This window comes from Nocardia crassostreae (genome assembly GCF_001613405.1).
GTDB classification, from domain to species: domain Bacteria; phylum Actinomycetota; class Actinomycetes; order Mycobacteriales; family Mycobacteriaceae; genus Nocardia; species Nocardia crassostreae.
The window spans coordinates 111,698-339,086 of record NZ_BDCH01000014.1 but is presented as its reverse complement, the minus strand read 5'-3'; the positions used below and the strand labels follow the sequence as shown (position 1 = coordinate 339,086).

Genomic DNA, 227,389 nt, shown 5'->3' with positions numbered 1-227,389 from the left:
GCGCGGTCGTCGCGTTCGCGGGATTCGTGCTGCTGGGCGGGTTCGTCGCGGTGGCGGGTATCGCCATCGGATTGGTGGGAGCGACCGGAGCCGCCTAGCTCGTCGACGCGGGCGCGCTGCGGCGGCCGACCAGCATGCCGACCGCTCCGGCCGCGCCCACTCCGACCGCGACGGCGACCGGCCGCATCGGCCGCCGCAGCATGCGCTGCTGGGACAGCAGTAGCCGCCGCATCCGGCGGTCGTAGTCCGGAAGATGGTGCCCGCATGAACGTTTGGCCTCGAGGTAGCGGCGTGCCCGTTCGCTGCGCGGCCGGGCGTGCAGCGGGACGGCGGTCACCCGCAGCCCGGCGGCCCGGACCGCGGCCACCTTCTCGGGGTTGTTGGTGAGCAGTCGCACCGAGCGCGGGCCCAGCGCCACCAGCGTGGCCACCGCGTCGTCGTAGCTGCGCAGATCGGCGGGGATGCCGAGGGCCTCGTAACTGGTGAAGGTGTCCGCGCCGGTGCGCTCACTGTGTTGGTAGCCACGGGCTTTCGCGATGAGTCCGGCGCCGCGGCCCTCTTGTTCGAGGTAGATGAGGATCCCGGCGCCCTCGTGCTGGATCAGGTCCAGTGACATGTCCAGTTCCCGGCTGCAGTCGCAGTCGTCGGAGCGCAGCACTTCCCCGTAGAGGCATCGCGAATGAATCCGCACCAGACAATCCTCGGGTAGCTTGTCGCCGAAAATCAGTGCGTGCCCGTTGGTGTCGTGACCGCCCACCGTGACGACTCGGATCGTGAGTTTGCGACCCTTGCGACTGAAGAAGTGCTGCGTCTCCGACAGGCACAACATCACGTGGATCATGTTGTCGGCCCACGGCATCCGTTTGCTCCCTACGCCGGTGGTACCGGTCGGAGGCGAATTCTCGACCCGCCGTTACGAGCTTTCGCGAATTACGGTGCCCCTATTCAGGTTACCGCCGTCGGCCACCAAGTCGATCCCGTTGAGTGAGGGCATCGAGGCCGGGATATAGGGCCCGGGACTGCGCGCGGAGATGGCCGCGGCGGCCCAGGTGAAATCGTCGGGCTCGGCCGGACGTCGGTTCTTCGTCAGCCGATACACCAGGGCGGCCGAGAAGGCCGGGGACGCGCCGGCGGCACGATCACTGGAATTGCTCTGGTACGGGATTCGGATCTCGTCACTCAGCGTTCGGATGGCGCAGCTCGCGATATCCACGGTGCACACCGCGCGGACGCCACGCCGCAGCAGGCGCTCGGTCGATTCCTCGGTGGTGCTCCCCGGCCACGTGCCCGCTATTTCGTCGGAGTTACCGATGAAATAGTCGACCGCTTCGAGATGTTCGTGCAGATGCCCCGGCAGCACCGTCGCCGGTGAGGCGTTGACGATCAACCAGGGGCGCGGTGTCAGATTGTGTACCACGCCGAGCACTTGCGCGATGATATCGATCGGCTGCTCGAAGGTCACCAGCACCGTGTCGGAGAAACGTAGCGCCTGGTGTACCGCGGCACTGTCGAGATCCGTACCGCTGAGACCGAGCCGATCCTTGCGGAACGCAATCGAATAGGACTCTCCGGACAGGAGCGTGACCACGGTCGCCATCGGAGTGGGGTATCCGCTCTTGACCTTCACCAGACTGGTGTCGACCCGCTCGTCGTGGAGGTACTTCAGAATGTGATCCCCGTCGTTGTCGTCGCCGATGGTGGCGATGAGTTGGACGTCGAGGCCCAGTTTGGCCAGGGCGACCGCACGATTGAGGCCCTTACCGCCCGCGTGGCGTTTGCGGTCGCCCCAGATCGAGGTGCCCGGTTCGGGAAACTTCTCGACCACATTGATGTAGTCGATGGCCGCGTCGCCGACGACCGTGACGGTCGCGTGCGACGGGGGCAGGTCATGTCCGGCCTCGCGTTTGGCCATGCTCGCGATATTGAGTTCGGACCCGGAGGTGAGCAGGGCGGCCAGTGCGGTGAAGGCGTCGCGTTCGGGCGAGTCGCGCAGCGTGCGCGGCGTCGGGGTCGGCGGGATATCGCTGCCCAGCGCCTGGTGCAGTGGTCGCCACGCTGCGGTGATGTAGGTGCGGCGCAGGCCGAGGTCGGGTGCGTAGAGTCGGTCGAGGTCGACGCCCGGGGGCGGTTCGGACCGGAACAGCTCCAGGCACAGTTCGGCATCGACGATGAGGCGCTGGGTGGGTGGCAGCTGGCGGGCGAGGTGGCCGACCACGCGCGGCAGCGCCTGTTCGGTGGTCATCCGGCTCAGATGCGCGTAGCGCCGCACCACGCTGAGCTGCAAAAGGGTGGTGACGTCGATCTCGGTGCTGTGCAACCGATCCGAACTCAGGCCTGACCGTTTGCGCAACCGGATGAGGATCCCGCGGACGGCGACCATACCGGGATCCTGCGGAAGATGGTGTCTGGTCATTCGACCCCAATGATACCGTCGGACAGGTTTAGCGGACAGAAAATCCGTCAATTCCATTGTGGCAACGGCAATTGCCGGAACCAAACGGCAAATGCCATCCTAGATTAGGCGAACAAACGCCTCCACCAGACGGTTCGGGAGGTTCTGGTGATTGGAGTAGCGCTCCTCAAACGACGGGTCCGCCGGGGTCGAAACGCCGCACGCAGCGAGGCCGACACCGAGCTGGAACCGAATGCCGTTGGGGTTTAGGCGAATATCAAGCCGCCTGGACACATTGGACCGATCAGTTCCCCGTCGCCCTGGACATCGCCTCATATTCTCCGCCCGGCGCAGCCGGTCGCCCCGGTTTCTGGTCGACCGGCCGCAGGCGTTACCGAATCAGGGTCTTCCCGGTGGCGACGACTCCCACCATCTGGAGAACCGTTGTGATCTACGAGAGCAGCCGAACGATCACCAGCAGCTTGAGCCCGGAGTGGGCGCGGCGGTTGGGGGGTCGTGCCGAACCGGCCTGGGAGCTGAGTTGGCGGCCCGAGCCGCTGCTCACGCGGGCGCAAGCCCGTGATGCTCTGGAGTTGACCGAAATATGTAGTGGCACTGCGGAACCGGGGGAGCGGGCCGAACAGCTCGCGGAGGAATTGGGGACCACGGTGCGGCATGTGATGGCGGTGTTGCATCAGCGGATGCTGGAACGGGGGAGACCGTGACGATTTATGTGGCCGATTGGCAGATGACGAGTGATCTCACCGATGAGGCGGCGCATCGGGTGGCTGATGGGTGGGAGTTGGAGTGGCGGTTGAGTTGGTTGCCGCATCGGCTGGTGTCGCGGGGGCAGGCGCTGGCGGGGATGGAGTTGGCGGAGATCTTTTCCGGGAATCATTTTCGGCAGGACATGATCTTGGCGGCGCGGGCGATAGTCAGTGCGGAGGAACTGGGGGTCAGCGTGGAGGACGCGATGTCCGTATTACTGGGGCGGAGGCGGTAATGGGAAATCCGATTTACCGGGCGGATTCGGGGTATTCGCTAATACCGACCACTCGGCATTCGATGAGGGATGAAACAGCCCCGCCGGGCACCGTCGCCGGCGGTGTACACACCACGAGGCGCGGGGGCAGGGATCCTGCTGGGCGCGAAGGGTCAGGGAGGTTGGAGCTGTGACGATCGATATCGGTCCCGAGGCGATGGTGAGCGACGTCAGCCCTGAGTACGCGTTCCGGGTGTCGGGACGCGGCGAGACGGTGTGGCGGTTGAGTTGGCTGCCCGAACACCGGCTCACGCGCGACCAGGCCCGGGCGGGCATGGAGTTGGACGAGATCCTCTCCAATCCCGACATCGTCGAGGACACCACGGCCCACGGCCTGGCGGGCGACCGCGCCGCCAGCCTGGGCATCGCCGTCGAACAAGCGGTCCTGGTGCTGGCCCGCCGCACCGTCGAACGGGTGCACGGCGGGCTGCCCGCCGCCTGGACGGCCGAAATCGACACCACCGAACCGCTGCTGTCCGGCTGGTACACCCCCGGCCACGTCGCGAGCACCTCCGGCGCCCGCTCACAGCACCTATGGCGCTGACCCGGCGGCCATGTGTGTGTGAAACGAGCACGACCGGGAACTGGTGGCGGTGGCTACTCGGCGAATGCCGCCACCAGTTCCCTGTGATCGCGTGTCCAGGAGACGAATACGAGCCTCCCGGCCCGTCGGCGTGCCGGGAGGCGGGCCCGGTGAGGCTCGGTGTCGAGGGGTCGGCCGCCGGTGGGGTGGGCGGCGCGGCGATTCGATTGCCGGGCGGGGGGATTCGGTCAGGCGCGGGTGGTGTGGCCGGAGCCGACGGCTTCGGAGAGGCTGGCGTAGCCGCCTGCGCGGAGGCGGTCGGCGATGCCGCGGTGGATGCGCTTGGCCCACAGGGGGCCGCCGTAGATGAAGCCGGTGAAGCCCTGGAGCAGGGAGGCTCCGGCGAGGATGCGTTCCCAGGCCTGGTCGGCGGTTTCGATGCCGCCGACGGAGATGAGGACCAGTTTGTCGCCGACGCGGGCGTACAAGCGGCGCAACACTTCCAGGGAGCGGTCGGCGACCGGGGGGCCGGACAGGCCGCCCGCGCCGAGGGCCGATACCTCGTCGGCGGGGGTGCGCAGGCCGTCGCGGCGGATGGTGGTGTTGGTGGCCACGATTCCGGCCAGGCCGAGTTCCACGGCGAGGTCGGCGACGGCGTCGATGTCCTCGTCGGAGAGGTCGGGGGCGATCTTGACCAGGACCGGGACGGTGACGCTGTCGAGCACGGCCTGCAGGATGGGGCGCAGGGAGGTGACCGCTTGCAGGTCGCGCAGGCCGGGGGTGTTGGGGGAGCTGACATTGACGACCATGAAGTCGGCCAGCGGGCCCAGCAGTTTCGCGCTGATGGCGTAGTCGGCGGCGGCGTCCTCGGGTTCGACGACCTTGGTCTTGCCGATATTGGCGCCCAGCGGCACGCCGCCGGGTCGCCGCTCGGCCAGGTGCAGGGCGGCCGCGGCCGCGCCATGATTGTTGAAGCCCATGCGGTTGATCAGCGCGCGATCGGCGGGCAGGCGGAACAGGCGCGGCGCCGGATTACCGGGCTGAGCCTGGGCGGTGACGGTGCCGATCTCGGCGTAGCCGAAACCCAGCGGGCCCCACGCCTCGGCGCCCTCGGCGTTCTTGTCGAAGCCCGCGGCCAGGCCCAACGGCGCGGGGAAGTCCACGCCGAAGAGCCGGGTGCGCAGGATGGGGTCGTCGGCGACGAGCAGTTTCGCCGTCGCCGCCCGCCCGGGCGCGAACCGGGTGGCGAGTTTCATCGCGCCGAAGGCCAGGTGGTGAATGCGTTCCGGCGGCAGCAGGAACATTACCTTCAGCAGCCACGCGTACAGGCGCTCGCTGAGAGAGGACACGGGGGTCACATCACCGCCTCGGGTGTCGGGGACAGCAGGGAGCTCTTGCGGCGGCGCAGCAGCACGCGACGACTGCCGTCGGTGTAGGCACGCACCCACGACAACTCCCAGCCGCCGAATTCGGCCTGGATGGCCAGGCGCATGGAGGCGGTGACGCGATTCATCTCGCGGGGTAGTCGCAGGGGAATGTATTCGTACTCGTCGCTGGAAGATGCCTCCCAGTCCGCCGGTAGTTCGCGCGAGGTGCGCGCTGATCGTGAGGCCCGAGCCATCACTGCCCTCTCTTCCGCAGGTCCGCGCCGATCCGCTGCAGACCGTCGCCGGTCGCGGATCCCACGAACATGTCACCGGTGCGTTCGTCGATGGTCACCGTGTTGGGCTGGCGCACCGTCTGGAAGCGCCCCACCTCCACAGGTATACCCGTCGACAGGTCGTAGCCGACGACTTCGTTGCTGCCTGTCAGCGTCACCCACACGGTCTCGGACCGCTGATCGTAGGCGAGTGCGTAGGGCGACGAGCCTACCGGGAAACGCTGGTGCAGGACCAATGGATCGGCGGTGTAGACCAGCAGCTCGTGCCCGGCGGTATCGGTGACGATGCGACGGCCGAAGTGGTCGCCGATCATGTTCGTGGCTCCGTCGCCGGCGCGCAGGGTCAGTCCGGCGCGGTCCTCGGCGAGGTTGAGCTCGGAGACGGTGGTCTGGCGGCGGTCGAGCACCACCACCGCATCGTCGCTGGTATCGATGGCGTCGGCCGACACCAGACCCGAAATGCGGTCGCGCACAGCGCCATCGGATCCCAGGATGAGCACCGGCCCGCTCGCCAGCCCGGCGACCACGTCCCCGTCGGCGCGCAGCGCGACCGCGCGCACGTCCCCGTCGACCGGGAGTTCGGTGAGTGCCCCGGAGGCGACGTCCACGCGCAGCACCTTGCCGGGGGCGGCCAGCAGAATCTCGCCGGGCTTACCGGGTGCGAGCGCGACGGCCTCGGCGGGCAGCGACACCGTGCGCCCGGTCCCGGCGCCGGGATCGCGCAGTTGCAGGGTGCGGGGATCGGTGAGGATCGCGAGCGCGCCGGTGGCCGGTTCGGCCAGCAGTGCAGTGATTCCCGCGCTGGGGCTCACCTCCCCGGCGGGCGTGACGGTCACCGCGGGCGCGCTCGCCGCGGTGGCGGGCTCACGCGTCGGCTTGTCCCCGGATTCGTCGCCCGACGAACATCCGGCGAGCAGGGTCACCGCTGTCACCCCCGCGAGGGCCGACCGGATCCAGCCGCGACGGCGCATGCAGCGAACTCCTAACTGACCGACAACCGAAAATCATGCGTGCTCTCTAATCTGACCATGATCCCCTTCCCGGCCCGGTGGGCGGGGGTGTCCGCGGCGGCGCGCCGCGGCGGCTTGCTGTACCGATTGCCCAGCCGTGGCGTGTTCGAATCCCTCCGAGTCATATGACGTGACATGGGTTTTCGGTGGCGGTGTCGGTGGATGCGGTTACGGTGGAATCAAGAGTGGGCACTGTCAGGGAGTTTCTGTTGGAGACCGACCACACCTCGAGCTTCACCGTCGAAGACGTGACCGTGGGTCGTTACGCGCACGGGTTCGGGGTCACCGGAGACGGTCGATCGTTCGCTTTCCGCACGCTGCGAGCGACATTGACCTTGGAGATCTATCGGCCCGATCTGGAGTCGGCGGTCCCGGCCACCGAGGATGTGGTGGCGATCGCCGAAGCGCCGGTCACCGATATCGATCTCGACGACGAACGCAGCGTGATCGCGCTGGTGCGCGACCTGATTCCGCAGGCGGTGGCGGTGCCCGCGGCGCAACCGCGGGAGGCCACCACGGTGCGTGCGCTGCTGGGCCGATTGGGCGCGGTCATCGACGGCATGTGAGTTCGGTTCCAGAATGCGGCGGGGACGTCGCCGAAACGTGGTCGTGTGACGTGCGAATCAGCCTCGCGCCGTGCGCATGACAAACTAACGGCATCCAACCGCAGTTCGAGCATCCGAGGACCTTGATGGCTTTTCGACGACCGGCCGCCGCAATAGTGATTCTCGCCGCGCTCACCGCCGCCGTGACCGGCTGCGGCGGAGGCAATGACGATGACGCCTCGGTGGCCGCCGCCCGATCCTCGGCCTATGCCGCGCTGAGCTCGTCCTCGGCCGCCGCCGCGGCCAGCAGCGCGGTGTGCGCGCCCATCCCGACCGCGGCCGAACTGGACGCGCAGATCAAGTCCGCGCTCGATCCGGCGCTGCCCGATGCCGAGCGCACCGCGCTCATCGAGGACGGGGAGGCGTTCAAGGACGCCATTCCGGACATGTACAAGGCTCTCGAGGAGAATCCGACGGCCGTCTACGGCGTCAGTGACCCGGTTTTCGACAATCACGACGGCACGCTGACCGCGACGCTGAGCCTGGACAAGGACGGCACCGGCACCAATGTGCGCACCACCGTGGTGCATTTCGTGTACTCCGACGGGCGCTGGAAGATCTCGCGCACCGATCTGTGCGGCATTCTGCGCTCGGCCGATTACTCCACCCCGGCCTGCGGCTGATGCTGGAGACCGGATCCCTGCGGTGGGGGCGTTTCATCCACCGCAACCGGTACCTGGTGTGCGCGGTGTTCGCGCTGGCCGTGCTGGCCTCGGGGTTCTACGGGCGGGATCTGGGCGATCACCTGACCCAGGAGGGCTGGTTCGACGAATCCAGCGAATCGGTGGCTGCCTCGAAACTCACCGATTCCACCTTCGGGCGCGATACCGACAGTGATCTGATCGTCCTCTACACCGCCCCGCCCGGGCACACCCTCGACGACGAGCCGATCCGCACGGCGGTGGCCGCGGAGTTGAACCGGTTGCGCACCACGCACTCCGAGCAGATCTTCAAGATCGACTCGTACTGGGACGGCCCCATGATGGGCGCCTTCGCCACCCCCGATCGCACCCACGCCTTCGCCAGTATCGGCCTGCAGGGCGGCGGCGGCACCGACACGGTCGACAACTACATGGCGATCAAGAACGAATTCCACGCTGGGACAGCGGGTTCGGGGCCCGGCGGCACCACGGTGCAGCTGGCGGGCTTGCAGCCGGTGGTGGAGGGCATCAATACCGGCATGCAGCGCGATATCCATCGCGCGGAGCTGATCGCGCTGCCGATCGTGGCGATCCTGCTGTACTTCGTGTTCGGTGGCGTCGTGGGGGCGCTGCTACCGGTGCTCATCGGCGGCATGACCATCCTGGGCAGCCAGGGCATCATGCAGATGCTCACCGACCACCTGCAGGTGAACGTGTTCGCCTCGGCGGTGGTGACCCTGGTGAGCCTGGGGCTGGCCATCGACTACGGACTGTTCGCGGTGACCCGCTTCCGGGAGGAGCTGGCGGCGGGGCGCAGCGTGGAGGAGGCCACCGCCCGCACCGTCGCCACCGCCGGGCGTACGGTGCTGTTCTCGGCGGGCATCATCGCGGTGAGCCTGGGGGCGTTGTTCATCTACCCGAACGGGGTGCTGCGCTCGGTGCCGCTGGGCGGTATCTCCTCGGTGCTGCTGGCGGCGGTGCTGCCCGCGGTGTTGTCGATCGTGGGGCGGCGCATCGATTTCCTGGGCTGGCATCGGTTCGCCAGCATTCGCACCGCCGAGCAGATCGATGCCGGATTCTTCTCGCGGCTGGCGCTTTTCGCCATGCGCAAACCGTGGCTGGTGATCGTGCCGGTGGTGCTGGGGCTGCTGGTGCTGATCCTGCCGTTCCGCAATATCGAGTTCGGGGGGTTGAGCGAACGGTATCTGTCGGCGGACAATCCGGCGCGAGTGGCGCAGCAGGACTTCGACCGGCTGTTCCCGACCTTCCGCACCGAACCGCTGAAACTGGTGGTGGTCGACGCGAGCCCGCAGCAGCTCTCAGATATCCGCTTCGAGGCCAATGCGGTGGCGCGGCAGTACATGACCGGGCCGTTGGATCCGATCGCGCCGACCAAGGACGGCATCACCGTGCTGGGCAGCGGCATTCAGGACCCGCCCGGGGTGCAGGTGATGGTCGCCGGGGTGCCCGCGCTGGAACGTGACAGCATCTACGGGCTCATCGAGGGCCTGCCGCTGCTGGCGGCGATCCTGATCGCGGCGGCGCTGGCCTTGATGTACGCCGCCTTCCGCTCCCTGGTGCTGGTGGTGAAGGCGGTCGCCATGAGCGCCCTCAGCCTCGGCTCGACCCTGGGCATCCTCACCTGGATCTTCGTCGAGGGCCACGGCGCGGAATTGTTCGACTTCACCCCTGGCCCACTGATGTTCGCCGTGCTCGTGCTCATCGTGACGGTGCTGTTCGGCCTGTCCACCGACTACGAGGTGTTCCTGCAATCGCGCATGGCCGAGGCCCGCGCCGACGGCGCACCCCCGGCCGAAGCCATCCGCTACGGCATTGCCCACACCGGCGGCGTCATCACCTCGGCGGCCGCGATCCTGATCGTGGTGACGGGCGCGTTCGGCTTCTCGGACCTGGTGCTGATGAAGTACATCGCCTACGGCATGATCGCGGCACTGTTGCTGGACGCCACCGTGATTCGCATGCTGCTGACGCCCGCGGCGCTCAAGCTGGTGTGGCGCTGACCACCGGCTCGGCGCAGGCTACCGCAGACCGGTGGGCGAGTGCCCGGCTATTCGACGGTGCTGGCGGATGGTGGCGTGGTCGCCGATGATGTCGGTGAGGGCTGTCGGTTCGCCGCCGACGCCGGTCGAGTCGGAGGGGGCACAATCGTTATGGCACTGGATGATCTCGAACGTGTGGCGCAGCAACTCGCTGCCCGCGCGCACCCCGAACAGCGGTACGGGGCCCACCCGTACACCCATCATTTGGCGGCGGTGCGCGCGCAACTGGCCGCGTACGGATTCGACGGTGAGGTCGCGGTGGCGGCGTGGCTGCACGATGTGGTCGAGGACACCGAGGTCGGCATCGAGGACATTCGTGCCGAATTCGGGGAGGTGGTCGCGCGGCTGGTGTGGGCGGTCACCGGGATCGGGCCCGATCGACCGGCTCGAAACCAGGACGCGTACACCAAGATTCGCGCCTATCCGCGGGCGGTGGTGCTGAAGCTGGCCGACCGGATCGCCAATATGGAGGCTGCGGCCGCCGACAATCCGGGGCTGTGGGAGATGTATCGGCGCGAATACCCGCAGTTCCGTGGGTCCTTGGAGTCGTTGCTGCCCGGCGAACCGGCGGTGGCGTCGATGTGGCAGCACCTCGACGACCTGTATCAGGACACGACCGGTCGGTGACGTCGCGCTAGTGCCGGTCGAGTCGGCCGCGGACCGGCAGGACCAGCTGGGCGCCGGTGACCGGGTGGTCGAACACGTCGACCGGATGCTGGTAGACCCGCGAGAGCAAGGCCCCGGTGAGGACGTCGCGCGGCGGCCCGTCGGCGGCGATGCGCCCGGCATCGAGGACGGCGACGCGGTCGGCGTAGGCGGCGGCGACGCCGAGGTCGTGCACGACGACCACCACGGCGTCCCCCGCGGTGGCGCGGGCGCGGGCCAGGCGCAGGACCTGTTCCTGGTGGCCGAGATCGAGGGCGGCGGTCGGTTCGTCGAGCAGCAGGGTGGCGGTGTCCTGGGCGAGGACGCGCGCGAGCGCGACGCGGGCGCGTTCGCCGCCGGACAGGGCCGGGAACTGCCGTCCGGCAAGGTGTTCGACGTCGGTGGCGTGCAATGCGGCGGCGATCTGCCGGTCGTCTTCCTGGCGTGCGGTGCGCGCCCAGGGCGCGCGCCCCATGGCGACGACTTCGCGTGCGGTGAAGGGGAAGCCGACGGTGTGGTTCTGGGGCAGCACGGCGCGGCGGCGCGCCATGTCGACCGGCACCCAGTGGGTGAGTGGCCTGCCGTCGAGTTCGACGCTGCCGGTGCCTGGTTCGAGTTCGCCCGCGAGGGCCGCGAGCAGGGTGGACTTGCCCGCGCCATTGGGTCCGACGAGGGCGACGATCTGTCCGGCGACCACGTCGAAGTCGATGTCCTCGAGCACCCGCCTGCCGCCATTGCGTTCGAGGGTCACCCCGCGCGCCCGCAGCGTGACCGCACCGGATTCGGGGGTCTGGGGGAGGTCGTGGCGGCGGGTGAAAACCCCGGAGATGCCACGCAATACGGTGCTCACGCCCACCCTCCCGATCGGGCGCGGGTGCGCCGCAGCAGCCAGAAGAAGAACGGCCCGCCGACCAGCGAGGTCAGCATGCCGAGGGGCAGATCCGCATTGTGCACCAGCGCCAGCGCCCCGATATCGGCCGCCAGCAACACCACCGCACCCAGAATCGCGCTCAAAGGAATCAACACCCGGTGCGCGGGCCCGACGAGCATGCGCACCAGATGCGGCACGATCAACCCCACGAACAGAATGATCCCGGTGAACGCCACCCCCGCCGTGGCCAGCACCGCCACCACGACGATCACATTGCGCCGCAACCGCTCCACATCCACCCCCAGATGCCGCGCCGCGGACTCCCCGAGTGCCAGCAGATCCAGCTTCGCCGCCATCAGCACCGCCGCGCCCACCCCGATCACGCCGGGCTCAGCGAGGGGATTGGCGAACACCCCCTGCAACAATGCACCCGCTGTAGCCAAGGCCGCCCCCACGAGGATCGCCATCACGACCCGCGGAAACCGCACCTCCCACAACGTCACATCCCCGGCCGGATGTGCGGGCATCGGCCCCCAATCGAGCCCGATCCGATGAAAGAAGCTCCCCGCCACCTCCACCGGCGTCGTCGGCACCTGTCCCACCGCCGCCGAAATCAACGCCAGCACGATCAACGCCGCAATCCCGGCCGCGAAAATGAGTGCCGTCCGTGACCACCGCCGCGAGCCCCCGCCGCCGCGCCCGGCGTTGCCGGTCACGCCCGGCGGGTCCGCCGGTTGCTGCCCGCCCGCGCGTGCCCCGGCATCGACTGCCCCCGCGCTCCCTGGCCGCGACAGCTCGGTGCGGCCGACGAGTGGCGGCGGAGTGAGAGCCGAATCCGCGGCGTCGGCTGCGCGGGTCGTAGGCGAGTTGAGTGCTCCCGCTCGGTAATCGGATTCGTGCCCTTCGCCGGAGGTATTCGCGCGCTGCGGCGCCACCGCGGCGGTATGTGCCTGTGCCGCAGGAGTATCGGAGGGCTCGGCAACGCGGCCGGGCCCGGGCGCGACCACGGCATCGGAGGCGCTGTGCACCCCGGCACCCACTGCGGCATCCTGACCGCCGGTCCCCGGTCGCGCCGCATCGGTGCCGACCGGCGCCATGGCGGGGCTCGGCTGGGCCGATGAGTTCGGATACAAGGTGTGGCCAGCGGTGGCGGTATTCGCTTCGGGGTGCACGGCCATCGCATCTTCGGCGAGCGGTGATCCCGTCGCCTCCTGTCGGGGCGGCGAATCAGGGTTTGCGGTAGGGGAATCCAGCGGGGTGTGCGGGCCGGGGTCGGAGATGGTCGCGTCGTCGGGGGTCGGGTCGGTCATGCCGTCTTGGTGCCGTAGACGGCTTGGACGAGGGCGGCGACGACGCGGCCGGTATTGGGGCCGAAGGAGAGCAGGACGGCGTCGGACATGTCGACGACGCGTTTGTTCTTTCCGGCGGGGGTTTGGGCTATGCCGGGGATCTTGGCGAGGCCGTCCACGCCGCCGACGGAGGTCAGGCCGTCGGACATGACGAGGATGACGTCGGGGGCGGCGGCGATGAGGGCTTCGCTGGTGATCGGGATGAACGGTTCGGTGACGCCGGAGGCGGTGCCCGCGTCTTCGCCGCCGAGGGCGGTGATGAGGGAGTCGGCGCCGGAGCCGGGGCCCGCGATCATGGTGATGGCGGTGGAGCGCAGGTAGAGGAAGGCGATGCGCAGGGGCTTGTCGTGCGGGGGCACTGAGGCCGTGGCGGCGGCGATTTCGTCGGTGGTGCGCTGGGCGAGCTGTTTGCCCGCGGCGGGGACGCCGAGGGCGGCGGCGACGGCTTCGATCTGCGGGCCGACACCGGCCATGGTGCGCTGCGGATCAAAATAGACGACGGTGATGCCCAGGGCGCGCAACTGGTCGCGCATGACGGGGGTGGCGCTGGTGGTGTCGGTGAGGAAGACCGACGGGCTCAGTGCCGCAATGGCTTCCACGTTCAGCGTGCCGGAACCGGCAGTGATGTTGGGCAGATCCTTCACCGCGGGGAACGCCGCGGAGGTGGAGCGGCCGACCAGGTTCTTGCCGAGGCCGAGGGCGACGACGGTCTGGGTGAGGGTGCCGTAGCGGTCGGCGGCGATGATGCGGCCGACATCGGTGACAGTCACGTCGCCGCCGTCGAAGGAGCGCACCGTCACCGGCAGCACCGGTGTCGGCGCGGGCTCGATCGGCACCGGATTCAGGTCTCCGACGGTGGCGGTGGCGGGACCCTGCCCACCGGTCGCGGTCTCGGTTCCGTTGCCGCAGGCGGTCGCGCTCGCGACGAGGGTTCCGGTGAGCAGCACGAGCAGGGTACGAACGACGGCTGATCGAGCACTCACGAAACTCCTCATGCAGGCAAGGCTAGCCTGGCTCATTCGGTGCGCGCGCTCACGTCACCGAGTGCCGCGGCGATCGCGCGCGGCAGTTCCAGGGGTTCGGCGGCCAGAATCCCGGTGAGCTGACCGATATCGCGGGCGCCCACCAGCATGCTCGCCACCCCGGGCTGATCCCGGATCCAGGCCAGGGCCACGCCCAGCGGGCTGGTGCCCAGCCCGTCGGCGGCGGTGACGACCGCGTCGACCACGCGCACGGCGCGCTCGTCGAGACGCGCGGTGATCTCGGCGGCGGTGGCCTCGTCGGCCCCGCGCGAATCCGCGGGCACGCCGTCGCGGTATTTGCCGGTGAGAATGCCCCCCGCGAGGGGCGCGGTGGCGATGACGCCGATGCCGTGATGCTGTGCGGCGGGCATGAATTCGTGCTCGATGTCGCGCGCCAGCAGCGAGTAGGGGGTCTGCGCGGCGGTCAGTGGCGCGGCCCCGGCGAGGGTGGCCAACTGCCAGCCGTCGTAGCCGCGCGCTCCGGCGTAGCGGACCCGCCCGCTGCGCACCGCGTATTCGAGGGTCGCGGCGATCTCTTCGAGGGGGGTGTGCGGATCCCAGGCCGCGACGGTCCACACATCCAGGTAGTCGGTGCCTAGCACGTTCAGGGTGGTGTCGAGCTGGCGCATCATGGTGCGCCGGGAGGCGTCGATCTGCCAGCGCAGCGGTTGCGGCGCGGGCCCGGCCGCGGGATCGGTGAGTACGGGCGTCTGCCCGGCGCAGCCGCTCAAAACCAGTTCCTCGCGCCCGATTTCGCGCACCAGTTCGCCGAGGATGTGCTGGGCGGCGCCGTCACCGTAGGCGGGGGAGGTGTCGACCAGGGTGCCGCCCGCCTCCACGAACGCCTCGAGTTGCGCACCGGCGTCGTCGGCGTCGGTTTCCCTGCCCCACGTGTGGGTGGCCAGGCCGAGTCGCGAGACTCGCAGGCCGCTGCGTCCCACCGTGCGTTGTTCCATCACCGCGCTTGCACTTTCGTCACACGCGTCAGCCTAGGCCCACTCGTCGCATTACCCCGGGTATGCCTCGCGCGGACACTCGCGGGGCGCGAACAGGCCACCCGGCGAAGGGGCGATATCGCCGCATGGCCGTGGCCCGCCCGACGACGGCACCCTCGTCCGTGCCGTGCCGTGCCGTGCCGTGCCGTACGGCTCGGGCTGAGCGGGTCGGGCTGTGTTGGTCGGGCTGTGCGGCTGGGGATGTGCGGCTGGGCCTGTGCGGGTCGGGCCGACTGCCGTCACGAGGCTGGGCCGCCACGGTCACGACTGGGCCAACGGCGGTGCGCGATGGCCCGTTCGGCTGTTCGCCCGCGCGGGCAGCCCTGTAGGGTCGCTGCGGTGTCGGCGGTGTGCGATCCGGCGCGGTGGGCCGTGTGGAGCGAGGCGAATCCTCCAGCGGTGGAAGATGATTGACGATCTGGAGGGTGTGTGGGCGAGTCGATGACGTGGGTGCAGGCACTGGTGCTGGGTCTGGTGCAGGGCTTGACGGAGTTTCTGCCGATTTCGTCGTCGGCGCATTTGCGGATCGTCTCGGCGGTGTTCTTCGGCGACGATGCGGGCGCCTCGTTCACCGCGGTCACCCAGCTGGGCACCGAGGCCGCCGTGCTGGTGTATTTCGCCAAGGACATCTGGCGCATCGTGGTGGCCTGGTTCACCACCCTGTACTTGCGCGCCACCGCGGGCCGACGCCAGACGGTGCCGCTGCACGATCAGCCCACCCAGGTGCTGCCGGTCTACACCGAGGGCGCGGGCTACGGCCTCGATCCCGAGGCGCAGCGCGAACTGGACTACCGCATCGGCTGGTACGTGATCATCGCCACCATTCCGATCGGTGTGCTGGGCTTCCTGTTCAAGGACGAGATCCGCACCGGCGCCCGCAATCTGTGGCTCATCTCCACCATGCTCATCGTGTTCGGGCTGGTGATCGCCGCCGGTGAGTACTACGGCAGCAAGCGCCGCCCCATCGAGCAGCTGACCACCCGCGACGGGCTCATCATGGGCTTCGCGCAATGCCTGGCCCTCATCCCGGGCGTGTCGCGTTCCGGCGCGACGTCCACGGCCGGTCTGTTCTGCGGCCTGACTCGTGAAGCGGCCGTGCGATTCTCGTTCCTGCTGGCCATTCCCGCCGTGGTCGCCTCGGGCCTGTTCTCCCTGCCCGATGCCTTCGAACCCGCTGGTGCGGGCCTCAATGCGTCCGGATTGCAGCTGCTGGTGGCCACCATCGTCGCCTTCGCCGCGGGCTATGCGTCGGTGGCGTGGCTGCTGCGCTTCGTCACCGACCATTCGCTGAACTGGTTCGTCGGCTACCGCATCGCACTGGGCCTGATCGTCATGGGCCTGCTGGCGACCGGCGTCGTCTCGGCGACCTAACGTCTAGGCCGACACGGTGACGGTGATCCTGTTGCGGCACGGCGTGTCCACGTCGAACACTGCCCGCACCCTGGCCGGCCGCAGCGCGGGCGTCGAGCTGACCGAACGCGGCCGCGAACAAGCCCAGACGGTGGCCGACCGGCTGTCCTCGCTGCCCATCGAGCACATCGTGTGCTCACCGCTGCTGCGTTGCCAGCGCACCGTCGCCCCTCTCGACGACAAACACGGCGGCGATGTGCTGTGGGTGGCGTGCACGCACGGCGACGTGATCAAGTCGGTGCTGGCCGACGCCTTCGGCATCCACCTCGACGGCTTCCAGCGCATCGTGGTCGAGCCCGCCTCGCTGTCGGTGGTGCGCTACACCCCGACCGCACCGTATGTGTGGCGGGTCAACGACACCGGCGCGGATCTGTCGTCGCTGGCGGCGATTTCGCCACGGTCCGGCGGCGAGTCCAGAGCGGCGCCCGTTCCCGGCGGTGAAACGGGTATCACCGGAAGTACGGATAATAGGGTTGCGGAACGCCCCGATTCTTAAGTGAAACAGCTGTCAGGAGGTGCCATGGGCCGAGCAATCCATATCTTCCGCACCCCCAATCGTTTCATCGCCGGCACCGTCGGCGAGCCGGGCGACCGCGCTTTCTACCTGCAAGCCGTGCAGGAACCGCGCGTGGTCAGCGTGCTGCTGGAAAAGCAGCAGGTGAAGGTGCTGGCCGATCGGATGGGTCTGCTGCTGGACGAGGTGGCGCGCCGTTTCGGCACGCCCGTCCCACCGCAACCCGCCGACGTCGCCGACGTCGATCCCCTCGTCACCCCGATCGACGCCGAATTCCGGGTCGGCACCATGGGTTTGGGCTGGGATGCCGACGCGGGGGCGGTGGTGGTGGAGTTACTGGCCATCACCGAGACCGAGGTGGACGAATCGGTGGTGCTCGACGACACCGAGGAGGGCCCCGACGCGGTGCGGGTGTTCCTGACCCCGGTGCAGGCGCGCGAATTCGCGCTGCGCTCGGCGCGGGTGATCGCGGCCGGGCGTCCGCCGTGCCCGCTGTGCGGGGAACCGCTGTCCCCGGCCGGGCACATGTGCGTGCGCACCAACGGCTACAAGCGCGGCGATATCTTCCCCGCGCCCGAGGTCGAGGACTGACCGTGACCGACCCCCTGGCCACCGCCGAGCTGACGGTGCTCGGGCAGATCACCACCGCCTCCAACGCCACCCTGGTGTGCGAGGCCGAGGGTTGCGGGTGGTGTACAAACCGGTGCGCGGGGAACGGCCGCTGTGGGATTTCCCCGACGGCACCCTGGCCGGGCGCGAGGTGGGCTCGTATCTGGTGTCGGAGGCGCTGGGGTGGGGCGTGATCCCGCGGACCATCCTGCGCGACGGCCCGTACGGGCCGGGCATGGTGCAACGCTGGATCGACATCGCCGAGGATGACGACGTGCCCGAACTGGTGGATTTGTGCCCGCTCGGCGAGATTCCGCCCGGCTATCTGGAGGTGCTGCGCGCCCTGGACGGGTCCGGGCATCGGGTGTCGCTGATTCATGCAGACGATGCGGCCTTGCAGCGCATGGCGGTCCTGGATGTGCTGATCAACAATGCCGACCGCAAGGGCGGGCACGCGCTGCGCGGGACCGACGGGCGCGTGTACGGCGTCGATCAAGGCATCTGCCTGCACGCCGAACCGAAACTGCGCACCGTGCTGTGGGGGTGGGCGGGCGAACCCGTCGCCGACGAATTGCTCACCGACATCACGGTTTTGGTCAAGGCCATTCCCGGCGAGCTGGGCGACCGGCTGGCCGAGCTGATCACCGACGCCGAGATCGCGGCCCTGGAAGCGCGCGGGCGCGCCCTGCTCGACGACCCGGTCATGCCGCTGCCCGACTCCTCGCGACCGACTCCATGGCCCGCGTTCTGACCCCCTACCCGCCCGCGCGGAACGTTGCATGCATCATGATTTCAACCATTGACGGATCCGCGCGTGCCACTAAGGTGCAGGTCGAACCCGCCGTCACGGAGTGCTCCCGGCCACGTCGGCGCGGGGGTGCGCGGGGTCCACGCCGCACTGACCGTTAACCTCGATTCATGCAGTCCTGGTCCGATACCGCTGTCCCGACCGTCCCCGGATCCGGACCGGCGTTGCGGTTGTTCGACACCGCCGACAAGCAGGTCCGTCCGGTCACCCCCGGGCCCACCGCCACCATGTACGTCTGCGGCATCACCCCGTACGACGCCACCCACCTCGGCCACGCCGCCACCTACCTCACCTTCGACCTGGTGGGCCGCGTCCTGCGCGACGCCGGGCACGAGGTGAACTACGTGCAGAACGTCACCGACGTCGACGATCCGCTGTTCGAACGCGCTCGGCGCGACGGCATCGACTGGCGCGCGCTCGGCACCCGCGAGATCGACCTGTTCCGCGAGGACATGGAAGCGCTGCGCGTGATTCCGCCGCGCGACTACATCGGCGCCATCGAATCGGTGAACGAAGTCGTCGAACTGGTCGACAAACTGCTCGCCTCGGGCGCGGCCTACATCGTCGACGACCCGCAGTATCCCGACATCTACTTCCGTCACGACGCCACCGAACAGTTCGGCTACGAATCCGGCTACGACCGCGCCACCATGGAGCGGCTGTTCGCCGAACGCGGCGGCGACCCGGACCGCCCCGGCAAACGTGACCCCATCGACGCCCTGCTCTGGCGCGCCGAACGCCCCGGCGAACCGTCCTGGCCCGCCCCCTTCGGCGCGGGCCGCCCCGGCTGGCACATCGAATGCGCCGCCATCGCCTTGAACCGCATCGGCACCGAATTCGACGTCCAGGGCGGCGGCAGCGACCTCATCTACCCGCACCACGAATACTCCTCCGCGCACGCCGAAGCCCTCGTGAAGGGCCGCCGCTTCGCCCGCCACTACGTGCACGCCGGTCTCATCGGCCTGCACGGCGAGAAAATGTCGAAATCGCGCGGCAACCTGGTCTTCGTCTCGAAACTGCGCCGCTCCGGCACCGACCCGGCCGCCATCCGCCTGGGCCTGTTCGCAGGCCACTACCGCCAGGACCGCGAATGGTCCGACACCGTCCTCACCGAGGCCCTGACCCGCCTCGACCGCTGGCGCACCGCCGCCGCCCTCCCCTCCGGCCCCGCCGCAGAAGACACGGTCGCCCGCCTCCGCCAGCACCTGGCCGACGACCTCGACACCCCCAAAGCCCTCGCCGCCCTGGACAACTGGTCCCACCAGGCCCTCACCTACGGCGGCCCCGACACCACCGCCCCCACCCTCATCCGCGACGCCGCCGACGCCCTCCTCGGCATCCCCCTCTAACCTCATCCGCCGAGCAGGTACTGGCGCAGTCCATTCCGGACAATTTCCCCGCACCAGTACCTGCTCGGCGGACGAGCGCGAGAGGTTCGCCGTCCATGCCGAAGACACGCGGAGTAGTGCGGGCGTAGGCGTTGAACCGGTGCAGCTCTTCCTCGGTCGCGTCGACCACCGTCGCGACGCCGTTGTACCAGCGCAGTCCCCGGCGCAGCCGCACCCGCGGCTCGGCTTCGATATTGCGCACCCAGTCAGCCCGCCGCCCGTGCACCGACAGCAGCGTCATCGTCGTGCCCTCGACGGGCCCGGTGGCCAGCGGCCGTCGCCTTCCCGCCCATGCACCTCACCGTACCGAGTCCGATCGGCGTGGACGAGGCTGTTGCCCGAACACGGGGGGTGCACACGCTGTTCCGCTGGTTCACACCCCTCGTCGACGCGGGAAACCGGTGTGTACCAGGCGGAAAGGGTGTGCACCGTGCTGTGGGAGGCGGCAGCAACGGCGCGGTCCGCGGGCCGGACGCCTGCGGGGTCGCTGGGCGGGGTCGCTCGCGGGCCGATTCGACCCCGGTTCGCTGGGTGTTCGGGTTGTGGCCCGCGGATGTCGGTCTCTGCGGGTGGGCGGCGGGGTTGGTTGGGGCGGTGCGGGCCTTGCGGGCCGCGGCCGCCGATACGGGCGCCGGTGACGGGCTGCTGAGCGGCGCCGATGCCGTGTTCGCGGTGGCGCCCACCTCCTGGAAGTACCGGGATCTCGGTGCGCTCGTGGCCGAGACGCTCGGCGCGGGCGCGGTGGACACGGTGCAGAGCAGCCCCTTCGGCGGCGACGGCGGTCAACTGGTGGTCAACGAGGCCGCGGCCGCCATCGCCGCGGGCGACTACGACATGGTGCTGATCACCGGGGCCGAAGCGGGCGCCACCCAGGCCATCGCCCAACGCGCCGGTCTCGACGTGGAGTGGCCCGTACAGGATGCGCGGGTCCGCCCGACCCGCACCGTCGGCATCGACAAACCGGCCAACAATCCCGCCGAGGCCGCCGCCGGACTACAGGCGCCGATCAATATGTACGCGCTGCTGGAATCGGCTAATCGTTGTCGCCTGCACCGTGATTCGGCCGAGCACGACCGCGCGGTCGCCGAGCTGTGGTCGCGCCTGTCGGCGGTGGCCGCCTCGAATCCGCGGGCCTGGCAGCCGCAGGAGTTCAGCGCCGAGCAGATCGCCGCCGTCACCGACGCCAATCGCATGATCTCCGCGCCCTACACCAAACTCGAATGCGCCAACCTGCAAGTCGATATGGCCAGCGGCCTGATCCTGTGCAGCGCCGCCGCCGCGGAAGCCGCCGGTATCGCCCAGGACAAATGGGTGTTCATTCACGCGGGCGCCTCCGGCGCCGACGACTGGTTCGTCTCCGAACGCGCCGAGTTAGCCGCCTCCCCGGCCATCCGCGCCCTTGGCGCCGCCGTCCTCGATCACGCCGGTCTCGGTATCGACGACATCACCCATGTCGACCTCTACGCCTGCTTCCCGGTCGCCGTCCAGATCGCGGCCCGCGAACTGGGCCTGCCCGCCGACGACCCCAAACGCCCGCTGTCGGTCACCGGCGGCCTCACCTTCGCCGGTGGCCCCGGCAACAACTACGGCGGCCACGCCATCGCCACTCTCGTCGACACCTTGCGCGCCGACCCGCGATCCTTCGGCCTGGCCACCTCCCTGGGCTGGTACCCCACCAAACACGCCCTCGCGCTCTATTCCGCTACACCCCCCACCACCCCCTACCGCCACCTGACCCCCGTCATCGACCATCCACCCGCCCGGCGCGCCCACACCACCTACGACGGCCCCGCCGTCGTCGAGGCCTACACCCTGCCCTACGGCCGCGACGGTCACCCCGAATCCGCCATCCTGAGCCTGCTCACCCCGAAGGGCGACCGAGTTCTGCTGCGCACCACCAACTCCGACCTCCTCACCACCCTCGCCCCACCCGCTCTGACAGCGCCGATCGCCGACAACGCGACAGCGCCGTCGACCTCACCGACACCACCGCCCTGGTCACCGGAGCGCCCCGAGACCCGAGCCGACGAACATGCCGACGTGACCGCGGCCCGTCTGGACACGAGCGCGCCGCCCGCCGCCGCTGATCGCGATATCGCTGTGGCCGATTCGGAAGTCCCCCAAGCGGGCAGCGGCGCCGACGCGATCGTGCTGCCTGCGGGCAGCGACCTGCTGGGATTGCCGGTGACGGTGTCCGGTGGCGAGATTCGAGTGGTGGGCACCGAACGGGTGGAATTGCCTGCGCCGCCACCGGCGCCCGTGCTCGTGGAGCGGCGCGGCCACATCATGATCATCACGATCAATCGGCCGCATGCGCGCAATGCCGTGGACCTGGCGACGGCGCGGGGCCTGGAGCGGGCGACCGACTCCTATGAGGCGGATCCGAACGCGCGCATCGCGGTTCTCACCGGGGCGGGCGGATATTTCAGTGCCGGAATGGATCTCAAGGCGGCCGCGCGCGGCGAGGTGCCGATCACCGAGAAGCGCGGCATTCTCGGTATCGTCACCCAACCACCCCGCAAACCACTGATCACCGCCGTGGAGGGTCCGGCGCTGGCCGGTGGGTGCGAGCTGGCGCTGGCCGCGGATCTCATTGTGGCCGCGGAGGATTCGACCTTCGGTATCCCCGGGGTCAAACGCGGCCTGGTCGCCGTCGGCGGCGGCGTGCTGCGCTTGTCGCAGCGACTGCCCCGCGCCATCGCCCTGGAACTGGCCCTGACCGGTGACCCGATCACCGCCGCCCGCGCCGCCGCCCTCGGCCTGATCAACCAGGTGGCCGCCCCGGGCCAAGAGCTCACCGTCGCCCTCGAACTGGCCGAACGCGTCGCCGTGAACGCCCCGTTGAGCATCGACGCGAGCAAGCAGATCATCGACCAATGCCCGGATTGGTCCACCGCCGAGGCCTTCACCCGCCAAGGTCAGGTCGCCGCCGCGGCCCTGTCCTCGGAGGATGTGGGGGAGAGCATGCGCGCGTTCGTCGAGAAGCGGGCCCCGGTCTGGCGCGGCCGCTGACGACCGTCGGTCGGATCTCCAGGGCCTACTCGATGGCACTGGCCCGGGTGCCTATGCAGGTCACGCGTTTCCTCGACCGACTGCGGAAGTCGTGCCTGCTCGCTGTGGCGAGGCGGTGTCGGCGCTGAATCCGCTGGCATCTCGGTCACCGGCGAGCGCCGACATCGTCGAACTCGGTACGCCTGCCGGGAGCCGCTGTACCTGGTGCATCGCATCGACCAAGATTGTGAAACGACGTTGACCGGGAACTGGTGGCGGGCCCTACTCGACGAATGTCGCCACCAGTTCCCGGTGATCGACTGTCCAACAGGAGCTGTCGTGCGCGACGATGCCGGGTGGACCCGTAGACGAAGAGAGACCTGATGAGCTCCGAGAAATTCACCGTGTCCACTCGGACGCTGCGCCGGGACGGGCTGGTGCTGACCGCGCGGCATGCCGGTCCGGTCGATGCGCCGCTCGTCGTGCTGCTGCACGGATTCCCCGACACACCCCACAGCTGGGACGGTTTGATCCCGCTGCTCCTCGATGCCGGATATCAGGTGCGCGCACCCTGGTTGCGCGGCTACACCAGTGATTCCGCCCAGCCCGGCGCCCGCTACGACCTCCTAGCAGTCAGCGCCGATATCGACGCCTGGCATCGCGAGCTGGGTTCACCACCGGCACATCTGGTCGGCCACGACTGGGGTGCTTTCGCCGCCCAAGTCCTGGCCAAACAGCATCCGCAGCAGTGGCTTTCACTGACCCTGCCGGCAATTTCGCCTTTCGGTGACGGCTTCGCTCCCCAAGCCCTGCGCTATCTACCCCGCCAAACCCTGCTGTCGTTCTACATCCCGATCGTGCAATCCGGGGCCGCACCCCGTCTGCTCGCCCGCAACCAGGCCGCATTCGTCCGCACCCTGTGGCGGCGCTGGTCACCCGGCTGGTTCTTCACCGACACCGAATTCGCCCCCACCGCAGCGGTCTTCACCGACCCCGCACGAGCATGGGCGGCAACCCGCTATTACCGTTCCCTGTTCACGCCGCACCGCCCGGCAACCCGCGACTTCTTCCGCGTGCTGATGGCCCCGCCATCCGAACTGCCCACCCTCACCCTGGCCGGAGCCCGAGACGGCGCCCTGTCCGCCCGCGCCGGAGCCACTCACGCCGAACTACCCGACTGCGGTCATTTCCTGCACGCCGAACGCCCCACCGCCGTGGCCGAGCACCTGCTGCCTCACCTGCGCAGCCACGGGCCCGCCACGTCATAGGGCCGAACGAGCCGTCCGGGGCTTGCACGAGCAGAAGCGCCACGCCGCCAACCACTTCCGGATGTGTGGCGTGGGTCGAAGAGCTCACCGCGATCGGTCACTGGAAGCTGTTGTGCCGCATGCGTGGGCAACAACCGGTCGTTGTGGCAAAGGGTGAGTGCCTGCTTGGGCCGCCTCGCGCGATCATGACGCGGCCGGGTTGTACCCGGCCGCGGGAATCCATGTGCGCGGTCAGCCCGGACGACGGGCTCACCGGGGCAGCACCTGCCAGCGGGGGTGTTGATCACGAGGAGGCGACGATGCATGCACTGTGCGCGGGTCGGAAGCGAGCCGTGACCGGACGTGCTTGCGGTCAGGCCAGGGTGAGGGCGTCTATTGCGTCGGCGAACATGACCGTCTTGATTGCGGCGAGGGTGCCCTGGTCTTTTTCGCCGAGGGGGAGCAGGCGGGCCACAGCGGTGTCGACGAGGGTGTCGAGGTCGGCGGTGGCGTCGACGAGGTCGTGGGTGAGGGCCTCGGGGGCGGCGAAACGGTGGCCGGTGGTCATGGCGGCGATGGCGGACTTGGGCGTGAGCTTGGCTTGGATGAGGGCGGCCATGCCCTTGGTGAAGGGGATACGGATATCGGCTTCGGGGAAGCAGAAATAGCCGCGGTCGGCGCGCATGACTGGGCATATGCGTATCGAAGCATGTTATCTCGAATAGTCGTGGCCACCGCAAACACGTACATCCCGACCACAACAAGCCTCGGGGAGGGGAGTGGTTATCGGCCGCACGCGGGCTGAATCGTGCGGAAAGGCGCTCGTACAGGCTGGATTTGGCGCTTCCTGACGGCGGTCAGGTGGGAGCTCTTCGCCTTCCCGCCGCCGCGGCCGTCCCGTCCGGAGGCCGCGGGCTGCCACTGGAACTGTACGGAAGCCCGAGGTTGGCGGGCGTTTCGCGGGTTCGATATCGGAATTAGAAAATGACCCTATGAGCATCTACGCATGTCTGCTGCATTCAACACAAAGAACGACTCACCTTAATTCGGCACACCACGTACCGACCAAATCACCTTCTTCTACATAGAGACAAGAGGGTTTGCGTCGAACTCGATTGGGAGAGTTGCGGGTCCGCGCAGGTTGACATGGGGTCGGTACCGGGGCGGGTCGGTGAGTAGCCGCGGTGCTCGGATGCGGTGGGCGAAGCGGGTGATCGCGATGCGGGCTTCGAGACGCGCCAAGGGCGCACCGAGGCAGAAGTGGGCGCCGAGTCCGAAGGACAGGTGGCGGTTGTCGCGGGTGAGGTCGAAGCGGGTGGGGTCGGGGAAGACGTCGGGATCGCGGTTGGCGGCGGCGATGACGGCGATGACGACTTCGCCTGCGGCGACGGCGGTCTCGCCGAAGCGCATGGGTGCGGCGGCGATGCGGGGCAGCAGTTGGACGGGCGGGTCGTGGCGCAGGGATTCCTCGACGACGGCGGGCGCGATATCGGGATCCGCGGCCAGTGCGGTGTGCAGATCGGGGTGGCGGAGCAGGGCGAGCAGGGTGTTGGCGATGAGATTGACGGTGGTTTCGTGCCCGGCGATGAGCAGTAGTCCGCAGGTGGCGATGAGTTCGTTGTGGGTGAGTTTGTCGCCCGCGTCCTCGGCGGCGATGAGCTGGGTGAGCAGATCCGGTCCGGGGTTGGCGCGGCGTTCGACGGTGAGGCGGTCGAAGTAGCCGTCGAGTTCCTCGCGGGCGGTGACCATTTCGGCGAGGTCGGGGCCGAGGCTCTCGGCGGTGGGTGCGACGGGGTCGAGCAGGCGGGCCAGGGCGCCGGAGAGGCGGCGTAGCCGGGGCTGGTCGTCGAGGGGTACGCCGAGCAGTTCGCAGATGACGGTGATGGGCAGCGGGTAGCCGAGGTCTTCGACGGCGTCGAAGCCGCCGGTGGCGGTGGCGCGGTCGAGGACCTGGTCGACGAATCGGGTGATGCGGGGGGCGAGTCCGGCGACGACGCGCGGGGTGAAGGCTTTCTGGACGAGGCGGCGCAGGCGGGTGTGGTCGGGTGGGTCGAGGAAGAGGAAGGACGGATTCTGGCGGGGCGCAAGCATCCTGGCGCTGCCCGGTGGCAGGGGCGTGCCGGGTGGGATGAGGCCGAGGCGCAGCCGGGGCATGGAGTTCTGGACGCTGGCCTGTGCGTCGCGCAGCAGGGCGGTGCAGTCGGCGTGGCCGGTGAGCAGGACGATGGGTGTGCCGGGCAGGCGGATGGGTCCTTCGGCGCGGAGTTTCTCGTAGAGGGGGTAGGGGTCGGCGCGGACGGCCGGGTCGAACAGTTGGGTGTAGGCGTGGGCGCCGGTGGGTTCGGAGACGGTCATGACGGGCTCCTGCCGCTGGTCACCGCGTGCAGAGTGCCGGTGACTGTGGTGTTCAGGATACGAAGCGCAGTGTTGTTGGGCCACAGGGGATTGCGTGTGCCGCGGGTCCGCATTCGATGCCGGGCGGTCGCTGGGTTTTCGCCTCCCATACGATGGGCTGCATGACCAAAGTGCTCCTGAAGACCTCCGCCGGGGATATCACCCTGGAACTCGATGAGGCCAAGGCGCCGAAGACCGTCGCGAATTTCGTCGACTACGTCAAGGCCGGCCACTATGCGAACACTGTGTTTCACCGGGTTATCCCGAATTTCATGATTCAGGGTGGCGGTTTCACCCCTGAGTTCCAGCAGAAGCCCGCTCCGCAGACCGTGGAGAACGAGGCGTCCAATGGGCTCAAGAACGACAAGTACACCGTTGCGATGGCGCGGACGTCGGCTCCGCATTCGGCGAGCGCGCAGTTCTTCATCAACACCAGCAATAACGGTTTCCTGAACTACCCGGGCCAGGATGGTTTCGGTTACGCGGTGTTCGGCAAGGTTGTCGACGGCGCGGCGGTGGTGGGTGCCATCGAGGGTGTGGCGACCGGTAACAAGAGCGGCCACGGGGATGTCCCGGTCGATCTGTCGGGTGTGACCATTCTGTCGGCCGAGTTGGTCTGACGCTTTCCGTTCGGAACGCAGAACGCGCCGGGTTCGAATCGAACCCGGCGCGTTGCCGTTTGCGGGTCAGGCGTCGAGGACGCGGACTTCGCGTTTGACGACGGGCGGCTGTACCGACCAGGGGAAGTTGATCCAGCGGTCGGTGGGTTTCCACACGTATTCGCAGTCGACCTCGGAGTGCGGTTTCTGGTAGATGACCGCGCAGCGCACTTCGGCGACGTGGTGAGAGCAGAAGTCGCGCACCAGTTTCAGGGTTTTGCCGGTGTCGGCGACGTCGTCGGCGACCAGGACGGTGGCGCCGGTGAGGTCGACGGCGCTGGGTACCGGCGGCAGCATGACGGGCATGTCGAGGCGCTGGTCGACGCCGGTGTAGAACTCGACGTTCATGACGTGCAGGTTCTTGACGTCGAGGGCGTAGCCGAGGGCTCCGGCGACGAAGAGTCCGCCGCGGGCGATGGACAGGATGAGGTCGGGCTCGAATCCGTCGTCGGCGATCTGCTGCGCGAGTTCGCGGCTGGCGTCGCCGAATAGTTCCCAGGTGAGTTCTTCCCGATCGCTCATTGCACTCCGTTCGTACCCGATATCGCTGACCAAGAGATCATACGTAAGGAGGTTGGGGGGCTTGGCGCCGTTTCCCCTCCCAAGGGGGGTTCGAGGGCTCAGCCCCGCCCATTCCTCCACTCACGGTTGGTGAGTGATCGTGTACCAGAGCAGGGCGATGGTGCCGAGGGCGAACAGCGGCACCAGGATGAGGGTTTCCATCTTGTTGCCGGTGCGGTCGATGATGGGGATCTGGGTTTTGATGTCGAGCGGCCACAGTAGGCGGCACCCGCGCACGGTGAGGCAGTCGCCGATGAGGTGGGCGAGCGCGCCGAGGCCGACGGAGAAGGGCAGCCAGGCGGGTTTATCGCTGATCCAGTGGTCGATGACGAAGGTGCCGCAGGTGGCGAGAATGACGACGGTGCCCCAGGATTTGATGCCGTCGCCGCTGGGTGCGAGGCCGAGGGCCTTGACGGCCAGGGCGAGGAGGAAGAATACGAGGGCGAGGGTGAAGGGCCGTCCGATCCAGTGTTCGCCCGCCCAGGTGCCGTAGGCGACGGCGCCGACGAACAGCAGGGAGTGGGTGCCGTGGCGGTGGCCGCCGGAGATCCAGGAGATGAATCGGCAGGCGTAGTGCGAAATCGGTCCGAGCACATGCGAAATGGTGCCGTTGGGGTGGTCGGCGTCGGGGAGCAGCGCGGCGCCCGCGGTGAGGAAGGTTCCCATGACCAGGTCGACCGGTCGGATCGATCCGGGTAACATTGCGGGGTAGGTCAATACGGTGAGCGGTAGCGCAGCGGCCGCCGCTGACCAGGCGAGCGCGCCGCTGGTCGCATGTGAATGTCCTAGCACCGCAAGAAGGTTAGCCGACTTGACCGGGCACCTGTCCAGGGTCGGGGGTGGGGCGAGGGGCCTTGGGTACCAGGGGATTAGGGGAGTTCTGTAGCGCCACAGTAGATCCAGTGACTTTCCAGGGGTGGCAGGGTGATCGGCTCGGTGTGAGGGATCGGACAGGGCGGGCCGTGGACGGTGGGTTCGCGGCGGTGAAATAGTCTCGGGTGGAATACGCTTTTCCGCTCAGAGAGGAACGGACATGTCGGTAGCGTCCGCGGTGAAGGATCAGATCCAGCAGGTCGGTGGGGGATACATGTTCTCCCGGGAGGCGAAGGCCTTCGCCGCGACCACCGGAGTCCAGGGATTCCTGGGTGGCTACACCCGCGGACGCGGGGGAGTGCTGGGCGATGTGGACGCCGATGTGGTGACCGCGGTGTTCGGGTTCTTCCCGGCGCATTCGGTGCGGGCCGCGTGGGAGGCCACCGCCGCGATGCCCGCGGCCAAGGGCGCGGACGGTTACCTACAGGCGTGCCAGGATTTCGGGCGGCGCAGGCTGGCGGAGTTCGATCAGGCCGAGCGGCTGGCGGAGTTGCTGGCCGCGGTCGCCGATGCGGCGGATCCGGCCGGGGTGCCGTTGTTCGCGGGCTGGCGGGCCATGCCGCGCGCCGATGACGCACCGGCGCGGGTGTCGCAGTTGATCCAGGTGCTGCGCGAGCTGCGGGGCGGGCTGCATCTGATGGCGGTGCGCGCGTCGGGTCTGACGCCATTGCAGGCGGTGCTGATCGCGGGGTCGCCGATCACCAGTGGTGAGGAGCAGGCGCGCCGGTATGGCTGGGCGGAGCCGTTCGAGGAGATCACCGCGGAGTTGAAGGGCCGTTGGATGCAGGCCGAGACGATGACCGACGAGCTGATCGCGCCCGCGTTCGCGGTGCTCGACGATGCGGCGGCGGAGTTCACCTCGCTGCTGACCGCTTGTCACGCGATGGTTTTCGCGCCTCGCTGAGGGTTATTCGAGCGCGGCCTGCCAGCCATCCCGCACGGAGGTGTGGCAGCGCCGCGGTTCGTCTCCGGCGGCGACATAGAGGGCGGTGAGCATCGGCACCGCCTGGGCGAGGGTTTCGCGGGGGAGTGGTCCGGTGGCGACCAGGGCGGTGAGCCCGTGTCCGATGATCCAGCTCTGTGTCGCGAGCTGTACGGGGTCGGTGTCGGCGCGGAATCGCTTGTCGGCCTTGGCGCGTTCGATGGCGATGACGAGGGTGTGCAGGGTCTCGTCCGCGGCGGTCGCGTCTTCGAGGTCGGCTGTCGCGTCGAACATGACCCGGTACAGGTCCGGATTGGCCAGTGCGTTGACCACATACGCCGCGCCCAACGCCGTCAGGTCGCGGACCGCGTCCCGGCTCTGCTCGACGGTGCGTAACCGGGCCGCGAGCCGGGTGGACCCTTCTTGCCGGACGGCCTGCCAGAGTCCGTCGATGCTGCCGAAGTAGGTGTAGACGGCCATGGTCGACACTCCGGTTCCGGCGACGAGGGTGCGCAGTCTGGTGTTCCTCGCCGGGCAGGTGGCTCGCGACGCCGACGGCCGCAAGGTCGGCGAGGGCGATTTCGCCGCCCAGGTCGAACAGGCCTACTTGAATATCGCCACCGCCCTGGCCGAAATCGGCGGCAGCTTCGACGATGTCGCCAAACTGACCATCTATGTCGTTGACTGGTCCGAGGAGAAAATGCCCCTGCTCGGCGAGGGTGTCGCCCGCGCCGCCGCGAAACTGGGCATCGACCCGGTCAAACCCATCACCCTGCTGGGCGTGGCCGCCCTCGGCGAACCCGACCTACTGGTGGAAGTCGAAGCCACCGCCGTCCTCGACTGAGGCCGTGTTCACCCCCGGCCCCGGCCCGCTGATCACCGATGGGGGATTGGCCACCGAACTCGAAGCCCGCGGACACGACCTGTCCGACGCGCTGTGGTCGGCGCGCCTGCTCCTGGACGCACCCGAGGAGATCCGCGCCGTCCACACCGCCTATTTCCGGGCCGGAGCCGATATCGCCACCACCGCCAGCTACCAGGCCTCCTTCGACGGGTTCGCGGCCAGGGGAGTGGACCGCACGCAGACCGCGCAATTACTCAGGCGCAGTGTCGAAGTGGCGCGCGCGGCCCGCGACGACCGCACCGACGAGCGACCCCGGTGGATCGCCGCCTCCATCGGGCCCTACGGCGCGGCCCTGACCGACGGCTCCGAATACCGCGGCCGCTACGGCCTGTCGGTCGCCCGACTGGCCGCCTGGCACCGGCCACGGCTGGAGATCCTCGCCGAAGCCGGACCCGATGTCCTTGCCCTGGAGACGATCCCGGATCTCGACGAAGCCGAGGCGCTACTGCATCTGATCGAGGGGAGTGGCATCCCGGCCTGGCTGAGCTACACACCGCACCCGCGCCGGGCAACCCCTGGCAGACGCCTTCGCCCTCGCCGCGGCAGTCCCGGAGATCGTCGCGGTCGGTGTGAACTGTTGCGCCCCCGCCGATGTCGAGACAGCGATCACCCTGGCCCGCGAGGCCACCGGCAAACCGGTCATCGTCTACCCGAACAGCGGCGAAGGCTGGGACTCGCGCCGCCGCACGTGGACCGGCCCGTCCCGGTTCTCACCGGACCACGCCGTGGCCTGGTTCGAGCACAGCGCCACCATCCTCGGCGGCTGCTGCCACGTCGGCCCGCCCGATATCGCCGCCCTGAGCCGTGCACTAGCATCCAAGACCGAACCAACCGGGGAAGGGCGATAACCCATGGCAGTCAACACGATCAACCGCATCGCGCGGCACGCGACGCTCGCCGATATCGCCGCCATGGTCCGCGACGACATCACCTTCGCCCGTATGTTCGCGACACCCGGCCAGGCGGGGGAGCTGTCCGAGCGCAACCCGATTCGCGACGCACCCGAGCAGATCACCTACACGGTCGAAGCCCCCTACGACGCATCGATCGTCATCACGATCCACGACATTCCCGAATCCTGGGCCGTGAGCCCGCAGTTGCAGGCGCTCGCCGAGGAGCTGGCCGACCTGATGAACGGTTACAACCACGACGGCGACCGGATCGGCAAACGCTTCTTCGGCAAGGTGCGCGCAGGGGATGTGACGCTGGTCTGGTAACCCCGAGGGGACCGGCTACGGTGCAGCCCCGGAACTCCAACTTAACGTAATGTAGATTATCGGTAGTCTTACGGCGTGCGCTGGAGCGGGCAATTATGTTCTGTGTCAGGTGATTTCGGCTGTGGGCCGCGCTCTGGGCTGAGCGCCCGTCCTCGGGTCGGTTCTGGCCGTGACCGCATGTGCGGTGCGATGCGATGCGCGAAACCCGCTGCCGGAAAAAGTTTTTCATCCGTCGGGCGCTCGTCGTAAATTTTCCTGATCGGCGGCGATTAGCGGATCGGGGCCCGAGTGAGGTTATGAGCCGCTCCCCTGGCTGGCCGGAGCCATTCCCTCGATACGTCACTGTGACGTATGTGGCTGGTGTGGCTCGTGGGGTGAGATTGCCGTCTGGTGGCGATACAGGCGCGGCCGGTCGTGGGAGACCCACGACCGGCCGCGCTGGGTGGCGGTTGGGTCAGCTGCGGACCTTGCCGACGATCTACAGGAGCAGGACGGCGCCGCCGAGGCAGGTGAGGAAGCTGAAGATGAGGCCGCCGCCGCGGACGTCGACGCCGAGGAGTTTGAGCAGGAAGCCGCCGAGGAGGCCGGTGCGCAGACAGGTCGCGCCGTCCTCGCCGAGTATCTCCGACCTGACCCGCGCCGAGCAACGCGAACCCTGTCAACGCGGCCAGGGGCATGCCAGGACCGCCAGCACGGCGAATCCGGCACGCCAGGGCGCGAAGCGCCGCGAGCGCGGTCCGGCGCGCGCCACCGCGGACCGTCCTGACCGTCCGGCCGGTGGCCACGCACAGATGTCGTGGCGCCTCGGCGATCTCGGCACTCGTCTGCTCGGCCCGGATCAGCGTGGGTGCGTCGCATCGAGCAGGGCCGCGTCCGGACCGGTGAGCCGACCCGGCGCGGGGCGGCGGCCGGTGATCAGGAGCAGCAGGCTGGTGGACGAGCCTTCGACCAGCGGGCCGGTGCCCACGCCCCAGGGGCCGTCGGTGGCGGCCAGGCGGTAGGCGCCGAACTTCTTGCGGGCGTGGAAGGGGAATCCGCCGTGCCAGATCCGGTCGAGGGCCACCTGAGCGGCGGGGACGGGCATCTCGCGCGGGATGCCCAGGGGGACGGCGATGTCCTGGCCGTGGACGAGCAGATCCATGAGCCGGTCGGCGGGAGTGGTGCCGATGGGGGTGGTGCGGGCGGGGATGCTGTCGCGCAGTGCGGTGAGCAGGTGCGAGGTCGGGTGGGTGTCGGCGTGGCGGATGCGGTCTCGCGCACCAGGCGGTGGAAATCGCCGCGGGCGCGCAGCAGTTCGCGCAGGATCGTGGCGAGCGAGGAATCGGCCGAGAGGATCACGTGCGCGACCACATCGCGCACGCGCCAGCCCTCGCACAGCGACGGTTGATCCCAGTCGTGCTCGGGCAGCGACTCCAGCAGGGTGACCAGGCTCGTGCGCTCGGCGGCGACGGCCTGCCAGATCTGGGCGGTGGTCATCGAAGCAGGTGCGGGTATGGACGGAACTCCTTGTCGTGAACGGTGTTCCAGTACCGTAGGAATTCCAGTCCGGTGGAGGTTCCAGCGATCGTGACCGACAACACACGCCGTGACGGCCTGGTGGGCATCGGGGAGTTGTCCCGGCGCACCGGCGTCGCGGTGCGCACCATCCGCTTCTACTGCGACGAAGGGATACTCGAGGCGCGGCGCAGCAGCGGCGGGCACCGGCTCTTCGACCCCGCCACCGTGGTCGACCGGCTACAGCTGATCCGCCGATTGCGGGCACTCGGGCTCGGGCTGGACGCGATCGGGGCCGTGCTCGCCGAAACCACCTCCCTCGCCGAGGCCGTCACCGCCGAAAGAACCGCACTCGACACCGAACTGGGTGCGCTGCACTGGCGGCGCGCCGCACTGCTGGCCGTCGAGCACGCGCCCCCGACCGACCGGGCCGCGCGGCTGGAACTGCTCGCCGCCGTCCAGAACCGCCACACCGCCCACGACACGCTCATCACCTTCTGGCGGCGCGTACTGACCCCCCTCCCGCCGCCGCTGTTCGACGGATTCGTCGCCATGAACATCCCCGCCCCGCCCGCCGACCCCACCCCCCGGCAGATCCTCGCCTACGCCGAACTCGCCACCGCCGTCACCGATCCCGCACTCCACACGGCGATGACCACCCAACTGTGGCGCCACGACCCCGGCGGCATCCGCGACAAACGCGCCCTCCTCACCGGCATCGCCGAAGCCTGCACCCTGGTCGAACCCCTGCTCCTCGCCCACGCCGAACCGCGCCCGAGCGCCGGGCTCGACCGCTTCCTCGACGCCCACGCCGCCGCCCGCCGCCTCCCCGTCACCCCACAGTTCCGGCGCGAACTACTGCACGCCGCCACCGACAACGACCCCCGCATCCACCGCTATTGGGCACTCACCACCGAAATCACCGGGACAACCACCGCCGGAGCCGCACAATCCTGGCTGCACCGGGCACTGACCCGCACAGCCGCCGCCGACGACACCCACACTCATCCGATCGCACTCGAATCCGCCTGATGGACACCAAGTCACACAGTATGGGCCCGCACACCCCCGCCGACGATCCGAACCCGCTACCGCACCCCGCCGAACTCGCGCTGTGGCAGCGCCGCGATCCCATCGACCGCATGCGCCGGGCGACGCCGCGCGACGAACTCGACGCCACCCGGTGACCACCGCGCACCCAGATGCCGCAAGCCCGCGGCGGGGTGAGGTGTGGGCGGTCGCGGCATCGATGTGGCCGCCCGCATCCAGCGGGACCGGCGGGGCGCTCAGTCCCCGCCCGCCGCGGCCGGGGAGTCGGCCCCTGACGGGCGAGCGCGGCGGTGATTACCCTGGAGCGCAAGGTTTCCCGATGCCGCACGGTCGCGGCGCCTGCGAAGGGATCGGTTGTGAGCACTGCCTACCCGCCCGGACCGCCGCTGCCGCGGGCACTGCAGACCGCCATGTACGCCAAATGGCGCGGCCCGCTGCTGCGGTTGGCGCGCCGCTACGGCGACGTGTTCACCCTGCATCTGGTGCCGCCGTACGCGGAGAACCTGGTGGTGTTCTCCCGGCCCGAGCACATTCGGGAGATCTTCGCCGCCGATCCCGCCGATCTGCATGCCGGGGAAGGCAATCGGCTGCTGGTGCACATCATGGGCGAGCATTCGGTGCTGCTCACCGACGAGGCCGAGCACGCGCGGGCGCGGCGGCTGCTCATGCCCGCCTTCTCCGGCTCCTCGCTGCGCTCCTACCGCACCATGGTGGAGGCCATCGCCAAAACCCACATCGACCGCTGGGCCGACGGCTCCACCGTGCACGCCCTGGACCGGATGAACGAGCTCACCCTCGATGTCATCCTGCAGGTGGTGTTCGGCCTGACCGAGGAACACCGCCGCGCCGAACTCGCCCCGCGGCTGCGGCGCATCGTCACTGTCAACCCGCTCATGTTCTTCGGCTGGCGGTATCCGCGGCTGCAGCGCTACGGCCTGTGGAAACGCTTCCGCGACAACCAGAACGCCATCGACGAGCTGCTGTATCGGGAGATCGCGCAACGCCGCGCCCACCCCGACCTCGACGCGCGCGCCGATGTGCTCTCGCGGCTGCTGGCCGTCGGCTCCGGTGACGACCCCGCCGACACTCCGCTCACCGATGCCGAAATGCGTGATCAGCTGCTCACCCTGCTGCTGGCCGGACACGAAACCACCGCCTCGGCGCTGGCCTGGGCCTGCCACGAACTCGCCGCCGCCCCCGACATCCAGCTCACCGCGCGCCGCGCCGCGCACGCCGGGGACGACAAATACCTCGAAGCCGTCCTCAAGGAGGCGCTGCGCCGCCGCCCCGTCATCGCCGCCACCGGCCGGAAACTGATCCGCGACATGACCATCGGCGGCCTGGACCTGCCGCGCGGCACCGTGGTCTCCACCTCGATCATCCTCGCCCACCGCAGCCCCGACAGCTATCCCGACGTCACGCGCTTCCGGCCCGAGCGCTTCCTCGACGGCAGCGTGGTCCCCCATACCTGGCTGCCCTTCGGCGGCGGCGTGCGGCGCTGCCTGGGTGCGGGATTCTCGCTCATGGAAGGCACCGCGGTGCTGCGGGAAATCCTCACCCGCTACCGGCTGTCGCTGCCGTCGGGGGAATCCACCGAACGCGAACGCATCCGCAACATCACCCACGTTCCCGCCCACGGCGCGCGAATCATCGTGACCGCCAGCGACTCCCCCGGCCCGCGGCCGTGACCCTGGTAATTCGGTGGCGCGCGCTCGCGCGCCGCGCGCATGCTCGACCCTGACATGACAGACGAACAACCAAGACTCGGCATCGATTTCGGCCGAGTGATCCAAGGCGCGGCACTCGAGCCCGGCGCCGCCGACACCGCGTTCCTCTCCGGCGGCCACGACGCCGCCATGAACACCCCGCCCAGCCCCGACGCCTTCGAGATCCTGCCCCGGCTGGTCGACCGGTTCGCCGGACACGCCTGGGTGATCTCCACATGCGGCCCCCGCGTACAACAGCGCACCCTGGACTGGCTCGACCACCACGACTTCTACCGCGTCGACAAGCGGGCACACTGCGCGCGGCTGGGCATCACCCACATGATCGACGACCGGCTCGAGGTCCACGACGCCCTGCGCGGGCTGGTGACGCACCTGTACTTGTTCGGCGCGCAGACCGAACCCGCACCGATGTGGGTGCGGCACGTGCCGACCTGGCGCGACACCGAATCCGCGGTGATCGCGACCCTGGCGCAGTGAGAGTGCTCGGTCCAGCCGCGGTGCTCAGTCCCGCGGCGGCGGGCGATGCGGCCACGGCGACAAGGCCACGAACTGCGCGCACTCCGCGCATTCGGCGATGACCGGATTGCGGCAGGCGGTCAGATGATCCAGGAAACGATCGGCGGCCCGCAGCACCTCGATGCGCTCGCGCAGTTCGGCGCGCTGATCGGCGATCAACGCCAGGCGTTCACTGTGCGCGCCGCCGCCGAGGCTGCGAATCTGCTCCAGCGACAACCCGGTTCGCTGCAGGACCCGGATCAGCCGGGCCCGATCCAGGGTCTGCTCGTCGTAATGGCGATGCCCCGACGGGGTGCGCGGGGGCGCCAGCAACCCCATCGCCTCCCAATGCCGCAGCACATGCGCCTCGATGCCGAGGACGGCGGCGGCGTCGCCGATCCGGAACGCGTCGACCATGGTCATGAAAATCTCGCCCCTTTACTTCACGTCGACCTCAAGTATTAGCGTGCGGGCATGTCCGATCCAGTACGTACCCCCAGCCTGCTCCAATGCTGCGTCGCGGCAACGGGTCTGCTCACCGGCGCGGTGCGCCCGCGCCCGGCCGATCAGCGGCTGCTGCGCTCGATCACCGATGCGGGACTGCCCACACCGGCGACCACCGTCACCGCGCTGCCGCAGGTGCCGCGGACGGTGCCGACCGCGATCGTCGTGGAAGGCACCTTCCGCCCGCGGCGCATCACCAATGCGCTCACCACCTCCCACATCGCCCATCCCCGCGCCGCGTTCCTCGTCGACCCGAGCGTGTGCGAGAACGCCGAACAGCGCGCCCTGGCCGAACTTCCCGCCGTGGTGCGGCCCCCGGCCGCCACGCTGAGCACCGTCGAGGCGCTCGCCCGGGTGCCCGGCCTGCCCGCACCGCAGTTCGCGCTGCCCACCCACGCGCACTGGGATCACGTGTGCGGGCTGCTGGACCTGCCCGGGCTGCCCGTACACCTGCACCGCGTCGAACACGACTGGGTCATGACCGGACCCATCGCCCCCGTCGGCGGGGTGCGCGACGCGCTACGCGAACGGCCCTCGGTGCGCCGGATCGCCGGGAAGGATCTGCTCACCATCACCAATACCTTCAGCGATCCGGCCGGTGCGGTCGTCTCGGTCATGCACACCACCGTCGTCGGGATCACCGGCGAGGACGTCAGCGCCGAGATCGGCGACACGATCGAGCGCGTCATCATGACCGGACTCGACGCGTCCTCCCGCACCGCGGCCGCCGACGACCTGCCCGATCCGGATCCGCAAGCCGCCGTACGCCTCTCCGACATCGCCCACACCCGCGCACCACGCACCACGCTCCGCTTCGACGACCTCACCGTCGGCGACGAGCTACCCGTACGGACCGTGCGCCTCACCCGCGGCGATCTGGTGAACTACGCCGGGGTCTCCGGGGACGTGAACCCCATCCACTGGCACGACGGTGTCGCGACGCTGGCGGGCCTCCCGGACGTGATCGCCCACGGCATGCTCACCATGGGCCTGGGCGCCGGATTCGTCACCGGCTGGCTCGGCGACCCCGGTGCCCTGACCCGCTACAGCGTCCGCCTGTCGAACTACACGGTCATCGAATCCGCCGCCCCCGGCGCCATCGAATTCACCGGCCGCATCAAATCCCTCGACCCCGCGACCCGCACCGCCGTCGTCGTCATCGTCGCGAAGTCGTCCGGCCGCAAGGTTTTCGGCCTCGCCACGGCCGACGTCCGCCTCGCCTGACCTCCGGTTCCCCACACGGGGTGCGGATTTCGGCCGCCGAGGCGCGCGCCGCCCGGTGACGAGCTGGCCTCGTCCGCCGCGTCGACGCGGTCGCCCGGACCCGGTGTGCCGGACGGGATTGCGTGTCGCCCGGGCTCAGCGCGGCGGGTCCGATGGTGTGTCGCGCCGTGCGAGGACTTCGTCGAGTTGGCGTTCCGCGCGTTCGGCGCGGGCGAGGGTTTGCGCGCGGGCGTCGTCGAGGGCGGCAATGCGCTCGGCGGCCTCGCGGCGCGCGGTGTCTCGGGCCGCCGCGGCTTCCGCGCGCAGCGCCCGAATCTCGGCCTCCGCTGCCGCGCGCGCCGCGAACACGTCATCGGCCGCCTGCTTGGTGACCCGCTCGAGCTCGCGCAGCGCGTCATCGCGCGCCCCCGCCGCCTCCGCAATCCGCGCCTCGGCCGCCACCGCCGCATCCTCGGCCGCCGACTCCGCCGCCGCCCGCGCATCCTCGGCCTCCCGCCGCGCCCGCTCCGCGGCCACGGTCGCCACCTCCGCCTCCGCCACCGCCGGATCGGCCAGCGTCGACAACTCCGCCACCGCCGCCTGCAACGTCGTCCCGAGCTGATCAGCCAACCCCCGAAACTGCCCCAGCAACTCATCGGCCCGCAACCGCGCCACCGTCACCGGCCCCTGTTTCGTCACAGTGACGTTCGCAACCGACCCCCCCACCTTCCCCCTCCTGCCGCCGCTGCCGTTCCCGCCACGCCCGCCACCGCGTGTGATCGGGATGATCGCAATACTCCGAGGGCCGCCCCGGCCCCCCCACCCCGCTTAATCGGTTTCGTACACCCCGGATAACTGCAAATCGCCGTAGCCACCCTCAAATCGTAGCGTTGGTTTCGTCATTTCCAACGGAACAACACGAAACGAAACCTAAACCGCCCCAATCAACCCCCCGCCGTCCTGACCTCCGATAAGTGAATTTATCGGAGGTCAGGACTTGACCTCTCCTTCAATCGACCGGCCCAACAATACGTTTCGTTTGGTTTATCCAATCGAAACGAAACCACAACGAATCCCGACGAAAACTGGGCTCGCATGTACGCCCGTACCATTCCGAGGATTGGAGATGACGACACGTCAACGATCGCGACCTAGTTTTCCGCCAGTCGCTTCAGCAGCCGATCGTGCACCGCCGTCGGCAACAGATCGGCGATGTCGCCGCCTGACGCGGCGACCTGCTTGACCAACGAGCTGGACACGAATCCGACAGCCGGGTCACAGGCGATGAAGTAGGTATCCACGCCGCCGAGTGTGCGGTGTGCCCGTGCCATGGGCTGCTCGTAGTCGAAGTCGTTGCCACCCGCACATTCCCGAGATTGGCGGTGACCTCCTGCAGCATCTCCACGCGCTCGTCGATGGTGAACATCGTCTTCTTACCCGAATTGACCATGACCGCCACCACTAGCTCGTCGAACTGAGCCGCCGCACGCTCGAACACGTCGACATGACCTTTGGTCACCGGGTCGAAGGATCCAGTGCACAGCGCTCTCGGCATGGCTACAGAAGGTACCGCCTGCCGGGCGGGATACAGTGCGCTGGACCAAGTCGACGGATTCGGAAGGGCGGAGGTTGGAATGTCCGACGCGGAGCGGGTGAGCTGGGAGCATCTGAAGACGCGGGTGCCGAGTGAGGCCGAGCGGGAGGCGTTGCGGGTGGAGTTGGTAGGGCGGGCGTTGGCTGTTGCGCGGGATGGGTGGGAGGCGCATCGGGGGGAGTGGTCGGATGGGGAGGTGGCGGGGGTGGCGCTGTTGTTGGGGGAAGCGGGGGTGTTGGAGGAGGTCGAGGAGGTTGAGGGGTCGGTGCTGACGCGGTTTGCCGGGCAGCTGTACGGGTTTCATGGGGCGCGAAAGGATATCGAGGCAGGGCTGGTTGGGACGCAGGCGTGTTTCGCGGCGGCGCGCGCCGAAGTGGATACTCGTGGACTAGACGGATGAGTCGGCGGGGAAACGTCACGTGACGTGGATGTCGGCGGGGTGGTCGACCTGACCGATCGCGACACGACACGGTCAATCCGCGCCCACCCCGCCCAACTGGCAACTCGGATCACAGCCGCCGATACACACTGAGGCACTGGCGGAGTGGTCCCCGCCAGCTGGCCCGGAGCGGTGCGACATACCCGCGGCGTCGCGCGAAAATCCGCACCCCCTCGGTGTCCGTGTCGGCCGGACTCTCGGCCGACACGGACACAGCGCCCGCCGACCCGCGGGCACCGCCCGGGCCCCACCACGCCACCCGACACGCGCCACCGGGCGAGCGCCGATCTCCGTGTTCCCGGATGCTGATTCGGGTCAGGGTTCGACGGGGTGGCCGTTTTCCAGGTAGGACGTGACGCCGGTGGTGCGGGCTTCGAGGGCGGCTGCTACGCGGCGGGCCAGGACGGCGGGGAGGCGGTGGGCGCAGTCGGTGGGGTCGCACCAGGCCCAGTTGCGGAGTTCTTCGGACTGGAGGCGGATGGCGGCGATTCGGTCGGGGGGGTAGGAGGCCGCCGTCGAAGAGGAGCATGATGCCGTCGGTGGGGTAGGGGCCGGGTGGGACCCAGTCCAGGACCAGCAGGCGGCCGGGGGTGATGGTGAGGGCGAGTTCTTCGGTGATTTCGCGGGTGGCGGCGGTGCGGGGGGATTCGTCGGCTTCGACGACGCCGCCGGGGAGTTCCCAGTAGTCCTTGTAGGTGGGTTCCACCAGCAGGACGCGGTTGCGGTCGTCGACGAACAGGACCCCGGCGCCCATGCGTTTGCGGGGCAGGGTCGCGAAGTAGTCGGCGCGCGCATTGTCCACGGGCGCAACAGTATCCGGTGCGGAGACGGACGGGTACCCGATTGCGCGCCGGTTGCGTGAGCTGCTGGGAGACGATCACCGGTGCTGGAGCCGCGGGAGGAAGTCGCCGAGAGGATGCGCGGGCCCGCGCCTACAGTGGCTGGGGTGAGCGGTGATCTGCCGGTGACGGTGGTGCGGACGGGAGACGGGCCCGAGGTCGTGCTGGTGCACGGCGGGGCGGGGCCCACGGCGACCTGGGCGGGGCTGGAATCGTTGCGGGCGCGGTGGACGCTCGCGGCGGTGTATCGACGCGGGTTCGCGCCGAGCCCGGATCCGGTGGGCGGCGGCCAGGATTTCGAGGTCGACGCCGAGGATCTGGCGGCGGTGTTCGGGACGGCGCGCCCGCATGTCGTGGCCCATTCCTACGGCACCCTCGGCACATTGATCGCGGCGGGGCGGCGACCGGAGTCGGTGCGGTCGCACCGGGTTTCGCCGACCGGATGGAACGCTTCCTCGCCGCCGTGTGAGGTCAGCGTCCGGCGGTGGCGAGCGGGAAGGCCGAGGGGCAGATGTCGTGGCGGAAGCGGGCCAGCGCATCGAGTTTCTGTTCGAGGGTGGCGTCGGGACCGTAGTACAGCATCCACGGCATGGTGATCGCGTGGGTGATGCCCGCCGCCTCGGCCGCGGCGAAGCGGTCGTCGCCGAGGGCGTCGGTCAATGGCGCCAGGATCGAGAAATCCGCCAGGGGCAGACCGTGTTCGGTGCGATAGCGGCGCAGCGTGGTGGCGACCTGCATCGCCTCGTCGAGGGTCATGCGGTCGCCGATCCAGCCGTCGTAGCGCGCGGCCCGGCGCAGCGCCACCTCGGTCAGGCCGCCGAACAGTATCGGGATCGGCGGTGGGGTGGGCGTCATCTCCAGGCGCGGAGTGCGGTAGTGGCGGCCCTCGAAGCGGGTCCAGCCCGGTGACCACAGCTCACGCATGAGCGCCACCATTTCCTCGGTGCGCGCCCCGCGCCCGTCGAATCGCGCACCCAGCAGCGCGAACTCCTCGGCGCACCAGCCCGCGCCCAGCCCCAGCTCGACCCGCCCGCCCGCGAGCACCGCCGCGGTGGCCACGGCATTGGCCACCGTGTACGGATCACGCAGCGCCGCAACATAGACGGTGGTGACGAAGCGCAACCGGCGCGTGCACGCCGCCAGGGCGCCGATCAGCGCCCACGGGTCGGGTCAATCGGTGAACGGCGCCCAGCGCCGCTGCCCGTCCGCGGAATACGGGTAGGGCGTGTCCAGGGGCTCGAAGTTGACCGCGTGGTCGGGGATGCCGACCCCGGCGTAGCCGAGTTCATCGGCGGCCCTGGCGATTTCGACGATCTCCGGAATCTCGACCAGGGCCAGGCTGATATAGAACTTCATCACCATCGCACCGGCAGTTTCGTCAGGCCGCCGGTGAAGATCTCCGCCCGCTCCGAGAGCGCGGCCGGGTCGACCGCCAGGGTCATGGTGGGGAATCGCGACACCAGCTGCCCGAAGGCGACCTGCAGTTCGATGCGGGCCAGCGGTGCGCCGATGCAGTAGCGGGCGCCGTAGCCGAACAGGAAGTGCGCGGCCTCCTGCCGGGCGATATCGATGGTGTCGGGATCGGTGAACACCGCCGCGTCGTGATTGGCCGAGGCGATGCCCAGCAGCACCAGCTCCCCCGCCGCCACCCGCGCGCCCCCGATCTCGAGATCGTCGCGGGCATAGCGCGGCATGCTGCTGGCATTGCAGGCGCGCAGCAACTCCTCGGTCGCGGTGACCACCAGCGCCGGGTTCTCGTGCAGTGTGCGCCACTGGTCGGGGTTTTCGAGCAGCATGAGCACACCCGCGCCGATCTGCACCGCGGAGGTTTCGTGCCCGGCGAACAGCAGCACCATGGCATGCATGGCGATCTCGTCGTCGCTGACGTCCGCGACCGCGCACAGCCGCGACACCACATCGTCGCCGGGCGTGCGGCGCTTGGCCTGCACCAGTTTCAGGCAGTAGGCGTACAACCCGGCGTACCCCTGTTCGACCTTGGCGCGGTCGCGGACATGACCGACCTGTTCGACCCATTCGCGGAACTCCTCGCGCTCCTCGTAGGGCACGCCGAGCAGCTCGCAGATCACCAGCAGCGGCAACGGCAGCGACAGCGCCGCCTGCAGATCGGCCGGAGAGCCCTGCTCCTCCATGGCGTCGAGCAGTGCGGTGGTGATCTGCTCGACGCGCGGGCGCAGCTCCCGCATGCGTTTGGGCGAGAAATGCGGTTGCAGCAGCGACCGCATGCGCGCGTGATCGGCGAGCTCGGTGTCGAAATTGCCGATCGGCCCGCCCGAGAACGCCGCCTGCCCCAGCCGGGGCGCGGTCTCGGGGGTGCGGTGCGAACGGCCCAGGCGCGGTTCGGTGAACAGCTCACGCACCTGCTGATAGCCGGTCACCAGCCAGGCGTCGTCGCCGGTGGGTGTGGTGACCTTGGTGACCGAGGGCACCGCCGCGCCGGTGACCGGGCAGGTGGCGGCGGGGGTGGAATTCTGCATGACGAGCTCCTCTGCGGGTGTTACTGGGTGGGCGCGGCATGGGCCGTGCCGAGGCCGGTGTCGACGGTGTCGAGAATCGAGAGCCACTGGGCCACAATCGTGTTCACCCGTTCGGCGCCGAGCCCGCCGGTGGGCGAATGTACCGAGTAGTGCACCCGCGCCCCGTCCTCGCCGCGGTAGCCGCCGAGCAGAATCGCCAGATCGAAGCTGCCCAGCCGGGCCATATCGCGGGAGCGGGCCGCGGGGAGGTGGCCGCCGAGTTCGCCGACGAAGTTGAAATAGAACTTCGGGTTGCGGAAGGTCTCGAACCGCGCGCGCAGATCGGGGTGATACCAGCGCAGCAGCATGAAATCCTCGGGCGCCTGCGGGAATTCGGCCATGGCGTGGCGCATGCGGGCGGCGTGGCTGCCGGTGGTGGCCGCCAGCAGCCACGGGTAGTCGTCGGAGAGCCAGCCGACGGTGCGGCTCAGATCGGTGCCGGGACGCAACCGCGCGTAGCGGCCGTGTTTTTGCACCTGGATCGGGCGCGCGGCACCGAGGACATCCTCGACGGCGAGGCCGAGGGCGACCAGCAGGATGCGGGTGTAGGTGGCGTCGAAGGCGGCGGGCAGCTCCTCGAACAGCCGCGCGGCCCGGGGCCCGTCGATGACCGCGTCGAGATAGACCGGGTCCGGTGTCTCCGCCCGCGTGGTGCGGGCGGGTTCGGGATCGCAGGTGGCCCACCAGTAGTCGAGTTCGCCGAGGCGGGTGCGGGCGTGCTCGGTGAGGAACGCCGCCCACTCGGAGCTGGTCGTGGTCTCTGGTGGCAGCGCGAGGGGCGCACCGGATTCCCAGTGGCTCACATAGGCGGTCATATCGCCCCACAGCACCCACAGCGCCACCGCATCGCAGGCCACGTGATGCACGGTGAGCAGCAGGATGTTTCCGCCCGCGGGGCGGGTGAACAGGGCTGCGGTCACGACCCGTCCGGATTCGAGGTCCAGGCGGGCCTCGTTGACGGCGGTCTCGGCCGCGATCACCACCCCGAAGTCCGCGTCGGCAAGCGCGCTGATGTCGACGGTGCGCAGATCGATCCGGTCCTGGTCGATCTCACCGCCGGAGGCGGGCAGGATCTCCCAGGCAGCGTCGGGGCCGAATGTGTAACGGCTGCGCAGGGTCTCGTGGGTGTCCATGAGCGCGTTGATCATGGCGCGCGCCGCATCGGCGCCCATGGCAGCCGGGACCGGGAAGGGCATGGTGATGCCGAAGGCCCCGGGATCGGTGTCCCACTGCAGGAATCGTCGGGCGGCGGCGGGCAGGTGGCCGATACGGGGTGTGGTCATCGTGGCTTCCTCGAACGTGCGGACATCAGAAGGGAGTGGTGTTGAACGGTGCGCGCGAGGTGGCGAAGGCTCGCTCCAAGGCCGCGGCCGCACCGGGGGTGAGCTCGTCGACGCGGCCCGCGCGCTGCAACTCCCCGACCGTGTGCGCCCCGAAGTAGACGGTGGTCAATTCCAGGGGGTCGGCGCGCGCATCATCGGGGGCGGGTTCCCAGCGCCCGACACCGTCGGCGATGTCGAGGGTGTAGCGGCCCGCACTCATCCCCCACGGGTCGGCGACCTCCACCACTCCGGTGAACCCCGCGGCGAAGCTGCGCGCGCCGATGGCCGTGGGCAGGTTGATGATCCACCCCCACACGCCCGCGTCGACGCCGGTCACCGCGGCGGTGCGCGGATCCTCGAGCAGCAGCGGCAGCGGATCGTCCAGGGCGGTGTCCACGTGGATCTCGGCGCATTCGCCGTGGCCGAGCAGACAGCGCAGCAGCTCGCGCCGGGCGCTGACGGTGAGCGCGCACAGATCACGCACCCGCACGGTGTCGCCGACGAGGTCGTAGACCACATACCCGTCGGGGTGCACGAGCGCGAAGTCCTCGCCACCGAAGGCGCTGGGCCAATAGAACTCGCCGCGTGCCAGCGCACCCGGGGTCTCACGCTGCCAGCGCGCATGGATCCCGCGCAGCGCGTCCCGGCACTCGGCCACCCGCACCTCGCGCACCACCGACGAATCCGGTTGCGCCGCACGCAGGGCCGACCGGCGGCGATCGAGGACCAGATGCCGCGTATAGGTCGTCACGCCCAGATACGGGTAGGTGCCGCCGGGTCCGGGCATGGCCGCGAACACCTCCGCGCCGGACTCGGCGGCGATCGCCATCAACTCGGCCTGCACCTTGGCGTAGATGCCGCGCTTCTGATGCGTGGTCGCCACCATGCCCTGCGCGCACGCCGCCACCGCGAGCTGCGCGCCGCCGGGCACCGTCACGGTGCTGCGCATGATGGCGGCGGTGCCGACCAGGCGCGGCGCTCGCGGGTCGACGACATCCTCGACCACCGCGATGTCCTCGAGCCGGAACTGCCGCTTCCAGGCCGCGAAGTCCTGGGTCTTCACCCCGCCGAAGGCGCGCGCGTACCGGTCACGCAGGGCCTCCCAATCCGATTCGACGGCGCGGCGGGTGCGGATGCCGTCGATGGTGCGGCGCTCCCAGTCCGCCATCAGGTCCGAGGTCATGTGAGAGTTCCTTCCGCGCTGCGGGATCGGGCGTGGGCACGCACCTTGGCCAGGGCCGTGAGCAGATCGTCGATATCGGCGCGCGCGCCCAGCAGCACACTGTGGTGCACGAGCAGGGTGTGGTCGCGGTAGTGGTCCGCGCCGGGATAGGCGCGTCCGGCCGCGCGGTCGGCGGCGCGGTCGGCGGCGCGGCGCCACAGCCGGGCGAAGCGTGGTTTGGTGTGCGGGCGCAGCAGGGTGCTGCGGTGCAGGGGGTCGCGCGGCGGATACACCTTGGTGCCCAGTTCGGCGGTGAGCGCGGCGGCGACCTGCTCGATCGGCATGGCGCCGAACGTGCCTGGCGCGCACCGGATTCCGTACTCGTAGATGGCGCGGCGGTCGACCTGCGCGGGCACCGGCACCGGCGACAGTCCTCCGATGGCGGTCAGGCCCGCCGCGAGTTCGGTGGCGCGGAGCTGCCGCCGGGCGTGCTGGGCGTCGAGCCGGGCCAGCTGATCGAGCAGCCCGGCCGCGGTCAGTTCCGAGAGGCAATAGTTGGCGCCCATGACCGCGCCGAGCTCGACGAGTTCGTATTCCCCGGCGGCGGGTGCGTGCGCGGTGTAGCCGCGCGAGTCGGCGCGCAGCATGAGCATGCGCTCGTAGAGGTCGCGGCGGTCGGTGGCGGCCGCGCCCGCCTCACCGCCCGCGAGGGTCTTGGCCGCGCCGAGACTGAAGACGCCGATCTCGCCGAAGGTGCCGACAGCCTGTCCGGCCCAGCGGGTTCCGTGTGCCTGCGAGCAGTCCTCGATCAGGGCGATCCCGGCGGCGCGGGCCACCGCCACGACCTCGTCCAGCCGCACCGCGGTGCAGGCCAGATGCACCGCGATGACGGCCTTCGTGCGCGGGGACAGCGCGGCGCGAAGCTGCTCGCCGGTCAGGCATCCGGTATCGGGATCGACATCGGCCAGCACCGGCAGCGCACCGACCCGCAGTACCGCGGTGGCGGGGGCGACCCAGGTCATGGCGGGCACGATCACCTCGTCGCCGGGCCCGATCCCCAACGCCTCCAAGGCGATGACCAGCGCACCGGATCCGTGGTCGACACCGACACCGTGGGCCGCGCCGAGGTAGGCGGCGAAGGCCTCACCGAAGAGTCGTTCGCGCGATTTGCCGCCGGTGGGGCTGTACCAGCTCACCGACCAGCGATCCGAGCGCAGTGCGGCCAGCAGCGCGGCTTCGGTGCGCTCGTCGTATTGCGGCCAGCGCGGCCAGGGTGTGCCCGCGCGCACCGGTGTGCCGCCGTGAATCGCCAGCATGTCCGGCCCCTTCACACGCCGACCGCGGGGGCCGGTGCGGCCGGTTGGGCGATCACGTCCAGGGCCGCACGCACCTCGGCGAGCGAAACATGGGTCAGCGGAACGTCTCCGGTGTGTTCGGGGCGGCCCAAGGAGCGCAACAACACGAACGGCACCGCGTCCGGGCGGGTGTCGAGATAGCCCTTCTTGTTGTCCTCGGCCACCACCGCCAGCACCTGCTCGAGGCGCACCGTGCCGGGCAGGGCGGGTTCGACTTTGAGACCGGTGACGATCTCGTAGTGGATGCTCACCTCGTCGTCGGAGAGCCACCCGCGCGCATGCGAGATGTGCGCGGCCACCAGCATTCCCACAGCAATCGCCATTCCGTGCGGAATGCCCGCCGCCCCGCGCGCCCGGTGATCGCATATTTCGATGGCGTGCCCGACCGTGTGCCCGTATTCCAGCACCAATCCGGTCCCACGCTCAAACGTGTCGTCGCGGGTGACCGCGGATTTCGCGGCAATGCTCGCATCCAACAGCCACAGCAGATTCTCCGGGGCGGCGAGATCGTCGCTCGCGATGACCGTGCGCAGCGGCTCCAACGCCGCGGGCTGAATCGCCAAGCAGTTCTTCGCCATTTCACACAATCCCGACCGCAATTCCCGTGCGGGCAGGGTCGCGAACAATCGCACATCGGTATAGACGGCAGTCGGCGCGTAGAACGTGCCGATATGGTTCTTGCCGACGCCGCTGTTGATGGCCTGCTTGAGCGAGAGCACCGAATCCATGGCCGCGATGGTGGTGGTCGGCACATGCACCAGGCGCACGCCGCGGAACAGCAGATTCGCCATCAGCCCCGCCAGATTGCCCGGCACGCCGCCACCGAAGGACACCACGATCGAGCGCCGGGTGATGCCCGCGCGCAGCGCCGCCTCGAGATGAGCCGACAGGCACGACAGGTTTTTCATCGATTCCCCGGCCGGGTGGGTGAGCACGATCGACGCGATACCGTGGGTCAGCAGCGCGATTTCCCCGGCATACAATTCCGCCAGCAGATCATCGGTGACCACCACCAGTTTGTCGGGGCCGTATTGCGCTATCGCGCTCGCGATCTCGGCCATACAGTTCTCGCCGGAATAATAGGGAATCGATTGCTCGCCGATCCTGATCGTGCGCGAACGCAGTCCCGCGGTGCCGGAATAGGTTGCCGTGCTTGCCATTTCCGTGCTCACTCCTGCTGTGGTGCCATTCGCGGATGAATCGACCGGCTTCGATGCCGCACCCGCAGTGCAAATATCGAATGCGAGGTCTCGATTTGGCAACCGCTGGGATACCCCAGTCATGACCACGCCCGCGCGCCGGTACCACCGGGCGGGTGCGCGCCGCGGCGCGGTGCTACCGGCAGGGGTCGCGCGAATCTGCGGCTCGCCGCGAAATCCCGCACCGCGCCCGCCTATCCTGAGGCGGACGAACGGGTACGGACGAGGACGGGCAACGGGAATGTCGGTGGCTGACAACGAAATCGGTGCCAGCACCGCCGATGAGCTGCGGGCGCCGAGCCTGGCCGAGTTCGTGCGCGAACGCCGCGGCCGCGCCAGCGCCGCCCACCCCGGCGGACTGACCCGCAAACAACTGGCCGAGGCCACCCACGCCAGCCTCGGCTATATCGCCAAGATCGAACAGGGTGAGGCGCTCAATCCGGGCCCGGCCGTCCTCGACTCGCTGGCCACGGTGCTGAAACTGGACGTGGCCGAACGCATCCACCTCTACCATCTGGCGCAGCAGCGTCCGGCGCTGGCGCCTCCGCCGGTGCTGCGCCGCGCCGACACCGAGGCGCGGCCGGTGCGGGTCCTGCTCGACGCGCTGCTGCCGCATCTGGCAGCCGCCATCGACGACGGCTGGCATGTGGTGGACTGCAATGCCGCCCTCGATGCCGCCCTGCCGGGGCTGGCCCGCAACGTGCACGTACTGCGGTGGATGTTCACCGATCCGCGGGCGCGCATGGTCGTCGAGGAATGGGAGCGCGAGGCGGGGCTGATGGTGGGGCGCTTCCGCGCCTACGCCGCCGGGGCCCCCGATCGCGCCGAGATCGACGCGCTGCTGCGCGAACTGGGCGAGCACCCCGACTTCCGGCGGCTGTGGGCCGCCGGGCACGTGCACATCGGGCGCTCAGATCCCGGGTTCACACTCCGTAATCCCAAGACCGCCACCGTGTTCGACGTGCGCGTGCAACGCTATCGCGGCACCCCGCCCGGGCCCGCGCACCAGCTGTTCATCGGACTGGTGGACGCGGGGTGAGCGGCCGGGTGAGCGGCTACGGCAAACCGTCGAGGAAGGCGCGCAGCAGCGGATTCACCTCGCCGGGATGGGTGAGATTCGGTGTCATCGACGCCCCGGCGATGGTGTGCACCGTCGTCGGATTGCCCAGCGCCCGCGCCATCTCGGCCATCTCCCCGGCGTCGTTGGCCTGGTGGGCCAGCCCGCGGATGACCAGCGCCGGGCAGTCGATCTCACCGAGCAGGTCGAGCACCGAATCACGATTGATCAGACACTCCGCCGCCGCCCGCACCCGGGCGCGCTCGGCCGCGAGCCATTTCTCGCGCCACGGTTTCTGATCCTCGGCCGTCGCGCCGATCATGAGCGAGGACACCATCTTGATGGTCGGCGCCAGCGGGACCTCCCCGGTCCACGCGTCGATCACCTCCCGGTAGCCGATCTTGCGGTGCGCGGGCATGGCGGTCGCGGTGGAGCCGATGACGATCAGCCCGGCCACCCGCGGATGGGCCAGCAGCGCCATGCGCACCGCCGTGAACCCGCCGTGCGCCACCCCGCCCACCACGACCCGCTCCAAGCCGAGCGCGTCCACCACCGCCCACGCATCGCGCGCCAGATACCAATAGCTGAACGGGGTTCCGGGATCCTCGCTGGGGCCGTGCCCGCGGGAGTCGATCGCGATCACCCGATACCGCGGCGCCAGCGCCCGGGCTTACGGGGCGAACATCTCCTGATCCATGAACAAGCTGTGCCCCAGCACCACCGCTCGTCCCTCGCCCCCGGTATCCGTGTAATGAATCCGCACGCCCCCACTCACGACAAACGGCATTCGCCCACTCTCTAATTCGTCCACAGAACCGCTTCACGCTATCGCACACACGGGCGAACCCGGCCGCCTCGACGGACTACGTACCCATGTGGTCGAGCTATGAAACCTGCTCCGCCCGAGCGGAATTGGGCCCTCAGCCGCTCAGCGCCACCCGGCGCGCCGCCACCGGATAGGCCGCACCCGCCAGCCGCGGCAGCGGGTCCAGGCGGTCGGGGCCGGGCCGCACCCAGACGGTGCGATGCCATTCCAGATGCAGGTGCGGGACCACGTCGCCATTGGTGCCGCGGTCGGGATTGACGGTGGCGATGCGCTCGGCGGCCTCCACGCGCCGACCCACCCGGACCTCGGGGCGGACGTGACCGTAGACGGTGGTGCCGCCCCCGTCGGCGGCGGGATGATCGATGACCACCCACAGCCCAAAACCCGTTGCGGCGCCGGAGTGCACGACATACCCGCCCTGGCAGGCGAACACCGGCCGCCCGGCGGAACCGCCCGGGAACCCGAAGTCCACACCCCAGTCGAAGCCGCCCGCGCGCGGACCGAACGGGGAGGTGACGATATGACCGAATTCCAGCGGCCAGATCTTCGGCGCCATGTAAACCTCCCTGTGTTCATTGTCGCGGAATCGGCCACGGCTTGCGGGCGCTCTCGCCGATCGGATTGGCTGTCCTGCAGCAGAACTGACCATTCGGATATTTCAGGAGGACGCATGCGATCCATCACCACCGGCGCCGTCGCGGTGGCCCTGGCCGCCACCGTGGCCACGGCGGGTCCGGCATGGGCCGAGGAGCCCGCGCCGGAGCGCTCGGAGGAGAACATCTCGGTGGATGTGACCCTGCTGGGCTGCTCGATCGGCGCCGGGCTGGGTGGGGATCTGGTGGTGGCGCTGGCGGCGGGGCGGGGTTCCAGCGCCACCATCCAGTCCGGGCTGGCGGCGCGGCTGCGCGCTGCGGGATGCTTGCCGTGGACATGATCGGTTGAGCGCGGGCCCGCCCGCGGAAGGAGGGCACATGTCCGAGCACGCGGTGTTCGTCACCGGCGCCGGAGCCGGGATCGGGCGCGCCATCGCGCAGCGGTTCGCGGCCGCGGGGTGGACGGTCGGGCTCTACGATATCGACGCCGCCGCCGCGGAAACGGTCGCCGCCGAGATCGGCGGCCCGACGGTCACCGGGAGCTTCGACGTGACCGATCCCACGGGCTGGCAGGACGCCCTGGCCGGGTTCACCGCGGCGACCGGGCGCCTGGATGTGCTGGTGAACAATGCCGGAATCCTGGTGTCGGGGGCATTCGGGGAGATTCCGCTGGCCGCCCAGCATCGCGTGCTCGACGTGAACCTCAAGGGCGTGCTCAATGGCTGTCATTGCGCGCTGCCGTATCTGCGGGCGACCCCGGGCAGCCGCGTGGTGAACCTGGCCTCGGCCTCGGCGCTCTACGGCCAGCCCGGTCTGGCCGCCTACGCGGCGTCCAAGGCGGCGGTGCGCAGCCTCACCGAGGCCCTGGATCTGGAATGGCGCCATCTCGGCATCGGGGTGTCGGATGTGCTGCCGCTGTTCGTGGCCACCGACATGATGGACGCGGTGAATCGCGGTGCGGACAGTGCAAAGTCGCTCGGCGTGCACCTCACGGCCGCCGATGTGGCCGAGCAGGTGTGGCACGCCGCGACCCGCACCCGGGCCTTGGACCCGCATCAGCTCGTCGGGTGGCAGACCAAACTGCTCAATGCGGGCATGACGATCAGTCCGGGCTGGCTCAACCGGTTCGTGGTCGGGCGGCTCTCGCATGCCGACACGCTCGGCGAGCCACGCTGAGGATTCGATTCCGCACCCGGCACCGATTCGAACATGTGATCGATTCGACGGCGGGTATTCCGCCCTCGTATGCGAACATATGTTCGCGTCGGGATCCGAGGGAGGTGGTCGGCGCCCCGCGCGGGCGTCGATTCTGCATGCGGATCTGGACTCGTTCTATGCCTCGGTCGAACAGCGCGACAATCCGCGCTTGCGGGGGCGGCCGGTGATCGTGGGCGGCGGGGTGGTGCTGGCGGCCAGTTACGAGGCCAAGGCGTTCGGGGTGCGGACGCCGATGAATGCCGGGCAGGCGCTGCGGCTGTGCCCCAACGCGATCGTGGTGCCGCCGCGCATGTCGGCGTATGCGCAGGCCAGTAATGCGGTGTTCGAGATATTCCGGGACACCACCCCGGAGGTGGAGGGGATCTCCATCGACGAGGCGTTCCTGGATGTGGGCGGTTTGTGGCGGATCGCGGGGACGCCGGTGGAGATCGCGCGGGCGCTGCGGGCGCGGGTGCGCACGGAGGTCGGGTTGCCGATCTCGGTGGGGGTGGCGCGCACCAAATTTCTGGCCAAGGTGGCCAGCGCGGTGTCCAAACCCGATGGGCTGCTGGAGGTTCCGCCGGAGGGGGAGCTGGCGTTCCTGCATCCGCTGCCGGTGGAGCGGTTGTGGGGCGTGGGCGAGGTGACCGCGCGGGAATTGCGCGAGCGCGGGATCACCACGGTCGGGCAGTTGGCGGAGATGGGTGAGGGGCCCCTGGCCGCGGCGCTGGGCGGCGCGTCGGGGCCGCATCTGCACGCGCTGTCGTGGGCGCGCGATCCGCGCCGCGTCGATACCGGGCGGCGGCGCCGGTCCATCGGCGCGCGCGCCCTCGGGCCGCGCCCGCGCGGCGACGACGAGATCGAGGCCTATCTGCACGGTCTGGCCGATCGGCTCGGGCGACGGCTGCGCGCCGCCGATCGACTGTGCCGAACGGTGGTGTTGCGCATGCGATTCGATGATTTCGGGCGCGCCACCCGCTCCCATACACTGGCCGAGGCCACCGACAGCGGCACGGCCATTCTGCGCGCGGCGCGCACCCTGCTCGACGCCGCGCTGCCCCTGATTCACGAGCGCGGGCTGACCCTGATCGGGCTGTCGCTGACCAATCTCGAGAACGCCGACAGCATGCAGCTCACCTTGCCGCTCGAGCCGCGCGGCGCCGCCACCCTCGACTCGACGCTGGACGCGCTGCACGACCGGTTCGGCGCGGGCGCGGTCACCCGGGCGGCGCTGCTGCGCCGGGGTGAGGGCATGTCGGTGCCCATGCTCCCGGACTGAAGGGCGCGCCTGGCGCAGGGAGTCCGCGACTTGTGCTGCTGCGTCCACACCTGGCTCGCCGATCCCGATTGTCACGTGATGGCGCGCGATACTCGCAGGTGTCACCCGATCGTTCACACACGAAGGGGAACAATCGTGACGACCATCGTGATGACCGGCGGCAGTTCCGGTTTCGGCGCACTCGCCGCCCAGCAGCTCGCGCGGTCCCCCGGCATGCGGCTGCTGCCGGGTGCGCGCTCCGCCGCCCCCGATACCCTCCCGCTGGATCTGGCCCGGCTGGATTCGGTGCGCGCCTTCGCCGCGCAGGTCCGCGCGCGCCTGGGCGATTCCCGCATCGACGTCCTGGTGTTGAATGCCGGGGGCATCCGGCCCGACGACACCGGCCGCACCCCCGACGGGTACGAAACCACCTTCGCCGTCAATCACCTCGCCCACTATCTGCTGCTGCGGCTGCTGCTGCCCGCCGTCGCCGACAAGGCGCGAATCATCCTGACCACCAGCGGAACCCACGATCCGGCCACCGGCGCGAGCCTGGCAGTCCCGCGCCACGCCGACGCCGAACTGCTGGCCCACCCCGACCGCGATCCGGAGCGCGATCCCCGTCCCGCCACAGCGGGCCAGCACGCCTACACCGCCGCCAAACTCTGCGCCGTGCTCACCGTGCGCGCCCTGCACGCGCACCCCGGCCTGCGGGCCCGCCATCTCACCGCGATCGCCTACGACCCGGGTCAGGTCTTCGGCACCGGGTTGGCGCGAGATCTGGCGCTGCCCCTGCGCATGGCATGGTCGGTGTTCGGTGGTCCGCTGGGCGCGCCCATCCGCCGCTTCAGCCCCACCCGCAATACGCGATCGGCCGCCGCCGACGCCCTGGCCAGTCTGGCCCTCGGCGCGGTCACACCTACGCCGCACTGCGCCGCGGCCACCTCACTTGGATCGACCCGTCCACTCTGGCCCGCGACGACGCACTGGCACAAGCACTGTGGACCGACAGCGCCCGCCTGACCGGAGTGCCCGCCGACATCACCTAGCCCCGAGGATCGCGTTCCGTCGGCAGAACCGTTGCCCGGCAAGTGGTTACGGAGCCCGATGCCGCGATTTCGCGCGAAATCGGTGGATCGCGGCCGCTGCCGGGTGCAGACTCGGGAGGTGATCGATCCCCGTCGTGTTCTCGTGGTACCGCAGTGGAAAGGATCCGGTTCCGCACAGGCCCGGCTGGTGGCCGGTGGGGCCGACGTGCTCGCGGGACTGTTCCCCGGCGCGGCCCGCACCGTCGCCGACATCGATGCGGGGCCCGGGGATTTCGCGCAGGGCGTGCGGCATCTGAACGTGCTGGCCGCGGCGCGGGATGCGGTCGTGGACATCGTGCGCGAGTGGGGCGCCGACGGGGTGGTCACCGTCGGCGGGGACTGTGCGATCGAACTCGGGCCGATCGCGCAAGCGGTGGCCCGCCACGGCGACAAGCTGACGGTGGTGTGGTTCGACGCCCATCCCGATCTGAATTCACCGCAGACCTCGCCCTCGGGGGCGTTTCACGGGATGGTGCTGCGCACACTGCTCGGCGACGGCCCCGCCGCGCTGGTGCCGCCGCCCGAGCAGCGGCTGCATCCGGGCAAACTCGTCCTCGCGGGGGTGCGATCGTGGGATCCACCGGAACGGGAGTTCATCGCGGACAACGCGATTCGCTGGGTGCCGGTGCGGCAATTGCAGGATCCGGCGGCGCTGCTCGCGGCTGTCACCGCGACCGGAGCCGACAGCGTCTACCTCCATGTCGACGTCGATGTTCTCGATCCGGTCCATGTCAGCGGGCTGCTCTATCCCGAACCCGGCGGTGCGCATCCGCAGCGGCTGCGGGCGGTCCTCGACGCGCTCACCGAACGGTTCACCCTCGCCGGGCTCGGCATCACCGAGTACTCCCCGCCGCCGGGCACCGCCCGCCCCGATCCCGGATTGCGGGCCCTGTTCGCCGATTAGTCCGCGGCGAGAAACCGGTTAGTCGCCCTCCGCATTCTTTGTGCAAATCCCGCTACCAGCACAAGGAATCACCATGACGTTCAAGTCCACCGCCCTCGCCCTCGCCATCACCGCGAGCGCCGGGCTGTTCGCGCTGCCGGTCGCCTCGGCGACTCCGGTCACCAACTGCGATGTCGACGCCGCCGCGCTCGCGCTCAGCAGTGAGGAGACCGAGGTCTTCGACAAGATCAACGACGTGCGCGCCGAGAACGGCCTGAGCAAGGTCACCCACTCCGAGACCCTGGCCCGCCCGGCCGAATGGGCCAGCAACGACAGCGCCGCGCGCGGCGCCTCCCCGGCCGACCACGTCGACACCCTGGGCCGCGATATCGCCACCCGCTTCACCCAGTGCGGTGTGCCCAGCTCGTCGAAGATCGCCGAAATCAACTTCTACGGCACCAATGTGGAGGCCACCGACGCGCTGAACTTCTGGTGGAACTCCGCCGGGCACAAGGCGATCATGCTCGACGGCCAGCTCGATCAGGTCGGCGTCGCGGTCATCTACGAGGGCGATCTGCGGCACTGGACGGTCACCTTCGCCAACAGCGGCGGCGCCGCCGAGCCGCCGAAGGCCGAGCCGCAGAAGAAGGAGACCACGGTCTACCGCAACAACCTGACCGGCGCCCAGCATCAGGCCGAATTCGATTCGCTGCTGGGCCAGGGCTATCGGCTGACCCAGGTGCGCGGCTACGAGGTCGACGGTGCGTCACGGTTCGTCGGCATCTGGGAGAAGAACGACGGCCGGGCCTGGGAGGCGCGCCACGATCTGTCCGAGGACGCCTACTGCGCCACCGCCAACCAGCTGACCGCCGCCGGGTACACCCTCGTGCACGCGCACTACTACCAGGTGGGCAACGAGCACCGGGTGGCCGCCATCTGGAACAAGTAAGCATCTCGTCCTGCTGCCGCGGCTCTCACCCGAGGGCCGCGGCAGCGGTGTGTCCGGGTGCGGGTGTGGCGCGATTGTGGTTCGGGGACGGGCGAATACGATCGATCCGACAGTCCGGCCGCGGGGCCGGAGCCGACCGGATCCGTGAAGAGACCGATGTGACCGAGGAACAGGGCGTGACCGTGGAAACCCGCTCCACCGCTGTGGCGCTGCCGGATTCGGTGCGCACCGAACTGCGGCGCGGAGTGCGCAGCGTCCTGGTGGACGCGGTCGCGCTGCGGCTGGTGCGCGAACGCTTCGACAGCGAACAGGCCGGGGCGCTGGGCCGGTATCTGGAAGCCTCGCAATCGCCGAATACGATGCGCGCCTACCGGACCGATTGGGTGGCGTGGTCGGCGTGGTGCGCCGCCGAGGCCCGCCAGGCGCTGCCCGCCGACGCCCTCGATGTGGCGGTTTATCTGGCCGCGGCCGCCGACGCCCGCCGCGCGCGCGGCGAATGGGCGTTCAGCCCGGCCACTCTCGACCGCAAGGCCGCCGCCATCGCCGCGGTGCACGCCGCCAACGGGCTGGCCTCACCCACCCGCGCCGATGTGGTCCGGTTGACCCTGCGCGGTATTCGCCGCACCCGCCGCGCCCGGCCCACCCGCAAACGCCCCGTCCTGCTGCACACCCTCGACCAGCTGCTGGCCGAACTGCCCGCCGCCGTGACGCCCTGCTGCTGCTGGTCGGTTTCGCGGGGGCGCTGCGCCGCAGCGAGATCGCGGGGCTGCGCCTGGGCGATATCCAGGTCGACACCGACCACGCCCGTGGCGAACCGCTGCTGCTGATCCAGCTCCCCACCACCAAGACCGACCCCACCGGCATTACCGGACAACGCGTCGCCCTCCCGCGCGGTCAGCGCCCGCGCACCTGTCCGGTCTGCGCCTTCGCCGATTGGACCCGCCTGCTCGAAGCCCACCACACCCCCGGCCGCACCCTGCGCGCCTGGCTCACCGACCATCCGCCGCTCGATTCCCCCCATCCACCGCTGCCACGGTTTCACCGGGACGACCCTGTCCGACCCGCAGCTGCCGTTGTTCCCCACCATCTCCCGCCACGGCGCCATCGCCGTCACCCCCATGTCTGGGCGGGCCGTCGCCGAACTGATCAAGCGCTACGCCGCCCGCGCGGGCCTGGATCCCGCCCTGTTCTCCGGCCACTCGCTGCGCGCCGGGTTCGCCACCCAGGCCGCGCTCGGCGGCGCCAGCGACCGCGAGATCATGCGCCAGGGCCGCTGGTCCAACCCCCGCACCGTGCACGGCTACATTCGCACCGCGAATCCCTTGGAAGACAATGCCGTCACGAAATTGGGGCTTTAGGACACCAACCGGGAATTGCATCCGCTGCGGCACAGGGACGGCAGGATATTGAGACATCCCTCCCATTGTGCGAAGTGGCGTTTCATGGCCTGCGCCAATCGATTCGGCTCTGCCGACGCCGTGACCTGGGACATGACACAACGAGTGCGTCGATATGCGCTCAAGGTGACGCTGTTCGACTTTCCCGTTTGCGCGAAGTGGCATTCTATGTCCGCTGCGGCAGATCGATACCGTCGAATTCATGGAGTGGAGTTTTCGATCGGCCGAAGAACTTGCAGCTGCCTTGCGTGCCGGTGAGGTGACCTCGGTGGAGCTGACCGAGGAGGCGATCGCTCGTATCGAGCGCGACGACAAGGCGATCAACGCGATCTGTGTGCCGGATTTCGAGCGTGCGCGGGCCGCCGCGCGGCGTGCCGATGCGGCGCGTGCCCGCGGCGAGGATCGGCCGCTGCACGGTATTCCGGTGACGGTCAAGGAGTCCTACAACATGGCCGGGCTGCCCACGACCTGGGGCATGCCGCAGCACCGTGACTTCGTGCCCGCCGAGGACGCGGTGCAGGTGACGCGGCTCGAGGCCGCGGGCGCGGTGGTGCTCGGCAAGACCAATGTGCCGTTGGTGCTGCAGGATCTGCAGAGCTACAACGATATCTACGGCACCACCAACAACCCGTGGGATCACACGCGCACACCGGGCGGATCCTCCGGCGGATCGGCGGCGGCCCTCGCGGCCGGATTCGGCGCGCTGTCCCTCGGCTCCGACATCGGCGGTTCCCTGCGCACCCCCGCACACTTCTGCGGCATCTACGCCCACAAGCCGACCCTCGGCCTCGCGGCCCCCCGCGGCATGGTCGCACCGCCCGCACCCGCCCTGCCGACCGACCTCGACCTCGCCGTCGTCGGCCCGATGGCGCGCACCGCACGCGACCTCACCCTGCTGCTCGACGTCATGGCCGGACCGGACCCCCTGACCCTCGGCGTCGCCTACAACCTGACCCTGCCGCCCGCGCGCCACGAGCGACTCGCCGACTTCCGGGTCCTGGTTCTCGACGACCATCCCCTCATCCCCACCGGGGCCGCGGTGCGCGCCGCGGTGAACCGGGTGGCCGACACGCTCGCCGACGCCGGTGCCCGCATCGAACGGCACAGCCCGCTGCTGCCCGACCCGGTCGAAGCCGCCACCGTCTACACCCGGTTGCTGTTCTCGGGCTCCGGCGCCCGTTTCCCGACGACGCCTACGAACAGCTGCGGGCCCACGCCGCCGCCCTACCCGCCGAGGACCGAAGCCTCGACGCGGTGCGCCGACGCAGCCTGGTCTCGACCCATCGCGACTGGATCACAGCGAACACCCGTCGCGAACTCCACCGGCATGCCTGGCGGCGCCTGTTCACCGAGTTCGACGCCGTCCTCTGCCCGATCTCGCCCACCCCGGCCTTCCCGCACGACCACGACCCCGACCTGCTGGCCCGCCGCATCGACATCGACGGCGTCGAATTCCCCTACCTCGACCAGCTCGTCTGGGCCGGGGTGGCCACCATGCCCGGCCTGCCCGCCACCGCCATCCCCGCGGGCCGATCACCCGACGGCCTGCCGGTGGGCGTGCAACTCATCGGACCGATGTTCGAGGACCGCACCCCGCTGAAGCTGGCCGAACTGCTCGAACAGACGATCGGCGGGTTCACCCCGCCTCCGCGCGGGTGAAGCGCCACCGCGGCCGGACGGGGGCTGCGATGATGAATCGATGGGGCTGACAACGGCTTTCACGGCCATGTTCGGGGTGGAGCATCCAGTGGCGCTGGCGCCGATGGGTGGGATCGCGGGTGGGGCGCTGGCGGCGGGGGTGTAGGAAGGGGGTGGATTCGGGCTGGTCGGAGGTGGTCGGGGGGAGATCGAATGGCTCGAGCGGGAGTGGCGGATCGTGCGGCAGCGGACGTCGCGGCCGGTGGGGGTCGGGTTTCAGACATGGGCGATCGACGCGGCCGCCATCGAGTGGGCGATCGCGCGGGAACCGGCGGCGATCATGTTGTCGTTCGGGGATCCGCAGCCGCTCGCGGGGGCGGTGCGGGATGCGGGGATTCCCTTGCTGATTCAGGTGGGCGGGGTGGAGGGGGCGCGGCGGGCCCTGGACCTGGGGGTGGATGTGTTGATCGTGCAAGGGGGTGAGGCTGGAGGACATGGGGACGGGGTGCGGGGGACCTTGCCGTTGGTGCCCGCGGTGGTCGATGTGGCCGGGGAGACGCCGGTGCTGGCAGCGGGTGGGATCACCGATGGGCGGGGACTGGCGGCGGCGCTGGTGCTGGGGGCGGCGGGGGCGTTGCTGGGCACCAGGTTTCAGGCCACGCCGGAGGCGCTGATCAGTGGTGAGACGGCCAAGGCGCTGCTCGGGGCGAGCGGGGACGATACCGAACGCAATCGGGTGCTCGATCTGGCGCGCGGGTCCGCCTGGCCGCGCGAGTTTCCGGCGCGCACGCTGCGCAACGAATTCCTCGACCCGTGGCGGGATCGGGAGGCCGAGATGCGGGCCGATCCGCAAGCGGCGCAACGCGAATACCTGGCCGATCCGCAGGCCGCGCCGATCTGGGCGGGTGAGGGGGTGGGGCTGATCACCGCACTGGAATCGGCGGCCGATCTGGTCGCGCGCCTGGTCGGCGAGGCGGAACAGGCGATCGGGCGGGTGGCCGCGCCGCCGTGGTGAGCGTTCAAGCGCCGGATTGCGAAGCGGCCGCGGTGGTGTCGAGCTGGGCGAGGGAAAACAGTTGGCGCGGTGGGGAATCCAGGATGGTGGTCGTGCGGGCCCGCAGGGCGCCGTCGACGTGCAGCAGCTCACCCGGCGCCAGTGGCTGCCAGCCCGGATCGTCGTCCATGGTCTCACTGGCCACGACGACGGCCGGGTGATCGGCGAGACGGGTACTGCGCGCGTTGATTCCGCGACGGCCGGTGTGTTCGAGGCGATCACCGCCGTGGGCGTCGCCCGCGGCGCGGTCGAGCCAGAACAGCTCGTGGGTGTCGGGGTAGCGCAGCGCCCACAGATCGGTGGCGGTGGTGAGGATCAGGTTCAGGGCGTAGACGGGCAGCCGGTCGGCGATCCAGGCGACGGCGTCGGTGATGCCCGCGCTCACGTCACCGTCGTGGCGGTCGGTGCGCTCGGTGATGAGCGCGAAGAAGCGTTCGGAGTCGGTGTCGCCGTGCACCAGGGCGCGATAATCGCCGAGTTCGGCGTCGAGTGCGTCGAGACCCTGCAGGACGCCGTTGTGGGCGAAGAGCCGGTCGTGCTGGGTGAACGGGTGGGTGTTGCGTGCCTCGAGTCCGCCGGTCGAGGCGAAGCGGATGTGGGCGAGGAAGGTGGTCGATTCGCGCTCGTGCGCCTCTCGCGCGAACTGCGCGTCCCGATAGGCGGCGATCGGCTGCTTCTCCACCAGCGGTGATCCGTCGGCGGTGAAGGTTCCCAATCCCACACCGTCGGGCTCGCGCCTGCTCTGCCGCACCAGGCTGTCGGGCGCGTTCAGCAGCCAGAAGGTGGCCCGCACCCGCTGTGGCGCCGCGGTCAATCCGAACAACCGGCACATCGGCACTCCTCCTCGGCCTCCCCCGAGCGGATCCGCCCATCCTAATGCGCCCGGGCGCTGGCCTAATCGCAGCCGTCGGGCGGGATCTTGGGCAGCCCTTCGCTCAGGCGCAGTTTCTCGGCCATATTGGTGAGCAGATTCTGTGATTCCTCGCTCAGGTCGAACGCGCGCGCGGACAGGCGGCGCACCCCGGAGCCGTGCAGCCGGGTGAGCAGCCGCAGATCGTTGTCGATCTTGGCGGCGTAGCGGTCGCTGAAGAAGTAGTCCGGGCGCACGCGGAAGAACTTGGCCAGGGCGGCGACGGTCTGGTCGGAGACGTCGGTGCGCTGACCGGAGCGCAATTGGCTCAGGTAGGGCTTGGAGATGGGATAGCCCGCGGCGGTCAGCGCGGCCGCGACCTCGGCGGTGGTGTGCGGACGGCGACCCGACCGCGCGGTATCGAAGAGTTTGTTGAGCCGGGTCGCGAAATCGGTGTGATTCCAGGCGGACTCGGCGCCGGTGACGCGGCCGAGCAGGCTGTCGGCGTGTTCGGGCGGGACGCGATCGCGCGGCGGCGACAGGGGCGGCTCGAACGAGCCGTAGTCGAGCAGATGGACCACCCGGTCGGCCGGGTCGTCACCGGGGGTCTCGCCGCGCTCGTCGTCGTGGCTCATCACCGCTCCTCTCCACCGCACACCGCCGCGACCGTCATCGGTCGCTGTCGGCATATCGACAGCGACACGTTTTCGCTACAGCTCCCCCGAATCCGGATGCACCGGATGTATTCGACAAAAGCGTAGACGCAGGCACGGAGGAAACAGCAATCGAGGCCGACCCGCCGTCGGCGCGCCGGTACTCGCCCGGACGGCATTGTCCAGCAAACCTTCAGACTATTGATCTTGTAAATCATTCCTTGACAACATGATTCGCGTAAAGGCATCGTTTACATATGGCCGATGCACCCCAGCGAGATCCCGCCGACGAGCGCGCCGTTCTCGCAAAACTGTTGTCCACCAATGCCGAATTCCTCGCCGAGGTCCTGCACCCGGCCGCGGGCACGCCCACGCCCTCGGTGATGGCCGCGCTGCGGGCGGCGCGCAGTCTCGACAATGTCGTCGACGATGTGCTGCGCTCACTGGTCGCCCAGGCCCGCGCCGAGGGCCGCACCTGGGCCGAGGTCGGGGAGGTGTTCGGCACCTCGCGCCAGGCCGCGTTCCAGCGCTTCGGCGGCAGCGGTATGCCGCCGCTCCCGCACATCCCGCCGCTGCCCGAGATGCCGCCCATGCCACCGATGCCGGACATGCCGAAAATGCCGAACATTCCCGGCTGGCCGCCCAGCACGTCGTGGCGTCCGGGCGACTGAGCGCCACCGCGCACCAGGGGGACGACCATGACGACCGCGACCGGCGAAACCCGTTGCGAGGGAAGCGAACCGCCACCCGCCGCAGGCCACCGACCACACCGCCGCCTGCTCGCCGCCGCGCGCACCCGCTACGCCGAGGACCGCCTCGCCGACGCCGTCTGCACTGGGACCCGGCAGGTCGTGCTGATCGGGGCGGCCCTCGATACCTTCGCCGCGCACAATCCCTATCCGGATCTGCGGGTGTTCCGGATCGGCGGCGCGGAGTTCGAGATGGTGACCGCGGCACCGGATTTCGAGCGCGCGAGCCCGGCCTTCGTGATCGGGCTGGGCCCGCGCCGCGAGTGCGCCGAGGCGCTGGCGATCCTGCGCGGCGCCGGGCGGCTGGCCGCGGGCACCGAGATCGTCTTCGACTATCCGCCCGGCGCGGCGTCGGTGGTGGCGCAGTTCCTGCGCGACACGGGGTTCGCGGTGCTCAAGGATCTGGGGCCGCAGGCATTAGCCTCCCGATATCTCGATCTCGAGGTCGGCGCGGTGCATTCGGCCGAACCCCGTGTCGCGCGGGCGCGGGTCCGCAATAATGCTGGACGGCCGCCCAGTTCGCTTTCCGTCGGATGAGGAGTCCCATGCGACCGCACACCCGCCGCCACCGTCTCGCCGTCCTCGCCGCCACCGCACTGGCCGTGCTCGCCGGTGCCGCACCGGCGGCCGCGACGCCCGCACCGGCGCGGGTGCCCGCCCTCGGCGACGGGTTCCACTGGGGTGTGGCCGCCTCCGGATTCCAGTCCGAAGGCCATGCGCCCGACAGCAATTGGCTGCGCTACATCGCCGCGCATCCGGACTACGACCGGTATGGCAACAGCGTCGACTTCTACACCCGCTACGCCTCCGACATCGCCCTAGCGCAGGATCTGGGCGTCAACGTCTACCGCATCGGCATCGAATGGGCGCGCCTGCAACCGCAGGCGGGGGTGTGGGACGAGCGGGGATTCGCCTTCTACGACAAGGTCGTCGCCGCCATTCGCGCGGCCGGGATGCGGCCCATGCTGACCCTGGACCACTGGGTGCATCCGGGCTGGGCCGCCGCGCGCGGCGGCTGGAGCAGCCCGGACATGGTCGGGGACTGGCTGACCAATATGCGCCGGGTGGTGGACCGCTACGCGGGCGCCGATCCGCTGTGGGTGACCATCAACGAACCGGCCGCCTACCTGATGAACGAGGTCCGCAACGGCGGGCTGCCCGCGGGCGAACTGCTCACCATGCAGGATCGGCTCGCGGTGGCGCACAACAGCATCTACGACTACATCCACGCCGTGCAGCCCGGCGCCATGGTCACCAGCAATGTCGCCTACATTCCCGCCGCCGACGACGTGGTCAACGGCGCCATGCTGGACAAGATCGCCGCCAAGCTCGACTACCTCGGCATCGACTACTACTACGGTATGTCGCCGGACACCCTGGCCCGATACGGCGGCTTCGCGCAGTCGGCGCTGTGGCAGCTGCCATTGCAGGCCGACGGCATCTACTACACGCTGCGCCACTACTCGACACGCTTTCCGGGCCTGCCGCTCTACATCGTCGAGAACGGCATGCCCACCGAGAACGGCGCGCCGCGCGCCGACGGCTACACCCGCGCCGACGACCTGCGCGACACCCTGTACTGGATCCAGCGCGCCGCCGCCGACGGCATGAACATCATCGGCTACAACTACTGGAGCCTGACCGACAACTACGAATGGGGCTCCTACACCCCGCGTTTAGGCCTCTACACCGTCGATGTCCGCAACGATCCGAGCCTGACGCGCCGCCCCACCGACGCCGTCGACGCCTACCTCGCCCTCACCCGCGACGGCGGCGTGCCCGGCGACTACCTGCCCACCCGCGCCCCGGCCACCTGCTCGCTGGTGGACGCGCTGTCGAGCTGCACCGACCCGGTCACGCTGCCGCGCTGACGCCGGGCGCGCCCGCGCGACGGGGGAACGCAGCAGGTCCGGGCCGGAGCAGGAGCACACCGGGGCTTGCGACGGCATCTCGGCCGGTGCGGCGGCGCGGCCCGTCCAGGGTGCCGGGTGTGGGCGGTGGGGGGCGCGACACGCCGCGTCCTGCACGGGAATCCAGTTAACCGGCAGTTACGCTCCGATCGGGACATTGTCGACCCTCCGTCCCGAGGAGGAGTCCCGATGCGCACACGGCTGTCCCGCCTGGTCGCGGCCGCGCTCGCCGCGACCTCGACAGTGCTGCCGGTCGCCGGGATCGGCGCGGCCACCCCGCCCGCCGCCTCCGCGGCCACCCAAAGCGTGCTGGGTCCGGACTTCTTCTGGGGCGTGGCGGCGTCGGGATTCCAGTCCGAAGGGCATTCCGCCGACAGCAACTGGCTGCGCTACATCGAGGCCAATCCCGGCTGGGACCGCTACGCCGAGGCCATCGACTTCCGCTCCCGCTACCCCAACGACATCGCGCTCGCGGCCTGGCTGGGGGTGAAGGTGTTCCGGGTGGGCATCGAATGGGCGCGGCTGCAACCCACTCCGGATCGCTGGGACGAGGCGGGTTTCGCCTTCTACGACGATCTCGTCGCCACCATCGTGCAGGCGGGCATGCGGCCCATGCTGACCCTGGACCACTGGGTGTATCCGGGCTGGGCCGCGGCGCGCGGCGGCTGGCGCAATCCCGGCATGGTCGAGGACTGGCTGGCCAATATGCGCATGGTCGTGGACCGCTATGCGGCGCTGAATCCGGTGTGGGTCACCGTGAACGAGCCGGTCGCCTACATCATGCACGAGGTGCGCCAGAACGATCAGAATCCCGAGGAGATGCTCGACCGCCTGGCCGCGGTGCACAACGGCGCCTACGACTACATCCATTCCGTGCAGCCCGGCGCCCAGGTCACCAGCAATGTCGGCTATGTCGCGGGTGCCGAATCGCGGGTCAACGGCCCGCTCATCGACCGCATCGGCGACAAGCTCGATTTCGTCGGCGTCGACTACTACTTCGGCCTGGCCTCCGAGGACGCCGACACCGTCGCCCAAGCCGACGGCTCGGTGCCCCCGCCGGTGGGCATGTGGGACCTGCCGGTGCGCCCCGAGGGCATCTACTATGCGCTGCAACACTATTCGCGCCTGTTCCCGGACAAGCCGCTGTGGATCGTCGAGAACGGCATGCCCACCGAGGACGGTAAACCCCGCGCCGACGGCTACACCCGCTCCGATCACCTGCGCGACACCGTCTACTGGCTGCAACGCGCCAAGGCCGACGGCATGAACATCATCGGCTACAACTACTGGAGCCTGACCGACAACTACGAATGGGGCTCCTATACCCCGCGTTTCGGCCTGTTCACCGTCGATGTCCTGGCCGACCCGAACCTCGCCCGCCGCCCCACCGAGGCCGTCGACACCTACCGTCAGATCGTCACCCACAACGGCGTGGCCCCGTCCTATCGCCCCGTGCGCGCCCCCTCCGACTGCCATCTGGTCGATCCCCCCGCCAGCTGCGACTCCCCCGTCACGGTCCCCTGACCGGATCCGTTCAGGGGCGGTCGAGTTCGCGGGCGGCGCGTTCGATTTCGGTGACCAGGGTGGCGCCACCGACCTCGCGGGCGGCGGCGCGGAAGCGATCCCGGAAGCGGTCCAGGTCGATGTCGATGTCCTCGCCGCCGTAGCTGGTGGTGGCGGCCGCGCGGAAGACGCGGACCATATCGTCGGCGAGGGCGGCGATATGGGTGCGGATGAGTTCGCGCAGGGTGCCCGAGAGGGAGATGTCGGTGCCGACGTCGTAGAGGACCAGGGCGCCGGTCAGCATGGCCGGTTCGGGGATGTGCCAGCCGCCCGGTGCGCTCCGCAGGTAGGCCTCGGCCAAGAGCTCGTCGAGGATGTCGCCGCGGCGGTCGCCCAGCAGCTCGGACAGGTACTCGTCGGTGACGGTCACGGGAGCGGCGGCCGGGTCGGAGTAGCGTGGATCGAACACCGCGCGCCAGTCGCCGTCGCGGGCGGACTCGGCGTCGAAGACCGCGCGGATGGCGTCCAGGCGCAGACCGCGCGCCTGCATGGCGGCGATGGCGGTCAGGCGTTCCAGATGCTCGTCGGTGTAGACCGCTTCCTTGCCCACGCGGCCGGGCTTGGGCAGCACGCCCAGGGAGTGGTAGTAGCGGATGGTGCGGGCGGGCACGCCACTGCGTTCGGCCAGTTGCGGGCGGCTGTAGCGGCCCGCCTCCGCGGCACTGTCTCGATCCGCCTGCACGGTGCTGTGTCGGTCCACGCGAAACAGCATAGAGAGCACATGCCACTAAAGTTGACAGTGGCAACTGTCCGCGTTAGCGTAACCGCCGCCACACTGTCGACGACGACAAGGGAGTTTGTGATGACCCGACCCGACACCGATTTCGACGTGCTCATCGTCGGGTCCGGCTTCGGCGGCAGCGTGACCGCCCTGCGACTGGTGGAGAAGGGCTACCGGGTCGGCGTCCTCGAGGCCGGGGCCCGCTACGCCGATGACGAACTCCCCGAAACCAGTTGGGACCTGCGCAAATTCCTGTGGGCGCCGAAACTGGGCTGCTACGGCATCCAGCGCATCCACCCGCTGCGCGATGTGCTCATCCTGGTCGGTGCGGGCGTGGGCGGCGGCTCGCTCAACTACGCCAACACCCTCTACGTGCCGCCGCAGCCGTTCTTCGCGGATGCGCAGTGGCGCGAGATCACCGACTGGCGCGACGAACTCATGCCCTATTACGAGCAGGCGCAGAAGATGCTCGGCGTGGTCCGCAATCCGCACCTGACCCCGGCCGACGGGGTGTTCAAACAGGTCGCCGAGGACATGGGCGTGGGCGACACGTTCGTGCAGACCCCGGTCGGGGTGTTCTTCGGCGAGGCCGGAAAGACCGTCGCCGACCCGTATTTCGGCGGCGCGGGCCCGCAGCGCACCGGATGCATCGAATGCGGGGAATGCATGACCGGCTGCCGCCACAATGCCAAGAACACCCTGGTCAAGAACTACCTGTATCTGGCGGAAAAGGCCGGGGCGCAGATCGTTCCGATGACCACGGTGACCGCGGTGCGGCCGCATACCGACGGCGCCTGGGAGGTCGACACCGCCCGCACCGGCGCCTGGTTCCGCAAGCAGCCGCACACCTACACCGCCGGGCACGTGGTGCTGGCGGCGGGCACCCGCGGCACCCAGCAGCTGCTGTTCGCCATGCGCGATCGCGCGATCCTGCCCGCGCTGTCCCCGCGCCTGGGCATGCTGACGCGCACCAATTCCGAATCCATCGTCGGCGCGGCCACCCGCAAGGTCGACCCGGCACGCGATTTCACCCGCGGGGTCGCCATCACCTCCTCCATCCATCCCACCCCCGACACCCATATCGAGCCGGTCCGTTACGGCAAGGGCTCCAATGCGATGGGCCTGCTGCAGACCCTCATGGTCGACGGCGGCGGCCGCGTCCCGCGCTGGCTGCGTTTCCTGGGCACGGTGCTGCTGCATCCGTTGACGCTGGTGCAGTTCATGTCGGTGAAGAACTGGAGCGAGCGCACCATCATCTCCCTGGTGATGCAGCATCTGGACAACTCCATCACCACCTACACCAAGCGTGGCCTGTTCGGCCGCAAGCTCACCTCCAAACAGGGCCACGGCGAACCGAATCCGACCTGGATCCCGGTCGGCAACCAGGTCACCCGTGCGGTCGCCGACCAGATCGACGGCGCCGCGGTCTCGGCCAACCTGGGCGTGAACCCGTCACTGACCATCACCGCCCAGGCCGAACGCGCCGCGGCCCTGTGGCCCAACAAGGGCGAGATCGACACCCGTCCCGCCCAGGGCACCGGCTACCAGCGCATCGCCCCGGTCGCCCCGCGTCAGCCGGTGGTCCCCGCGAGCGCGCCCGCCGCGCTGGTGCTCCCGATCGTCCGGATCACCAGCGGGGACATGGAATCCGCGTAAGCGCGCCGAATCCGAAACATCGCCGACCGGGAACTGGTGGCGCGCGTCTCTCGCGCAATGCCGCCACCAGTTCCCGGTTGGCGTCGTTTCACTCGCTGCGACAATGCCACGGGCGCAACCGGTTCGACGGGCGGCACGCGGTGGCGGGGTGCGACGCTCAGCGGGCGTGGATGTGGGCGAAGCCCATGGGTGAGGTGGGTGGGGGGACGTCGCCGACGGGGGCGCGGAATTCCTGGAGCGCCGGAAGAACATCCACGTGGCGGGCGGCGTAGCAGCGGACCTGCGGGAGGGCGTGGGCGACCTCGCTGCGTTCGAGCGGCTCGGAGTCGATGTAGCCGACCTGTTCGAGGTCCACGCCCAGGGTGGCCGCGATGCGGGAGATGGCCGCGGACTTGCGGCCCCAGCCGACCTCGATGACCGCGAAGCGTTCCAGATGCGCGTAGCGGCGCAGGTGTTCGAGGGTCCAGGAGTGCTCGCCGCGGCTGGCGACGGCGTGCATGACGCCGCGCTCGGCGAGAATGCGCAGGGAGCGGACGGCATCGGGGCGGGGGGCGCCGGCGCTGGAATCGCTCACCACGCCGTCCCATAGCGTGTTGTCCGGTTCCCAGACAAGACATTTCACAGTCGGCGTTGTCACATCCTGCCCCTACGGTCGATCCAGCGGAGCCGCTCTCGCGGTGGGCGCCGCGGTCCTCCGGCGCCCGGGTGGTGGAGAGCCCCGGGTTTCGGGAACTATCCGCCGCGTGACATCGTAGGGGCTGTCTGGGCCACAGTGCCACCGCTGGCAAATCCGCGAGGCCCTCGATTCGTCGGCGATGATGGAATCGTGATCGGCCGATTACGGTCGGCACTGCTGGTCGGACACGGTGAGTGACCGAAGAGAGGGGCAAGGCCCATGCGGCAGTGGCGGAAACTATCGGGTGGCCTGATCGCGCTCTCGCTGACACTGGTACTAACCGCGTGCGGCGCGGCCGAGGAGTCCGCGCCCGTGGTGGTCGGCTCCATCGAGGAACAGCCCGCGCCCGTACCCCTCGAATCGGCCACCCAGGCCGTGCCCGCCACCACGCCCGCGGGCAGCGGATCGGGCGCCGATCCGATCGTGCCGCCCACCGGCGCGCCCGTCCCCACCGCGGACCCCTACGCCGATCAGGCCCTCATCGACCGCACCGAATGGACCGACACCGTCGACGGCCCCCGCCTGCTGATCTACCCCACCGAAGCCGGGCGCCTGGACACCTTCCCCACCGCCGGGGAACGCGCCTGGCAGCAAGTCCTCACCGCCGATCCCGACTCCGACACCCCCGGTATGCGCGACCAATTCATCTGCCACTGGGACTGGGCGCGCGTGGTCGCGTCCAACAAGACCAGCTGGAACATCGAGCCCTGGCGTCCGGCCGTCGGCTATCAGCAAACCGTCGACGCCCTGTGCAATCCGGGCGGCCCCGAACGCTGAGCGCCCGCACCGGCGGCGCGGGTCTGCGACGCGCGGGCCGACCCCGGCGGCGATGGTGTCGCGGGCACCCCATCCACCGCGCCCGGCGGCCGACACAGCGACAGGACGGCGGTCGGCGGAGAGCTCGGGCGGTGATCGTGATCGGTGGCGGGCGGCATCGATCGAATCGGCGCCCGAGCCGCTGCCAGCCGGGGTGGTGACGAGTACGGCCCGGGCGGTGATCGTGATCGGTGGCGGGCGGCATCGATCGAATCGGCGCCCGAGCCGCTGCCAGCCGGGGTGGTGACGAGTACGGCCCGGGCGGTCGAGTCGTTGCCAGTCGTGTGGTGACGGGCGCGGCCCGGGTGGTCGAGTCTCGCGGGTGACGCCGCGGGGAACCGGCACGTCATCGGGTCGGGGCGCAGGGCGTGCCGGGATGGGAGCGGATCGTTCGGCGCGGTAACGACACGGTACCGGCGAAAGCGGTTGGCGGCGAAAACCTTCGAGGGCTCGGCAAATGTGCGTATCGTTGGTGGCGTCCAGCGCGTACTCCTGGGAGGGAGGCGGCACGGTGCGGTTCTCTGCGCCTGCGAACACCGCCGGGCCCGCCGCCGCCCGGGAACCGGCGGTGTCGGCGCTGCGGTCGCTGTTCCCGGCGCTGGCCGAAACCTCGCAGGTGTATCTGGATTCGGCCTCCACCACGCAGAAACCGGCCGCCGTGATCGAGGCGGTGCACCGGTATCACCGGTCGCGCACGGCCAATGCCGGGCGCGGGACCTATGGGTGGGCGACGAGCCTGACCCGCGAGGTGGAGCGGGTGCGCGCGCGGATGGCCGCCTTCCTCGGCGCCGCGCCCGACGAGGTGGTGTTCACCGGTGGGTCGACGGCCGCATTGAACGCGGTGGCGCTGGCATGGGGGTTGACGAATCTGCGCGACGGCGACGAAATCCTCTACAGCCCGCGCGATCACGCCTCCAATGTCTATCCCTGGCATCATCTGCGGCGGCTGCTGGCTGGATTCGGGCGCACCGTCACGCTGGTGCCGTATCGGGTGAACGCACTGGGCGAGGCCGATATCGAGGATCTGGCGGCGCGCGTCGGGCCGCGCACGCGGCTGATCACCGTCGCGCATCTGCATCACGTGTTCGGCGGGCTCACCACCCTCGAGGAATTGCGCGGCCGCCTCGACCCGTCGATCGCATTGTGTTTCGACTGCAGCCAGAGCGGCGGGCATCTGCCGGTGCGGGTGGACGAGCTCGGCGCGGATTTCGCGGTCTTCGCCGCGTACAAGATGTTCGGCGCGCCCGGCACCGGCGTGCTGTACTGCCGCCGCGACCGCCATCACGAGCTGACGCCGATCCTGCCGGGCGGCAATTCCGCGGTGTCCCTGATCGATTCGGATCTGGCCGACGGCCCCATGCCGCAGCGGCTCGAGGGCGGCACGCACAATCTGCCCGGCATCCTGGCCCTGGGCGCGGCCCTGGAGCTGCTCGACCGGGTCGGCCTCGAGACCGTCCGCACCCACAATCGGGCCTTGACCCAGCGGCTCATCGCGGGCCTGCGCCCGATCCCGGGACTGGAGTTCGCGCCCGGTCCCGCCCATGCCCCTGCGAGACCGGGTACGGCATCGTCTCCTTCACCCTGGCCGGAATCAGTTCCGGCGATGTGGGTTTCGTGCTCGGCGAGCTCGGTTTCCTGGTCCGCACCGGCGCGCACTGCGTGCCCACCGGCGATACCGCGCGCGAGGAGGATTCGGTGCGGGTGAGCACCCACCTCTACAACACCGTCGAGGAGATCGACCGGTTCGCCCACTGTGTCGCCACGATTGCCGAGGAGGTCACATGACGAGCAACGGCCATCCACCCCGCTACGACCGGCGCGCCGCCTCCCGCGTGCTGGCCGGTCTGGCCCGCCCCGGACTGGGCGGGCCCGCACCGGTCCCGCCGCCGCGGCGCATCGAATACACGTGCACGCCTGTGGGTTTCGAACCCGGATCGCATCTGACGCTGTCGCAGCGGCTGTATCTGGAGCGGTTCATGCGCCCGTGCCGCGCCGAACAGGTCACCAGCGCCACCCACCGCATCGCCTGGACCGACAGCGACGGCGTGCCCAATACCAGGCACTTCCACGCCGGGGGCCTGGGACCGATCGTGCCCATCGCCATGCGCGAGACGGTGCTGGGGCTCTGGCATGCCCTCGACGCCGATACGTCCCTGGCGCAACGGGTTTCGCGGCTGTCGGACCGGGAGCGGGCGGTGCTGGCGGGCACCACCACCGATCACGAACCGGGCGAGATCTTCCGGGTCGGCATCGAGGCGTGCGGGCGCGCGCTGGCCCAGCACGCGCTGCTGGCGCGCTGGACGCCGTACCGCAGTCCGGCCGAATTCGCGGTGGGCATGCGCGATTCGGGCATCTACGCCGCGGTGGCGACCCGCTGGTTCTGGGAGTTGCAGGCATCGAGCTATCGGCGCGGGATGATCGCGGTCACCCTGGCCACCCAACCGGACGGGACGGTGCGCTATTCCGCCGAGACCGTGGCCACGCTGCGCGCCATGAAGGATATGACCATCGAGGACGCCCACCGCACCATGCGCCGCGCCACCCATGTGGAGGGCTTGACCGTGGAGGAGGCCATCGGCCGCTATCACGAAGAGCTGGACCTGATCTCACGCCAGTACGCGCTGCTGCCGCCGGGCACCCGCCCGGCATGCCTGGCGGCCATGCCGCATCAGCTCGACGGCGCGCACTACATGGTGGCGGACAGGTTCACCGACCTGTTCACCACCGTGGTCACCCGGCTGACGATCGCCGAGGTGCCGGTCGATCCCGGCCCCGACAGCACCGAGGCGGGCACCGATCAGCTGTTCTATGTGCCGGACATGACGTGCAAGCATTGCGTGCGCACCATCACCGGGGTCCTGGAGTCGATGGATATCGCGGTGCACGGCATCGATCTGATCAGCAAGCGTGTCACCGCCGAATTCCGCAGTCCCCGCAACCGTCATCGCGCCTTCGAGGCCTTGCGCGACAGCGGCTACAACCCGACCGTCGAACTGCCCGCCGCGGCCGCCACGGAAACGGCCGTATGACGGCTGCCACCGCGCCGCGACTGCCGGCGAAGATCCATCCGCTGGTGCGCGGGTTCCTCGATGCGCCCGGCGCGGCCGAGGACGCCCTGGACCGGTTCGGCTCCCCCGCGCATCTGGTGTTCCCGCAGGTGTTCGCCGACAATCTGGCGCGGCTGCGCGCGGTGCTCGACGCGCAGCCGTCGCAGTATCGGATCTGCTACGCGCACAAGGTCAATCAGTCCCGCGCCTTCGTGCGCACCGCTGAGCACGAAGGGATCGGCATCGATGTGGCCTCGGCGGCCGAGCTGGCCGGGGCGGTGGCGGCGGGGTTCGCGCCCGAACGCATCGAGGTGACCGGGCCCAAGGGCGAGGGGTTGCTGCGCACGCTGCTGGGCACCGGCATGACGATCAATGTCGACAATGGGTGGGAACTGCGCCGCCTGGCCGAACTCGCCGACCCCGGCACCCGGGCGCCGGTGCTGGTGCGACTGTCCGGATTCGCGGGCACGCCGGTGAGCCGGTTCGGGGCGCCGCTGCGCGAGGTCGAGGCGGTCCTGGAGCTGCTGGCCGCCCACCGCGACCTGATCGCCTTCCGCGGCTTCGCCTTCCACATCGATTCCGGGAAGCCCGCCGAACGCGTACGCGCCGTGGACACCTGCCTGGAACTGACCGAACGCGCCTACGAACACGGTCTGACCCCGGCCGTGCTGAATATCGGCGGCGGCTTCCGGCAGGTGTTCACCGCCGACGCCGACGCCTTCGACGCCTACGTGGTGGCGCTGCGGGAGTCGCTGCTGGGGCGCGGGGAGCCGATGGCGTGGGGCGGCAACACCTTCGGCTTCCATCTCGACGGCGGCGCCGTGCACGGCACCCCGGTGTTCCACAAATACGCCAATACCGTGCCCGCCGAGGCAATGCTCGCCGATCTGCTCGACGCCGGACTCGACGCCCACGGCGGGCGCGCCATCGCGCAACTGGCCGCGGAGAACCTCCTCGAGATCTGGCTCGAGCCCGGCAAGGCCCTCGTCGATCACGCCGGAATCACCCTGGCGCGGGTGGAATTCGTGAAAGAGACCGCCGACGGGGCGACGCTGGTCAATCTCGATGTCAGCCGCGACACCGTCACCCCCGCCGATCAGGAGGTGATGGTCGACCCGCTGCTGCTGCCCGCCCGCGCCCACCCCGCGCCCGAGACCGACCCGGTGGGGGTGTTCCTGGCCGGGCGGCTGTGCCTGGAACGCGATCTGATCACCAATCACAAGGTATGGCTGCCGCATCGCCCGCACCCCGGCGATCTGCTGGTGTTCCCCAATACCGGCGCCTACCACATGGATCTGTCGGCAGCGTGTGCCTCCATGCATCCGCTGCCACCCAAGCTCGCGGTCACCGCACACGACAGCGGTTTCCGGGTGTGCCGCGACCACGACTACGCGCCGCGCCCGGCGCCGGACCGGCACGGAGTGCACTGATGCGCTACGACCACATCACCGAACTCATCGGCAACACCCCGCTGCTGCGACTGGATCCGGCCGTGCACGGGCTGCCCGGCATCGAGCTCTACGCCAAGCTCGAATCCTGTAATCCGTTCGGGTCGGTCAAGGACCGGGTCGCCTGGGGCATGATCCGCGACGAACTCGACGCCATCGTCGCGGGCGGGCAGACCCTCATCGAGGCCTCCAGCGGCAATACCGCCAAGGCGCTGCGCATTCTGGGCGCCATGTACGGGGTCGGCTTGCGCGCGGTCACCAATCGCATCAAGGTCGCCGAGGTGCGGGAGCTGCTGCAGCTGCTGGGCACCGAGATCGAGGAACTGCCCGGCCTGTCCGAATGCCCGGATCCCACCGCGCCCAACGACGTCTACTCCGTCATCGAAGCCACCCTCGCACGCGCGCCCGGCGCCTGGCATCACCCCTCGCAGTACACCAGCGAGAAGAACATCGAAGCCCACTACGAGGGCACCGGCCGCGAAATCCACGACGATCTGGCCCGCGACGGCATCACCCGCGTCGACTACCTGCTCGGCGGTCTTGGCACCACCGGCTCCACCCGCGGCGCGGCCACCTTTCTGCGCAAACACAATCCGGACCTGCGCACCATCGCGATCGTCTCCGAACGCAGCGACTTCATCCCCGGCATCCGCTCGGAAACCGAACTCTGGGACGTCGGCCTGTTCCAACCCGACTTCTACGACCGCATCGTCGCCGTCGAAGCCGGACGCGCCGTCGACGCCACCGTCGCACTCGCACTCCGCCACGGCGTCCTGGCCGGACCCACCAGCGGCGCCACCTACGCCGCCGCCCTGGATGTGCTTGCCGCCGTGGACCGTCCACCCGAGCGCCCCCTGGTCGCGGTCTTCATCGTCTGCGACCGCCTCGAACCGTACCTGTCCTACATCCGCAAACGCCGCCCCGACCTGTTCGGCCGCCCCACCCGCGCCACCGCCCCCACCCCCGCCGAACTCGAAACCCTCGACCGCGAATCCCGCCCGACGATCGTCGACACCCGCGGCGCCATGGCCTACCGCATCGGCCACCTCCCCGGCGCCATCAATATCCGCGACGACCACCTCGAAGACATGCTCACCCACGGCATCCCCTTCCCCCGTTCGCGCCCACTGGTTTTCGTCTGCCCCGTCGGCGAGGTTTCCGTACGCTTCGCCGCCCTCGCCCGCCGATCCGGCTTCGACGCCACCAGCCTCGCCGGAGGCATCACCGCCTGGCGCGACACCGGCAAACCCCTCGAATCCACCCCCCGCCCCACCTGACCCACCCCCGTCGCGCAGGTAATGGTGCGGGTAAACGCCGAGACGGGCCCTGCATCATTACCTGCTCGGCGGCGAGTTCGGGTGGTGGCGAGGGTGGTGAGGGGGATCGGGTGGCGGACACGCGCTGGGCGGTGCGTGCGCGACACGCCGGGGCTGGCACGATGATCGGTTGTGGAGGTCGCGTTCGGGCTGGTCGTGCTGGTGACGGTGGCGGTGGGGCTGGCGGCCCTGGCCCGCCGGTTCGGGGTCGGGGAGCCGTTCGTGCTCACCATCGCGGGGGTGATCGCCTCCTATCTGCCGTTCGTGCCGGAGGTGGATGTCGAGCCCGAGTTGGTGTTGCTCGGGTTGTTGCCGCCGTTGTTGTACACCACCGCTATTCGGACGTCGCTGGTCGATTTCAAACCGAAGAAGATCTCGATCACGCTGCTGTCGGTGGGGCTGGTGCTGTTCACGGCGTTCGCGGTGGGGGCCGTCGTGTATTGGCTGCTGCCGGTGCCGTTCGCGGCGGCGGTGGCGATCGCGGTCGCGCGGCGGGTCGGGATGCCGCGGCGGATCGTGATACTGCTGGAAGGGGAGTCGCTGTTCAATGATGCGACGGCACTCACGACGCTGCGCACGGCGATCGCGGCGACGGCGGGCACCATCACCATGTGGGAGGCGGGGGCCGATTTCATCGCCGCGGCCGGGGGCGGGGCGCTGATCGGTATCGCGGCGGCGCTGCTGCTGGCGTTCCTGCGGCGGCGCATCACTGATCCGGTGCTGGATACGAGCGTGTCGCTGCTCGCGCCGTGGATCGCGTATCTGCCTGCCGAGGCGGTGCATTCCTCCGGGGTGATCGCGGTCGTCACCTGCGGGCTCATTCTCGGCTATCAGGCACCGCACTGGCAGAGCGCGGCCTCGCGCATCTCCGAGCACACCAATTGGCGCACCATCGCCTTCCTGCTCGAGAGTGCGGTGTTCCTGCTCATCGGCTTGCAGATGCGGCATTTCGTCGAGGACGCCTGGCACAGCGGGCTGCCGCATTCGACGCTGCTGCTCACCTGCGCGGCGGTGCTGGTGACGGTGATCGTGGCGCGGCCGCTGTGGGTGTTCCCGTCCACGCATCTGGCCTGGCGGCTGGAAGGGCGGCGGCTCGGCAAGCCGCGGCCGCACTGGACCGGACCGGCGGTGGTGTCGTGGGCGGGCATGCGCGGGGTGGTCACCCTCGCCGCGGCGCTGCTGCTGCCCGCCGACACGCCCGAACGGGCGACGCTCATCCTGCTGGCCGTGGTGGTGGTCGCCGGAACATTGCTGCTGCAAGGCATCTCGCTGCCGTGGCTGGTGCGGTGGCTGAAGCTACGCGGCCCCAGCCACGCCGAGGATCTGCTGCAAGAGGCGAATCTGCTGCAGCAGGCCACCTCGGCCGGGCTGGCCGCGCTCGAGCACGCCATCACCCCCGACACCCCGCCCGAGGTCGTCGAAGCGCTGCGCAACCGGGTCACGGTGCGGGCGCGCTCGGCGTTGGAGTTGCTGGGGCGCTCGGAATCCCAGCGCATCACCCCCCAGCGGCGAATACCGGCGGCTGCGGCTGGTCATGCTGGCCGCCGAACGCGAAACGGTGCTCGCCGTGCGGGATTCGGGCACCGTCGATCACGAGGTGCTGCAGCAGGTGATGGGCACCCTCGATATCGAGGAATCCACCATCGACCGCATCGCCGAGGCCGGGGAGACCGGGGAACCGTTGACCGCCACCGTCTCCGCGGGCTGCGCGCACCTGAACGAGGCGCCCACCGTGCAGGTGCCCGATACCCCCGACGCGTGCGGGGAATGCCTGGCCGAGGGGCAGGTGTGGGTGCATCTGCGCATGTGCCTGGAATGCGGGCACGTCGCCTGCTGTGATTCCTCGGTCGGCAATCACGCCACCAAGCATTTCCACGCCACCGGGCATCCGGTGATGCGCAGCGGGGCGGCCGGATACCGAACGCGGAGTCCGTTCCGCGCGTGTCGGTCCGGCAATGCGCCGACACTGGCGTACATGCGCCAATGGTGTCGCCGGGCAGCTCGGGCCGCCGCGGGGAGCAGCCGCTGTCCACCTTCCGGCAGTTCTCACTCGTCCGAAATTCCTGCAAGAGGATGATCACCCATGATCGGGTCCCGCACATCGGCTTTCGCCACCGCCGCCACCACGTTCGCCGCCCTGACCGCGACCCTCGCGCTCACCGCGCCCGCCGCCCACGCCGCGGTGTGGCGGGTCGACGTCTCCCCCGGCGCCTCCATCGGGCTGGGCAGCCTGCGCTACGGCTCGAGCTGCTCCTACACCGTCACCGTCGAAGGCCGCCCCGGCGATGCCGCCTGGTTCCACGACATCGGCGCCTACGGCACGTTCAGCCCGCAATCGGTGACCATCGGCAGCAACGGCCGCGCCACCACCAACTGGACCCCGCAGGTCGCGGGCTGGCACCGCATCTACGCCGACTCCTACTTCGGCCAGGCGTCGACCGACTACTTCGAGGTCGGCACCTGCATCAACCTCGGCAGCGCCTGCGTCGTCCTGCGCTGACCCGCACCCATTGCCGAACGATCGCCAAGCGTGTTGCCCGCCACGGCTTTCGTGTTGCCGCTTCGCCGAATAGGGTCTGAACAGGTATCGGAGGAGGGCTCGTCGATCATGCAATGCATGCGGGGCGAAAACCAAGCAGCGCATGGGTAGAACATCCTGGATCGATCGAATACGCCGGGAGTTCCTCGGTATCAGCCTGTGGAGAGTTCTCCGCCTCTACCGGTCGGCGCTTGCGCCGACCGGCAAGCAGCCTCGATAAAGCAGGAACCTGGCAGCAGCCCATTGCATAAGTCCAGGAGAACGGCACTACCCTTGACCCGGTGCAGACAGGCCAGCCCTCCTCCGACGCCGAACCCCGCATCTGGGGCGGAACGACTCTCACCGAACGCCGTGAGGCGCGCCGCGCCGCGCTGCTCGATGCCGCCCTGGACTTGATCGGCGACTCCGGCGCCGGGGCGGTCACCATGCGCGCGGTCTGCCGCAAGGCCAACCTCACCGACCGCTACTTCTACGAATCCTTCGCCAGCCGAGACGAACTCCTCGACGTCCTCTACCGTCAGATCGCCGACGAATTCTTCGAGCCCATGACCGCCTTCGCCGTCGCCGACGACCCCACCCGCGACCGCGCCCTCTCGGAAATCCTGGTCGACAAGGTCCTCGAAGACCCCCGCAAATCCCGCCTGTTCCTCGTCGAGCCCTACTCCTCCACCGGCCTGGGCCAGGCCACCATCGCCGTCATGCCCGCCTTCACCCGCCTCATCCAGGACCACCTCTTCTCCCACATCGCCGACCCCGTCCAACGCCGCGTCGCCGCCGTCACCATGGCCTCCGGCAATGCGGGCATGTTCTCGGCCTGGCTCAACGGCACCCTGCGCGCCACCCGCGACCAGATCGTCGACCACCTGGTGCAAACCATCGCCGCCTACCGCGGCATGTACCGCCCCTGAGCCGAACCCGCGAGGCAGACGGTGCGCTCATGCACCGACTGCCGAATCCGCCGGTGCCGCAGTCTTTGCTACGGGGCGATGACGAAGACGGCCACGCCCAGCAGCGCCACGGCGGTGATGGCCGCGATCGCAAGCACCGGCCACAACCATGGCCACCGTCGCTGATCCCGCATCCCCGCCCGGGACACCACCAGCACGAGCGCAATACCCAGCCACATGAGCCCCGCCGCCCCGGCCCCGGTATTGCTCAGCCCGCACTGTGGCCCTTGTGCGCAGGCGATCTGGCCGAACTGCCCGAACAGCCACAGCGCCGCGATCCCCAGGATCACGCCCGCCAGCACGGCGATCCGGTCGAGCAGTGCCGGAAACGCTCGGCGCGCAGTGTCGGAGAGACCTTCGGCGCAGTGCGGGAGAGACCTGAGGCGCAGGGCGGGAATCAGCGGTGGGGCGCAGCACCGGAATCGGCGTGGCGGAATGGCCGGAAGTCGCGGACTCACAACGGAGTGGATGCCTGACGCGCGCGGCAGTCGATGCCATTGTGCAGTGGGTGCCGACGGTGGGCGCGAATTCCTTCCCACTTCAACATACATCGGGCGGGTGGGCTTGTGGCAAGGGCCCGGGGCGGGGGCATAATCGCTGGTCCGAGCCTATTCGGGGCCGGAGGAGGTGAGGGTGTATGAGCGAGCGGACGGCTGTGGGCGTGGGTCCGGCGAGGGTGGATATCGCCTACGAGATGGTTGGGGATCCGGGGGATCCTGCGCTGTTGCTGGTCATGGGGGCGGGGGCGCAGTTGGTGCATTGGCCGGACGGGTTCTGTGCGGAGTTGGTGGGACGGGGGTTTCGGGTGATCCGGTTCGACAATCGCGATGCCGGGCATTCGACCCATCTGGTGAATGCGCCCGAGCCCGACATCATGGCCGCGATCGGCTGTGATGTGTCCTCGACGGCCTACACCCTGTCGGATATGGCGGCCGATGCCGTCGGTCTGCTCGATGCGCTCGGGGTCGACAGCGCTCATGTGGTGGGGCTGTCGCAGGGCGGGATGATCGCGCAGACGCTGGCGGCCGAGCATCCCGCGCGGGCGCGGTCGCTGACCTCGATCTCGTCGACGACCGGCAATCCCGGTGTGGGGCAAGCCGCTCCGGGTGCGTTCGGTGCGGGCGGCCCGCCGCCGCAGGATCGCGACGGGTATATCGCCTGGCGGGTCGGGGTCACCCGTGCGCTCGCCTCCCCCGGTTTCGTCTTCGACGAGGCCGCGGTCGCCGCGACCGCCGCCCGCGCCTACGACCGCGACCACGATTTCGCCTCGATGATGCGGCAGATGATCGCCGTACTGGCCACCGGTGACCGCACCGCACAGTTGCACACGGTGCACGCGCCCACCCTGGTCATTCACGGCACCGACGATCCGATCATCGATGTCAGCGGCGGCCGCGCCACCGCCGCCGCCATTCCCGGCGCCGAACTCGTCGTCGTCGACGGCCTGGGTCACAGCTTGCCGCGCGAACTGTGGCCCGAGTTCGCCGACCGCATCGGCGAACTCGCCCGCCGCGCCGATACCGCCGCGCACCACTGACCCGGCCCGAGCTCGTCCCGTGCGGCGAGGCGAATGCGCCGACCGGATCGCCGCGCTCGTGCACCGCGCGGAGCCGACCTGCGCGGCGGCGTCCCGAGGCCCGGATACACCTGCCGCACAACAGGTCTGGCTTGCCGTGCACGGGTGCGCCGCCGGATCGGTACGGTGCCGCGATCGCTTCGAGGGGTGACCGGGGCGGGTGCGACGGGGGCCACATCGGGTTGCGGTGGCGATGGGGTGGGGTGTTTACTCGCTGACGCAAGGTGCCGTCGTTAGCTGAGGTTCCTGCACGGATACAGGCCGGCGACCGGAAACGTCGAGAGACGCCAATGGTCAGGACAGGCTTCCCCGGATTAAGGGGTAGTCCCGACCGGCTCCCACCCTGGTGGTGGGTTCACGCCGTGCAGTGCTGAAGGTCTTACGAGGAGTGGTGCCCCTACCTCGCGAGTTCCGCAGGTCTCCACTCCGTTTCCGGTGCGTGCGCTGCGTCGAGGAGGTGGTTGTCGTGCCCGATGGACCGGACAGAGTTCCGTTAGCCAATCGTTCACCAGGCGACACTCCTTTTCTTCGCTGCGTGATGCCCGCATCCCTGTAGCGTCGCTGTTCGAGTGCGCCGATCTCTGTTTGGGAGGGCGTCGTGACGACGTTGGAAATGCTGTTGCGGCTCGGGGCCGGAGTCGGGTTGGGCGCGATCATCGGGTTCGAGCGCCAGTACCGGGCCCGCATGGCCGGTTTACGGACGAACGCGCTGGTCGCGGCCGGTGCGACGTTGTTCGTGCTGTTGTCCGCGCACGGGTTCGCCGGGGCCACCGCCGATCCGACGCGGGTGGCGGCGCAGATTGTGTCGGGCATCGGGTTCCTGGGCGCGGGCGTGATCTTGCGCGATGGGTTCAACATTCGCGGCCTCAATACCGCCGCCACCCTGTGGTGCTCGGCTGCGGTGGGTTCGCTGGCGGGTGCGGGCATGTTCTCGACGGCGGCGGCGGGCACGGTGGTGGTGGTCATCGTGAACACCGCGCTGCGCACCGCGGCGCGCGCGGTGGATCGCCCGGTGTCCGACGGCAGCGAGACCGAGGCGCTGTACGCGTTCACCGCCGACACCGACGACGCGCACGAGGCGAATGTGCGGGCGCTGCTGGTGCAGTCGCTGACCCGCACCGATTTCCGGCTGGTGTCGATCTCGAGCCACGACACCCAGCCGGGCCGGGTGCAGGTGCGCGCCGAGCTGACCGGGGATCGTCGCGACGACCGGCAGATGGAGACCGCGGTGAGCCGGTTGAGCCTGGAGCCCTCGGTGACCAGCGTCGCCTGGCGCACCGTGCCGGAAAAGCTGAGCGAGGCATGACCCGCGCGCTGCCGCCGGTGCGCGGCTACACCTCGAATCCGGCGCTGGATCGGCCGCGTTCGCGCTGGGCCGATGCCGCGGTGTTCGTGGGCGCGGCGGTGCTGATCTGGATCGTGGTCAAGGTGTCGGCGGGGGTGGACGTGCCCTTCGACCAGGCCGACACCCCGGCCACGATCTCCACCGATCCCGCGCAGCTGCCCTACTACGCGGCGCGTTCACTGCTGCGCATGTTCGCCGCCCTGGGGTTGTCGATCGCGTTCACCTTCGTCTACGCGACCGCGGCCGCGCGGCTGCCGCGCGCGCAGAAGGTGCTGTTGCCGGGCCTGGACATCTTGCAGTCGGTGCCGATCCTGGGTTTCCTGTCGATCACCATCACCGGGTTCATCGCCTTGTTCCCCGGATCGTCGCTGGGTTTGGAGGCCGCGTCCATTTTCGCGATCTTCACCTCGCAGGCGTGGAACATGACCTTCGCGTTCTATCAGTCGCTGATCTCGCAGCCGCGCGAACTCGACGAGGCCGCCCGCAACCTGAGACTCTCACGCTGGCAGCGGTTCTGGCGCGTGGATGTGCCCTCGGGCATGTTCCCGCTGGTCTGGAACGCCATGATGAGTTTCGGTAGCGGCTGGTTCTTCCTCACCGCCGCCGAGGCCATCAGCGTCAACAATCGCGAGTACGCGCTGCCCGGTATCGGCTCCTATGTGGCCAGCGCAGCCGCGGAATCCGATACCGCCAAGGTGCTGCTGGCGGTGGCCACCATGATCGTCATGGTGATCGGGCTCAATGTGCTGTTCTGGCGGCCGATCACGGTGTGGGCGGAGCGATTCCGCGTCGAGGACTCCGAATCCGCCGACGCCCCCCGCTCGTTGGTCCTGGATCTGTTGCGCCGCTCCCACATCCCGGGTCTGCTGGCGCGGGCGTTCGGCCCGCTGGTGTATCCGATGGATCGGGTGATGAGCGTGTTCGGCCTGGCCGAACGCCCGCTGTATGTGCCGGTGCTGCGCCGCCGCGTCGCCGACGCGGTGGTCGTGGTCGCGCTCACGGTGGGGGCGGTGCTGTTGCTGCACTACATCCACACCACCGTCGGCTTCGGAGAACTCGCCCACGCCGCCCTGCTGGGCGTCATCACCCTGGGCCGCGTCATCGTGCTGCTGATCGTGGCCAGTGCGGTGTGGGTGCCGATCGGGGTGTGGATCGGCTTGAACCCCAAGGTGACCCGGCTGGCCCAGCCCATCGTGCAGGTGCTGGCCAGCTTCCCCGCCAACTTCTTGTTCCCGCTGGTGACCGCGGTGCTGCTGGCCACCGGCGCCAGCCTGCAATGGGCGGCCATCGCGCTCATGGCCCTCGGTGCGCAGTGGTACATCCTGTTCAATGTGATCGCCGGGGCCGCCGCGGTCCCCAACGATCTGCGCGAGGCGGCGGCGAATCTGCGGCTGCCGCGCACTCTGTGGTGGCGCAGGCTGATCCTGCCCGCCATCTTCCCCTCCTACGTGACCGGTGCGCTGACCGCGGCGGGCGGGGCCTGGAATGCCTCCATCGTCGCCGAGATCGTCGAATTCGGTCCCTCCACCCTGGTCGCCACCGGCCTGGGCTCCTATATCGCCGACGCCACCCGGGTGGGTGACTTCCCGCGCATCCTGGTCGGCGTGCTCGTCATGAGCGCCTACGTCGTCGGCATCAATCGACTGTTCTGGCGGCGGCTCTACGCGCTCGCGCAACGCCGGTACTCGCTGTGAAGACGGGAGAAACCCCATGACACATACGATTTCCACCGGCGAGGTCCTCATGGATCTGCGCGCGGTGGCCATGTCGTTCACCGGCGCGGGCGGGGAACCGCTGCAGGTCCTGGAAGCCGTCGATCTGCAATTGCGTGAGGGCGAGATCGTGGCGCTGCTGGGCCGCTCGGGCTCGGGCAAATCCACCATCCTGCGCATTATCGCCGGGCTGCTGGCCCCGACCGGCGGCCAGGTCGACTACCGCGGTCAGGCGTTGACCGGCTCCAATCCCGGTGCGGCCCTGGTGTTCCAGTCCTTCGGGCTGATGCCGTGGTTGACCGTGCAGGACAATGTGGAACTGGGCTTGGCCGCGCGCGGGGTCGCCCCCGCCGAGCGCCGCTGCCTGGCCCTCGACGCCATCGACCGCATCGGCCTAGACGGTTTCGAAACCGCCTACCCCAAGGAGCTGTCCGGCGGTATGAGCCAGCGCGTGGGTTTCGCGCGCGCCCTGGTGCTGGAACCGGATCTGCTGCTCATGGACGAACCCTTCTCCGCGCTGGACGTGCTGACCGCGGAGAACCTGCGCACCGAACTGGTGAACCTGTGGGCCACCACCGATTTCCCCACCAAATGCATCTGTATCGTCACCCACAACATCGAGGAGGCGGTGCTTTTGGCCGACCGGGTGGTGGTGCTGGGCTCCAATCCCGGCCACATCATCGCCGAGGTCACCGTCGATCAGCCGCGCCCGCGCAATCGCCGCGCCCCCGGTTTCACCGCCCTGGTCGATCACATCTACGGCCTGCTCACCGGCCGCGACACCGCCGAGGCCGTCGCCACCCCGGATTCGGCCACCCCGTTCGCGACCCCGCTGCCCGACGCCTCCGTCGGCGGCATCGCGGGTCTGCTGGAGCTGGTGTGGGGCCGCGCCGGGCGCGCCGATCTGCCCGAGGTCGCCGACGAACTCAACTTCGAACTCGACGATCTGCTCCCGCTCGTCGACGCCGCCGCCCTGCTGGGTTTCCTGACCGTCGACTCCGGCGATGTCATCCTCACCAATGTGGGCGCCCGCATCGTCAATACCGACATCCAGGCGTCCAAACGCATTTTCGCCGACCAGGCCCGCCGCCGCGCCCCCCTGGTGCGCACCGTGTGCAGCGCCCTCATCGGTTCGGCCGACGGCAGCGTCCGCGCGGATTTCGTGCTGGACCTGCTGCGCCGCGGCTTCTCCGACGAGGACGCCCGCCGCCAAGTTGACGATGTTCATCAGCGTCGAGCCGCGCGCCACCTGCGCGTGGGTCAGCGTCTGGATGGCGGCGGTCATGGTCGGCATCATGGTGCAGCCCATGCCCAGGCCCATCACGAACAGCGCGCCCAGCAGCAGTGGATACGGGGTGTCGGCGGTGACCTGGGTCAGGTACGCCATGCCGATCGACATGACCGCGATACCGGTGAGCACGATCTTGCCGGGCCCGATCTTGTCCACGAGGCGGCCCGCGATCGGCATGGTCAGCATGGCGCCGAGACCCTGGGGCGCGATGAGCAGGCCCGCCATCAACGTGGACTCCCCGCGCACCTGTTGCAGATAGCTCGGGAGCAGCAGCCCGGAACCGAAGAACGCCATGGCGAACAGGGTCATGGTGATGACGGCGTAGCGCAGCGAGGAGTTCTTGAACAGCCGCAGATCGATGAGCGGATGCACCGCGCGCAGGGCGTGGAAGACGAACACCACCAGCAGGATCGCGCCGATGATCATGGGGATGAGCACCTTGCGCGCGGCCACGGTCCCGGCCTCGGGAATCGAGGACACGCCGTAGAGGAACAGCGCCAGACCCGGTGAGGCCAGCAGCATTCCGAGGAAGTCGAACGATTCCGAGGGTTCGGGCTGGTCGGCGGGCAGCACGATCCAGGCGTAGATCAGCGCGACGATGCCGATGGGCAGGTTGATCAGGAAGATCCAGTGCCAGGAGAAGCTGTCGATGAGCCAGCCGCCCAGAATGGGTCCGGCGATGGGGCCCAGCAGCATCGGCACGCCCAGCACCGCCATGACCCGCCCGATCCGGTGCGGCCCGGCGGCGTGGGTCATGATCGTCATGCCCAGCGGCATGAGCATGCCGCCGCCCAGGCCCTGGATGACGCGGAAGCCGATGAGCGAGCCAATGTTCCAGGCGGTGGCGCACAGCACCGAGCCGAGCACGAAGAAGACCAGCGCCGCCATGTACAGGCGTTTGGTGCCGAAGCGGTCGGCGGCCCAGCCGGTGAGCGGGATGACGGTGGCCAGCGCCAGGGTGTAGCCGGTCATGGTCCACGCGGCAATGGCGTAGGTGGTGTCGAAAATGGTCTGGAATGTCGGGATCGCGACGGTCACCACCGTGACGTCGAGGATCGACATGATCGCACCGAGCACCACCACACCGGCGATCTTGAACACGCGGGCGTCGAGCTTGTCGTCGGCCGGGTCGCCGGTCGTTATATCCGGAGGAGGGGTCACCGCTTCAGCCTGCCAGGTCGGGGGACGAGGTAACAGCACAATTTCGCTTCGGTTGACGCGCCGGAGTAGCGCCGTTCACGCGAATGTTGCGCGCGCCGCGATCAGCGCGGCGGCGGCCAGCCGTCATCGTTGTCGTAGAAGTTCTCCGCCGCGGTCTCGGCGGCCGCCTCGGCGCGGATCTCGAATTCCGACGGATCGCCCGGATCGGGTTCGGGCGCAAGCTGTTTCCCGGCCGAATCCACGGGATCGGCAGGTCTGGCGCGCTTGCCCATGTCGGTCCTCACGCGAGAGTGGAGCATCGATGGCGGCAATAACCCGGCCCATCATACCGAGCGATAGCAACCCCATGGCTACCGTATCCGGTGATCGATTCCGAATCCGACCATTCACCTGGCGGTTTCGCCGCGTAGTCTGACGGGCACCGCCGCGACGAGGAGCTTCCCGAAATGTCCGACCCGGTGCTGGGGCTGACCGGTACGCTCACCACACCTCTGCGCGGCGCCGGTGCGCTGGGCGAGGTGCTCGTCGCCATCCGAGGGGGAACCGAACTCTACATCGCACGCTCCGACGAGCCCCTGGCCGCGGGCGCGAGCGTGCTCGTCGTGGCCGTCCATCCCGGCCGTCTGGTCGATGTTATTGCGTGGATCCCCCTTCCCGGCGATTGACAAGGCGCGGAGTAGTTTTCGTTTCGAGGGGAGAAATCACAGTGCTCGGTTATCACGTGCCCGATCCGGACGAGGTCATGCTGGTCTCCGGCGGCGGCACCAAGGACAATGCGCCGTTCCGGGTGGTCATCGGCCACGGCGCCTGGGTCATGCCGTTCTTCCGCAAGGTGCGGTATCTGTCGCTGGCCATGTTCGAGGCCGAGATCAAGGAACGCTGCGTCACCAAGCAGGCCATCCAATTGGATGTGCGCGCGGTCATCGCGTTCAAGGTCGCCAACGACACCGGCTCCATCGTCAATGCCGCGCAACGGTTCCTGTCCGAACAGGAGCAGGAGATGTCGGTGCTGACCGGTCGCATCTTCTCCGGGCATCTGCGCTCCATCGTGGGCTCGATGACGGTGGAGGAGATCATTCGCGAACGCCAGCGCCTGGCCGACGAGGTCCTGGTGGCCTCCAAGGTGGAGATGAGCAATATCGGGCTGTGGGTGGATTCCTTCCAGATCCAGTCCATCGACGACGGCGGCCTCGGGTACATCACCGCCTTGGCCGCCCCGCACAATGCCGCCGTGCAGCGCGACGCCCAGATCGCCCAGATCGCCCAGGCCGCCGCCGCCCAGGCTGCGGCCGAGGCCGAACAGGAATCGCTGCGCCGCCAGGCCGAATACGCGCGCCAGACCGCGGTGCTGCGCGCTCAGTACCAGCGCGATATCGACAAGGCCAATGCCGAAGCCGCCCAAGCCGGTCCGCTCGCTCAGGCGGTGGCGCTGCAGGAGGTGCTCACCGCCCAGGCCGAGCAGGCGTGCAAGGAAGCCGAACTGCGCGAACAGCAGTTGCAGGCCGAAGTGGTCAAACCCGCACTGGCCGAAGCCGAACGGGTGCGCATCCTGGCCGTGGCCGAGGCCGACCGCACTCGCATCCAGGCCGAGGCGGCGGCGTCGAACAATCGCATCGCCCTCGATCAGCTGCTCATCGAACAGCTGCCCGAGATCGTCAAGCACGCCGCGCTCGGGCTGGCCGATGCCAATGTGACCGTGCTCAACGGGCCCGACGGGGTCGGGGAAATGATCACCGGCATGGTGGGACAGGGGCTGACGGTGTTCGATTCGTTGCAAAAGGCACTTTCTTCCAACAATGATCGACCTGCCGACTAAAGTCCCAGACAGAGGGACGCGGCGACGAGGAGCGGGTGTTTTAAGGTGTCCATCGGGAAATTGGTGTCGTTCGACAGCTCTCGGGGTTTCGGTTTCATCCGTCCGGAAGACGGGGGGCCCGATGTGTTCGTCCACGTCAACGACATCGGGCTCGACGAAGACGAGCTGCGGCAGGGGCGGGTGTTCGAATTCGATGTGACCGAAGGCGATCGGGGGCCCAAGGCGATCAACCTGGCCCTGGTCGGCGGCGCGGCCGCACCGGTCCGGCACAAGAACGACAAACGCGGCGGGCAGATGTCGGAGGCCGAGCACAAGCGGCTCATCACCGAACTGCTCCTCGACGCCTCCCCGGCCTTGACGGCCGGGGAGATTCTCACCATCCGGGACCGGTTGACGGCCTTCGCCGATCAGCACGGCTGGATCGAGAACTGATCGCGCGGGCGGCGGACCGGACGCGGGTGGGTCGGGGCCGGTGAGTCGGGGCGGCAGCGCCCGGGCCGCGGTGCAGTCGCTGCATCCCGGCACGGGCTGCCGGTGCAATACCCCGAACTGTCCGACCCGGTCGGTACGATCTTCCTGAACCGCCGACCGGTGAATCCGGGCCGGTCACGGCGTCTACCTGGGTAAGTCCTACCCGAGGAGGTCGTGTGGAGCTGCCCCTGCTGCCGCCCGTCAAACCCATGCTGGCCAAATCCGTGTCGACGGTGCCGCGCGAACCCGGGCTGTTGTTCGAGCCCAAATGGGACGGGTTCCGCTGCATCGTCTTCCGCGACGGCGACGAGATCGAACTCGGCTCCCGCAACGACCGGCCGCTGACCCGCTACTTCCCCGAACTGGTGGAACTGCTCGCCGCCGCGCTGCCCGACAAGTGCGTCCTCGACGGCGAGATCGTGGTCGTCACCGAGAACGGCCTGGATTTCGACACGTTGCAGCAGCGGCTGCATCCGGCGGCGTCGCGGGTCAACAAGCTCGCGGTCGAGACACCGGCCAGTTTCGTCGGTTTCGATCTGCTCGCGCTCGGGGACCGGGATCTGACCACCGAGCCGTTCCGGGAGCGGCGCCGCCTGCTGGAGACCGTGCTCGATGCCGCCGAGGACGGGGTGAACCGGCTGCATCTGACGCCGATCACCGACGATCCGGATGTGGCGACCGACTGGTTCACCCGGTTCGAGGGCGCTGGTTTCGACGGGGTCATGGCCAAGGCCGCGGATCTGCCGTATCTGCAGGACAAGCGGATCATGGTGAAGATCAAGCACGAACGCACCGCCGACTGCGTGGTCGCCGGATTCCGCTGGCACAAGGACGGCGTGGGCGTGGGCTCGCTGCTGCTGGGCCTGTTCGACGACGAGGGCAACCTGCACCATGTCGGGGTGGCGTCGAGTTTCACCGCGGCGCGGCGCAAGGAACTGGTCGAAGAACTCAAGCCGTTGCGGGAGAACGCCCTCGACAATCATCCGTGGAAGAACTGGGCCGATGCCGCCGCCCAGGCCAAGGCCGACGGCAAGATGCCCGGCGGGGTGAGTCGCTGGACCGGCGGCAAGGATCTGTCCTGGGAGCCGTTGCGCGCGGAACTGGTCGCCGAGGTCCGCTACGAGCACGTCATGGCCGGGCGGTTCCGCCACGGCGGGCGGCTGGTGCGTTTCCGCGACGACCGCACCCCCGCCTCGTGCACCTACGCCCAGCTCGACGAGGTCGCACCCGCCGAGCTCGCCACCATTTTCGAGGAAGCGAGAGGCGCGACATCGTGAGCGCGGCAACCGATATCGAGGTCGACGGGCGCACCGTCACCATCACCAATCCGGACAAGATCTATTTCAGCAAGCGCGAGGAGACTAAACGCGATCTGGTCGACTACTACCTCGCGGTCGCCGGGCCGATCATGAACACCATCAAGGACCGTCCGATGCTGCTGGAACGCTATCCGGACGGGGCCTCCGGCAAATCCTGGTTCCAGAAACGCGTCCCGAAATCGGTGCCGGACTGGTTGCAGACCACGGTGGTGTCCACCCCCAACGGCACCACCAGCGACGCTCTCGTCGCCGCGGACATGGCGCACATTCTGTGGGCGGTCAACCTGGGCTGCCTGGGTTTTCACGTCTGGCCCACGCACGCCGATCCCGGCAGCACCGGCGCCACCGACGAGTTGCGCATCGACCTCGACCCCTCCCCGGGCATCTCCTTCGACGATCTGCGCGCCGCCGCCCTGGCCACCCGCGACCTGTGCACCGAACTGGGCATCGATGTGCGCGTGAAGACCTCCGGCTCGCGCGGCCTGCACCTCTACGCCCTGCTGCAACCGCGCTGGGACGGCTACCAGGTGCGCGCCGCCGCCGTGGCCCTGGCCCGCGAACTCGAACGCCGCCACTCCGACACCATCACCGCCGCCTGGTGGAAGGAGGAACGCGGTTCGCGCGTCTTCGTCGACTTCAACCAGAACGCCCCGCACAAAACGGTATTCGGCGCCTGGTGCGTACGCCCGAAGGTCGGCGCCCAGGTCTCCACCCCCATCTCCTGGGACGCGCTGCCCACGGTCACCAACGACGACATGACCATCGCGACCGTCCCCGCCCGCGTCGCCGAACTGGGCGACCCCTGGGCCGACCGCACCCCGCAGTCGATCGAACCCCTCCTCGAGATGTCGGCCAAGGACCTGGCCGCGGGCCTCATGGACGCCCCCTGGCCACCCCAATACCCGAAGATGCCCAACGAACCTTCCCGCGTCCAGCCCAGCCGCGCCCGGAAGGACAACGGCGACTGAGCAATTCCGCGCCGCGCCTTTATGGTGCGGGCGGGTTACCGATTCGGGTTGGGCGGCTTCGTGTTCGAGGGTCCGGGGTCGCCGTGCGGTGAGTTCGCCAGGCGGGCCCCGATGCCGTCGAGGAGGAAATCCAGACCGGTGTGGAAGGTCTGGTCGGGGTCGAGGTGGGCGGCGTCGCGGATGACCGTGGCCAGGGCGGGGTAGTGGCCGGTGGCGAAGGTGCGCTCCAGATACGGGCCGAAGGTTTGCTGCCATTGGGTCTGGTCCAGGCCGGTGGTTCGTTCGGTGCGTCGTTCGGTGATCTCGCGGCGCACCGCGCCGATGACGTAGGCGGTGACGGCGTCGACGATCGGCATGACGGCGTCCACGTCGATGCCGTGCAGGGCGGCGACCACGGCCTCGCCTCGGGCCAGGGCGTGCGGGCCGAGTGCGGGGCGGCCGCCGAGCAGGTCGGCGAACCATTCGTGCTGGTGTGCGGCGTTGCGGGTGGTTTCGGCGAGGGAGCGCAGCGCCGTGCGCCAGCTGTCGCCTTCGGGTCGGATCTCGGCGTAGATCGCGTCGACCATGAGGTCTCGGCGACGGGGTGTCGCTGGTGGCGCAGCGCAATGGCGACGGCCGGGTGCGCCTCGGCGTGAGCTTCTACAACACCGGCGCGGACTGGTTCGCGACCAGCGGCATTCCCGTCGACGACCCGGCCGCGGCGCGGGCCCGGCTGATCGAGCTCCTGCCGGGCTGGGACGCTCGGTTCACCGCGCTCATCGCCGCCTGCGACGACACGATCGTGCCGCGCGCGATCACCACGCTGCCGGTGGGCTTGACCTGGCCGTCGACGCCGGGGCTGACGCTGGTCGGGGATGCCGCGCATCTGATGCCGCCGGTGGGCGAGGGCGCCAATATGGCGTTGCTCGACGGCGCGGTGCTCGGCCGTGCGCTGGCCGCGCACCCGCACGACTTCGCCTGCACCGTCGCCGAATACGAGCGCGAGATGTTCGACCGCACCAGCGCCGCCGCGCGAATGTCGGCGCAGTTGCAGGAGTTGCTGACCGCACCGGACACCGCCCAGAACATGCTCGCTTTCTTCCAGCCCGGCTGACCGGTCCTCGGACGGCGCGACATCTCGCAGTGGTCCCGGTGCCCGCCGCCCATCCGGACCGGTCGGCGCATCCCGCTGGGAAATCCCCGGAGACGGTGCGACATCTCGCGGTGGCGGCAACGCTCGGCTCCCGCTCGGATCGGTGCGTGCCTTCCGCTCGAGGGGAATCGCCGGTCGCGCAACGCCGGTGGGGTGCATCGGGGTTCGGATGCTGGCGAAACATCGTCGCGGCGTGGGCGGGGCGCGGGTAGCCTCGCGGCGTGACCACTGTGGATGCACCCATCGTCGCTGTCATCGTCTATCCGGGCCCCGCCCGCATCACCCGGCGCGCGGTCGTCGCGGTCGAGGCCGGGGCCCGGCAGATCACGCTCGGCGGTTTGCCGCTGGGGCTGGTGCGGGATTCGGTGCGCGTCAATGGGCGCGGGGCGGCGAGCGTGGTGGGCGTGGACGTTGCCCTGCAACAGCATCCGCGCTCCCTCGAACGCCGCCTCGCCGCGCATCGCAAGCAGCGCGAGCCCGATCGACGCACGGTGGTCGTGGATCTGGATGTGACCGCGGCCGGGGAGATCGAGCTGGACCTGTCCTATGTCATCGACGACGCGCGCTGGACCTCGAGCTACGACATCCGGTTGCGCGGTGAGCAGCTCACCCTCACCTGGTATGCCGAGATCACCCAGAGCACCGGCGAGGACTGGCCCGAATGCGAGCTGGCCCTGTCCACGGCGCGCCCGGCCATCACCGCCGAACTGCCCGAGCTGCACCCGTGGTTCCTCGACCGTATGCTCCCGCCCGTGCCGGTCGCCGCGGCCGTCGCCTACGGCGCGCCGCCGCCCGCGCCGGGCGGGGCGATGATGCCCCGATCCGCACCCACGCGTGCCGAGGCCGCCGCGCAACTCGACGATTTCGCCGCCGCCCCCGAACCGGTCGTCGAGCACGGCGCCGCGGCCACGACCTACCGTCCCGCGCGGGCGGTCGCGGTCCCCGGCGACGGCACCGCTCATCGCGCCACGGTCGCGGTCATCGATCTGGCCGCCGCGCTCGATCACGTGACCGCCCCGGTGCGCGGCCCGGAGGCGTTCCTGCGCGCCACCGCGGTCAACACCTCCGAGCACACGCTGCGCCCCGGCCGGGCCTCGGTGTTCCACGAATCCGAATTCGTCGGCACCACCACCCTGGAGGTGTGGGCGCCCAAGGAGGAGATCGAGCTGAATCTCGGTGTGGACGACCGCATCCGGGTCGAGCGGGAGCTGGTCAAACGCACGGCGGGCAAGGCCGTGCTGGGCAGCAGCACCCGCCGCGAGCTCACCTACCTCATCACGATCGGCAACTACGGCCGCCGCGCCACGAAAGTCACCGTCCTGGACCAGATCCCGGTCTCGCGTGACGACGGCATCCTCGTCAAGGACGTCACCGTCCGCCCGGATCCGGTGCAGCGCACCGATCTCGGCGAACTGTCGTGGAAGCTGCCGCTCGAGCCGGGCGCGACCGCCGAGATCACGGTGCGGTTCCGCGTGGACCTCGCGCGCGGCGTGGAGTTGCGCGGCTGGCGCGAATAGCCCGGGCGCGGCAGCATTTTCGATCTTGCCGCGGTGTTTCCTCCGCACGGCGCACCCGCGTGTCGCCGGGTTTTCACCCGGTTGGCCCGCTGCGGGAGCGTCGCGGTGCCTACCCTCGCCGTGTTGGCATCAGCAAGCCGACGAGTCCGACGAAAGGCGGTCATCATGGCAATCGGTGTAGTGCTGGAGTTCCCCGGAGCGACACTCGACCAATACGATGCAGTGCTCGAGGTCCTGGGCTTCACCGCGCAGGGTCCCGGTGCTCCGGGCGGTCTGTTCCATTGGGTCACCGCCCACGACACCGGTTTTCGCGTTACCGATGTGTGGGAGTCCCAGGAGACCTTCGAACGGTTCGCCACCGAGCAGATCGGCCCGGCCGCAGCCAAGGTCGGTCTACCCAATCCCCCGGAAATCACCTTCTACCCCGTGCACAACTACCTGACCGCGGGCTGACCGCCCGACGACCCTCGGAACCTCCTGCACGCCAGGAGGTTCCGAAACCCGGCGGCTAGATGTGCGCGGCCAGTGCGGGAGCCAGGACGCGCAGCGCGGGCAGCGGGTCGCCGAGGATCTGCACGGCCACATGGTCGCCCCCGGCGCGCAGGTGCGCGGCGAGCCGGTCGGCGATCTGCTCGGGGCTGCCGTGTGCGACGAGCGCGTCGACGAGACGGTCGCTGGCAGGGGCGGTCAGGTCGGCGTCGGTGAACCCGTAACGACGCAGATTGCTGGTGTAGTTGCGCAAACCCAGGTAGAAGTCGACGGTATTGCGGCCGGTCGTGCGGGCGCGCTCGGCATCGGTGTCGAGGACGACCTTGTTTTCGGTGGCGATGAGGGTGTCGGGACCAAGCAGCTCGCGCAGGCTCGCGGTGTGTTCCGGAACGGTCAGATACGGCAGCGCCCCCAGCGTGCGGTCGCGCGCGAGGGTGGCCACGCGCGGGCCGAAGGCGGCCAGAGCGCACCGATCGGCGGGCACCGCCGCCTCGTCGAGGTCGTCGAGATAGGCGGCCAACGCGTCATAGGGTTTGGTGTAGGCGTCGGTGTGCTCCCGATGCCCGGCGCCCACACCGAGCAGGAAGCGGCCCGGGAACCGGTCCTCGAGGCGGTGGAAGGCGGCCGCGGCGTCTTTGGCCGGGGTGGCCCAGATATTGATGATGCTGGTGGCCACGGTGAGGGTCGAGGTAGCTTCGAGGAGGGCGTCGTATCCGTCCCAATCCGCGGGCGGGGAACCCCCGAGCCACACGGTGCCGTAGCCGAGTTGCTCGAGCTCGCTCACCGCGGCGGGGCTCAGGGCCGAGTAGTGCTGCCAGACACCGACTTTTCCGAGATCGTCCTTTGCCATACCGGCAGCCAACAGCTCAGGGTCCGGCCGCATTCCCGGCGCGCGGTCACCGTGGTCGTCTGCGAACCGGACGGGGCTGCCGGGCAAGTCGATCCGCGCTCGTCACGGTGGGCCTAGGTGCCTTCGTCCAGGAGGGCGCGCAGCGCCGCGTCGGCGACGTGCCGCAGCTCGTCGCGGCTGCGCCCGGCCGCGGCCTGGACGGCGATGCCGTCCGAGATCGTGTGCACGAGTGCCGCCAGGGCGGCCGGATCCCAGCGGGACGTCAGATCGGTGGCCTGCTCGAGCCGCCTGCGCAGCGCCGACTCACCGGCTTTGCGTACCGCGACGGCGTCCCGGCGGACCGTGTGCGAGTCGGGTCCGCAGGCTTGAACGGTCTTGACGCACACGCAACCCCGGGGCGTGTTCGCCCCCGCGGCCAGGTCGACGGCCCCGTGGATCAGCCGCTCGACGACCTCGCGGCCGGTGGGCGCGTCCAGCGCGTCGGCGGCGTAGGCGCCGGGGCCGTCGAGGTAGCGGGCGAGGACCTTGCCGAACAGTTCCTCCTTGTTGCCGAAGGCGGCATAGAGGCTGGGCTTGTTGATGCCCATCGCGGCGGTCAGGTCGGCCAGCGAGGTGCCTTCGTAGCCGTGCCGCCAGAACACCTCCAGCGCGTGGCCGAGTGCGGCGTCCGCGTCGAACGAGCGTGGTCGTCCACCTGGCATACCGCCCTCAGTAGCCCGTACCCGACACCTATCGCACCGTCCCCGCCGGCATCCGGATCGGCCCACCGGCCAATATCGCAGCCCTCTACCAGGAGGTCGCTCGAGCCATCGCCGAAGGCCGACAACCGTATCCCAGCTTCGAGACCGCGCTGCGCCACCACCGGCTCCTCGCCGCCATCGAACAGTCCGCGGCCGATGGAAGCGTCCGCTCCATCTCGTAGCCGTCAGGGAGCGCGACAGGGTGATGTCCGCACCGATCCGGCAGCGGCCCGGTGGCCTCCCCGAAACAGGTAACCGGGCCGCTGCGCGCCGGATTCAGTTGCTGCCGTTCACTTTCGGGAACGATTCGGTGATTAGCGTGGTGAGCGTGTCGCACAGCAGGTCGTGGACCTGCGGGCGGTCGAGGCTGCCGCGCACGATCCATTCCCGGCCCGCGGCCTTCACCAGGCCGCCGTAACAGCGGACCAGGGCCCGCAGTTCGGCGCTGTGCAGCGAATCGCCGAGGCCGACCATCTGGACGACGCGTTCGGCGGCGGCATCGTCGGCCTCGTCGAGGATGCGCTGCACCTCCGGGTCGTCGCCGATGCCTTCCAGGCCGGTGACCTTCACCCAGGTGGTGCCGTGCTCGCCGAGGGTGTCCAGCAGCCACGACACGCTGGCGTCGATGCGTTCGCGGGTGGTGCCGGTGGTGGGCACCACCATGTGGGCCGGCCGCGGCAGGGTCACCATGCGGCGCACGACCGCCAGGTAGAGGTCGCGTTTATTGCCGAAGTAGTGGTTGATCAGGCCGCGCGCCACCCCGGCCCGCTGGGCCAACTCGGCCGTGGACACGGCGGCATAGGGACGTTCGCCGAACATCTCGATGGCGCAGGCCAGGATTTGCGCGCGGCGTTCGTCGGGTTCGAGCCGACGCCGCCGCGACGGCGCGTCAGGCTCGGCAGCGCCGGGTGCGGCGCCGCCGGTGGGGGTCGGCTCGATCGTGGTGTCAGAGTGAGCGGGCAATGAGGTCCTTCATCACCTCGTTGGCGCCCGCGAGGATCCGCAGAACCCGGGCGCCGGTGTACAACTGGGAAATCGGGTATTCGGTCATGTATCCGTAGCCGCCGAACAGTTGCAGGCAGCGATCCACCACATTACCGAGTTGGTCGGTCAACCAGTACTTCGACATCGCGGCGGCGGGAATGTCGAGCTCACCGCGCAGGTGCTTGCTGATGCAGTCGTCGAGGAATACGCGCGCGACCTTGGCGATGGTGGCGCACTCGGCGAGCTCGAAACGCGTGTTCTGCATGGCGAACAGCGGTTTGCCGAACGCTTCGCGGCCCTTGGTGTAGTCGACGGTCAGCTGCACCGCCTTCTCAATCATGGCCACCGCCAGGATCGCGGTGACCAGGCGTTCCTGGGCCAGCATCTGCATCATCTGATAGAAGCCCTGGCCCTCGGCCTGCCCCAGCAGATTCGAGGCGGGCACGCGCACGCCGTCGAAGAACAGCTCGGCGGTGTCCTGGCCCTTGCCGCCGATCTTGGACAGGATGCGGCCACGTGGGAATCCCGGCGTCTCGTCGGAGACCTCGGCGAAGATCAGCGAGATACCGGCCGCGCCCTGGCTGGAGTCGGTCTTGGCGGCGATGATGATGCCGTCGCACAGCCAGCCGTTGGAGATGAAGATCTTCTGGCCGGTGATGATGTACTCGTCGCCCTCGCGCACCGCGCGGGTCTTGATGTTCTGCAGATCCGAGCCGGTGCCGGGTTCGGTCATGCCGATGGAGAGCAGCATCTCCCCGCTGGCCGCCTTGGGCAGCACCCGCGCCTTGAGCTCCTCGGACCCGAACTGGTGGATGTAGGGGGCGATGATCGAGGGGTGCACCGACATGCCCAGCGCGCCGTCCCCGGCGTGGGTCTGGGCCTCGATGATGGCGGCCTCGTGCGCGAATGTACCGCCGCCACCGCCGTATTCGGCCGGGATGGCCGCGCACAGCAGGCCCAGTTCACCGGCGCGCCGGTACAGGGCGCGGTCGGGATGGCCCTGGGCGATGAACTTCTCCTCGTGCGGGATCACCTCCTTCTCGAAGAAAGTGGTCGCCAGACCACGAACCGCCTCGACCTCGTCGTCGCTCCATGCGGGGCGTGTCATCGATAGTTCCTTCGCGTCCAAACCGTGCGCTCGCGCGCCTCGTGACTAGCGTGCACGGCTATTGGCGAAGTGTCAACAAAGTCTCAGTGCTCGCCCGACCGGGCCTGGTTGACCTCGGCGAGGGTGGTGAAGATCGGCGTGTCCGGATCGGCCTCGATGCCCTGGCGGCGCAGGAAACCATCCATCAGACCCCACACCAGTTCGGTGGCCTGGTCGACGAATTCGGCGGTCTGGTCCGGAGTCGGGGTGTCGGAATCGGCCAGCCACAGATCGGTGATGGCCACCACCACCCCGATCACCGCGCGCGAGAAATAGTCGATGCCCGACACGTCCAGGGGCACCGCCTCGGCGACCTGCCGCGCCATCTTGGTCAGCCGCCGCGCGGCATCGCGGCCCAGATCGAACTGCAACACCCCCGACCGCTGCACCGACGGCGCCTGGCCCAAATACCGGAAAACGTTGGGGTGCTCCAGGATTCCCTGCGCGTACTGCCCGAACACCCGCCGCAACGCCACCCGCGGCGGCGCCAGCATGAGCGTCATATCCGTCCCGGCCGCCGCGAAGGCCAGCCGCGACATCCGCGCGGCGATCTCGGTGAACAGATCACCCTTGTCGGCGAACTGCCGATACAGCCGCGGTTTGGTGATGCGGGCCTCGCGCGCGATGTCGTCCATGCTCGGGCGCGAGCCGTCGCGATCGATCACCCGAATGGCCGCGTCCACGATGTCGTCGCGGGTCACCACGGTCCTGACAGCCGGTCCGGCACTGGTACGAGCCACAGCCGGAGTGTATACGTACCGCCGGTACGGCCGATACCCCTCGCGCACACCCACACCGATCCCGGTTCGCCGCGTGACACATGCCACACACAAGGTCAACCGACCGGGATCGATTTCGCCTCGACCGTACTGCCAGTATCGGTAACCGTACCGCCGGTACGCACCGGTGCCCACAACCCGGAAGGACGCCGATGACCGACGCCGCACGCCAGCTCACCACCACCCTGCAGGCCCCGCTCCCCGACGCCTTCGACCGGCTCACCGACGCGGACCTGAGAGAACTCGACCGCCTCCTGCAGGTCGCCCTGGCCCGCCGCGCCGACAACCTCGACGCCGCCATCGGCACCTCCCTCGACTTCGTGCCGCGCCTCATGCGCCCGGCCGTCAAGAAAGCACTGGGCCTGTGAGCGAACACCTCGTAGCCGTCGCCGAAACCACCAAACTCGCGCGCCTGCTCGGCATCACCGACGCCACCGAACTCGACTTCCTCGTCGACCTGCCACCCGCCGCCATCCGCCAATTCCGCGAACGCGCCACCGACCTGCTCTTCGACCGCGACGCCAAACGCCTCAAAGGCGTTGCCGCAGCAAGCAAACTGGTACCGGTCGCCATCAGCGCCAAGGTCGCCGAACGCGCCTTCGGACCCGTCCTGTGCGCCGCCACCGCCAGCACCGTCGACCCGCACCGCGCCATCGACATCGCCAAAGCCCTGCCCGCACGCTTCCTCGCCGACTGCGCCGTCCAACTCGACCCGCGCCGCACCGCCGCCATCATCGCCGCGGTACCGCCCGCCATGGTCGCCGACGTCGCCCGCGAACTCCTGCGCCACGGCGACCACATCACCATGGGCCGCTTCGTGCACGTCGTCCCCGAACCCGCCCTTCGCGCCGCCGCGCCGATCATGAGCGACGTCGACCTGCTGCGCATCGCCTTCCTGCTCGAAGACAAATCCGCCATCGACAACGTCCTGCACATCGTGGCCGACCGCGTCCCCGGAGTCATCCGCGCCGCCGCCGAACAGCACATGTGGGCCGAAGGCATCGACCTGCTCGACTCCATCGCACCCCACAACCGCGCCTGGATCGGCGATATCACCGCCGGACTCGGCGCCGACGTCCTCGACGCCATCATCGCCAACGTCCACGACCTCGACGCCTGGGCCACCCTGCTCCCCATCACCGGCGCCATGAGCCCCGACAGCCTGCGCCTGTTCGCCGAACGCCCCGCCGTCCACACCGAACCGGTCCTCGCCGCCATCATGGACACCGCCCTCGACGGCGGCCAATGGCTCGACCTGCTCCCCCTCGCCGCCCACCTACCCCCCGAGGCCCTGACCCTCGTCGCCGCCCGCGTCGGAAACCAAACCGACGCCCGCCTCACCGAACTCATCCACGACGCCGACACCGCCGGACTATGGGACGCCATGATCCCCATAGCCCTCGCCATGACCGACGACCAACGCCGCCACCTGGCCGCCCTGCCCATCATGTCCGACCCCGACGTCCTCCACACCGTCATCACCACCACCGCCGAACACGAACTCTGGTCCCAGGCCCTCCCCCTGGTCGACGCCCTCCCCGACGCAACCAAACCCGTCCTCGCCTCCCACATCGGCGCCCTCACCCGCGACCACCTCCTCGCGGCCCTCCACACCGCCTCCCGCAGCGCCAACATCCACACCCTCGTCGACATCGCCCTATCCCAAGAGAAGACCGGCCGCGCCCGCGTCCTCGAGACCATCGACACCATGCCCGACCTCGAAGACTTCCTCTCCGCCCTCACCCCCGACACCCCCGACACGGTCTGGAACGCCCTCCACCAAGTCCGCGACGAAACCCCACCCACCCTCCTCACCCACCTAGCCGAACGCGCCCGCGAACTCGGCCGCACCACCGACGCCGACGCCCTCCAACCCGCCAGCGCCACCACCGAATAACCCCCGACCGCACCGAAAACCACTGGCGGGCACTGCGATACTGAACCATCCGATCTCCGATGAAAGGACCTCGAGGTGGGCCCCGCTCCCGTCGTACCGCTACTCGACACCGTCGCCACCGCAGTATCGGACGCGATCGGGCGAGTCCGCCCGCACCTGGCGGGGCCGGACCCGGTGGTACGCCGCTCGGATCGAGCCGACTTCCAATCCAACGCCGTCCTGCCCCTGGCACAGCAGACCGGCGTGCCACCGACACAGTTGGCCACCGAACTCGCCGACGAACTCGCCTCCCGCACCGGGGATTCCGTCATCGCCGAGGTGGTGTCCTCGGGGCCCGGCTTCCTCAACATCACGGCCACCGACGCGGCGATCTGGGCACAGCTCGCCGCACGCCTCCACGATCCCCGGCTCGGCGTGGGTACGCCCGCGCAGGGGCAACGAATCATCGTCGACTACTCCGCACCCAATGTGGCCAAGGAAATGCACGTCGGCCATTTGCGGACCACGATCATCGACGACAGCCTCGCCCGCATCCTCGGCTTCCTCGGCGCCGACGTCCTGCGCGCCAACCACCTCGGCGACTGGGGCACCCAGTTCGGAATGCTCATCGAATACATCGACGAGCACCCCGAACAACGCTGGCACACAGACGATATCGGCACCGAATCGACGGTGTCCGCACTCGACGGGCTCTACAAAGCCGCCCGCGCACGATTCGACACCGACCCCGGCTTCGCCGATCGCGCCCGCACCCGCGTCGTCGCCCTGCAGAGCGGAGACCCGCACACCGTCGCCCGCTGGCGCGATATCGTCGGCGAATCCGAAAAAGCGTTCGGCGCCATCTATCAACGACTCGGGGTCCTTCTCACCCCCGACGACTACATCGGCGAATCGTTCTACAACCCCATGCTCGCCGACACCACCACCGAACTACTCGACACCGCGGTGGCCGTCGACAGCGACGGCGCCGTCGTCGTGCTCTCTGAGCAGGTCACCGGACCCGACAACACCCCGGCCGTCCTCATGGTCCGCAAAAGCGACGGCGGCTACGGCTACGATAGCACCGACCTGGCCACCATCCGCTACCGGATCACCACCCTGCGTCCCGACCGCCTGCTCTACGTCACCGATTCCCGCCAAGCCCTGCACTTCCGGCTCATCTTCGAAGCGGCCCGCCGCGCCGGGTGGCTGACCGACGCCGTCGCCGTCCACCACGTCAGCTACGGCACCATCCTCGGCCCGGACGGCAAACCCTTCAAAACCCGCGCGGGCGGCACCGTGCGCCTGATGGACCTGCTCGACGACGCGGTCGCCGCCGCCCGCGCCGTCGCCGCCGCCCGCGCCGTCGTCGCCGAAAAGAATCCGGACCTGCCCGCCGAGGACCTCGATGCCATCGCCGAGCAAGCCGGAAGCGGCGCCGTCAAATACGCCGACCTGTCCACCAGCCGCATCAAGGACTACATGTTCGACACCGAACGCATGACCGCGTTCAACGGAAACACCGGCGTGTACCTGCAATACGCACACGCCCGCATCCGGTCGATCCTGCGCAAGGTCGGCGAACCCGCCCACACCCACGTCGACACCTCGGCCGAACTCGACACCGCCGAGCGCACCCTGGTGCTCGAACTCAACAACTACGCCACAGTCCTGACCGACATCAACCACACCCTCGAACCACACCGCCTGGCCAACTACCTCTACGACCTGGCACGAGCATTCACCGCCTTCTACGACACCTGCCCGGTCCTGACCGCCCCCGAACCAGTGTGCGGCAACCGCATCGCGGCCTGTCAGCTCACCGCCCGCACCCTGGCACACGGCCTGGACCTGCTCGGCATCTCGGCACCCGCACGCCTGTGACCGGTACCGGCGCCCACGCCGACAATTAGCGCGTGGGCGCCAGCGCCGATCCCCGGGAGTCCTCGAAATCCCGTTCCGCACCGGCGAAGTGATTGACCGCGGCGACCAGGCCCTCCACGCGGCCGAGGTCGAAATAGCGGCCGCGGGAGGGGTGCACGCGGAAAGCGGGCGAGTCCGAGCGGAGGACCGCGTCGAGAGCATCGGTGAGGCGAAGCTCGCCCGAGGCGGGATCCGCGCTGATCGAGGACAACACCTCGTAGAAGTCGGGGCCGAACACATATCTGCTGATATTGATCAGCGGTAGTTCGGTCTCATCGGGCACGTCAGGCGACTTCTCCGTGATTCCGCGCAGGACCAGCGCACCGTCGACCGTTCTCGTGTCGAGAACTCCGTAGCGGCTCGAGTTCGCCGGGGCCATCGGCTGACCTACCAGGCCGTAACCGTCACCGGCCAGCGCGGCCAGGTCGGCGAGCGTCGATACACCCGGCTCGTCCGCGAGCAAGTCGTCACTCGAGACGAAGAAGAACCTGTCCTCGCCCACGAACTCGCGGGCGAGCCGGACCGGAACCGCCGTGCCGTAGTCCGACTCCAGCGACTGCTCGAGGAACACCAGATCCGGCACCGTCGCGGTCTCATCCAGCGCGGCCGCCTTCTCGTCCCAGCCACGCACGGCCAGCAGGGCACGCAAGTCCATATCGCAGCCGTAATAGTGTTGGATCTGTGCGCTGCCCTTGCGGACCACGATGCCGATCTGCTCCACACCGGCGCGGGCGCATTCACGGATGACGTAATCGATCGCCGGTCGATTCCCCAGGGGGAGCATCGCCTTGTCGATGGTCTTCGTGATGGGATACATGCGGGTTCCGAGCCCGGCGGCGGCGATAACGGCCTTGCGGATGGTCATTCGTCGCCGCACCCCTCGATCAGGTCAAATACGCACTCGGATAACGGATTACACACATTCCGGCACACACTTCGATCCCCGAGATCGACGCTACCACGGAACAAACCTCGATCCGCTCTCCCGCCCCGCGCGTCCCGATACGACTCTTTCGGCGCTCACCGATTCCGTCATCGTCGTGTAGTGCCGCCGCAGGTGGCGTACACGCACGATGCGACAATGGTCGGGTCAACCACCCCCGCACGAAGGATCACCGCACACCCCGATGGCCGAGAACAGCACCACGGCGTACCCGATCGAAAACGCGGCCAGCGAGAGCGTTGGGGGCGGTATCGACCCCAACGAGTTGGCTATCTGCCTGCGGGTGCTCGAGCAGGCCGGGGAGTTGGACAAGGGGCATCCGGATTCGGTGACCGTACAGCGGTCCGTCAGCCATATGTTCAAAAAGTTCAAGCAGCGGCGGCGGGTCGAGGCTCGGGACGCGATTTCCGAGGCCGACAAGGCTGTCATCGCGGCCACGGCTACCGGGTCGCCCAATCGGATCGATGACGAGACGGCCGGGATTCAGATCAGCTCGAGCACCGAGAGCGGAAGCGCCGGGGAGTTGTTGCGGCCACGGCCGTGCTACATCTGCAAGCAGCGCTATACGCGCGTGGATGCCTTCTATCACCAGCTCTGCCCGGAGTGCGCGGGCAAGAGTCATGGGAAGCGGGATGCGCGGACCGATCTCAGTGGGCGGCGGGCACTGCTGACCGGGGGGCGGGCCAAGATCGGGATGTATATCGCGTTGCGGCTCTTGCGGGATGGGGCGCACACGACGATCACCACGCGCTTTCCCAATGACGCGATTCGACGGTTCGCGGCACAGCCCGACAGTGCCGATTGGTTGCATCGACTGCGGATCGTGGGAATCGATCTGCGAGATCCCGCCCAGGTAGTGGCGCTCGCCGACGACATCGCGGCGCAGGGGCCGCTCGATATTCTGATCAACAATGCCGCGCAGACCGTGCGGCGCTCCCCGGGCGCGTACAGCGCGCTCGTCGAGGCCGAGAACGGACCGCTGCCCGCGGGCGAACTGCCCGATGTCATCACCTTCGGCAAGACCATGCAGGAGCATACCACGGCGCTCACCGCCTCCCTCGCGCCCACCCTGACCGCCGCCGATATCACCGAACAGGCCTTGGTGGCGGGATCGGCGACACCCGAACGCATTTCGCAGGGCGTGGCCATCGACGCCGGAGGGCTCGTGCCCGACCTCGCGCACACCAACAGCTGGGTGCAGGCCGTGGGCGAAGTCGATGCCACCGAACTGCTCGAAGTGCAGCTGTGCAACTCCACCGCACCGTTCATCCTCATCTCGCGGCTGCGCGCCGCCATGGCCGCCGCACCCGCCCGCCGCAAGTACGTCGTCAACGTCACCGCCATGGAAGGCGTATTCGCTCGCGGCTACAAGGGGCCCGGCCATCCGCATACCAATATGGCCAAGGCCGCGCTGAACATGCTCACCCGCACCAGCGCCCGCGAAATGTACGAGACAGACAGCATTCTCATGACTGCTGTCGACACCGGATGGATCACCGACGAGCGGCCGCACTACACCAAGATCCGCCTGGCCGAAGAAGGCTTCCACGCCCCGCTCGACCTGGTCGACGGCGCCGCCCGCGTCTACGACCCCATTGTCCGCGGCGAAGCCGGTGACGACCTGTTCGGCGTCTTCCTCAAGGACTACGAACCCTCCAACTGGTAAAGCACCCCACAACCGAGGGGACGGGCACCCTCTGTTCCCTCTTTTGTTGTTTTTTGAAGGTGAGGTGGGTTGTGCTGAGTTTTCTGGTTTGAGGATACACATAGTTAGATGCGCATATGCCCTTACTGGTATGAAATATGGTCAAGATTCGGAGCCTGACCGTGTTGTTGCACCAAAAACCCACTAGGCGAGATGGTTTCGTCGCTCCGGGGCGCCACTCCCCTCTCAGCCCAGGCCGCTTTGGCAAGACCACTCCCCCGCTCTCATGTCTGCGATATGCTGACGCATTGCATGCGTAGATGTGCATATCGGTATGTCCATCGTCTGATAGATCGAAGCTGATATCGGTTGCGGTCGTATCTGCACGACATGCCACTCACAGAACCCGACCTCACCGGTTTCACGCTCGTGCGGCTCACCGCGCCAGCGGAGCGGGCCTATCGGATCGTCGAGCCGCTGCTGGACGAGTACGTGCGCTGGTGTCTGGACGAATTGGCCGAGCGCGGTGCGGAATTCGACGACCGGACCGCCGCGGTCGGGCATCACAGCCGGAGTTTCCGGGCGAAGCTGCCGGAGTTGCTCGGGGCGCGCGGGCGGTTGCTGGTGGCCTCTACCGGCGGGGATGCGGTCGGGGTGTGCGCGCTCGAACCCGTCGATGCCGACACCGCCGAGATCAAGCGGATGTATGTGCGGCCCGGCGCGCGCGGGGCGGGCATTGCCCGGGCCATGCTGGAGCAGCTGATCGCCGATGCGACCGACCTCGGGTTTCGGACCGCGCGGCTGGAGACCGGCAGATTCATGGCCGCGGCGCAACGGCTCTATCTCTCGCTGGGGTTCACCGATATCCCGATCTTCGACAATGCCGAGGCGAGCATGTCCGGATTCGAATCGCATGTGCGGTTCATGCACTGCCCGCTCGGCAATGGCGCTCCTATCCTGGAGGCATGATCTACCGGCTGCTCGCCGATCTCACCGCGGGCGTGCATTTCGCCTTCGTGGCGTATGTGGTGGTGGGCGGGTTCATTGCCTGGCGGTGGCCGCGCACCATCTGGCTGCATCTGGTGGCGTTCGGGTGGGGGGTTCTCGACGGTGCTGTTCGGATACGACTGCCCGCTCACGTATGTGGAGGATTGGGCGCGGCACCGGGCTGGGCAGGCCGGATTGCCGCCCAGCGGGTTCATCGACCACTACCTCACGGGCGTGATCTATCCGGAGAGTGCGCTGGGGTTGATGCGGGTGTTGGTCGTGGTCGCGGTGCTGGTGTCCTGGATGGGGCTGTTCGTGCTGTCGAGGCGGCGGGCGATGGCCGCGGCCAAGGCGGGCTGATTCTCGGGCAGGTCGAGGTAGAAGTGGCCGCCGGGGAAGGTAGCCGTCTCGAATCCGGCGGTGGTGTAGTCGCTCCACTCCCCCGCCTGCGCGATCGAGGTCGTGGGATCCTCGGTGCTCACGAAAGTCGTGATGGGACAGCGCAGCGGCTCCCCCGGCTGGTATCGGTAGGTCTCGACCGCCCGGTAGTCGTTGCGCAACGGCGGCAGGACCAGTTCGGCCAGGCTCGGCTCGGCGCGCAGAATCGCCACCGAGGACGGATCGTTGGACAGCAGCTCGAGCTGACCGATGAGCCCGTCGTCGGAGCCCAGATGCAAGCGGCCCGGTTCGGCGAAAGCCGGTGCGGGGCGACCGGAAACGATCAGGTGCTTCAGCTCGCGGCCCGCCCCTTCGAGGGCACGGGCGGTCTCGTAGGCGACGGTGGCGCCCATGCTGTGGCCGAACAACGCCAGCGGGGTGGCGGCGGGCCAGCGCAGCAGCTCCTGGGCGATGCGCGCGGCGAGTTCGGTCAGCACCGGCACCGACGGCTCGGCGAGCCGGTCCTGGCGGCCCGGGTACTGCACCGCGAATACGGCTGTGCCCGCGCCGAATCGCTGCGCCAGCGACCGGTATGCGGTCGCGGAGCCGCCGCCGGGCGGCAGGCAGACGAGCACGGTGCGCGGGGCGGGATCCGGGCGCAGTTCGCGCAGCCAGGCGGTACCGGTGAGATTTGCCATACGGTGGATTCTCCTTACGGATTCGCTTCGAGATTAGGGTCGGACGCGTGGCTACCTACGCAGATCTGGTCCGCGCGTACGAGTCCGGTATCGGGATCACCGGATCGAGTATGCCCGCCGTCGATCCCGGCGCGTATCTGGCTGCGACACTGCCGGTATGGGCCCTGTCGGGCGGTGCGGTGGCGGGCTTCGCGCGGGCGGCCGATCGGTTGCGCGTCGCGCGCGGGCTGGCGCCGCTCGGTGCGACGCCGGACCCGGCCCGCGTGGCGGCGGCTTTCTCGAGTGAGAAACTGTTTCGCCTCGATGGCGCGCAGCCGAATATATTCGCAGAGCTGTCGGGCTTTTTCCCGACTGCGGACGGCATTGTGCGTACGCACGCAAACTATTCGCATCATCGCGCCCGCCTGTTGACGATTCTCGAATTACCCGCCGATTCCGGCCGTAATGCCGTTGTTGCCCGAATGGCCGAGCTCACCGCGCAGGAAATCGAGGATCGCGCCGCGGAATCGGGTGCGATCGCCGCGCGGGTGCGCACCGAGGCCGAGTGGGCGGCGAGTCCGCAGGGTAAGGCCGCCGGCGACGGGCCCCTGGTTACCATCGAGCGCCGCACCGGAGCGGGCCCGGCCGAATCCCGCTCTGCCGCAACGGGCATGCTGCCATTGCGCGGCGTGCGGGTACTTGATATGACACGGGTCATCGCCGGACCGGTAGCCACCCGGGCGCTGGCCATGCTGGGTGCGGAGGTATTGCGTATCGATCCGCCGGGATTGCCGGAAATCGAATGGCAGTACCTCGATACCTGTCAGGGCAAGCGTTCCGTATTGTCGGATTTTCATATCGAAACAGTTCATATAGAGGAACTGCTGAGTAACGCCGATGTATTGATCACGGGTTACCGTCCAGGCTCTCTCGATCACCTGGTGCGGGCCGCCGACAAAATTCGGCCAGGAATTGTGCACGGCCGTGTTTCGGCATGGGGTGAGCACGGTCCGTGGGGCGATAGGCGCGGTTTCGACAGCATTGTCCAGGCCGCCTCGGGAATATCGTTGATCGAGGCGCGGCCCGGATCCGCGGGTGAGCCCACGCCCGTCGGGGCGCTGCCTGCGCAGGCCCTCGACCATGCCAGCGGATATCTGCTCGCCGCGGGCGTGCTCGACGCGCTGCTCGCGCGCGAGGACGACGGATTCGGGCGAGATGTACGAGTTGCGCTGGCACGCACCGCATCCTGGCTGCTCACGGCCCCGGGGCGCACACCCGGACATCCGCAGCCGCGGGTGCCGGGCCCGGAATACACACGCACGCACGGGATCGTGACCACCGCCGCGCCCGCATTCACCGCGTATACGGACTATCCGCGGCCAGCTCCGGCCTATGGCGGGGACGTTCCGCGCTGGCATGACCGACCAGACAGTTCGGAATAGTCTCGACGGTGTATACAACCGGCTGCACGCACACTCGCAAACACATCCGCGAATTGTGCGAATTACCTTCGTAGAACTGCTTTTTGTGTCGTTAATAGATGGGATCCTGAAACCGACATCGTTATTGCCAGCGATAGTTGCCGGTGCGGATGGAGGACGTCATCGTGGACACACCAGCCCCCCTGCTGACAGCCGCCTCAACGACGGGTTCGATCAAGGTTGGCAGGCGGGAGTGGACTGGATTGGCGGTGCTCGCGCTCGCCTGTCTGGTGTACTCGATGGATCTCACCGTCCTGCACCTGGCCGTACCGCAGATCAGCGCCGAACTGCGCCCCAGCAGCTCCCAATTGCTGTGGATCATCGACGTTTACGGATTCCTGGTGGCCGGGCTGCTGCTCACCATGGGAACCATCGGCGACCGGATCGGGCGCAGGCGACTACTCATGGCGGGGGCAGGGGCGTTCGCCCTGGTCTCGATAATCGCCGCCTTCGCGCCCTCGGCCCCGGTGCTCATCGGCTGCCGCGCCCTGCTGGGCGTGGCGGGCGCGACTCTCGCGCCGTCCACACTGTCGTTGATATTCACCATGTTTCGCGATCCGGCGCAGCGTTCCATCGCCGTGGGCGTCTGGGTGGGCTCCTACTCGGTGGGCGGTTCGATCGGCCCGCTCGCGGGCGGGATCATGCTGCAGAACTTCTGGTGGGGCGCGGTATTCCTGCTCGCCGTCCCGGTCATGGTGCTGCTGCTGATCCTCGCGCCGCGGGTGCTGCCCGAATATCGCGATCCCGAGGCCTGACGCCTCGATCTCATCAGCGCGGCCATGTGCACGGGCGCGGTGCTGCTTGTGGTGTTCAGTATGAAGAAGTTCGCCCAGGACGGTCCGGGTTCGGCGGCGCTGGGCGCGCTCGCGGCCGGGTTGATCGTGGGCGGGGCGTTCGTGCGGCGACAGCTCACGGCCAGCGAACCCATGCTGGATCTACGCCTGTTCCGGCTGGGCAGTTTCCGCACGGCGCTGGCCATCAATCTGGTGTCGATCTTCGTGGCATTCGGGTACTTCCTGTTCGTCGGCCAGTATTTCCAGCTCGTCCTGGGCATGTCGCCGCTGGAGGCCGGAATCTGCACCATCCCGGCGGGTCTGGGCTTCATGATCGGCTCGCAGCTGGGCCCGCGCATCGCGCGGATCATCCGGCCCGCGTACATCCTGGGCGGCGGGATGGCCATGGCCGGGTTGGGTCTGCTGGTGCTCACCCGGATCACCGCGCAGGGCGGGGTGGGGCTGACCATTATCGCCTCGCTGCTGGTGGCGTTCGGGCTGGCGCCGGTCTTCGGAATCACCACCGAGCTCATTGTCGGCACGGCGCCGCCCCAACAGGCCGGGGCCGCCTCCGGATTATCCGAGACCGGCGCGGAGTTCGGTGGCGCGCTGGGGATCTCGATTCTCGGCAGTATCAGCATCGCCATCTATCGGGGCCAGTTGGCCACCACCCTGCCCTACGGCCTGCGCGACGACGACGCCGATACCGCGCGCGACACCCTCGGCGCGGCAATGGAAATCGCCAATGCCCTGCCGGGCAAGCTGGGCGCGGCGGTGGCCGAATCGGCCAAACAGGCCTTCCTCACCGGTATGCACCTGACCTCGGCCATCGCGGCCACGGCGGCGCTGTTGCTCGCCGTCATCGCGCTGACGCGATTGCGGCGCATACCGCGTGAGTAGTCAGCCGCCCCGGATCGCGCCGACCGCGCGCTCCAGGTCGTCGCCATCGAGCGGTTCGGCGGCCGGTGCGATGAGGGCCTGCATGGCCATGCCCTGGAACAGGACGTAGAACAGCTTGCCGACCGCCCGCGCCTCGGTGGCGGACAGCTCCGGGTGGGCTTCGCCCACGACGGTCGCGAGGTCGTTGTACGCCTCGGCGGTCACTTCGACCATGAAGCTCTGCGATTCCGGGTCGCGGGCGATCTGAATGCCGTTCTCAATGCTCAGCATCAAGTTCTCACGGTGCCGGAACACCACGTCGGTCAGGCCGTTCCAGGTCTCCGGCAACGAATCGCCGAGGGTGCGCCCCTCCCCCGCGGCCCTGATGGCGGCATCCATATCGTCGCCGATCATGCTGCCCAGACCCGTGGTCACCGCCTCGGTGACGAGCCGGTCCTTGGAGCCGAAGTGGTAGCCGATGGCGGCCAGGCTGACCCCGGCGGCCTTGGCGATATCGCGTGCGGTGACCTTGGCCAGGCCGCGTTCGAGGATTGCTTTACGTGCTCCCGTCAACAGGTCTTCTCGGTTTCCCATGACCCCACTCTACCAACGTCTTAGACATTTGTTCTAGACAATCGTGCGAGGGTCCGTTAGACATATGTCTTAGACAGACGTTCTTCCCCACCCAGGAGATCCAGATGAACACCTTCACCAACCTCCGCGTCCTCGTCGCCGGGAATGCCGTTGCGCTGCAACTGCTCCGCGCCGGGATCGCGACCACCGTAGTCGAGCGGGCCGAGGGTCCGCGACCGGGCGGACAGGCCGTCGACCTGCGCGGACCCAGCCGCGAGGTGGCCGAGCGCATGGGCCTGATGGAGGGCATCCGCAAGTACCAGCTGCACGAGCTCGGCATGAACCTGGTCGACCGCGACGGCCGCGATATCTACCGCATGCCCGCGGAGATGTTCGACGGCAAGGGCGCGGTCGCCGAGATCGAGATCACCCGCGGTGACCTCAACGAGGTGCTGCTGAACGAACTTCGTTCCGTCGCGGAGCGTCTGGACTACCGCTACGGCGGCTGGATCGAATCCCTCGACCAGGACGAGACCGGTGTCGACGTGGTGTTCGCCTCCGGCCGCAGCGAGCGCTACGACCTGGTGATCGGCGCGGACGGCCTGCACTCGGGCACCCGCAAGCTGGCCTTCGGTCCCGAGGAGCAGTTCACCACCTACCTCGGCGGGTACATGTCCTTCTTCACCCTGCCCACTCCCCCGAACACCGAGCCCGGGTGGATGACCATCCATGTCCGCCCGCGCGCCTCGGTGGGCCTGCGCGCCGATGCGGATCCGTCCACCTCCAAGGCCACCATCACGCTGCGCATGGACCAGAAGCCGGAACTGCGCCGTGATGTCGAGGCGCAAAAGCGGCTGATCCGCGACATGCTCGCCGCTTCCGGCTGGAAGGCCCCCGAGGTGCTCGCGGCCATGGAGACCACGCCCGACTTCTACTTCGACGAGCTCGAGCGCGTGGATATGCCGACGCTGTCCAACGGCCGGATCACGCTGCTCGGCGATGCCGGGTACTGCGGGTCCCCCATGACCGGTATGGGCACCGCCATGGCCTTGGTCGGCGCGTACATTCTCGCGGGCGAGATCGCTTCCACCCCTGATGATCTCACCGGCGCGCTGGCCCGCTCCGAGGCGGCGGTCACCCCGTTCCTGGACAAAGCCAGGGAGCTGCCGGGCGGCGGCATCAAGATGATGGTGCCCAACTCCGAGATCGGCGTCCGGGCCGAGCAGTTCCTCGGCAAGCTCATGACCACCCGGATCATGAAGCCGGTCATGATGAAAATGCTGGACAAGACCGAGGACTACGTCCTGCCGACGTACTGATCCCGCGTGCGGATAGGCTCGAACCGTGGCGCAGAAGATCATCATGGACGTCGACACCGGCATCGACGATTCGCTGGCCCTGCTCTATCTGCTCGCCTCCCCCGAGGCCGAGATCATCGGCATCGCCGCCACCGCGGGCAATGTGCCCGCACCGGCGGTGGCGGCGAACAACCTGGCCTGGCTGGATGTGTGCCGGGCCCCCGAGATCGAGGTGGCGCTGGGAGCCCTGGAGCCCCTGGCGATTCCATTGCGAACGACCGAGGACACGCACGGGCCGCAGGGCATCGGGTACGCGGAGCTGCCCGCCTCGGAGCGGAAGCTGTCGGAGCGGACCGCGGCCCAGATGTGGGTGGACCTGGTGCGGGAACATCCGGGCGAGATCGTCGGACTGTGCACCGGGCCGCTCACCAATCTGGCGCTGGCGCTGCGGCTGGAGCCGGAACTGCCCCGGCTGCTGCGGCGCCTGGTCATCATGGGCGGGGCGTTCAACCATCCCGGCAACACCACGCCCACCAACGAATGGAATGTGCACGTCGATCCGGAGGCCGCCAAGGAGGTGTTCGACGCCTTCTCGGCCGCACCGCAGGATCGGCGGCCCATTGTCTGCGCGCTCGACATCACCGAGACCATCGAGATGCGGCCCAAACACCTGGCGCTGCTGGCCGAGCGGGCGGGCAGCATGCCGGTGGAGCTGGTCTCGGATGCCGACGGGCCGGAGATCCGGTCGGCGACAAGCAATCCGATCATCCGGCATCTGACCGACGCGATCCGCTTCTACTTCGATTTCCATCAGCTCTACGACCAGGGCTATCTGGCGCACATGCACGATCCGTTCGCGGCGGCGGTGGCCCTGGACACGGGGTTGGCGCGCACCCGCCCCGCCACGGTGGACGTGGAACTGGCCGGGACCATCACCCGCGCCACCACGGTCGCCGACTGGGCGGGCATGTGGGGCCGGGAACCCAATGCCGACATTGTGATCGGCACGGATCCGGATCAGTTCTTCGAGCGGCTCATCAGCCGCGTCGGTGATTTCGCGCGCACGGTGTATCCGGCACGGGAAGGGCGGACGGCACGGTGAACGAGGCCGACAACGCGTACGTCACCGCCTTCCGGGAGCGCCTGGGCCTGCCCGGCATCATCGACATCCATACGCATTTCATGCCCGAACAGGTCATGCGCAAGGTGTGGGAGTACTTCGATTCGGCCGGGCCGCACATCGGCGACCGGGAATGGCCGATCACCTACCGCGACGAGGAGCAGGCCCGCCTGAAGACATTGCGCGGCTTCGGGGTACAGGCCTTCACCTCCCTGGTGTACCCCCACAAACCGGATATGGCGGCCTGGCTCAACGAGTGGGCCGCCGATTTCGCCGCCCGCACCCCCGATTGCCTGTACACCGCCACCTTCTACCCCGAGCACGGCGCCGACAGTTACGTGGAGGCCGCCATCGAGGCGGGCGCCCGGATCTTCAAGGTGCACGTCTAGGTCGGCGACTTCCACCCGGGCGATCCGCTGCTCACCAAGGTGTGGGGCCAGCTCGAGGACGCCCGCATCCCGATCATCATCCACTGCGGATCCGGCCCCGCCGCAGGCGCATTCACCGGCCCGGAGCCGATCGCCGCCCTACTGCGCCGATTCCCGCGCCTACGGCTCATGATCGCCCATATGGGCGCGCCGGAGTACACCGAATTCCTGAACATCGCACAGGGTTACGAGGGTGTCCTGTTCGACACCACCATGGTCTTCACCGACTTCTTCGAAGCCGCCGACCCCTTCCCGCGCGCCGAACGCGAACGCCTGGCCTATTTCGGCGACCGCATCCTGTTCGGCAGCGACTTCCCGAATATCCCGTACCCCTACGGGCATGCCCTCCACGGTCTGGAACGCCTGGATCTGGGCGACGATTGGCTGCGGCAGGTCTGCCACGACAATGCCGCCCGGATCTTCGGCCTGGGCTAGCTCCACACCGCCAGCGCCGTCAGCCCGCCGCACGCCGGGTCAGTCGAACGAGCGGGATGGTGCGCCCGGCTCGGCCCGCTTCCCGGCGATACGAGATATACGCCGGGAACACCCGATCGGCGATGGCCCAGAGTCGTTGGCGCTCGGTCTCGTTGTCGACCACGGTCGCCCGCATCGGCGCTCCGCCGAACACCACATCGGGATTGGCCAGCAGGTTGTAGTACCAACCGGGGTTGGTCGCGCTGCCCGCGTTGGACGCCGCGATGACGACGTCATCGCCGTCGGCGATGTAGATGATGGCATTGTGCCGCTGCACTCTCGTCCTGGCTCCCTCGGTCTCCAGCAGGCCGGTCGGGAAGATCGAGGTCGTCGCCAGGCGGCCGCGCGTGAGCCGCAGCAGCAGCGGATCGAGCTTCCAGGCAATGTGCCGCGAGACGAATCCCGGCACGCGGGCGGAGATGGCCGCGCAGACTCGCACGAATCGACTGGGCCGACCGGTCGTGTCGACCGGTCTCACCCGCAATGTCATCGGCGTCCGCTTGCCCCGACGAGTGGTCTTCATGGCGTTCCCCCCGGTCCGACTTGAACTACTACATTCCATCGTAGTTGAAGTCCGCGGGCGCGCAAGGGTTTCCGGGATTCCTCACCGGGCCGCGGCGGCGGCCCGTTCGCGTTGCACATTGGCCTCGAACTGCCGTTTGCCCGACCAATATTGCTTGGGCCAGGCCACATCGGTGTAGCCGATCTTGGCTGCCTCAGTGAGGGTCCAGGCCGGATTGGCCAGGTGCGGGCGGGCTATGGCGCAGAGGTCGGCGCGCCCGGCGGCGATAATGCTGTTGACGTGATCGGCCTCGGAGATGGCGCCCACGGCAATGGTCGGGATTCCCGCTTCCTGGCGGATGCGGTCCGCGAAGGGGGTCTGCCACATGCGGCCGAAGGTCGGTTGCTCGTCCTTGCTCACCTGTCCGGAGGAGCAGTCGATGAGATCGGCCCCGGCGGCGGCGAAGGCGCGGGCGATATGGACGGCGTCGGCGGGGGTCATGCCGCCCTCGACCCAGTCGTGCGCCGAGATGCGCAACGATATCGGGCGATCCTGCGGCCACACCGCGCGAACGGCGTCGAACACCTCGAGCGGGTAGCGCAACCGGTTCTCCAGCGCACCACCGTATTCGTCGGCACGGCGATTGGTCAGCGGGGACAGGAAGCTCGACAGCAGATAGCCGTGGGCGCAATGCAGTTCGAGCCAGTCGAAGCCCGCCCGCGCCGCACGCTCGGCGGCGGCGGCGGCGAATTCCGCGGTGACGGCGTTCATCTCGGCGCGGGTCATGGCCCGCGACCATTGGCTCACGCCGGGCAGGTACTGCTGTGGCGAGGCGGACAGCAGCGGCCAGTTCGGTTCGTCGGCCAGGGGCTTGTCGGTGCCGTCCCAGGCCCGCCGGGTGGAGACCTTCGCGCCCGAATGCCCCAGTTGCACGGCGATTTTCGCATCGGATTCGGCATGCACCCAGTCGACGATCCGCTGCCAGGCCAGCCCCTGCTCATCGGTATAGAGGCCGGGACAGCTGGGGGTGATCCGCCCGTGCGGGCTCACGCAGGTCATTTCGGTGCTCACCAGGCCCGCGCCGCCGAGGGCGCAGGATCCCAAGTGCACCAGGTGGAAGTCGCCGGGCATGCCGTCGACGGCGGAGTACTGCGCCATCGGCGAGACCACGACGCGGTTCTTCAGCGTCACCGAACGGACGGTGTAGGGCGTGAACATGAGCGGTACGGCCGGTTCGCCGTCGGTGCGGGCCAGCCCGGCCCGGCGGTCGAACCAGCGTTCGTAGCCCTCGAGCCAGTCCTTGTCACGCAGCCGCAGATTCTCGTGGCTGATGCGCTGGCTGCGGGTGAGCATGGAGTACATGAACTGCTCGGGTTCGAGCTGGTCGCAATAGCGTTCGCAGCAGACCTCGAACCATTCCATGGCATTCCAGGCGGCGTTCTGCAGCCGCAGGACGTCGATCTCCCGGACCGCCTGATACCGCTCCAGCACGGCGGGCAGGTCGTCGGGCGCGTCGCCGTGTGCGCGGAACTGGCGGACCAGTTCGATGGCGTCCTCCAAGGCCAGTTTGGTGCCCGAGCCGATGGCGAAGTGCGCGGTGTGCACGGCGTCGCCCATGAGCACGACATGGCTCGTGCCATTGTGCAGCCACCATTTCGCGCACTTCACGCGCTGGAAGTTCAGCCAGGCCGAGCCGCGCAGGTGCCGGGCATTGGTGTCGAGTTTGTGGCCGTCGAGATTGTCGGCGAACAAGCGCTGGCAGAACTCGATGGACTCGTCCTGGTCGGCGGTGTCCAGGCCGTGCGCGCGCCAGACCTGTTCGGGGCATTCGACGATGAAGGTCGAGGTGTTCGCGTCGAACTGGTAGATGTGCGCCTGGAACCAGCCGTGCTCGGTCTTGGCGAAATCGAAGGTGAAGGCGTCGTAGCGCTTGTCGGTGCCCAGCCAGATGTAGCGGTTGGGGCGCACCACGATATCGGGCTCGAAGACCTCGGCGTACCGTGTGCGGATCTTGGAGGAGATGCCGTCTCCGGCAATGATGAGATCGGTGTCCGGGAATTCGGTGTCGGAGTCGACCTCACGCTCGAATTCCAGTCGCACGCCGAGTTCTTCGCAGCGTTCCTGCAGGATATTGAGCAGCTTCTTGCGGCCGATGCCGATGAATCCGTGCCCGCCCGAGCGCAGGGTGCGGCCCTTGAAGCGCAATTCGATGTCGTCCCAATGGCTGAACGCGTCCTCGATGCGCGTGGCGGTGACCGGATCCCATTCGCGTGTGCCGTCCATGGTGGCGTCGGAGAAGACCACGCCCCAGCCGAAGGTGTCGTAGGCGCGATTGCGTTCGATCACCGTGATGTCGTGGGCCGGGTCGAGTTGCTTCATCAGCAGCGCGAAATACAGACCGGCGGGGCCGCCGCCAATGCAGACGATCTTCATGAGCTACTCCACGGTGTGGTCAGCGAAATGTGAGGAGCCGGTGAATATCCCACCGGTGCCGCCGCATCCGGATCGGATCGGCACGTACTTCCGAAAATATCTCGTCTGCGTGACGGTCGCAACAGATTCGGAATATCCCGGTGCGGGGCGGCTCGGCGACCGCCGTTATCGTGCTCGTATGAGTCGAACGCTCGCCGATCCGGCCAAGCAGTACGCGGCGACACCGCAGCCGCGCCAGCTCATCGTCACCCTGTTCGGCCTCTACGCCCGCGAGAGCGGGAACTGGCTGTCGGTCTCGGCGCTGGTCCGGTTGATGGCGCAGCTCGAGGTGGATGAGCCCGCCGTCCGGGCCGCGGTGAGCAGGCTCAAACGCCGGGGAATCCTGCTGAGCAAGAAGACCGTTCACGGTGTCGGCTACGAGCTCTCCCCCGCCGCCCTGGAGATCCTGCGCGAGGGCGATGTGCGGATCTTCGAGCGGCGGCGCGCCACCGCGGCCGACGGCTGGCTGCTGGTGGTGTTCTCGGTGCCCGAGGCCGAGCGCGATCAGCGCCACAAGCTGCGAACTCAGTTGACGCGCATGGGCTTCGGCAATGCGGTGCCCGGATGCTGGGTCGCGCCCGGGAATCTGCACGAGGAGACCCGCCGGACGCTGGAACGCCTGGAACTGGATCGCTATGTCGAACTGTTCCGGGGCGACCATCTGGCATTCGGCAATCTGCGCGACAAGGTCCGCGACTGGTGGGATCTCGAGGAGCTGGAAGGTCTGTACGGCGCGTTCATCGAACGATTCACACCCGTGCGGACGCGCGGGGCCACGGCGCACCCGTCGGCTCGCGACGCCTTCGCGCGATACGTCGGCGCGCTCACCGCATGGCGCAAACTGCCCTATCTCGATCCCGGTCTTCCCATCGAACTGCTGCCCGACGACTGGCACGGGGAACAGGCCGCGCGGCTGTTCGGCGAACTCCGTAGGGAGCTCGCCGAACCGGCGCACGAATTCGCCGCCGAGGTGATCGCCGGAGCGGGCTGACCGCGCCAGCGCGGCCCGCGCGGCACCGCGAAGGCCGTCACCGCGAAGGCCGTCACCGCGAAGGCGGCGAAGGCGTAGAAGTTCAGCTGCCAGCCCATACCGAGCCCGATCAGGAAGCCGCCGATGAGCGGTCCGGTAATGGCCCCGATCCGGCCGAAGCCGAGCGAGAAGCTCAGCGCCGTCGCGGTCAGCGACTGCGGGTAGTGCGTCGAGCAGTAGCCGCCGACCAGGATCTGGGTGCCGATGGAGCCCAGTCCCGCGAGCGCGACCAGGCCCAGCATGGGACCGTAGGGCAGCTTCAGGCTCATGAGCAGCACGGTCGCCGCGGCCAGCAGGAAGCAGGTGACCACCACCCGTTTGGCCCCGATCCGGTCCGCGATGGTGGAGGCGCTGATGGCGCCGACGATCGCCCCGGCATTGAACACCAACAGGAAGGTCAGCGCCGCGCCGAGCGCGAATCCGGCCTCCCGCATGATCTGCGGCAGCCAGGTATTGAGGCCGTACACCAGCAGCAGGCCGCAGAAGTTGATGAGCGCGAACAGGATCGACGACACGATCCAGCGACGGCTGAACAGCGCGGACAGACTCGACCGCGGCCGCTCCTGCGTCTCGTCCTCCTCGGCGACGATGTCGGAGTAGACCAGTCCGTAGCGCGTGGCCGTCGCGCGCGCCTCGTCCACGCGACCGGTGCGGGCCAGATAGGCCACCGATTCGGGCAGGTACTTCCAGGCGATCGGCAGCAGCGTGATGAGCGAGAGCCCGCCCAGCGCGTACATCAGGCGGAAGTCGAAGTGCGGCAGGACGAGCAGCGCCAGTGAGGCCGCGCCGACGCCGCCGACCGAGTAGCCGCTGAACATCACCGCGTTCGCGGTCTGGCGGTGCTTCTTGGGTGCGAACTCCACCGTCAGCGCGACGCAGGTGGGCACGACGCCGCCCAGCCCGATGCCGGTGAGGAAGCGCAGCAGCGCGAAGATCTCCAGCGAGGGCGCGGCGGCGGTGAGCAGCATGAGGACCGAGAACCAGCCGATGCTCGCCAGCATGATGCGGCGGCGGCCGAGCCGGTCGGTGAGCACGCTCACCGCCAGCGTGCCGATCAGCATGCCGACCAGGGCCAGCGAGCCGATCATCCCGGCGGTGGATTTGGTCAGACCCCACGGGTCGTAGGCGAGGATCGACGGCAGGGTGGATCCGAAGACCACCAGGTCGTAGCCGTCGAAAACAATGGCGGTGAAGCAGATTGCGAGAACGATGCGGCCATTCCAGGCCGCGGGAGCGGTCATGGCCGACTGGGCGGAACGGGGTGAAACCACGGTGAAGTCCCTAGAACAGAGAGGTGATGCCGGGTCAGAGTATGCCCTGTTCGTCGCTGTCGTCACAAAAACAACATATTTCCGTCGTGCAACCCTTCGCGGATGCTCGAGAGATAGATGAAAACCCCTGTAGCCCTGCGGTAATGGCGAATTTACTTTACATCTGAAGTTTTTGGCGTACCGTGGGCCGCACACTTCAGGAGGGCGCATGACGACACTGCGCACCGGCGATCTGGCCGGGCGGCACGCACTCATCACCGGCGGCTCCCGCGGCATCGGCGCGGCCATCGCACAGCGGCTGGCACAGGCCGGAGCGCGGCTCACGATTCTGGCCCGCGATCTTGAGGCGTCCACGAAAACCGCTGCGCTACTGCCGGATTCGGCTCGGGCGCGGGCGGTGGCGGGCGATGTCACCGATCCGGACTCGGTGCGCGCCGCCTTCGCCGCCGCCCGGGAAGCGCACGGCCCCATTGAGATTCTGATCAACAATGCGGGCCAGGCGGGCAGCGCGCCGCTACGGCGCACCAGCGACGAGCTGTGGCAGCGCATGCTGGCGGTCAATCTCACCGGGCCCTTCCTGTGCGCCCGGGCCGCCGCGGCCGATCTGCTCGCCGCCGACCACGGCCGCGTCGTCACCATTGCCAGCACGGCCGGACTGCACGGCTACTCCTACGTCTGCGCCTACACCGCGGCCAAACACGGCGTCATCGGGCTGACCCGGGCGCTGGCGCACGAATTCGCGGGCACGCCGATCACCGTCAATGCGATCTGCCCCGGATTCACCGATACCGACCTCCTGGATGCCAGCGTCGCGAATGTCGTGGCCGCCACCGGTCGTGATGCCGAGCAGGCGCGCGCGGAATTCACCCGGCACACCCCGCAGGGCCGATTGATCCAGCCGGACGAAGTGGCCGAAGCCACGGCCTGGCTGTGCTCACCCGCCGCGAGATCGGTGACAGGCCAAGCGATTTCGGTCAGCGGCGGAGAGGTGATGTGACATGACGGACCCTCACGAGCATTCCGTCGCCGACGAGTGCATCGGCGTGGAGGCCCGCGCGGCATCCGGCGATCACCTCGACGTGCGCCTGTGGCTGCGCCTGCTGGCCACCACCAATGAGATCGAGCAGGAGATCCGCACCCGGCTGCGCACCCGCTTCGCCACCACCCTGCCCCGCTTCGACTATCTGGCCCAGCTCGAACGCCACCGCGGCGGCCTGCGCATGAGCGCGCTCTCGCGCTATCTCATGGTCACCGGCGGCAATGTCACCGGCCTCACCGATCAACTGGTCACCGAGGGGTGGGTCGAGCGCATCCCCGATCCCGTCGACAAGCGCGCCACCCTGGTGCGGCTGACCCGGCTGGGCCGCAACCGTTTCACCGAGATGGCCATCGAGCACGAACGCTGGCTGGCCGAGATGTTCGCCGGATTCGGATCCGCCGACGAGCAGACGCTGTTCGAACTGCTGGGCAAACTGCGCGTCCATCTGGCTCGCAGCCCCGGCGCGGATCCCGACGCCACCCCCTCGACCGTCCAGGACTCTCATGACCACTGATCCGCATCCCGCGTTGCTCGCGGGCAATCGCACCGCGCTGACCGGCTATGTCGCCGAACACTTCCGCTGGCGGGTGGACGACGGCGTCGGCACCATCACCCTGGACCGTCCGCAGCGCAAGAACCCGCTCACCTTCGATTCCTATGCCGAATTGCGGGATCTGTTCCGCAGTCTGGCCACCGCCACCGATGTCTCGGTGGTCGTGGTGCACGGCGCGGCCGAGAACTTCAGCTCCGGCGGCGATGTGCACGACATCATCGGCCCGCTCATCGGATTGCGCGCGCCCGATCTGCTCATGTTCACCCGCATGACCGGCGATCTCGTGAAGGCCATGCGCGCCTGCCCGCAGCCGGTCATCGCCGCGGTGGACGGCGTGTGCGCGGGCGCGGGGGCCATTCTGGCCATGGCCGCCGATCTGCGGATCGGCACCGCGCACAGTGCGACCGCGTTCCTGTTCACCCGCGTCGGCCTGGCCGGATGCGATATGGGCGCGTGCGCCATCCTGCCGCGCATCATCGGACAGGGCCGCGCCGCCGAACTGCTCTACACCGGCCGCGTCCTGAGCGGCGACGAAGGGTACGCGTGGGGGTTCTTCAATGAACTCGCCGAACCGGAACTGCTGTCGGACGCGGCGGCCGCGCTGGCCCGCCGGTTGGCGGACGGACCGACCTTCGCTCACGGCATGACCAAAACCATGCTGCACCAGGAATGGTCGATGACCATCGAGCAGGCCATCGAGTCCGAGCCGCAGGCCCAGGCGCTGTGCATGCTGACCGAGGACTTCAGCCGCGCCTACCACGCTTTCCTGGGCAAACGGCGTCCGGTCTTCGAAGGGAACTGATATGTCCGGCGATCATTGGGACTGGCCGTTTCTCACCGATGACCATCGGGCGCTGGGCAGTTCGCTCGACGCCTGGGCGGCCGCGCATCTCGTCGACGGCGCGGGCCTCGACGTCGACGACCGCTGTCGCACGCTCGTGCGCGACCTCGGCGCGGCCGGATGGCTGCGCTACGCGGTGGCGGGCGCCGACTTCGGCGGGCACGGCGCAGCCATCGACACCCGCGCGCTCTGCCTGGCCCGGGAGACCCTCGCCCGCTACGACGCGCTGGCCGACTTCGCCTTCGCCATGCAGGGTCTCGGCTCCGGCGCCATCAGCCTCGCGGGCAGCGACGAGCAGAAGCGCCGCTATCTGCCCCGGGTGGCGAGCGGGCGGGCGCTGGCCGCCTTCGCGCTCTCGGAATCCGGCGCGGGCTCGGATGCGGCGGCCCTGTCCTGCGCCGCGCGCGCCGACGGCGGGCACTACGTCCTCGACGGCGAGAAGACCTGGATCTCCAACGGCGGGATCGCCGACTTCTATGTGGTGTTCGCGCGCACCGGCGAAGCCGAAGGCGCACGCGGGATTTCGGCGTTCATCGTGGACGCCGACACTCCCGGCCTGCACATCGCCGAACGCATCGAGCCGATCTCCCCGCACCCGATGGCGCGACTGCGATTCGAGAGCTGCCGGGTGCCGGACACACAGCGCATCGGGACCCCGGGCGAAGGATTCGCCATTGCCATGCGCACCCTGGACGTCTTCCGCACCTCGGTCGCGGCCGCCGCACTGGGATTCGCGCGCCACGCCCTGGCCGCGGCCCTCGAACACGCCACCACCCGGCGGATGTTCGGCGGCGTCCTGTCCGACTTCCAGCTCAGCCGGGCCAAACTCGCGCAGATGGCCACCACCATCGACGCGGCCGCGCTGCTCACCTATCGCGCCGCCTGGCAACGGGATCGGGGCCGCTCGGTGACGCGCGAGGCGGCCATGGCGAAAATGGCCGCCACCGAGGGCGCACAGCAGGTCATCGATGCCGCGGTGCAGTTGCACGGCGGGCTCGGTGTCGTGCACGGCCACCCGGTCGAACAGCTCTACCGCGATATTCGCGCTTTGCGCATCTACGAGGGCGCTACCGAGGTGCAGCAGCTGATCATCGCCCGCGAACTGCTGCGCGTACCCGCCCGCGTCTCCTGATATCTCGAATCATCTTCTCCCCCAAGGTCGAAACCATGAGCACCGCCCATATCGACACCTTCGCCGCCGATCATCTGCCGCCCATCGACCAATGGCCGGATTTTCTGCTGGAGCTGTCCGAGCTGCGGTTTCCGGACCGAATCAATTGCGCCGCCGACCTGCTCGACCGCCACCTCGCCGAAGGCCGCGGCGACCGGCCCTGTATGCGCGCCCTGGGGGTGGACTGGACCTACTCCGACGTCCGCGACCGGGTCGATCGCATTGCGGCGGTGCTGGTCCGGGACATGGGCCTGGTACCGGGCAATCGCGTACTGCTCGACGGGCCCAACAGCCCCATGCTCGCGGCCTGCTGGCTGGCGGTGATCAAGGCCGGTGGCATTGCCGTGACGGCCATGCCGCTGCTGCGCACCAAGGAACTCGCCGTCATGGTCGACAAGGCGCGGATCACCCACGCGCTGTGCGACGCCGGGCTCGCCGAGCAGCTCCAACCGTTGCGCGCCAACGGATCACCCCTGACCCAGGTGCGTGATTTCGGCGGCGCGGGCGCGGGCCTCGAGGCGGATATGGCCCGCCACGACGGGCGATTCGACGCGGTGGACACCGCCGCCACCGATGTCTGTCTCATCGCCTTCACCTCCGGCACCACCGGTATTCCCAAGGCCACCGCGCACTTTCACCGCGATGTCCTGGCGATCTGCCGGTGCTTCCCGAGCCATATCGTGCGCCCGGAACCCGATGACGTGTTCATCGGCAGTCCCCCGCTGGCGTTCACCTTCGGGCTGGGCGGCCTGGTGTTGTTCCCGATGGCCATCGGCGCCTCAACCGTGCTGCTCGACAAGGCCGGTCCCGCAACACTGTTGGACGCCATCACCGAGTACGGCGCGACCGTGCTGTTCACCGCCCCGACCGCCTACCGGGTGCTCGCCCGATCGGGCCCGGCGCTGCGCGCCACGCCCTTGCGCAAATGCGTCTCGGCGGGTGAGGCGCTCTCGGCGAGCACCCGCGCGCTGTGGCGGGAGGACACCGGGCTCGAGCTCATCGACGGCATCGGCGCCACCGAGATGCTGCACATCTTCATTTCCGCCGATGAGGAGCATGCCCGGCCGGGTGCGACCGGTAAGCCCGTGCCCGGCTACCGGGCCCGCGTGGTCGACGAGTCCGGCCGGGAGGTCGGGCCCGGCGTGGTGGGCCGCCTGGCGGTGCAGGGCCCGACCGGCTGCCGCTATCTCGCCGACGACCGGCAGACCGTCTATGTGCGCGATGGCTGGAACTACACCGGCGACGCCTACTCGGTGGACGAGGACGGCTATTTCCACTTCCACGCCCGCGCCGACGACATGATCGTCTCGGCCGGATACAACATTGCCGCACCCGAGGTTGAGGACGCGGTGGCGGCGCACGCCGCGGTCGCGGACTGCGCGGTCGTCGGCGCGCCCGACGAGGAGCGCGGCCAGATCGTGCAGGCGTATGTGGTGCTGCGGCCGGGGTATCCGGCCGATTCCGAATTGGCCCAGGAGATCAAGGATTTCGTGAAGCAGACAGTGGCTCCCTACAAGTATCCGAGGTCGATCGTGTTCGTCGAGGACCTGCCCCGCACGCCGACGGGGAAACTGCAACGCTTCCACTTGCGGTCGGCGCGTGACAATTCGGCGGCGGCGCGATGAGGGTGCTGCAGCCGCCCGCGTGGCCGCGACCGCGCGGCTACGCCAATGGCGTCGCGGTCCGGGGCGAGCTGGTGTTCGTGGCGGGCATGATCGGCTGGGACGCCGACGGGGTGTTCCGCCACGAAGACCTCACCGGCCAGGTGCGCCAGGCCCTGCGCAATATCGTGGCCGTGCTCGCCGAAGCCGGGGCCACGCCCGCGCATATCGTCCGAATGACCTGGTATCTCACCGATCTCGACGACTATGCCCGCGAACAGCGTGAGATCGGCGCGGCCTACCGGGAGATCATCGGCGACTTCGATGTGGCCATGACCGCCATCGAGGTGCGCCGCCTCGTCGAACCGCAGGCCCGGGTCGAGATCGAAGTCACCGCCGTCCTGCCCGACCGGGCACCGAGGAGCCACGCATGACCGCCGTCGCCCGATCCCGTTTCCGGTGGGACGATCCGCTGTCCCTCGACGCCCAGCTGACCGACGACGAGCGCGCGGTGCGCGAGACCGCACGCGATTTCTGTGAGAAGCGGATGGCGCCACGCGTGCTGGAGGGCTTCCGCACCGGGCGCACCGATCCGGAGATCTTCCGGGAGATGGGTGCGGTCGGATTGCTCGGGCCGACGATTCCCGAGGAGTACGGCGGCGCGGGACTCGGCTATGTCGCCTACGGTCTCATCGCCCGTGAGGTGGAGCGGATCGACTCCGGGTACCGGTCGATGATGAGCGTGCAGTCCTCGCTGGTCATGGTGCCGATCAATGAGTTCGGCACCGTCGAGCAGAAGCGAAAGTATCTGCCGCGCATGGCTTCCGGGGAAGACATCGGCTGCTTCGGGCTCACCGAGCCCGATCACGGCAGCGATCCGGGTTCGATGGCGTCGCGGGCGCGCTCGGTGCCGGGCGGCTACTCGCTGACCGGCGCCAAGACCTGGATCACCAATGCGCCGCTGGCCGATTTGTTCGTGGTCTGGGCCAAGGACGATGCCGGGGATATCCGCGGATTCCTGCTGGAGCGGGGCATGCCGGGACTGAGCACACCCGAGATCGAGGGCAAGGTCGGCCTGCGCGCCTCGGTGACGGGGCAGATCGTCATGGACGGCGTGTTCGTGCCGCAGGACAATGTCTTTCCCGAGATCCGGGGCCTGCGTGGGCCGTTCACGTGTCTCGACAGCGCCCGCTACGGCATTGCCTGGGGCGCGCTGGGCGCGGCCGAGGACTGTTACCACCGGGCCCGCGGCTATGCGCTCACGCGCAACCAGTTCGGCCGCCCGCTGGCGGCGAATCAGCTCGTGCAGCGCAAGCTCGCCGATATGCTGACCGAGATCACGCTCGGCCTGCAGGGCTGCCTGCGCCTGGGCCGCCTGCGCGAACAGCACGAGGCCGCAACCGAACTCACCTCCATCATGAAGCGCAATTCCTGCGGCAAGGCCCTCGATATCGCACGCGTCGCGCGAGACATGCTCGGCGGCAATGGCATCAGCGACGAGTACGCCATCGCCCGGCATCTGGTGAATCTCGAGGTGGTCAATACCTACGAGGGCACCCACGACATTCACGCGCTCATCCTCGGGCGCGCCATCACCGGCATCGCCGCCTTCTGAATCAGTTTGCCGCACAGCACGACACGATGAATGCGAGGACCACCATGACCGCGAGAGACGGGCTCCGGGCTGCTGCGCGGGTCCGTCGAGGACAGCCTCACGGCCTTTCGCGGCGTCCCCTATGCCGCGCCGCCGACCGGCGAGCACCGCTGGCGCGCCGCACGCCCGCATCCCGGTTGGTCCGGGGTGCGCGAGGCCACCGCGTACGGGCCGTCGGCCCCGCAACCGTGGCTGCCGCAGGGGCATCCGCTGCTCGGCTCGCACGGCAACCCGCCGTTCGACGAGGACTGCCTGACCCTCAATATCTGGACGCCCGCGGCCGACGACGCGCGGCGGCCGGTCATGGTGTGGATCCACGGCGGCGGATTCCTCACCGGCTCCGGCAATCTCGACATCTACGCGACCGACACCTTCGCCCGCGACGGCGATATGGTCTCCGTCGCCCTCAACTACCGGCTGGGCCCGCTGGGCTTCCTGCCCGGGCTCGGCGACACCAATGTCTGGCTGTCCGACCAGGTCGCCGCACTGCGGTGGATCGCCGAGAACATCGCCGCTTTCGGCGGCGATCCCGACCGCGACCGCGGCCCTCGACCGCACCCGCGCCCTGGCACGGCATCTCGGGCACGGCGACGATATCGAGGCGCTGCGGCAGGAGCCGTGGGAGCGGCTGATTCTCGGCACCACCGCGGTGATCGGCGAGTACCGGGGATTCGGCGACTGGGCGCTGGCCTTCACCCCGGTGCTCGATCCGGAAACCCTGCCCCGCAACCCGGCCGCCGCCTTGGCGGACGCCGATATCGACATCCTCATGGGCTGGACCCGCGACGAGGCCAGCTTCTCCTTCGGCATGGACCCGAGCTATCGCGACGCGTCCCGCGAGCAGGTGACCGCCTGGGCGGCCCGGTACGGCGAGCACGCCACAGCCATAGCCGAACAGCTCCCGCCCGCCGAGGCGGTGATCCGGATCGTCGGCGATGCCTGGTTCCGCGGTCCCGGTCTGCACCTGGCCCGTGAGCGGTCGGCCGCCCGCCCCGCGCACGTCTACCAGTTCGACGTGAACTTCCCCGTCGGCGCACCCATCGGCGCCACCCACTGCCTCGAAATCCCGTTCGTCTTCGGCAATCTCCCCCGCTGGAGCGCGGCGCCCTTCGTCCGCGACTTCGACCCCGCCCGCGCCGAACGGGTCACCGATCTGCTGCACCGATCCTGGATCGCCTTCATCCGCGACGGCGACCCCACCCACCCGGGTCTGCCTTCCTGGTCGCGCTACGACTCCGAAACCCCGGCCATCCTCGTCATCGGCGACGATGACGCCAAGCCCTCCCCCACCCTCAATCCCTCCGTCATCACCGGATAACCGATCCTCGGGCCGGAAACCCGTCCGGCACTGTCACACTCGACCGCATGGCATCCGGACGGCTGGGCCTACGACCGCACCGGGCCACGCGTCCTCGTGGCGCTGCCACTACTGGCCGCCGCATCGGCCGCCCTCGTCTTCCAATCACGCGGCGGCTGGCTGATTCTCGGGGTCCTGCTGTGGGGCGCCGCGGTCGGAATTCAGGAATCCACCATGCGCGCCGTCGTCACCGATCTGGTCGGCTCGGCCCACCGGGCCACCGCCTACGGCGTCTACGCTGCCGCCGCCGGTGCGGTCGCCGCCTTCGGCGGCACACTCACCGGCCTGCTCTACGACATCTCCCGCACCGTATTGATCTCGGTCATCGTCGCCGTCCAGGCCCTGGCCCTGCTCCTGTTCCGATACGCGACGCTCATGAATGCGGCCAGCCACTCAGATTGCTGACGGGCCGGTCGACATCCACCGGGACGACCGCGCGCGCCTCGTACTGGGTGGACAGGACGATATGGGTTTCGATGGTGCCGTGTTCGCCGATGCGCTCGGCCAGACCCTCGAAGTGTTGCAGCGAGGCGGTGCGCACCTTGAGCAGGGTGCAGTGCGCGCCGCTGAGTTTGTGGACCTCGACCACCTCCGGATACGCCTCGGCGGTACTCGTTTTCAACAGGCAGTGTCCGAGCGCGCAGCGCAGCTGGATGAAGGCCAGCACCGGCTGGCCGGTGCGGCGCGGGTCGACGCGGGCCTCGTAGCCGGTGATCACGCCCGCTTCCTCGAGCTTGCGAACCCGGTCGGCCACGGCGGGGGCGGACAGGTGAATGCGGCGGGCCAGCTGGTTGTAGGACAGGCGGCCGTCGGCTTGCAGTTCGGCGAGAATGCGCCAGTCGAGGTCGTCCAGGGCTTTGTCCATTCTCAACCGATACCGCACCGGATCGCCTGTGTCATCCCGGATCCGCTGATCGATCATTCGTAAACCCGCACCGCTCGAATAGGTTTCGTTCGGCAGGCGAAGTGGCCGGATCTCCTTGTGGATCTTCTTCTTTCCCGGTCATCCGCCTAATAGCGTTGCCGCATGACAGCAATTCGGATGCGGGAGCCGGTCGTTGCGCGCCGGTGGCTGGTGGCATTGTTCCTGGGTGCGGCCTATATGAGCCTGGCCATGGTCACGGCGAGCACGCTCGGAACCCTGGTCGCCGCAGAGGCATTGGGGGCGGCCTGGTCGGGGCTGCCCAGCGCGGCGGGGGTGATCGGTACGGCGATCGGGGCGGCCGTGCTGACCGCCGTCATGGCGCGGTGGGGGCGGCGGGCCGGGCTGGTCGCCGGATATGCGATCGGGACGCTCGGCGGGCTGCTCGCCATGCTGTCGACGGTGACGGTGTGGCTGCTCATCGCCGGTATGGTGCTGCTGGGCGTGGGCAATTCGGCCGCGCAGCTGTCGCGCTACGTGGCCGCCGATATGCGGCCGGATCGTCCCGGCACCATTCTGGCCGTGGTGGTGTGGGCGGGAACCCTTGGGGCCGTGGGCGGTCCGCTGCTGCTGGCCCCGATCTCGACGGCCGCGACGGCGAGCGGGCACCAGGCCGCGACCGGAGTCTTCCTGCTCGGCACGGCGGCCGTCGCGCTGGCCGCGACCACGCTGCGCCGCGGCGCACCCACCGCACCGCCGCCGGGACCGACCCGGCTGCCGCCCATGCGGCTGGCCCTGGCCACCGTGCTGGTCGCGCAGATCGTCATGACCACGATCATGACCGCCGCCCCGCTCGCCATCCACCAGCACGGCCACGGCCTGCACACCGTCGGCGCCATGATCTCCGCGCACACCTTCGGCATGTTCGCCCTGGCACCGCTGTCCGGGCTGCTGTGCGACCGCCTCGGCGGCCGGGCCGTCATTGCGACCGGCCTTGCGCTGCTGGCGATCTCCTCGATCGCCGTGGTGGCCGCCGACTCCGCGGGCGGCCCCGCCCTGGCGGCCGTGCTGTTCCTGCTCGGCTTCGGCTGGAATCTCGCCTACGTCGGCGCGAGCAGCCTTCTCTCGGGCAGCCTGCCCGATGTGGAACAGATGCGTCTCGAAGGCGCGGTGGAAGCGCGCGTCTGGGGTGGCTCGGCCCTGGCGACCATGGCCTCCACCATCGGCTTCGCCGTCGGCGGCTACGGCCTGCTCGCCGTCCTGTCCCTGGCGGCGCTGGCCATACCGGTCGTGCTGCTGAACCGGTCGGCGCGTCCCACCACCGCGAGCGCCTGACTCACCTGCCGTGGACCGATCAGTGTCCGGTCGGAGCCTCGGGGCCCGTTTCACCCGTCTGGTCACGGTAGGCGGCCAGCGCCGTGGGCAGCGTCGGATACAGGCGGTCCGGGCCGATGCGCTCGACCAGACCGGACGCCTGCAAGGCATCGCGTAGATCCTGTTTGACGCGAGCCATGGCGAAAATGACATCGCGCGCGGCCAATTCGGTGCGCAGTTGCTCGACGGCGTCGAGGGCGGTCAGATCGACCTCGACATTGGCCTCGGCATTGAGCACGAACCAGCGGACCGGAGCCGGGCCGTCGGCCGCGGCGTCGACGGCGGCCAGGGCGCGGTGGCGGAAGTCCTCGGCATTGGCGAAGCACAGCGGGGCGTCGTAGCGGTAGACGACCAGGCCGGGAACGACTTTCGCCTCGGGATAGTCGTCGATGTCGTGCATGCCCGCCAGACCCGGGACGAAGCCCTGAATGGCGTCGTGGCCGCGCGCCACCCGGCGCAGCAGATCCAGCACCGAGAGCGCGATGGCGATACCGATGCCGTAGAGGACGCCGAAGACGAGCACGGCGGCGGTCGTGCTGAGCGCGAGGACCAGCTCACTCCGGCGGAATCGGGCAATCCTCCGGAACTCTGGTAGATCGATCAGGCGCAGGGCCGCGTACACCACCAGGGCGCCCAGCGCGGCGGTGGGGAAGCTCGCGAGAATGCCGCGCCCGGCCAGCAGCACCGCCAGGATGGTCGCCACCGAGACCACCGAATACAGCTGGGTCCGCGCCCCGGACACATCGGCGATGGTGGTGCGGCTGCCACTACAGCTGACCGGAAACCCGTGCAGCAGACCGGTCGCGATATTGGTCGCGCCGAGCGCCCCCAATTCCCGATTGGCGTCGATGCGCTCGTTGTGGCGGGCGGCGAAAGCGCGTGCGGTGAGCGCATTGTCGGAGAACCCGACGAGCGCGATGCCGATGGCGGGCACAATCAACACGGCCAGATCGGCGGCGCGCACATCCGGCACACCCGGCGACGGGAATCCGGCCGGAATCGATCCCACGACACCGATTCCGTACTGCTGCAAAGAGAACACCGCGACCGCGAGGGAGGCGCACAGCACCGCCAGCAGCGGGCCCGGCGCCCGCGGCGCCCGCCAGGCGAGCAGGATCAGCGCGGCGAGGGTGACGGCGGCCAGCACCGTTGTCTGCCAGTGCAGTTCATCGATGTGCGCGGCAAACGAGCGCACCTGCTCCGGAATGGTCGCGCCGTCGACCGGCGCGCCGGTCACCTTGCCGAGCTGGCTGGCGATCATGATGCCCGCCGTGCCCGCCAGATAGCCGACCAACACCGGCCGCGACAGCAACTCGGCCAGCACGCCCAGGCGGGCGAACGCCCCGGCAATGCCGATCACGCCCACCAGCAGCGCGAGCGCGGCGGCCAGCGCCGCATAGCGTCCGGCATCCCCCGCCGCAAGCGGCGCCAGCGCCACCGCCGTCATGAGCGCCGTCGTCGACTCCGGCCCCACCGACAGCCGCTTGGAGGTACCCAGGAAGACGTACACCAGCAGCGGCCCGATGGCCGACCAGAGCCCGACCACCGGCGGCAGCCCCGCGACCGCCGCATAGGCCATCACCTGGGGAATCAGGTACGCGGCCACGGTGATCCCGGCCAGCGCGTCGGCGCGCAGCCACGCCGGGCGATACCCGCGGAACTGGTCGAGTCCGGGGAGCAGCGAGGCCGCGTGTCGATTCATCGGATCTCGACAGTACCGCGCGGTTTCACAGCCCGCCGAAGTCGACCTCGGCGAGATCCTCGACCACCAGGTCGGCTCCGGCGGCGCGCAGGCCGTCGCCATTGCCGCCGCGATCGATGCCGATCACCAGCGCGAACCCGCCGCGCTTACCCGCTTCCACCCCGGCCGCCGCGTCCTCCACGACCACCGTCGCGCCGGGCTCGGCATGCACGCGACGGGCCGCCTCGATCAGCATGTCGGGATCGGGTTTCCCGGTCAGGCCGAGTTCGTCGGCGACGACGCCGTCCACGCGCACCGTGAACAGCTCGCCGATACCGGCGGCCGAAAGCACCTCGGCGGCATTGCGACTGGCGGAGAAGATAGCGGTGGCCACGCCCGCGGCATTCAGTTCCCGCACCAGCGCCACCGTCGAGTGGAATACCGGGACCCCGGTGCGCGCGATCCGGGTCCGGAACAGGCGGTCCTTGCGATTGCCCAGACCGCACACGGTGTTCTCGACGTCCGCATCGGCCGGATCGCCCCAGGGCAGCGAGATACCCCGGGCGGCAAGGAAATCCGCGACGCCGCGGTAGCGCGGTTTACCGTCGACGTGGCGCAGGTAATCGGCCCGGGTGAAGGGCGCGTGATTCTCCCCCGGTACGGCGGGCAGCCGGGCGAGGAACTCGTCGAACAGCACCGTCCACACGGCGGCGTGAATGGAGGCGGTATCGGTGACCACGCCGTCCATATCGAAGATGACGGCATCGTGCAGGCGGGCATCGATCACCGGTTCATCGGGATCGTGGTCCGTCATACCGGCGCGCCCTGCCGTGTCGCCCGGCTGTCGCGCTGCGCCGGAGCCACCGTCGGCACCAGCATGACCGGCACTCGCGCCCCTGTGACGGCGGTGCGCACGGTCTGGGCGCGGCCCGGCAGCAACCGCCGCGACCAGCCCAGAATAATCAGATCGGCGGCGTCCTCGGCGACCTGGACGACATGCTCGCCGGGATGGCCGCTGCGCAATGTCACCTGCGGCGGCGGGCCGTCGAAGTACGGGACGCAGTGGCGGGCCAGGAATTCCGCCTCCCAGGCCGAGCGGGCGTGCGCGGGCTGATCCCAGCAGGCGGGCACGGTGCTGCGGTCGAACACATGCAGCACCACGATCTCGGTGCCCGCGGCGCGGAACAGGCACACCGATTCGGCCACCGCGTGCGCGGCCTCCTCGGTGCCGTCCAGCGGAACCAGTACGCGCTTGATCACGTCCGCGCCCAGGCGCAGCGAATGCGGCACCAGCACAATGGGTTTGGCGGATCCTTCGACAATCGACCAACCGCCGCCGTCCAGGGCCGCGACACCGAGCAGCACGTCCGGCTCGGCGAGTTCGCGCAGGAATTCGGCCGCCGATGCCGCCGCGGCGACGGGGCGTACCCGCGCGGCCACGAGATCGGCAAGGGACGCCGCCACGGTAGTGGCCGCCTCCGTGGGCTGGATCAGGATGTCATTCACCGTGTTCCTCCTCCGACAAGGGACACCACATATCGCCGGTCACCACGACCGGCGACCGCGTTCCGATCGCCATCCGGATCGGTCCGTCGGTGCGCACGCCGATGCCGCGGGGCGTGATCCGCAGGCACACCCGCCGCCCCAGGCAGCGGAATGTGAGACCCAGTTCGCGCCAGGCGCCGGGCAATTGGGGATGCAGATGCAGGACGCCGTCGCGGACCCGCGCGCCCGCGAACCCGGACAGGACGGCCTGCCACACCCCGCCCAGGGTGGCCATGTGCAGGCCGGAGGCGGTGCTGGCGGTGCGGTCGTCGAGGTCCAGGCGCAGGGCGGCGCGCAGCATTTCCAGGGCCTCGTCCGGTCGGCCCGCGCGGGCCAGCAGGGCGGCCATGATGGCGGGCGAGAGCGAGGAGCCGTGGGTGGTGCGCGGCGCATAGTAGTCGAGATTGACCGACAGCGAACCGGGTTCGAGCTCCTCGGGGATCAGATGGTGCAGCATGAGCACATTGGGCTGCTTGATCAATTGGGAGCGGGCCACGCGCTGCTGGCCGAGCAGGACGTCGGCGGCCAGGGGTGGTCGCGCGACCTCGGCGGCGAGCAGCGGTTCCAGGCTGAAGTAGCCGGTGAACTGCTGATAGCGCCCGTCCGGCGACAGCTGATCGGCAATGCGGTCGGCCAGGTGCCGCCACTGCGCGAATTCGCTGGCCTCCATGCTGTTTCGCGGTTGTAGCCGGGCGGCGCGGCGCAGATTCCAGCGCGCCATCACATTGGTGTAGGCATTGTCGTCGACGGATTCGTGATACTCGTCGGGGCCGATGATATTCGAGATGTGGGCGCGGCCTTCGGAATCCTCGTCCACGCGCGAGGCCCAGCAGCGGGCGGTGTCGACGAGCAGATCGCGGGCGGCGGTCTCCAGGAATTCGGGTCGACCGGTCCATTCGGCGTAATGGTCCGCGGCCCAGGCGACGTCGGCGGTGATGTGTTCCTCCCGCGTCCCGGTGAGGATGGGCACCGCGATACCGCCGAGGAATCCGCTGCGCGGGGTCACATCGGTGCCGTCCAGGGCCGACTCCCACGGGAAACGGGCTCCGCGCCTGCCCTCGGCCCGCGCGCGTTCGCGAGCGGCGGGCAGCCGGGCCACCCGGTAGGCGACTATGGCGGCGCCCGCGTCCGGATCCATGCTGACCAGGGCGGGCAGCACGAAGACATCCGAATCCCAGAACACGTGACCGCTGTACCCGGAACCGGACAGTCCACGCGCGCCGACCGGATTCTCGCCGTGCGCGCCCGCATTGCACCACAGCTGGAACAGGGCGAAGCGGACCGCCATCTCGGTCTCGGGATCGTCGGGCAGCTCGATGCCGGTGGTGGCCCAGCGCCGCGCCCACGCCGCGCGATGACCGGCCAGCAGCCCGTCCACCCCCGTATCCCAGGCCCGCGCCAGCAGCCGCCGCGCCCGAGCCGCACCGCCTTCCCCGACGGAGCAGGCGCCATGCCCGGCGGCGGAATCATCACCGCGCCCAACCGCCGGGTCATCACCATGCCCAACGGTGGAAAGCGCACCGTGTCCCGGGGCCGAGTCTGCGACCACGGCCATGATCCGGTCCAGCCCGCTGTCGGTGCGCCGCTGCGCGGCCGCCGTGACCACCGCGCCGCACGCATCGGATTCCACACGCAGACAGCGTGTTTCGGCGTCGTGAGCGATGGCGTCGATCGGGATGTCGGCCGTGTGCACGCCGGACTCGATGCCCGGGCGGCGCACCGGCGCACCCGGGTTCAGCTCGCGCGTGGTCTCCACGCGCATCACCAGCACCCCGGGCCGGTCCGCACAGGCGAACCGGATACTGCGAAAGGTGCCGTCTCCCAACGTTTCCACACGATGCAGTACACCGCCGTACAGGTCGAGAAAACGCTGCGCCGCCTGAGGCGGATCCACATCGACCCGGGTCCAGCGCGGCCCCTCCAGCAAATGTTGCTCCGGACCAGCGCCGATGTACACACCCGAGATCAGCGTCTCGGGCCCGGCCCCGGATTCGGACTCCTCGAGTACGCCGCGGGTGGCGACCGCACCGGCGCCGACGGTGAATACCGAGACATCGGAAACGTTGTGCCGCAAGGGGTTCTCCCCCACCGTCCAGCGCGGGTCCCGACCGGGCGGTCCGGCGGGCAGGTGGGCGGCCACCTGCCCGCCGACCTGAGCGGGCGTCTTCCCCCCCCTTGCCTCGGCACCGGCTCGGCGGGTGCCTGCTGCGTGCCGGTTTCGACCTGATCGTGCCCGCCCATAGCCTCGATCTCACTTCCGGTATTGCGTGCCCTCTCCTTTCGATGATCCGCCCGCGACCTTCGTTTGCGACAGGAATCTTCAGAGTGCGGGTTCGCGCGCGCCTTGATCGAGACGGAACGGCGGGTACTCGTCGCGCATGAGCGAGGCGTAGGCGAACACCCGGTAGGACCAGCGGTTGACGCCCATGACGAAATCGAACAGGCCGCGCGGATATTTCGCCGTGAACAGCAATGCGACGGCCGCGATCAGGACCAGGATGTCGAGCAGCGCGGGCATGTACGGGGCGGCGTACTCGCCGTCCATGCCGTAGCCGCCACTGCCCGCGGTCATGGCCCAGACGATGAGGTACTGCGGGATGGCCAGCAGCCACCACTTCACCAGCACCAGACCGCGCGAGAGCTGCTCGGGATATTCGACGGACAGGTCGGCCGGATAGTTGTCGTCGGGCTGCAGCGAGAACGGCGGATACCGGTCGGTTCCCAGTGCGTTGTAGCTGTAGAACAGCACCCGCCACGACCAGCGCATGATGCCCACATTGATATCGAAGATCGAGCGCGGGTACTTGCCGGTGATCAGGATGGCGAAGAAGGCCACGATGGTGAGCAGCAGGTAACCGATCCACAGCAGAATGAGGATCAGATAGTGCGGTATCGCGAGGATCCACTTCACCAGCCACAACCAGCGTGACAGCGACTCGTCCAGATCACCGCGCACCTGCACCGGATAGGCAGCGGGCCGCTTGGGTTCGACAGCGGGGGTCTCGGGGTTCATGACGACGCTCCTTCCAGGACGCAATGCCGTGCCGCGCTGGCGTCGCGCGCCGCGAAACCAGCGCCGCTGCATCCAGGATCGTCCCGTGCCGACCGGAACGACGGGCTTTCGCCGCGCCGTAATCAAAGCGCAGTACAGAGGTACCAATACGGCATAACCGCAGAAAGAACCCTATTTCACAGCTCCGCCTCCCGGCCCGCCGCTCGCAGTAGCGCTGCGCCCCCGACCCCGCGTGCCGAGCACCCGCCACGCCGACGCAGATCCCAACCGAAGCATGGACGGGCGATCACCGGGAACTGGTGGCGGCATTTCGCGAGTAGCGTCCGCCACCAGTTCCCGGTCGATGACGTTTCACACCGGGCTACGGTGGGCGCCCCTTCGACCCGCTCAGCTTCGTCCGGCGAGGCGCTCGGCCAGTGCGCGGTAGGCGCGCAGGAACAGGCGGCCCAGTACGAATGCCGACAGGATGCCGGTGGCCACGGCCGCCAGGCGGAGCAGGTAGCGGCGCACGGTGCCGTCGGGCATGCGGCGCGGTATTCCGGCGGTCAGCGATTTCGGGACGCCCGAGGAGATGCGCAGGCGCACCGGCTCGAGTTCGTGGCCGACGAGGGGGACGCGGGCGCGCAGGCGCCACAGCGGGTAGTCCTCCGGGACCGGCGGGACCGGTTGGTTCGGGTGCAGTTCGGCCCAGCGGGGGCGGAACTGGACGCGGACGTCGTGCTCGACGCCCTCCTCGACGAGTGGATCCTGCCAGCCGGTGGGGACCATGAGCTCACCGTCGGAGGTGAGCAGGCACAGCATCGGCATCGAGGTGCCGCCGTCGACGGTGATATCGGCGACGCACACGGCGAGTTGGGGCAGTGGTCCCGGCCGACTCACCGGTCGGCGGACCGCATCGGCGGTGTTCATGTCGAACTCCCTGGGGTAGGAACCGTTTTCCTGATTCCCAGATTCGGACATCTCACACTTTTTCGCGTGAGTAGTTGCCTACCCGAATCGGCACGGCAAGATCAGCGGGCGCGCTCGCCGGACGCCTCGGGCGGGCCGTCGGGGGCCGCTGTCCGCGCGACTTCCGGCCAGGTGTACTCGAATTCCTCGAGCTCGAAGCCTTGCGGGAATACCGCTGTGCGATGGGCGGTTCGGACGCCGCCGTGGCGTTCGTAGAAGGCGATGGCGGGCAGGTTGGCGGCCAGCACCTCGAGGTAGACGGTGCTGCCCGGGTGGGTGGCTCCCGCCCAGTCGAAGGCGCGGCGCAGCAGCTTCCCGCCCAGGCCGGATCGCTTACGGGTGGGTTCGACATGCAGATTGTCGATCAGGACGCGGCCGTCGGGACGAGGGATCAGATACACGAATCCGGCCATGACGCTACGGGTCTCGGCAATGAGGAGGTGCCCCGGACCGCCGCCGGAGGTGAGGCGGGTCCGCCACAGCGACAGCCGTTCCTCCAGCAGCGGGCCGTTGAGATAGTCGTCGGGCATCATGCCCGCGTAGGCCGTGCGCCAGCTCGCGGTGTGCATGGCCGCGACCGCGTCCGCGTCACCGGGAACGCCGTCCCTGATCCGGAAATCGTCCGCCAAGGCCCCTCAACTCCTCGCGTCGAAGGCGCGCAGTATCTCCTCCGCGGCGAGCGCGGGGGTGAGCGAACCGTCGCGGATCTGCTTTTCCACCTGAGGCCGAAGAGCTTTCACCGCCGGATTGCCGGTCAGGCGGCGAAGCAGGTTGTCGTGCACCATGGTCCAGGTCCAGTCGATCTGCTGACGGCGGCGCTTCTCCGCGAATTCCCCTGCCTCGGTGAGGACTCGGCGGTGGGTGAGCACGACATCCCAGAACCGGTCCAGCCCAGTGCCGTTCAACCCGCTCATCGTCAATACCGGTGTATGCCACAGGGATTCACGCGGGTGAATCAAGCGCATCGCACCACTCAGTTCGCGAGCCGCCGTCTTGGCCTCCAGCTCGTGCTTCCCGTCGGCCTTGTTCACCGCGACCAGATCGGCGAGCTCGAGCACACCCTTCTTGATCCCCTGCAACTGATCGCCGGTCCGGGCCAGGGTGAGAAAGCAGAACACGTCGACCATGTTCGCGACGGTCACCTCGGACTGTCCGACCCCGACGGTCTCCACCAGGATCACGTCGTACCCGGCCGCCTCGAGCAGCACGATCGTCTCGCGCGTGGCCTTGGCGACGCCGCCGAGCGTGCCCGCCGTCGGCGAGGGCCGAATATAGGCGTCCCGCTCCACCGCCAGCCGCGCCATCCGCGTCTTGTCGCCCAGAATGGATCCGCCGGTCCGCGTGGAGGACGGATCCACCGCCAGCACCGCCACCCGATGTCCCTCCCCGATGAGGTACATGCCGAGCGCGTCGATGAAGGTCGACTTGCCCACGCCCGGCACACCGGTGATACCTACGCGATTCGACACCACCGCGTCCTCCGCCGGAGTCAGCCGCAACAACAGTTGCTGCGCCAGCTCGCGGTGATCGGCGCGAGTCGATTCGACCAGGGTGATGGCGCGGGCCAGCGCGGCCCGCTCCCCGGCGCGAACGTGCTCGGCCAGCGCGTCCACATCGATGGCCCGCCGCCCCGGCGCCGCGACCTGCGCCCCGGCACCGGGCGCCCCTACTCCGGCGGTGGTGCCCAGCCGCGGGCGGTTCCCACCGCCCTCGGCACCGCCCTCGGCACCGCGCGCGACACCGCTCATTCAGTGGCGCCGGTGCCGATCTCGTGGCCGAGGGAGTCGGCCAGTTTCTTGATGAGGTCGACGGCGGCGTCGGCGATGACGGTGCCGGGCGGGAAGATGGCGGCGGCACCGGCTTCGTAGAGTTCGGCGAAGTCGCCGGGCGGGATGACGCCGCCGACGATGACCATGATGTCGGGGCGGCCGACATCGGCCAGGGCCTGCCGCAGGGCTGGCACCAGGGTGAGGTGACCGGCGGCCAGGGAGGAGACGCCGACGATGTGGACGTCGTTGTCGGCCGCCTGGCGGGCCACCTCTTCGGGGGTCTGGAACAGGGGGCCCACGTCGACGTCCATGCCGAGGTCGGCGAAGGCGGTGGCGATCACCTTCTGGCCGCGGTCGTGGCCGTCCTGGCCCATCTTGGCGACCAGGATGCGGGGGCGGCGGCCTTCGGCCTCGGCGAATTCCTCGACCAGTTCGATGGCACGGCTGATATTGGTCACCTTGCCCGCCTCTTCACGGTAAACGCCGGAGAGCGTACGGATTTCGGCCTGGTGGCGGCCGTAGACCTTCTCGAGTGCGTCGGAGATCTCGCCGACGGTGGCCTTGGCGCACGCGGCATCGATGGCCAGGGCGAGAAGATTGTTCTCCATGCCGCCCTCGGACGAGGAAGCGGCGCGGGTCAATTCGGCCAGGGCCCGCTCGACCTCGGCCGAATCGCGTTCGGCGCGCAGGCGTTCCAGCTTGGCGTTCTGTTCGGCGCGCACGCGGGAATTCTCGACCTTGAGGACCTCGATGGGGGTGTCCTCTTCGACCTGGTACTTGTTGACGCCGATGACCGGCTGCTGGCCGGTGTCGATGCGCGCCTGGGTGCGGGCGGCGGCCTCCTCGATGCGCAGCTTCGGGATGCCTTCCGAAATCGCCTGCGCCATACCGCCGTGCGCGGCCACCTCGGCGATGTGCGCGCGGGCGCGCTCGGCGAGCTGGTGGGTCAGCCATTCGACGTAGTAGGAGCCGCCCCACGGGTCGGCGGGCCGTGTCGTGTTGGACTCCTGCTGGATCAGCAGCTGGGTATTGCGGGCGATGCGGGCGGAGAAGTCCGTCGGCAGCGCCAGGGCCTCGTCGAGGGCGTTGGTGTGCAGGGACTGGGTGTGGCCCTGGGTGGCGGCCATGGCCTCCACACAGGTGCGCGCCACATTGTTGAATACGTCCTGCGCGGTGAGCGACCAGCCGGAGGTCTGCGAATGGGTGCGCAGCGCAATGGATTTGGCGCTCTTGGGCTCGAATTCGGCGACCAGTTCGCTCCAGAGCAAGCGGCCCGCACGGAGTTTGGCGACCTCCATGAAGAAGTTCATGCCGATGGCCCAGAAGAACGACAGGCGCGGAGCGAAGGTGTCCACGGCCATGCCCGCGTCGATACCGGCCTTGATGTACTCCACGCCGTCGGCGAGGGTGTAGGCCAGCTCCAGGTCGGCGGTGGCTCCGGCTTCCTGAATGTGGTAGCCGGAGATGGAGATCGAGTTGAACTTCGGCATCTTCGCGGAGGTGAAGGCGAAGATGTCGGAGATGATCCGCATGGACGGCTTGGGCGGATAGATGTAGGTGTTGCGGACCATGAACTCTTTCAGAATGTCGTTCTGAATGGTTCCGGCCAACTGTTCGGGCTTGACGCCCTGTTCCTCGGCGGCCACGACATAGAGCGCCAGGATGGGCAGCACCGCGCCGTTCATGGTCATGGAGACCGAGACCTGATCGAGGGGAATGTGATCGAACAGCTCCCGCATGTCCAGGATGGAGTCGATGGCGACACCGGCCATGCCCACGTCACCGGTGACGCGCGGGTGATCGGAGTCGTAGCCGCGGTGGGTGGCCAGGTCGAAGGCGACCGACAGGCCCTTCTGACCCGCCTGCAGGTTGCGGCGGTAGAAGGCATTCGAGTCCGCGGCGGTGGAGAAGCCCGCGTACTGGCGGATGGTCCACGGCTGGTTCACGTACATGGTGGGGTACGGGCCGCGTACGAACGGCGCCACGCCGGGGACGCTGTCGAGCGGATAGCCCGCGGCGGCAATCCCATCCCGGTCGGCCTTGGTGAATACCGGTGGGACGTCGATACCTTCGGGCGTGGCCCAGGTGAGCTGTTCGGGCGCATAGTTATTGGCCGCCGCGGCCTCGGCGACGAATGCCGCCGCCGCCGGGGCGTCGACCGCGGCCGACGCGGGCTCATCCAGGGGAACCTCGGCGAAATTGCCGATCAGGTGCTTGATGTCGCTCATCTCTATGCTCCCAGCTTTTCCAGCAGGCCGGACAGCGCCGTCACCGCATCCATCCGCGCCGTCAGGAATCCGTCCGGCCGCTGTGCGCCGGTGAGGTCGGCGACCGCCTTCTCGGGGCCCGCCAGCAGGACGGTGCTCACGCCCGCCGCGCGCAGGGCGTCCACGGCCGCACCGGCATCGGAGCCGTAGCGGGCGTCGGATCCGCACAACACCGCGAGGCTGGCACCGGATTCGGTTGCCGCCGTGCCGATATCGCCCGCCGCCAGCGCGCCCGGGTTGATCGACTCGATACCGCCGGAAGCCAGCAGGTTGGCGGTGAAGGTGACCCGCACATTGTGCTCGGAGACCGGGCCCAGCGGCACGAGCAGCGCCTTGGGTCGCGCGCCCTGGGCGACGAGGTAGGCGTCGGAGCGATTGCGCAGCGCCTCGAAGGCCGCGCCGTACGCCGTGCCGGAACTCGCCAGCCGCGCCGCCTCCGACAGCGGCTCCTCGGCCAGGTTGGGGAACTCGTTCACGCCGGTGACGGCCGTCTTGCGGTGCGCCACATCGGAATCGCGCGTGGTCTTGGTCTCGGCGATGCGCTCGGCGAGCAGACCGGACTGCAAGGCGTTCAGGTAGCCGCCCGCGGCCTCCAGTTCCTGCATGAACTCCCACGCCTTGGCGGCCAGTGCGTCGGTGAGGGATTCGACGTACCAGGAGCCCGCGCCCGGATCCTGCACGTGGCCGAGGTGGGATTCCTCGAGCAGCAGCAGCTGGGTATTGCGAGCCATGCGCTCGGAGAACGCCTGCGACACACCGAGTTCCCCGGCGGGCAGGGCGTGATCGAAGGGCAGCACCGTGACGATGTCCGCGCCGCCGACGCCCGCGCCGAAGGCCGCGAGGGTGGTGCGCAGCATGTTCACCCACGGATCGCGCTGACTCATCATGGCAGGAGAGGTCACCGCGTGCTGCGGGGCATTGCCGTAGTCGGGTGCGCCGCAGACCTGCGCCACGCGCGCCCAGAGTCGCCGGGCGGCACGGAATTTGGCAATGGTCTCGAACTGGTCGTCGGTGGCGGCGAAGCGGAATTCCAGCTGTTCCAGCGCATCCACGATGTCCGCGCCTGCATTGGTCAGCGCGCGCAGGTATTCCAGGCCCGCGGCCACGGCCGCACCCAGCTCCTGGGCGTCGGAGGCGCCCGCATTGTGGAAGGCGATGCCGCACACGGTGATCGCGCGCACCGTCTCCGGTCGGGCCACCGCCTGCTGGGCCAGCGCGATCGCGCCGTCCAGGTCGATGGCCGCGGTTCCGGCGAACAGACTGCTCAGCAGGGTCGCGCCGAGCTGCACCCGAATATCGGCGCGGTTCGCGACCTGGTAGCCGTCCAGCACCGAGAACACCTGGGCCGCAGCCTCGATCGCGGCCGGACCGGCGTCCAGGGTGAGCGGGGCCAGATCGAACAGCACACCGGACAGCGCCGCCGGGATATCCGCGACCGGCACGCCGCGCTCCCCCACGCCCAGCCGGATGGCGCTCACGCCGTTCTCCAGCGCGCCCATGATCTTCTCGTTCACGGCCTTGGCGTCCGAGTCGCCGAAGTACTGGTTCACGAACCAGCCGCGATGCACGTCACGGGTGGCGTCGCCACCGCGCACGAACGGGAACTCCCCCGGCAGCGGCTGTTGCGGCAGCTCGTCCCGCCGCGTGTACAGCGGGTTGACCGTGAGCCCGTCATAGGTCGAGACCGCGAGCAGCTTCTCCGGCTCTTCCGGCAGGTCCGATACGTCCACCCTGCGGGCCTTGGCCAGCACTCCGGCGACACCCTTGCGCCAGGCGGCGTACCCGGGCACCGGATCGGCGTCCGGGTCTGAAGCAATCGGCATAGCTGCTGTTCCTTCTTCCACTCCCCGACTTCAATGCCCGCTTTCGACCGCATTCGCACAGCTCAGCGGGCACTTCGGTTAACGAGCATTCATCGTCTTTCCCCTGATGCTAACCACACCGTTCCGATTACTGTCGCCCGAGTCTCACTACCGGCGGGTAACCTGGCGCGGTGCCAACAAGCCCGTCCGCGCCGCCGACCCGACCCAGCGCCCCGCCGCGCCGCGCCCCCGAACTGCTGGCGCGACTACGGCAACCGCGTGTGCTCGCGCTGGTGCTCACCGGTGTCGCGGTGCTGGCGCTGGCCGCCTTCGCACCGCATCCCGCGCCGCAGCAGATCCGCGTATGGGCCGATTCGGTCGGGCCGTGGCTGCCGCTGGTGTTCTTCGTGGTGCACGCCCTGGTCTGTATTCTCCCGTTTCCGCGCACCGTCTTCACGCTGAGCTGTTCGGCTCGGCGCTCGGCCTGAGCCTGGCCGTTGCCGCCACCACGGTCAGCGCCGTCGTCGCGCTCCTGCTCGTCCGCACCCTGGACAAGGATCGCGTCCGCGCGCGCCTGACCCATCCGGCGGTCCGAGCGGTCGACGCCCGCCTCGCCCGGCGCGGCTGGCTCGCGGTCGGCTCGCTCCGCCTGATCGCGTTCGCCCCCTTCGCGGTGGTCAACTACTGCGCCGCGCTCTCCTCGGTCCGCATGCTCCCCTACTTCCTCGCGACGGTGGTCGGCATCCTGCCCGGCACCATCGCCACCGTCATGCTGGGCAATGCCCTCACCGGGCAAACCGATTCACTGCAACTGGTCGTGACCGGCCTGTGCGTGGCGCTCGGCGTGGCCGGTCTGGTCCTCGACACCCGCCTCGACGTTCCCGACGCGGACGCCACGGTGGACTGATTACGGGCAGGGGCGCTGCTGGGTGCGCTGCTGCAGGTTCACGCATCGGGCGGGGTCTGGTTCATCAGCAGCATGATGGCCGGATCGGTGCCGGGGTCGGGGACCGTGGAGGCGGGCGGCGTCTCGTTCTGGGCACTCGCGGTGGCGGCGACGGTGGCGATGGGAACCAGGGCCAGCATGCCCGCGACGAGGACGCGGGCCGCGGTGCGGCGGGTGGTGGAGGTCGACTTGGAAAGCATGGGAATTCCTCTCTCACACAGGGTGTGCCGGACTGGGGCGCACTAGTTCGATGGAAGACCCATTTCCTGGGAATCACATGAGATTCAGCTGCTAAAACGCCTGAATAGGGCTAATTTCATGGCTCGCTGCGGGTGCCGAATCCGGGTCCCCTAGGGGTGCTACCCGGATGTGGTGATCACCCTCGTTGTGCCGTCATTCTCCGGCTACCGCGCGGCGGTTCGGGTGCGATCTAGGCGGGGAGGAAGCGGCATGCGAATCCGGCCGCGAGCCAAGGCTTTCGGCCCCAGGTGAGCACGCGGCCGGTGAGGGCCGGGGTCCACTGCGAGATGCGGCCGTAATTCAGCAACAGGGCGGTGACGGGGTCGGCGCTGATATACGCGTCGACGGAGCCCGGATCGGGTGGATCGACGGTGAGATGGCCGTCGTCGAACCGGTAGACGTAGCGCGAGAACCCGCGCAGCCTGTATTCGTAGGTCGCCGTATGCCGGTGAGCCAGGGCCGGATTCACCCACCCCGGAATGACCTGATTCAGTCCGTCCATAATGATCGGCACGTGCGCGGGATCGATAGCCCACGGCTTGCCCAGCGTCCGCGCAATGTCGTAACCGTGAACCACGAATTCGCCCAGCAGCGTCCCGCGCGCCCGATCCGCCCGAATCCGCTGATCACCGTCGAACATCATGGTGCGCGGCTCCCCCGCGAACCCGTCGAGCGTTTCGATGAACGCCTCCGTCCCCGCCACCACGCGTCGCGCCAGCTCCCGCGGGTCCCGGCTGTCGAGCGCGCGAATCTGCTCGGCATTGAACCCGGGCAGATCGGCCGCCCGCGCGGGCCAGGTTCCTCGCCCCAAAGCCAGTTCCCGATACCGCACCGGCTCCGCCGCCACGTGCCCCGCCACATCGATGATCGACCACCCCGGCGTCCCCCGTACCTCCCGCTCCGGATCCGGCGCTGCCGCAACCACATCCGCAAACCGCCGCGCCGCCACCCGCAGCGCCCGCCCCACCGTGTCTGCCATCGGAACTCCCCTACCGACGAACATTCGATCGCTCCCCCGAACACTACGCCGACTCCCCCCTCCGAGCCCGCCGGTTTCAAACCGTTACACCCTGTTCACCGCCATATCCCGCTCGCCAGAAACCGATCCCACTGCCCACCGGAGAACACCAGGACGGGTCCGTTCGGGTCCTTCGAATCACGCACCCCCACCGCGCCCGCCCGCAGATGCGCGATTTCGACACAGTCCGCATTCGGCTGACTCCGTGTGCTCTTGAACCACTCCGCCCCGGCTAGGTCGATCAACATCCGCCGTACTCCTTCGCCAATTCCCGCATCAATTGCCGAGTGTCATCCTCCGTCAACGCTACGCGCCGAATGTCCGAAATCGCCCGGCGATACCGGGCGATCACATCGTCTTGTTCCAGATACAGCGCACCTTCGTACCCTTTCCACGTACACAACGGGCGGCTCCACGAGTCGGCTTGCGAGAGGCGGGAATTCGAGCAGCGTGAAGGTTTGGACGACGAGCCCGAGATGACCGCGCGCCCCCAACGGAACAAGGCGAATCGAAACATTCGGCCGCGTCTCCATGACCTCACCGAGATGCCGAATCTGGCCGACCATCACGCCGGGTCCGCCCGGCGTCTGCCGAAGTACCGTTTCCGACAGCTCGATACTCGCCGCTCTGCAGCAAGCCGGGCACCAGCGTGGTCTGATGTGTCGTGAGGTGATCGGTCGCCGCCTCGAGCCTCAGATAGTGATCGAAGTGCGACGCATACTGCCCCGCATACGCCTGCCACCACCCCCTGGCCATCCCTTGCAGCTTGGCGACCTTCGCCTGCTGCTTCACCTCCTCCCACAATTCGAGCGCCTCGGCCCGAACCCCCGGCCCGACCTTGTACAGATCGAGCAGCGATTTCAATTGCGGGGTGGACACTTTCGTCAGCTGTCCATCCTCGAGCCTGAGCACAGTTTGCTTCGAAGTGTCTATCTGCAATGACGCCGTGAGCAATGTCGCCCCGGCTTGCTCTCGGAGACCCCGGAGAAATCGACCGAACGCCCTACGCGGAACAGTGGATCCAGCCATTTCGTTAGCCTCGCTATCTGCGCAAACCTACCGTGGACCGCACCAGATCGGAATTCCAGAGTATCCCCCGAAATCGCCGCCGTTCACGGTTTCGGACGACCACAGTTGTGACTACCAGCTATTTGCCACAATGATGAACGGAGAATGTAATGTCTTGGGGCACTTGGGCACTACTGGCGATCCTCGTTCTGTGTATCGGCCGCCACCGGATGATTCGCACGAAAGCGGGCGGGCGGCGATCCGCATGAACTCCTACCTGAGCCACGACATTCCCGACTATCCCGTCATGAACCTGCGCGCCGCCGTACACGCTCTCGCGAAACACGAAGCGTGCCCTGATGATTGCGAGGCGAAGCGTTACTACGCCAAGCTGGTCCCGCACCTTGAACGGGGGCGGTCCACCTGGAATATCTGGACCGCACGCTAGGCTCGGCCCATGGGGCTGGCCTTGGCGACGCATACGCTCGCTTACGTTCTGCAAAACGGTGATTATCCCGACGAGGTCGACGAGCTGCGGGATCAGTTGCGGGCGATCAACGATCTACTGCTGGTGGAAGGGCTTTCGCCACATCACGAACCGACCACTCGGGGGCCCGCGACCTCGCGCGACACGGTCGGCAGCGTTCCCTACAGCTTCGTGCACTACCTGCGCCGCGCGTATGCCCGGGCCTGCGAATACCCGGATCAACCGCTGACGCCCGTCGCGGACGGGGAAGATCCGTCCGAAGACGACGCGGTCGAAAGCGTCAGCTCCATGTTCGAGTCGCATCTGCTCTGCCACTCGGACTGCGAAGGCTTTTACGTGCCCGTCGATTTCGACGTCGTGCTCTACCCCGAGCCGGATATCGACATACCCGGTGACATGCTCGGCTCCAGCCAGGGGCTGCTGCGCGAACTGGAATACGTCGCCCCGTATCTCGGGATCACCCTTGTCGACGACGAATTGCCGGACGACGAAATCGCCCGCATATCAGCAGAACTCAACGCCGTCGACGAACACCCGTTCTTCCGCGAACTGCACACCTGGCTCCTCTTCTACGAAACCGCCCGAGTCTCGATAGCCAACAACACCATCATCACCTTCAGCTGATCGCAGGCGCCCTGCCGAATCAGCGCGTAACCTCGCCTCGCTCACGCTGTTTGCGGATCTTCGCGGGCGCCGACAGCCACCACGCGCCATCGATCAACTCGTGCAGCTGCCCCTCATCGACCCGATCCAGGTCGATGAGGATGTACGGAGATCCGTCGTAGTGCGGCGTGGTGTAGAAGGCATCATCGCCCGAAGCGAGCAACGCCTCCTTCTCCTCCGGCTCACACCGCAGCACGAGGCCGCCCTCCGCCTCGCTGCGCAGCCGGGCGAAGCTCTTCCCCGCGACGTTCAGTCCGGGGCTGCGCCACCAGGTCGCTTCCTCCACCGCCGGGAGGCTGGTCGCGAACGCGACGACGTCTTGCCAGGTCAGGGTCATTTGCCCAGTGTGCACCCGGCTCGCACCCCGATGCTTGGACAAATGGGATCAGCGCCCGTATTCGGCGCGGGGCCGGATCAGCGATAGTCGTCTTCGTCGAGATCCACTACGCGCGCCTGCTCAGCCATGTCCGCCACATTGGCCGCCGCCGGGTCGAAACTGCCCTGCCCCAGCTCCGTATGCTGCTCTGCCCCGTCCGCCTCCGGCGATGCGCCGTCGAGCTCTCCGTCCTCGGTCCCATCCTCGAAGGTGTCCGGGTCCATCGGATCCGTAGGCACAAGCCCTCCTGGCAGATTGGCGACATTCGTCGGTGGATCCACCGACGCGTCAGAAACCTACGTCGGCGAGGTCGCCCGCGGACACGTAATCGCCTAGGAATAAACAGTATTCGGACGTACACGACAACTGCAGCCGGATCAGGCGTGTTCGTCGTCAGGTATCGGCCAACGCTCGATATCGCTCGGCGGGTCGATGGACGGGGGCAGCGACGCCTCGGCCTCGGCGAGTTGTGGCGCGCTGGGACGCAGGAACGACTTGTCATGGGGGTCGGAGATTGTCGTCCTTCGGCAAGGGCCAGCGGTCGATGGCGCGCAGGGGGGCGATAGGTGCGGGCAGCGAACCCATCGCTTCGGCGCGGTAGGCGCGGGCGAGATCCGTGTCCGTGCCGAGGCGCGTGGCTTCGGCCAGCCAGCCGGTGGCCTGGCGGAGCACTTCGGTGGTCGTCAGACGGTCGTCGCCGGTCAGCAGCAGGCCGCCGATACGGCAGGGTGCGGCCACCGCGGCGGAACCGAGATGCTGGAGGCAGCGGGCGATGCCGGGGGCGTCGCGCAGGGTGCGGTAGTCGCGCAGTGCGGACTGCCAGCAGCGGGTTGCACCTTCCTGTTCCCGTTTGGCCCACATGAGGACGCCCATGGTTTCGCAGGCGTGTGCCCGCCCGGCGGGGTCGATGCCGTTGCAGGTCAGCGCTTCCGCGAGCTCCAGGCGGTCACCAGCGGCGTCGTAGCGGCCCTGGTGGATGTGCACGATGGCCAGATTCACCAGCGCGCACACCTCGCCTTTCACATCCGCGCGGGGCAGCAGCCACCACGCGGATTCGAGGGTGCTCTCCGCGTTGGCCAAGCGCCGCTGCACCTCCGTCGCGCGCTCCCGGATACCCGCCGGGCCCGTGGGCGTCGGAGGCGGGCGATAACGTTCCAGGAAGGCCAGCGCGCGACGGTGCTCGCCGCGGGCGGCCAGACTCGAGCGCAGCCGTCCACGGCGGTGCCGCCGCGGCGGACCGGGCGACCCACCGCTCCTGATCTGCGCCAGTTCCCGTGCCACCACATCATTCTCGATACCGTCGAGATTCAGCACGGCGACGGGGTTCCGGCGGGGACGGGCCCGTTCTCGTCCGCGCCGAGCAGGGCGTACCAGGCATCGAGGGCATCGGCGATGCGCACCAGATCACCGACCGTGGCGGGCGGCAGGAACGTGGGCGCGGCGCACTCCACTATCAGGCTCCGCAGGTACGGGCTCTCCCGCTCGAACCATCGTCGTGCCGTGGCGCCCAGCGTGGGCGTATCGAGGGCGACCGTCCATCGGCTCGCGCGATCGGCGTGATACGCGATGAGCGCGGGCAGCGCCGCCGCGCGCATGGCGGCGATCACGACCTCCGGCGCCGCCGGGACGTGCGTGAGCAGATTGTGTGTGCACTGGTATCCGTCCGGCCCGTCCAACTCCAGTTCGTGGCGCCCGAACAGCTCGGCGAGCACGGCGGCGGGCGCGCCGGGCGGTAGATTCCAATCCTCGTTCTGCCGCGCGGGAATACGCGCGGGCGCCTCGAGCATCGCGCCGAGCATGACCATGAACCCGGTCCGGCGGTAGCGCCAGAGCGGCAGTCGGCGCAGCACCCGGATGACGGCCCCGATCGCCGCCTCCGGCACCGCGGCATTCACCCCGGGGGCGACGCCTTCCCGCTCCCGCGAATCCCCCTCCACCGCAACCTGTCCCGGCCCCATCAGATCCGCGAGGAGGTCGGCGTCGCGCGCCTTGCGCCGCCGTTCGCGCAGCATGCCCGCGGAGCGGTACAGCACGTACGCCCCGGCCGGGGCGACGATCACGACCGGCAGCCAGAGCAGCGCTTGAAGATACGGTTTCACCGCGGGGTTGTCTCCGAAGGCGTCCACCACGAGCGTGCGGGCCAGCTGGTAGATGAGCGCCGTGGCGACCGCCGAGGCCGAGGCCAGGAAGCCGCGCCACAGCGACGATCTCGGTGTGGCGATCAACGGTGACTGTCCGCTGGGCGGCTGGGGCTGGGTCATGGCCGCACTCCGCCGGTGATACCGGGCACCACCCAGCGCCGCCAGGTGCACAGCAGGATCACCACCGGCAGGATCGCCGACAGCAGCGCGCCCGCCGCGAGATGGTTGGCGTTCTCGTGGAATTGGCGGGCCTCGCCCCACAGCAGCCGCGACCACGGGGTTTCGCCGATGCCGCCGATCAGCAGGCCGATGAAGAAGTCGTTCCACACCTGGATGAATTCCAGGACCGCGACCGCCCCGATCGCCGGTCCGGCCATCTCCAGGAATCGCCGCCAGATCGTTGCCGCCCTTGCCAATCCGTGCAGTGCGTCGGCGGCGGGCGATTCCGGCGGGGCCAGTAGCGCGCCGCGCAGGATGAGGATGGCCATGGGCAGACCGGCGGCGTGCACGAAAATCAGCGGAATCCGGCTGCCGGACAGGCCCCACAGATCCATCAGCGTGCGGATCGGGCCGCCGTAGATCTGGGCGGGCATGACGGTGAGGACCACCGTCAGCGGCACGGCGATGCGCGAAATCCATTGTCCGGGCGCCAGTTCGGCCAGCCAGAAGGCGATCGGCACGGCGGCGGTCACCACCACGATGGTGGCCAGCGTGCTCACCCACAGGGTGGTCTCGAGCGAGCGCCACAGCGCGGCATCGTTCCACACCCAGCGCAGCCCTTCGGCGCCGAAGCCGCGCGGCTGCCGCAGCGCCACCCAGATCAGCCAGTCGATCGGGGCGAGCACCGGGACCAGGAGAATCACCAGCAGCACGCGCGACAGCCACGAGGCGCGCGGCCGCACCGAATCCCGTTCCCGGGTACGGGTTTCCGGGCCGGGGCGGCGATAGCGTCGCATATCGGGCTGCAACAACCACGCGGTCAGCCCGATGAGGACGGCCAGCGGCAAGGCGTAGGCGGCCGCGTACCCGTCGCCGAAACCCGCCGTGCCCGCCAGATACCACCGGTGCACGGTGGCGCTCTCGGTCGAGGATTGCAGCGGGCCCGGCACCGCGATCAGGACGACGTCGAAAACCCGTGCCGCCGCGACACCGACGATCAGGCCGAGCATCAGCAGCGTCGGATGCAGCAGTTTGCGGACCTGGTGCAGCATGCGGATCTGGTGCACCGCGCCACGCGCCAGCGGCCGCGCGAATCCGCGGGCTCTCGGGCCACCCGTACCGTGCACGGTCCGCGCCTGCACCGGATCGGCCTCGACCCCGAGGATGGCCGCCCGCCACACTCCGGTCAGCGCGCCCAGCCACGTCCACGTGAAGGCCGACCCGAGCATGACGACGAACCACCACCGGTACGCGCCGACGCTGTCCACCCACCCCGTGCCCGCAATCGATTCGAAGATCAGCCGGAAGGCGATGCCCGAGGCGAATGCCGAGATCCCGAACGGCAGGACCAGCGGCAGCCACACCCAGCGCGGGCCGCGGCTCACCCACGCGAGGAGCAGGGCGAGCAGGACCAGGAAAACACCCCACAGCACCCAGACCAGCGTGCGCACGTACGCCCAGGTGCCCGCCGCCCCGAATTCCGCGACCACCACGGCGCTGACGATCAGCAGCCCCAGCATGGACAGCCAACGCCGCGTGCGACCCCCGACCGTATCGGCGATCCCGCACAGCACCGCGAGACCGCATCCGCCCGCCACCACGGGCCGGGCGTCCACGGCCAGCCACACCGTCCATCCGACGGGCGCCACCAGCAGCACGCCGATCAGGACGAATGCCGGTATCCGCACGGCCCAGCCGAACCACCGTTGCGGATGGTGTCCGGCGACCAGCGGGCCCGACAGCCGCCGAGTCGCCAATTCCATACGCAGATCGGGTGTTTCGAAGACGCGCGGGTCGAAGTCCGGGATGGTCATCGGGTTCCTCCCGTCCGGAAGGCGTCGAGCTTGCGGACCACTCGCTCCACCGCGTCCGGGAGGCCCGCGACACCCGATTCGGCGATGTCGAGTAGGAATTCGGTCAGTATGCTGCGCAGGCCCCAGCGGCCGCCCGCGGAGCCGATGCGATCCGACAGGTCGAAGCTCGACCAGGAATCCAGTTCACGTGCAACGGGTCCCATGAGCCGTGAGAAGCGGTGGGTGCTGCGCAGACTCGGGGCCACGAAACCGCCGATATCGTCGATCCACTGCGCCGCGGCATCCGGTGCGGCGAGTTCGGCCAGCAGGGTGCGGGCATCGTCACCCGCCGCGCGGGTCAGCACCATGACGTCACCGCCGCCGATCAGGGGCGCCTGCCGACCGGGTTCGAGAGCCGGGAACGGCAGTACGCCGACAATGCCCGTAGTGCGGCCCGCGCTCGCCAGGCTGCGATGCACATACGGTTCGGCGAAATCCGGTGCGGCGACCATGAGCGCGGCACGGCGGTCGAACACGTCACGCACTGAATCGGGGAATTGCCGCGTCAATGCGACGGCGAGACCGCGCGGGAACGCGGCCGGGTGACCGCACAACTCCCCCATCCGGTGCAGGGCGGCGCGGACCGCCGGTTGATCCCAGCGCCACTGGGTGGTCCCGGTCTCCAATTCCGTATAGGCCGAGCGTGATTCAGCATGCAGCAGATTCTCGAAGAGGTCGGTGACCACCCTGCCGTCGGCCGCGCCGAATGCCAGCAATCGCACATCGGTCGCCTCCAGGGCGGTCATGGCCGTCCGCCAATGCCCGACGGTCCAAGTGCCGGGCTCGCCCAAACCGTGTGCCGCGAAGAGCTTCTCGTGCTGTTCGTAGGTCTGCCGGTCGTACCAGATCAGTGACTTCTGCGCGCTCTTGAACGGCAGCCCGTACCGCGTCCTGTCGCGACCCAGCACTCCATTGCTGCGCAGCACGTAATCCCAGTGCTGCCCGTACCGGAGGCCGACCTGGTCCTCCCACAGCGCATTGTCGATACTCGGCGGAGAATCCTTGTCCGCGAGCAATTCCCGAATTCGCCCGATTTGCGGCAGCATGACGATTTCCGGGGCCGAGGCGCCCCGCGCGGCGAAGGCGGTGTCGATATCGTCGCCCAGCAGGATCAATTGCGTGTCGCGGCACATTCCCCGATCGGCGGCTCGCTGCCGGGCGGCGGTCAGCACGGAATCGAAGGCCCGCAGTTCGAACCCGCTCCACGGCACCGCGATTCGCACCTTGTCGCGGTCACCCAGCAGGACATTCGGCGCGCAGGCCGTGGCCAGCGGGAGAATCAAACCCGCCCGCAATATCGCTCTGCGCGTCGTCGTCATGCCCTATATGCCCCCCGGTTCACCGACGTCGGTATCGGCGAAAACGACTACTACACAGTATGCCCCACGGTCTGTATTGCCGCAGTCGAATGAAAAGCGATGGCCCCGTCCGCAATTGCGGACGGGGCCATCGGATGAGGCCGTGGTGGCGTCAGAGGTGCGCGCCGCAGACCGGCCAGGCGCCGGGGCCGTGGGTGGCCAGGACGTTCTCGGCCACGCGGATCTGCTCTTCGCGGCTGGCATTGGCCGGGTTGCCGGAACCGCTGTTGGCGGCCCAGGTGCTGGGGCTGAACTGCAGGCCGCCGTAGTAGCCGTTACCGGTGTTGATGGCCCAGTTGCCGCCGCTCTCTCACTGCGCGACGGCGTCCCAGTCGTGGCCCTCGGCCGAGGCGGTCGCGGTGGTCAGCGCGAACGGAACGGACGCGATGGCGGCGACGGCGGCGGTGGCGGCGAACATGCGGGTGCTGAACTTGCGATGCATAGAGGATTCCCTGCCTGCGCCCATGCGGCCCGCGCTCTGCGCCTCGCCCGAGATATCGAGGAAAGCTGCGGGTCCCCGTCCCCAGGGATGTCGGTTGCACGCGAACCGCGGGACGGGGTTGCCGATGTTCGGCGGTTCGAGGTCGGGCTCGGCCTGCGCCCGAGCCGCAGACGACCATAACGGAACAATCACGTCGAATCACAGAGTGATCACGAGGCAATTGACAACAGGGAATAATGAATACTCACGTCGTTATCGCAGATGAAATCGGGAGAATCCGAAATGACAATTCTGTGATTTCATGCGCATTTTGTGGCGGAGGTCACGGGATAAACGTGATTCCGCTCGCCGATTTCCGGGTATCGGTAACGCGAGAGGCCCCCTCGACGGTGCGTCGAGGGGGCCTCTCGCGTCATGCCGGGCTAGCGGCCCAGGGGTCGCGGCGGGGGCGGCGGGGATTCCTGGTTGTCCGGCGGCGCCGGACGGCGCGGCTGCTGCCCCTGCGGGTGCTGTGGCGGATACGGAGGCTGCGGGGCCGGTGGCAGCTCCTCCTGCTTGTCCGAGCGCAGCCGGGAGCCCTGCGGCAGCGCGGTGGGATCCACCGGGGCCCGCGCATCGGCCTCGGCGGCGCGCACGGCGCGTTCGGCGGCCGGGTCGGTGGCGGTATCGAACCAGTCGGCCACCTCGTCGGAATCGTCCTCGGGACGTTCGGCCGCTGCACCGTCGGGAGCGGGCTCGTACCGGAAGACGCCGTCCTCGCCCTTGGTGGCGAAGCCGCGGGCGAATCCTTCCAGGGCCTTGCCGAAGTCGCTGGGCACCAACCACACCTTGTTGGCGTCGCCCTTGGCGACCAGCGGCAGGGTCTGCATGTACTGGTAGGCCAGCAGCTCGGGGGTGGGCTTACCTGATTTGATGGCGGCGAAGACCTTCTCGATGGCCTTGGCCTGGCCCTGCGCCTGCAGGTAGGCGGCGGCGCGCTCACCCTGGGCGCGCAGGATGCGGGACTGGCGTTCGCCCTCGGCCGACAGGATGGCGGACTGTTTGGAGCCCTCGGCGGAGAGGATCTGCGCCTGCTTCTGGCCCTCGGCGGTCTTGATGGAGGCTTCGCGCTGACCCTCGGCGGTGAGGATCATGGCCCGCTTCTCGCGGTCGGCCTTCATCTGCTTCTCCATCGACTCCTGAATCGACGGCGGCGGATCGATGGCCTTGAGCTCGACGCGCGACACGCGCAGACCCCAGCGGCCGGTGGCCTCGTCGAGGACGCCGCGCAACTGGCTGTTGATCTGGTCGCGGGAGGTGAGGGTCTCCTCCAGGGTCATGCCGCCGACCACATTGCGCAGGGTGGTGATGGTCAACTGCTCAACGGCGGCAATGTAATTGCTGATCTCGTAGACCGCGGCCTGCGGGCTGGTGACCTGGAAGTAGACCACCGAGTCGATCTGCACGGTCAGGTTGTCCTGCGTGATGACCGGCTGCGGCGGGAAGGACACCACCCGCTCGCGCAGGTCCACCTTGGCGCGAATCCGATCCGCGAACGGCACCAGGAAGGTCAGCTGCCCGGACACCGTGCGCGAATACCGGCCCAGCCGTTCGATGACCGCCGCCTCCGCCTGCGGCACCAGCGCCACCGACTTGAAGACGACCACCACGACCAGCAGGACCAGAACGGCGGCGACTATCAATACGGCCATATCTCAGGACCTTTCGACACGACCCGATCACGGGCCTTTCCACACAACGGCATGCGCGCCGTCGATCCGCATGACATAGACGGTGGCGCCCTCCGGATAACTCTCCCCCGAATCGAACGGCCGGGCACTCCACACCTCACCGTCCAGCTTCACCCGCCCGCCGTTCTCGTCGACCGTCTCCAGCACCTTCGCCGTCTTGCCTTGCAGCGCAGCCACATTGGTCGGCGTCGGGGGCGGAGTCGCATACCGCCGCAACAGCACCGGCCGCACGAGCAGTATCAACGCGGCCGACGTAATACCGAACACGATGGCATCCACCACCAATCCGGTCCCCGTCAACCCGCTCCACCCCGCCGTGACGAGCGCGGCACTACCGAGCATGAGCAGCGTGAGATCACCGACGAGCATCTCCGCCGCCGCGAGGAGAATCCCCGCGACCAGCCAAATGATTGCGGCCACGACATCAACAGTAGTCGTTCCCCCGCAACCAGGCCGAAGATCGGCCTTGCCCCGCCGCAACCGATATCGGCGGCCTCTCCAACGGCGACACAGTTCTCCGACAGCGGCCCAAGCTGCGGGCATCCACTGTGACCGGTGTCCATGTGCGGCGGGGACTCGCCCGGCCGCGGTGACCCGCACCAGCGGCCGCATTGCCAGTGGTGGCCGAATTGGCGATGGTTACGGGAATCTCATGGCGTTGGCCGCGTCGCACGGGTCGGCTGGGGCCGCGGCCGGTACCTTCGTCGGGGTGAGTGGGCGTGACATCTATGGCGGCGACATCTTTTCCGGGCATGCCCGGAACCGGAAGCGTGAGATACCGAAGGTGGTGGCCGAGCGGGATCTCGTCGCGGAAGACACGGCCAGCGGATTCTGCGGCGCCGTGGTGGGTTTCGATCGTAGTTATGACGGCGAGTTCGTGAAGCTCGAGGACCGGCACGGGCGAGTGCGGTTGTTCGCTTTGCGGGAGGCGGCTTTTCTCATCGACGGACAGCCGGTCACCCTGGTCAAGCCCGCCGCGGCCGCACCCAGGCAGCCGACCAAGTCCGCCTCGGGCTCGACCCGGGTCGAGGGCCTGCGCGCCCGGGTCGCTCGGGGCAGCCGCATCTGGGTGGAGGGCGTCCACGATGCCGCCCTCGTCGAGCGGGTGTGGGGTCACGACCTGCGCGTCGAGGGCGTGGTCGTCGAGCAGCTCGAGGGCCTCGACCACCTCGCGGCCCGGCTCGCCGAGTTCGAGCCCGGCCCCGGCCGCCGCGTCGGCGTCCTGGTCGACCACCTGGTCACCGGCTCGAAGGAGACCAGCCTCACCACCGGACTGGGACCCCACGTCCTGGTCACCGGTCACCCCTACATCGACGTCTGGCAGGCGGTGCGCCCCGCCGCGGTCGGCATCACCACCTGGCCCGAGGTCCCCCGCGGCGAGGACTGGAAGACGGGCATCTGCCGCCGCCTGCGCTGGGGCACATCGCAAGACGGCTGGCGCCGGGTGTACAACGGCGTCAACTCCTTCCGCGATCTCGAGACCCCACTCATCGGCGCTGTCGAGCGGCTGATCGACTTCGTCACCGAGCCGCAGTAGCCCGGCACGAATTCCCTCACCACCGAAGGGATCCGCTCCAAGTCGGCGGGTTCCCGATACGACCGAGCGGCATACCGTGGCCGCCACCGTATTCATCGTCGCCGCCGCATCCGGCATCGCCGCCGGGGTTCACGCCGGTCGAATGGCTGATCGATTCGTCCCGGAGCCTTAGCTGCCAGCCAGTTATCCTGTTGAACATGAGTTCCCCGAGCGCCACGCTGACGGTCTGGGCCGGCTTCTGGCTGGCGGGTCGCAGCGCACCCGACGACGTATTGGATGCCCTGCGGGTGTGGGCGCCATCGCAGACGGTCGCGGCCGGGGATCCGGTCACCGGGGGACACACCGGATTGCCGTGGGCCTCCGACGAGGTCGCCGACAGCGCTACCGGGGCCGGAGTCATGGTGCTGCTCAAGGTGATCCGGGAAGCCTCGAATGCGCCCGGTGCGCAGATCCGCCTGGTGCTGCCGGTGCCGGGCGATGTGCGCGGCCTGCCGGTGGGAACCGAATTCGCCGCCGCCGCAACCGAAGCCGAGGAAGGGCTGTTCATCGGGACGCCCGGGCTGGAGGGCACCGGCCTGGTCCCGTTCTGGGCCGACGACGAGACCCTGCAATGGCGGGTCTACGCCACGCCCATCCCGGTGGCGGTCGAACCGGACATGCCGCTGGGTGAAGCGGAGTACTCGATGCGCCAGGCGGTGCGCGACGCCGCCGACGCCTTGCAACGCTTGCAGACAACCGGTTTGGGATCAGGCGGAACCCCACCGCGCGACCTGATCGAAGACGAACTGGCCGCGCACTCCCGGCACGGCTACCCGGATTCCATGCCCCTGCGCGCCCGCCGAATTCTCGATACCGCGGACCAGGTGGCGGCCATCCTGACCGTCGCCGAACGCGAACCCGCCGCCGCACCCACCTCCGCCAGCGCCGCAGCCGCGCAAGAAGCGCTCTTGCGCCCCTTGTGGAACGCCATCCGCGCGGCCCGCCTGTCCGCGGTCCACGCCCACTGACCCACATCGCGGATACGCCCGCGCGGCCGACCATCCACCATGCGGGGTCGCTCGATTGCGCCCACTCCGAATTCGGTCGCCACCGCCCGATCCACGCCGCGCCCGGTCGCGATGTGAAACGACCACGACCGGGAAGTGGTGGCGGGCGCTACTCGGGAAATGCCGCCACCACTTCCCGGTGATCGAGTGACCAGGTGGGTGTGGCCCGTGGGTTTATTCGGAGGCGGCGGCGCTTTCGGCTTCGTAGTGGGGCTGGAGGGCGGGGAAGTAATCGGCGAAGTCGGGGTGGGGGGTGTTGGTGCGGGCGGCCACGAGCATGTCGAGGTAGTACTCCCAGCCGGGGCCGACGCTGGAGGCGTCGGCTTCGGGTTCCAGATGGTGGATGAAGCGGAGTTCGGTGGTGTCGCCCTGCTGGGACAGTAGGAGTTCGAGGTGCCAGCTGCCGTATTCGTCCTCGGCGGTGAGGGTGAGGTGGCGGGGCGGCTCGCAGGTGACGATGCGCATTTCCAGCCAGGGCTGTGATTCTTCGAAGAACATCTGCACCTTGATATTGCGGCCCGGTCCGGGTTCGCCGGTCCAGGGGCCGTACCAGCGGGCGGTGCGGTCGGATTCGGTGACGCTGGCCCAGACGTCGTCGATGGGGGCGCGGAAGGTGCGGGTGAGAATGAGGTCGCGGCCGGTGGCGGTGCGTTCGATGCGGCCGGTGGGGCGGGTGGTCATGCGGTGTTCTCCCTTGTGGTCTCGGTGTCCGCGGATCCGGCGCGGCGTTCGCGGCGGGTTCGGTAGACCTCGGTCTCCAGGGCGTCGAGATGCTGTTCCCAGGGGGCGCGCCGATCGAATTCGGCTATCCAGTCGGCGATTTCCCGGAGCGGCTCGGCGTCGAGGGTGTAGAAGCGCTGCCGCCCCACCAACTCGTCGTGCACGAGCCCGCTTTCGCGCAGCACGCGCAGGTGACGGCTGACGGCCGGGCGGCTGATGTCGAACCGCTCGGCGATCTCACCGGCGGTCAGCCGCGCCCGATGGAGCATGGTGAGAATTTCCCGGCGGACCGGATCGGCGATGGCCGCTGCGGCTTCGTCCACCCGAAAAGCGTAACACATCGGTTACTCGTTTTTAGAGAAATCTGAGCAACGCCGAGAGCGCTCGCACCGCGATACCCGTTCCCGCAGCTCAGAAGCCATCGTTCAGGAGCCTTCGCGGACGCGGAATGCGAGTTGGCAGCGGGCCCGCGCACCGCGACGCTGAGTGCGTGGATTACCTCCGTTACCTGAAGTTCCTGCCCGCCCACCACTGTCCCGAGCCACCGCCCGAACCCACATCGACGTGGTGGGAGTGGCAGACCCGCCGGGTGCATGTGGCGCGGGCTCTCGCGCCGGAGGCCCCGGTGCGCGTCCTCGCCATCCACGGCGCGGGTGGGCACGCCGGGCTGCTGTGGCCCCTCGCCGCCTCGAGCGCACGCGCGGGCGCGGAAGTGCTCGCCATCGATCTACCGCTGTACGGCGACACCGTCGAACCGCGCCCGGGATCGGTCCGCTACCGCGACTGGGTCGATCTGCTCTGCGAATTCGTCAGCGCCGAAACCGAATCTGATGACCGGCCGCTCGTGCTGTTCGGCGCGAGCGTGGACGGAATGCTGGCCTACAAGGCGGCGGCCCGCACGGGCGCGGCGGCCCATGTGGTGGCGACCTGCCTGCTCGATCCCGCCGACCCCGCCGCCCGGCGCGCCGCCGCGCGCTGGTCGTTCACCGGAGCCCGCGCGCCCGCCCTGCTGCGCTCGCTGGAACCGCTGCTCGGCAATATCCGCGTCCCGATCCGATGGCTGGTCGACATGGGCAATATGAGCCTGGACCCGGCGCTGTCCCGGCTGTGCGCCACGGACCCGAAGGGCGGCGGCGCACACGTGCCGCTCGGCTTGCTGGCGGATTTCCTCTGCTTCCGGCACACCCCGCCCGAGACCTTCACCACCACCCCGGTGACCTTGGTTCATCCGGCGGCCGATCGCTGGACTCCCCCGGAGCTGAGCATCCGATTCCTCGAACGCATCGGCGCGCCAACCGAACTCGTCCTCCTCGAGGGCTGCGGTCACTTCCCGATCGAGGAACCGGGAGTAACCCGATTGGCCGACACCCTGCGCCGAATCGTCAACTCCGCCCGCCCGACTCCCCGAGCAACCGGTACACCAACTCCGTGACCTGCCGCGCATCGACCGACCCGTACACGAGCACCCGGTGCAGGTGACTGTCGACGCCGTGCACCACGGTCCGCGCCGCGAGCGCCGGATCCGCTCCCCCGCGCCCGCACCGCACCAGGTGGTAGGTGATCTCCTCGGCCAGGTGGTCCTCGAACGCCCGCATCGCCGCCAGGTCCCGCGCATCCCGTGGCGCCAGCCGGTGCATCAACCCGTGCAGCACCGGCCGGTCGCGATGCAGATCCACGACGACCTCGACGATCGCGGCCATCGCCTCCTCGAACGGCGGCTCGGTCCGCCGCAGTTCGGCGAACACCTCCCCGAGCCGGGTTCCGGCCTCGCTCACATGGCGCTCCGCCACCGCCCGCAACACCGCGTACTTATCCGGAAAATACTGGTAGAGCGTGCCGATCGAGACCCCGGCCCGCTCGGCGATCCGATTGGTCGTCGCCGCGAGCCCCTCCCGCGAGAACACCTGGGCGGCAGCCTCCACGAGAATGCTCACCGTCTCGCGAGACCGTCGCTGCCGAGGCAGCCGACGCGGGGCGATGCTCATCCCTTCACGGTAACCCCCGCCGTCCGCCGCACGCCCGACAGGGACAACGCAGACGGCAGGCACACCCCGCCCATGCCGCCGAGCCGCGCGGCATGGCGTGAGTTTGCTTCCAGCACAAGCACTCGGGCATGTTATGGCGGAGTGTGGTGCGGCGCACCCGTTGTCGTGGTCGGGCAGGATCGTTGTCGTTCGTGGGAGTTCTGTTGCGCGTTGGTATCCCGGGGCCAGTGGCGTCCGCCGGGTCGGATGCTCGGGATCGATTGCCGGAGAGTGCGTCTCGGGAGACGTACCGGCGGGATCTGGATGGTTTGCGCGGAGTGGCGATCGCGCTGGTGGTGGCGTTTCACGTGTGGCGTGGACGTGTTCCTGGTGCTATCCGGATTCTTCTTCACGGGGATGCTGTTGCGGCGCACGGAGCGAACGGGGCGGGCCGGGGTCGGGGCGGTATTGCGGCGGACCGGGCGGCGATTGCTGCCCGCGCTGACGGTCGTGCTGGCGGCGATCGCCGTGGCGACCGTGGTTCTGCGGCCTTATACGCAGTGGGGTGATATCTCGGCGCAGTTGCTCGCGTCGGGGTTCTATTTCCAGAACTGGTATCTGGCGATCGCCGAACTGGATTACGCGGCGCCGGATCCGTCGATCAGCCCGCTGCAGCATTTGTGGTCGATGGCGGTGCAGGGGCAGTTCTATCTGGTGATTCTGGCGGTGATCGCCCTGTGGGCCCGGGTGCGGGCGTCCTCGGATCGCCATCGCATGGGATTGTTCATGCTGCTGACGCTCGGGGCTGTCGTCTCGTTCCGGTATGCGGCCGCCGGGGCGGCGCAGCATCAGGCGTGGACGTACTACGACAGCGCGGCGCGGGCGTGGGAACTGTTGGCCGGGGCGGCGCTGGCGGTGGCGGTGCCGTGGATTCCGATTCCCGCCTGGAGCCGTTGGGCGGCAGGCGCTCTGGGGCTCGGGATGGTGCTCGCCTGCGGCGTGCTCTTCGATGGCGCCGCCCAGTTTCCCGGCCCGGCGGCGCTGTTCCCGGTCACCGCGACCATGCTGCTCATCCTGTCCGGGCTGGGCGTGGCCGCCGCCGAGCGGCCCTGGGCGAATCGCCTGCTGGCGGGCCGGGTGTGCACCGAGCTCGGCGCCATCGCCTATCCGCTATATCTGTGGCACTGGCCGATTCTGATCTTCTATCTCGCCGAAACCGGCCGCGAGCATGCGGGATTCGGGGACGGACTGCTGGTGATCGCGGTTTCCCTGGTCCTGGCGCTGGCGACGACGCGGCTGATCGAGACCCCGTTGCGCAGGCGAGCGGACGCTCCGGCGCGGCCGTGGAATCGCCGCGGTGCGGCCGCCTTGGCGGTGGCGGCCGGTGTGGGCGTGCTGGTGTCGGCATCGGGCTGGCAGGTGGCCGCCATGACCAATCCCCCGCACCCGCCGCAGGTGCTCGTGCCGAACCGGTATCCGGGGGCGACGGCCCTGATCGACGGGATCGATCCCGCACCGGAACCCCTGCGGCCCCCACTGTTCGAGGGTTTCGCCGATGCGCCCGCGCCCACGCGCGACGGCTGCATCACACCGGACCGGGAGGTGCGCACCTGCACCTACGGTGATGCGACCGCGGGCCGCGTCATCGCGGTGGTCGGCGGCTCGCATTCCGAGCAGTGGATTCCCGCGCTGGAACTCCTGTCCCGCGACTACGGGTTCCGCGTGGTCACATTCTTGAAGGAGAACTGCCCGCTCACCCTCGTCGACCAGCCCGCCTACTCCGACGAACCGTTCCCGGAATGCCGCGAATGGTCCGAGGAGGTCCTCGACCGGCTCGCGCAGGATCGCCCCGACTGGGTGTTCACCGTCTCCACGCGTTTCCGCCCGTACTCCGACGGCGACGAGGTTCCGGCGGAATTCCTGGATGTATGGTCGGCACTGGCCGAGCGCGGCCTCAAAGTGCTTGCGCTACGCGACACTCCACGCCTGCGCCACGGCGGCGTCTTCTACCGGGCCGTCGACTGCCTGGCCCAGCGCGGCACCACCCCCGACAGCTGCGGCATCCCCCGCACCGTCGCCCTCGATCCCCGCGACCCCGCCGAGGAACCAGCCGCCGCCTTCGCGAACATCTTCCCCCTCGATGTGAACAACGCCGTATGCCGCACGGACCGTTGCCGTGTCGCCGAAGGCAATGTCCTCATCTACCGCGACGAACACCACCTCACCGCCAGCTACGTCCGCTCGCTTGCTCCCGAACTGGGCCGCCAGATCGCCGCCGTCACGCAGTGGTGGTGAGCATCCGCGGCAGTGCGGCGGCGACCTGTTGGGCGGCGTGCTCACCGGAGCGCACCGCGCCTTCGAAGTAGCCCGTCCAGCGTGGCGCGGTTTCGGTGCCCGCCCAGTGGATCGGACCGGTGGGGATTGCCGCGTCGGTGAGCGTGGACAGGTGGCCCGGCTTCGGTAGTGCGGAGTAGCCGCCGCCGACGTACGGGTCCAGATGCCAGGACTTCTCGTGCCAGCTCAGGGGATTCATGGCTCCGGGGCCGAGGTGGCGGGACAGGGCGCTCAGTACCGTGTCGCGGCGTTCGGCAGGAGTGAGGCGGTCGAGAGCGCGTGCGGCGCGGCCGGGGATGAGGACACCCAGGTGGCCGGGCCCGCCGGGCGGGGAGATATCGAACGCGGCGGGCACCGCGCCGTCCAGGGAGACGATCTCGCCGCTGAGACCGTCCGCCCGCCAGAAGGGTGCGTCGTACACGGCGATCGCCTTGTACATGGTGCCCATCACCGTATTGCGTTCCGCGGCACCGCGTCCCGGGGGCAGCGGAGGGGTGTGCCGGATGCCCGCGGCCACCGGCGGCGGTGCCGTGACGATCACCCGCCGCGCACGGACCGATCCGGTGGGGGTGTCGATCGTGACGCCGTCGGCGGTGCGCGTGATGGCAGTGACAGGGCGGTTCAGGTGTACGACGGATCCGAGCTCGTCGGCCATTGCCCGCGCGAGGCCACCCGCACCGCCGGACACCAGGGAATCCTGTGCGCCGCCCGCCGTGCCGAGCATGACCCGCAGGCCACCCGCGGACTTGATTCCCGTGGTCAACGCCCGCACCGAGACCTGATCCAGGTCGGTGGCCAGCGACTCGGACAGCACCACCTCGAGCAGCCGCCGGGCGCGCTTGCCGGGGACGCGAGACACCCAGTGGGCCACGGTGATCCGGTCCGATCCGCCGCCGGTGCGAGCCATCGATTCCAGCCGCAGCAGCGCCAGTCCCGCCGCGGCGACGGTCAGCGACATGGTCTCGATCCGGCGGACGCCATCGACGATGAGGGTTCTGCCGTTGGTATACGTCGGAAACAGGGTCATCCCGAATTCGCTTGCGAGCGCAGATATTCGGGTGTGATCGCGCCCGAGCCACTGCCCGCCCAGGTCGACGGCCGTCCCCGCGTCCGACACCTCGGTGAGCGCCCGGCCGCCGACCCGCCCGGCCGCTTCCAGCACCAGCACGTCGATTCCGCGTCGCCGTAGGACACGCGCCGCGCTGAGTCCAGCGAATCCGGCGCCGACAATCACGACGGTCGTCTGTTCCATGGCCGATCCCTTTGTGCAACATCTGTTTTAAAACAAGTGTTGCACAAAACGCTATGCTGTGCCCATGCCCCGCCAGGTCGATCCCTCCCAGCGCCTCGCCGCCGTCGGCGACGCCGTGACAACCATTGCCATCACCAGCGGCTTCGGCGCGGTGACCATTCGCGCCGTGGCCGAACACATCGGCGCATCCACCTCCGCCGTCACCTACGTCGTGGGCGGACGAGACGACGTGCTGCGCAGCGCGGTACGCCACGAGATCGAGGCGCGCCGCACCCAAGCCGAGACCGCAATCAGCGGCGCGACCGGCGCGACCGCGCTGCGCGCCCTCATCGAATGGGCGGTCCTCACACCCGACGAGCGCACCCACCGACTCTGGCTGGCCATGGTCCTCGGCGCCCGCACCGAACCGGTCCTGCGCGCCGAACTCGACGAGTTCAACGCATGGTGGGATCAGCGAGTCCGAAACCTGCTCGCCGACAGCGGAATCCGCGACATCGAAGCGGCCGCCGACATACTGGACGTAACCGTCGACGGCCTCGTCGTCACCGCATTCGACGAAGGCACCCCCTGGCCCGCCGACCGCCGCCGCCTCGTGCTCGACGCCATCTGGTCACCGCTGGGGATCTGACACGACCGCCAGCCCGCGCTGGGACTCCACCGAAGTCCAGAACCCCCACCGGCCCACGCCACGCGCGACGCGGTGTCACCCACGACTCCAGCACTGACCACACGATGCGAGGGCGGGGCGAGGCACCCGGCCGTCGCGCGCGACTCGGTCACCCGGACTCCGGCACTCATCACCCGATCCGCGCGATGTGAGGCGGCCCAGTAGATTCGGCCAGGTGCCTCGCCCGGGGGTCGGCGCGGAGATCAGTGTGCCGAGGCGGACGCCCGCAGCCGGTCGAGGCCGTCGAGGATGATGTCGAGGCCGAATTCGAACTCGGCCTGGTCGTCGCACCAGCCCAAGGCGGAGTCGCCGGACTCTTCGTGGGTGCCCGCGCGGATCATGCCCGCGATATTCGGGAAGCGGTCGGCCATGGATTCCAGTGCGGCGGTGGCTTCTTCCTCGGCCTGGTCGGCCGGGGGCTGGAACAGTTCCCGGGTGAAACCCAGTGCGCGGCTGCCGAGGGCGTGCATGGCGTGGTGGGCCTGGTCGTAGGTGAAGCCGCCGGTGCGGAGCAGGCCGATCACCGCGTCGAAGTAGGTGATGAGCGACAGCGTCATGGCCGAGCGGGTGCCGATCAGCGCCGGAGCCCACGGGTGCCGGAGCAGCACGGTGCGGGCAATGAGAATGCGCTTGCGCAGCACCGGTTTCCACTCCTCGGGTGAGCCCGCCACCAGGGGCTCGACCGCCTCGTTGATGGTGTCGAGGACCACCTCGGCCATACCGTCGAGCAATTCGGCCTTATTGGCCACGTGGTAGTACAGCGACATCGCCTCGACCCCCAGATCGGTGGCGATATTGCGCATGGTGACCGCCTCGACTCCGTCCCGGTCGGCCCGGGCGACGGCGGCGTGCAGGATCTGCGCCCGGCTCAGCCGGGGTCGTTGATCGATGACCATAGCGATCCAATTTACCGTACGCGGTAAGGTTCCCCGCTCTTGACGGCCTTACGTTGTAATGCTTCCCTTACGACATAAGACTTACAACGTAAGAGAAGGTGTGGACCATGTGGATTTGGATTGCGATCGGCGCGGGCGTACCTGTCGTCTTCGCGGCAGCCGCGGGACTTTTGCTGGTGGTGGTGCTGCGCACCCGATACGGGCCAGGGCTCGCACGGGTGCGCCGATTTCATCGGCGATTCACCAACCGGCTCGCCATGAAGACCGCGGGCCGGGCCGGGGCCGGGGCCTCGGTGATCCGGCATACGGGCAGGTCGAGCGGGACCGTCTACGAGACGCCGGTCGGCATCATCGAGGCCGGAGACGACTTCCTCATCTCCCTACCCTACGGCCCCCGGACCGATTGGCTGGCGATCCTCGCGGCGGCCGGGTCCGCGGAGGTACGGCACGAAGGGGCCCGGTATCGGGTGAGCGAACCCGAACTGGTGCCTGCCGCTTCGGTTTCCCGGTATCAGTCGCGGTCGGAGCGGATCGGGCTGCGGCTGTTCGGCGTGGACGAGGTACTGCGCCTGCGCAAGACGGCGATCGAGCAGTGAGAACCCCACAGACAGGGAAGGAAAACCCATGGCCCCGTATGCGATTCACACCGAGGAACTGCGCAAGGAGTTCGGCGGCGCCGCCGCCGTGGACGGTGTCGATCTGAGTGTCCCGGAGGGTGGCGTGTACGGCTTTCTCGGTCCGAACGGCGCGGGCAAGACCACCACCATCCGCATGCTCGCGACGCTGATCCGGCCCACCTCGGGCCGTGCCCTGATCTTCGGGCACGATGTCGTCACCGAGACCGAAGCCGTACGCGCCCGCGAACTGCTGGCCGCCTTCGGACTCGAAGCGGCCGCGGACCGCCAGGCCAAGCGCTACTCCGGCGGTATGCGGCGACGGTTGGACATTGCCGCGAGCATTGTGGCGACACCGGCGCTGCTGTTCCTGGACGAACCGACCACCGGGCTCGATCCGCGCAGCCGCACCCAGGTGTGGGATGTCGTGCGATCGCTGACCGCCGAGGGCACCACGGTGCTGCTGACCACCCAATATCTGGAGGAGGCCGATCGACTCGCCGATCGACTCGCCGTCATCGACCACGGCCGCGTCATTGCCGAGGGGACGACGGCCGAACTCAAGGAATCCGTCGGCGCGGGCTCGGTGCACGTCCGGCTGCGGGACCCCGCGCAGCGCGACGAGGCGCAGCGGGTATTGACCCGAACTCTCGCCGTCCCCATCCACACCTCGGAAGACCCTGTGCTGCTCACGGCCCGCCTGACCGATCCCGGACGCGCCGGTGCCGCCCTGAGTGAACTCGCCCGCGCCGGAATCGAATTCAGCGATTTCGGTATCGGCCAGAGCAGCCTCGACGAGGTCTTCCTGGCCTTGACCGGACACCACGCCACTTCCGATGCCCCCGAGGAGATCCCCGCATGAGCGCCATCGCCACCCTCTCCCCCGGCGGTGCGGCCGACCCAATGCGCGCGGCCCTGTCGACCCGCCCGCGCCCGGCCCGCCCCGGCGCCGCGGCCACCGCCCTGGCCTTCGCCTGGCGCGCGGTCCTGCGCATCAAGCATGTGCCCGACCAGCTTTCGGACGTCACCGTCTTCCCGCTCATGATGCTGGTCATGTTCACCTACCTCTTCGGCGGCGCTCTCGCGGGCTCCACCGGCGAGTATTTGCAGTCGGTGCTGCCCGGCATCCTGGTCATGACCGTCACCATGACCACCCAGTCCACGGCCGTCGCCCTCAATGCCGATATCACCAAGGGCGTCTTCGACCGCTTCCGCTCCCTGCCCATCTGGCAACCCGCCCCGCTGGTCGGCGCGCTGCTGGCCGATCTCGCCCGCTACACGATCGCCGCGACCGTGATCGCGAGTATCGGCGCCCTGCTGGGCTTCCGCCCCGAGGCGGGCATCCCCGGCCTGCTCGCCGGAATCGCCGTGGTCCTCCTGTTCGCCTGGAGCCTCTCCTGGGTCTGGACCACCCTCGCCCTACTGGCCCGCACCCCCGAATCGGTCATGTTCCTGGCCATCCTCGTGACCTTCCCCATGAGCTTCCTCAGCAATATCTTCATCGACCCCGCCACCCTCCCCGGCTGGCTCGAAGCGATCGTCGACATCAACCCCATCACCCACCTGGTCACCGCCGTCCGCGGCCTCATGCACGGCGACCCCGTCCCCACCGAAATCGGCTGGGTCCTGCTCACCTGCGCCGCCCTCATCACCGTTTTCGGCCCACTCACCATGAGGCTCTACCGTCGCGAACGGTGAAATACGGCAAGGTACTCCGCGACGCGGGCGTGCAGCGCCCGCGTCGCGGCGTGCCGAATTCTTCGACATCAATTCCCGGAGCACTCGGTCCGATCGGGTCGGCGACCTACTCCTCGGCCAACGGACCGGCGTATTCCAGGGTCCAGGTCTCCTGGAATTCGGGCTTGGGGTCTACCAATTCGATCTGCGCGCCACGATGACCAGCGCGCAGGGCCAATCCCTTCTCCGACAGGATCTTCACGCCGCCGATGACCCGCTCGAAGGTGAAAGTGGTCCACTCCGAGCTGGGAACACTATTCACGAACAGCTTGTCCTCGGTGACCACCAACCCTGCGACCGGGTGGTACGCGAGGTGGATGACATACGGCGCACCCAAGTCCGCTGTCGCGGGTTCGATTATCCATTCCTGTTCTATCGGTAGCGGATTGAAGCGGTCGGTAATGACCGGCGCACCGTGCTTCACCGCATATTCGGTGGAGGTCAGCAGCGAGGTCGGTCCGATGATGCGAGCGTGGATCTTGTACTTGCCCGGCTTGACGGGGATAGAGGCCATGACGAGAACATCCTTTCTGTCGGCTCGTTCACCAAAGGTGAAAAACCACTTGGATTTTCATGCCAGAACCCCAGTGTGATCCCAAATCCCCAGCAGCACACCGAAACTACAAAAGAACCCGGCCGGTCTCATGCGGAGCCCCCATTCTTGCTGGATTTGGGGGCATGACCGTAGCGACTGGCCTTGTTATCCTCACGGCTCATCGCATCAACGTGGAGGATCTCTTGTACCGTCCCATGCTGAATGTCATTGTCGGCGGCGCGTTCGCCGTCGCGCTCGCCCTGCAGCCCGCGCTCGCCGCGGCCGCGCCGAACGGACTCCCGGTGGCGCCATCGACCACCTCCTCGGCGCAGATCACCGCGCCGTTCGACCCCATCTGCCCGCTCTGCTTCATCCGTGAATTCATCGAAAGCGGTTCCGCACGCTGATAATCCGTCCGAAGGGACGAGCGCGAACATCTCTCCACATCTGGCAATAGTCAACCATAGTGAGATAGGGTGGGCGAGTTGCCATACAGGAGAAGGGGGTTGACCGTGTCGATCGCTGCCGCGGTGAAGGGGTATGTCGGTGAGCTCGGTGGAGCCTTCATGATCGGCCGCGAGGCCAAAGAATTCGGGGCAGCGACGGGAGTCGACGGCTACTGGGGCCCCTATACCCGCGGATGAGGCGGGGTGCTCGGCGATGTGGACGCCGATGTCGTGGTCGCGGCATTCGGGTTCTTCCCTCCGGAAGCTGTACGCGCGCATTGGGAGTCGGTGCCCGCCCCGGCCGCCGAGGTCACTGCGGACTATCTCACCGTCTGCCAGGATTTCGGGCGCCGCAAACTCGCGGACTTCGCCCACGCCGACCGGCTCGCCGAGCTCCTGCAACCAGTGGTCGAGGGCGCGGACGTGGCAGGGGTACCGCTGTTCGCGGGCTGGCGCACCATGCCCCTGGCCGCGGACGCGCCTGGCCGTGTGGCGCAGCTCCTGCATGTACTCCGTGAGCTCCGGGGCGGCCTGCATCTGATCGCGGTGCGCGCCCGCGGCCTCACACCCCTGCAGGCCGTCCTCATTTCGGGATCGCCCCTCAACAGCGGCGCCGACCAAGCACGCTGGTACGGCTGGCCGGAACCCTTCGAGGACATCACGCCCGACCTGCGGAAGCGCTGGGAGGCGGCCGAGATGCTCACCGACGAACTGATCGCTCCCGCCTTCGCCGCCCTCGACGAAGAATCCGGTCGCGAACTCGTCCAACTCCTGAAAGCCGCCCACCACACCGCCTTCAACCGCCGCTGACCGACAACTCTCCGCGTCGGCGGTACAGACGCTGCGGTCCCCGGCGAGATCGGTCATCTTCCACACCTCCCGTGCTGCTCGAGAACTCACGGATGCGGTCACCCACCCGGCAATCCCAGTCCGAAGCCGACCTGAGGCCCCGCGGAACGAAAGAGTCCGACCCCCTCCCGGCAGTACAGGACGACTCCGATGCGACAGATGACCGTCAGCTGTCACCGGAACGCCCATCCCGCCGCCTGATCGCGCATCGGTCAACCGCTCAGATCGCCTGCCCGGCAAGGCTTCCCAATGCACCCCTCTGCGTCCGGTCTCTTCAAGACCGCGGGGTGCGCGGGCTCCCGGGCGGCTGCCGCCGGACGCGAGCGACACCGGCGACGGCAGCGGAAACTGAACGCCGCCCTCCGCGACTCCCTCGACGAATACGACTCCGCCGCAATGGAATCCGCCACCCGCCGTGCTCGAACACCTGGCCGCGATCTACGACGAACTCTGACTCCTCGCCTCGGTGCCGCCGGACGCGGGATAACCGTGACAGCACGGGTTGGTCGCCTACGGGCGCATGGTCTCGTCCACGAGCGATTGCACGATGTCGTCGATGTCCGGACTCGACTCTGCCGGAAACTGATGCTGCCGCCGTGACCCCAGGTCTGGACACCGGACGCGGTGACGCGGCCGAACACACCGGATCCCACCTGGGCAGGCGAGTCCGGGTCGGCGACCGAGTGCTGCATCTGTGCGAGTTGATCCAGCGGAACGACCGTGCCCGACAACAGGGCGATGAAGAAATGATTCAGATCGCGGCCGGTGGAGATCATCGCGCCATCGGGCAGGCCGCCATTGGGATCGATATCGGTGATATCGGCACGGCCCCCGCCGGATTCGAAGTAGGCGTGTGGGTGCGGACCACGAATGACATTGTCGATCGGATAGCGCGGCCAGTAGGTGTCGCGCAGCCGCAGCGGGTCGATGGTCCGGCGAGTCACCGCGACATCGACTACCGGTCACCTTCTCGACCAGCTGCCCCGCCAAGAGGTAATTGGTGTTGGAATACTCGAAACCGGTGCCGGGAGCCTGCATCGCCGGCTGATCGGTCAACACCGCGGTCGGCGCTTCGGCGACCCATTGCCCGATCGCGGTCAGCGACCGCACACCGGCCACCACCGCCGCCAGCGCGGCGGCCAGAATTGCGTGCGCCGAGTACCGCACACCCCGGCGGGCCCGGGGATCGGCGACCACTCCCAGTAACCCTGGGCTCGGGCAGGTGGCAGCTCATCGGCGTGTCAAGTTTTAGACACGCCAATAAGTTTTCACACCGCGCAAATTTGCAGCTACCTGCGATCAGTGCCATGGTGCCCTCGATCTCAGGTGGCGCGAGCAGCTTCGTTGTGGGGCGGGCGAATCCAGGGGCCGGGGTCAGCAGAACTTCGCCTCCGAGGGGCACACGGTCCAGCCATTGCCGTTGGGGCGAGGGAGTTTGGTGTACCGCGGCGGGTCGGAGTCCCTGCCGCCGTCGAGGTCCGCGGGCCGGTCGGGATAGCGCGGGACCTGCGGTGCCGCCGATATCCGGGATTCGGCGGTCGTGGTGGGCGTGGTCGGCGCCAGGCTCACCAGCAGTCCCAGTGCGAGGGATGCGATGAGGCCGATGCGTGGCATCGTCGACCGGGGGTTCGTCGAGAGCATGTCGCCTTCCTCGGGTTCGGGGGCGGCGTTGCGGGAGAGGACGATCGCGGGACCGGTCGTGACCAGTCGGAGCGTCCGTTCGAGATCCCGGAAGACGAGCTCCGGGTCGATGACGGCGTCGGGTGAGTGCACTCCGGGTCGTGCGGCCGTCCCGTCGAGGACCTGGTAGAGGCCCAGCGCCAAGGGAATTCCGGTCGCCGTGGCGAGATCGGCGGTCAGTGCGGAGGTTTCGATCGGTATCGACAGGCGCGCCCGCACGACCTCGTCGCGGCCGTCTTTCATCCCATGCACCACCGCGAAGAACTCTGGCGGCGTCGCGATTTCGACATCGTGCACCACATCGAGCTCGCGCGCGGCGGCCTACGTGAGCAGCGTGCCGATCCCGGGGTTGGCACCCATCCCGACAATGGCGCAGACTCCCGCCGCCCGTGCCTCGGCGTCGAGCTCGAGCATGGCGCAGGTAGCCCGGGGATCATCACAGATATCGAGGTAGTGGGTACCGGCCGCGATCGCGGCACGCAGCACTCGACAGCCGTAGTCACCTTGCGGCCCAACGATATTGAGCACGACATCCACCGGGCGAAGTGCCGCGAGCAACGCCTCTCGATCGATGAGTTCCCGGTCCTCGATCACGATTTCGTCCACGCCGGGCAGGGTCGTCGCGGTTCGCGCCGCCACCTCTCCCGTCGCCCCGGTTCCACCCAGTACAAGCACTCGCACGACGTCTCCTATCTCACTTTAACCGTTCATTTAGTCAACGATCGTTTCTACTGTGATAGATTATGAAGGTGATGGAAGTCATATTGAGCGACCGGATGGGGCGAATGGACAGCGCAACAACGGATTTCGATGTGGTCGTGGTGGGCGCCGGGTTATCCGGTTTGGTTGCCGCACGCCGATTGCGGCAGAACGGGATTCGACGAATCGCCGTATTCGAGGCCGCGCAGCGCGTGGGTGGGCGGGTGCTCAACCAGCAAGTCGACGCGGACACTGTGGTCGAGGGCGGCGGACAGTGGGCGGGCCCCGGTCAGGAGTGAGTGCTGGCCCTTGCGCGGGAGCTCGGCATCCCGACGTTCCCCAGCTATCACCGCGGACGGTCGGTGATCGTGCTCGGCGGCAGGCGGCGGACCTACCGATTCGGCCTGCCCTACACCTTTCCGTTGACCTGCCTCGACCTCACCCGGACCCTGTTTCGACTCGAAACGATGTCTCGCCGAATCGATCTCGTGCGCCCATGGGCACACGAGCACGCGAGCGAGCTCGACAACCAGACCCTCGACATGTTCCTGCGGCGGCATCTGCGCACCACCGGCGCGCGGCGCGTTTTCGAACTGATCAGCGGACTGACCTTCGGAGGCGATCCCGCGGACATCTCCTTGCTGGCGGTGCTGACCCACATCCGGTCGGCGGGCGGGCTCGACCGACTTCTCGACGATGCGCAGGAGCTTCGATTCGTCGGCGGGTCGCAACGACTGGCGCTGTGCATGGCCGAAGATCTCGGTGATGTGGTCGAACTCGGTCGCGTCGTGACCCGCCTTGAAACAACCACCGGCGGTGTCCGCGTCCACAGCGGCGAGCGGTCGGTCACGGCCCGGTTCGTGATCGTCGCATTGAGCCCCGCCGACCGGCGTTCCATCGAATTCCATTCACCGCTGCCGCCAGGACCCGCCGCAGCCACCGCGCACATCGGCGCCCACCCCGGCATGAAGGTCCATGCCGTCTACCCCAGACCTTTCTGGCGCGATGCGGGCCTCAACGGCCAGGCCCTCGCCGACCTCGGTCCCGCGCCGGTCACGGTCGACAACTCACCACCGGACGCCCATGTCGGCATCCTCACCGCATTCATCGACGCCGGAACCGGCGCCCTCTCGGCCACCGCGCACCAGCTCGCCGACCCGGAGTTGCGCCGCCGCGGCGTCATCGACTGCCTCACACGGTATTTCGGCCCACAATCGCGGCAACCCATCGATTACCTCGAACAGGACTGGCGCACAGAGCAATACACCAGCGGATGCATCCCCACCGTCCCGCCGGGCCTGATCACCCGCATCGGCTCGACCCCCACCGACCAGCACGGCCCGATCCTCTTCGCCGGAGCCGAACAGGCCACCATCTGGAACGGTTACATGGACGGGGCCGTCCTCGCGGGCGAAGACGCCGCCCACCGCATCACCCACCTCGAACCCGCCAACACCCGCCGAGGAATCCGATGACCGGCAGCTCTCGCCCGCTCATGATCCTCGTCGCGGGACCTTACCGATCCGGCACCGGCGACGACCCGCACAAACTCGAAGCGAATGTCCGCGCAATGAACCGAGCGGCCTTGACACTCTTCCGGGCGGGCCACCTACCGGTCACCGGCGAAGCCCTCGCCCTCCCATTGCTCGACACCGCGGGCAGCACCCACCCCGGCGACCCGCTCTTCGAGGAGATATTCCACCCGATCGCCGAACGCCTGCTCACCCGCTGCGACGCGGTCCTGCGCATCGGCGGCCCCTCGGCCGGAGCCGACCAGATGGTCGCGCAAGCCCGTGCCGCGGGCAAAACCGTCTTCACCGATATCGCGGAAATTCCTGTGGCCGTCGTCCGCGACGCCGATGCGACCCCGGAGCTCGCGGCAGACCTGGCCAGCCAGGCCATCACGGCGATACCGCACCAGCAACTCGGCCCGTCCGCATCGACTCCGCCCGCCCAGCGCCAGGAATCCCATTCGCGATCTCGACGGAGCTTCACCGACCGCCGCGATACGGCCGTCTTCACGACCCGGGCCATCACCCTCGGCGCTGATTGGATCGCCTGCGTTTTCCATGACGCCGACGACAGCGACTGGTACTTCCACGGCTCCGACCTCGGACCGGTCACCGCCGACGATGCCGCAATGGTGGACCTCGAGAGCAACATCGACCGGGATCCCTCCTTGGAGGCCCTCGCCGATCTCCCCCTCGGCTGGTGCGCCCACCGGACATCCCCAACGGCCCCGTGGCACCGAGCCCCGCAGTCCGAAAACGGGAGAGCACCACGCACATCCGACTCATGACCGGGGCTGGTGATCGGGACTTGTCAGGGTCTTTCGACTCTCACACACGCACTGACGACGCGGCAGCCTGATCGCGTGACACTCAGCGCTGACATCAGTGAGCCGACGCGAACCATCGACCGGGATTCCTACCGCCGGACCCTCGCCCGGCTCCGCACCGAGTTCCGCGGCCGTGTTTCTCGACAGCGAGTGCAGCTGATACTCCTGTGGAGCCTCGCCGATCTCGCAGGGACTCCCCCGGGCGCGATGCCCGAGCTCAGTGAGCGGCTGGCCAGACAGCGACTACTGGAGTTCACTCACGAGACGACCTGATCCGTTGGTACCCGGGACCTTCGGACCCGGCGCACCGGTTCCGGCGTCGAGTGAGCGGCCGAGCGTCATGATCTGTTCGACGGTCGCGCCGTGCCGCGCGGCGAATTCCTCACGAGCGTGGCCACGCCGGAAGGTGAGGAATGCCGCGCCGCTCTGCAGCTGCCAGGTGTGCCGGAACAGCATGGGCAGCATGAGTACGACATTGACTGCGCCCCAGATCATCCAGACGCGTTCGTTGAACCAGCCGTCGGAGGGCATGACGGTCGGGAAGATGTTGTAGATGCCGATCACCAGCATGAGGACAGGCAGGGTGTAGATTCGGGCCATGATGTACAGCTCGGGCCGCCGCATCACCAGGGGATAGATCTCGGCCACCGCCAGAATGCAGATGCTGCCCGCGAAATGCTCCTCCTGCGGCGGGTAGCCTCCGTAGGTGAAGCACAGGTTCCACGAGGTGTAGACGAAATTCCAGGCCACCGTGGTGTAGGCGATCAGTTCCGCGTTGCGGTTGGCGGTGATCTACCAGAACCGCGGCGTGTACGGGATGGTCAGGCACAGGCCGAGGCCGACCGCCGCGTTCCAGTAATTGCCGATCTGGACGTCACGGACGGTGGCCTCGGTGATGTTCAGGAACAGGATGCCGTAGGGAAACCACAGGAACCGGGGATCGCGCAGCAACTCCCGCACCCGGCCCGGCCGCTGTTCGGCCATCGATACCCGCATGGCGCCGACGACGGTCAGCGGGATGAGCACCGACAGGATCTTGGCCCAAGAGAACCAGTTGATCAGCCCGATATCGCGCCCCGGGCCCCAAATCCACAGCGGGAAAGTCAGAATCGACAATCCCCACACCCACATCGACGCGCGGGGGTGCAGTTGCATATACCGCACGATCGCCCACAGAATCGCGCAGAACACAATCATCGATATGGCGGTGAGCCAGGTGAACGGCGCCGGATCGCCCGACACCGCCCCGGTTGCGGCTGTAATCATGGTCGGCCCCTCGGTTGTCTCGTCGGTCGATTCAGCAAACAACGAGCACTGCCCTCGGGCCCAGGGACCAAATACCTCAGCACCAGACCGGAGGTCCCGATTCCGCTACACCGGCTGCCCAGCCGAGGAACACGACCCAGCCGATCAGCGCCACCGCGACGAGCAGAGCCCGCACGCCGACGGGGACCCGGGGTATGCGGAAGGTCGAGTTCTGCTGTGCCCGACTCATTTCGCCTCCGTGCCCGACGTCTCGTGGACACGGTGCGCCGCCGTGCCCCAGCCCACGTGCGCCTCGGCGCGCATGCGGTCGACCATGTGCGGGTAGTGCAGCTCGAACGCGGGTCGCTCCGAGCGGATGCGCGGCAGCTCGTAGAAGTTGTGCCGCGGCGGCGGACAGGAGGTCGCCCATTCCAGGGAGTTGCCGTAACCCCATGGGTCGTCGACGGTCACGACCTCGCCGTAGCGGTAGGACTTGAAGACGTTCCACAGGAACGGGATCATCGACGCGCCCAGCACGAACGACCCGATGGTGGAAACCTCGTTGAGCCCGGTGAAGCCGTCCGACGGCAGGTAGTCGGCGTAGCGGCGCGGCATCCCCTCGTTGCCCAGCCAATGCTGGGCCAGGAACGTCAGGTGGAAGCCGAAGAACGTGGTCCAGAAATGCCACTTGCCCAACCGCTCGTCCATCATGCGGCCGGTCATCTTGGGGAACCAGAAGTAGATGCCCGCGAAGGTCGAGAACACGACGGTGCCGAACAAGGTGTAGTGGAAGTGCGCCACCACGAAATAGGTGTCGGACAAATGGAAGTCCAGGGGCGGGCTGGCCAGCACGACACCGGAGAGGCCGCCGAAGAGGAAGGTCACCAGGAAGCCGAGAGACCACAGCATCGGCGTCTCGAAGGTCAGCTGTCCCCGCCACAGGGTGCCGATCCAGTTGAAGAACTTCACCCCGGTCGGCACCTCGATCAGGAAGGTCATGAACGAGAAGAACGGCAGTAGCACGGCTCCCGTGGCGTACATGTGGTGCGCCCACACGGCGATCGACAGCGCCGCGATGCCCAGCGTCGCGTACACCATGCCGGTGTAACCGAACAGCGGTTTGCGGCTGAAGACCGGGAAGATCTCGGAGACGATGCCGAAGAACGGCAACGCGATCACATAGACCTCCGGATGCCCGAAGAACCAGAAGAGGTGCTGAAACAGCATTGTCCCGCCGCTGGCCGGATCGTAGATGTGCCCACCCAGGTGCCGGTCGTAGTAGAGCGCCAGCGCCGCCGCGGTCAGCAGCGGAAACACCAGCAGCACGAGGAAACTAGCGACGACGACATTCCAGGTGAAGATGGGCAGCCGGAACATGGTCATGCCCGGGCAGCGCAGGCATACGACGGTGGTCAGCATATTGACCGCACCCAGGATGGTGCCCAGCCCCGAGACGCCCACCCCCCAGAATCCACATGTCCGCGCCCACGCCCGGGGAATGGATGATGTCGCTCAACGGTACATAGGCGGTCCATCCGAAATCGGCCGCGCCGCCCGGGGTGATGAAACCCGCCGTGGCCAGCGTCGCGCCAAACAGGTACAGCCAATAGCTCAGGGCGTTCAACCGCGGGAAGGCGACATCGGGTGCGCCGATCTGCAAGGGCAGCAGGATGTTCGCGAAGCCGAAGATGATCGCGGTCGCGTAGAACAGCAGCATAATGGTTCCGTGCATGGTGAACAGCTGGTTGAACTGCTCGGGCGAGAGGAACTGCATGCCCGGCCGCGCCAGCTCCCCGCGCATGAGCAGCGCCATCAATCCGGCGATCATGAAGAACGACATCGAGGTCACCAGATACATCTGCCCGAGCACCTTCGGGTCGGTCGTGGTGACCATCCGGTGGATGAACGAACCCTTCGGCGCCTGCCGCGCCGGGTACGGCCGCTCGGCCGATAGCCCCACGGCCGGTTTCGGTGAAATCGCGGTCACCAGTATCGTCCTCGTCCTGAACCGTGCGAGATCTCGCATGCACTGAGCGCCAGCGCAATTCGCGCACCAGCGCCCGAGCGGTACTGGCGTACCAGCCGCCTGCAATACCCCTGACGAACCGATCGGTGACTTTCGATGGCCTGCGACCCATGCGCTGGTGACCTTGGTCCCGCCCACCCGGGTGTGGGGCCGCTATCGGTCATGCGGCAGGGGTGATCAGACCGAGGCCGGTGTCGTAGCGGCGGTACATGAGATGTCCACGCCCGGTGCCGAAGTCGGTGTAGAACAGAAACGGCAGGCCGGGTGCGCAGACGCGCTCGGCCGCCTCGCGCTCGCTCAGCACCGGTGCGGGCCGCGGGGTAGTGATCAACGGGACGGGGGTTGCCGCCGCGACCGCCGCGGTGCACGGCGGATGGACGCAGTGCTGGCGGGCCAGGCGCAGGCCGGAGGGCTGGGCGCGGTAGACGATCGCGTCCTCACCGGTTTCGGCGTCGGTGAACAGATGCACGTCGTAGTCCATCGCGTCCATCATCGCGGCCGCATGCAGCGGGTCGGCGGTCTGCAGCGCAATGGTTTTGCGGCGCACCAGGGTTCCCGGGCCGGGGGCGTCCAGCGTCGGACGATCCGGGTCCGGCCACGGTCGCGGCGACCATGCCTTGCGCAGGGTGCGCAGCTGGCGCTCGAGCCGCACCAGCACCGGTAGGGCGTCGCCGCGACCGTGGGTGAGGGTTTGTATCCGGATCGACGCGCCCCCGGGTTGGGTATTGACTTGGACCAGAATCGGTCCGTTGTCACATCCGGATCCGGTCATCCGCACCCGGGCCGACAGATCGGCGCGATACCGCATCAGCAACCGGCCGACCGCACCCGCCACTCGCTCACCCTCGAGAATCGGAACCCGGCCCTTCGCGAACACCGCGATGCCTGGAAACGCCTCCGGCGACCACGCTTCACACACACGCAACACCTGCAACCCTCACTCCCATCGGACTTCCCGAGCGATGAATCGCGCGGTCTCGAGCGCCAGAATGCCCAGTAGCCAGCCCCGTGCAGAAGAGCCCAAAGTCACTAGTGCGCACAATTTCGACATTACATTATTCAGCAATCGAGTACTGAAGATTCGGGCAGCAATCCGAACATCCTGATTTTCAGGGACTTTCGGCTATTGCACAGGCCTATGCATTTCTCTGCCCTACATCGCGGGCCCGTTCACGCCTTGTGATTCGATGCGGAATACCGGGAAATCAGCCGCTATGCGCTCGAATTCTGCGAGCGGGGCGTCGCGGTCGATCGGGAAGTGCGGGCGCGCGCCCGGCGCGACGCGCAGGTAGGAGCGCAGGATCGGGGCCCGGTCGGCGGTGTCGACGGGTTCGAGCCGCACCGGTTCGCTGCGACCGTGGCGCAGTACCGCCCGGCCGTGCGCCGCGGACAGGTTACGGACCCAGTTGGTTCCCGGCCCGAGCATGGCGACGAGGTAGCGGTCGTCGCCGAACTCGGTGATCACCACCGGGAACCAGATCGTGCGACCGCTGCGGCGGCCGCGCACCCCCAGCGACGCCACGCGCCGGGGCGCGATACCCGCCGCGAAGAGCGCACTGGCGACGCGATTATTGGCTCGGCCGAACAGATTCGGGCGTCCGGACCGGTAGGTCCAGCGCAGGATGTCGGCGTATGACCTTATGGCATGCTCCCGGGGGGTGGCGGCGGATTCGTTCGGGGTTCAGCGTGCGGGGTGGACGACCAGCACCGGGCAGTGCGCGTGCTGGACCAGCGAGTGGGAGGTCGAGCCCAGCAGCAGCATGCCCACCAGCCCGCCGCGGCCACGAGTGCCGACGACCAGCAGTTGCGCGTGCCGCGACCATTCCGTCAGATGCGCGTGCCGCGACCATTCCGTCAGATGCTTCACCGGGTCACTGAAGTACAGGCGGCGCACCACATCGACGTCCGGATACTTCTCCTGCCACCCGGCCAGGCGTTCGGCCAGGATGGCGTCCTCGATATCGTCGAGTTCTTCGATCGACAGCGGTGCGTCCGCCCCGGCGTATCGCCCGAAACTCCAATCGCTCCAGACATGTACGGCGATCAGGGTGGTGCGGCGTTCCGCGGCCTCGGCGAAGGCGGCGGCGAGGGCGGCTTCGCTGATGGGGCTGCCGTCCACGCCGACCACGACCGGGCCTGATTCGTGAACGGTATTGCCCGCCTCCGGATCCGGGCGCACCACGACGACCGGTCCGCGCGCGTGCGAGGTCACCGTGAGCAAGGTCGAACCCAGGTGCGCGACGGTGCCCGCGGTGCCGGTCGCGCCCATCACCACGGCATAGGCGGTGGCGCTGCGCTCGAGCAGCAGCGCGGTGCCGCCGTCCTCGGACAGGTGTACCGTCACGCGCGGCCGGGGTTCGAGGGCGCGCGCCACCTGTTCGGCGTGCCGTAGCAGCGCTGTGCCGTCCGCCCGCACGGATTCGACCACCTGCGGTACGACGGCCTGGTAGATCCGCGGCACCTTGCCCATGCCCGTGAGATCGAGCCCGTGCACGATGTGCAGTTCCCGGCCGCGCTGGGCCGCCAATTTCGCCGCCCACCGCACGGTCGTATCCGATTCGGCGGACCCGTCCACGCCGACGACCACGGCCGCACCGGCCAGTCGATGGGGATCGCCGAACTCCTGCTGTGTCATCGTGTCCTCCGCATGGTGCCGAATGAGGTGTCAGTTGCTGATATCGCGCCGCCGGAATCCCATCGCCGCCGCCGTCAGCGCGAGAGCGGTCACGGCCAGCAGGGACAGGATCGGGGTTGCGGCGACGCTGTCGAGCGGTGCGCGCGGGGTGTGCGAGAACGGCGAGGCGTCGTCGAATCGTTCCGGTAGATCGAAGGGTTCGGCGAACATGAGGCCGATCACGCAGTAGGCGAACACCGTCCACGCCGCGGCGGGGGCGCTGCCGGGAAGCCACCCGTAGGCCAGGGCCGCCACGGCGACGAGCACCCAGACTGCGGGCAGGTACACACCCGCCACCGCGAGCATTCGCGCGGCCTGCCCGAGGTCGGAGATCGTGAGCCCGTAGGCCAGGCCCACTCCGAATCCCCCGGCGGCCACGACGAGCGCGCTACCGAGCAGGGCCACGCTCAACTGACCGACGAGCCAGGTGTTGCGGCCCACCGGAGCGGCCAGCACGAATTCGGCGTGCCCAGCGCCCTCCTCGCCGCGCGCCCGCAGCACGGCGGTGATGCCGTAGGCCGTGGCCAGCAGACCCATCATCGATACCGCCAGCGACAGATAGGAATTCACCGCGTCCGCCGCACCGCCGGGCAGATAGGCGGCGATCTCCGGATTGTCCTCCAGGTAGTCCTCGATACTGTCGCCGAAGGAGCCATAGGCCAGCCCGAGTGTGAAAACACCGACCCCCCCAGCCGATTAGAGAACCGCGCTGCAATCGCCAGGCGAGACTCAGCGGTGAACCCAGCGCCCAGGAGGCGTGCGCGCGACCCTTCCCGTAGGGCAGCAGTCCCGCCCCGAAATCGCGGCGGTCGAGCAGGGCGAAGGCCATCGCGGTCTGTCCGAGGGCGGCAAGGGCGAACAGGGCCAACGGCCACCATTGATCGGTCACATACGGATAGGTGCGCTGTCCCCAGCCGATGGGTGAGAGCCAGGCGAAGACGTCCGCGCCGACATCACCGACGGCGCGCAGGACGTAGGCGGCGGCCAATATCAGCGTGACCGATCCGTAGACGCTGCGCGGATTCTCGAAGATCTGCGCCGCGACGGCCGTCACCCCGGCGAAGGTCAGACCCACACCGGCCACCGCGAGACCGAGCAGCAGTGATCCCGCGACCAGCAGGCCGGTCGCGACCGCGGCCACGAACAGCACCGGAACCGCTGCTGCGTCGGCCAGCACAGCCAGGGCGAGCGCGGCGGCCGCCGGGGCCCGGCGCCCGACCCGGGACGAGCGGACCAGTTCGGCCCGCCCGGTCTCCTCGTCCGAGCGGGTATGCCGCCCGACGAGGAACATGTTCATCAACGCGATCACGATGGCGAGGTAGGCGAAGATCTCGAAGAGGATCTCGCCGCCGATGGTGTCCAGCAGGCGGGTGGGCCCGCCCATGGCGACGGTGGCGGCGCTGGCCGACATGGTCTCGCGCAAGGCGGCCAGCTTCTGCGGGGTGTCGTAGAAGCGCTGGCTGCCCACGGAGTGGAAGGCCAGCAGGGCCGCGGCGCCGAGCAGCCAGCACGGCAGCGTGAAACGCTCACGGCGCAACGCGAATCCGAGCAGCGCGCTCAGGCCGGTCGTGATCTCACGACCCGCACGGCGCTCGCCGACCACCGTGGTCATGACCGGTCCCCGGCCAGTTCGGTGGTCCGGTAGTGGCGCAGGAAGATGTCCTCCAGGGTGGGCGGCGCGCTGGTGAGGCCGCGCACGCCCAGATCGCCGAGTATCCGCACGATGCCGTCCAATTGCGCGGTGTCCACCTGGAACTCGGTGCGATCGCCGTTCCGCACGACACTGTGCACGCCCACCGTGTCCTCCAGACCGGTTGTGGGACGGACGGTTTCGACGGTGATCGCGGTCCGGGTGAGATGCCGAAGTTCGGTGAGGGAACCGCTCTCCACGGTGCGCCCGCCGCGGATGATGCTCACCCGGTCGCACAGCGCCTCGACCTCGGCGAGAATATGGCTGGACAGCAGGACGGTACGGCCCGCCGCCCGCAGTTCACCGACGCAACGCCGGAATTCGGCTTCTTTCAAGGGATCCAGCCCGACGGTGGGTTCGTCGAGCAGCAGCAGTTCGGCATCCGAGGCCAGTGCCACCACCAGCGCCACCTTCTGCCGGTTGCCCTTCGAGTAGGCGCGCGCCTTGCGAGTCGGGTCAAGGTCGAACCGCTCGAGCAGTTCGTCGCGGCGACGACGATCGGCCCCGCCGCGCAGTTTGGCCATCAGGTCGATGACCTCACCGCCGGTGAGGCCCGGCCAGAGCGTGACTTCCCCGGGCACGTAGGCCAGCCGCGCATGCAGGGTCACCGCATCCGACCACGGGTCCCCGCCCAGGATCCGGGCGGTTCCGGAATCGGCGCGCAGCAGCCCGAGCAGAATGCGGATGGTTGTGGTCTTGCCCGAGCCGTTCGGGCCGAGAAAACCGTGCACCTCCCCCGTTTCCACGGTCAGGTCCAGGCCGTCGAGCGCGGTCACCGCGCCGAATCGTTTCGTCAATCCGGCCAGCGCGATCGCTGGTTGGTTCATGGCTCCACCTCTGGGACCCGTGGTGCACACGGGCACCTGATACGCGCCGCCCGCATGCCGCGGGCGTTGAGAAGAGCATGCGGTGCGGGCGTATTCGCCCGGCAGAAGCATTGGGCCCCTGCCGAGGGACGAACGTCCCGCACCGCGCCCGCTCCCGAGGTCACCGCGCGGTCGCCGCGGCGGTCGTCTCGCGGTACAGCTCGGCGATCCGCGCCGGGTGCCCGGGTGCGGTGCCGGGGGTGCCCAGTGCCGCTGTCGCGGAAGCGATTCCGAGCCGGACGGCATCGTCGAGCGGCAGGCCCCGGCTCAATCCCACCGTCATGCCGCCGACCATGGCATCGCCCGCGCCGATGCCGCTGCGCACGGTCACCTCGATCGCTTCAAACCGTTGCGCGCCGCCTGCCCGCACCGCGAGCGCGCCCTCGGCGCCCAGTGAGACGACCACGATCTCGCTGACGCCCGTATCGATCAGTCGCCGGGCCGCGGCGATCCGGTCCGCGGGCGCGGGCAGCGGCCCGCCGACGAGGTCGGCGAGTTCACGCACACTGGGTTTCATCAGATACACGCCACCGCGCACCGCCCGCAGCGCCGCGCCCGAAGTATCGAGGATCAGTCGCACTCCGAGGTCGGCGGCCAGGTCGGCGAGGGTCTGATAGAAGTGCGCCGGAACGCCCGGTGGCAGACTGCCGCTGGCGACGAGGTATTCGCAGCCCGCCGCGAGGCGCTCCACTTCGGCCAGGCAGCGGTGTTGTTCCGGCGCGGTGAGCCGGGCGCCGGGGAAGACGAAACGATACTGATCCCCGCTGGCGTCCTCGGTGACGGCGATGTTCTGGCGGGTCTGGGTCGCCACCGGGATCGTCCGCGTGGGCACGCCGGTGACCCGCACCAGGTCCTCGAGCAGCACACCTGCGGGCCCGCCCGACGGGAAGACGGCGGTCACCGGGGCGCCCAGCGCCGCGACCGCGCGCGCCACATTGATGCCACCGCCGCCCGGGTCGAATCGCGGTGGGGTACACCGCATCTTGTCGGTGGGCCGGACCCGTTCGACACCGGTGGCGATATCGATCGCCGGATTCATGGTCAGCGTCACGATCGACATCGCGGTTCTCCTCTGCGCGGCCGTACGGCGCCGGTCGGCTGGTTCCACGGTGACGCGGCCGACGCGATGGCGGGAGGGTCGCCCTGCCCACGACGCGGAGGGCTTTGGTCCCCGGCAGCCCCGGCACGCGGCCTCTAGGCGCGGAATCGCGTCCGGCGCAGGCTGACCCGTATGACTGCGACGACGACCACCGGCACTCCCCGGGCCGACGGCACCGGCTCGCCCGCTCGGCCCGCGGTGGTGGTGGGCGTGGACGGTTCCGCCGCCGCGCTGCGCGCCGCGGAATGGGCGGCCGCCGAGGCCATGGCGCGGCGCGCGCCGCTGCGGCTGGTGCAGGTCGTGCCCGATATCGACAAACCTGCCTTCCGACCGGGCGGCGTCAGGTATCGCGCCGCGTACGACACGCTCGCCAAGGCGCGCGCCGCGGCCTTGTCACATCGGTCGCGCGGCGCGACCGACGAGCCGCTGGAGGTGACCGAGACGGTGCTCTCCGGGCAGGCGGGCAAGGTGCTCGCCGAATTGTCCCGATCGGCGGAGCTGCTCGTGATCGGTTGTGCCGATATCGGCTTCCTCTCGCGCATGGTGCTGGGGTCGACGGCATTGACGGTGAGCTCGGACGCGCGCTGCCCGGTCGCACTCGTCCGGCGCGCCGTCGCCGAGCACGGCCCGGTGCTGGTGGTGGTCGACGCGTGGTATTCGGCCGGACCCGCACTGCGGGCGGCGTTCCGTGCCGCCCGCGCGCGCGGCGTCGAGGTCGTGGTCGCGCGCATCTGGCACGGGCGCGGCTGGACCGAGAACGTCCTCGCCCGCGTCACGGCGCCGGTGGTGCCGGATGCTCAGATCGCCCACAGCCTGCGCGATTTCCCGGATATCACGGCCCGGCCGGTCACCGTGGTCGGCGATGCCGCCACGACGGTCGGTCTCCTCAGCGCCGGGGCGAGCCTGGTCGTGACCGGCCCCGGCGACCGCGAGCATCCGGCGGCGCTGAGCCGCGCAACGCGCGAATTGGTCTGCCATGCACCGTGTCCGGTCCTGCTCCTGCCCGAGTCGCCGACTGCCGCACGGCTCACGGCCCACGCCGCGGTGCCGTGATCGGTGCCGTGTCCGCTCCGACCGGCCTCGATCGGGAGCCGCCGCACCGCACCGCACCGATTCGAGGTCGAGACTCACCGCGGCTCAACCCCGATGCGGCGAGTACCGCATCCGCGAGCCACACGCCGACGGACACGTGAACCAGGTAACGGAGGAGATGAGCCGATGTCACGACAGTCCGGACGACCCGTGGCCGTGCCTTCGCCAGTGCGGCCTCCGGCGAGCGATGGCGCGACAGTGGCCGAGGTAGACCCCCGTGAACCGGTGGATCGGCTCGTGCGCGATCTGCACGCGCGCCGGGACGGGCTCGATTCCCGGGATGCGCTGCGCCGGTTGGAAGTCTACGGGCCCAACGAGTTACGGCGGCGCGAGCAGCGCCGCTGGCCCGCGGAGCTGCTCGGGCAACTGGCGCATCCGCTCGCCCTGCTGTTGTGGGCCGCGGCGGGCCTGGCCGCGCTCACGGGGGCGACGGTGATCGCGGTCACGGTGATCGCGGTGATCGCGCTCAATGCCCTGTTCGCGGTCGCGCAGGAACGCCAGGCCGAACGCGCGGTGGAAGCGCTGGCGGCGTTCCTGCCGCCGCGGGCCGCCGTGCTGCGCGATGGGCACCGGCAAGAGGTCGAGGCCCGGGCGCTGGTGCCGGGTGATGTGGTGGCCTTGGGCGAGGGCGATCGGGTACCGGCCGACGCGCGGTTGCTGACCGGTGCGGTCGAGGTCGATCTGTCCACGCTCACCGGCGAATCCGAGCCCGTGGCGCGCTCGGCCGGGGCGTCCGATCCGGCCACCGCGCCGACCCGGGCGGGCGATCTGGTCTTCACCGGGACCACGGTGGTGGGCGGTGACGCCGAGGCGCTGGTGTTCGCGACCGGCATGCACACCGAATTGGGCCGGATCGCGGCGCTGTCGCAGCGGGTGCGCGGCGAGCGCAGCCCGCTGGAGCGGCAGGTGCGGCGGCTCACCTGGCTCATCGCGGCCATCGCGGTCTGCGCGGGCGCGGTCTTCCTGCCACTGGGCATGCTCGCCGCCGGATTGTCCGCCGCCGCGGCGGCAACCTTCGCCATCGGGCTGCTGGTGGCCAATGTTCCCGAGGGGCTGCTGCCCACCATTACGCTCGCCCTCGCCGACGGCGTGCGCGGTCTGGCGCGCGCCGGGGCCTTGGTCAAGCGGCTGTCCGCGGTCGAAACGCTCGGGTCCACCACCGTGATCTGCACCGACAAGACCGGGACGCTCACCGAGAACCGGATGCGCGCGGCCTGGGTGTGGACGTCGGCGGGCGAAGTGGCGGCGCAGGCGGTGACCGACGAGCGGGCCACCGCGGCCATTGGCGGCCGCGCTGTGGCGGCGGCGCTGGCGGACGCGCTCGCGAGCTGCACCAATGCCGAACTCGCCGATGCCGCAACAGGTTCCGCGGAGCGCGGCGATCCCACGGAGGTCGCGCTCCTGCGCCTGGCAGCGGCGCTGGGCGCCGAGGTGTCGGCCACGCGTCGTTCCGGGATCCGGGTGGCGCAGTTTCATTTCGACGCCGGTCTCAAGCTGATGTCCACCGCGGACCGCGGATCGGGCCCGGCGGGTGCGGGTTCGATCCTGCATACCAAGGGTTCTCCTGAGGCGGTGCTGTCCCGCTGTACCTCGATCATCGAATCCGGCGGCACGGCACGGCCGTTGGCCGACGCCGACCGCGCCCGTCTCACCGCCGTGGTGGACGGCTACGCCGATCGCGCACTGCGGGTGCTGGCGGTCGCCCAGCGCGTATTGCCGCCCGGCCCCGTGCCCGACCGGTCCCGCGCCGAACGAGACCTGACGCTGCTGGGGCTGGTCGCGCTCACCGATCCCGCGCGCCCCGAAGTGGCCGGTGCGGTGGCCCAATGCCAGCGCGCGGGCATCCGGATCATCGTCGTCACCGGCGATCATCGGCGCACCGCGCTGGCCGTCGCGCGCGCGGTCGGCATCTGCGGCCCGGACACCCTGGTGGTGACCGGCGAGGAGTTGGCGCGGCTGCGCGACGCCGAGCTCGAACGCCTGCTCGACACCCATCCGGATGTGCTGTTCGCCCGCTCCTCCCCCGAGGACAAGCTGCGGATCGCCGAGGCGCTGCGGGCGTCGGGGCACATCGTCGCCATGACCGGCGACGGCGTCAACGACGCGCCCGCCTTGCGGCGCGCGGATATCGGTGTCGCCATGGGTCGTTCGGGCACCGATGTCGCGCGCGAAGCCGCCACCATGGTGCTCACCGACGACAACTTCGCCACCATCGTCGCCGCGGTGCGCGCCGGTCGCCAGGTCTGTGACAATGTGCGCAAGTTCATCGTCTACATCTTCGCGCACCTCACCCCCGAGGTGGCGCCGTTTCTGCTGTTCGCCCTGTCCGGCGGCTCGATTCCCTTGCCGCTCACCGTCTTACAGATCCTGGCCATCGATCTGGGCACCGAAACCCTCCCGGCGGTCGCGCTCGGCCGCGAACCCGCCGAACCCGGGCTGATGGGCAAATCGCCGCGACCCCCCCACCCCCCCACCGAGAATGTCGTACGGCCGGGCATGCTCGTCCGCGGCTACGGCCTGCTCGGCGGCGTCTCCGCCGTCCTGGTCCTCGCCGGTTTCTTCCTGACCCTGTACTCCGGCGGCTGGCGACCCGGCGCGGACACCGGCCCCGGTGCGCCGTTGCACCATCTCTACCTGCAGGCCACCACCATGACTTTCCTCGGCATCGTCGCCTGTCAGCTGGGCACCGGGCTCGCGGTGCGCACCGAGACCGCGAGCCTGCGCTCGGTCGGATTCTTCAGTAATCCGATGCTGTTGTGGGGCATGGCATTCGAGGTCGCCTTTTCGTTCGCGCTCGTCTACGTCCAGCCGCTGACCGCCATATTCGAACTGGCCCCGCCCGAACCGGCGCACCTGGCGCTGCTGCTGGCCTACCCGCCACTGCTCTGGGGCGTCGACGAACTCCGCAAACTCCGTCACCGCCGCGGATAGCGCGCCGCAGCGCTCTGCTCGCTCGCGCGCAAGTCGGCGCCGCTCACGATCTGGGTGTCGGGTCCGGGGAAGAACAGCACCCGGCGGCCGTCGTCGACCCAGTGCACCAGATACGGTGGCTCGCCGCCCTTTCCGCGCACTTCCTCGATGAGCCCGCGCCGGGCCGCGCCGCCGACGACGCGTCCCTGCACGATCACCCAGTCCCCTGGTTCCGCCTTCATATCGCCGATCTCCTCGCAATTCTCGGCATTGGGATTCGGCCGCTAACTCGCGGGCGTGATCAGGCCGTAGTGGCCGTCGTAGCGGTGATAGAGCAGCCGACCGCGGTCGAGGTCCCGGTCGCGGAAGAAGACGAAGGGCCAGCCGGTGAGTTCGAGCCGGGAGACCGCGCCGGGGATATCGGTCACCGGCGGCGGTGACAAGCTGATGGTCAGTGATACCGAACCGGGAGCGACGGCCGAGGGACGCGGATCCAGTTGGGCCAGCCGGTAACCGGCGGGACCCCCGTGGTAGAGGACGCTGTCCTGGCCGGTGCCGATCTCGGTGAACAGGTGGAAGTCGTAGTCCAGCATTTCCATATCGAAGGCGGCTTCGTCGCAATTGACCGCCGACAGGGTGTAGGTCTTGCGGCGGATGATCTCGCGCTGGTCGGCGGGGCGGGGGAAGTAGGGCAGCGCCCGGCGCAACGGGTCGCCGTGCCGCCATTCGCGCGGGCCCACGCCGGTGCGGCAGCCGCGCACGGCTTCCCAATGCCGGGCCAGCAGCTGTAGGCGCGCCTTCAGCCGATCCGCCAGTCGATCCACCGCCTCGCGCGTGGACCCGGCGGCGACCTGGACCCGCACTGGGCGACCGTCCATGGTCACGTTCACCTGGGCGATGATCTGGTCGTGCACGGCGGGATCCGGATGCCCGGTGAGCCGGACCCGGGCCGATATGATCGGCTCGGGGGCGAAATCCAGCGCGTGCCCGATCTTTTCCCGGGCGTAGTCCGCACCGGCGGCCGAGACATGCCGACCGGTCGATACCCGCAGCACCGATTCGGAATCCGACGAACGCAACGAAGTCATGCGAGCAAACCTCCTTTCGCATGACTCTGACATCCCGGGCGCCTCCGCCGAGAGAGCCGAAAGTCATTGCCCGCCCGCCCTTCGGCACGGCGACGGCGCAGCTGACCGAGGCCCCTCGGGCGCACCGCCCATTTCCCCTATCGCCGCATCCGCGCGTGCGAGAGCGTGGATCGCATGGGGACGGTGCATATCTCCCGGGTAGGCTACCGCGCCCGCGTGACCCGGGTCTCCCAGATCACGCGCGTGCTGTGGAGCAGCGAGACCGATTGGCTCGGTGACGCGTTGAGCGTGCACGAATGCGGTTCGCTGCGCTGCCGCCTGCACTGCGCGGCGGGCCTGCACCAGTGCCCGTACCATCAGGCGCTGGAACGCCCCCTGCCCGAACGCATCCGCGAGGTGCTCGAGCAACTCGGCCCCACCTTCGTCAAGCTCGGGCAGATGCTGGCGCTGCGCCCGGACTACCTGCCGCTGCCCTACGCGCAGGCATTGCAGCGGTTGCACACCCACGCGGTGCCCTTCGACGCCACGGCCGCCCAGCGCATTGTCGAAACCGAACTCGGCAGGGCGATCGAGCGGCTGTTCCGCGAATTCGAACCGGAGCCCTTCGCGGCGGCCTCGTTGTCCCAGGTACATCGGGCGCAGCTGCCCGACGGCCGGGTAGTCGCCGTCAAGGTGCAGCGCCCCGACGTGGCGGACCTCATCGCCCGCGATCTGGCGCTGCTCCAGTGGCTGGCCGCGAAGGTGGAGCGCCGCCGCCCGGCGACGCTCGGTTTCCGGCCCACCGACGCGGTGGACGAACTGGCCGCCTACACCACCCGGGAACTCGACTTCCGCAGGGAGGCCGCGGTTTCCGAGCAGATGCGGCGCAATGCCGCGGCCGACCGGCGACTCGTGGTGCCCGCGGTGCACCGGCCGCTGAGCACCGCGCGCGTGCTGACCACCGACTTCATCGACGGTCTGCCGCCCGCCCCGGCCGCCGAGCTCGCCGCGGCCGGTTTGAAGCCGGACAAGGTGCTCGACGCCGGAGCAGCCTGGATGGTCCGGCAGCTGTTCACCGACGCCCTCTTCCACGCCGACCCGCACCCCGGCAATATCCTGCTGCTGCCCGGAAACCGAGTGTGCCTACTGGATTTCGGCATGTTCGGCCGTTTCGACCGCGCCCAGCGCCGCCGCATGGGGCTCATGCTGCTGGCGCTGATCAGCGGCGACTACAATGCGGTCGGCACCCAGCTGCTGCGCATGTCGACACTGCGGCCGGGCGCGGATCCACGCGGCTTCCGCGATGCCGTCGCCGAACTCGTGGCCGATTGGTACGAAGTCGAATCCGGCATGACCGCGGCGCAACTGCTGTTGCGCGATCTGGGCCTCGGCGCGGCGTTCGGCATCGTGTTCCCGCGCGAGCTCATGCTGCTGTGCCGCTCGCTGGTCACTCTGGAATCCACGGCCAGGGTGGTGCGGCCGGATCTAGATCTGGCGGCGCTGCTGCGGCCACAGCTGCCCCAATTGCTGCTGGCCCTGCTGCCCACGCCCGCGAATGTGTGGGCCGCCGTGCGCGAGCAGCGCATCGACTACCTAGCGCTGGCCCTGGACCTGCCCGACCTGGTCATCGAGGTCGCCGACGCGCTGCGGCACCGCGGTGTCCTCGACCAACTCGGCGCGGCCGTAATACCGCCCCCGCCACGCGATCTGCTGCCCACCCTGGCGGCCTTCGCCACCGGCGGCTGGATCGCCCGCGGCGTGCGCGCGGCCCTGCCCCGATGAGGCGGCGCCGCCCCTGGCGCGGCAGGGGCCATTGGTCCCCGCCGCCCGGGCAGGACGCCTCTGCTCTGTGATCGAGGCCGCCACCACGCTGAAACCATGGGAACGCACACCATTCGCATCGCGGTCCTGTACGCGACGGCACAGGGATCGACGCGCGGGATAGCGGAATTCATCGGATCACAGCTCACCGGTCGCGGCGCCGCGGTCGAGATCGCCGACGTCGAGCATGCGCCGGACCTGTCCGGTTTCGACGCCGTCGTCCTGGGCAGCGCCGTGCACAATATGGCGTGGCTGCCGTCGGCCGCCGAGTTCGTGAACGCGCACCGCGACGAGTTCACCGCCCGCGACACGTGGCTGTTCAGCGTCGGGCTCGGCCCCGCGCTGCGTGGCCCGCACGGCCGCTGGTTCGGCCGACAGGTGCCCAGCGCCATTGCCGCCCTGCGGGATTCGATCACACCGCGCGATTACACGGCCTTCGCCGGGCGCATGGAGCGCGCGGGCTCGCCCCTGTGGGCGCGCCTGGTCTACCTGGCCATGGGCGGCGGCCGCTACGGCGACCTGCGCGACTGGGACGCCGTCCGCGCCTGGTCCGAACGGATCGCCCACACGCTGCGCCTGCCGCAGTCCATAACCCCTTCTTCGCATCAATGAGGTGAACTACCATGCGCGCACGTGACGTGCTGAGCCGTCCGGTGGTGACGGTTCGACCGGAAACCCTTGTCCACGAGGCGATCACGCTACTCACCGCGCACGGCTTCGCCGCGCTTCCGGTGGTGGACGAGGACGGCCGGGTTGTCGGCATCTTCTCCGAATCCGATGCCCTCGGCATCGGCGGACATCTCGAAACCGCGGTCGTTCAGGCTGTGATGACCGTACCCGTCGAGGTCGTGACCCCCGGCACCGACACCTCGGCCATCGCCGCCCGCATGCTCACCGGCGGCCTGCCGTCCGTCCCGGTGGTGGAGGCCGGACTACTGGTCGGGATCGTCGCGCGCCGCGACCTCCTGCGCGCCCTCATCCGCGACGACGCGACCATCGAGGCCCGAATCCGCGCTCTCCTCGACGATTACGCGGGCAGCCGCCGCCTGTGGACCATCGACGCCGACGACGGCCGTGTGACCATCCGCGGCCTGTTCGCCGACGACACCGAACAGCAAGTGGTCGCGGCGCTGGCTCGAACGGTCGCCGGGGTGCACCAGGTGGACCTGGTGGACGACGCGACGGTGCTCCCCGACCGCTGACGCGCGGGGCGGCCCGGGAGTTCGGTAGCACGCCCAGACGACTCACTGCGCTTGGATCAATGCGCCCGGACGCGGCCGCGCTGCACCAGGCCGAGCATCAGTACGGCCAGCCCGAATGCCACGCACACCGGCTGTAGCCAGAAGAATTCGCGAATCATAATCAGTTGCACGATGATCCAGCCGATCAGCAGCACTCCTGCGGTCACGGCCGCCGCAGGTGCCCGCCGGTCACCCAGGGCGGCGAGCACCGCGGCGAGGCTCATCGGCAGGCCGACCACCAGCAGCAGCGCGATGCCCGCGAACACCGGGCTGTCGAACGGAAGCCGTTGCACCACGGTGCTTCCCAGGTCGATCCCGCCGCCCGCGAGTCCGAGCGCACTGGCGAAGGCCCAGATCGCGCTGAATCCCGCCACCAGCGTGAGAACTGCGGCGGTCGTATCGACGTGCCGGGCGGCGTATCTGATGAGTGTCATGGTTTCACGTCCTCGGTGAGGAAGTCGACACAGGAGTCGATGGTGGTCAGGCGGGGGTAGTCGTCTTCCTCGATGCGGCGGGCGCGCGCGGCGGCGAGACGCTCGACGAAGGTGAGGAAGTCGATCGAGTCGAGGTCCAGCGCCGGGCGCAGCGGTTCGTCCGCGGGGAGGGTGACGAGGAAGGAATCGGGGGCGAAGCCCCGCAGGGCGGTGCGCACGGCGATATCGGCGGATTCGCGGGTCATGGTGGCGGGCATGGGATCACAGCTCCTCGGGGTGTTGCAGGAGTTCGGACAGGGTGTTGAGGAAGCGCGCGCCGATCGCGCCGTCGCTGGCGCGATGGTCGGCGGACAGGGTGGCGGTGAGCTGCGGGCGCACTCCCAGCAGCCCGTTCACGGCGCACGGCCGCTCACTGATCGCGCCGAACCCGACAATGGCCACCTGAGGGACGGCGATGACGCCGTAAACCGAATCCACGCCCAGATCACCGAGATTGGTGACGGTCAGCGTGGCGGGCGTGGCATCGGCGGCATGCAGCCGCCCATCGCGCGAGCGCGAGACCGCACCGCGCAGCGCCCTCATCATGGCGGGCACGTCCAGGGTGTCGGCGTGCGGAATGGTGGGAACGATAATGCCGCCACCCCGCAGCGAGACCACGAACCCGAGGTGCACGTCATCGGCGGCCCGGAATTCGTCATCGACCCAGAAACCATTGAGCTGCGGCACCTTCCGCGCCGCCAGAGCCGTCGCACGCAGCAGCAGCGCCGGGGCGAGAACGCGCTCCGCCACCGGCGCGCGACGGTTCGCCTCACGCAGCCAGCGGGTGGCGGCGTCCATATCGAGGGTAGCCGACAGATAGTATTGCGGCACCGTCCTTTTCGACCGCGTCATGGCGGCCGCGATGAGCGATCGCATCGCCGCCCGATCCCGACCCGCCCCCGGCTCGGAGCCCACACCGGCCACCGCACCACCGGTCGGCACCGCACCGGTGAGCTCGGTCGCGGCCTCCCCAGCGGCAATTGAACCGCCGGTAGCATCGCTGTTCTCTGCCGCAACCCGTTGTGCGGCACGAATATCCACCGCCCGGACGGCACCCGCCGGACCACTGCCCACGACCCTCGTCACATCGACCCCGAGCTCACCGGCCAAGCGCCGGGCATACCCGCTGGCTCGACCACCGGGCTTCGTGCCCGCAGGCGCAGGCGATTCGAGCCTGGGCGCCGCAAGGATGTTCGGGGGCACCGTGGCATCGGCGTGTCCGGCTGGCGCAGTGGAAGTGTCGATCGCTGCGGACGGCTCCTGCGCGGCTGGCGCGGGCGACGAGGGTTTGCGGGGGCGGCGGGGGTGATCGCGGGCCGTGGTTGGGGAGGCTGAGGGTCGGTGACGGGTTCCCTTGACGGGCTTGCGGGTGGGCTTGCCGTCGGCGGAGGCGCGGCGGCTGGGCACGGAGGGCGCTTCGGGCTCGGCGGTGCGCGGGTGCGCGGCGGCCGGGGCGGGCGGGGCAGGCGGCTCTGTGCCGTGGACCTGGGCGGCGGCGTGCTCGACGTCCGAGCGGAGGATTCGGCCGCCGGGGGCCGAGCCGTGCACGGTGTGCAGGTCGATTCCGGCCTCATCGGCCAGTCGCCGGATCAGGGGGGTGGCACGGAATTCGGGGGTCTCGCCGTTTCCGGCCGGGACGGGCTTGGAGAGTTCGGCCGCCGACTGCGTCTCCGGGGCGGAGACGGTCGAACTCTTTTCGCCCGGACCGGCCGGGCGGACCCGCCTGTCGGCGGTCGCGGCGGCGGGGACGGTGTCGATGGTGGCCAGTGGGGTGCCGACCGGGACGGTGGCGCCCCTCGGGCACCAGGATTTCGGCGATGACGCCCTCGTCGAAGCATTCGACTTCGATGGCTGCCTTGGTGGTGTCCACTTCGGCGACGACATCGCCCGAGTGCACAGCGTCTCCGGGGTGGACCAGCCATTGCAGCAGGGTGCCCTCGGTCATGTCCGCGCCGAGGGAGGGCATGACGAACTGGGGCATTCAGCTCACCGCCTTGCGGAGGGCGTCGGCGACGGCGTCCGGTTGCGGCAGCGCCGCTTCTTCCAGTTGCTTGGCGTACGGGATGGGCACTTCGGCGGTGCACACCCGCTGCACGGGGGCATCGAGGTCGTAGTAGGCGTGTTCGGCTGCGCGCGCGGCGATTTCGGCGGAGAGGCCGACGCTGCGCCAGCCCTCGTCGACGACGACGAGGCGGTGGGTGCGGGTGATCGAGGCGAGCAGGGTGGACTCGTCGAGCGGGCGCAGGGTGCGCAGGTCGATGACCTCGGCGGAAATGCCCTCGGCGGCGACCTGTTCGGCGGCGGCCTCGGCGACGTGCAGGGTGCCGCCGTAGGCAACGACCGTGATATCGGTTCCGGGGCGGCGGATCTCGGCTCGGTCGATGTTCGCCGGGCCCGCGTCCGCGGGCAGTTCGCCCTCGCTGTTGTAGAGCGCGATGGGTTCGAAGAGCAGGACCGGGTCCGGGTCTTGCAGTGCGGTCCACAGCATTCCGCGCGCATCGGCCACCGTCGCCGCCGACAGCACCCGCAGTCCGGGGATGTGCGCGTAGAAGGCTTCCAGGCTGTGCGAGTGCTGGGCGGCGAGCTGGCGGCCCGCGCCGGTGGCCATGCGGATCACCAGCGGGACCCCGAGCTGCCCGCCGGACATGTTCCGCAGGGTCGCGGCATTGTTGAGGATCTGATCCAGGGCCAGCAGGCTGAAATTGCCGGTCATGATTTCCACGATCGGCCGCATACCGCCCAGTGCCGTACCGATTCCCGCGCCAACGAACGCCGATTCGCTCAATGGGGTATCGCGGATGCGCTGCGGGCCGAACTCGTCGAGCAGACCGCGGCTCACACCGAAGCAGCCGCCGTAGGCGCCGACGTCCTCACCCATCAGAAAGACTCGATCGTCACGAATCAGCGCGTCCCGAAGGGCTTCTCGCAGGGCTTCCCGGTAGGTGGTGGTCATGACGGCTCCGCGTAGACATGCCGGGTCAGATCGGCGATGGGTTCCACCGCGGCGGCTTCGGCGGCCACGATGGCGGCGTCGAGTTCGGCCGCGGCGGCGCGTTCGAGTTCGGCGAGCCCGGGTTCGTCCAGCTCGCCCGAGGCGATGAGCGCCGACGAGAGCCGGGGAATCGGGTCCTGGGTCTTCCAGTCCTCGATCTCGGACTTCTGCCGGTATTTGTCGGCGTCGTAGAGCGAGTGCGCGCGGAAACGGTAGCTGCGCAGTTCGAGGAAGCACGGTCCGCCGCCCGCCCGGATGGCGGTCACGGCGCGCCGGGTCGCCTCCGCGACCGCTTCGGCGTCCATACCGTCCACGGCCCACGATACCAGGCCGTAGGAGGCCGCGCGCAGCGCGAGATCGGTGACCGCGTGCTCGCGGGCCAGCGCCGTGCCCATGGCGTACCGGTTGTTCTCACAGGCGAACAGGACCGGAAGCCGCCACAGCGCCGCCAGATTCACGCATTCGTGAAATTCGCCCTCGGCCATGGCCCCGTCGCCGAACAGGCAGACGGTGACCACCGGCCGCTCGCGCAGCGCGTCGGCCAGCGCCAGCCCGACCGCCACCGGCAGCCCGCCCGCGACAATGGCATTGCCGCCGTAGAAGCGCCGTCCGGCGTCGAACAGGTGCATGGAACCGCCGCGCCCGCCGCTGCATCCGCTCGCGCGGCCGAACATCTCGGCCATGAGCGCGGCCATCGGAATGCCGCGGGCCAGCGCGTGCCCGTGCTCACGGTAGGTGGAGACCACGGCGTCGGCGGGCCCGATCTCACTCAGCAGCCCGGCCGCGATGGCCTCCTCACCGATGTAGAGGTGCAGGAAGCCGCGGATCCTTTCGGCGCTGTAGAGCCGCACACAGCGTTCCTCGAACCGGCGGATACGAATCATCTGCCGCAGCAAAGCGATTCGACTGTTCTCCGGCCGCGGTTCCGGCGCGCCCGCGACCTCGCCGAGCACCGGATCCTCGTGCACCGGATCCTCACGCGCCGGGTCCCCATGCGCCGGGTCCTCGTGCACCGCTGTCTCGGTCGCGCTCACGACACACCTTCCAAGGTCGAGACGTCACCTTCGGGAAGGCCGAGTTCGCGCGCCTTCAGCAGGCGGCGCATCACCTTGCCGCTGCGGGTGTGCGGCAGGCTGTCGGCGAAATCGATCCGTTTGGGCGCCACCGCGCCGAGGGCCCGGCGGCCGAAGAACAGTAGTTCCGTGCGCAATTCGTAGCTGGGCTCGAATCCCGGCCGCAGCAGGACGAATGCCTTGACCAGTTCCCCGGCCACCGGATCCGGGATGCCGATCACCCCGGCCTCGGCGACCGCGGGATGCTCCATGAGCGTGCTCTCCACCTCGAACGGCCCGATCAGGTGGCCCGCGGATTTGATCACGTCGTCGGCGCGGCCGACGAACCAGTAGTAGCCGTCCGCGTCGCGGCGGGCCGGATCGCCGGACAGATACCAGCCGCCCGCGAATGCCTTCGCGTACCGGTCCGGATCATTCCAATAGCCGCGGAACATCGCCGGCCAGCCCGGGCGCAGTGCGAGTTCGCCGACCTCGCCCACTTCGGCCGGTGTGACCGAGCCGTCCGCCACGGCGGCGCGGCCATCGGGACCGCGCCGCAGCACGGTGGCCTCGATACCGGGCAGCGGCCGTCCCATCGAGCCCGGGCGCACCTGCGCCGACGCCAGATTCGAGATCATGATCGCGCCGGTCTCGGTCTGCCACCAGTTGTCGTGCACCGGACGTCCGAGCACGCGGTGGCCCCATTCCACGACTTCGGGATTCAGCGGTTTCCCGACGCTGGCCACGAACCGCAGCGCCGCGAGATCGGTGCCCGCGGGCAGGTCGTCCCCGCGGCGCATGAGCATGCGCAGCGCGGTGGGCGCGGTGTACCAGACCGTCACCCGCACCTCGGTCAGGATGCGATACCAGCGCAGGGCATCGAATTCGGCCTCGTCGCTGATCACGGTGGCGCCCAGGCACAGTGGCGCGATCACGCCGTAGGACATGCCCGTCACCCAGCCCGCGTCGGCGGTGCACCAGAAGGTGTCGCCCGCCCGCAGATCCAGCGCGTAGCGGGCGGTCACCTGATGCGCGAGCACCGCACCGTGCACGTGTACCGCGCCCTTCGGCTTGCCGGTGGTGCCGCTGGTGAAGTGCAGCAGCGCCGGATCCTCGGGACCGGTGCGCACGATCGGGAACTTCGGATCGGCCAAGGCCATTGCCAGTGGCAGTCCCAGCGTGTCGTCCACCTCCACATCGTCGGGTCCGGCGTCGGCGAGCAGCACGTGCCGCAGCGCGGGCAGTTCGGCGCGGAGCCCGGCGACCTTGCGCCGGTAGAGGTCCGTCGTGGTGATCAGGGTGGTGGCGCCGGAGATCTCCAGCCGCTGCCGCACCGGTTCCGGACCGAAGGCAGAGAACAGCGGCGACACCACGCAGCCCGCCTTCCACGCGCCCAGAATCACGACGTAGAGTTCCGGCGTACGGCCCAGCAGCACGCAGACCCGGTCGCCGCGACGCACACCCAGATCGCGGAGCACCGTGGCGAATCTGTTGCTCAGACCGGCCAATTCGGCATAGGTCAGGGTGACGCGGCTACCCTTGGCGCCCAGCCAGCGCAGGGCGGGCGCGTCCGCGCGCGGGGTGCCCAAATGCCGGTCGACCGCGGTGTAGGCGATGTTCACGCCGCCACCGGGCATCTCACCCATCTCGACTCGCGCCGCGTCCCAGGTGAATTCGCGACAGGAGCGGGAGTAATCGGTCAGGTTGGCATCGGTGCGCTCGCGGGCGCTCTTCTCGATGGGTTCCCAGCGCGTCGGCGCGACTGCCGAGACGCCCGGTCGGTTCACAGTATTCATGGGTCCTCCCGTCAGCAGTCAACCGCTCGGCACCCGGTGCCCGGCAGGGCGCAAAGTCCACTGCCGCGGTGACCTCGGTCGTCGGCTCAGCGGCGCACGCACGGACAAGATCGGCCGGTGACCATGGTCCCCGCACCCCGGGCACGAGTCCTCTCACCGTCCGGTTCGCCGGTGCGCAGGCTCGACCCATGGACAACGACAAGACTTCCCGTATCTCCGTCATCTACGCGACCGCGCAGGGCTCGACCCGGGAGATCGCCGAGTTCATCGGCGAATACCTCACCGCGCGGGGTGCGACCGTCGAGGTCGCCGATGTCGAGCACGCCCCCGAGCTGTCCCGGTTCGACGCGGTCGTGCTCGGGAGCGCGGTGCACAATAGGGCGCTGCTTCCCGAAGCCGAGACCTACGTCAAGTACCACCGCGATCAGCTGACCGCGCTCGATCTCTGGCTGTTCGGCGTCGGTCTCGGACCGGCGCTGCGCGGGCCGATCGGCCGCCGGGTCGGCCGCATCGTGCCCAAACGCATTGCCCGGGTGCGTGATTCCCTCGCTCCGCGCGAATACCGGCTCTTCGCGGGCCATTACGAACGCATCGGCGTCTCGCTGGGCGCGCGGATCCTGTACCGCCTGCTGGGCGGCGCGCGCTACGGGGACCTACGCGACTGGACCGCCGTCGAACTGTGGGCCGACGATATCGCGCAGGCCCTGAAGCTTCCTGCGCCACAGTCCATTCCGACACATCCTTGAGGACGATCGCGATTGCATCCATTGCTCGCCATCGAACCCAGCGCGTGACGCCGAGGCCCTGCGGACCTCGGCGTCATGGTCTGCCGTGGGTGTCAGCGCGCCCGGACGACCACCATCGGGCAATCCACGCTGTGCAACAGGGCGGCGCTGGTGGAGCCAAGCAGCATTCCGCTGAATCCGCCGCGGCCGCGGCTGCCGGTCACCACCAATTGCGCGTTCTCGGCCTCATCGACGAGTGCACGGACCGGGCGGTCCATGACCAGGATGCGGCGCACCCGGACATCGGGATACCGCTCCTGATATCCGGCCATGCTCTCGGCGAACCGCAAGCTCTCCTCCTCGCGAATGGCGTCCCAGCCGGGCAGCAATGTGCCGTAGGGACCGGTCGCATCGCTCCAGGCGTGCAGCGCGACCACACCGACCTTGCGCAGCGACGCCTCCTGGAACGCCAGTTCCAGGGCGGGCACGCTATTGGCCGTTCCGTCCACGCCGACCAGCACCGGCTTGTCGGCCGACACCGGATCGGCCGCGGCCGTGGCGTGGATGACCGCGACCGGGCAGCTCGCGTGGTGGGTCACCGCGGTGCTGACCGAGTCGAGCAGACCGCGCCGGAACGCGCCGAGTCCCCTGCTACCCACCACCAGCATGCGCGTGCGCGGCGCCTGCTCGAGCAGGAAGGGAATGATCAGGTCCACGGTGACGTCGGTGTCGATCTCGATCGCCCGGCCGAGCGCGGCCGAGCGGGCCACCCGGGCGGCCTCGCTCACGACGCGCTCACCGTCGCGGCGCAACTCGTGCACATCCGCGTCGGTCAACACCGTGGCCGGGCTGAATCCGGTCGGCACGGCGACCGAGGTCACGATCCGCAGCGGGCAACCGTGCAGTCCGGCATCGATCGCCGCCCACGCGGCGGCTTAATAGGACACCGCCGAACCGTCGACGGCCACGACGATCGGTGAATTCAACTGTCCCGCCGGTGCGGTGGTGTTTTCGGTCACGGGGCACTCCTCGAATGTCGGTTCATCTCACTATGTTTCGATCGGACGGCCGAGGCCACGCCATTCGGCTTCCCACTGGAGGCCACGCCTGTGGTTGAGCAGCAGGGCGATCCACCAGTCCAGGCCCGCTGCGGCGACCCAGGCGGCGGTCAGCACCGCCAGCGCGGTCGCGATCCCCTCCCAGACCGCGCTGCCCGGCGGGAGCGGAGCATCCGCGGGTCGCCCGTCGCCGCCGAGCCAGACCGTCACCTCGCTGCCGGGGGCGGTCTGGCGGTCTCCTCCCCGTGGCCCTCGCGCGCCCAGCGCACCAGCGCTTCGTATCGGGGCCGCGTTAATCGCGCGGCCGGAGCCGTCGACCGCGGTTCGGACACCACCTCCGCCATCACCGGGGATTTCACCGCATTGTCGGCCTCGATCCGCGCCACCGAATTCGTATACGCCGCCGTGCCCGCCACACCCGCGATCGGCACCGCCAGCAATGCCAGTGCGATCATCAGCAGGCGGCAGGTCGCCTGCCAGCGATCCGAGCCGCGCATGAGCGGGCTGGAATTCCAGGGCCGCAGCCGCCACAGGCGCAGGCCCGGTTCCGGATTCCGCGACATGACCGTCAGCCCTCCCCGCCCGTCAACGGGCGGCGCGCATTGTCACTCATGGCTTCTCCTCGTTGCGATGTGCTCTCAGCATACACCGGTCCGCCGCCACTCCCCAGAGAACTAGGTCATCCCCCGGCGGGCCGTCCTGCCCCGAATTCGCCTGCCCCGCAACGGTCCGGACCGCGCCGCGACCGCTCGGCTTTCCGGCGATTCGGCACTACTGCTTGGGTCCGGATTTCGTGCTGATATAGGTGGTCACGATCGCCGTGATGGTGATGAGCAGTGCGATGAGCACCGCAGCCGTTGGCCAGTGCATTGTCTTTGCCTCTCAGAGGGTTTCGGATGCCTCTGCCCTTCACAATGCGATCGGCACGGCCGCGGCGGCAGAGCCCGAGGTCACCTCCGCGGCCCCCCGAGGTGGTGGCCTTCTACCCTCATCGGCGCCCCGCAATCCACGAGACGCCGAGCCCGGCCAGTTATGCAGGGTCCCGGCCCGGCCCGGCGTCCGGGCGGAGTACCGGCTTGTCCGGCGCGTCGAGTCTCGCAGACCCGAAAACAACAGTCCCGGAGGCCAAAGTCCCGGCGACCATGGACCAAAGTCACCCCGTCACCCCATCCTGCGGGGCACAAAGCCTCTAGCCTCGGCTATTCCCGCAGGTAGCGTCGATCATCGTGAAATCGCTTGCGCAACACCTACTGTGGTTCCTGCCGATGCTCTGGCTCGGCATGGTCCTGGCGATCTCGTTCCTCGAAGCACCGCTGAAATTCCGGGCCCCGGGCATCACCATCCCCCTCGGACTCGGCATCGGACGGCTCGTGTTCCGGGCGCTGAACACCGCCGAGACCCTGATCGCGCTCGCGCTCCTCGCCGCCACCACGGTGACCCGACCGAGCAATCCCGTCTGGTGGTGGCTGGGTTCGGCGGTCAGAGTACTGACCGTACAGCTACTGGCGGTCCGACCGATCCTTACCCGCCGCACCGACCAGGTGCTGGCAGGTGCGGAAGGCCCGAGATCGCGTGCGCACTACTGGTACGTCGGCCTCGAGATCGGCAAAGTCATCGCGCTGATCGGGCTGGCCTTGGCCGCCGCGCCCCGATAACAGCCATCCCGCCCCCTACGCGGTTCACCGTCCGGGCCATACAGGCCCGATCACACCCGACACCCGACACCGAAACCGGTGGTCCCACCGGCATCCACGAGGACGAATGCGCAGATGTCCACTCATGCAGAATGCTGCGCGTTTCATCGATCGTCGGCCCCGCTCGCGTGCACACCGCGGTGTCAATATAAATTCGGCAGACGAGTGCCGATACGACGGTTGAAGCGATCGTTCAATCCTTCCAGCGGTTCGCTCGCCGCCTTGGCTGCGTCCAAGCTTGTCGCCCAGACGGATTTCCCTGCAGCCACCCGGATCTCGTTCGCGAGGTCGCGAAGAGAGTCGTCGAACACCCTTGCCCGAAGAGAATCCATCTGCAGGATTGCCTCTGACCATCCAGTAGCAGTCGGTGTCTCCCATTTGCGCGATGGCCATGCTCTTGTCCGAGTGTGTCGTAGCCACTTCCTTGCAGATCGTTGCAAGGGATGTGACCAGCGATCCGACAATCACTCCTGCAAACCCGAAAACTGCTGCATCCACGGACATTTCGGGTCCCTACTGTGAGTTACAAAGCTCTGAGCAACCGCGGATCTTCAAGTATGGCGTGCGAGAGCGGCGGTCGCCGCGCGTCTGGCGTCGGATTCGCTCATGCGGCTCCGCATGGCTTCCTCTGTACACGGCAGGGTCCGTGCACAGAGGAAGGCGAGAAGGAGTCGGCGTTTGCTAAGCGGGAATCACGGACCGCAGGGACATCAGCCCTATCTCGGCGCATGCGTCGTCTTGTTCGGGCACGCCGCCGCTGACCGCGATCGCCCCGACCACGACATCGCCGTGGCGGATCAGGCGAGAACCCGCCCCTGCAACGATCGGCGTGCCCGCGACCGCGTCCAGCTGCGCGAACAGCGCCGGCCATGCCTGTTGCATGCGCACCAGCTCGCCGCCGTCGCGGTGGAACAGTGCGACGCTAGAAGCTTTCGCGGGGGCGATTCGTGCCGACAGCGGCGGGGCGCCGTCCATGCGATCGACCACCACCACGTGCCCCCCTCCGTCGACAATCGCGACCGTGACTCGGGCACCGAGCTCTACAGCGTGCGCGCGTACGCGGGTGCTGACAGCACGGGCTTGTTCGGAGGTCAGTGACATTGCTCCACCTCAATTCTCGTGGGCCGACCTGGCTGATCAGCAAGGCGGCTGTGCGAGCACATCGGCTCATCGGCGAAGCGATGGCCGCGGTCGACGGCCGCGCTTACCATTTCGCGATCCTCGCCGCACTCGAAGAATTCGGGTCCGACAGCCAAGTGCGGATCGGTCAACGGTGCGGCATCGACCAGAGCGATATGCACACAATGCTCAAGGAACTGACGGAGATGGGATACGTCGCACGCACTTCGGATCCCAACGATCGGCGCCGGAATCTGATCACGTTGAGCCGCACAGGCCGACAACGGCTGAATGAGCTGGACGCGGCGCTCTCCGGCGTCCAACGCGACCTACTTGACACATTATCGGCTTCCGAGCGAGACCAACTATGGAGCCTGCTCATCCGCCTGCTCGAGTAGATCATCCACAAGAGCGCATCAACACAGGTGAGCCCCGCCTATCCGGGGCGGGGCCCATGAGTTTGACGAATTGTCCAGCGCAACAGGGTGAGGTCACCGACCGGAGTAGTACTTGCCTTGTTCGCCGGGCGATTCGTACCTCGGCGGGCTGTACCAACCGATGCCGTTGCAGGTGCCGCATTTCCGGTATTTAACGTCTCGAAGTGCATCGGTACGTGTTGTGGGCGGGATCATTCTCTTTCCGGTGGCCTCACAGGAGGAGCAGGGCAGCCAATGCTTCGGCACGCCGGGTGGCCGCACTGGTTCGAATGCAGTCATGTCTCAAGGCTATGACAAATCCTGCACCGACCGTGGGGTGTTGATCATTCCGCAGTGTGCGAATCCGGCGGGGTCAGGACCGGGTGCGATGCAGGGTCATGGGTAGCAGGTCGTTGCGCAGGGTGGTGGCGCTTGATGGTGCGGCCGTGTCGAAGAGGATACATGCGGTGCCGAGGCCGAATTCGGACAGGTCGATGCGGAATGCCAGCGGGTCCTTCTCGTCGTCGGGATGCAGTGGAATACCGTGGAGTAGGGCGGGAATCGGGGTGAGGATGCGCAATATCGGAATGCCGCGGCGGATTCGGACGTCGACTCCCGCGCCGAAGGTCAGGCGGGCGCGGATGTCGCTGAGGGAACCTGCCATTCGGTAGCGGCCGCAGATGGCGGGCCAGACTGCGGGGCGGTGCGGTACGGCAGGGTTGATCGCGGGCTCGGGGACGCCGAGCAGACCGCCGAGCAGGTGGGAGGTTTCGGCGGGTAGCCAGAGCATGCCGCGGTGCGCGCCGGTCGCGAAGACGATGACGCCGATTCCGTCGTCGAGGGCGAGCCAGAGTTGCGAATCGAATCCGGGCAGGATGTCCTGGTGTTCGACGACTGCGTGGCCGCCCAGATCCTGGCGGAAGAACGCCAAACCCATGCCGGGCAGCCGTACCTCGGGCCGGTACTGCGGGGCGAACATGGTCGCGACCGTGTCCGGCCGCAACACGGTGCCGTGTGTGTTCGCGCCGCCGCCGAGCAGGGCGGCCGCGTAACGCGCCATATCGGCCATGGTGGAGTAGGCGGCCGAGGCACCGGCCGTCACCATCTCCCGATGCACCACCGCACGCGGGCCGCGGGCGCGCAGGGTGTATCCGGTGGCCAGCCGCGAGCGGGGCGTGTGCCATATCCCGAGATCGGTGGAGGTCATGCCCAGTGGGCGGAAGATGTTGTCACGCAGGTAGTTCGGTAGGTCGGTTCCGGTGACGTCGGCGATGATCTGTCCGAGTGTGGCGAAGCCGTGATCGGTGTAGATCCAGCGCGTGCCGGGTTCGGCACGCACGCGCAGTTCACCGCCGTAATACTCGCTCAGCGTGGGCATCCGGCGGCCCGGGTCGACGCTCTCGCCGAAGTCGGGGCGCAGCAACTGGGCCGGACCCAGCGTCTCGCCGAGACCGGAGGTGTGGGTGAGCAGTTGGCGGATGGTGGGCGGGCGGAAGCCCGCGGCGGTCAGCCGATAGGAACGCAGATAGTCGTGCGCGGGAGCGTCCGGATCGACGAGCCCGCGCTCGCACAGCTGCATGAGCGCGACGGCGGTGAACGTCTTAGTGATGGACGCGATCCGGAACACGGCATCCGGGGAGATCGGCCGTTGTTCGGCGATGTCCGCCACGCCGTGTGCGGCAAAGGATTCCAGTTCGCCACCGCGCACCACACCGGCCGCGAGCCCGACCGCCGCATGCCGGTTCAGTATCGCGCCGATGCGTTCGGACAATCCGAGATGAGCGAGGTCGTGCACGCCGACCACCGTCCTTTCACGAAGCGGTCGGCCGCCAGCGCCAGCCGGTGATGTCGGCGGGGTCGTCGCCGTAGCGGTGGATGTAGGACAGGGCGGATTCGCGCCGGGCCGTGAGCTCCGCGGTGAGTCCCGCGTGGTGCGCGGACAGTCGCGGCACCTCGGCGAGCGCGGCCGCGGCGAGGGTGTAGCGGTCGATGCCGTTCATGGCGCACATGGCGAACGGGGTTGTGGTGGTGCCGTTGTCGGTGAAGCCGTGGACGTGCAGGCCGTCGTGGCCGGGGCGGCGGTAGGCGATGCGGTGGATGAGCCAGGGGTAGCCGTGGAAGGCGAAGACGACCGGGGCGGCGGTGAAGATGTCGCGGTATTCGGGGTCGGAGATGCCGTGGGGGTGGCGGTCCGGCGGGAAGAGGCGGGCCAGGTCCACGACATTGACGACGCGAACGGCCAAGTCGGGCACCAGTTCTCGCAGCAGAGCGGCGGCGGCCATGGTTTCCTGGGTGGGGACGTCACCGGCGCAGGCCAGGACGACCTCGGTGGGGCGGTCCTGGTCGGCGCTCGCCCAGCGCCAGACGCTGAGGCCGCGCTCGCAGTGAACGCGGGCGGCATCGTCGTCGAGATATTGCAGGGCGGGTTGCTTTCCGGCGACGACGACATTGATCCGGCCCCGGCTGCGCAGGCAGTGGTCGAACACGTGCAGCAGGCAGTTGGCATCCGGCGGCAGGTAGACCCGGCTGACCTCGGGGCGCTTGCTGAGCACGTGGTCGATGAAGCCGGGATCCTGATGTGAGGCGCCATTGTGGTCCTGTCTCCACACGTGCGAGGTGATCAGGTAGTTGAGGCTGGGAATGGTTTCGCGCCACGGGAATTCGGCGGCCATGCGCAGCCACTTGGCATGCTGGACGACCATGGAGTCGACAATGTGGGCGAAGGCCTCGTACGTGGTGAAGACGCCGTGCCTGCCGGTGAGCAGATAGCCCTCGAGCCAGCCCTGGCACAGGTGCTCGGAAAGCACTTCGATGACCCGGCCGTCCGGGGACAGGTGGTCGTCCCCCGGTTCGCGGGTGCTGCGCCAGCGCCGTCCGGTCACCTCCAGGATCGCGTCGAGACGGTTGGAGGCGAGTTCGTCGGGCGCGAAGAACAGCAGATTGCGCGGATTGGCGACGAGCGTATCGCGCAGGTAGCCGCCCAGTACCCGGGTGGCCTCGGCCATTTCCGTTCCGGGCGAGGCGAATCCGAGGGCGTGGTCGGTGGGACTGGGCAGGCGCAGATCGATGCTGTCGTGTCCGTGCGCGGCGCGGTTCGCGCTCATGCGCAGGTGTTCGGGATGCAGTCGCGCGATCCGGTCCACGGGCCGCCCCTCCGCGTCGAACAACTCCTCGGGCCGGTAGGAGCGCAGCCACTTCTCCAGCTGCGCAAGGTGTTCGGGATTGTCGCGCACACCGGCCAGCGGCACCTGATGAGCGCGGAAGGTGCCTTCCACCGGCACACCGTCGACCACCGCCGGTCCGGTCCAGCCCTTCGGGGTGATGAGCACGATTATCGGCCGGTAGGGATCACGCGGCCCGGCGCCCTGTTCGGCGTCGTCGCGGATCCCGCGAACACGCGCCAGCGCCTCGTCGAGCACCGTCGCGTAGCGTTCGTGGACCTCGGCCGGATCCTTGCCCTCGACGTACATCGGCTCCCAGCCCTGTGCAGTCAGCAGGGCGTCGAGTTCGCCGCGCGACATACGCGACAGCAGTGTCGGATTGGCGATCTTGTAGCCATTGAGGTGCAGGATGGGCAGCACGGTGCCGTCGGTGATGCGGTCCAGGAACAGCGACCCGTGCCAGCTCGTGGCCAGCGCGCCCGTTTCGGCCTCGCCGTCACCGATCATGCAGGCCACCACGAGATTCGGATTGTCGAAGGCCGCGCCGGTCGCATGCGCCAGCGAGTAGCCGAGTTCGCCGCCCTCGTGAATGGATCCGGGCAGGTGCGGTCCCGCATGGCTGGGTACGCCGTCGGGAAAAGAGAACTGCCGGAACAACTCTCGTATCCCGGACAGGTTCTGCCCGACCTCCGGATGCCGCAGCGAATAGGTGCCTTCGAGCCAGGTCGCGGCGTTCAGAGCCGCCGCGCCGTGTCCCGGGCCCAGAACGAACAGCATTTCCTGGCCGGTGCGCATGATCGCGCGATTGAGGTGCGCGTAGGTCAGCGTCACGCCCGGCACGGTCCCCCAGTGCCCGATCAGCCGTCGCTTGATGTGCTCGGGCCGCAGCGGCTCGGCGAGCAATGGGTTGTCCACCAGGTAGATCTGCCCGGCGGCGAGGTAATTCGCGGCGCGCCACCACGCGTCCAGGTCGATCAGATCCTCGCGCAAACCGGTGTGGGCGCCGGACATGGTCATGGTCATGACTGGATTTCCTCTTCGCGATCGGGCCGCACCACCATGATCGGGCAGTGCGCGTGCTGGACCAGGGTGTGGGCGGTGGATCCGAGCAGCAGGCCCTTGAATCCGCCGCGGCCGCGATTGCCGACCACGACCAGTTGCGCGGTCTTCGACCAATCCAGCAGCGCCGCGGCCGGATCGTCCATGAACACCCGCCGGGTGATGTGCACCTCCGGATACTTCTCCTGCCAGCCCGCCAGGCGCTCGGCCAGCACTGCTTCCTCCACGCCTTCGAGACCGTTCAACGTCACCGTCGTCCCCCGGCCCGCGAATCTGCCCGTGTCCCAATCACTCCAGGCATGCACGGCCACCAATCCGGTGCGGCGCTCGGCCGCCTCGGCGAAGGCGGCCGCGATGGCGACCTCGCTGATCGGGCTGCCGTCGATGCCCACGACGACCGGACCGGAGTCCCGGATCACGGTGCCGTTCTTGTCCTCCGGCCGCACCACGATCACCGCGCCCTGCGCGTGGCTGGTCACCGCGAGCAGTGTGGAACCCAGGTGGGCGGTCGTGCCGATGGTCCCGGTGGCGCCTCGGACGACCGCATAGGCCTCGGCGCTGCGCTCGATCAGCAGCTCGGTCCCGGTATCGGAGGTCATGGACGTCGACACCCGCAGATCGGGCCGACTGTGCAGGGCTTCGGCGCGGGCGTGCGCGAGCAGGGCGCGGCCGTGGGCCCGCAGGCTGTCGACGACCTGCGGGATGATCACCTCGTAGGGTCCGAAGACACTGCCCGCGGCAGCCAGTTCCAGGCCGTGCACGATGCACAGCTCCCGGTCGCGCGCGGCCGCGTAGTCCGCGGCCCAGTGCAGTGCGCGTTCGGATCCCGCGGATCCGTCCACCCCGACGACCACGGCGGAGGAGGCCAGTCGGTGCGGGTCATGGTCCTGGTGTGTCATCGTGACCTCCGATATTCCGTGGGTTGTCGGTGTTCCGGCGAACCGGTCAATTCACCGTAGAAAGACCGGGCGGGTCCGTTCTGCGGTCTCTCGTCACCGGTCCGGGGACGAAAGGCCCACGGCCGGAAGCGGGATGCGCACGGTGGTACCGGCCGCCAGCAGTTCGGTGCGGCCGTCGCAGTGGATCTCCACCGGGTCCGCGGTGCCGGGATCGGCGCCGATCTCGAGCTCGCTCGCGCTGATGCGGACGGTGAGGCGGTGCCCCCGGTAGACGATGGGAAACCTCAGGATGCCCAGCTCGCTGGGCCAATGCGGGTGAAAGATCAGCCGGTCGGCGCGGATCTCCATACCGGTGAAGCAGCGCTGCACCAGGTCGATGCTGCCCGCCATGGCGCCCAGGTGGATGCCCTCCTCGGTGGTGCCGCCCTGAACGTCGGCCACATCGGATTCCAGCACGCGCGCGAAGAAGTCCATGGCCTGGGCGCGGTTGGCCCGCGCCAGCACCCAGGCGTGCACCAGTGCGCTCAGCGTGGAGCCGTGGGAGGTGCGCGCCAGGTAGTAGTCGATGGTCCGCGGGATCATCTCACCGGGCAGTGCGTAACCGAGCCGGTCGAGTACCTCGCGCAGTTCGTCGGACGACAGCAGGTAGAACAGCATGAGCACATCGGCCTGCTTGGCGGCCTTGTAGCGGTTGACGTCGTCGCCCTCCGCCTCGAGGATGCGATCCAGGCGCTGGATGTCGCCGTAGCGGCGGCGGTAGCCGTCCCAATCCAGTTCGGCCAGTTCGTCGTAGCCCTCGAACTGGCTGATGACCCCGTCGTGGAACGGTACGTACATGCGCCTGCTCACATGCTCCCAGCGCGCCGGCTCCGCGGGCGAAACCGCCAGTGATTCCAGCAATTCCGCCCGCGCCCGCGGGGTCAGCCGGTCCAGCGCCTCGAGCGCCCGCATGAGCGTCCACACCGCCATCACATTGGTGTAGGCATTGTCGTCGACGCCCGCGCCGGGTGCGCGGGGCGATCCGGTGTGGAATTCGTCGGGGCCGATGACGCCGCGCAGGTGATAGCGATCGTGGGCGGGATCGTAGTCGGCCGCGCTGGACCAGAACCTCGCGATCTCCACCAGCAGCTCCGCGCCCCGGCCGGTCAGGAATTCGATATCCCCGGTGGCCTGATAGTACTGCCACACGTTGTAGGCGACGGCGCTGCCGATATGGCGGGCGCGCGCGCTCGGGTCCGGATTCCAGTGTCCCGACAGCGGATTCAGATGCAGCAGCTGGCTCTCCTCGCGGCCGTCGCTGCCGGATTGCCACGGGAACATCGCACCCTTCAGTCCGGCCGCCGTGGCCGCGCGCCGCGCCTCGGGCAACCGGCGGTGCCGGTAGCACAGCAGCCCTCGGGTCAGATCGGGGAAACGCGGATTCAGCAGCGGGAAGACGAACAGCTCGTCCCAGAACACGTGCCCGCGATACGCCTCGCCGTGCAGGCCGCGCGCCGGGACGCCCACGTCCAGATCGGCGGTGTGCGGGGACAGGGTCTGCGCCAGGTGCACCAGATGCAGCCGCATGACCCGCACCGCGCCGTCGCCATGGCCGTCGAGGTCGATGCGCAGCCGGTCCCACAGGTGTTCCCAGGCGGCGGTGTGGCGTTCGAGCAGGTCGGCGAATCGTCCCGCGGTGTCCAGCCAGCGGGCGGCCGCATCGCCCGGCGCGGACACGGCATGGTCGCGGCCGGTGGCGATGACCGCGACCTTCTCCAGGACGACCGTGTCCCCGGCGTCCATCGCGACACTGTGGTCGTGTCCGATACGTCCGTCGCCGTCGATGAGTTCCGTTGCGGGACGGAGCTTCACGCCGTCGCGGTGCAGGGTACCGCGCGCCGCGGTGGCGATCGGTATCGCGGACTGCGTGGTCCGGGTTTCCAGCAGCACCGATTCGGCCGAGAGCTGGCGTGCGGACACCGTCTCCAGATGCGTGTGCGACAACTCGCGGTAGCGCGCCACCAGGTCGTTACTCACCGAACCGTCGACCGCGGACCGGAAAATCGCTGTCCCCGACCAGTTCTCGGCGGTCACCGCGGTCTCCAGCGCGCACAGGTGCGGTTCGTGCATGGACGCGAAGCGGCGCTGGCGCACCCGCGTGATGCGGCCGGTGGCGTCGCGGAAGCGGATCCGCCGTTCGAGCACCGCCCGCCGCAGATCGAATTCCTGCCGGTAGGAAAGCAATTCGATGCTGTCGAGGTCGAACCAGTCGCCGTCGCCGATACGGAAGGTCACCGGCAACCAGTTGGGCAGATTCACCATGCTCTCGTTGTCGATCGTGCGCCCGGCGACGCGGTCGTCGAGCCGGTTGCCGACGCCCGCCACATAGGTGCCCGGATAGTGCCGCTCCCCCGCCACCGATTCCGGCGCCGCGCCGCGGACTCCCAGATAGCCGTTGCCCACCGTGCACAGGGCCTCGCGCAGCCGCTCGTGCGCCGGTTCGTAACCGTCGAAGCTCAGCACCCAGGAATCGGAAGCGGCGGTCTCGGCCGCGGTGCTCAACTGTTCGGCCAGGCGATCCAGCAGGATCCGGACGCCGGAGGGCCCCGGCACCGCGAACCGGGCGGCGGTGCGGCGGTCGCCGTTTTCGCCGTGCCGCACCACGATGGACTGGCCGTCGGCGGCCACGGCGTCGAAGGCGTCCTCGTCGGTGAGATCGTCGCCCAGGTAGACCGGCAGCACCGAGACGGTCAGATGCCCGAGAATCCAGCGCAGGGCGGAGCCCTTGTCCCAGTCGATATCCGGCCGCAGTTCGACCACCTTGCGCCCCGGGGTCACCCGCAGGCTCTGTTTGGCGGCCAGTTCGTGCACAGCCGAGACCACCGTCGCGACCTGGTCGGCGGCGACCTGCCGGTAGTGCCAGGATTCCCGCAATGTCCGACAGCCGTCCGCGCAGTTCCGCGGCCGCCTCGGCGAGGGCCTGTTCCGCGCCCGGGGCGGCGTCGTGAATATGGGTGGTCCCGTCCGGGGCGCGCAGTTCGAACCCGTGACAGCCCGCGTACCAGAGTCCGTCGACGCCGACCCGGGCCCGCAGATCGTCGAGTTCACGGCCGCTGACTATTGCGACCGGGCACCGCGCCGCCAGCCGCTCGAGCGCGGCCGCGGCCCCGTCCACGAGGGTGGCGGCCCCGGGTGCGGGCACGATCTCCGACAGGGTGCCGTCGAAATCCAGGAGTACCGCGATCTTCTCGGTATCGAGCAGATCGCTGATGCGCACCCACGATGTCAGCGCGTCCGGTACCTCCGACATGCGCCGGAATCCGATCCGCAAGGCCACCTCGGCGAGATCGTCCACGACGATGTCGGCGCCGCGGTCACGCAGTCGCTGCGCGTGATCGCCGCGGTTCACGCCGATCACCAGCCCGAATCCGCCCGCCCGCCCGGCGGCGACCCCGGCCTCGGCGTCCTCGATCACCACCGTGCGGCCCGGCTCCGCGCCCAGCCGCCGGGCAGCCTCGAGCAGCATGTCCGGATCGGGTTTGCCCGCCAGCCCGAGTTCCTCGGCGACGATGCCGTCCACGCGCACCGGGAACAGGTCCCCGATACCGGCCGCCCGCAGCACCTCGGCGCAATTGCGGCTCGCCGAGAACACCGCCACCCCGATGCCCGCCGTCTGCAACCGGCGAATCAGCGCGACGGTCGAGGCGAAGGCGGGCACGCCGTCGCGGTCGAGCCGCTCCTTGAACAGGCGGTCCTTCCAGTTGCCCAGCGCACACACGGTACCGGCGTCCTCGGCATCGCAGGGATCGCCCCACGGCAGCGAAATACCGCGGGTGGCAAGGAAATCGGCGACCCCGCGATAACGCGGCTCCCCGTCCACCGACCGCAGATAGTCCGCGGCGGTGAACGGTGCGTGATCCTCCCCCGCCGCCTCCGGCCGCGCCGCCAGGAACCGATCGAACATCTCCGTCCACGCGGCGGCATGCACCGACGCGCTATCGGTGACGACACCGTCCATATCCAGGATGACGGCGTCGTGATGGCGCGAATCGATCACCGGCACAGTCCATTTGCTCTCGGTCACGAGTCCAAGGGTGGGCATCGGTGACCGATGGTCCTAGAGTCGGAGGTCCCGGCGTGGGCGGCGTTGGGCCACCCCCGCGATCATCGGTGGCCTGTGTCCCCGGTCCAGGGACCAAGGGCCCCTGTCTCCGGCGCCCGACCCTTCTAGCGTGGGCCTATGAGTCCAGTACCCACGCACGAAACCGTCGAACTCGCCGTCGGCAGAGCCGGTCGCGCGCCCTCGCTGCACAACAGTCAGCCGTGGCGGTGGGTATTCGACGGGTCGGTGCTGCACTTGTACTCCGTTTCCGGCCGCCTGCTGCACGCGGCCGATCCGTCGGGTCGGCAGTTGCTGATCAGCTGCGGTGTGGTGCTCGGCCATCTGCGTGCCGCGCTGGCCGCGGAGGGCTGGGATACCCGGGTGGCCTACTTCCCGGACCCGGCCCATCACGTCCATGTGGCGACGGTGTCCTTCGAGCGCGCCCGCTTCGTCACCGATGCCGATCGCGACCGCGCGAACGCCATCGAGCGGCGGCGCACCGACCGGCTGCCGTTGCTGGCCCCGGCGAGGTGGCGGGAGTTCGAGGTCGTGCTGCGGCTGCTCGTCGATCCGCGCGATGCGCTGCTGACCGTGCTGCCCGCGAGTACCGGCGCGGAACTTGCCCGCGCCTCCCGGCTGGTCACCAGCCTACGCCGCCACGACACTCCCTATCAGGCCGAGTTACATTGGTGGGCAAGCGATTCACCCGCCTCGGCCGGTATCCCGCCCGACGCCCGGATCTCCGCGGGCGAGCGAGCGCGTGTCGCGGTGAGCCGCGCTCTGCCGACGACGAGCGCCCCGGACCGTCGGACCGAGATCGCCGGTGACGAGGCCGTGGTGGCGGTGCTGTCCGCGGGTGACACCCCGGAGGAGTTGGTCCGCTGCGGCGAGGCACTGTCCACGGTCCTGCTCGAATGCACGGTCATCGGCTACGCCACCTGCGCGCTGACCCATCTCACCGAACTGCCACCCAGCCGGGCCGTCGTGCGTGCACTCACCGGCCGCCCGGAGCAGCCTCAGATCCTGATCAGGATCGGCACCGCGCCCGCCGATGCGACGCCCCCGCCGCCGACCCCCCGACTGCCCGTGAGCGAGATATTCGAGGTCGTGCCAACCCCTCCGCACGTGTGGTGATCCCACTGAGGCGGGTGGTGGCCCGGGTGCGGCACCCCCGATTCGAGTTGGATCTTCGAGTTGGTCCGAGGCTGTACGCTACTCGCCGCGGGTGCCGCCGTCACGCCATTGTGGCAGGGCCGCCCGTCCAGGCGACGCCGTTGTCGCCCCGAGTAATTCGAGAGTTCGAGCTCTGCCTCTATTCTTCGCCCGGCATCCGCCCGACGGCAGGATCCATGGTCATTTCCGGAGGGCAACGCTGCCTCGGATTCCGCGTACCCGGGACCGTCGATCCCGGGTCTTTGGTCCTATTCGCAGGTCGACGCCCGGCTACCCCGGTTGACCGTTCCCGCCCACCGCGTGTTCGAGCAGCAGGCGCCGTTCGGCCGCGGCCACCATTCGCCTGGTTCGATGCACCGCGTCGGGTGCGACCGAGATCGAGGTGATGCCCATGCGGACCAGGTGTTCGGCGAATTCGGGGCGGGTCGAGGGGGCTTGGCCGCACAGGGAGGAGGTGATGCCGTGGCGGCGGGCGGTGGCGATGATGCGGCCGATGGCGTCGAGGACGGCGGGGTCGGCTTCGTCGAACAGTTCGGCGCAGTCCTCGGAATCGCGGTCCACGCCCAGCATGAGCTGGGTGAGGTCATTGCTGCCGATGGAGACGCCGTCGATGCCCATTCCGATGTATTCGGGCAGCCAGTGCACCACCGAGGGCACCTCGGCCATGACCCAGCGGTGCATGCCGCGCTGGCGGCCCAGCGGGCTGGTGTCGACCAGGCGCAGGCATTCCTCCAGTTCCCAGCGGGTGCGCACGAACGGAATCATCAAGTGCAGGTTCGGGGTCCGCTCGCGCACTCGCGCCAGGGCCGCCATCTCGAGCCCGAACAGCTCGGGCTGGCGGACGTAGCGGTAGCAGCCGCGGAAGCCGATCATGGGATTGTGCTCGATCAGTTCGTACTGTCTGCCGCCGTCGAGCCCGCGGAATTCGTTGCTGCGCATGTCGATTGCCCGATAGACGACCGGCCGGGGCGCGAAGGCCGAGGTGATGCGGTGCAGTGATTCGGTCAGGCGCTGCACGAACAGCTCGCCCTCACCGCGCGCGATCAGATCGCGGGGGTGCCGCCCGCCCAGCGCCTGGACCAGCAGCACCTCCGCGCGCAGCAGGCCGACGCCGTCCACGTCCTGGGCGGCGACGCGTTCGGCGGATTCGGGCAGCGCGAGATTGACGTAGACGTGGGTGCCGGTGGTCTCCGCGGGCGCCGGTCGCGCCATCGGCGCGGCGGGCGCCGCGGTCACGGCGGGCGCGGGCGCACCGCTCGCGGTGCGGACCTGGCCCGCCGAACCGTCCACCGTCACCTCCATGCCATTGGTGAGATCCGTTGTGGCCGTGCGCGCCCCGACCACACACGGCACGCCGAGCTCGCGCGCCACGATCGCGGCGTGGCAGGTCATACCGCCGCTGTCGGTGACCACCGCGGCGGCGCGGGACATGGTGGGCAGCCAATCGGGATTGGTCATCGGCGCGACCAGCACCTCGCCGTCGCGCAACTGCCCGCCCTCCGCGGGCGAGCGCAGCACGCGCACCGCGCCGTTCGCCTGCCCGGGCGCCGCCGCCAGCCCGCGCACCAGCACCAGTCCCGGAACCGCCCGCGCCATGGGCTGTTTCACCTCGGCGTCGGGCAGCGTGGTGATCGGGCGGGCCTGCACCAGCCACAGTCCGCCGTCGTCGATGGCCCACTCCACGTCCTGCGGGAGTCCGCCGTGGTGCTGCTGCACCCGCAAGGCCAGCCGCGCGATGGCGATCGCCTGATCCTTGGTGAGCACCGGTGTCATCGTCTCCTGATCGGTCAGCTCCCGGCGCCGGTCTCCCTCCGGTCCGGCCTCGATGGCGAAATCCTGCTTCCCGGGACGGGTTTCCAGCAGGGTGAGCCCGTGCGCGTCGAGGGTGTAGGTATCGGGTTCCACCGCGCCGGACACGACGACCTCGCCCAGGCCGCGGGCGGCGTCGATGATCACCCGATCGCGCCGCCCGGTGGCCGGTTCGGCGGTGAACGCCACGCCCGCGCTGTGCGCGGGCACCATGCGCTGCACCACCACCGCCATGCTCGGCCGGTCGGCCAGTCCGCGGCGCGCCCGATAGGTCAGGACCCGGGGGCTGAACAGCGAGGCCCAGCATTCCCGGAGCGCGGTGAGCAAGGGTTCGTCGCCGCGAATATTGGTGCGCGAGAAGTTCATTCCCGCGAACGAGGTGGATGCGCCGTCCTCACCGATCGCCGAAGAGCGCACGGCGACCGATACCGCGTCACCGAGGTGGTGGTAGGCCGACACGACGGCGTCGCGCACGGCGGGGCCCAGCGGCGACTCGTGGACGAGTTCGCGCATCCGGCGGCACATTTCGTCGAGCTGCCGCTGCCGCGCCGGATCGGCCGATACGGCCGCTCCGAGGGCCTGATCGTGGAGGGTGTTCAATTCCGCGCCGTGCGGGCCCGCTCCGATCACGTCGTCATAGCTGGACTTCAGGATCACGAATCCCGGTGGCACCGGCAGTTTCGCCGCGACCAGCTCGCCCAGATTCGCCCCTTTGCCACCGGCCCGGTCGGCATCGGCCAACCGCAGTTCCGCCAGTTCCGCCACATAGTCGCCCATCACGGCTCCGATCCCTCGACTGTCGTTACAGCCAGCGTCTCCGGTCGCGCCGCCGGGTGTGAGGGGCGAAGGTCCTCGTGCGCGGCGGCGATGGGCCCGAGCGGAATCATCGTCAGCGGGCCTCCGTGGCGGCCGCATGATCACGGCCGCCGGAAACGCCCGGGTGCGCGGCGGTCTCGCGCAGGCTGTGCAGTGCCGCATCCAGCAGTCGCCGGGCCTCGAAGGCCATCAGGCGCAGAGACCCTTGGGACGTGGCGCCGACCAGGACTGCGGGGTCGGCGGCCTCCACCAGGAAGCCCGTCTCGTCGGCGCGAATCACCACAGTGCACGGCAGCAGCAACCCGGCCTGCCGGTCGGCGTCGAGCGCCTGGTAGGCCAGCCGCGGATGGCAGGCGCCCAGGATCAGGTAGTCCTCGATGTGCTCGCCCAGGCGCTCGCGCAGGACGGACTGGACGTCGATTTCGAACAGTATTCCGAACCCCTTTTGCCGCAAGGCTTCCCGCGTCCGGGTGACCGTCTCGGCGAATCCGGTGTCGAGATGCACGACGAGAGCGGGCGCGGGCGCGATGGGAATACGGATCTCGGTGATGAGCTCGCGCGGGTTGCGCACCTCGTCCGGTCCGACGAGATAGGACTCCGTGGGCGGTCCGATCGGCCGGTAGCCGGAGTCCCGCAGCCATTCGCGCAGTGCGCGATAGGCGGCGTCGAGATCGCGATAGCTGCCGCGATGGCAGGTGCGAGCGACCAGGGTGGCGGGCTGGATGTCGATGTGGCCGCCGGAGGCGGGCCCGAGATTCGGCGCCGGTTCCACCGGCAACCCGAAGTCGACCACGACAGCATCGGACACGGGCAACTCGTGGTGGAAGGTGATGCTCGGCGCGCCATTGGAGATGAGCCCGGCGCGCGCCGCCACACCGGCCAGCTCCAGCATTCCGCTCATGATCCCGTCGCTGAGCAGATCCGAACGTATCTCGTGCGGCACCCGCAGCACGGTCTGTGGTGCGGTTTCGCACAGGCTCACTTGGTATTGCATGACACATCGCCTCTCTCAACGGGTTCCGTTTCAGACTCCCGCCGGGAGCGGTCGCACCCACAGAGGACAAGGTCCCGCTCCACCGAGCAGAACGCAGTGTGATTGCCGCATCCGGCCACGCGCCGCGGTTGCGCGGTCCCGGGCCATCGCACAGTTACCTACTGCTCTGGTGCGCACGTCCAGTTACCGGAGTTGGGGGACTTTCGTCTCTGTCCGGCGGCGGCATCGCATGCTGCCATGTACAGTGACCTTGCCGAAGCCGACTTGTTCGAGAGGATTGTTTGTCGTGAGCGGATTCCCCCACGCTGCCGGGACTCGTGGGGCCGTGGACCTGACGCGCGACGAGGCGATGCGCCTGCTGGCGGGCGTCCCGTTCGGGCGCGTGGTCTACACCCGCGAGGCGCTCCCGGCCATCCGCCCCGTCAACCATGTCGTCGTCGACGACGAGATCGTCATCGTGCGCACCCGGCTCACCACGCGCCTCACCTCCACCGTCCGCGCCGATACCCATGTCGTGGTCGCCTACGAAGCCGACGAGATCGATCCGGTCCGGCGCGCCGGTTGGTCGGTGGTCGTCACCGGAATCGCTCGCCCGGTCACCGATCCGGATCGGTTGGCCCGGTACGAGCGACTGCTGCGGCCGTGGGTGGGCGGCGACCCGGACAGCGCCATCGCCACCGAACCGACCCTGGTGACCGGTGTGCGGCTCGTGCCGGACGAGCGGCTCAGCGCCTGAGGGACGCCGCCCGCTAGCGCGAACCCGGATGCTCGCTACGGAGTTTCGAGGCGAAGACCGCTGCCTGAGTACGGCGTTCCATGCCGAGTTTGGCGAGCAGCCTGGAGACATAGTTCTTCACGGTCTTCTCCGCGAGGAACATGCGTTCCGCGATCTGGCGATTGGTCAGGCCCTCCCCGAGCAGATCGAGCAGGGTGCGTTCCTGGTCGGTGAGATCGGCCAGCGGGCCGTCGGGCCGGGCGCTGCGGCGCAGCCGTTCCATGAGCGCGGCGGCGGCGCAATTGTCGAGCAGCGAGCGGCCCGCACCCACCTCCTTGATGGCCTTGGCCAGTTCCATGCCCTTGATGTCCTTGACCACATACCCGCTGGCTCCCGCAAGGATCGCGTCGAGCATGGCCTGCTCATCGGTGAACGAGGTCAGGATCAGGCAGCGCAGATCGTCGAGGCGGGACAGCAGTTCGCGGCACAGTTCGATGCCGTTGCCGTCGGGCAGGCGGACGTCGAGCACCGCGACATCGGGGCGCAGCGCGGGGATGCGGGCCAGGGCCTCGGCGACATCGGAGGCTTCGCCGATGACGGTGAGTTCCGGATCGGATTCGAGCAGGTCGACCAGTCCGCGGCGTACGATCTCGTGATCGTCGACCAGAAATACCTTGGTCATGGCTTTTCCCATCGTCGCCGGGGTGATGAAGACAACCATAACCCTGTCCAGCGATCCGGACAGAAGGCCCAAAGTCACTTGATCTTGAGACTTCGAGCACCGCCGCGGCGAGCTCAGCGGGCCAGGGTGAAGATGTCGGCCAGCGGGCGACGAGGCGTCGGCGGGACCGATTCGCCCGGGGGGACGACACCGATGCGGATGACGAGCTGCGGTGTACCGCGCTCGTGGGTGGCCCGCGCGAGCATCGTACGGTCCGAAAAGATTTCGGTGAGGTGGGTGAGCGGACAGGTACCCAGTCCGGCGACGGTGCATTCGAGCAGCACCGCCGAGAGCGCCTCACCGGTGCGCAGCCAATCGGCGATGGAGTCGCCGGGCGAGCTGAACACGACCAGGCGCGCGTGATCCTCGACTCCGGCGCGGCGCGTGGAGGGCGGCGTGACGGGGAAGGCGCGGCCCACCCCGACCCGCCCGTACTCGGAGGCCGAGACTAGCGCATCAGCCGGAACCCCCTCCACATCATCGGAATGCCCGGCCCACCAGTCGATTTCGGCCTGATACATGAGGTCGTAGCGACGCAACGCGGCGGACTGCTCCGAGGCCATGGCCAAGCGCGGCCGGACGTACTCGTCGAGAGCGTCGAGTTCGATGTAGTGCGGTGAGGCGAGCATGCGCAGCCGGTGCGCCAGCGCGTCCCAGCCCTCCGGCGCGGTCATCGGCAGCCGGTCGGTGCGGCGGCGCTCGATGACCCCGGCCCGGGCCACCAGGCCCGCGGGCGGATTCGGCCACGGCCGGAAAGCGATCTCCGCCAGGTACTCCGGGTGCGCCGGATCGGGCACGCGCACCGTATCGGTGTGCCAGCCCAGTGCGCCGAAGACCGTGCGGGCGTGATGCAGCATGGCGCCGCAACTGATGATCATCTGCCTGCCGTTCGGATCGGCGCTGGCCAGCAACCGATCCGGATCGGTGTGCAATTGCAGTTTGTCGGCGGCCAGCACCCAGCGCCACGGCTGGGTGTTGTGCACCGACGGTGCGCGGGCGGCCCGCCGCAGCGCGGCGCGAATCGTCCGATGAGCCGGAAGGGATGCCGGGGCGGGAACCGGAGTAGCGGTCATACCCCGGGTGTGCTCGGGGAGACGGTGTCCGGATACGGGCCTTCCTCCCGAGTCTCCAGGCTGTTGGTCACCGCCGCCGCCTGCAGGCGTTCGGCGCGCGCCTTGATGCCTTGCAGCATCTTGGCTTCCATGACGAGGCTGCCCGGCTCCATGACCATCGTGAACCCCAGCCGCGCGGGCCAGGACATCCCCTCGGTGGAGATGCGGTTGCGGCTCACCAGCCGGGTGCCGCCGGTCGTCGGGTACAGCCCGAAGGCCCACGTCCAGTGGTGGTCCTCGGAAGCGAAGACCAGACTGTGACCGCCCGGGTCGAGAATCGCCACCCGCATGCGCGGTCCGTCGTCCCCCATCGGCATGACGTCACCGACCGCGAGGTGCTGGAATTCCGGCAGAATGCGGTCGGCGCTGTGCATGTTCAGGCCGAACAGGTTCTCGATCCAGTCGTAGGTGTAGGCCCCGCCGCGCCCGGGCCCCAGCTGAACCAGCCACGGCCAGATGCGCTCCGGATCCGCGGCGACGGTAATGGCCCGGGTGGTGACGACATCGGGCGCGCCCAGCAGGCCGTCGCCGGGCATGGCCCGCGCCACCTCGTCCGCGCTCGCGCCCCAGGTCAGGCATTTCCGCCGCGCCAGCAGCGGATACCCGGCCATCAACCCCACTGCCGCCGAGGCGATTCCGACCGCGCCCGCGGTGATTTTGCGCATGATCTCCTGCTTTCGCTCGAGGATTACCCGCTGATCATGTGCCGCGCGCCCGTCCGGCGTCAGAGGCGGAAGTCGCGGCCCAAGGCCAGCCATTTCGATGACCTTCGACCGTCCCGGTCGGCATGGCAGCGGTGGATTCTCGATGCAACAGCTATCCATCCAGCCACCGGAAGGCAGCATCATGGCTGATCGAACGGGCCGAAGCGCGATCGTCACGGGCGGCGCCCGTGGCATAGGCGCGGCGATCGCGACCGCCCTGGTGAAGGAAGGCTTCGGCGTCACCATCGCCGATATCCTCGTTCACGACGGCGAGAAGCTGGCCGAATCCCTCGGCCGGGCAGCGCGTTTCCATCGCCTGGACGTGACGTCCGACGACGACTGGCAGCGCGTGCTCGACGAGACCGTGAACGAGTTCGGGCCCCTCGGCGTGCTCGTCAACAATGCGGGCATCGTGGATTTCGGCACGGTGGAGTCCGAATCCCCGGCCATGTTCCGGCATGTCGTGAACGTCAATCTGTACGGGCCGTGGATCGGCATGCACCTCGCGGCGCCGCGCATGCGGCAGGCCGGTGGCGGCGTCATCGTGAACGTCTCCTCGACCGCCGGTTTGATGGGCTATGCCGGAATCAGCGGCTACGTCGCAAGCAAATGGGGCCTGCGCGGCCTGACCAAGGCCGCGGCGCTCGAGTTGGGGGCGGCCGATATTCGCGTGTGCTCGGTGCATCCCGGCCCGATCCACACCCCGATGACCGCGGGCATGGACGACTCGTTCGCCGCGGCGCAACCGCTGCCGCGGTTCGGTGAACCGGACGAGGTCACGGCCATGGTCCGCTTCCTGGTCACCGAGGCCACCTACTCCACCGGATCGGAATTCGTCGTCGACGGCGGCGCCACCGCCGGGCAGGCGCCGGTCGTCACCGCAGGAGGGGACCACTCATGAACAGCCTCATCCTGGTCGCCTACGCATCCCGGTACGGGTCGACCCGCGAGATCGCGGAGCATCTGGCGGCGACGCTGCGCTCGGCGAATCTCACCGTGGACTGCCGTGCCATGGACGAGGTGGACGATATCGCGGGCTATCGCGGGCGCGCCGTTCTACTACGGCCGCTGGCCGCGCGCGGCCCGGCGCTTCCTGGGGCGGTTCGGACCGACGCTCACCCATCGTGACGTCGCGCTGTTCGCCACCGGGCAGGTCGATCCGCGACAGCCCGAGGCCGAGGCCCGTGCGCAACTGGATCAGCTACTGCGCCACTACGATTGGCTGCGCCCCACGGCGGTGGCAATGTTCGGCGGACGCTGGGATCCGGCGCTGCTCACCGGCTGGCATCGCCTGCTGCGCCGGATGCCCGCCTCCCCATTGCGCGTGCTTCCCGCCGCGGACCTGCGCGACTGGGCGGCCATCGACCGCTGGGCCGCCGTCATCGAGAAGAAGACCAGATCCCGCTTCGCCCAACCAGGTTCGAGCCCGTCCGCTCGCGACTCCGGATCCCGCGCCGGCGCCTCGCTGTCCGCGATCGGCGAGTACGTCAACGATCAGCAGCGAGAACCGCTGCACCGCACCACCACTGACACACCACGCAAGGAGAAGGAGCAATGATGCGCTGGTACGACCACGATATGAACGGCTGGGGCTTCGCCGGAATGGGCGTGGGCATGCTGTTGTTCTGGGCCCTCATCATCGCGGGCATAGTCCTCGTCGTGCGGCTCACCGCCCGCGACTTCGACCGCCCGGCAACCCCGCACGAGCCGCCCACCGCGGAGGCGGTGCTGGCACAGCGCTTCGCGCGCGGCGAGATCGACGACACCGAATACGCTCGCAGGCTGGCCGTACTGCGCGGGCAGCCCGCGAAGTAGCAGTCTTCGGCCGCGATGCCGATCGATTGCGGCGACCCCGCGGCCTCGTGGCCGCGGGGTCGCACTTGTCCGACGCGGGGCAACACTGACTCGCGGGCGCACCGCAGGGCGTGGATTACCGCACGGCACCGGCGGATTCGAGGGTTCGCAGGACGGTGTCCAACGGTAAGCGCGGAGTCGCCGGTATCGGATCGGCGCCGACAGCGGCCCACCCGAGGCGGACGATGAGCTGCGGATAGCCCAGATCGCCCAGTAGAGCCGTGCGGATGCGCTCGCGGGTCTCGGCCAGCTCGAGCGGTTCGGTCACAGGGCAGGTCGCCAATCCCCGCGCGGTGGCCTCGAGCAGCACCGCGCTGGTGGATTCTCCGGCGCGCAGCCATGCCCGCAGATCGTTGGACGCGGTGCAGATCAACAGCATTCGGGAGGACTCGACGGTGGCGGCGACCGCCGACTCCACCTGGCCGGGATTGCCGAAGGGGCGAACCGTCGGATCGGCGGCGCTGACCGCATTGCGGGCGGGCACGCCCAGCGGGTCGGCGTAATGGCCGCTCCAGGAAGCGAGTTCGGCGCAATAACGCGGATCCGCGGCGTGCTGTGCACCGGCCTGTGCGAACGCTCGTCGCAGCCGGGTGTGCTCACCGGTGGTATCCACGGCCCGGATGCTCACACCCGGCGCGATGCCCGCCGCCATGACCGCGGCCAGCTGCCGCTCGGACACCTTCCGCGCACCGTAGCGACGGCGGTCGCTGCGGCGCATGGCAATGGCGCGGGCCAGGCGCCGCGACTCCGCATCGGGTGCGGCGGGCTCGAACTCGATGGCCGCCAGATGCCGCGCATCGAAGGGATCGGGCAGGCTCCACACGCGCGAGGCCCAGCCGGAGGCCCGCATCGCCACCCGCAGATGATGCAGGGCCGCACCGCAACTCAGCAGCAGCTCGCGCCCGTCCGGGTCCACGTGTGGCAGCTGGCGGCCGGTGTCGGCATGCAGATGCACGGTGGTGTCGGCCAGGCGCCACCGCCACGGCTGGGTGTTGTGCACCGACGGCGCACGGATCGCGGACTCCAGTGCGGCACGGATGGTCTGGTGATCGGGCTGACGGCCGGACATGGTTCCTCCTGGAAACGGATGTACCGAGCATCACACCGAGCCATGCCGCACCCCAGGGACCAAGGTCATGGACCGCCGGGCCGTCGGCCCCGATCCCGGTCCGGTGATTGCGCGTGCGGCCCGAGCCGATGCAACACTCGTCGGGTGAACCCGTTGCGCCGCCTCAGCCGTGTCGTGGTGGCGTTCGTGTGCGTGGTGCTCGCGGGCACGGCCGGATACGTGCTCCTGGGGTTCGGCGTGCTCGACGCCCTGTATCAGACGGTGACGACGATAACCACGGTCGGTTTCCGCGAGGTTCATCCGTTGAGCCCGGTGGGTCAGGTGTTCACCATGGCGCTCATTCTGGTGGGCGCGGGCACGGTGTTCTACATGTTCGGTCTCCTGCTGGAGGCGCTCATCGAAGGACATCTGCGCAAGTACTTGGAACGGAGACGGATGGATCGCCGGATCGATCGGATGCGCGGACATGTCATCGTCTGCGGCTGGGGACGCGTGGGGCGCTCGACCGCGCAGTACCTGCACAGCCTCGGCGAGACGATCGTGGTCATCGACAAGGACCCGCAACGATTGCGCGACATCGAATTCCCCCACATCCTCGGCGATGTCACCGATGACAGCGTGCTCGCCGCGGCGGGCATCGAACACGCTCGTGCCCTGATCGCCGCGCTCGACAGCGATGCAGACAATGTCTACGTGACCCTGTCGAGCCGGGCGCTGCGCGCGGATCTGGCGATCGTCGCGCGGGCGCGCACCGAGAGCTCGAAAGCCAAACTCGTGCGCGCGGGCGCGAATCGGGCCGTCAACCCCCAGCTGATCGGCGGGCGCCGCATGGCGGCTTTCGCCTTACAGCCCAATGTCGCCGAGTTCCTCGACGTCGTCATGCACGAGGACACCCTCGAATACCGCATCGAGGAAATCCCGATCGGCACGCGATCCTCCCTGGCGGGGCATTCCCTGACCGACACCGACCTGCGCCGCACCACCGGCGCCCTGGTCCTGGCCCTGCGAACCCCCGACGGCCGCTTCGTCACCAACCCCACCGACGAAACCCAACTCCACCTCGACACCATTCTCATCGTCCTCGGCACCCCCACCCAACTCGACGCGGTGCGCACCCGCGCCGGAAACGGATTCGGGTGGTAACCGGAACAAGGTGCTCGATTGCTGGATCGGGTCAGGCGACCGCGCAGAATATGGCGGTGAAAGCGGTCGAATACTGCTCGTTGGTCTGCTCGGTGTTGACGCTGATGGTCGCCGCGGTGCCCGCGCTCGTGGCTATCGCCATCGTGCTGAAGCCGGGAATCCCGCCGGAGTGCCCCCACGCCTCCTTGACTTCATTCCCGCAGGGCACCCTGAATCGGACCAAGCCGAGTCCGTAACTCATTTCGGTGAAGGACGGCATCGGCATGGCGTCTTCCATCCGCGCGAGTTGTGCTGCCGGAAGTAGTTTTCCGGTGACCAGCGCCGTGAAGAATCGGTTCACGTCGGCGCCGGTGGAAATGATCGCGCCGGCCGCGCCCGTCCAGGCCACCTCGGCGTCGGTGGCATCGACCCACTTGTCGTCGACCTTGCGGTAGCCCAGCGGGTGCGGATCGCGCAGGCCGGTGTCACCGCGCGACGGAATGTAGGTGTCGTGCATGGCGAGCGGTTCGAAGACGCGGCTGCTGATCTCCGCGGCGAACGGAGTGCCCGTGATGCGTTCGATCAGCATCGCCAGCAGCGTGTAGTTGGTGTTGGTGTACCGGAATTGGGTGCCGGGCTCGAACTGCGGCGGCATGCTCGTCGCGATGCGCACCAGGTCGGCCGGTGTGAGATCGCGGTATGCCCGGCCGTCCGTCGTCTGGTCGAGTTGCTGAGGCAGCTTCTCGGAACCGCCTTCGGGGGCGAAGTCCGCGAGGCCGCTGGTGTGCTGGAGCAGTTGATGCACCGTGATCCGGTTGCCGTCATTGCCGTTGCCGTGCACCACACCCGGTAGATACCGTTCGATCGGAGCCTCGAGATCGACCGCACCCTCGCCGACGAGTTGCAGCACAACCGTGGCAGCGAACGTCTTTGTGACGCTGCCGATTCGAATATGGGCCCCGTCCGCGTAGGGCGCGCCGGTGGCAAGGTCGCCAGCACCGGCGGCGAACGTTCGCTGACCGTCCGGTCCGCTGATAGTCGCCTGCGCGCCAGGCATCCCGGACCGGACCAGGTCGGTCAGTGCGTCGGAGACTCGAGTAGCCATCGATGCGTCCGCACTCCGATCCACCGTGCTTTCGGCCGCCGTGCTTTCGTCGCAACCCGCTGCGGCCAGCATCGCCGCCGCGATGACGATGTACCGGCCGCGCCCCCGAAATCTGCCCCTACCCACGCTGTTACCTCTCTCCACCAGATGACCCGTGTCCTTCTCGATCCGACAGTCCTGACGGTAGAGACGGGGTCCATCCGTGCCTATCCGGTAATGCCCGGAATTCGCTGTACCTCCAGGGGGGTACGACGACGACTTGCGCACGACTGGACAGACCGAGTGCGCCACTTCGGTCTCGCGGGGAGTGAGGTCGGTCATTCGAGGGTCGACGACGACCCTGGTCCAGTGCCGGTGCGCTCAGCTCTCCATCACCGCGCACAGGATGTGGCCGCCGCCATACCGCAGCGCTGGTCGCTGCAGGAGCTCGTATAGCCGAACCGATCACGTGTGAGTCGCCGCCGAACTCGATATCGCCGGGCGATCGCGGCCCGGCACGAGTGGTGACCTATGGCCTCCGCGCGCGGCCGAAAAGCCCGTAGGCACCGGGAACCCCGACGCGAACACTTGAATGCATGACCGCTATGGATGTTCCCGCTTCGATTCCCGACCATCGGACGATGCTGGCGGTGATGCGGTTGGCGTCGCGTGCGCCGTCGGTGCACAACACCCAGCCGTGGCGCTGGGTGTTCGACGGGGAGACCCTGCATCTGCACTCCGATCCGGATCGCCTGCTCAGCGCCGCCGATCCGCACGGTCGCCAGCTTGTGATCAGTTGCGGCGCCATGTTGCATCATGTGCGGACCGCGTTCGGAGCGCGCGGCTGGCACACCGATACCGTGCGGGTGCCCGAACCGCTCGAGCCCGGGCACCTCGCCCAGGTCCGGTTCCGGCCCTGGCCGAGTCCACCGTCCGGGCTGCTGGCGCGCGCCGCGGCGATCGATCTGCGGCGCACCGATCGGCTGCCCATGGACGAGCCACCGGACTGGGAGGCGCTGCTGCCCCGGCTGCGCATGCTGGTGTCACCGCACGAACTGGATCTCGACCCGCTCGACGCGAGCACCCGGTTCCGGCTAGTCGCCGCCTCGGAGCAGGCCACGGCGCTGCGTTGGCACGATATGCTGTACCAGGCCGAGATCGGTTGGTGGGCAGGACATTCCTGGATGCCGGAAGGTGTGCCCGCCGATGCGCTCGTCTCCGACGCCGAATTCGTGCGGGTGGGCGTCGGCCGCACGTTCCCGGCCCCGCCGCACGCGGCGCGCCGCCCGGGTATCGAGGACCACGCCCGACTGGCGGTGCTCAGCTCTCCCGGCGATTCGCTCACCGAATGGCTGCGTGCGGGTGAAGCACTCTCGGCGGTCCTACTCGAATGCACCGCCGCGGGCTTGGCGACCTGCGCCCTCACCCACATCACCGAACTGTCCTCGGCCCGCACCCTGCTCTCGGGCCTGACCCCCAACCGCGGCAAGCCCCAGATCGTCATCCGCATCAGCGCCTCCCCCGCCTACGAACAGACGGTCCCGACGCCCCGACGCCCGCTGACCGACATCTTCACCACCCGCCACCGGTAGCGATCGGATCCACATCCGGTGAGCTGATCAGCCCGCCCACGATCGCGGCCGACACGACGGCACTCGCCA

At 69.0% G+C, this 227,389-nt stretch carries 213 protein-coding genes, 28 pseudogenes and 1 riboswitch (1 of these 242 only partly in view); of the genes and pseudogenes, 122 read left to right on the top strand and 119 right to left on the bottom strand.

The features are described from left to right. On the top strand, positions 1–98 hold the final stretch of the coding sequence (gene ribA, locus NC4_RS14185) for a GTP cyclohydrolase II RibA (protein WP_067537491.1). The gene continues 649 nt to the left of window position 1, outside the view; only the last 98 of its 747 coding nucleotides appear in the window; its start codon lies off the left edge, out of view; it ends in the stop codon at positions 96–98. On the opposite strand, the gene NC4_RS14180 is transcribed toward ribA, so the two are convergent. Both NC4_RS14180 and NC4_RS14175 read right to left on the bottom strand, forming a co-directional pair. After that, complete coding sequence (locus NC4_RS14180) at positions 95–859, bottom strand: GTP cyclohydrolase II (RefSeq protein ID WP_067537487.1); 765 nt, start codon at positions 857–859, stop codon at positions 95–97. The two genes, ribA and NC4_RS14180, sit on opposite strands and share 4 nt — an antisense overlap. A 54-nt stretch (positions 860–913) precedes the next feature. Beyond that, complete coding sequence (locus NC4_RS14175) at positions 914–2,413, bottom strand: carbohydrate kinase family protein (RefSeq protein WP_067537484.1); 1,500 nt, start codon at positions 2,411–2,413, stop codon at positions 914–916. A 425-nt stretch (positions 2,414–2,838) separates the two neighbouring features. Here NC4_RS14175 and NC4_RS14170 point away from each other — a divergent pair, with 425 nt between their 5' ends. The 3 genes from NC4_RS14170 to NC4_RS41340 all read left to right on the top strand — a co-directional run bounded on the left by NC4_RS14170 (position 2,839) and on the right by NC4_RS41340 (position 3,978). Beyond that, positions 2,839–3,117 (top strand): hypothetical protein, encoded by a 279-nt coding sequence (locus NC4_RS14170; protein ID WP_157554685.1) that lies wholly within the window; start codon positions 2,839–2,841, stop codon positions 3,115–3,117. Beyond that, positions 3,114–3,395: a hypothetical protein gene (locus NC4_RS14165; RefSeq protein ID WP_067537480.1), complete on the top strand. Its 282-nt coding sequence runs from the start codon at positions 3,114–3,116 to the stop codon at positions 3,393–3,395. The genes NC4_RS14170 and NC4_RS14165 overlap by 4 nt, the downstream gene beginning before the upstream one ends. A 169-nt stretch (positions 3,396–3,564) precedes the next feature. Beyond that, complete coding sequence (locus tag NC4_RS41340; protein WP_067537477.1) at positions 3,565–3,978, top strand: hypothetical protein; 414 nt, start codon at positions 3,565–3,567, stop codon at positions 3,976–3,978. A gap of 227 nt (positions 3,979–4,205) precedes the next feature. Here the strand turns inward: NC4_RS41340 and NC4_RS14155 are convergent, their stop codons facing one another. From NC4_RS14155 to NC4_RS14145, 3 genes are read right to left on the bottom strand one after another with little or no spacing between them, the layout of a single operon-like run. After that, positions 4,206–5,285, bottom strand: a complete 1,080-nt coding sequence (locus NC4_RS14155) for a quinone-dependent dihydroorotate dehydrogenase (RefSeq protein WP_067538082.1) — start codon at positions 5,283–5,285, stop codon at positions 4,206–4,208. Positions 5,286–5,311: 26 nt separating this feature from the next. Beyond that, positions 5,312–5,578, bottom strand: a complete 267-nt coding sequence (locus NC4_RS14150; RefSeq protein ID WP_067537474.1) for a DUF5703 family protein — start codon at positions 5,576–5,578, stop codon at positions 5,312–5,314. Then, the gene (locus tag NC4_RS14145; RefSeq protein WP_067537472.1) at positions 5,578–6,588 is read right to left on the bottom strand and encodes a YncE family protein; all 1,011 of its coding nucleotides are present in this window, start codon (positions 6,586–6,588) and stop codon (positions 5,578–5,580) included. Before NC4_RS14145 ends, NC4_RS14150 begins: the two co-directional genes overlap by 1 nt. A 248-nt stretch (positions 6,589–6,836) precedes the next feature. Between NC4_RS14145 and NC4_RS14140 the strand changes: the two genes are divergently transcribed. The 4 genes from NC4_RS14140 (at position 6,837) to NC4_RS14125 (ending at position 10,560) form a co-directional block, all read left to right on the top strand. Continuing rightward, a complete protein-coding gene (locus NC4_RS14140; protein ID WP_067537469.1) occupies positions 6,837–7,193 on the top strand; it encodes a hypothetical protein in 357 nt (118 codons plus the stop codon). Between the two features lie 125 nt (positions 7,194–7,318). Further along, positions 7,319–7,855, top strand: a complete 537-nt coding sequence (locus NC4_RS14135; protein WP_067537468.1) for a WKL family lipoprotein — start codon at positions 7,319–7,321, stop codon at positions 7,853–7,855. Beyond that, entirely contained in the window at positions 7,855–9,894 is a 2,040-nt protein-coding gene (locus NC4_RS14130) for an MMPL family transporter (protein WP_067537465.1), read from the top strand. Before NC4_RS14135 ends, NC4_RS14130 begins: the two co-directional genes overlap by 1 nt. Before the next feature lie 150 nt (positions 9,895–10,044). Then, a complete protein-coding gene (locus NC4_RS14125; protein ID WP_067538079.1) occupies positions 10,045–10,560 on the top strand; it encodes an HD domain-containing protein in 516 nt (171 codons plus the stop codon). A gap of 7 nt (positions 10,561–10,567) precedes the next feature. On the opposite strand, the gene NC4_RS14120 is transcribed toward NC4_RS14125, so the two are convergent. The 4 genes from NC4_RS14120 to NC4_RS14105 form a co-directional block, all read right to left on the bottom strand. Next, positions 10,568–11,428: a heme ABC transporter ATP-binding protein gene (locus NC4_RS14120; protein ID WP_067538076.1), complete on the bottom strand. Its 861-nt coding sequence runs from the start codon at positions 11,426–11,428 to the stop codon at positions 10,568–10,570. Next, positions 11,425–12,165, bottom strand: a complete 741-nt coding sequence (locus NC4_RS14115; protein WP_067538073.1) for a FecCD family ABC transporter permease — start codon at positions 12,163–12,165, stop codon at positions 11,425–11,427. The genes NC4_RS14120 and NC4_RS14115 overlap by 4 nt, the downstream gene beginning before the upstream one ends. A gap of 590 nt (positions 12,166–12,755) precedes the next feature. Then, positions 12,756–13,793, bottom strand: a complete 1,038-nt coding sequence (locus tag NC4_RS14110; RefSeq protein ID WP_067537462.1) for a heme/hemin ABC transporter substrate-binding protein — start codon at positions 13,791–13,793, stop codon at positions 12,756–12,758. A gap of 20 nt (positions 13,794–13,813) precedes the next feature. Continuing rightward, positions 13,814–14,776 (bottom strand): aldo/keto reductase, encoded by a 963-nt coding sequence (locus tag NC4_RS14105; protein ID WP_067537460.1) that lies wholly within the window; start codon positions 14,774–14,776, stop codon positions 13,814–13,816. Between the two features lie 468 nt (positions 14,777–15,244). Between NC4_RS14105 and NC4_RS14100 the strand changes: the two genes are divergently transcribed. The 5 genes and pseudogenes from NC4_RS14100 (at position 15,245) to mshC (ending at position 19,505) form a co-directional block, all read left to right on the top strand. Continuing rightward, positions 15,245–16,186: an undecaprenyl-diphosphate phosphatase gene (locus NC4_RS14100; protein WP_174566851.1), complete on the top strand. Its 942-nt coding sequence runs from the start codon at positions 15,245–15,247 to the stop codon at positions 16,184–16,186. Positions 16,187–16,202: 16 nt separating this feature from the next. Further along, positions 16,203–16,721: a histidine phosphatase family protein gene (locus tag NC4_RS14095; RefSeq protein WP_067537457.1), complete on the top strand. Its 519-nt coding sequence runs from the start codon at positions 16,203–16,205 to the stop codon at positions 16,719–16,721. A 24-nt stretch (positions 16,722–16,745) separates the two neighbouring features. Beyond that, positions 16,746–17,330 carry a DUF3090 domain-containing protein gene (locus tag NC4_RS14090; protein WP_067537454.1) on the top strand — a complete coding sequence of 195 codons (585 nt, stop codon included), beginning with the start codon at positions 16,746–16,748 and terminating at the stop codon, positions 17,328–17,330. Then, positions 17,327–18,099, top strand: a pseudogene (locus NC4_RS14085) (SCO1664 family protein). Before NC4_RS14090 ends, NC4_RS14085 begins: the two are co-directional and overlap by 4 nt. Positions 18,100–18,266: 167 nt before the next feature. Beyond that, a complete protein-coding gene (gene mshC / locus NC4_RS14080) occupies positions 18,267–19,505 on the top strand; it encodes a cysteine--1-D-myo-inosityl 2-amino-2-deoxy-alpha-D-glucopyranoside ligase (protein WP_067537451.1) in 1,239 nt (412 codons plus the stop codon). On the opposite strand, the gene NC4_RS38985 is transcribed toward mshC, so the two are convergent. Further along, positions 19,462–19,815, bottom strand: a complete 354-nt coding sequence (locus NC4_RS38985) for a nitroreductase/quinone reductase family protein (RefSeq protein WP_281186290.1) — start codon at positions 19,813–19,815, stop codon at positions 19,462–19,464. The two genes, mshC and NC4_RS38985, sit on opposite strands and share 44 nt — an antisense overlap. 20 nt (positions 19,816–19,835) lie before the next feature. Between NC4_RS38985 and NC4_RS44610 the strand changes: the two are divergent. The 3 genes and pseudogenes from NC4_RS44610 to NC4_RS14070 form a co-directional block, all read left to right on the top strand. After that, positions 19,836–21,455: pseudogene (locus NC4_RS44610) on the top strand (TLP1 C-terminal extension domain-containing protein); the annotation flags it as partial. A 294-nt stretch (positions 21,456–21,749) separates the two neighbouring features. Beyond that, the gene (locus NC4_RS42605) at positions 21,750–22,556 is read left to right on the top strand and encodes a crotonase/enoyl-CoA hydratase family protein (protein ID WP_439957505.1); all 807 of its coding nucleotides are present in this window, start codon (positions 21,750–21,752) and stop codon (positions 22,554–22,556) included. Between the two features lie 362 nt (positions 22,557–22,918). Continuing rightward, the gene (locus tag NC4_RS14070; protein ID WP_067537446.1) at positions 22,919–23,803 is read left to right on the top strand and encodes an alpha/beta fold hydrolase; all 885 of its coding nucleotides are present in this window, start codon (positions 22,919–22,921) and stop codon (positions 23,801–23,803) included. A 352-nt stretch (positions 23,804–24,155) separates the two neighbouring features. Here NC4_RS14070 and NC4_RS14065 read toward each other — a convergent pair. Next, positions 24,156–24,470: pseudogene (locus tag NC4_RS14065) on the bottom strand (Clp protease/crotonase-like domain-containing protein); the annotation flags it as partial. A 392-nt stretch (positions 24,471–24,862) separates the two neighbouring features. Then, a complete protein-coding gene (locus tag NC4_RS14060) occupies positions 24,863–26,137 on the bottom strand; it encodes a cytochrome P450 (protein WP_067537443.1) in 1,275 nt (424 codons plus the stop codon). A 116-nt stretch (positions 26,138–26,253) separates the two neighbouring features. Between NC4_RS14060 and NC4_RS14055 the strand changes: the two genes are divergently transcribed. After that, positions 26,254–26,796 (top strand): peptidylprolyl isomerase, encoded by a 543-nt coding sequence (locus NC4_RS14055; protein WP_218021095.1) that lies wholly within the window; start codon positions 26,254–26,256, stop codon positions 26,794–26,796. 66 nt (positions 26,797–26,862) lie between these two features. On the opposite strand, the gene NC4_RS14050 is transcribed toward NC4_RS14055, so the two are convergent. Continuing rightward, positions 26,863–27,357 carry a phosphoribosyltransferase gene (locus tag NC4_RS14050; RefSeq protein WP_067537441.1) on the bottom strand — a complete coding sequence of 165 codons (495 nt, stop codon included), beginning with the start codon at positions 27,355–27,357 and terminating at the stop codon, positions 26,863–26,865. A 120-nt stretch (positions 27,358–27,477) separates the two neighbouring features. Next, on the bottom strand, positions 27,478–28,188 hold the full coding sequence (locus NC4_RS14045) for a metal-dependent hydrolase (RefSeq protein ID WP_067537438.1): 711 nt from the start codon (positions 28,186–28,188) through the stop codon (positions 27,478–27,480). A gap of 241 nt (positions 28,189–28,429) precedes the next feature. Between NC4_RS14045 and NC4_RS14040 the strand changes: the two genes are divergently transcribed. Continuing rightward, positions 28,430–29,173, top strand: a complete 744-nt coding sequence (locus NC4_RS14040) for an SCO6745 family protein (protein ID WP_067537435.1) — start codon at positions 28,430–28,432, stop codon at positions 29,171–29,173. Between the two features lie 3 nt (positions 29,174–29,176). On the opposite strand, the gene NC4_RS14035 is transcribed toward NC4_RS14040, so the two are convergent. Next, the gene (locus NC4_RS14035) at positions 29,177–29,671 is read right to left on the bottom strand and encodes a TetR/AcrR family transcriptional regulator (RefSeq protein WP_084529057.1); all 495 of its coding nucleotides are present in this window, start codon (positions 29,669–29,671) and stop codon (positions 29,177–29,179) included. Between NC4_RS14035 and NC4_RS14030 the strand changes: the two genes are divergently transcribed. The 3 genes and pseudogenes from NC4_RS14030 (at position 29,670) to NC4_RS14020 (ending at position 31,312) form a co-directional block, all read left to right on the top strand. Next, positions 29,670–30,035: a RidA family protein gene (locus NC4_RS14030; protein WP_067537423.1), complete on the top strand. Its 366-nt coding sequence runs from the start codon at positions 29,670–29,672 to the stop codon at positions 30,033–30,035. The two genes, NC4_RS14035 and NC4_RS14030, sit on opposite strands and share 2 nt — an antisense overlap. A gap of 28 nt (positions 30,036–30,063) precedes the next feature. Then, positions 30,064–30,943, top strand: a pseudogene (gene mmuM, locus NC4_RS14025) (homocysteine S-methyltransferase). Between the two features lie 3 nt (positions 30,944–30,946). Further along, positions 30,947–31,312: a hypothetical protein gene (locus NC4_RS14020; protein ID WP_067537420.1), complete on the top strand. Its 366-nt coding sequence runs from the start codon at positions 30,947–30,949 to the stop codon at positions 31,310–31,312. A 478-nt stretch (positions 31,313–31,790) separates the two neighbouring features. On the opposite strand, the pseudogene NC4_RS42600 reads toward NC4_RS14020, so the two are convergent. From NC4_RS42600 to NC4_RS42595, 3 genes and pseudogenes are all read right to left on the bottom strand, one after another. Next, positions 31,791–31,898 (bottom strand): annotated as a pseudogene (locus NC4_RS42600) (GlsB/YeaQ/YmgE family stress response membrane protein); the annotation flags it as partial. Positions 31,899–32,150: 252 nt separating this feature from the next. Continuing rightward, positions 32,151–32,687 (bottom strand): maleylpyruvate isomerase family mycothiol-dependent enzyme, encoded by a 537-nt coding sequence (locus tag NC4_RS14015; protein ID WP_439957502.1) that lies wholly within the window; start codon positions 32,685–32,687, stop codon positions 32,151–32,153. After that, positions 32,597–32,788: pseudogene (locus tag NC4_RS42595) on the bottom strand (maleylpyruvate isomerase N-terminal domain-containing protein); the annotation flags it as partial. The gene NC4_RS14015 and the pseudogene NC4_RS42595, both read right to left, overlap by 91 nt. Before the next feature lie 90 nt (positions 32,789–32,878). Here NC4_RS42595 and NC4_RS14010 point away from each other — a divergent pair. The 4 genes from NC4_RS14010 (at position 32,879) to NC4_RS14000 (ending at position 36,060) form a co-directional block, all read left to right on the top strand. Next, the gene (locus NC4_RS14010) at positions 32,879–33,838 is read left to right on the top strand and encodes a helix-turn-helix domain-containing protein (RefSeq protein ID WP_067537418.1); all 960 of its coding nucleotides are present in this window, start codon (positions 32,879–32,881) and stop codon (positions 33,836–33,838) included. Continuing rightward, entirely contained in the window at positions 33,838–33,993 is a 156-nt protein-coding gene (locus NC4_RS40205; RefSeq protein ID WP_157554683.1) for a hypothetical protein, read from the top strand. Before NC4_RS14010 ends, NC4_RS40205 begins: the two co-directional genes overlap by 1 nt. Before the next feature lie 219 nt (positions 33,994–34,212). After that, positions 34,213–35,544: a cytochrome P450 gene (locus tag NC4_RS14005; protein ID WP_084529055.1), complete on the top strand. Its 1,332-nt coding sequence runs from the start codon at positions 34,213–34,215 to the stop codon at positions 35,542–35,544. A 54-nt stretch (positions 35,545–35,598) separates the two neighbouring features. Beyond that, positions 35,599–36,060 (top strand): hypothetical protein, encoded by a 462-nt coding sequence (locus NC4_RS14000; protein WP_067538060.1) that lies wholly within the window; start codon positions 35,599–35,601, stop codon positions 36,058–36,060. A gap of 24 nt (positions 36,061–36,084) precedes the next feature. On the opposite strand, the gene NC4_RS13995 is transcribed toward NC4_RS14000, so the two are convergent. After that, a complete protein-coding gene (locus NC4_RS13995; protein ID WP_084529053.1) occupies positions 36,085–36,501 on the bottom strand; it encodes a MerR family transcriptional regulator in 417 nt (138 codons plus the stop codon). A 51-nt stretch (positions 36,502–36,552) separates the two neighbouring features. Here NC4_RS13995 and NC4_RS42590 point away from each other — a divergent pair, with 51 nt between their 5' ends. Further along, positions 36,553–37,806, top strand: coding sequence for a MaoC/PaaZ C-terminal domain-containing protein (locus tag NC4_RS42590; RefSeq protein ID WP_084529051.1), 1,254 nt, complete (start codon positions 36,553–36,555; stop codon positions 37,804–37,806). A 135-nt stretch (positions 37,807–37,941) separates the two neighbouring features. Here the strand turns inward: NC4_RS42590 and NC4_RS13985 are convergent, their stop codons facing one another. Together NC4_RS13985 and NC4_RS13980 are read right to left on the bottom strand one after the other, a co-directional pair. Then, the gene (locus tag NC4_RS13985; RefSeq protein ID WP_067537415.1) at positions 37,942–38,484 is read right to left on the bottom strand and encodes a hypothetical protein; all 543 of its coding nucleotides are present in this window, start codon (positions 38,482–38,484) and stop codon (positions 37,942–37,944) included. Positions 38,485–38,936: 452 nt separating this feature from the next. Next, a pseudogene (locus NC4_RS13980) lies at positions 38,937–39,340 on the bottom strand (pantetheine-phosphate adenylyltransferase). Between the two features lie 79 nt (positions 39,341–39,419). On the opposite strand from NC4_RS13980, the gene NC4_RS13975 reads away from it, so the two are divergent. Next, entirely contained in the window at positions 39,420–39,779 is a 360-nt protein-coding gene (locus NC4_RS13975) for a hypothetical protein (protein ID WP_067537412.1), read from the top strand. 109 nt (positions 39,780–39,888) lie between these two features. Here NC4_RS13975 and NC4_RS41590 read toward each other — a convergent pair whose 3' ends face one another. Continuing rightward, positions 39,889–40,620: an NUDIX domain-containing protein gene (locus NC4_RS41590; protein ID WP_245721678.1), complete on the bottom strand. Its 732-nt coding sequence runs from the start codon at positions 40,618–40,620 to the stop codon at positions 39,889–39,891. Between the two features lie 114 nt (positions 40,621–40,734). Between NC4_RS41590 and NC4_RS40195 the strand changes: the two genes are divergently transcribed. After that, positions 40,735–41,253 carry an alpha/beta fold hydrolase gene (locus NC4_RS40195; protein ID WP_157554739.1) on the top strand — a complete coding sequence of 173 codons (519 nt, stop codon included), beginning with the start codon at positions 40,735–40,737 and terminating at the stop codon, positions 41,251–41,253. Here NC4_RS40195 and NC4_RS42585 read toward each other — a convergent pair. The 6 genes and pseudogenes from NC4_RS42585 to NC4_RS13940 all read right to left on the bottom strand — a co-directional run. Further along, positions 41,168–42,013, bottom strand: a pseudogene (locus NC4_RS42585) (TIGR03619 family F420-dependent LLM class oxidoreductase); the annotation flags it as partial. The gene NC4_RS40195 and the pseudogene NC4_RS42585 overlap by 86 nt on opposite strands. Further along, the gene (locus NC4_RS13960) at positions 42,013–43,152 is read right to left on the bottom strand and encodes a cytochrome P450 (RefSeq protein WP_067537409.1); all 1,140 of its coding nucleotides are present in this window, start codon (positions 43,150–43,152) and stop codon (positions 42,013–42,015) included. The gene NC4_RS13960 and the pseudogene NC4_RS42585, both read right to left, overlap by 1 nt. 20 nt (positions 43,153–43,172) lie before the next feature. Continuing rightward, positions 43,173–44,474 carry a condensation domain-containing protein gene (locus NC4_RS13955; RefSeq protein WP_067537406.1) on the bottom strand — a complete coding sequence of 434 codons (1,302 nt, stop codon included), beginning with the start codon at positions 44,472–44,474 and terminating at the stop codon, positions 43,173–43,175. Between the two features lie 25 nt (positions 44,475–44,499). Beyond that, entirely contained in the window at positions 44,500–45,696 is a 1,197-nt protein-coding gene (locus tag NC4_RS13950; RefSeq protein ID WP_067537403.1) for a GNAT family N-acetyltransferase, read from the bottom strand. Next, positions 45,693–46,991 (bottom strand): DegT/DnrJ/EryC1/StrS family aminotransferase, encoded by a 1,299-nt coding sequence (locus NC4_RS13945; protein ID WP_067538054.1) that lies wholly within the window; start codon positions 46,989–46,991, stop codon positions 45,693–45,695. Before NC4_RS13945 ends, NC4_RS13950 begins: the two co-directional genes overlap by 4 nt. A gap of 11 nt (positions 46,992–47,002) precedes the next feature. Further along, positions 47,003–48,190, bottom strand: a complete 1,188-nt coding sequence (locus NC4_RS13940; RefSeq protein ID WP_169814796.1) for a 2-deoxy-scyllo-inosose synthase — start codon at positions 48,188–48,190, stop codon at positions 47,003–47,005. A 286-nt stretch (positions 48,191–48,476) separates the two neighbouring features. Between NC4_RS13940 and NC4_RS13935 the strand changes: the two genes are divergently transcribed. Then, positions 48,477–49,268: a helix-turn-helix transcriptional regulator gene (locus tag NC4_RS13935; RefSeq protein ID WP_169814795.1), complete on the top strand. Its 792-nt coding sequence runs from the start codon at positions 48,477–48,479 to the stop codon at positions 49,266–49,268. 16 nt (positions 49,269–49,284) lie between these two features. On the opposite strand, the gene NC4_RS13930 is transcribed toward NC4_RS13935, so the two are convergent. Beyond that, a complete protein-coding gene (locus NC4_RS13930) occupies positions 49,285–49,947 on the bottom strand; it encodes an alpha/beta fold hydrolase (protein WP_084529043.1) in 663 nt (220 codons plus the stop codon). 259 nt (positions 49,948–50,206) lie between these two features. Next, positions 50,207–50,668, bottom strand: a complete 462-nt coding sequence (locus NC4_RS13925) for a murein hydrolase activator EnvC family protein (RefSeq protein WP_067537395.1) — start codon at positions 50,666–50,668, stop codon at positions 50,207–50,209. Between the two features lie 114 nt (positions 50,669–50,782). On the opposite strand from NC4_RS13925, the gene NC4_RS13920 reads away from it, so the two are divergent. The 11 genes and pseudogenes from NC4_RS13920 to NC4_RS13880 all read left to right on the top strand — a co-directional run bounded on the left by NC4_RS13920 (position 50,783) and on the right by NC4_RS13880 (position 60,130). Then, a complete protein-coding gene (locus NC4_RS13920) occupies positions 50,783–51,046 on the top strand; it encodes a hypothetical protein (protein ID WP_067537392.1) in 264 nt (87 codons plus the stop codon). Between the two features lie 37 nt (positions 51,047–51,083). Further along, entirely contained in the window at positions 51,084–51,881 is a 798-nt protein-coding gene (locus tag NC4_RS13915) for an SDR family oxidoreductase (protein ID WP_067537389.1), read from the top strand. Between the two features lie 79 nt (positions 51,882–51,960). Further along, positions 51,961–53,181: a DNA polymerase IV gene (gene dinB, locus NC4_RS13910; RefSeq protein ID WP_067537386.1), complete on the top strand. Its 1,221-nt coding sequence runs from the start codon at positions 51,961–51,963 to the stop codon at positions 53,179–53,181. A 135-nt stretch (positions 53,182–53,316) separates the two neighbouring features. Further along, positions 53,317–54,183 (top strand): SDR family NAD(P)-dependent oxidoreductase, encoded by an 867-nt coding sequence (locus NC4_RS13905; protein ID WP_245721677.1) that lies wholly within the window; start codon positions 53,317–53,319, stop codon positions 54,181–54,183. A 144-nt stretch (positions 54,184–54,327) separates the two neighbouring features. Beyond that, positions 54,328–55,152: an arginase family protein gene (locus NC4_RS13900; RefSeq protein ID WP_218021085.1), complete on the top strand. Its 825-nt coding sequence runs from the start codon at positions 54,328–54,330 to the stop codon at positions 55,150–55,152. Positions 55,153–55,225: 73 nt separating this feature from the next. Then, a complete protein-coding gene (locus NC4_RS13895) occupies positions 55,226–56,080 on the top strand; it encodes a CAP domain-containing protein (protein ID WP_067537384.1) in 855 nt (284 codons plus the stop codon). A 158-nt stretch (positions 56,081–56,238) separates the two neighbouring features. Next, complete coding sequence (locus NC4_RS42580; protein WP_245721676.1) at positions 56,239–56,907, top strand: hypothetical protein; 669 nt, start codon at positions 56,239–56,241, stop codon at positions 56,905–56,907. 246 nt (positions 56,908–57,153) lie between these two features. Next, a complete protein-coding gene (locus tag NC4_RS42575) occupies positions 57,154–57,438 on the top strand; it encodes a tyrosine-type recombinase/integrase (protein WP_245721675.1) in 285 nt (94 codons plus the stop codon). A gap of 241 nt (positions 57,439–57,679) precedes the next feature. Beyond that, positions 57,680–58,609, top strand: a pseudogene (locus NC4_RS43940) (amidase); the annotation flags it as partial. A 122-nt stretch (positions 58,610–58,731) separates the two neighbouring features. Next, positions 58,732–59,136, top strand: coding sequence for an amidase family protein (locus NC4_RS43935; RefSeq protein ID WP_281186288.1), 405 nt, complete (start codon positions 58,732–58,734; stop codon positions 59,134–59,136). Between the two features lie 217 nt (positions 59,137–59,353). Further along, on the top strand, positions 59,354–60,130 hold the full coding sequence (locus tag NC4_RS13880) for an NAD(P)H-dependent flavin oxidoreductase (RefSeq protein ID WP_245721674.1): 777 nt from the start codon (positions 59,354–59,356) through the stop codon (positions 60,128–60,130). Between the two features lie 4 nt (positions 60,131–60,134). Here the strand turns inward: NC4_RS13880 and NC4_RS13875 are convergent, their stop codons facing one another. Together NC4_RS13875 and NC4_RS13870 are read right to left on the bottom strand one after the other, a co-directional pair. Next, positions 60,135–61,001 (bottom strand): class II glutamine amidotransferase, encoded by an 867-nt coding sequence (locus NC4_RS13875; RefSeq protein ID WP_067537382.1) that lies wholly within the window; start codon positions 60,999–61,001, stop codon positions 60,135–60,137. Between the two features lie 62 nt (positions 61,002–61,063). Then, positions 61,064–61,516, bottom strand: coding sequence for a helix-turn-helix transcriptional regulator (locus NC4_RS13870; RefSeq protein ID WP_067538049.1), 453 nt, complete (start codon positions 61,514–61,516; stop codon positions 61,064–61,066). Between the two features lie 413 nt (positions 61,517–61,929). Here NC4_RS13870 and NC4_RS13865 point away from each other — a divergent pair, with 413 nt between their 5' ends. The 4 genes from NC4_RS13865 (at position 61,930) to NC4_RS13850 (ending at position 65,855) form a co-directional block, all read left to right on the top strand. After that, positions 61,930–62,343 (top strand): hypothetical protein, encoded by a 414-nt coding sequence (locus NC4_RS13865; protein ID WP_067537380.1) that lies wholly within the window; start codon positions 61,930–61,932, stop codon positions 62,341–62,343. A gap of 27 nt (positions 62,344–62,370) precedes the next feature. Then, positions 62,371–62,958, top strand: coding sequence for a class I SAM-dependent methyltransferase (locus NC4_RS13860; protein WP_067537377.1), 588 nt, complete (start codon positions 62,371–62,373; stop codon positions 62,956–62,958). Between the two features lie 8 nt (positions 62,959–62,966). Then, the gene (locus NC4_RS13855; protein WP_067537374.1) at positions 62,967–64,292 is read left to right on the top strand and encodes a family 1 glycosylhydrolase; all 1,326 of its coding nucleotides are present in this window, start codon (positions 62,967–62,969) and stop codon (positions 64,290–64,292) included. Positions 64,293–64,520: 228 nt separating this feature from the next. Continuing rightward, a complete protein-coding gene (locus NC4_RS13850) occupies positions 64,521–65,855 on the top strand; it encodes a family 1 glycosylhydrolase (RefSeq protein WP_067537372.1) in 1,335 nt (444 codons plus the stop codon). A 10-nt stretch (positions 65,856–65,865) separates the two neighbouring features. On the opposite strand, the gene NC4_RS13845 is transcribed toward NC4_RS13850, so the two are convergent. Then, positions 65,866–66,594 carry a MerR family transcriptional regulator gene (locus NC4_RS13845; RefSeq protein ID WP_245721673.1) on the bottom strand — a complete coding sequence of 243 codons (729 nt, stop codon included), beginning with the start codon at positions 66,592–66,594 and terminating at the stop codon, positions 65,866–65,868. A 102-nt stretch (positions 66,595–66,696) separates the two neighbouring features. Between NC4_RS13845 and NC4_RS13840 the strand changes: the two genes are divergently transcribed. Beyond that, positions 66,697–68,271, top strand: coding sequence for a GMC family oxidoreductase N-terminal domain-containing protein (locus NC4_RS13840; protein WP_067537369.1), 1,575 nt, complete (start codon positions 66,697–66,699; stop codon positions 68,269–68,271). A 157-nt stretch (positions 68,272–68,428) separates the two neighbouring features. On the opposite strand, the gene NC4_RS13835 is transcribed toward NC4_RS13840, so the two are convergent. Continuing rightward, a complete protein-coding gene (locus NC4_RS13835) occupies positions 68,429–68,908 on the bottom strand; it encodes an HAD family hydrolase (protein WP_067537366.1) in 480 nt (159 codons plus the stop codon). Positions 68,909–69,166: 258 nt separating this feature from the next. On the opposite strand from NC4_RS13835, the gene NC4_RS13830 reads away from it, so the two are divergent. From NC4_RS13830 to NC4_RS13795, 10 genes and pseudogenes are all read left to right on the top strand, one after another. Beyond that, a complete protein-coding gene (locus NC4_RS13830; protein WP_067537363.1) occupies positions 69,167–69,724 on the top strand; it encodes a DUF2599 domain-containing protein in 558 nt (185 codons plus the stop codon). A 496-nt stretch (positions 69,725–70,220) separates the two neighbouring features. Next, a pseudogene (locus NC4_RS13825) lies at positions 70,221–71,270 on the top strand (aminotransferase class V-fold PLP-dependent enzyme); the annotation flags it as partial. Between the two features lie 98 nt (positions 71,271–71,368). Further along, positions 71,369–71,449, top strand: a pseudogene (locus NC4_RS42570) (hypothetical protein); the annotation flags it as partial. 95 nt (positions 71,450–71,544) lie between these two features. Continuing rightward, on the top strand, positions 71,545–72,792 hold the full coding sequence (locus NC4_RS13820) for a heavy-metal-associated domain-containing protein (protein WP_067537360.1): 1,248 nt from the start codon (positions 71,545–71,547) through the stop codon (positions 72,790–72,792). Further along, positions 72,789–74,240 (top strand): type III PLP-dependent enzyme domain-containing protein, encoded by a 1,452-nt coding sequence (locus tag NC4_RS13815; protein ID WP_067537358.1) that lies wholly within the window; start codon positions 72,789–72,791, stop codon positions 74,238–74,240. Before NC4_RS13820 ends, NC4_RS13815 begins: the two co-directional genes overlap by 4 nt. After that, positions 74,240–75,535 carry a pyridoxal-phosphate dependent enzyme gene (locus NC4_RS13810; RefSeq protein WP_067537355.1) on the top strand — a complete coding sequence of 432 codons (1,296 nt, stop codon included), beginning with the start codon at positions 74,240–74,242 and terminating at the stop codon, positions 75,533–75,535. Before NC4_RS13815 ends, NC4_RS13810 begins: the two co-directional genes overlap by 1 nt. 171 nt (positions 75,536–75,706) lie before the next feature. Continuing rightward, positions 75,707–76,804, top strand: a pseudogene (locus NC4_RS44605) (cation:proton antiporter); the annotation flags it as partial. A gap of 412 nt (positions 76,805–77,216) precedes the next feature. Then, a pseudogene (locus NC4_RS45125) lies at positions 77,217–77,489 on the top strand (UBP-type zinc finger domain-containing protein); the annotation flags it as partial. A gap of 168 nt (positions 77,490–77,657) precedes the next feature. Further along, complete coding sequence (locus NC4_RS13800) at positions 77,658–78,074, top strand: hypothetical protein (RefSeq protein ID WP_067537349.1); 417 nt, start codon at positions 77,658–77,660, stop codon at positions 78,072–78,074. A gap of 320 nt (positions 78,075–78,394) precedes the next feature. Further along, on the top strand, positions 78,395–79,021 hold the full coding sequence (locus tag NC4_RS13795) for a TetR/AcrR family transcriptional regulator (protein WP_067537347.1): 627 nt from the start codon (positions 78,395–78,397) through the stop codon (positions 79,019–79,021). A 68-nt stretch (positions 79,022–79,089) separates the two neighbouring features. Here the strand turns inward: NC4_RS13795 and NC4_RS40190 are convergent, their stop codons facing one another. Beyond that, positions 79,090–79,518, bottom strand: a complete 429-nt coding sequence (locus NC4_RS40190; RefSeq protein ID WP_157554681.1) for a hypothetical protein — start codon at positions 79,516–79,518, stop codon at positions 79,090–79,092. 179 nt (positions 79,519–79,697) lie between these two features. Between NC4_RS40190 and NC4_RS13785 the strand changes: the two genes are divergently transcribed. The 4 genes and pseudogenes from NC4_RS13785 to NC4_RS42555 form a co-directional block, all read left to right on the top strand. Beyond that, positions 79,698–80,597 (top strand): alpha/beta fold hydrolase, encoded by a 900-nt coding sequence (locus NC4_RS13785; RefSeq protein WP_067537341.1) that lies wholly within the window; start codon positions 79,698–79,700, stop codon positions 80,595–80,597. A 261-nt stretch (positions 80,598–80,858) separates the two neighbouring features. After that, positions 80,859–81,033: riboswitch (M-box (ykoK) riboswitch) on the top strand. 201 nt (positions 81,034–81,234) lie between these two features. Further along, positions 81,235–81,942 (top strand): MgtC/SapB family protein, encoded by a 708-nt coding sequence (locus NC4_RS13780; protein WP_067537339.1) that lies wholly within the window; start codon positions 81,235–81,237, stop codon positions 81,940–81,942. Further along, positions 81,939–83,675, top strand: coding sequence for an ABC transporter permease (locus tag NC4_RS13775; protein ID WP_067537336.1), 1,737 nt, complete (start codon positions 81,939–81,941; stop codon positions 83,673–83,675). The genes NC4_RS13780 and NC4_RS13775 overlap by 4 nt, the downstream gene beginning before the upstream one ends. Before the next feature lie 16 nt (positions 83,676–83,691). Then, positions 83,692–84,852, top strand: a pseudogene (locus NC4_RS42555) (ABC transporter ATP-binding protein); the annotation flags it as partial. Positions 84,853–84,894: 42 nt separating this feature from the next. Here NC4_RS42555 and NC4_RS42550 read toward each other — a convergent pair. Beyond that, a pseudogene (locus tag NC4_RS42550) lies at positions 84,895–86,145 on the bottom strand (DHA2 family efflux MFS transporter permease subunit); the annotation flags it as partial. A gap of 101 nt (positions 86,146–86,246) precedes the next feature. Beyond that, a complete protein-coding gene (locus NC4_RS40185; protein ID WP_157554678.1) occupies positions 86,247–86,429 on the bottom strand; it encodes a hypothetical protein in 183 nt (60 codons plus the stop codon). A 162-nt stretch (positions 86,430–86,591) separates the two neighbouring features. Here NC4_RS40185 and NC4_RS13765 point away from each other — a divergent pair, with 162 nt between their 5' ends. The 5 genes from NC4_RS13765 to NC4_RS13745 all read left to right on the top strand — a co-directional run bounded on the left by NC4_RS13765 (position 86,592) and on the right by NC4_RS13745 (position 90,719). Then, positions 86,592–86,810 carry an NfeD C-terminal domain-containing protein gene (locus NC4_RS13765; protein WP_067537334.1) on the top strand — a complete coding sequence of 73 codons (219 nt, stop codon included), beginning with the start codon at positions 86,592–86,594 and terminating at the stop codon, positions 86,808–86,810. A 41-nt stretch (positions 86,811–86,851) separates the two neighbouring features. Then, a complete protein-coding gene (locus NC4_RS13760; protein WP_067537331.1) occupies positions 86,852–87,961 on the top strand; it encodes an SPFH domain-containing protein in 1,110 nt (369 codons plus the stop codon). 45 nt (positions 87,962–88,006) lie between these two features. Beyond that, on the top strand, positions 88,007–88,393 hold the full coding sequence (locus tag NC4_RS13755; RefSeq protein WP_067537328.1) for a cold-shock protein: 387 nt from the start codon (positions 88,007–88,009) through the stop codon (positions 88,391–88,393). A 215-nt stretch (positions 88,394–88,608) separates the two neighbouring features. After that, positions 88,609–89,709, top strand: a complete 1,101-nt coding sequence (locus NC4_RS13750) for an ATP-dependent DNA ligase (protein WP_174566849.1) — start codon at positions 88,609–88,611, stop codon at positions 89,707–89,709. Next, the gene (locus NC4_RS13745; RefSeq protein ID WP_067537326.1) at positions 89,706–90,719 is read left to right on the top strand and encodes a DNA polymerase domain-containing protein; all 1,014 of its coding nucleotides are present in this window, start codon (positions 89,706–89,708) and stop codon (positions 90,717–90,719) included. Before NC4_RS13750 ends, NC4_RS13745 begins: the two co-directional genes overlap by 4 nt. Positions 90,720–90,754: 35 nt before the next feature. Here NC4_RS13745 and NC4_RS13740 read toward each other — a convergent pair whose 3' ends face one another. Then, complete coding sequence (locus tag NC4_RS13740) at positions 90,755–91,285, bottom strand: TetR/AcrR family transcriptional regulator C-terminal domain-containing protein (RefSeq protein ID WP_084529038.1); 531 nt, start codon at positions 91,283–91,285, stop codon at positions 90,755–90,757. Between the two features lie 26 nt (positions 91,286–91,311). On the opposite strand from NC4_RS13740, the gene NC4_RS13735 reads away from it, so the two are divergent. From NC4_RS13735 to NC4_RS13725, 3 genes are all read left to right on the top strand, one after another. Beyond that, positions 91,312–91,812, top strand: coding sequence for an FAD-dependent oxidoreductase (locus NC4_RS13735; RefSeq protein ID WP_245721672.1), 501 nt, complete (start codon positions 91,312–91,314; stop codon positions 91,810–91,812). A gap of 260 nt (positions 91,813–92,072) precedes the next feature. Then, on the top strand, positions 92,073–93,368 hold the full coding sequence (locus NC4_RS13730) for a DUF4139 domain-containing protein (RefSeq protein ID WP_067537323.1): 1,296 nt from the start codon (positions 92,073–92,075) through the stop codon (positions 93,366–93,368). 165 nt (positions 93,369–93,533) lie between these two features. After that, positions 93,534–93,821: a hypothetical protein gene (locus tag NC4_RS13725; RefSeq protein WP_067537320.1), complete on the top strand. Its 288-nt coding sequence runs from the start codon at positions 93,534–93,536 to the stop codon at positions 93,819–93,821. Between the two features lie 55 nt (positions 93,822–93,876). Here the strand turns inward: NC4_RS13725 and NC4_RS13720 are convergent, their stop codons facing one another. The 5 genes from NC4_RS13720 to NC4_RS13700 all read right to left on the bottom strand — a co-directional run bounded on the left by NC4_RS13720 (position 93,877) and on the right by NC4_RS13700 (position 98,318). Next, positions 93,877–94,707: an LLM class F420-dependent oxidoreductase gene (locus NC4_RS13720; RefSeq protein WP_067538041.1), complete on the bottom strand. Its 831-nt coding sequence runs from the start codon at positions 94,705–94,707 to the stop codon at positions 93,877–93,879. A gap of 113 nt (positions 94,708–94,820) precedes the next feature. Beyond that, positions 94,821–95,408 carry a TetR/AcrR family transcriptional regulator gene (locus NC4_RS13715; RefSeq protein WP_067537317.1) on the bottom strand — a complete coding sequence of 196 codons (588 nt, stop codon included), beginning with the start codon at positions 95,406–95,408 and terminating at the stop codon, positions 94,821–94,823. A gap of 315 nt (positions 95,409–95,723) precedes the next feature. Next, on the bottom strand, positions 95,724–96,410 hold the full coding sequence (locus tag NC4_RS13710) for a TetR/AcrR family transcriptional regulator (protein ID WP_084529036.1): 687 nt from the start codon (positions 96,408–96,410) through the stop codon (positions 95,724–95,726). Continuing rightward, positions 96,394–97,539, bottom strand: coding sequence for an acyl-CoA dehydrogenase family protein (locus NC4_RS13705; protein WP_067537314.1), 1,146 nt, complete (start codon positions 97,537–97,539; stop codon positions 96,394–96,396). The genes NC4_RS13710 and NC4_RS13705 overlap by 17 nt, the downstream gene beginning before the upstream one ends. 83 nt (positions 97,540–97,622) lie before the next feature. Continuing rightward, a complete protein-coding gene (locus NC4_RS13700) occupies positions 97,623–98,318 on the bottom strand; it encodes a TetR/AcrR family transcriptional regulator (RefSeq protein WP_067538036.1) in 696 nt (231 codons plus the stop codon). A 191-nt stretch (positions 98,319–98,509) separates the two neighbouring features. Between NC4_RS13700 and NC4_RS13695 the strand changes: the two genes are divergently transcribed. From NC4_RS13695 to argS, 3 genes are all read left to right on the top strand, one after another. After that, a complete protein-coding gene (locus NC4_RS13695; RefSeq protein ID WP_067537311.1) occupies positions 98,510–98,725 on the top strand; it encodes a hypothetical protein in 216 nt (71 codons plus the stop codon). Continuing rightward, positions 98,722–100,254 carry a hypothetical protein gene (locus NC4_RS13690; RefSeq protein WP_067537308.1) on the top strand — a complete coding sequence of 511 codons (1,533 nt, stop codon included), beginning with the start codon at positions 98,722–98,724 and terminating at the stop codon, positions 100,252–100,254. The genes NC4_RS13695 and NC4_RS13690 overlap by 4 nt, the downstream gene beginning before the upstream one ends. Positions 100,255–100,329: 75 nt before the next feature. Beyond that, on the top strand, positions 100,330–102,117 hold the full coding sequence (gene argS, locus NC4_RS13685) for an arginine--tRNA ligase (protein ID WP_067537304.1): 1,788 nt from the start codon (positions 100,330–100,332) through the stop codon (positions 102,115–102,117). A gap of 25 nt (positions 102,118–102,142) precedes the next feature. Here the strand turns inward: argS and NC4_RS13680 are convergent, their stop codons facing one another. Then, positions 102,143–103,021 carry a sugar phosphate nucleotidyltransferase gene (locus NC4_RS13680; RefSeq protein ID WP_067537303.1) on the bottom strand — a complete coding sequence of 293 codons (879 nt, stop codon included), beginning with the start codon at positions 103,019–103,021 and terminating at the stop codon, positions 102,143–102,145. Positions 103,022–103,283: 262 nt separating this feature from the next. Here NC4_RS13680 and NC4_RS13675 point away from each other — a divergent pair, with 262 nt between their 5' ends. The 3 genes and pseudogenes from NC4_RS13675 to NC4_RS42545 form a co-directional block, all read left to right on the top strand. Next, a complete protein-coding gene (locus NC4_RS13675) occupies positions 103,284–104,765 on the top strand; it encodes an SDR family NAD(P)-dependent oxidoreductase (protein ID WP_084529034.1) in 1,482 nt (493 codons plus the stop codon). 369 nt (positions 104,766–105,134) lie between these two features. Then, positions 105,135–105,713 (top strand): GNAT family N-acetyltransferase, encoded by a 579-nt coding sequence (locus NC4_RS38970; RefSeq protein ID WP_084529124.1) that lies wholly within the window; start codon positions 105,135–105,137, stop codon positions 105,711–105,713. Then, positions 105,710–106,079 (top strand): annotated as a pseudogene (locus NC4_RS42545) (DUF2784 domain-containing protein); the annotation flags it as partial. The gene NC4_RS38970 and the pseudogene NC4_RS42545, both read left to right, overlap by 4 nt. On the opposite strand, the gene NC4_RS13665 reads toward NC4_RS42545, so the two are convergent. Beyond that, positions 105,971–106,807 (bottom strand): thioesterase II family protein, encoded by an 837-nt coding sequence (locus NC4_RS13665; RefSeq protein WP_067537300.1) that lies wholly within the window; start codon positions 106,805–106,807, stop codon positions 105,971–105,973. The pseudogene NC4_RS42545 and the gene NC4_RS13665 sit on opposite strands and share 109 nt — an antisense overlap. Positions 106,808–106,917: 110 nt before the next feature. On the opposite strand from NC4_RS13665, the gene NC4_RS13660 reads away from it, so the two are divergent. Together NC4_RS13660 and NC4_RS44595 are read left to right on the top strand one after the other, a co-directional pair. Next, positions 106,918–108,228: a CoA transferase gene (locus NC4_RS13660; RefSeq protein ID WP_067538027.1), complete on the top strand. Its 1,311-nt coding sequence runs from the start codon at positions 106,918–106,920 to the stop codon at positions 108,226–108,228. A 149-nt stretch (positions 108,229–108,377) separates the two neighbouring features. After that, positions 108,378–109,940 (top strand): annotated as a pseudogene (locus NC4_RS44595) (MFS transporter). On the opposite strand, the gene NC4_RS13650 reads toward NC4_RS44595, so the two are convergent. Then, the gene (locus NC4_RS13650) at positions 109,941–110,513 is read right to left on the bottom strand and encodes a TetR/AcrR family transcriptional regulator (protein ID WP_067537298.1); all 573 of its coding nucleotides are present in this window, start codon (positions 110,511–110,513) and stop codon (positions 109,941–109,943) included. A gap of 104 nt (positions 110,514–110,617) precedes the next feature. Here NC4_RS13650 and NC4_RS13645 point away from each other — a divergent pair, with 104 nt between their 5' ends. From NC4_RS13645 to NC4_RS13635, 3 genes and pseudogenes are all read left to right on the top strand, one after another. Further along, positions 110,618–111,811, top strand: a complete 1,194-nt coding sequence (locus tag NC4_RS13645; RefSeq protein ID WP_067537295.1) for an FAD-dependent monooxygenase — start codon at positions 110,618–110,620, stop codon at positions 111,809–111,811. A 43-nt stretch (positions 111,812–111,854) separates the two neighbouring features. Then, a complete protein-coding gene (locus tag NC4_RS13640) occupies positions 111,855–112,892 on the top strand; it encodes a nucleoside hydrolase (protein ID WP_067538024.1) in 1,038 nt (345 codons plus the stop codon). An 80-nt stretch (positions 112,893–112,972) separates the two neighbouring features. Continuing rightward, positions 112,973–113,773 (top strand): annotated as a pseudogene (locus NC4_RS13635) (amidohydrolase family protein). Positions 113,774–113,792: 19 nt separating this feature from the next. Here NC4_RS13635 and NC4_RS13630 read toward each other — a convergent pair. Both NC4_RS13630 and NC4_RS13625 read right to left on the bottom strand, forming a co-directional pair. Then, positions 113,793–114,335, bottom strand: a complete 543-nt coding sequence (locus NC4_RS13630; RefSeq protein ID WP_169814793.1) for a nitroreductase/quinone reductase family protein — start codon at positions 114,333–114,335, stop codon at positions 113,793–113,795. Positions 114,336–114,416: 81 nt separating this feature from the next. After that, positions 114,417–116,747 (bottom strand): bifunctional salicylyl-CoA 5-hydroxylase/oxidoreductase, encoded by a 2,331-nt coding sequence (locus NC4_RS13625; RefSeq protein ID WP_067537292.1) that lies wholly within the window; start codon positions 116,745–116,747, stop codon positions 114,417–114,419. Positions 116,748–116,925: 178 nt separating this feature from the next. Between NC4_RS13625 and NC4_RS40180 the strand changes: the two genes are divergently transcribed. Next, positions 116,926–117,777, top strand: a complete 852-nt coding sequence (locus tag NC4_RS40180) for a PaaX family transcriptional regulator (RefSeq protein ID WP_067538020.1) — start codon at positions 116,926–116,928, stop codon at positions 117,775–117,777. A gap of 32 nt (positions 117,778–117,809) precedes the next feature. Here NC4_RS40180 and NC4_RS42530 read toward each other — a convergent pair. Next, a pseudogene (locus NC4_RS42530) lies at positions 117,810–119,057 on the bottom strand (MFS transporter); the annotation flags it as partial. A gap of 238 nt (positions 119,058–119,295) precedes the next feature. Here NC4_RS42530 and NC4_RS13615 point away from each other — a divergent pair. The 10 genes and pseudogenes from NC4_RS13615 to NC4_RS13575 all read left to right on the top strand — a co-directional run bounded on the left by NC4_RS13615 (position 119,296) and on the right by NC4_RS13575 (position 127,708). Continuing rightward, positions 119,296–120,084 (top strand): SDR family NAD(P)-dependent oxidoreductase, encoded by a 789-nt coding sequence (locus NC4_RS13615; RefSeq protein WP_174566848.1) that lies wholly within the window; start codon positions 119,296–119,298, stop codon positions 120,082–120,084. Between the two features lies 1 nt (position 120,085). Beyond that, positions 120,086–120,640: a MarR family winged helix-turn-helix transcriptional regulator gene (locus NC4_RS13610; RefSeq protein WP_067537290.1), complete on the top strand. Its 555-nt coding sequence runs from the start codon at positions 120,086–120,088 to the stop codon at positions 120,638–120,640. Next, on the top strand, positions 120,630–121,481 hold the full coding sequence (locus NC4_RS13605) for an enoyl-CoA hydratase family protein (RefSeq protein ID WP_067537287.1): 852 nt from the start codon (positions 120,630–120,632) through the stop codon (positions 121,479–121,481). The genes NC4_RS13610 and NC4_RS13605 overlap by 11 nt, the downstream gene beginning before the upstream one ends. A gap of 1 nt (position 121,482) precedes the next feature. Continuing rightward, the gene (locus tag NC4_RS13600; protein WP_067537286.1) at positions 121,483–122,652 is read left to right on the top strand and encodes an acyl-CoA dehydrogenase family protein; all 1,170 of its coding nucleotides are present in this window, start codon (positions 121,483–121,485) and stop codon (positions 122,650–122,652) included. A 35-nt stretch (positions 122,653–122,687) separates the two neighbouring features. Then, a complete protein-coding gene (locus tag NC4_RS13595; protein WP_067537283.1) occupies positions 122,688–124,316 on the top strand; it encodes an AMP-binding protein in 1,629 nt (542 codons plus the stop codon). After that, the gene (locus NC4_RS13590; protein WP_067537280.1) at positions 124,313–124,726 is read left to right on the top strand and encodes a RidA family protein; all 414 of its coding nucleotides are present in this window, start codon (positions 124,313–124,315) and stop codon (positions 124,724–124,726) included. The genes NC4_RS13595 and NC4_RS13590 overlap by 4 nt, the downstream gene beginning before the upstream one ends. After that, a complete protein-coding gene (locus tag NC4_RS13585) occupies positions 124,723–125,907 on the top strand; it encodes an acyl-CoA dehydrogenase (protein ID WP_067537277.1) in 1,185 nt (394 codons plus the stop codon). Before NC4_RS13590 ends, NC4_RS13585 begins: the two co-directional genes overlap by 4 nt. A gap of 69 nt (positions 125,908–125,976) precedes the next feature. Continuing rightward, positions 125,977–126,423 (top strand): annotated as a pseudogene (locus tag NC4_RS43930) (carboxylesterase family protein); the annotation flags it as partial. Further along, on the top strand, positions 126,404–127,264 hold the full coding sequence (locus NC4_RS13580; protein ID WP_067537274.1) for a carboxylesterase family protein: 861 nt from the start codon (positions 126,404–126,406) through the stop codon (positions 127,262–127,264). The pseudogene NC4_RS43930 and the gene NC4_RS13580, both read left to right, overlap by 20 nt. A 3-nt stretch (positions 127,265–127,267) precedes the next feature. Next, positions 127,268–127,708, top strand: a complete 441-nt coding sequence (locus NC4_RS13575) for an MFS transporter (protein ID WP_157554674.1) — start codon at positions 127,268–127,270, stop codon at positions 127,706–127,708. On the opposite strand, the gene NC4_RS13570 is transcribed toward NC4_RS13575, so the two are convergent. Beyond that, positions 127,677–128,168, bottom strand: coding sequence for an Lrp/AsnC family transcriptional regulator (locus NC4_RS13570; RefSeq protein ID WP_157554672.1), 492 nt, complete (start codon positions 128,166–128,168; stop codon positions 127,677–127,679). The genes NC4_RS13575 and NC4_RS13570 overlap by 32 nt on opposite strands. 162 nt (positions 128,169–128,330) lie before the next feature. Here NC4_RS13570 and NC4_RS13565 point away from each other — a divergent pair, with 162 nt between their 5' ends. Then, positions 128,331–129,500, top strand: a complete 1,170-nt coding sequence (locus tag NC4_RS13565; protein WP_084529028.1) for an MFS transporter — start codon at positions 128,331–128,333, stop codon at positions 129,498–129,500. Positions 129,501–129,519: 19 nt separating this feature from the next. Here the strand turns inward: NC4_RS13565 and NC4_RS13560 are convergent, their stop codons facing one another. The 10 genes from NC4_RS13560 to NC4_RS13515 all read right to left on the bottom strand — a co-directional run bounded on the left by NC4_RS13560 (position 129,520) and on the right by NC4_RS13515 (position 142,585). Then, a complete protein-coding gene (locus tag NC4_RS13560; protein WP_067537263.1) occupies positions 129,520–131,241 on the bottom strand; it encodes a SulP family inorganic anion transporter in 1,722 nt (573 codons plus the stop codon). A gap of 25 nt (positions 131,242–131,266) precedes the next feature. After that, positions 131,267–132,034 carry an HAD family hydrolase gene (locus NC4_RS13555; protein ID WP_067537260.1) on the bottom strand — a complete coding sequence of 256 codons (768 nt, stop codon included), beginning with the start codon at positions 132,032–132,034 and terminating at the stop codon, positions 131,267–131,269. After that, positions 132,031–132,726: a universal stress protein gene (locus NC4_RS13550; protein WP_067537258.1), complete on the bottom strand. Its 696-nt coding sequence runs from the start codon at positions 132,724–132,726 to the stop codon at positions 132,031–132,033. The genes NC4_RS13555 and NC4_RS13550 overlap by 4 nt, the downstream gene beginning before the upstream one ends. Then, positions 132,719–134,905 carry a glycosyl hydrolase family 65 domain-containing protein gene (locus NC4_RS13545; RefSeq protein WP_067537255.1) on the bottom strand — a complete coding sequence of 729 codons (2,187 nt, stop codon included), beginning with the start codon at positions 134,903–134,905 and terminating at the stop codon, positions 132,719–132,721. Before NC4_RS13545 ends, NC4_RS13550 begins: the two co-directional genes overlap by 8 nt. Before the next feature lie 180 nt (positions 134,906–135,085). Next, positions 135,086–135,778 (bottom strand): DUF4389 domain-containing protein, encoded by a 693-nt coding sequence (locus tag NC4_RS13540; protein ID WP_067537252.1) that lies wholly within the window; start codon positions 135,776–135,778, stop codon positions 135,086–135,088. Between the two features lie 387 nt (positions 135,779–136,165). After that, the gene (locus tag NC4_RS13535) at positions 136,166–136,687 is read right to left on the bottom strand and encodes a hypothetical protein (RefSeq protein WP_067537250.1); all 522 of its coding nucleotides are present in this window, start codon (positions 136,685–136,687) and stop codon (positions 136,166–136,168) included. Positions 136,688–136,788: 101 nt separating this feature from the next. Continuing rightward, positions 136,789–137,355, bottom strand: a complete 567-nt coding sequence (locus NC4_RS13530; RefSeq protein ID WP_245721669.1) for a GNAT family N-acetyltransferase — start codon at positions 137,353–137,355, stop codon at positions 136,789–136,791. A 6-nt stretch (positions 137,356–137,361) separates the two neighbouring features. Further along, complete coding sequence (gene meaB, locus NC4_RS13525; RefSeq protein ID WP_084529024.1) at positions 137,362–138,474, bottom strand: methylmalonyl Co-A mutase-associated GTPase MeaB; 1,113 nt, start codon at positions 138,472–138,474, stop codon at positions 137,362–137,364. Next, positions 138,471–140,723 (bottom strand): methylmalonyl-CoA mutase, encoded by a 2,253-nt coding sequence (gene scpA, locus NC4_RS13520; RefSeq protein WP_067537247.1) that lies wholly within the window; start codon positions 140,721–140,723, stop codon positions 138,471–138,473. Before scpA ends, meaB begins: the two co-directional genes overlap by 4 nt. A gap of 2 nt (positions 140,724–140,725) precedes the next feature. Further along, the gene (locus tag NC4_RS13515) at positions 140,726–142,585 is read right to left on the bottom strand and encodes a methylmalonyl-CoA mutase family protein (RefSeq protein ID WP_067537243.1); all 1,860 of its coding nucleotides are present in this window, start codon (positions 142,583–142,585) and stop codon (positions 140,726–140,728) included. Between the two features lie 233 nt (positions 142,586–142,818). Here NC4_RS13515 and NC4_RS13510 point away from each other — a divergent pair. Next, a pseudogene (locus NC4_RS13510) lies at positions 142,819–143,471 on the top strand (TVP38/TMEM64 family protein). Positions 143,472–143,509: 38 nt separating this feature from the next. Here the strand turns inward: NC4_RS13510 and NC4_RS13505 are convergent. The 5 genes and pseudogenes from NC4_RS13505 to NC4_RS13490 form a co-directional block, all read right to left on the bottom strand. Then, complete coding sequence (locus NC4_RS13505) at positions 143,510–143,710, bottom strand: hypothetical protein (protein WP_067537240.1); 201 nt, start codon at positions 143,708–143,710, stop codon at positions 143,510–143,512. Between the two features lie 230 nt (positions 143,711–143,940). Next, the gene (locus NC4_RS13500) at positions 143,941–144,729 is read right to left on the bottom strand and encodes a maleylpyruvate isomerase family mycothiol-dependent enzyme (RefSeq protein ID WP_067537237.1); all 789 of its coding nucleotides are present in this window, start codon (positions 144,727–144,729) and stop codon (positions 143,941–143,943) included. Positions 144,730–144,824: 95 nt separating this feature from the next. Next, on the bottom strand, positions 144,825–145,016 hold the full coding sequence (locus tag NC4_RS13495) for a DUF397 domain-containing protein (protein ID WP_067537234.1): 192 nt from the start codon (positions 145,014–145,016) through the stop codon (positions 144,825–144,827). Then, positions 145,010–145,334 (bottom strand): annotated as a pseudogene (locus tag NC4_RS44590) (Scr1 family TA system antitoxin-like transcriptional regulator). The gene NC4_RS13495 and the pseudogene NC4_RS44590 overlap by 7 nt, the downstream one beginning before the upstream one ends. Beyond that, positions 145,306–145,797: a helix-turn-helix domain-containing protein gene (locus NC4_RS13490; RefSeq protein ID WP_084529022.1), complete on the bottom strand. Its 492-nt coding sequence runs from the start codon at positions 145,795–145,797 to the stop codon at positions 145,306–145,308. The pseudogene NC4_RS44590 and the gene NC4_RS13490 overlap by 29 nt, the downstream one beginning before the upstream one ends. A 244-nt stretch (positions 145,798–146,041) precedes the next feature. Between NC4_RS13490 and NC4_RS13485 the strand changes: the two genes are divergently transcribed. Together NC4_RS13485 and NC4_RS13480 are read left to right on the top strand one after the other, a co-directional pair. Next, entirely contained in the window at positions 146,042–146,224 is a 183-nt protein-coding gene (locus NC4_RS13485) for a hypothetical protein (RefSeq protein WP_067537228.1), read from the top strand. A 9-nt stretch (positions 146,225–146,233) separates the two neighbouring features. Beyond that, entirely contained in the window at positions 146,234–146,887 is a 654-nt protein-coding gene (locus NC4_RS13480) for a putative DNA-mimic protein (RefSeq protein ID WP_067537225.1), read from the top strand. 19 nt (positions 146,888–146,906) lie between these two features. Here NC4_RS13480 and NC4_RS13475 read toward each other — a convergent pair whose 3' ends face one another. The 9 genes and pseudogenes from NC4_RS13475 to NC4_RS13435 form a co-directional block, all read right to left on the bottom strand. Further along, on the bottom strand, positions 146,907–147,263 hold the full coding sequence (locus tag NC4_RS13475) for an MmcQ/YjbR family DNA-binding protein (RefSeq protein WP_067537223.1): 357 nt from the start codon (positions 147,261–147,263) through the stop codon (positions 146,907–146,909). Between the two features lie 77 nt (positions 147,264–147,340). Then, positions 147,341–147,526 (bottom strand): hypothetical protein, encoded by a 186-nt coding sequence (locus NC4_RS13470; protein ID WP_067537220.1) that lies wholly within the window; start codon positions 147,524–147,526, stop codon positions 147,341–147,343. 274 nt (positions 147,527–147,800) lie between these two features. Further along, a complete protein-coding gene (locus NC4_RS13465; protein ID WP_067537217.1) occupies positions 147,801–148,616 on the bottom strand; it encodes a hypothetical protein in 816 nt (271 codons plus the stop codon). Next, positions 148,610–149,563 (bottom strand): hypothetical protein, encoded by a 954-nt coding sequence (locus NC4_RS13460; RefSeq protein WP_157554669.1) that lies wholly within the window; start codon positions 149,561–149,563, stop codon positions 148,610–148,612. Before NC4_RS13460 ends, NC4_RS13465 begins: the two co-directional genes overlap by 7 nt. Further along, entirely contained in the window at positions 149,560–151,416 is a 1,857-nt protein-coding gene (locus tag NC4_RS13455; protein WP_067537212.1) for an ABC transporter permease family protein, read from the bottom strand. The genes NC4_RS13460 and NC4_RS13455 overlap by 4 nt, the downstream gene beginning before the upstream one ends. Continuing rightward, positions 151,413–152,774 carry a hypothetical protein gene (locus tag NC4_RS13450; protein ID WP_067537209.1) on the bottom strand — a complete coding sequence of 454 codons (1,362 nt, stop codon included), beginning with the start codon at positions 152,772–152,774 and terminating at the stop codon, positions 151,413–151,415. Before NC4_RS13450 ends, NC4_RS13455 begins: the two co-directional genes overlap by 4 nt. Positions 152,775–152,925: 151 nt before the next feature. Beyond that, a pseudogene (locus NC4_RS42525) lies at positions 152,926–153,231 on the bottom strand (transglycosylase family protein). 446 nt (positions 153,232–153,677) lie between these two features. Next, entirely contained in the window at positions 153,678–154,946 is a 1,269-nt protein-coding gene (locus NC4_RS13440; protein WP_245721668.1) for an SPFH domain-containing protein, read from the bottom strand. Between the two features lie 27 nt (positions 154,947–154,973). Beyond that, positions 154,974–155,405 (bottom strand): NfeD family protein, encoded by a 432-nt coding sequence (locus tag NC4_RS13435; protein ID WP_067537206.1) that lies wholly within the window; start codon positions 155,403–155,405, stop codon positions 154,974–154,976. A gap of 289 nt (positions 155,406–155,694) precedes the next feature. Between NC4_RS13435 and NC4_RS13430 the strand changes: the two genes are divergently transcribed. Next, positions 155,695–156,522, top strand: coding sequence for a DUF3097 domain-containing protein (locus NC4_RS13430; RefSeq protein WP_067538009.1), 828 nt, complete (start codon positions 155,695–155,697; stop codon positions 156,520–156,522). A gap of 197 nt (positions 156,523–156,719) precedes the next feature. Continuing rightward, positions 156,720–157,529 carry an Rv1486c family protein gene (locus NC4_RS13425; RefSeq protein WP_067537203.1) on the top strand — a complete coding sequence of 270 codons (810 nt, stop codon included), beginning with the start codon at positions 156,720–156,722 and terminating at the stop codon, positions 157,527–157,529. 213 nt (positions 157,530–157,742) lie between these two features. On the opposite strand, the gene NC4_RS13420 is transcribed toward NC4_RS13425, so the two are convergent. Then, entirely contained in the window at positions 157,743–158,249 is a 507-nt protein-coding gene (locus NC4_RS13420) for an SRPBCC family protein (protein WP_067537201.1), read from the bottom strand. Then, positions 158,246–158,611 carry a metalloregulator ArsR/SmtB family transcription factor gene (locus tag NC4_RS13415; protein WP_067537198.1) on the bottom strand — a complete coding sequence of 122 codons (366 nt, stop codon included), beginning with the start codon at positions 158,609–158,611 and terminating at the stop codon, positions 158,246–158,248. Before NC4_RS13415 ends, NC4_RS13420 begins: the two co-directional genes overlap by 4 nt. Positions 158,612–158,778: 167 nt before the next feature. On the opposite strand from NC4_RS13415, the gene NC4_RS13410 reads away from it, so the two are divergent. Then, positions 158,779–159,720: an alpha/beta hydrolase gene (locus NC4_RS13410; protein WP_067537195.1), complete on the top strand. Its 942-nt coding sequence runs from the start codon at positions 158,779–158,781 to the stop codon at positions 159,718–159,720. On the opposite strand, the gene NC4_RS13405 is transcribed toward NC4_RS13410, so the two are convergent. Continuing rightward, complete coding sequence (locus tag NC4_RS13405) at positions 159,671–160,273, bottom strand: TetR/AcrR family transcriptional regulator (protein ID WP_067537193.1); 603 nt, start codon at positions 160,271–160,273, stop codon at positions 159,671–159,673. The two genes, NC4_RS13410 and NC4_RS13405, sit on opposite strands and share 50 nt — an antisense overlap. Positions 160,274–160,627: 354 nt before the next feature. Between NC4_RS13405 and NC4_RS13400 the strand changes: the two genes are divergently transcribed. Next, positions 160,628–162,547: an acyltransferase family protein gene (locus tag NC4_RS13400; RefSeq protein ID WP_245721667.1), complete on the top strand. Its 1,920-nt coding sequence runs from the start codon at positions 160,628–160,630 to the stop codon at positions 162,545–162,547. Here NC4_RS13400 and NC4_RS13395 read toward each other — a convergent pair. Next, positions 162,531–163,838 (bottom strand): flavin monoamine oxidase family protein, encoded by a 1,308-nt coding sequence (locus tag NC4_RS13395; RefSeq protein ID WP_067537190.1) that lies wholly within the window; start codon positions 163,836–163,838, stop codon positions 162,531–162,533. The genes NC4_RS13400 and NC4_RS13395 overlap by 17 nt on opposite strands. 64 nt (positions 163,839–163,902) lie before the next feature. Between NC4_RS13395 and NC4_RS13390 the strand changes: the two genes are divergently transcribed. Further along, positions 163,903–164,466, top strand: coding sequence for a TetR/AcrR family transcriptional regulator (locus NC4_RS13390; protein ID WP_067537188.1), 564 nt, complete (start codon positions 163,903–163,905; stop codon positions 164,464–164,466). 242 nt (positions 164,467–164,708) lie between these two features. On the opposite strand, the gene NC4_RS13385 is transcribed toward NC4_RS13390, so the two are convergent. Further along, complete coding sequence (locus tag NC4_RS13385; RefSeq protein WP_067537186.1) at positions 164,709–165,401, bottom strand: TetR/AcrR family transcriptional regulator C-terminal domain-containing protein; 693 nt, start codon at positions 165,399–165,401, stop codon at positions 164,709–164,711. A 107-nt stretch (positions 165,402–165,508) separates the two neighbouring features. Here NC4_RS13385 and NC4_RS13380 point away from each other — a divergent pair, with 107 nt between their 5' ends. From NC4_RS13380 to NC4_RS13370, 3 genes are read left to right on the top strand one after another with little or no spacing between them, the layout of a single operon-like run. Beyond that, the gene (locus NC4_RS13380) at positions 165,509–165,997 is read left to right on the top strand and encodes a PNPOx family protein (RefSeq protein WP_067537183.1); all 489 of its coding nucleotides are present in this window, start codon (positions 165,509–165,511) and stop codon (positions 165,995–165,997) included. 28 nt (positions 165,998–166,025) lie between these two features. Continuing rightward, positions 166,026–166,877 (top strand): ATP-binding cassette domain-containing protein, encoded by an 852-nt coding sequence (locus NC4_RS13375; RefSeq protein WP_067537180.1) that lies wholly within the window; start codon positions 166,026–166,028, stop codon positions 166,875–166,877. Next, positions 166,874–167,713: an ABC transporter permease gene (locus NC4_RS13370; protein WP_067537177.1), complete on the top strand. Its 840-nt coding sequence runs from the start codon at positions 166,874–166,876 to the stop codon at positions 167,711–167,713. The genes NC4_RS13375 and NC4_RS13370 overlap by 4 nt, the downstream gene beginning before the upstream one ends. Before the next feature lie 106 nt (positions 167,714–167,819). On the opposite strand, the gene NC4_RS13365 is transcribed toward NC4_RS13370, so the two are convergent. Continuing rightward, positions 167,820–168,266, bottom strand: a complete 447-nt coding sequence (locus NC4_RS13365; protein WP_067537173.1) for a hypothetical protein — start codon at positions 168,264–168,266, stop codon at positions 167,820–167,822. Between the two features lie 164 nt (positions 168,267–168,430). Between NC4_RS13365 and NC4_RS13360 the strand changes: the two genes are divergently transcribed. The 3 genes from NC4_RS13360 to NC4_RS13355 all read left to right on the top strand — a co-directional run bounded on the left by NC4_RS13360 (position 168,431) and on the right by NC4_RS13355 (position 169,543). Then, positions 168,431–168,694 (top strand): hypothetical protein, encoded by a 264-nt coding sequence (locus NC4_RS13360; RefSeq protein WP_157554665.1) that lies wholly within the window; start codon positions 168,431–168,433, stop codon positions 168,692–168,694. A 105-nt stretch (positions 168,695–168,799) separates the two neighbouring features. Further along, complete coding sequence (locus tag NC4_RS43925; RefSeq protein ID WP_281186282.1) at positions 168,800–168,931, top strand: hypothetical protein; 132 nt, start codon at positions 168,800–168,802, stop codon at positions 168,929–168,931. Between the two features lie 6 nt (positions 168,932–168,937). Next, entirely contained in the window at positions 168,938–169,543 is a 606-nt protein-coding gene (locus NC4_RS13355; protein ID WP_245721666.1) for an SCO6745 family protein, read from the top strand. A gap of 251 nt (positions 169,544–169,794) precedes the next feature. Here NC4_RS13355 and NC4_RS44585 read toward each other — a convergent pair whose 3' ends face one another. From NC4_RS44585 to NC4_RS40160, 4 genes and pseudogenes are all read right to left on the bottom strand, one after another. Next, a complete protein-coding gene (locus NC4_RS44585; RefSeq protein WP_157554663.1) occupies positions 169,795–170,526 on the bottom strand; it encodes a serine hydrolase in 732 nt (243 codons plus the stop codon). 25 nt (positions 170,527–170,551) lie between these two features. Then, positions 170,552–170,779: pseudogene (locus NC4_RS44580) on the bottom strand (transposase family protein); the annotation flags it as partial. A gap of 177 nt (positions 170,780–170,956) precedes the next feature. Continuing rightward, complete coding sequence (locus tag NC4_RS40165) at positions 170,957–171,562, bottom strand: saccharopine dehydrogenase family protein (protein ID WP_067537168.1); 606 nt, start codon at positions 171,560–171,562, stop codon at positions 170,957–170,959. Between the two features lie 21 nt (positions 171,563–171,583). Next, entirely contained in the window at positions 171,584–171,943 is a 360-nt protein-coding gene (locus NC4_RS40160; protein ID WP_169814790.1) for a saccharopine dehydrogenase NADP-binding domain-containing protein, read from the bottom strand. Positions 171,944–172,005: 62 nt separating this feature from the next. Between NC4_RS40160 and NC4_RS13340 the strand changes: the two are divergent. Both NC4_RS13340 and NC4_RS41580 read left to right on the top strand, forming a co-directional pair. Then, positions 172,006–173,436: pseudogene (locus tag NC4_RS13340) on the top strand (flavin monoamine oxidase family protein). Further along, the gene (locus NC4_RS41580; protein WP_218021082.1) at positions 173,433–174,260 is read left to right on the top strand and encodes a hypothetical protein; all 828 of its coding nucleotides are present in this window, start codon (positions 173,433–173,435) and stop codon (positions 174,258–174,260) included. The pseudogene NC4_RS13340 and the gene NC4_RS41580 overlap by 4 nt, the downstream one beginning before the upstream one ends. A gap of 282 nt (positions 174,261–174,542) precedes the next feature. Here NC4_RS41580 and NC4_RS13330 read toward each other — a convergent pair whose 3' ends face one another. From NC4_RS13330 to NC4_RS13290, 10 genes and pseudogenes are all read right to left on the bottom strand, one after another. Next, positions 174,543–175,049, bottom strand: coding sequence for a hypothetical protein (locus tag NC4_RS13330; protein WP_067537162.1), 507 nt, complete (start codon positions 175,047–175,049; stop codon positions 174,543–174,545). 42 nt (positions 175,050–175,091) lie between these two features. Next, positions 175,092–175,565 (bottom strand): hypothetical protein, encoded by a 474-nt coding sequence (locus tag NC4_RS13325; protein ID WP_067537160.1) that lies wholly within the window; start codon positions 175,563–175,565, stop codon positions 175,092–175,094. A 76-nt stretch (positions 175,566–175,641) separates the two neighbouring features. Next, positions 175,642–175,794, bottom strand: a complete 153-nt coding sequence (locus NC4_RS40155) for a hypothetical protein (protein ID WP_157554659.1) — start codon at positions 175,792–175,794, stop codon at positions 175,642–175,644. After that, positions 175,791–177,438 (bottom strand): annotated as a pseudogene (gene ctaD / locus NC4_RS13320) (aa3-type cytochrome oxidase subunit I). Before ctaD ends, NC4_RS40155 begins: the two are co-directional and overlap by 4 nt. A 292-nt stretch (positions 177,439–177,730) precedes the next feature. Next, the gene (locus tag NC4_RS13315; RefSeq protein ID WP_245721665.1) at positions 177,731–178,489 is read right to left on the bottom strand and encodes a sigma 54 modulation/S30EA ribosomal C-terminal domain-containing protein; all 759 of its coding nucleotides are present in this window, start codon (positions 178,487–178,489) and stop codon (positions 177,731–177,733) included. A 234-nt stretch (positions 178,490–178,723) separates the two neighbouring features. Continuing rightward, the gene (locus NC4_RS13310) at positions 178,724–179,092 is read right to left on the bottom strand and encodes a PNPOx family protein (protein ID WP_245721664.1); all 369 of its coding nucleotides are present in this window, start codon (positions 179,090–179,092) and stop codon (positions 178,724–178,726) included. Positions 179,093–179,251: 159 nt separating this feature from the next. Beyond that, positions 179,252–180,205: a universal stress protein gene (locus tag NC4_RS13305; protein ID WP_067537151.1), complete on the bottom strand. Its 954-nt coding sequence runs from the start codon at positions 180,203–180,205 to the stop codon at positions 179,252–179,254. A 30-nt stretch (positions 180,206–180,235) separates the two neighbouring features. After that, positions 180,236–180,868: an efflux permease Rv1217c-related protein gene (locus NC4_RS42520; RefSeq protein WP_501193514.1), complete on the bottom strand. Its 633-nt coding sequence runs from the start codon at positions 180,866–180,868 to the stop codon at positions 180,236–180,238. 984 nt (positions 180,869–181,852) lie between these two features. Beyond that, positions 181,853–182,761, bottom strand: coding sequence for an ABC transporter ATP-binding protein (locus NC4_RS13295; protein WP_067537149.1), 909 nt, complete (start codon positions 182,759–182,761; stop codon positions 181,853–181,855). A 160-nt stretch (positions 182,762–182,921) separates the two neighbouring features. Further along, the gene (locus NC4_RS13290) at positions 182,922–183,860 is read right to left on the bottom strand and encodes a 1-phosphofructokinase family hexose kinase (protein WP_218021081.1); all 939 of its coding nucleotides are present in this window, start codon (positions 183,858–183,860) and stop codon (positions 182,922–182,924) included. Positions 183,861–184,031: 171 nt separating this feature from the next. On the opposite strand from NC4_RS13290, the gene NC4_RS13285 reads away from it, so the two are divergent. Both NC4_RS13285 and NC4_RS13280 read left to right on the top strand, forming a co-directional pair. Beyond that, entirely contained in the window at positions 184,032–184,952 is a 921-nt protein-coding gene (locus NC4_RS13285; RefSeq protein WP_067537146.1) for a universal stress protein, read from the top strand. A gap of 237 nt (positions 184,953–185,189) precedes the next feature. Beyond that, positions 185,190–187,922, top strand: a complete 2,733-nt coding sequence (locus NC4_RS13280; RefSeq protein WP_067537143.1) for a cation-translocating P-type ATPase — start codon at positions 185,190–185,192, stop codon at positions 187,920–187,922. Here the strand turns inward: NC4_RS13280 and NC4_RS13275 are convergent. Continuing rightward, a complete protein-coding gene (locus NC4_RS13275) occupies positions 187,907–188,143 on the bottom strand; it encodes a DUF1918 domain-containing protein (protein WP_067537141.1) in 237 nt (78 codons plus the stop codon). The two genes, NC4_RS13280 and NC4_RS13275, sit on opposite strands and share 16 nt — an antisense overlap. Positions 188,144–188,185: 42 nt before the next feature. Next, complete coding sequence (locus NC4_RS13270; RefSeq protein ID WP_067537138.1) at positions 188,186–188,989, bottom strand: ribosome hibernation promotion factor; 804 nt, start codon at positions 188,987–188,989, stop codon at positions 188,186–188,188. Positions 188,990–189,163: 174 nt separating this feature from the next. Here NC4_RS13270 and NC4_RS13265 point away from each other — a divergent pair, with 174 nt between their 5' ends. The 3 genes from NC4_RS13265 to NC4_RS13255 all read left to right on the top strand — a co-directional run bounded on the left by NC4_RS13265 (position 189,164) and on the right by NC4_RS13255 (position 191,991). After that, the gene (locus NC4_RS13265; RefSeq protein WP_157554655.1) at positions 189,164–190,750 is read left to right on the top strand and encodes an ABC1 kinase family protein; all 1,587 of its coding nucleotides are present in this window, start codon (positions 189,164–189,166) and stop codon (positions 190,748–190,750) included. Between the two features lie 96 nt (positions 190,751–190,846). Beyond that, on the top strand, positions 190,847–191,401 hold the full coding sequence (locus NC4_RS13260) for a flavodoxin domain-containing protein (protein WP_067537132.1): 555 nt from the start codon (positions 190,847–190,849) through the stop codon (positions 191,399–191,401). A gap of 11 nt (positions 191,402–191,412) precedes the next feature. Continuing rightward, positions 191,413–191,991 carry a CBS domain-containing protein gene (locus NC4_RS13255; RefSeq protein ID WP_067537130.1) on the top strand — a complete coding sequence of 193 codons (579 nt, stop codon included), beginning with the start codon at positions 191,413–191,415 and terminating at the stop codon, positions 191,989–191,991. 56 nt (positions 191,992–192,047) lie between these two features. On the opposite strand, the gene NC4_RS13250 is transcribed toward NC4_RS13255, so the two are convergent. From NC4_RS13250 to acsA, 7 genes are all read right to left on the bottom strand, one after another. After that, on the bottom strand, positions 192,048–192,464 hold the full coding sequence (locus tag NC4_RS13250; protein ID WP_067537127.1) for a hypothetical protein: 417 nt from the start codon (positions 192,462–192,464) through the stop codon (positions 192,048–192,050). Beyond that, positions 192,461–192,721 (bottom strand): phosphopantetheine-binding protein, encoded by a 261-nt coding sequence (locus NC4_RS13245; RefSeq protein ID WP_067537125.1) that lies wholly within the window; start codon positions 192,719–192,721, stop codon positions 192,461–192,463. The genes NC4_RS13250 and NC4_RS13245 overlap by 4 nt, the downstream gene beginning before the upstream one ends. A 4-nt stretch (positions 192,722–192,725) precedes the next feature. Continuing rightward, positions 192,726–194,096 carry a 2-oxo acid dehydrogenase subunit E2 gene (locus tag NC4_RS13240; protein WP_369690748.1) on the bottom strand — a complete coding sequence of 457 codons (1,371 nt, stop codon included), beginning with the start codon at positions 194,094–194,096 and terminating at the stop codon, positions 192,726–192,728. Continuing rightward, positions 194,074–194,448 (bottom strand): lipoyl domain-containing protein, encoded by a 375-nt coding sequence (locus tag NC4_RS44575; protein ID WP_369690747.1) that lies wholly within the window; start codon positions 194,446–194,448, stop codon positions 194,074–194,076. Before NC4_RS44575 ends, NC4_RS13240 begins: the two co-directional genes overlap by 23 nt. 36 nt (positions 194,449–194,484) lie before the next feature. Beyond that, positions 194,485–195,456: an alpha-ketoacid dehydrogenase subunit beta gene (locus NC4_RS13235; protein WP_067537119.1), complete on the bottom strand. Its 972-nt coding sequence runs from the start codon at positions 195,454–195,456 to the stop codon at positions 194,485–194,487. Further along, positions 195,453–196,448 (bottom strand): pyruvate dehydrogenase (acetyl-transferring) E1 component subunit alpha, encoded by a 996-nt coding sequence (pdhA, locus tag NC4_RS13230; protein ID WP_439957504.1) that lies wholly within the window; start codon positions 196,446–196,448, stop codon positions 195,453–195,455. The genes NC4_RS13235 and pdhA overlap by 4 nt, the downstream gene beginning before the upstream one ends. A 77-nt stretch (positions 196,449–196,525) precedes the next feature. Beyond that, on the bottom strand, positions 196,526–198,343 hold the full coding sequence (gene acsA, locus NC4_RS13225) for an acetate--CoA ligase (protein ID WP_067537116.1): 1,818 nt from the start codon (positions 198,341–198,343) through the stop codon (positions 196,526–196,528). A 188-nt stretch (positions 198,344–198,531) separates the two neighbouring features. On the opposite strand from acsA, the gene NC4_RS13220 reads away from it, so the two are divergent. Beyond that, positions 198,532–199,089 (top strand): flavodoxin domain-containing protein, encoded by a 558-nt coding sequence (locus NC4_RS13220; protein ID WP_067537113.1) that lies wholly within the window; start codon positions 198,532–198,534, stop codon positions 199,087–199,089. 92 nt (positions 199,090–199,181) lie between these two features. On the opposite strand, the gene NC4_RS44570 is transcribed toward NC4_RS13220, so the two are convergent. The 3 genes from NC4_RS44570 to NC4_RS13205 form a co-directional block, all read right to left on the bottom strand. Beyond that, on the bottom strand, positions 199,182–199,949 hold the full coding sequence (locus tag NC4_RS44570; protein ID WP_245721661.1) for a universal stress protein: 768 nt from the start codon (positions 199,947–199,949) through the stop codon (positions 199,182–199,184). Between the two features lie 168 nt (positions 199,950–200,117). After that, positions 200,118–200,336 (bottom strand): hypothetical protein, encoded by a 219-nt coding sequence (locus NC4_RS13210; protein ID WP_067537111.1) that lies wholly within the window; start codon positions 200,334–200,336, stop codon positions 200,118–200,120. Then, positions 200,333–200,689 (bottom strand): hypothetical protein, encoded by a 357-nt coding sequence (locus tag NC4_RS13205; protein WP_067537108.1) that lies wholly within the window; start codon positions 200,687–200,689, stop codon positions 200,333–200,335. Before NC4_RS13205 ends, NC4_RS13210 begins: the two co-directional genes overlap by 4 nt. 663 nt (positions 200,690–201,352) lie before the next feature. Here NC4_RS13205 and NC4_RS13200 point away from each other — a divergent pair. Continuing rightward, complete coding sequence (locus tag NC4_RS13200; RefSeq protein WP_067537105.1) at positions 201,353–201,781, top strand: hypothetical protein; 429 nt, start codon at positions 201,353–201,355, stop codon at positions 201,779–201,781. Between the two features lie 182 nt (positions 201,782–201,963). Here NC4_RS13200 and NC4_RS40150 read toward each other — a convergent pair whose 3' ends face one another. Both NC4_RS40150 and NC4_RS13195 read right to left on the bottom strand, forming a co-directional pair. Next, a complete protein-coding gene (locus tag NC4_RS40150) occupies positions 201,964–202,152 on the bottom strand; it encodes a hypothetical protein (RefSeq protein ID WP_157554651.1) in 189 nt (62 codons plus the stop codon). 349 nt (positions 202,153–202,501) lie between these two features. Continuing rightward, positions 202,502–202,921, bottom strand: coding sequence for a GlcG/HbpS family heme-binding protein (locus NC4_RS13195; RefSeq protein ID WP_084529010.1), 420 nt, complete (start codon positions 202,919–202,921; stop codon positions 202,502–202,504). On the opposite strand from NC4_RS13195, the gene NC4_RS13190 reads away from it, so the two are divergent. Then, positions 202,915–203,337, top strand: a complete 423-nt coding sequence (locus NC4_RS13190; RefSeq protein WP_067537099.1) for a MarR family winged helix-turn-helix transcriptional regulator — start codon at positions 202,915–202,917, stop codon at positions 203,335–203,337. The genes NC4_RS13195 and NC4_RS13190 overlap by 7 nt on opposite strands. A 391-nt stretch (positions 203,338–203,728) precedes the next feature. Here NC4_RS13190 and NC4_RS13185 read toward each other — a convergent pair whose 3' ends face one another. The 4 genes and pseudogenes from NC4_RS13185 to otsB all read right to left on the bottom strand — a co-directional run bounded on the left by NC4_RS13185 (position 203,729) and on the right by otsB (position 212,555). Continuing rightward, a complete protein-coding gene (locus NC4_RS13185) occupies positions 203,729–205,150 on the bottom strand; it encodes a serine hydrolase domain-containing protein (protein ID WP_157554649.1) in 1,422 nt (473 codons plus the stop codon). A gap of 16 nt (positions 205,151–205,166) precedes the next feature. After that, positions 205,167–207,533, bottom strand: coding sequence for a phosphoketolase family protein (locus tag NC4_RS13180; protein WP_157554733.1), 2,367 nt, complete (start codon positions 207,531–207,533; stop codon positions 205,167–205,169). A 2-nt stretch (positions 207,534–207,535) separates the two neighbouring features. Then, the gene (locus NC4_RS13175; protein WP_067537094.1) at positions 207,536–208,474 is read right to left on the bottom strand and encodes a universal stress protein; all 939 of its coding nucleotides are present in this window, start codon (positions 208,472–208,474) and stop codon (positions 207,536–207,538) included. 93 nt (positions 208,475–208,567) lie between these two features. Next, positions 208,568–212,555 (bottom strand): annotated as a pseudogene (otsB, locus tag NC4_RS13170) (trehalose-phosphatase). Between the two features lie 138 nt (positions 212,556–212,693). Here otsB and NC4_RS13165 point away from each other — a divergent pair. Beyond that, positions 212,694–213,689, top strand: a complete 996-nt coding sequence (locus NC4_RS13165; RefSeq protein WP_067537091.1) for an Acg family FMN-binding oxidoreductase — start codon at positions 212,694–212,696, stop codon at positions 213,687–213,689. A 309-nt stretch (positions 213,690–213,998) separates the two neighbouring features. Here NC4_RS13165 and ppsA read toward each other — a convergent pair whose 3' ends face one another. Both ppsA and NC4_RS44565 read right to left on the bottom strand, forming a co-directional pair. Continuing rightward, positions 213,999–216,314: a phosphoenolpyruvate synthase gene (gene ppsA / locus NC4_RS13160; RefSeq protein WP_067537088.1), complete on the bottom strand. Its 2,316-nt coding sequence runs from the start codon at positions 216,312–216,314 to the stop codon at positions 213,999–214,001. A gap of 112 nt (positions 216,315–216,426) precedes the next feature. After that, positions 216,427–217,347 (bottom strand): DUF302 domain-containing protein, encoded by a 921-nt coding sequence (locus NC4_RS44565; protein ID WP_084529007.1) that lies wholly within the window; start codon positions 217,345–217,347, stop codon positions 216,427–216,429. A 286-nt stretch (positions 217,348–217,633) separates the two neighbouring features. Here NC4_RS44565 and NC4_RS13150 point away from each other — a divergent pair, with 286 nt between their 5' ends. Further along, entirely contained in the window at positions 217,634–218,083 is a 450-nt protein-coding gene (locus tag NC4_RS13150; protein ID WP_501193513.1) for a pyridoxamine 5'-phosphate oxidase family protein, read from the top strand. 13 nt (positions 218,084–218,096) lie between these two features. Here NC4_RS13150 and NC4_RS13145 read toward each other — a convergent pair whose 3' ends face one another. From NC4_RS13145 to NC4_RS13135, 3 genes are all read right to left on the bottom strand, one after another. Further along, entirely contained in the window at positions 218,097–218,744 is a 648-nt protein-coding gene (locus tag NC4_RS13145) for a response regulator (protein ID WP_067537995.1), read from the bottom strand. Between the two features lie 113 nt (positions 218,745–218,857). Then, the gene (locus NC4_RS13140) at positions 218,858–219,856 is read right to left on the bottom strand and encodes an Acg family FMN-binding oxidoreductase (protein WP_067537082.1); all 999 of its coding nucleotides are present in this window, start codon (positions 219,854–219,856) and stop codon (positions 218,858–218,860) included. Then, positions 219,853–220,560 (bottom strand): hypothetical protein, encoded by a 708-nt coding sequence (locus tag NC4_RS13135; protein WP_067537079.1) that lies wholly within the window; start codon positions 220,558–220,560, stop codon positions 219,853–219,855. The genes NC4_RS13140 and NC4_RS13135 overlap by 4 nt, the downstream gene beginning before the upstream one ends. Positions 220,561–220,741: 181 nt before the next feature. Between NC4_RS13135 and NC4_RS13130 the strand changes: the two genes are divergently transcribed. The 4 genes and pseudogenes from NC4_RS13130 to NC4_RS13115 all read left to right on the top strand — a co-directional run bounded on the left by NC4_RS13130 (position 220,742) and on the right by NC4_RS13115 (position 222,414). Beyond that, positions 220,742–221,500: an SDR family NAD(P)-dependent oxidoreductase gene (locus NC4_RS13130; protein WP_067537993.1), complete on the top strand. Its 759-nt coding sequence runs from the start codon at positions 220,742–220,744 to the stop codon at positions 221,498–221,500. Beyond that, positions 221,497–221,577, top strand: a pseudogene (locus NC4_RS45120) (hypothetical protein); the annotation flags it as partial. The gene NC4_RS13130 and the pseudogene NC4_RS45120, both read left to right, overlap by 4 nt. Before the next feature lie 28 nt (positions 221,578–221,605). Continuing rightward, positions 221,606–222,157, top strand: coding sequence for a flavodoxin domain-containing protein (locus NC4_RS38915; protein WP_169814788.1), 552 nt, complete (start codon positions 221,606–221,608; stop codon positions 222,155–222,157). After that, entirely contained in the window at positions 222,154–222,414 is a 261-nt protein-coding gene (locus NC4_RS13115) for an SHOCT domain-containing protein (RefSeq protein WP_067537072.1), read from the top strand. The genes NC4_RS38915 and NC4_RS13115 overlap by 4 nt, the downstream gene beginning before the upstream one ends. A 115-nt stretch (positions 222,415–222,529) precedes the next feature. Here the strand turns inward: NC4_RS13115 and NC4_RS13110 are convergent, their stop codons facing one another. Continuing rightward, positions 222,530–223,522, bottom strand: a complete 993-nt coding sequence (locus tag NC4_RS13110) for an Acg family FMN-binding oxidoreductase (protein ID WP_067537069.1) — start codon at positions 223,520–223,522, stop codon at positions 222,530–222,532. A gap of 144 nt (positions 223,523–223,666) precedes the next feature. Here NC4_RS13110 and NC4_RS13105 point away from each other — a divergent pair, with 144 nt between their 5' ends. After that, on the top strand, positions 223,667–224,665 hold the full coding sequence (locus NC4_RS13105; protein ID WP_067537067.1) for a potassium channel family protein: 999 nt from the start codon (positions 223,667–223,669) through the stop codon (positions 224,663–224,665). Between the two features lie 31 nt (positions 224,666–224,696). Here the strand turns inward: NC4_RS13105 and NC4_RS13100 are convergent, their stop codons facing one another. Further along, entirely contained in the window at positions 224,697–226,070 is a 1,374-nt protein-coding gene (locus tag NC4_RS13100; RefSeq protein ID WP_157554647.1) for a serine hydrolase domain-containing protein, read from the bottom strand. A 254-nt stretch (positions 226,071–226,324) separates the two neighbouring features. On the opposite strand from NC4_RS13100, the gene NC4_RS13095 reads away from it, so the two are divergent. Further along, positions 226,325–227,320 carry an Acg family FMN-binding oxidoreductase gene (locus NC4_RS13095; RefSeq protein ID WP_067537061.1) on the top strand — a complete coding sequence of 332 codons (996 nt, stop codon included), beginning with the start codon at positions 226,325–226,327 and terminating at the stop codon, positions 227,318–227,320. Positions 227,321–227,389: the final 69 nt, after the last annotated feature.

Excerpts from the sequence above, each read along its gene's own strand:
- NC4_RS14180 (WP_067537487.1), bottom strand. The coding sequence starts at position 859 with ATGCCGTGGGCCGACAACATGATCCACGTGATGTTGTGCCTGTCGGAG.
- NC4_RS14175 (WP_067537484.1), bottom strand. The coding sequence starts at position 2,413 with ATGACCAGACACCATCTTCCGCAGGATCCCGGTATGGTCGCCGTCCGC.
- NC4_RS14150 (WP_067537474.1), bottom strand. The coding sequence starts at position 5,578 with ATGGCTCGGGCCTCACGATCAGCGCGCACCTCGCGCGAACTACCGGCG.
- NC4_RS14145 (WP_067537472.1), bottom strand. The coding sequence starts at position 6,588 with ATGCGCCGTCGCGGCTGGATCCGGTCGGCCCTCGCGGGGGTGACAGCG.
- NC4_RS14135 (WP_067537468.1), top strand. The coding sequence starts at position 7,319 with ATGGCTTTTCGACGACCGGCCGCCGCAATAGTGATTCTCGCCGCGCTC.
- NC4_RS14130 (WP_067537465.1), top strand. The coding sequence starts at position 7,855 with ATGCTGGAGACCGGATCCCTGCGGTGGGGGCGTTTCATCCACCGCAAC.
- NC4_RS14125 (WP_067538079.1), top strand. The coding sequence starts at position 10,045 with ATGGCACTGGATGATCTCGAACGTGTGGCGCAGCAACTCGCTGCCCGC.
- NC4_RS14110 (WP_067537462.1), bottom strand. The coding sequence starts at position 13,793 with ATGAGGAGTTTCGTGAGTGCTCGATCAGCCGTCGTTCGTACCCTGCTC.
- NC4_RS14105 (WP_067537460.1), bottom strand. The coding sequence starts at position 14,776 with ATGGAACAACGCACGGTGGGACGCAGCGGCCTGCGAGTCTCGCGACTC.
- NC4_RS14090 (WP_067537454.1), top strand. The coding sequence starts at position 16,746 with ATGGGCCGAGCAATCCATATCTTCCGCACCCCCAATCGTTTCATCGCC.
- mshC (WP_067537451.1), top strand. The coding sequence starts at position 18,267 with ATGCAGTCCTGGTCCGATACCGCTGTCCCGACCGTCCCCGGATCCGGA.
- NC4_RS14070 (WP_067537446.1), top strand. The coding sequence starts at position 22,919 with ATGAGCTCCGAGAAATTCACCGTGTCCACTCGGACGCTGCGCCGGGAC.
- NC4_RS14060 (WP_067537443.1), bottom strand. The coding sequence starts at position 26,137 with ATGACCGTCTCCGAACCCACCGGCGCCCACGCCTACACCCAACTGTTC.
- NC4_RS14055 (WP_218021095.1), top strand. The coding sequence starts at position 26,254 with ATGCCGGGCGGTCGCTGGGTTTTCGCCTCCCATACGATGGGCTGCATG.
- NC4_RS14050 (WP_067537441.1), bottom strand. The coding sequence starts at position 27,357 with ATGAGCGATCGGGAAGAACTCACCTGGGAACTATTCGGCGACGCCAGC.
- NC4_RS14040 (WP_067537435.1), top strand. The coding sequence starts at position 28,430 with ATGTCGGTAGCGTCCGCGGTGAAGGATCAGATCCAGCAGGTCGGTGGG.
- NC4_RS14030 (WP_067537423.1), top strand. The coding sequence starts at position 29,670 with ATGGTCGACACTCCGGTTCCGGCGACGAGGGTGCGCAGTCTGGTGTTC.
- NC4_RS14035 (WP_084529057.1), bottom strand. The coding sequence starts at position 29,671 with ATGGCCGTCTACACCTACTTCGGCAGCATCGACGGACTCTGGCAGGCC.
- NC4_RS14020 (WP_067537420.1), top strand. The coding sequence starts at position 30,947 with ATGGCAGTCAACACGATCAACCGCATCGCGCGGCACGCGACGCTCGCC.
- NC4_RS40205 (WP_157554683.1), top strand. The coding sequence starts at position 33,838 with ATGGACACCAAGTCACACAGTATGGGCCCGCACACCCCCGCCGACGAT.
- NC4_RS14000 (WP_067538060.1), top strand. The coding sequence starts at position 35,599 with ATGACAGACGAACAACCAAGACTCGGCATCGATTTCGGCCGAGTGATC.
- NC4_RS13995 (WP_084529053.1), bottom strand. The coding sequence starts at position 36,501 with ATGACCATGGTCGACGCGTTCCGGATCGGCGACGCCGCCGCCGTCCTC.
- NC4_RS42590 (WP_084529051.1), top strand. The coding sequence starts at position 36,553 with ATGTCCGATCCAGTACGTACCCCCAGCCTGCTCCAATGCTGCGTCGCG.
- NC4_RS13975 (WP_067537412.1), top strand. The coding sequence starts at position 39,420 with ATGTCCGACGCGGAGCGGGTGAGCTGGGAGCATCTGAAGACGCGGGTG.
- NC4_RS40195 (WP_157554739.1), top strand. The coding sequence starts at position 40,735 with ATGCGCGGGCCCGCGCCTACAGTGGCTGGGGTGAGCGGTGATCTGCCG.
- NC4_RS13960 (WP_067537409.1), bottom strand. The coding sequence starts at position 43,152 with ATGCAGAATTCCACCCCCGCCGCCACCTGCCCGGTCACCGGCGCGGCG.
- NC4_RS13955 (WP_067537406.1), bottom strand. The coding sequence starts at position 44,474 with ATGACCACACCCCGTATCGGCCACCTGCCCGCCGCCGCCCGACGATTC.
- NC4_RS13950 (WP_067537403.1), bottom strand. The coding sequence starts at position 45,696 with ATGACCTCGGACCTGATGGCGGACTGGGAGCGCCGCACCATCGACGGC.
- NC4_RS13945 (WP_067538054.1), bottom strand. The coding sequence starts at position 46,991 with ATGCTGGCGATTCACGGCGGCACACCGGTGCGCGCGGGCACACCCTGG.
- NC4_RS13940 (WP_169814796.1), bottom strand. The coding sequence starts at position 48,190 with ATGGCAAGCACGGCAACCTATTCCGGCACCGCGGGACTGCGTTCGCGC.
- NC4_RS13925 (WP_067537395.1), bottom strand. The coding sequence starts at position 50,668 with ATGGCGCCGAAGATCTGGCCGCTGGAATTCGGTCATATCGTCACCTCC.
- NC4_RS13920 (WP_067537392.1), top strand. The coding sequence starts at position 50,783 with ATGCGATCCATCACCACCGGCGCCGTCGCGGTGGCCCTGGCCGCCACC.
- NC4_RS13915 (WP_067537389.1), top strand. The coding sequence starts at position 51,084 with ATGTCCGAGCACGCGGTGTTCGTCACCGGCGCCGGAGCCGGGATCGGG.
- dinB (WP_067537386.1), top strand. The coding sequence starts at position 51,961 with ATGTTCGCGTCGGGATCCGAGGGAGGTGGTCGGCGCCCCGCGCGGGCG.
- NC4_RS13895 (WP_067537384.1), top strand. The coding sequence starts at position 55,226 with ATGACGTTCAAGTCCACCGCCCTCGCCCTCGCCATCACCGCGAGCGCC.
- NC4_RS13875 (WP_067537382.1), bottom strand. The coding sequence starts at position 61,001 with ATGTGCCGGTTGTTCGGATTGACCGCGGCGCCACAGCGGGTGCGGGCC.
- NC4_RS13865 (WP_067537380.1), top strand. The coding sequence starts at position 61,930 with ATGGCCGATGCACCCCAGCGAGATCCCGCCGACGAGCGCGCCGTTCTC.
- NC4_RS13860 (WP_067537377.1), top strand. The coding sequence starts at position 62,371 with ATGACGACCGCGACCGGCGAAACCCGTTGCGAGGGAAGCGAACCGCCA.
- NC4_RS13855 (WP_067537374.1), top strand. The coding sequence starts at position 62,967 with ATGCGACCGCACACCCGCCGCCACCGTCTCGCCGTCCTCGCCGCCACC.
- NC4_RS13850 (WP_067537372.1), top strand. The coding sequence starts at position 64,521 with ATGCGCACACGGCTGTCCCGCCTGGTCGCGGCCGCGCTCGCCGCGACC.
- NC4_RS13840 (WP_067537369.1), top strand. The coding sequence starts at position 66,697 with ATGACCCGACCCGACACCGATTTCGACGTGCTCATCGTCGGGTCCGGC.
- NC4_RS13830 (WP_067537363.1), top strand. The coding sequence starts at position 69,167 with ATGCGGCAGTGGCGGAAACTATCGGGTGGCCTGATCGCGCTCTCGCTG.
- NC4_RS13820 (WP_067537360.1), top strand. The coding sequence starts at position 71,545 with ATGACGAGCAACGGCCATCCACCCCGCTACGACCGGCGCGCCGCCTCC.
- NC4_RS13815 (WP_067537358.1), top strand. The coding sequence starts at position 72,789 with ATGACGGCTGCCACCGCGCCGCGACTGCCGGCGAAGATCCATCCGCTG.
- NC4_RS13810 (WP_067537355.1), top strand. The coding sequence starts at position 74,240 with ATGCGCTACGACCACATCACCGAACTCATCGGCAACACCCCGCTGCTG.
- NC4_RS13800 (WP_067537349.1), top strand. The coding sequence starts at position 77,658 with ATGATCGGGTCCCGCACATCGGCTTTCGCCACCGCCGCCACCACGTTC.
- NC4_RS13785 (WP_067537341.1), top strand. The coding sequence starts at position 79,698 with ATGAGCGAGCGGACGGCTGTGGGCGTGGGTCCGGCGAGGGTGGATATC.
- NC4_RS13775 (WP_067537336.1), top strand. The coding sequence starts at position 81,939 with ATGACCCGCGCGCTGCCGCCGGTGCGCGGCTACACCTCGAATCCGGCG.
- NC4_RS13765 (WP_067537334.1), top strand. The coding sequence starts at position 86,592 with ATGTCCGACCCGGTGCTGGGGCTGACCGGTACGCTCACCACACCTCTG.
- NC4_RS13740 (WP_084529038.1), bottom strand. The coding sequence starts at position 91,285 with ATGGTCGACGCGATCTACGCCGAGATCCGACCCGAAGGCGACAGCTGG.
- NC4_RS13725 (WP_067537320.1), top strand. The coding sequence starts at position 93,534 with ATGGCAATCGGTGTAGTGCTGGAGTTCCCCGGAGCGACACTCGACCAA.
- NC4_RS13720 (WP_067538041.1), bottom strand. The coding sequence starts at position 94,707 with ATGGCAAAGGACGATCTCGGAAAAGTCGGTGTCTGGCAGCACTACTCG.
- NC4_RS13715 (WP_067537317.1), bottom strand. The coding sequence starts at position 95,408 with ATGCCAGGTGGACGACCACGCTCGTTCGACGCGGACGCCGCACTCGGC.
- NC4_RS13705 (WP_067537314.1), bottom strand. The coding sequence starts at position 97,539 with ATGACACGCCCCGCATGGAGCGACGACGAGGTCGAGGCGGTTCGTGGT.
- NC4_RS13695 (WP_067537311.1), top strand. The coding sequence starts at position 98,510 with ATGACCGACGCCGCACGCCAGCTCACCACCACCCTGCAGGCCCCGCTC.
- NC4_RS13680 (WP_067537303.1), bottom strand. The coding sequence starts at position 103,021 with ATGACCATCCGCAAGGCCGTTATCGCCGCCGCCGGGCTCGGAACCCGC.
- NC4_RS13675 (WP_084529034.1), top strand. The coding sequence starts at position 103,284 with ATGGCCGAGAACAGCACCACGGCGTACCCGATCGAAAACGCGGCCAGC.
- NC4_RS38970 (WP_084529124.1), top strand. The coding sequence starts at position 105,135 with ATGCCACTCACAGAACCCGACCTCACCGGTTTCACGCTCGTGCGGCTC.
- NC4_RS13665 (WP_067537300.1), bottom strand. The coding sequence starts at position 106,807 with ATGGCAAATCTCACCGGTACCGCCTGGCTGCGCGAACTGCGCCCGGAT.
- NC4_RS13660 (WP_067538027.1), top strand. The coding sequence starts at position 106,918 with ATGCCCGCCGTCGATCCCGGCGCGTATCTGGCTGCGACACTGCCGGTA.
- NC4_RS13650 (WP_067537298.1), bottom strand. The coding sequence starts at position 110,513 with ATGGGAAACCGAGAAGACCTGTTGACGGGAGCACGTAAAGCAATCCTC.
- NC4_RS13645 (WP_067537295.1), top strand. The coding sequence starts at position 110,618 with ATGAACACCTTCACCAACCTCCGCGTCCTCGTCGCCGGGAATGCCGTT.
- NC4_RS13640 (WP_067538024.1), top strand. The coding sequence starts at position 111,855 with ATGGACGTCGACACCGGCATCGACGATTCGCTGGCCCTGCTCTATCTG.
- NC4_RS13630 (WP_169814793.1), bottom strand. The coding sequence starts at position 114,335 with ATGAAGACCACTCGTCGGGGCAAGCGGACGCCGATGACATTGCGGGTG.
- NC4_RS13625 (WP_067537292.1), bottom strand. The coding sequence starts at position 116,747 with ATGAAGATCGTCTGCATTGGCGGCGGCCCCGCCGGTCTGTATTTCGCG.
- NC4_RS40180 (WP_067538020.1), top strand. The coding sequence starts at position 116,926 with ATGAGTCGAACGCTCGCCGATCCGGCCAAGCAGTACGCGGCGACACCG.
- NC4_RS13615 (WP_174566848.1), top strand. The coding sequence starts at position 119,296 with ATGACGACACTGCGCACCGGCGATCTGGCCGGGCGGCACGCACTCATC.
- NC4_RS13610 (WP_067537290.1), top strand. The coding sequence starts at position 120,086 with ATGACGGACCCTCACGAGCATTCCGTCGCCGACGAGTGCATCGGCGTG.
- NC4_RS13605 (WP_067537287.1), top strand. The coding sequence starts at position 120,630 with ATGACCACTGATCCGCATCCCGCGTTGCTCGCGGGCAATCGCACCGCG.
- NC4_RS13600 (WP_067537286.1), top strand. The coding sequence starts at position 121,483 with ATGTCCGGCGATCATTGGGACTGGCCGTTTCTCACCGATGACCATCGG.
- NC4_RS13595 (WP_067537283.1), top strand. The coding sequence starts at position 122,688 with ATGAGCACCGCCCATATCGACACCTTCGCCGCCGATCATCTGCCGCCC.
- NC4_RS13590 (WP_067537280.1), top strand. The coding sequence starts at position 124,313 with ATGAGGGTGCTGCAGCCGCCCGCGTGGCCGCGACCGCGCGGCTACGCC.
- NC4_RS13585 (WP_067537277.1), top strand. The coding sequence starts at position 124,723 with ATGACCGCCGTCGCCCGATCCCGTTTCCGGTGGGACGATCCGCTGTCC.
- NC4_RS13580 (WP_067537274.1), top strand. The coding sequence starts at position 126,404 with ATGTCTGGCTGTCCGACCAGGTCGCCGCACTGCGGTGGATCGCCGAGA.
- NC4_RS13570 (WP_157554672.1), bottom strand. The coding sequence starts at position 128,168 with ATGGACAAAGCCCTGGACGACCTCGACTGGCGCATTCTCGCCGAACTG.
- NC4_RS13565 (WP_084529028.1), top strand. The coding sequence starts at position 128,331 with ATGACAGCAATTCGGATGCGGGAGCCGGTCGTTGCGCGCCGGTGGCTG.
- NC4_RS13560 (WP_067537263.1), bottom strand. The coding sequence starts at position 131,241 with ATGAATCGACACGCGGCCTCGCTGCTCCCCGGACTCGACCAGTTCCGC.
- NC4_RS13555 (WP_067537260.1), bottom strand. The coding sequence starts at position 132,034 with ATGACGGACCACGATCCCGATGAACCGGTGATCGATGCCCGCCTGCAC.
- NC4_RS13540 (WP_067537252.1), bottom strand. The coding sequence starts at position 135,778 with ATGAACCCCGAGACCCCCGCTGTCGAACCCAAGCGGCCCGCTGCCTAT.
- NC4_RS13535 (WP_067537250.1), bottom strand. The coding sequence starts at position 136,687 with ATGAACACCGCCGATGCGGTCCGCCGACCGGTGAGTCGGCCGGGACCA.
- meaB (WP_084529024.1), bottom strand. The coding sequence starts at position 138,474 with ATGAGCGGTGTCGCGCGCGGTGCCGAGGGCGGTGCCGAGGGCGGTGGG.
- scpA (WP_067537247.1), bottom strand. The coding sequence starts at position 140,723 with ATGAGCGACATCAAGCACCTGATCGGCAATTTCGCCGAGGTTCCCCTG.
- NC4_RS13515 (WP_067537243.1), bottom strand. The coding sequence starts at position 142,585 with ATGCCGATTGCTTCAGACCCGGACGCCGATCCGGTGCCCGGGTACGCC.
- NC4_RS13505 (WP_067537240.1), bottom strand. The coding sequence starts at position 143,710 with ATGCTTTCCAAGTCGACCTCCACCACCCGCCGCACCGCGGCCCGCGTC.
- NC4_RS13500 (WP_067537237.1), bottom strand. The coding sequence starts at position 144,729 with ATGGCAGACACGGTGGGGCGGGCGCTGCGGGTGGCGGCGCGGCGGTTT.
- NC4_RS13495 (WP_067537234.1), bottom strand. The coding sequence starts at position 145,016 with ATGTTGATCGACCTAGCCGGGGCGGAGTGGTTCAAGAGCACACGGAGT.
- NC4_RS13490 (WP_084529022.1), bottom strand. The coding sequence starts at position 145,797 with ATGGCTGGATCCACTGTTCCGCGTAGGGCGTTCGGTCGATTTCTCCGG.
- NC4_RS13485 (WP_067537228.1), top strand. The coding sequence starts at position 146,042 with ATGAACTCCTACCTGAGCCACGACATTCCCGACTATCCCGTCATGAAC.
- NC4_RS13480 (WP_067537225.1), top strand. The coding sequence starts at position 146,234 with ATGGGGCTGGCCTTGGCGACGCATACGCTCGCTTACGTTCTGCAAAAC.
- NC4_RS13475 (WP_067537223.1), bottom strand. The coding sequence starts at position 147,263 with ATGACCCTGACCTGGCAAGACGTCGTCGCGTTCGCGACCAGCCTCCCG.
- NC4_RS13470 (WP_067537220.1), bottom strand. The coding sequence starts at position 147,526 with ATGGACCCGGACACCTTCGAGGATGGGACCGAGGACGGAGAGCTCGAC.
- NC4_RS13460 (WP_157554669.1), bottom strand. The coding sequence starts at position 149,563 with ATGACCCAGCCCCAGCCGCCCAGCGGACAGTCACCGTTGATCGCCACA.
- NC4_RS13455 (WP_067537212.1), bottom strand. The coding sequence starts at position 151,416 with ATGACCATCCCGGACTTCGACCCGCGCGTCTTCGAAACACCCGATCTG.
- NC4_RS13450 (WP_067537209.1), bottom strand. The coding sequence starts at position 152,774 with ATGACGACGACGCGCAGAGCGATATTGCGGGCGGGTTTGATTCTCCCG.
- NC4_RS13440 (WP_245721668.1), bottom strand. The coding sequence starts at position 154,946 with ATGGCCGTATTGATAGTCGCCGCCGTTCTGGTCCTGCTGGTCGTGGTG.
- NC4_RS13425 (WP_067537203.1), top strand. The coding sequence starts at position 156,720 with ATGAGTTCCCCGAGCGCCACGCTGACGGTCTGGGCCGGCTTCTGGCTG.
- NC4_RS13420 (WP_067537201.1), bottom strand. The coding sequence starts at position 158,249 with ATGACCACCCGCCCCACCGGCCGCATCGAACGCACCGCCACCGGCCGC.
- NC4_RS13405 (WP_067537193.1), bottom strand. The coding sequence starts at position 160,273 with ATGAGCATCGCCCCGCGTCGGCTGCCTCGGCAGCGACGGTCTCGCGAG.
- NC4_RS13395 (WP_067537190.1), bottom strand. The coding sequence starts at position 163,838 with ATGGAACAGACGACCGTCGTGATTGTCGGCGCCGGATTCGCTGGACTC.
- NC4_RS13390 (WP_067537188.1), top strand. The coding sequence starts at position 163,903 with ATGCCCCGCCAGGTCGATCCCTCCCAGCGCCTCGCCGCCGTCGGCGAC.
- NC4_RS13385 (WP_067537186.1), bottom strand. The coding sequence starts at position 165,401 with ATGGTCATCGATCAACGACCCCGGCTGAGCCGGGCGCAGATCCTGCAC.
- NC4_RS13380 (WP_067537183.1), top strand. The coding sequence starts at position 165,509 with ATGTGGATTTGGATTGCGATCGGCGCGGGCGTACCTGTCGTCTTCGCG.
- NC4_RS13375 (WP_067537180.1), top strand. The coding sequence starts at position 166,026 with ATGGCCCCGTATGCGATTCACACCGAGGAACTGCGCAAGGAGTTCGGC.
- NC4_RS13370 (WP_067537177.1), top strand. The coding sequence starts at position 166,874 with ATGAGCGCCATCGCCACCCTCTCCCCCGGCGGTGCGGCCGACCCAATG.
- NC4_RS13365 (WP_067537173.1), bottom strand. The coding sequence starts at position 168,266 with ATGGCCTCTATCCCCGTCAAGCCGGGCAAGTACAAGATCCACGCTCGC.
- NC4_RS13360 (WP_157554665.1), top strand. The coding sequence starts at position 168,431 with ATGACCGTAGCGACTGGCCTTGTTATCCTCACGGCTCATCGCATCAAC.
- NC4_RS41580 (WP_218021082.1), top strand. The coding sequence starts at position 173,433 with ATGACCGGCAGCTCTCGCCCGCTCATGATCCTCGTCGCGGGACCTTAC.
- NC4_RS13325 (WP_067537160.1), bottom strand. The coding sequence starts at position 175,565 with ATGATTACAGCCGCAACCGGGGCGGTGTCGGGCGATCCGGCGCCGTTC.
- NC4_RS40155 (WP_157554659.1), bottom strand. The coding sequence starts at position 175,794 with ATGAGTCGGGCACAGCAGAACTCGACCTTCCGCATACCCCGGGTCCCC.
- NC4_RS13305 (WP_067537151.1), bottom strand. The coding sequence starts at position 180,205 with ATGACACAGCAGGAGTTCGGCGATCCCCATCGACTGGCCGGTGCGGCC.
- NC4_RS13295 (WP_067537149.1), bottom strand. The coding sequence starts at position 182,761 with ATGAACCAACCAGCGATCGCGCTGGCCGGATTGACGAAACGATTCGGC.
- NC4_RS13290 (WP_218021081.1), bottom strand. The coding sequence starts at position 183,860 with ATGTCGATCGTGACGCTGACCATGAATCCGGCGATCGATATCGCCACC.
- NC4_RS13285 (WP_067537146.1), top strand. The coding sequence starts at position 184,032 with ATGACTGCGACGACGACCACCGGCACTCCCCGGGCCGACGGCACCGGC.
- NC4_RS13275 (WP_067537141.1), bottom strand. The coding sequence starts at position 188,143 with ATGAAGGCGGAACCAGGGGACTGGGTGATCGTGCAGGGACGCGTCGTC.
- NC4_RS13270 (WP_067537138.1), bottom strand. The coding sequence starts at position 188,989 with ATGACTTCGTTGCGTTCGTCGGATTCCGAATCGGTGCTGCGGGTATCG.
- NC4_RS13265 (WP_157554655.1), top strand. The coding sequence starts at position 189,164 with ATGGGGACGGTGCATATCTCCCGGGTAGGCTACCGCGCCCGCGTGACC.
- NC4_RS13260 (WP_067537132.1), top strand. The coding sequence starts at position 190,847 with ATGGGAACGCACACCATTCGCATCGCGGTCCTGTACGCGACGGCACAG.
- NC4_RS13255 (WP_067537130.1), top strand. The coding sequence starts at position 191,413 with ATGCGCGCACGTGACGTGCTGAGCCGTCCGGTGGTGACGGTTCGACCG.
- NC4_RS13250 (WP_067537127.1), bottom strand. The coding sequence starts at position 192,464 with ATGACACTCATCAGATACGCCGCCCGGCACGTCGATACGACCGCCGCA.
- NC4_RS13245 (WP_067537125.1), bottom strand. The coding sequence starts at position 192,721 with ATGCCCGCCACCATGACCCGCGAATCCGCCGATATCGCCGTGCGCACC.
- NC4_RS44575 (WP_369690747.1), bottom strand. The coding sequence starts at position 194,448 with ATGACCGAGGGCACCCTGCTGCAATGGCTGGTCCACCCCGGAGACGCT.
- NC4_RS13235 (WP_067537119.1), bottom strand. The coding sequence starts at position 195,456 with ATGACCACCACCTACCGGGAAGCCCTGCGAGAAGCCCTTCGGGACGCG.
- acsA (WP_067537116.1), bottom strand. The coding sequence starts at position 198,343 with ATGAATACTGTGAACCGACCGGGCGTCTCGGCAGTCGCGCCGACGCGC.
- NC4_RS13220 (WP_067537113.1), top strand. The coding sequence starts at position 198,532 with ATGGACAACGACAAGACTTCCCGTATCTCCGTCATCTACGCGACCGCG.
- NC4_RS13205 (WP_067537108.1), bottom strand. The coding sequence starts at position 200,689 with ATGTCGCGGAATCCGGAACCGGGCCTGCGCCTGTGGCGGCTGCGGCCC.
- NC4_RS40150 (WP_157554651.1), bottom strand. The coding sequence starts at position 202,152 with ATGGATTCTCTTCGGGCAAGGGTGTTCGACGACTCTCTTCGCGACCTC.
- NC4_RS13195 (WP_084529010.1), bottom strand. The coding sequence starts at position 202,921 with ATGTCACTGACCTCCGAACAAGCCCGTGCTGTCAGCACCCGCGTACGC.
- NC4_RS13180 (WP_157554733.1), bottom strand. The coding sequence starts at position 207,533 with ATGACCATGTCCGGCGCCCACACCGGTTTGCGCGAGGATCTGATCGAC.
- NC4_RS13175 (WP_067537094.1), bottom strand. The coding sequence starts at position 208,474 with ATGACACACCAGGACCATGACCCGCACCGACTGGCCTCCTCCGCCGTG.
- NC4_RS13165 (WP_067537091.1), top strand. The coding sequence starts at position 212,694 with ATGAGTCCAGTACCCACGCACGAAACCGTCGAACTCGCCGTCGGCAGA.
- ppsA (WP_067537088.1), bottom strand. The coding sequence starts at position 216,314 with ATGGGCGACTATGTGGCGGAACTGGCGGAACTGCGGTTGGCCGATGCC.
- NC4_RS44565 (WP_084529007.1), bottom strand. The coding sequence starts at position 217,347 with ATGCAATACCAAGTGAGCCTGTGCGAAACCGCACCACAGACCGTGCTG.
- NC4_RS13145 (WP_067537995.1), bottom strand. The coding sequence starts at position 218,744 with ATGACCAAGGTATTTCTGGTCGACGATCACGAGATCGTACGCCGCGGA.
- NC4_RS13140 (WP_067537082.1), bottom strand. The coding sequence starts at position 219,856 with ATGACCGCTACTCCGGTTCCCGCCCCGGCATCCCTTCCGGCTCATCGG.
- NC4_RS13135 (WP_067537079.1), bottom strand. The coding sequence starts at position 220,560 with ATGCGCAAAATCACCGCGGGCGCGGTCGGAATCGCCTCGGCGGCAGTG.
- NC4_RS13130 (WP_067537993.1), top strand. The coding sequence starts at position 220,742 with ATGGCTGATCGAACGGGCCGAAGCGCGATCGTCACGGGCGGCGCCCGT.
- NC4_RS13115 (WP_067537072.1), top strand. The coding sequence starts at position 222,154 with ATGATGCGCTGGTACGACCACGATATGAACGGCTGGGGCTTCGCCGGA.
- NC4_RS13110 (WP_067537069.1), bottom strand. The coding sequence starts at position 223,522 with ATGTCCGGCCGTCAGCCCGATCACCAGACCATCCGTGCCGCACTGGAG.
- NC4_RS13100 (WP_157554647.1), bottom strand. The coding sequence starts at position 226,070 with ATGACCGACCTCACTCCCCGCGAGACCGAAGTGGCGCACTCGGTCTGT.
- NC4_RS13095 (WP_067537061.1), top strand. The coding sequence starts at position 226,325 with ATGACCGCTATGGATGTTCCCGCTTCGATTCCCGACCATCGGACGATG.